This window comes from Nocardia sp. 348MFTsu5.1 (assembly GCF_000383535.1).
Lineage (GTDB): Bacteria > Actinomycetota > Actinomycetes > Mycobacteriales > Mycobacteriaceae > Williamsia > Williamsia faeni.
Map to the genome: position 1 here is coordinate 227,640 of NZ_KB911510.1, position 230,686 is coordinate 458,325.

Genomic DNA, 230,686 nt, shown 5'->3' on the forward strand with positions numbered 1-230,686 from the left:
TCCGGTTGCGCGCCGCCGGAAGTTTCACCTCGTCCTGTGCGGCCCACCATTTGAGCAAGTGAGGAATCACCTTGCCCTGGCTGCACACGACGCGAATCCCGGCCGACTGTCCGATCTCTCGAATCCGGTGGCGACCGGCCTTCGGATCGTCGGCATAGGACTCTTCGGTCAGCGCCGGCTCCTCTTCGACACGGACATCGAGTTCATCGGCGAGGGGTGCGACGGTCTGTACACATCGCACCCGATCTGCTGAGTGGACGTGCGTGGGGCCGAACAACAACAGCTGCGACAACAGGGCCTCGGCCTGGGCTCGTCCCACCTTCTCGAGGGGGCGCAGCCGGTCGTCACCCTTGTAACGGGACTTCCGGCCCGCCTTGGCATGGCGCACCAACAGCACGATGTCGAGCTTTGCCGGCAGTGTCTGAAACGACTTCAGGACCTTTCGGTCCAGATGGTACGAGATCAGCGAATCCGCGGATTCGATTGGTAGCCAACGTAATTCGTCGACCTCGTGATTGGGTGCGAACTCGCCGCAGACATACTCCGCCGACCAGTAGTGAACGTGCTTGCGGCCGGGGCCGCGCAGGTCGTAGCTGACCATCCGCACGTGCCTGCCGAGCCGGACGTGATAGCCCGTTTCCTCTTGGATCTCGCGGACGGCGGCACTGAGGAAGGTTTCCCCGTCCTCGAGCTTTCCCTTGGGGAGTGTCCAGTCGTCGTACCGGGGACGGTGCACGAGGGCGACCTCGACGTCCCCGGCCGGGTTTTCGCGCCAGACAACGCCGCCGGCCGCGTACACGACTGCGCCGTTGCCGTTTGCGGACTTGCTCATTGGCTCAGGTCGGCCCGGCGGCGGTTGCGGCGCATCATCTGGCGCTGATGATCGCGGACTTCCTCACCCGCGGCCGGTGACGCCGTCCAGCCACCGTTCTCCCCGAGTGTCCAGCAGCGGGTGGTCGGATCCATCGCCGAGGCAAAGACGTAGTCGAGTTCGCGGGTGAGTCGCGGGTCGCGAACCTGAGCCATCACCTCAACCCGCCGATCGAGGTTGCGGTGCATCATGTCCGCGCTGCCGAACCAGAACTCGTCGATCGACTGGAAGTGGAAGACGCGTGAATGCTCCAGGAACTGACCGAGGATGGACCGCACCGTGATGTTCTCGCTCAACCCCGGAACGCCGGGGCGCAGCGCGCAGATGCCGCGGACAACCACGTCGACCGGAACGCCGGCCTGCGACGCCCGGTACAGCGCGTCGATGACCTGTTCGTCGACGAGCGCATTGGCCTTCAAGCGGATTCGGGCATCGGAATGTCCGCTTTGGGCCCGCTCGATCTCGGCAGCGATGCGGTCGACGATGCCCGCCCGGACGCCGTGAGGGGCGACGAGCAGGTTGCGGTACTCGACTTTCCGTGAGTATCCGGTGAGCGTGTTGAACAGGTCGGTCAGGTCGGCACCGATATCCGGTGCGGCCGTGAACAAGCCGACGTCTTCGTAGAGCCGCGCGGTCTTGGGGTTGTAGTTGCCCGTTCCGATGTGGCAATAGCGGCGGATGGTCGAACCCTCACGCCGGACCACCAGACACGTTTTGCAATGTGTCTTCAGTCCGACGAGTCCGTACACCACGTGTACGCCGGCCTGTTCGAGCTGCCTGGCCCACTTGATGTTTGCGTGCTCATCGAAGCGCGCCTTGATCTCGACGAGTGCCACCACCTGTTTGCCGGCCGCGGCCGCGTCGATGAGGGCGTTGACGATCGGGGAGTCGCCGGAGGTGCGGTAGAGCGTCTGCTTGATCGCGAGGACATCGGGATCAGCGGCTGCCTGTTCGATGAACCTCTGCACGCTAGTGGAGAAGGAATCGTAGGGGTGGTGCACCAGGACATCGCCGTCACGCAGCGTGGCGAAGATGCTCTTGGGGGTTTCGCGTTCGCCGAAAGCCGGGTGGGTGGCCGGGACAAAGGGTGGGTTCTTGAGCGCGGGGCGATCGATTCCGGCGACCTGGAAAAGGCTCGAGAGGTCGAGAAGGCCGGGCACCTCGATCACGTCTTCCGGATCGACATCAAGTTCGCGCAGGAGCAATTCGAGCATGTGCTCGGTCATGTCGCCGGCGATCTCCAGCCGGACAGGTGAACCGAAACGGCGGCGGGCGAGTTCGCGTTCGAGTGCCTGGAGCAGATCTTCGTCGCGATCTTCTTCGACCTCGAAGTCGGCATTCCGGGTGATCCGGAATGCGTGGTGCTCAACGATCTCCATGCCGGGGAACAAGTGGTCGAGATGAGCGGAGATCAGGTACTCGAGGGGGAGGAGTAGCGGTTTTGCCGGTGCTGATTCGGTTTTCGCGTACAGGTGACGGAACTCGGCGGGCATCAGGCGGTCGACCCGGACAAAACGGTCCACGTTGTCAGGGACCTTCACGCGAGCAAAATGCTCGCCGCCCTCTTCGACATCTTTTACCGTCACGGCCAGATTCAGGCTCAGTCCGGAGATATAGGGGAACGGGTGCGCCGGGTCGACGGCCAACGGCGTGAGAACGGGGAAAACCACTTCGTGGAAATACTCGCTCATCCGGCGGCGTTCGTCGTCCGTGAGGACATCCCACGTGACGATGTGAATGTTGTTGTCTGCCAGGGCAGGTTGTACCGAGTCGAGGAACGCGCGGGCATGCCGGTCGGCAAGCACCTGCGTGCGCTGGGCGATCAGAGCCAACTGTTCGCGCGGCGACAGGCCGTCGGCGGAGCGGACCGACAACCCGGTTTCGTGACGGCGTTTGAGGCCGGCCACCCGCACCATGAAGAACTCATCGAGATTGGCGGCGAAGATTGCGAGGAAATTCGCACGTTCGAGCAGCGGCATCGAGGTGTCCTCGGCCAGCGCCAGAACCCGGGCGTTGAAGTCCAGCCAGCTCAGTTCCCGATTGAGGTAGCGATCTTCAGGAAGATCGGTGGTGCTGGTGGGTAGAGCGGTTGCCGCGGGTGGTGCTGTCGGCATCGAAGAGTTGGGAGACGACTGATCCGTCGCATCTGTTGTGCTCACGTGACCATCATGGACCATCCGGCCGGAGTGTGGAATCCGGAGTTTGTGTTTGTTCACTCAAGCGCAGGCGGGACAGAATCGCCGATGTTGACGGGCCGAGGCCGAACCGGGCGGCGGTCAACAGATCATCCACGGTGTCCACATCGATCCGCAGGTCCGGCCAGCGGTCGGAGTCGGAGGTGAGATCGATGGCGCCGTGGTCGGAATGACGCTGCGCCGAGTCGGCCCCGAACTTCAGGAAGTCGGCAGCGTGTGGACCTTTGAGATCGAGAAACAGTGCGGTGGTGCCGGTCCCGGCATGGTCGGGGATGTACGACGACGGCAGCGGTGCCGACTCCTCGACGGCTGCGGTCAGGCTGGCCGGAGTCGCAGCAGGGAGATCGGCCTGCAGCACCAGGATTCGGCTGTCGGGCCACCGGGTCAGCGCGTGATCGATCCCCATCGCAAACGCTCTGTTGAGTACGTCACCCCGGTCGACCACGGTTTCGGCGCCGAACGCGCCGGCGGTGGTGGCGACCGCTTGGTCCGGTGACACGACGACCACGCGCTCGAGTCCGGTGCCGGCCACCGCGGTCAATGTGTCCTCGAGCATCGCCAGCACCAGGGCGCGGCGGGCGTCGCGGTCGAGGGCCGGAGCCAGTCGCGTTTTGGCCGCGCTCAGTTCTTTGACCGCAATGACAACTGCGACCGGGCGCGTCTCCATGAGGTCCATCATGGTCGGCGCCCGTGCCGGGGTGAAAAGGTACCCCGCCTTGGCACCGCCCTCTAGGCTTGGATCGTCGCGGAGAGACCGGACAGCCGAGGAGACAGAGGGTGGGTGGCGTTATGCGCGCGGTCGTCATGGGCTCGGGTTCATGGGGCACAGCGATGGCCAAGGTCTTGGTGGAGGCCGGCACCCCGACGATCCTGTGGTCGCGGCGGGCCGAGTTGGCCGACGCCATCAACTCGACGCACACCAATCCCGACTACCTCCCCGATGTGCCGTTGCCCGAGGGTTTGCGCGCCAGTGCCGATCTGGCAGAGGCGCTCGGTGGCGCGGATCTGGTGGTGTGTGCGGTGCCGTCGCAGTCGTTGCGTTCGAGCATGCAGTCATGGCTTCCGTATCTGAGTGACACCGCGACGCTGATGTCGTTGGCCAAAGGCATCGAGACCGGCACCCTACTGCGGATGAGTGAGGTCATCATCGAGGTGACCGGAGCGAGTCCCGATCGGGTGGCGGTGTTGTCGGGTCCGAACCTGGCGGGAGAGATCGCCATGGGGCAACCGGCCGCCACGGTGGTGGCGTGTGCCGATGAGGTTCGTTCTCGTGAGATTCAAAAGGCTTGCAGCACCAAATATTTCCGGCCGTACACCAACACCGATGTGGTCGGATGTGAGGTCGGGGGGGCCGTGAAGAACGTCATCGCACTGGCCTGCGGCATGGCGTCGGGTGTGGGTCTGGGCGACAACACCCGCGCGTCGATCATCACCCGGGGCCTGGCCGAGACCATTCGACTCGGTGTCGCACTCGGGGCCCGTCCGGAAACGTTGGCCGGGTTGGCCGGCATCGGCGACCTGGTGGCCACCTGTTCGTCGCCGCTGTCCCGCAACCGGACCTTCGGCAGTCGCCTCGGAGAAGGCAAGTCGATCGCCGAGGCGCAGGAAGCGACCAATGGTCAAGTGGCCGAAGGCGTCAAGTCCTGCTCATCGGTGCGCGCGCTCGCGCAGAAGTACGGTGTCGACATGCCGTTGACCGAGGCAGTGCACCAGGTGTGTCACGAAGGTCTCACCGTCACCGACGCCATTTACCAACTGCTCGGTCGCCGGACAAAACCCGAGTGACTCCGTCACGCCGAGCCGGAGTGGCCGGCACCGCCGCCTTCCGCCCGGATTGCTAGTTGCCCAGATCGATCGGGGCCGTGGGCAGGTGTTCGTCGATCAGTTGCGAAATCTGTTGGATCGGCCCGTTGCCCACGTTTTCGGGAAGCCAGATCGCCACATAGGGTCGGTGGTCGACGGCGTACCAGAGGAAGCCCGGGTCCTCGGTGGTCGCCGGCACCAGGAACCACTGGACGGGATCGACCACCTGCAGGCCCGAGGTGGGGGAGAGGGATTCGGGTCGTTCGACGCCGCACCGCAGCTGGACGGGTCCGGGCACCTGATTCCCGGGCGGCCAGCTGACCATGCCGTCGTCGGACGTCGTCTTCTTGCCGAATCCGTCGAAGGTCTCGGGTAGCGCGGCGATCAGGGCGGCGCAGTCCGGCGATGAACTCTCTGGAGCCGACATCGCCTTCAAAGGCGTGTCCGCGGACGTTTTGTCATCGGTCTTGATGACCGCATAGGTGATGAAGGCCACGATCACCATCACCGGGATCGTGATGATGGTCGCAATGATCGCCGGGCTGAGCCGGCTCGGGGCCGCCTCGCTCACACCTGCCTCGGGATGCCCGTCACGACCGGGCATGTCAGGGTTCGAGTGATCCCATCCACCTGCTGAATCTTCGGAACAACATCCTCGGTGAGGTGCGCTGCGTTGGTCGCGTCGACCCGCACGATGACGTCGTAGGGACCGCTGACCTCCTCGGACGAGGCAACACCGGCAATTTCCGAGATCGTTGCTGCCGCTACGGCAGCCTTACCGACCTCGGTCTGGATCAGTATGTAAGCCTGAACCACGGTGTTCCTTTCGTTCACGACGACGATCAGCCGGTGGCTGACCCAAATAGACTGGCACATATTGTCACCGACAACGGTGCCGAGTGCCCAATCAAGCGAGCCCACATGAAAACGAAAGGCGCGGTGAGAACGCTGTCCACCGATCCGGTTCCCACGGTCAGTGAGGTCGGCGAGCAAGTGCTGATCGATCTGTTCACCACCCCCGACGAAGATTCGCGGGGGGATCATGTGGTGCTGGTCGGCCCCGGCGACGACGCTGCCGTGTTGGTCGGCGGCGGACCCGTGGTGGTCAGCACCGACGCACTCGTCGACGGCCGGCACTTTCGCCTGGACTGGAGCAGCCCGCATCAGATCGGGTTCAAGGCGGTGGTCGCGAATGCGGCCGACGTCGTCTCCATGGGCGGGCGGGTCACCGGATTTCTTGCCTCCGTGACCTGTCCGAAGGACATCCCGGTCACCACCCTGGTGGGTTTGCGCGATGGCATGCGGGAGGCCGCCCGTCGATATGGGGCGAATGTTGTCGGCGGCGATCTGACCGCAGGCGATCAACTGGTGCTCGCGGTGACGGCGATCGGCGCCATGGACACGCGTAAACCGGTGCGTCTGTCGGCCGCGCAGGTCGGTGACGTCGTCGCGGTCTCGGGCCCCCTCGGCTCATCGGCCGCCGGTATGGATCTGCTGTCGGCCGGCATCAGCGACTTCGCCGCTCTGGTGCAGGCACATTGTGCGCCGGAGCCGCACCTGGAGCTGGGCGTGGCAGCCGCCGAGTCAGGTGTTCATTCGATGACCGACATCTCCGACGGATTGGTGCGAGAGCTCCACACGATGTCCCGGGCGAGCGGGTTGAGGATCGAGATCGACGTCGCCGCGATCCCGGTGGTGTCCGAATTGCCCGCTGCCGCAGCCAGGCTCGGTGTCGACATGAATGTCTGGACAACAGCCGGCGGCGAAGATCACGAGTTGCTGGCCACCTTCGCTCCTGGCGACCTTCCGGCCGGGTGGACGGCGATCGGATCGGTGCATGCCGGGCCGGCAGATCCACCCGTCACCATCAGCGGCATGGATGCCGACCCCGAAGCCGGATGGCACACCTTCTGACGGGTGCGCTGTTCGATCGCGGCTACCGATACTGTGACGTGTATGGCTGTTTACGCACTCGGTGACCGCGAACCCCAACTTGGCGAAGGTGCATATGTACACCCCGATGCGGTGGTGATCGGCGCTGTGACACTGGGGGCCGGAGCTTCTGTGTGGCCCGGGGCCGTGCTCCGCGGTGACTACGGGACGATCCACATCGGTGAGAAGACGAACATCCAGGACGGCACCGTCATCCACTGCACACCTGTGCATCCGACGGTGATCGGTGCGGGTTGTGTGGTCGGGCACAACGCCCACATCGAGGGCGCGACCATCGGCGACAGCGTTCTGATCGCATCAGGTTCTGTGGTGCTCAACGGTTCTCGTATCGGCGCGGGGTCGATCGTCGGCGCCGGTGCGGTGGTCGCCTACGGCTTCGAACTTCCCGAACGGTCGATGGCGCTGGGTGTTCCGGCGAAGATCCGTGAAGGCTACGAGGTCGCCGAGGGACACATCGAGATGAGCGTCGAGAACTACGCGGCGAACGCGGCGTACTACCGCACGGCACTCCGCCGGCTCGACTAGTGCCATTCGCTGCGCAACCAGCGGCAGGGGGATCCGAATTGCCTGACGCACAACCACTGTCGGCCCTGGTCGATCCGGGCTGGGCCGATGCGCTTGCACCGGTCGCCGACGATGTCACCCGGATGGGCGTATTCCTCCGGGGCGAGCTCGCCGATGGCCGCAGCTACCTGCCCGAGGGCGTACATGTGTTGCGCGCCTTCACGAATCCGTTCGACGACGTTCGGGTTCTGATCGTCGGGCAGGATCCCTACCCGACGCCCGGTCACGCTGTCGGCCTGAGCTTTTCGGTGGCTGCCGATGTGAGACCGGTGCCACGGAGCCTGGGCAATATCTACACCGAGTACTGCGACGACCTCGGATTCGAGCGGCCGTCGAACGGCGACCTGACACCGTGGGCGAAGCAGGGCGTCCTGCTTCTCAACAGGGTGCTCACCGTCGCACCGGGGGCCGCGGGAAGTCATCGGGGCAAGGGCTGGGAATCGGTCACCGAGTGCGCCATCAAGGCGCTGGCTGCGCGGGACCAGCCGTTGGTCGCCATCTTGTGGGGTAAGGATGCCGCGTCGCTGCAGCCATGGCTGCCCGGTGTCACCACCATCGTGTCGCCGCACCCGTCGCCGCTGTCGGCCCGTCGGGGATTCTTCGGTTCCAAACCCTTCTCGCGGGCCAATGCGGCATTGGTGGAACAGGGTGCAGGCGAAGTCGATTGGCGCCTGCCCTGACCGTGCCTTGAATTCAAAAATGGCCACCCGTCGTCGCGGGTGGCCATTTTTTGGTTTGAACAGCTCGTCAGTTCACGAGGGGTCAGCTTTGTGCGTTCACAGACGCGTAGTCGGGCTTGGTCTTGCCGACAAACGCGTTGACACCCTCGATGCCGTCCGGAAGCGCGGACAGTGCGGCGATCGACTCGGCTTCGGCGTCCAGCTGCTCGGTGAGCGAGCGGGTGGCCGATGCAGTCAGGAGCTTGCGGGTGGCCGCGAGCGTGCGCCACGGGCCGGCCGCGATCGAAGCTGCCGCAGCCTCGGCGGTGACCAGCACCTGATCGTCTTCGACCACACGCGAGAACAGACCGAGGTCGAGGCCCTCGGCGGCGTCCACCGCGCGGTTGGTCAAGATGATGTCGCGAGCACGCGCGGCACCGATGACCCGCGGCAGCGACCAGGTGAGGCCGCCGTCGGGGGACAGTCCGATGCCGAGATATGCCGGACGGAGCTTCGTCGAGGTACCGGCGATCGCAACGTCACAGTGTGTGACGATGCTCATTCCGGCGCCCGCGGCCCAGCCGTGCACAGCGGCGACGATCGGTACGTTCGCAGCAGTCAGTGCACGGATGAAGTCGTGGAAGTCTCCGGCCAGTCCGGCCAGGAACTCGGCACGATCGTCGGCGGAAGCGAAGTCACGGACGTTGCCGCCCGCACAGAAATTCGCTCCGGTACCGACGAGCAGCACCGCACCCGCCTTGATCTCGCCGCGAGCCAACTGACGCAGTGCAACAGCACCACGATCGAAGTAGGCCCGGTCAAGCGAGTTACCGGCCTTGTCTGAGGCGACGGCGATGCGGAGCACACCATCGACGAGTTGAACTGAGTCGGAATCGGTCGGAGTGGACCGCAACTCGGTCACACTCAGCCCCGAACGACTTTGCCGGCCTTCAGGCAGGAGGTGCAAACGTTGATGCGCTTGCGGTTTCCGGGGGCGACCTGCGCACGCACGGACTGGATATTCGGGTTCCAGCGCCGGTTTGTACGCCGGTGTGAGTGCGAGACCGACTTACCGAAGCCGGGGCCCTTGGCGCATACGTCGCAGACGGCAGCCATCGTCGAACTCCTTCATGAGAAAATTAGGTGGTCATCGGCCCAGTGGTGCCGACATGGATGTCAGCGCCCAATGGGCAACCCTGCAAGGATAGCCGTTGGCACACCTGCGATCCAAATGCGGTGGAAACGCCTGGCCAGATGGTCGCGAACGGCCCCCAGGAAACTGGTCGAGAGCAGTACTGACGGTCCCTCAGATTACTCTGTGGGTCAGACCACAAGAAGGAGGTGCGGCACGTGGTGGATCAGGTCGGGGCACCTGCGATGGACCCTGGTGTGTTGCGGGACTGGATCCATGGCGCCGTCACCAGCCTCGATGCGGTGCGCGCCGAGATCAACGATCTGAACGTCTTCCCGATCCCCGACTCCGACACCGGCAGCAACATGCTGCACACCATGAGGTCCGCCGCGCAGGCCGTCGATGCTCTCGACGACGAGGCCGACACCCCGACGGTCGCCCGGGCGATGGCCGAGGGTGCTGTGGCCAAGGCCCGCGGAAACTCCGGGATCATCCTGTCGCAGGTCCTGGTCGGCCTGGCCGATGCCGCCGAGATCAATGCCGTCGAACGCCGCGTCTCCTTCAACAGCCTCTGGGTTGCCGGGCTCCGCCTGGCATCGCTCGCCGCGACCAGGGCGGTCAGTGAACCACGGGAGGGAACGGTCCTGACCCTGCTGCGGCGCTCCGCGGAGAACGCCGCCGGCCACGCCGAAGCCACCCCGGCCGACCTGGCCCGCGCCATCGCCGACGGTTGTGCCGACGACCTCGAACTCACACAGTCGCAGTTGGACGTCCTCGCCCAAGCCGGTGTCGTGGATGCCGGTGGCCGCGGATTGCTGGTCATCTTCGATGAGCTCGTGAAGGTACTGACCGGTGTCTCGGTTCGCCGCCGCCGGTATCAGGGCGCGTTGGTCGGTGGCGGGGATCGGATCGGGCACCAGGTCGGTGAGCCGTGCGAGGGCGATGACGAGATGGACTTCGAGGTGATGTACCTGCTGGGCGGTGCCGCCCCCGATCAGATCTCGACGCTGCGTACCAACCTCGGCGAACTAGGCGATGCCGTGGTGATCGTCGGGGACAGTGCGGATGACGGTGCCGGCGAACGCTTTTCCATCCACGTCCACACCTGCGAGCCCGGCGCCGCGATCGAGGCCGGCGTGGCGCTCGGCCGGGTCAGCGACATCAGGATCAGCTGTTTTCTCCTCGACTCGTATCGGGGACAAGGCGACAAGGCCCCGCGCCCGCCGCGTCGCAAGCGCGCGGTGATTGCCGTTGTCACCGGCGACGAGGCCGCGGAGCTGTTCGAGCAGGAAGGCGCGGTGGTGGTCCGGGCCGATGCCGGTGGGGGCGGCGAGCTGGATGCCGAGGTGCTGGCCAAGGCGATCATCGATGTCGACAGTGCACATGTGATCTTGATGGGTAACGGGGCGTTGCCGGCCCCGGACCTCGTTGCTGTCGCCGCGGCAGCACGTTCTCGCGAGCGTTCAGTGGTGATCCTGCCCGGCGGTTCGATGGTGCAGAGTCTGGCGGCGATGGCCGTGCACGACCCCAGCGAACTGCCCGACGACGACGCGTACGCGATGGCCGATGCCGCTGCCGCCACCCGGTTCGGTGCGGTGGTCACGGCCACCGAGCGAACCCTGACATTTGCCGGTACCTGCGAACCCGGTGATCACTTGGGGCTCATCGGCGATGGTGTCCTCGTGATCCATCCCGAGATCATCGGCGCGGCAGCAGGTTTGGTTGATCTGCTACTCAGCACCGGTGGTGAGATGGTCAGTGTGCTCGCCGGGCGCAACCTCGAGCCCGAGGTGCTCGAGCAACTCGAACATCATGTGAACACCCAGCACCCCGGAGTCGAGTTCGTGAGTTTTCCGGGTGGGCAGGTGGGCGAACTGCTTCAGGTGGGAGTCGAATAGCAGTGGTGGCATTGTCTGAGTCGCTCGATGTGGTTCTGGGAGCCAAGGCGGCGGATCTGCTTGCCGAGCAGATCAACGTGCACACCGTCGGCGAACTGTTGCGGTATGTGCCGGACCGCTACGTCAAGCAGGGCGACCTCTCCGGTGAACGCAAACCGGAAGCCGGTGAACGGCTGACGGTGGTCGCCCGGGTCGAGGAATGCAGGACCGTCCAAGCCCGGAACTCGCGAACCAAGTTGACGAAAGTTGTTGTCTTCGACGGGAATGTCCGAATCTCGGTGACGTTCTTCAATTCGCCGTGGATTGCCTCGAAGCTCCCGAAGGGCTCTCGGGTGATGATGGCCGGTCAGGTGAAGTATTTCAACAACGAGATGCAACTGACACACCCCAACTGGCTGAGGCTGCCGGAAGACGGCACGTCGATCGAGGCGGACGACGCGGTGGGCTCGGCTCTGATGCAGGGCATCGCAAAGGCGTTGGCCACGGACGCCGGTGGCAGCGGTGAGAACACCGACCGCACAATCGATTTCTCAGATTTCGTGCGCGACGTGATTCCCGTTTACCGGGCCACCGCGAAGCTGCAGGCCTGGACCATCTGGCAGTGCGTGCGGGCGGTGCTGGGATGGCTTGATCCCATCGAGGATCCGCTGCCCGACTCTGAGCGCGAGGCCCGGGGTCTGATCGGCGTCGACGCCGCGATCCGCAAGATCCACGTTCCCGAGGGGCAATACGACATCGATCAGGCGTCGACGCGCCTGAAGTTCGATGAGGCCCTGGCATTGCAGCTGGCGCTGGCACAACGCAGGTATGTCGACCGGGGCGCCGAAGCACCGTCCTGTCCGCACGTCGCCGGTGGTCTCGAAGACCGGTTCTCCGAGCGTCTGCCGTTCACGCTCACCGACGGACAGAACGAAGTCATCGACGAGATCACCGCGGACATGGCGCGTCCCGAATCGGCCGGACTGACCAAGGTCGCGCCGATGAGCCGGCTACTGCAAGGTGAGGTCGGATCGGGAAAGACCCTGGTGGCATTGCTCGGTATGCTCCGCGTCATCGACAACGGGTATCAGTGTGCGTTGCTCGCCCCCACCGAAGTACTTGCCGCGCAGCACTTCCGGACACTTCAGACCATGCTCGGCGGGCTGGCCAAAGAGGGTGAACTCGAAGGGGAGGAGGGTGCCACCCGCATCGCACTCATCACCGGGTCGATGAAGACCGCGGCCAAGCGCACCGCACTTCTCGAGACGGTCACCGGGCAGGTGGGCATTCTGATCGGCACGCATGCACTGCTCCAGGAGCATGTCGACTTCTTCAACCTCGGATTCGTGGTTGTCGACGAGCAGCACAGATTCGGCGTGGAACAACGGGATACGCTCCGGTCGCGGGGCCGCGACGATGTGGTTCCGCATCTGCTGGTCATGACCGCGACCCCGATTCCGCGCACGGTGGCTATGACCGTCTTCGGCGATCTGGAGACGTCGACATTGAAGGAACTGCCGCGGGGTAGGCAGCCGATCACCACCAGCGTGGTGCCCAAGGGCAAGGCGTCCTGGGTGCAGCGCACCTGGGAGCGTGTCGACGAGGAAGTACAGGCCGGCCGGCAGGTTTATGTTGTGTGTGCCCGGATCGGGGACGACGGTACTGCGGCCGGCCAGAAGTCGGCGCAGAAGTCTGCTGAGGCGGGCGGGGAGCCGGCCGTCGCGGCGGTCGACATGTTCACGACGTTGTCGACGGGCCCGCTGGGCAAACATCGAATCGAGTTGCTGCACGGGCGGCTTCACGCCGACGACAAAGCTCAGGTGATGGCCGATTTCACCGCCGGCAACATCGACATCCTGGTGTCGACCACCGTGATCGAGGTCGGTGTCGACGTGCCGAACGCCACGACGATGGTGATCGTCGATGCCGAGCGGTTCGGTGTCAGCCAGCTGCACCAGCTACGTGGTCGTGTCGGTCGTGGTGGGCTGCCTGGCCTGTGCCTGCTGATGAGCGGAGCGGCGGATATGTCTCCGGCGATGGAACGGCTGCGGGCCGTTGCTGCGTCCAATGACGGGTTCGAATTGTCGCTCGTGGATCTGGCTCAGCGGAGGGAGGGTGATCTGCTTGGCTCGCTCCAGTCCGGTGAGACGTCCTCGCTCCGGTTCCTCTCGCTACTCACCGACGCCGACCTCATCGATGACACCAGGGCGATGGCCGACGCGGTCGTCAGCGCCGACCTCACCCTGGTGGAACACAAACCGATGGCGGCACTGGTCGATTCGATCCTGGGGCCGGTCCGGTTGGCGTTCCTGGACAAGTCCTAGCGGGGGTCGGCTCCCGGTTCGCGTGTGGGCCGGGCTGATCGCGTTTGCAATCTCTGCTGTGGTGGTGGCCGGTGTCGGCGTCGCGATCAACCGTCCGCCCGACATTTCACCCGATGCGCAGCGGCTGCTCGGTGAACTGGCGCTCATTCCGGCGCTCGCCGCCCGGCCGGATCCGCCCGACTATGACCGCAGCGCATTCGGTGCGGCCTGGACCGACGACACCGACGCCGGCGGCTCGGGCAACGGGTGTGACACCCGCAACGACATCCTCGATCGCGACCTGCGAGACAAGACGTTCGCAGCGGTCGACAGCTGTGCCCGGGCAGTGGCGACAGGTGAGTTTCGTAGCCCGTACAGCGGTGCCTGGATCACCTTTCGACGCGGACAGGGGACCGGTGCCAAAGTCCAGATCGACCACATCGTCCCGCTGTCGTTTGCCTGGGATATGGGTGCGCGGTTGTGGAATCCTGCTGTGCGGCAACGTTTTGCCAACGATCCCGCGAACCTCGTAGCGGTCGATGGCGATGCCAACCAGGACAAAAGCGACAAACAGCCGTCGCAGTGGATGCCGGCGAACAAGGGATTTCATTGCCAGTATGCGGCGCAATTCGTGGTGGTGATGCGTACCTATGGGCTCTACCTGGATGCCCCGTCGGTGCCGGTCTTGCGGTCGGCCTTGCGTCGCTGCTGATGTGCGTGCATTTAAGGCACACTCAACGGGCTTTTCGGCACGGTCAACGGATTCCGTTGAGCGTGCCGAAATAACCGTCGAGCGTGCCCAAATCGCCTGCGAGCGTGCCGATCAGACTCCGGTGGTCACAAAGGGGACCGCTGCTTCACCGGTGTAGACGAGGAAGGTGAAGGACTCCTGGAAGTACAGGTTGACGCCGGTGGCGTCGTGGGAGTCGTAGCCGATCGAAACGTCTTGTCCGATGGTGAGATCGAAGTCGCCGCCGCGGGTGCTCAGCAGGAAGGCCGAGTCGATTGCCGGAGCCCACACGATGTCGCCGTCGATCAGACGCTGCAGGTGCTGGATGATCGGATAGCCATGGTTGGAGGTCTCATTGACCTTGAGCCACACGTCGGCGCCCAATGCGAGTGAGTAGGGGCCGTTCACCGACGACAGGCGAAGACGGCTCAGCGCCTGGCTGATCGCCTCGGGGTATTCGCGGACATCGCTCGGGAGCTTGACCGGATCGCCGGGGGACTGGCTGCGAATGCCTGAGATACCGGCTGCCGCATAGCCTTCGAAGATGGCGCGGTCCTCGGCCTGCGCGAGGCTGCGGGCAGCTTCGATGACCGGATCCCAGTCGGAGTCCTGTGCGCCGCGGTCGACGTCGTCGACAGCCTGGCGGCTGACTGTGAACGGAACCTTGAACTCCACGAGCTGCTGCGACGTGCGGGCGCTGGCCTCGATGCCGGGACGAGGTGCGTCGATCGGCAAGCGACGACCGGTGGTGACCGCCGCGAGCTCCAACCCGTGCGGACCGTTGACGTCGACCAGTCGACGACCGGCGCTGTTGCGCTTGAACGTACGGGTCGCCTCTTCCTCGATCGCCTCCCATGCTGCAGACGAGATGGGTGCGAGTTCGCGGTGCAGGTTGTTCATTTTTCCTCCGTGGTCAACTGCCGGCGCCGGGAGAGGTCGCCGATCCGAAGTGATCCCATGCTGGGGTCGACGTCGGTGGTGATCGTTTCGGGTTCGTTCGTTTCATTGTCGACGGCAGGCAAGGCCGGCGGATCGTCGAGAAAATCGATGGTGGGCGCGAAGTATCGGCTGCCGGTGACAGCAGTGGAAAAGTCGAGGAGCCGGTCGTAGTTGCCCTCGGGTTTGCCGATGAACATGTTGCGCAACATCTCATCAGTGACCTCGGGTCCGGCCGAGTAACCGAGGAAGTAGGTCCCGAACTCGTCCTGGCCGACCCGGCCGAACGGCATGTTGTCGCGCATGATCTGGATTTGCTCACCGTTGTCGTCCTCGATGACCGTCAGCGCGGTGTGGGAATTGGACGGCTTGGTGTCGTCGTCCATTTCGATGTTGTCCCACTTGGTCCGTCCGAAGACCCGTTCCTGTTCGTCGGTGCCGGCGGCGTTCCATGCGGTCATGTTGTGCAGATACTTCTGGATCAGCACGTAGCTGCCACCGGCAAAATCGGGATCATCGTCCGCGCGCACGGTCACGGCCCGCTCGGCTGCCGGCCCGGCCGGATTCTCGGTGCCGTCGACGAATCCCACCATCGAGCGCATGTCGAACAACCGGAATCCGTGGACTTCATCGACCACCGTCACCGCACCTTGCAGCGCGTAGGTGATCTGGGTGGCCATCTCGAAACAGGCGTCCATGGTCCGGGCCCGGATGTGGAAGAGCAGATCGCCATCGGTGGCGGGGGCGGTGTGGACGGCTCCCTGCAGGGCGATGAAGGGCGCCAGGCGTGCCGGACGTGGTCCGGTGAACAACCGGTCCCAGACATCCGACCCGATGCCGACAACACAGCGAAGCCGGGAATCGGGAACCCGTGAGGCGACCGATCGGATGAGACCGGTGATACCGGAAAGGAAGTCCCAGACCGCTTCTTCGGCGTCTGTGTTGACGGTGGCAACCAAGAAGATTGCTGCTTCCGGCAACCGCGCCAATATGGGTTGCGGTGTCGGATCGTTGGAACCGCTGATGATCGTGACCTTCCGCCTGCTGTTAGACCTGTCCGAATCACGTTAGCGTTTCTCGGCACGGGACGGGTTGGCAGCACCATCACAGAGATTCGCCCGCGGCCCTCGCATGGCGGTCATGAGCCGAACGTCCCTGCTGGGCATCGGTGCACGAGGTCGAACGAGTGCACGAAAACGCCTGCCCGCAGATGGTGCAGCGCGCTAGGTTCGGGGTACCAGCCGACCCGGGAGGTGGGGCGCAGATGACACCGACTTTGGTGAACGTGGATCGGGACGGTCCGGTCACCACGATCAGCATCAACCGCCCGGAGGTGCGCAACGCTGTCGACGGTCGGACCGCGCAAGCGCTGGCCGACGCCTTCCGCGCGTTCGATGACGATCCCGGCGCCTCTGTTGCGATCTTGCATGGCGAGGGTGGAACATTCTGTGCCGGTGCCGATCTCAAGGCGGTGGCGTCCGGGCACAACGTGAATCGGATATCGGGTGAGGGTGATGGTCCAATGGGTCCGACCCGAATGCGGTTGTCCAAGCCCGTGATCGCGGCCATCAGCGGCCACGCGGTGGCCGGCGGCCTCGAGCTCGCGTTGTGGGCGGACCTCCGCATCGCGGAGGAGGACGCCGTTCTCGGGGTGTTCTGCCGTCGCTGGGGCGTACCGCTCATCGATGGCGGCACCGTGCGATTGCCGCAACTGATCGGGACGTCGCGTGCCATGGACCTGATCCTCACCGGACGCGCGGTGTCCGCGGAGGAGGCCGCACACATGGGTCTGGTCAACCGGGTCGTGCCACAGGGCGAAGCGGTGCCGGCGGCCAAGCAGCTCGCGCACGAACTGGCCGCGTTCCCGCAGACCTGCATGCGGCAGGACCGGTTGTCGGTGCTCGAACAGGAGGGGCTGTACGAGGAGGACGCGATCCTCAACGAATACGTCCACGGCCTGACCTCACTGGCGGCCGACACGATCGACGGGGCAACCCGGTTCGCCGGGGGAGCCGGCCGGCACGGGTCGTTCGACAAAGAGCGATGAGCGGTGGGCGTCGGTCGGCGAGAACGCCGATCTCATCACCACCTATTCTGGGTAGATGAGTGCCACCACCACGACTCCGGCCGACGTCGAACAGATCGTGCGCGCCCAGGCGACCGCCGCAAAAGCCGCATCGCGTGTGCTGGCGGGCCTGACCACCGACCAGAAGAACCGGGTTCTGAACGACGCCGCCGAGGCGTTGCTCACCCAGTCCGATGCGATCCTCGCTGCCAATGCCGAAGACGTCGCGCGGGCCGAGGCCGCCGGAACCGAGGTCAGTCTGATCGACAGATTGCGACTGACGGTCGACCGGATCGACGGCATCGCCAGTGGTCTGCGCCAGGTCGCCGGTCTCCCGGACCCGATCGGCGACGTCATCGCCGGCAAGACGTTGCCCAACGGCATGCAGCTGCGGCAGGTGCGGGTACCGCTCGGTGTTGTCGGCATGGTCTACGAAGCCCGCCCCAACGTCACCGTCGACGCCTTCGGAATCGCCCTCAAGTCGGGCAATGTGGCGCTGCTGCGTGGCTCGTCGTCGGCGGCGAGCTCCAATGCCGAACTCGTCCGGATCCTGCGTGAGGTGCTGACCACCGCCGGACTCCCGGCCGACGCGGTGCAGTTGCTGCCGTCGGAGGACCGGTCCAGCGTCACCCACCTGATCCGGGCCCGCGGGCTCGTCGATGTGGTGATCCCTCGCGGCGGCGCCGGTCTGATCAAGGCCGTCGTCGAGAACGCGACAGTGCCGACCATCGAAACCGGAACCGGCAACTGCCACATTTACATTCACTCGGCAGCGGACCTCGACATGGCCGAGGTCCTGGTCCTCAACTCCAAGACCCGTCGGCCGAGCGTCTGCAACACCGCCGAGACCGTCCTCATCGATCAGGCGATCGCCGACACCGCTTTGCCCCGACTGACCCAGGCGCTGCAGAGCGCCGGTGTCGTCATACACGGCGACGAGCCGGGCATGGTCCCGGCCACCGAAGAGGATTGGGCCGACGAATATCTGACGCTCGACATCGCGGTGAAGATCGTCGCCGGCATCAATGAAGCGATCGACCACATCGACCTCTACGGCACCAGCCACACCGAGGCGATCGTCACCGCCGACCTCGCGGCGGCCACCGAGTTCACCCAGCGGGTCGATGCCGCGGCAGTCATGGTGAATGCCTCCACGGCGTTCACCGACGGCGAGCAGTTCGGTTTCGGAGCCGAGATCGGTATCTCCACCCAGAAGCTGCATGCGCGCGGGCCGATGGGACTCCCCGAACTGACGTCCACCAAATGGATCGCCTGGGGCAACGGACAGATCCGGCCCCGCTGACAACACGCCAGTCCGGGTCCAATCACATCTTCTTAGGAGCAACACGATGGCCGTAGAGCCCAGTTTCACCGACGTGCCCGGCGTACGCGAGACGCTTGCCGGCGTCGGGTACCTGGCCGACGAAGCAACCTCGACGTCGGTGTTCCTGGCCGACCGGCTGGGCAAGCCGCTGCTCGTCGAAGGACCCGCCGGTGTCGGTAAGACCGAGCTGGCCCGTGCGATCTCGCAGACCACCAACGCCGAACTCGTCCGGCTGCAGTGCTACGAGGGCATCGACGAAGCCCGCGCGCTCTACGAGTGGAACCACGCCAAGCAGATCCTGGCGATCCAGGCGACCGGTCAGCGCGGCTGGGACGAGACCAAGGCCGACATCTTCTCGGACGAGTTCCTGCTCCCGCGACCGCTGCTGAAGGCCATTTCCAACACCGGACCGACCGTGTTGCTGATCGACGAGGTCGACAAGGCCGACGTCGACATCGAAGGCCTGCTGCTCGAGGTGCTCAGCGACTTCGCGATCACCATCCCGGAGATGGGCACGGTCACCGCCGCACGGCGACCGATCGTGCTGCTGACGTCCAACGCGACCCGCGAACTGTCCGAGGCCCTCAAGCGGCGCTGCCTGTACCTGTACATCGACTTCCCGGATGCTGCGCGCGAGCGTGAGATCCTGGCCAGCCGGGTTCCCCAACTCGCCGAGTCCGTCGCCAGGGAACTGGTCCGCATCATCGGCGTCCTGCGCACCCTCGACATCCGTAAGAAGCCGTCGGTGGCCGAGACGATCGACTGGGCCAACACCCTGCTCGCACTGGGCGTCGGCGAGAAGCCGGGGTCGGAGATCGACAACGCGATCATCGCCAAGACCCTGGGCGTCGTCCTCAAGCACCGTCCGGATGTGGCCACGGCCCTCAAGGAACTGAAGCTGAGCTGAGCACGCTGTGACTGCCCCCTTCATCACCCAGCTCACCGGGTTCGTCGACGACCTCCGGGCCCGCGGGATCGTGGTCGGTCCGGCGAACCTGATCGATGCGGGTCAGGCGACCGCAGTGCTGGACCTCCTCGACCGCGAGAGCTTCCGCGAGGGGATGGCCTGCACGCTGCTCCACGACAACGGACACCGCAAGGTCTTCGACTCGGTCTTCAACCTGTGGTTCCCGCTGGGCGCGGGCGACCGCAGCGGCGACCTCGACGACGCCTTCGCCCTCGATGCGGACGGCAAGATCGACAGGGAGGCGGTGCGTGACCGCCTCGCACAACTCCTGGCCGAGGATTCTCCGGAATCGGAGGCCGAGCTCGCCCGATTCGCGGCGATGGTGGTCGCCGAGATGGGTAAATACCAGTCGACCCGGGATTCGGCGTACTCCACCTATCAGGCGATGTCGGCGATCGACCCGCAGACATTGATCGCACGGATCGCCGCGGCGATGGCCGTCGGCGCCGGCAATGATGCCGACGGCAGGGATCCGGTCTTCCGGAAGGCGGCGGCCGACCGGGTGAAACAGTTCCGGACGATGGTCGACAACGAGACCAAGCGCCGGATGGCCGAGCGCAACGGACGCGAACGGGTGTCGCAGTACGCGGTACCGCACCTTCCCGAACGCGTGAACTTCCTGTCCGCCGGGGCAGCCGACATGGCCGAGGTCAAACGCACCATCGCGCCGCTCGCCCGGCTCCTCGCATCCCGGCTGGAGATCCGCCGGCGGCGCGCTCATCGCGGTGCCATCGACGTCCGCAAAACGTTGCGGGCCTCGATGTCGACCGGCGGTGTCCCGATCGATCTGGTCCGCCGCAAGCCGCGTGTCGGACGCCCCGAACTGGTGGTGCTCTGCGACGTGTCGGGCTCGGTGGCCGGGTTCTCACAGTTCACCTTGCAACTGGTTTACGCATTGCGGCAACAGTTTTCAAAGGTCCGGGTTTTTGCATTCGTCGACACCGTCGACGAGGTGACCGAGTTCTTCGACGGCCCCGACCTCGATTTCACGGCGGCAATTCACGACATGATCGCCTCGGCCCGTCTGATCACGCGCGACGGTCACTCCGACTACGGCCATGCGTTCGACGGCTTTGCCGGCGAGTATCTGGACGCGCTGACACGGCGTGGTGCGTTGCTCATCCTGGGGGACGGCCGCAACAACTATCGCGACCCGAAACTCGACGCGCTGGCCAAGATGGTCGACCACACGCGCCACGCCTACTGGCTCAATCCGGAGGCCGCGACCCACTGGGATTCCGGCGACTCGATCGCCGCAACCTACTCCGATGTCATCGACATGCACGAATGTCGAAACGCCTCTCAACTGGCCAAGGTGATCGCCAACCTCCTGCCCGTATGAGCTGATCAGTAGACTCAACCCTCATGCCCGATCCGACACCCATCTCCCGCGCCTCCACCGGTCGGAAGATCGGTGTCATGGGCGGCACGTTCGACCCCGTTCACAACGGCCACCTGGTCGCTGCGAGCGAGGTCGCGGACCGTTATGGCCTCGACGAGGTCATCTTTGTCCCCACCGGTCGGCCGTGGCAGAAGTTCCAGGACGTCGCCGCCGGGGTCAGCCCGCCCGAAGACCGCTACCTGATGACCGTGATCGCCACCGCGTCCAACCCGCGGTTCTCGGTCAGCAGGGTCGACATCGACCGTGAAGGCGACACCTACACGGTCGATACCCTGCGCGATCTCAAGCGTCAGAACCCGGATGCGGAATTGTTCTTCATCACCGGTGCGGACGCGCTGGCATCGATCTTGTCCTGGCAGGACTGGGAAGTGCTGTTCGAGTTGTCCAACTTTGTCGGGGTGTCACGCCCCGGCTACGAACTCGGCGCCGCACATCTGGACAGGCATCTGCAGAAGCTTCCTCCCGATACCCTCCATCTGATGGAGATACCGGCGTTGGCGATTTCCTCGACCGACTGCCGCAAGCGTGCGGCGGCCGGACGGCCGGTCTGGTACCTGGTACCGGACGGAGTGGTGCAGTACATCAGTAAGAGAAAGCTCTACCAATCGAAAGGCACTCTGTGACAGCGTCACCCGAGGCGGTCGCCATGGCCACCGTCGCCGCCCATGCGGCCGCCGACAAACTGGCCGCAAATGTGATCGTTCTCGATGTTTCCGAGCAGCTGGTCATCACTGACTGCTTTGTCATCGCATCGGCCGACAACGAACGACAGGTCAGCGCCATCGTTGACGAGGTCGAGGAGAAATTGCGCGAAGCCGGCCACAAGCCGGTCCGTCGTGAAGGTGCGCGTGAGGGGCGCTGGACACTGCTCGACTACGTCGACGTCGTCATCCACGTACTGCATGAAGAGGAGCGGGAGTTCTATGCCCTCGAACGTCTCTGGAAGGACTGCCCGACGGTCGACATCCCCGGGCTTGACACCCCAGTGATCGCGACCGGCGGTGACGAAGAAACCGAAAGCTCGGACCATGAATGAGTTGTTGCGTCCGGACAGCCACGACTCCAGCGTCGAGCGGATGACGCCGGTGGTGCGTCGGCTCGTGCTGCTGCGGCATGGGCAGACCGAATACAACGCGACGAGCCGGATGCAGGGTCAGCTCGACACCGATCTGTCCGAACTCGGCGTCCGGCAGGCTGCTGCCGCGGCGAAGGTGCTGGCCGCCCGTGAACCGCGTCTGATCATCTCCTCGGACCTGCGGCGCGCGCGGGACACCGCGGCTGCTCTGGCCGACCAGGCCGGCCTCGAGGTCGGCCTGGACAAGCGGCTGCGCGAAACCCATCTCGGCGACTGGCAGGGACTGACCCACCAGGAGGTCGATGCGAAGCTCCCCGGTGCCCGCCGGATCTGGCGTGACGATGCCACCTGGACGCCACCGGGTGGGGAGAGTCGCGTCGACGTGGCGCGCCGGAGCGTGCCTCTGGTGGAGGAACTCGTTGCCGGACTTGGTGATTGGGGTCGCGGCGACACTCCTGACGCACCGGTTGTCCTGGTGGCACACGGTGGGGCGATCGCAGCCCTGACCGCCGGGCTACTGGGTCTGCCCATCAGCCACTGGCCGCTGTTCGGCGGACTGGCGAACACCAGTTGGGTGCAGCTCAGCGGACACGGTGAAGACAACGACACCACCTGGCGGCTCGACGTGTGGAACGCGTCCGCCGAGGTATCCGATCCCGCGGTGCAATGAGCCAGGACATCGCGCAGCCCACGCGGGGCAGCCTCTTGGTGCTCTCGGACTCCTTGTCCTATTACGGCCCCAAGGGCGGCTTGCCAGCCAACGATCCGCGGATCTGGCCGACACTCGCCGCGCAGGAGCTGGGGCTCGAGCTCGAGCTGTTCGGGCGGATCGGCTGGACCAGCCGCGACGTCTGGTGGGCACTGACCCAGGATCCGAACATCTGGGCTGCCGTTCCACGGGCGAGCGCGGTCGTTTTTGCGTTCGGCGGGATGGATTCTCTGCCATCTCCACTGCCGACCGCCTTGCGTGAGCAAATCCGCTACGTCCGGCCACCGCGACTGCGTCAGTACGTTCGCGACGGCTACGGCTGGCTTCAGCCGCGGCTGGCCCGCACCGGGTGGCCGTTGGCACTGCCGCCGGCACTGACCGCGGACTACCTCGGCAAGATCCACGAGGCTCTGATCACGATCCGCCCCGACCTGCCGGTGGTGGCCTGCCTGCCCTCGACACATCGCAGTCCGTACTACGGCAACGTGCACAAGGGCCGGCCACAAACGGTGGCCGCGATGACCACGTGGGCGGAGTCGGCGCAGGTGCCTCTCGTCGACCTCATGCCGCCGACCGCCGCACATTTTGATCGTGGTGAAGGCAACCCGGATGGCATCCACTGGGGTTTCGGGTGTCATCGCGAGGTGGCCGATCTCGTCCGGTCCGCGGTGTCCGACGTCCTCACGACTCCCGACGTCCCGACGACTAACGTGGCCCTGTGACCGTTGTCGTCGTGACCGATTCCTCGGCGCGCCTGCCTGATGCGCTGCGCGAGCGGTACCACATCATTTCGGTGCCGCTCCATGTCCTGTCGGGGGATCTGGATCTGCGCGAGGACGTCGACGAGATCGGCCCCGAGATCTACAACGACTCGCAGACCACGACGTCGGGTGTGACACCCGCCGACCTCGAGGCCGCGTATGCGCGCGCCATCGAGGCGAGCGAGGGCGATGGTGTCGTGGCAGTACATCTGTCCCGGCGGTTCAGTGGGACCTGGGGCACTGCGCAAGTGGTGGCCGAGAAGTTTCAGGGTCATATCCGGGTGGTCGACTCACGGACCGTGGGGCTCGGTGTCGGCTTCGCTGCCCTGGCGGCGGCGCAGCAGGCGGAATCCGGGGCCGATATGGACCGCGTTTATGAAGCCGCGATCCGAGTCGGATCGACGACGGAGTGTCTGCTGTGTGTGCAGCAACTGGACAATCTGCGGTCGAGTGGTCGGATCGGCGTCGCCACCAGGTTCTTTGCGTCCGCTCTGGCGATCAAGCCCATCCTGAGGGTGGTCGACGGGACGTTGGCGCTGAAGGACAAGCAACGGACCACATCCAAGGCCATCGCCAAGCTCATCGAATCCGGCATCGAGATAGCCGATCAACGACCGGTGACACTGGGCGTACAGCATTGCGAGGCACCGGATCTCGCGGAGCAGATCATCGACGCGCTGCAGTCGAAACTGACGATCACCTCGCTGGTGCAGTCCGATTTCGGTCCGGTGTTGTCGCGGCATGTGGGGACCGGAGCCGTAGGCATCGCTGTGACAACGTCACTCGACCCGATTGATTTCACCTGACGTTGTCCACAGTTCGCTGCAGATCTCACAGGTTCGGACCTCTGGTCGCTCTGTTCGGGTGAATCGCCGGATTCGCTTTCTACGGTTCTGCCATGAGAAGCAATCTCGATCGCTTGGCGGGATCGGGTGCACCCGTAACAGGTTCACCCTCGGCGTCGGCCGAACCGACTCGGTCTGAATGGCCTCAGTCCGAATGGTCGCAGCCGGGACCGGCACCGGACGATGCGCCGTGGCCGCAAGAATCCGCGCCTGATCCGGTCGCACCGGACTGGTTGGGATCGGCGCAGTGGTTGCACGGCAATCGATCAACCGAGCCTGATCGCGATGGTCGCGGTGGTGACACCGATGGGACCGATGACGTCGACGACGGGTATCGACCTCGCTGGGCTGATGACACCGGGGACCCGCAGGCCGACGGGCCGCTGAGACGGCGATGGCGATCGACACCCGCGGCGGCGATCGCCCTGGTGGCGGTGGGACTCAGCGCCACGGCCATCGCCCTCTACACGGCATTCGCCAGTGGTGACACCGGATCGCAGGTGCCGGTGAACTTCCCCGCCACCGCGGGCGTGGCCGCACCGAGTGCGAGTGCCGCACCTCCTGAAAGTGCCCAGCCCCCAGCCGAACTCGTGGTGAGTGTGGTGGGTCTGGTGCACCGGCCCGGTCTTGTCCATCTGCCTCCGCAGTCCCGGGTGGCCGATGCCATCGACAAAGCCGGTGGTGCAAAGAACGGAGCAGACCTGTTGTCGTTGAACATGGCTCGGCCACTTCGCGATGGCGATCAGATCCTGGTCGGTTTCGCGGATCCGGCGGGTGGTGTCCAGATGCGGAGTGCGGTGGTCGCGGTGGACGGCGCCGGTGCCACTCCGGGCAGCGCTGCACCCCAGGGATCAACCGCGCCGGGAACCGAACCTGCCGGGGGACTGGTGAATCTCAATACCGCCACCGACGCCGAACTGGATACCTTGCCCGGGGTGGGTCCGGTGACCGCCGCCGCCATCATCGCGTGGCGGCAGGCCAACGGGCACTTTGCATCCGTCGATCAGCTCGCCGAGGTCGACGGGATCGGTCCGGGACGTCTGGAGAAGATCCGGGGCAAGGTCACGGTGTGACCGGCCGCGAGCCCACCCGGCTCGACCTGCGGTTGGTGCCGGCGGCAGTCGGAAGTTGGCTCGTCACAATGCTGGGTGTGATCGGCTCGATCCCGGTCACCGGTGCTGCCGCCGGTACGGCGTCGCTCTGCACCATGCTGTTGATCGTGGCGTTGATACGGCGGTCACGAATGATGTTGTTGCCGATACTGATCGGTCTGTCGGGGACCCTGGCCGGATTCGGGTGGGCAATGGTCTTGCGGCAGCACCACATCGCGTCGAACCCGTTGTCCGATGAAGGCGCTCAGCGGAGTAAGGCCACGGTCACGGTCCGCATCTCTGACGACCCGAAGATCGTTGCCCGCACCGATCGCGTCGTGGTGGCGGTCTCCGTGGTGAGAGTGCGAGGCAGTGCGGTTCCGAAAGCCGGAGCCACTGTGCTGGCCCCGGTCGATGGGTGGCTGGAATTGATTCCGGGGCAACAGGTCTCTGCGGTGTTCACGGTGTCTGAACCCCGCAGACCCGATCTCACCGTTGCCACCCTCACCACGTCGAGCGCGCCGAAGGTTGTGCGTGGTCCACCGGCCTATCAGCGATGGGCAGACGCGGTACGGGCGCAGTTTCGGCAGGTGTCCTCGCAGGCGTTGGGGGAGCCGGAGTCCGGTCTGTTGCCGGGACTGGTGCTGGGGGACACATCCGCACTGAGCGACGATCTGAAGGACAACTTCCGAACCTGTGGGCTGACGCATCTGACCGCGGTGTCCGGTGCCAACTTCGCGATCATCATCGGGGCACTGCTGTTGGTGGTCCGATGGCTCGGTGCCGGACCTCGGCCGGCGGTCGCGCTCACCGCGATCGCCATTGTTGTGTTCGTGATCCTGGTCCGGCCGAGTCCGAGTGTGGTCCGGGCGGCGGTGATGGGTGGCGTGGGATTGTCGGCGCTGTTGATCCGTCGACGGTCGCAGGCCATGCCCGCGCTGTGTGCGGCGATCATGACGCTGTTGATGATCTGGCCGGCTTTTGCGGTCCAGCCGGGATTCATCCTGTCGGTGACGGCCACTGCCGGGCTCATCGTGATCGCGCCCGTGGTCGCGGAATGGCTTCGGAATCATCGTGTCCCGGGCGGTGTCGCCGAACTGCTGGCCGTGGCCGTCGTTGCGCAGGCAGTGACCACACCGACCGTCTTGATGATCAGCGGACAGATCAGCACGGTGGCGATTGTGGCGAATCTGGTGATCGCGCTGGTGATTGCACCGATCACGGTTCTGGGTACCTGCGCATCCGTGGCGGCCTTGGTGTGCCCGCCGGTCGCGGTGCTCCTCGCGCGATTCACCGGTCCGGAATTGTGGTGGATGGTGTGGGTCGCCGAAAAGCTCAGTCGCATCCCGTTCGCGACATTGACGCTGTGGTGAACAGCCGGGACGCGGGAGGTGTCGCGGTGCTCTGGCACGATGACAGTGTGAACAGCGTGCGCCTGATCCTCGGTGATGACGAATTTCTTGCCGAACGCGCGACGTCCGCGGTCATCGCCGAGGTTCGTGGTGCGGTCGACAACCCCGACGACATTCCGATCACGCGACTGCGGGCCGGTGATGCGACGGCACCGGAACTGGCTGAGCTGCTGAGTCCTTCGCTCTTTGCCGAGGACCGGATCATCGTCCTGGAGGCAGCGGGTGAGGCCGGAAAAGAACCGGCGAAGCTGGTCACCGAGGTGGCGGAGAATCCGCCGGAGGGTGTGACACTCGTCATCTGCCATTCAGGTGGTGGCCGCGCGAAGTCGATGGTTGCGGCACTGCGCAAATCGGGCGCCGAGGTCCACGATTGCGTCAAGTTGCCGCCCTGGGAGATGGGCACGTTTGTGCGCGCGGAGTTCGGAAGACTCGGCGTCAAAGCGAACCGCAACGTTGTCGACAAACTCGTCGAATCGGTCCGCGCCAATCTGCGTGACCTGTCGGCGGCATGCGCGCAGCTCGTTGCCGACACCGGTGGCAAGGTCACCGTCGAGTCGGTCACCCGTTACTACTCGGGGCGTCCGGAGATCAAGGGATTCGACGTTGCCGACCTCGCTGTCGGCGGAGATCGGGCCGGAGCTCTCGAAGCCCTGCAGTGGGCGCACCACCACGGTGTTCCCCATGTGCTCGTGGCCGATGCGCTCGGTGAATCCATCCACGGGATCGCACGGGTGTACGGCATGGGCAAACCCAATCCGCAAGCCATCGTGTCGGAGCTGGGGATGCCGCCGGGCCGGGCCAAGCGGGTGCAGGCTCAGGCCATCGGGTGGGATCCGCCGTCGATCGCGCGTGCGATGTCTGTGGTCGCGACGCTGAACGGGGACGTCAAGGGCCAGGCTGCCGACGCCGACTTCAGCCTGCAACGCGCCGTCGCCGCCATCGCCGATCTGCGTCCGTCACCACGTCGCTGACCGGTCGGCCGGTCTCGCGGGTCATTGCCCTGGACCCCGGCGACCCGCGAAATGAGCTGAACATCTTCAGCGCACGACAAAAACCCCGGCGACTGCGTGGGAGCCGCCAGGGTTAGCGCGTCTTGCTGAAGTTATCGTGCCCGGTGAAGGGCGGGGTAGATCAGAGCTTGTTCAGCGCCAATGCCATTGCCGACTTCTTGTTGGCGGCCTGGTTCGAGTGGATGACACCCTTGGTGGCAGCTTTGTCCAGCTTCTTGCCGGTGGCGACGAGGAGCTCGGAAGCCTTGTCCTTCTCGCCGGACGCAACGGCCTCGCGGAATGAACGGATCGCGGTACGCAGGGCCGACTTGGTCGACTGGTTACGCAGTCGTGCAGCTTCGTTGGTCTTGTTCCGCTTGATCTGAGACTTGATGTTTGCCACGCGTGTATTTTCCTTAGCTCAAAGATTGTGGTTTTGGTGTCAGCACCAGCGAGCCACGTTACCAGCCGCAGGACTGCCACCCAAATTATCGGACCGTGACGGGCAATACTGCGCTGAGCTCTGCCGATTTTCGTCTCTTGCGGCACCATAAGTCACATGATTGCGGCAACAACAGCAGGTTCAAAGCGCGCGAGCGCGTCTCGGGGGACCGGAACCAACGTGGCGGGCGACACCCCGCCGGTGAAGAAAAAGGCCGCAAAGGTCGCAGGTACGGGCGCGGCGCGGGATAAGGCGCCGGCGAAGAAACCTGCGGCCGGCACCACCGCAAAGTCGACTGACTCGGCGGGGATCTTCGAGGGATATGGCGCCGGACCGTACGGCGGAGCCTTCGACGAGATGTTCGACGGCTACGACAGCGCGGACGTCCGCGGCCCGTACAAGGGCATCCACAAGGCACTCGGCAGCTATGACGGCGCCGATCTCGAGACCCGCGTCGACGCCCTCGGCCGGGCATTCATCGACCAGGGCATCACCTTCTCGCACTCGGGCCAGGAACGGCCTTTCCCTCTCGATGTTGTTCCCAGAGTCATCTCCGCCGGCGAGTGGGCAAAGCTCGAGCGCGGCATCACCCAGCGCGTCAAGGCGCTGGAGATGTTCCTCGACGACATCTACGGCGACCAGGTCATCATCCGTGACGGGGTAGTGCCGAAAAGGCTCATCACCTCCTGCGAGCACTTCCATCGTCAGGCGATGGGCATCCGCCCGCCCAACGGTGTGCGTATCCACGTGGCGGGTATCGACCTGATCCGCGACGAGCACGGTGACTTCCGCGTCCTCGAGGACAACCTGCGGTCACCGTCGGGCGTGTCATACGTGATGGAGAACCGGCGAACGATGGCTCGGGTGTTCCCCGATCTCTTCGCCTCTCACCGAGTACGGGCGGTCGGCGATTACTCGTCGCACCTGCTGCGTGCCCTGCGCGCGTCGGCGGCATTCAACGAGGCCGACCCGAACGTGGTGGTTCTCACACCGGGCGTGGCCAACTCGGCATACTTCGAGCATTCATTGCTCGCTCGTCAGATGGGTGTCGAGCTCGTCGAAGGCCGGGACCTGTTCTGCCGCGACAACGTTGTGTACATGCGCACCACGGAGGGTGAGCAGCGCGTTGACGTGATCTATCGTCGCATCGACGACGACTTCCTCGACCCCATGCAGTTCCGCCCCGATTCGATGCTCGGCGTCGCCGGGCTGCTGAATGCCGCGCGGGCCGGCAACGTGGTCATCTCCAGTGCCGTCGGCAACGGCGTGGGCGACGACAAGCTGACCTACACCTACGTTCCCGAGATCATCGAGTACTACCTCGGTGAGAAGCCGAGCCTGGGCAACGTCGACACCTTGCGCTGCTGGCTCGATGAGGAGTGCGAAGAGGTCCTCGACCGAATCGACGAACTGGTCGTCAAACCTGTTGAGGGTTCAGGTGGTTACGGCATCGTATTCGGCCCGGATGCCACGGCCGACGAGCTGAATGTATTGGCGAAGAAGGTCCGTTCGGACCCGCGCGGGTGGATCGCGCAGCCGGTGGTGCAGCTCTCGACGGTGCCCACGAAGATCGGTGGACAGCTGTCGCCGCGGCATGTCGATCTGCGGCCATTCGCGGTGAACGACGGCGAGTCGGTGTGGGTGTTGCCCGGCGGCCTGACCCGCGTTGCGTTGCCCGAAGGGTCGCTGGTGGTCAACTCCAGCCAGGGCGGCGGCTCCAAGGACACCTGGGTGCTCGCCTCACGCAGTTCTGCCGAAGAGCGCGAGCTGGCCGGTGAAGAACTGGTCAGCGCGTCGGGCGCGGCGCCGAGTACACCAACGGAACAGGGGCCGGACATCACGTCGCAGCAGGAACAACAGCAACAGCAGCAGGAATTGCAGCAGGACCAGCAGGGCGGTATCCGCTGATGATGCTCGCTCGAAATGCCGAATCCCTCTACTGGATCGGCCGCTACGTCGAACGTGCCGACGACACCGCCCGCATCCTCGACGTCGCCGTCCATCAGCTTCTCGAGGACACCACCGTCAACCCGGATGCCCGTTGCCGGCTGGTGCTGCAGGTCCTCGGAATGGAGTTGCCGCCCAAACGCGAGTCGCTCGATGCATGGTCGCTGACCGAGCGGGTGGCGTACTCGAAGACCCTGCCCGGGTCGATCGTCGACAGTGTCGGGCAGGCTCGTGAGAATGCCAGGGGTGCAAGGGAAGTCACATCCAGCGAGATGTGGGAATGCCTCAACACCACCTACAACGGACTCGCCGATGCCGAGCGAGCCTCACGGAAACTGGGCCCGTACGAGTTTCTCTCTTATGTGAAGAACCGGGCCGCGATGTTCGCCGGCCTGGCCGACGCCACCCTGAGCCACGACGACGGATACCGGTATCTGTTGTTGGGGCGTTCGGTGGAGCGCGTCGACATGACGGTCCGAATGCTGTTGTCGCGAGCCGGCGACCGGTCGGGTTCACCGGCATGGGTCACCGTATTGCGTTCGGCGGGTGCGCATGACACGTATCTGCGGACCTATCGCGGTGCGCTCGACGCCACGCGCGTCGTCGAGTTCATGTTGCTGGACCGGCTTTTCCCGCGATCGGTGTTCCATGCGATCAATCTCGCGGAGCAGCAGTTGCTCCATCTCGACAACCGCCCCAGTCGCGTCGGCGCGCGGGCGGAGGCGGAGCGACTCCTCGGACGCGCTCGCAGTGGACTGGAGTTCATGCAGCCGGGAATGTTGTTGGAAGACCTGCAACCTCGGTTGGTGGATCTGCAGGAGACCTGCCGGGAAGTCAGTGAGGCCGTGACGGCGCAGTACTTCCACGTGTCGCCTTACGTCGCATGGGCCGGGGTTTCGGCCAGCGATTCGGTCAATCGTTTCATCGAGGAGAGTGAACTGTGAGCTGGCGTCTGCGGGTTGTCCATTCAACGGGTTTTGCCTACAACGCCCCGGTCACGTCGTCCTACAACGAGGCCAGGCTCACGCCGCGCAGCGATGCGCGTCAGAACGTGATCATCAACCGTGTCGAGACGATTCCGGCCACTCGTTCGTACCGTTACACCGACTACTGGGGTTCCGCGGTCACCGCGTTCGACCTCCACGCACCGCACGAGGAGCTCGAGGTCTCGGGGATGTCGGTGGTCGAAACCGAACCCGACGAAATGCCCGGTGAGGAAGACCAACTCGATTGGGAGGAGTTGCACTCGTACAAGGTGGTCGACCGGTACGACGAGTTGCTCACCAGCACCGGTTATGTGCCGGACAGTCGCCAACTGGCCCAGGTCGCCAAGCGTCTGACCAAGGGGATGACTCCACAGGAATCCGTGCTCGCGGTGTGTCAGTGGGTCCATTCCGAGATGGAATACGTGCCGGGCACGACCGGGGTTCACACCTCGGCTGTCGATGCCTGGAAGGCAAAGAAGGGTGTCTGCCAGGATTACGCGCATCTATGCCTGGTGTTGTTGCGCAGCCTGGGTATCCCGTCGCGCTATGTCTCCGGCTACCTGCACCCGAACAGCAAGGCGACGATCAACCGGACCGTCGAAGGACAGAGCCACGCCTGGATCGAGTCCTGGACCGGCGGATGGTGGGGTTACGACCCGACCAACGATGTGTCGATCACCGAACGTCACGTGTCGGTCGGTGTCGGCCGCGACTACTCCGACGTGACACCGCTCAAGGGCATCTACACCGGGGCCGGCGCGAAGGACCTCGAGGTCAAAGTCGAGATCACCCGGCTCGCCTGACGGCGTCGTACCCCTGAAACCTGTTGAAAAGGGGCAGGGCGAGGGCAAATAGCCCTCGCCCCTTTCCTATTCGTCAGTTTTCAGGGCCGGTTGTCAGTGCCAGCCGTATTTGGTGCGCAGGATCGCGGCCACCTGATCGAACTGTGCGCGGGGCACGATCGCACCCTCGCGGCGGATGCCGCTCTCGGCGATGTCGAGAACGCGGTCGAGGCGGATGAAGCTCTCGCGGTGCTCGCTGTCCCAGGACCCCGAGCCGATGCTGACCCAGTTGCGGTCGTCGCGGCGATGTTGCTGGCTCGAGAGCATCAGTCCCAGCAAGGTGTTGTCGTCGCGGCCGACGACAAGTACCGGCCGGTCTTTGCCCTGACCGGAATCCTCTTCGAATTCGACCCACGTCCAGACGATCTCGCCCGGATCAGCTTTCCCGTCCGGTTCGGGGGAGTACTCGAGTCTCCTGGCGCGCTGCCGGCTGGGTCGCGTCGGAGTAGGGCCCGTTTTCGCACCGCCCGTGGTCAGCTGGCGGAGCAGCTTCGGTCCGTGTTCCCGGACAAGCGACATCGCCATCCGACTGAATTTTCCTGCCATCAGATCAGCCTATTCACGCCTCGGGGATCGCGAAGAACTCGAACACGGCGTCGGCGGCGAGTCGGGGGGCTCCGGAGCGGTCGGGTTTGAGATCGTGTCCCACTTTTGGCAGGTCGATGAGCCGGGTCGGCGCGGGGATCAAATCGAGTGCACTGGTGAGTTCGTCGGTGGTGCCGAACGGATCGCTCGCGCCGTGGACCACGAGGACCGGCCGGGTGATCGACGGCAGGTGCTCGGTGCGGAGGCGGTCGGGCTTGCCGGGTGGATGCAGCGGGTACGACGTCAGCAACAGTCCGTCGGCGACGGACGGATCGTCGGCCACCACCATCGAGGCCTGTCGTCCGCCGTAGGAGTGACCACCGACGAGCAACGGGCCGGCGGATTCGCCCCGAAATGCGGCGCATGCCGCAACGATCCCGGCGCGATCGGTGGCAGCACCCGACGGGCTGGGTGGACCCTTGGGCCGCTTCTGCCGGTAGGGCAGGTCGATCCGGGCGACCGCCACATCGCGTTCGCAGAGCAGCTCGGCCACCGCCCGCAGCATCGGTGAATTGTGATTTCCGCCGGCGCCGTGCGCGAGGACCACGACCGCGGCAGCGGGGCCGGACGGGCGGTGCAGGGCCCCGACCACCCCGTCGGAATCCCAGTCGATGACAGTCATGAACTCACGCTAGCTGCTGCGCAGCACACCGAATGGCAGCTCCGCGGCCCGGTCATGAGAAACTGGAGGTCATGCGTCAGCTATGACGCCGGCGAAGCTCGACCAGCATCACCGCGTCACCCAAGGAGTGAGTTCAATTCCCAGGCTTTCCGACACCACGTTCACTGATCCTGCCAAGATCAGGAACTTCTGCATCATCGCGCACATCGATCATGGCAAGTCGACGCTTGCCGACCGGATGTTGCAGGTCACCGGAGTTGTCGAGGGTCGCGACATGCGCGCGCAGTATCTCGACCGGATGGACATCGAACGCGAACGCGGCATCACCATCAAGGCGCAGAACGTGCGACTGCCGTGGAACGTCGACGGCACCGACTATGTGATGCACCTGATCGACACGCCCGGCCACGTCGACTTCACCTATGAGGTCTCGCGGGCGCTCGAGGCGTGTGAAGGTGCCGTGTTGCTCGTCGATGCGGCTCAGGGCATCGAGGCGCAGACGCTGGCCAACCTGTATCTCGCGCTCGACAAAGAACTGACCATCATTCCGGTGCTGAACAAGATCGACCTGCCGGCCGCCGACCCGGATCGCTACGCCGCGGAGATCGCGCACATCATCGGCTGCGAGCCCGGCGACGTGCTGCGGGTCTCGGGCAAGACCGGCGTCGGCGTCACCGAGTTGCTCGATGAGGTCGTCAAGTTGATCCCGGCTCCGGTCGGCGATTCCGATGCTCCGGCCCGCGCGATGATCTTCGACTCCGTCTACGACACCTACCGCGGTGTGGTGACCTACGTGCGTGTGGTCGACGGCAAGATCGTGCCCCGCGAGAAGATCAAGATGATGTCCACCGGCACCACCCACGAGTTGCTCGAGGTCGGCATTGTCTCGCCCGACCCGAAGCCCTCGAAGGGGCTTGGTGTGGGTGAGGTCGGGTATCTCATCACCGGCGTGAAGGACGTCCGGCAGTCGAAGGTCGGTGACACGATCACGTTGGCCCGCAACGGCGCCATCGAACCGCTCACCGGCTACCGCGAGCCGCGTCCGATGGTCTACTCGGGTCTGTACCCGGTGGACGGATCCGACTATCCGGTCCTGCGTGAAGCGCTCGACAAGCTGCAGCTGAACGACGCCGCGCTGGCCTACGAACCGGAGACCTCGGTCGCGCTGGGATTCGGATTCCGCTGTGGATTCTTGGGCCTGCTGCACATGGAGATCAGCCGCGAACGCCTCGAGCGCGAGTTCGGCCTCAACCTGATCTCTACCGCACCCAACGTGGTCTACCGCGTCGAGATGGAAGACGGCAGCGAACACGTCGTCACCAACCCGTCGGACTGGCCAGAAGGCAAGGCCCGCAACATCTTCGAGCCGATCGTCAAGACGACGGTGATTGCGCCGAGTGAGTTCGTCGGCTCGATCATGGAACTGTGCCAGCAGCGGCGCGGTGAGCTCGGCGGCATGGACTACCTGTCGGAGACCCGCGTCGAACTGCGCTACACGCTGCCGATGGCCGAGATCATCTTCGACTTCTTCGACTCCCTCAAGTCACGTACGCGTGGCTACGCCAGCCTCGACTACGAGGAGGCCGGCGAGCAGGTCTCGAGCCTGGTCAAGGTCGACATCTTGTTGCAGGGTGAAGCAGTCGACGCCTTCAGCGCGATCGTTCACAAGGACGGCGCTGCCGCCTATGCAACCAAGATGACCACGAAGCTCAAAGAACTGATCCCGCGCCAGCAGTTCGAGGTGCCGATCCAGGCTGCCATCGGATCGAAGATCATTGCGCGTGAGAACATCCGGGCGATTCGCAAGGACGTGCTCGCCAAGTGCTACGGCGGTGACATCAGCCGTAAGCGCAAGCTCCTCGAGAAGCAGAAAGAGGGCAAGAAGCGCATGAAGACGATCGGTCGCGTCGAGGTGCCGCAGGAGGCATTTGTGGCGGCGCTGTCGTCGGATGCGTCGAGCGACAAGCCGAAAGGCAAGTAGCGCCCACACATGTCGGTGTGACACTACGATCGGCCCATGGCATCGAATCCTGTCCTGGTCCCGAGTACGCACCTGCACGTCCTGCCCGACTTTCCGTCGATCAGTGACGACGACTTCCTGCCGGCGTTCGACGAGGCGATGGGCGAGCATCTGCGGGAGGTCGAGAAGATCGCCGCCCTCAAGGCCGAGCCGACGTTCGCCAACACGATCGAGGAGCTCGAACGAAGTGGCCAGTCGCTGGGCACGGCGGCGGGGATCTTCTTCAACCTCAGCGGTGCCGATACCAATCCGCAGCGCAACGCGATCTCCCGGGAGCTCGCGCCCAAGCTGACGGCGCATGCGAACACGATTGCGCTGCACCAGGGTTTGTTCGCTCGGATCAACCAGCTCTTCGAGACCCGCGAGACACTGGGCCTCGATGAACCGTCGTTGCGCTTGCTCGAGAAGCGTCATCGTGATGCGATCCGGGCCGGTGCCGGGCTCGATCTCGACCAGCAGTCGCGGATGCGTGAGATCTCGGAGCGGCTGGCGACGCTCACCACCGAGTTCGGGCAGCGAGTCCTCGACGGCAGCAACGAGGCCGCGGTCCTCGTCGACTCGGCCGACAAGCTCGCGGGATTGTCCGACGGGCAGATCGCCGCGGCGCGTCGGGCAGCCAAGGAAGCCGGCCATCCGTCGGGGTATCTGCTGGCCATCGAACTGCCGTCGAGCCAGTCGACGGTTGCGTCCCTGGAGGATTCGGAAACCCGCCGCCGGGTGTTCGAGGCGTCGGTGAATCGCTGCGCGCAAGGTGGCCCCAACGACACCCGCGAGCTCGTACTCGAGATCGCCGCGCTCCGAGCCGAGCGGGCGCGGCTGCTCGGCTACCGCGATCATGCGGAGTTCGTGATCGCCGAAGAGACCGCTCCCAGTCCGGAAGCCGTTGAAGATCTGTTGTCCGACCTGGTGGCCTCTGCCATGCGGGCCGGTGGACGCGAGCTGACCGGGCTCGCTGCCGAGAACGGGACCGACATCGGAGCAGCCGACCTCACTTATCAGTTGGCCAAAGCCGAACAGCAGCGGTCCGCGGTGCCCCTGGACACGTTCTCCGACTACCTCGAGCTCAACTCGGTCCTCACCAAAGGTGTGTTCTATGCGGCCGGGCAGCTCTACGGGCTGCGATTCCAGGAGCTGACGGATCTGCCTGTGTATCACCCCGATGTGCGGGTATGGCAGGTGCTGGATGCGACAAATCGGTCGGTGGGCCTGTTCCTCGGTGACTTCTACGCCCGGCCCAGCAAGCGCGGCGGGGCCTGGATGAACACCTTCGTCGACCAGAGTTTCCTGCTCGAGAAGAGGCCGGTGGTGGTCAACGTCCTCAACCTCACCAAACCTGAAGCGGGACAGCCCTGTTTGCTGACGATGGATCAGCTGACCACACTGTTCCACGAATTCGGGCATGCGCTCCACGGGTTGCTGTCGGCCGTCAAATACCCGTCGCAGTCGGGGACGTCGGTGCCGCGTGACTTCGTGGAATTCCCGTCCCAGGTCAACGAGATGTGGGCGCTGCATCCCAAAGTGCTCGACAACTACGCGAAGCATCACCAGACCGGTGCCTCGATTCCGGCGGAATTGGCCGAGGCGGCCCGCGCCAACGCCGACGTCGAATCAGCCCACGGCACAATTGAATACCTGGCGGCCGCGGTCCTCGACTTGGCCTGGCATCGGATCACTGTCGAAGACGAGATCACCGATGTCGAGACCTTCGAGAAAGCCGCATTGGTGAAGGCGGGCGCGTCGTCCGAGCTGATCCCGCCGCGGTATCGCAGTGCGTATTTCAACCACATCTTCGGTGGCGGCTACTCGGCCGGTTATTACTCCTACATCTGGTCCGAGGTTCTCGACGCCGAGACCGAGCAGTGGTTCCTCACCGGTGGTGGACTGTCCGCCGACCTCGGCGCCGACTTTGTGGAGCACACGTTGTCCCGTGGCGACAGTGTGGATCCGATAGCGGCACACCAAGAACTGCTGGGTCGTCCGGCGCAGATCGAACCACTCCTACGCAGGCGGGGACTGCTCCCCGCCTGATCCGCCGAGCGGGCCCAACCGACCGCCGAGCGTGCCCAACCGACCACCGACCGTGCCCAAATCGCCGCCGAGCGTGCCCAAATCACCGCCGAGCGTGCCGAACCGACCGCCGAGCGTGCCGAAGTTGTTGGAGGCCAGACATTTTCGGCACGGTCAACGGTCGGTTGGGCACGCTCGACGGCGTTATGGGCACACTCGACGGATCAGTTGGCGGGGATGAAGGTGTTGTGGCCCAACGATTCTTCGGCCCGGATCACGTGCATCACGGCATTGATCAGGGCCAGATGGGTGAAAGCCTGAGGGAAGTTGCCGAGATGGCGACCGGTCTGCGGCTCGATCTCCTCGGCGTAGAGTTTGAGCGGGCTGGCGTAGTTCAGCAGCCGCTCGCACAGGGTCTTCGCCCGTGCCAATTCGCCGATCTCGACGAGCGCTGACACCAGCCAGAACGAACAGATCGTGAACGAACCCTCTTCGCCGGACAAGCCGTCATCGGTCTCTTCGACGCGGTAGCGCAATACGAGCCCGTTCTCGCTGAGTTCGTCGGCTATGGCGATCACGGTGTTCCGTACCCGGGGGTCATCCGACGGCAGGAACCGCAGGAGCGGGACCAGCAGCAGTGAGGCGTCGAGAGCGTCGTGCCCGTAGCGCTGGGTGAAGATGCCACGGTCGTTGACGCCGAACTCGAGGATGTCGGCCTTGATCTCGTCGGCGATCTCGGCCCACGTCTTCGCGTAGGACTTCTCGCCATGGATGGCCGCGAGTTTGGCGCCGCGGTCCAGCGCGATCCAGCACATGACCTTGGACGAGGTGAAATGCTGTGGCTCGCCGCGGACTTCCCAGATCCCGCGGTCGGGTTTGCGCCAGTGCTTGACCGCTTCTTCGACCTGGGCTTTGAGGACCGGCCACAACGTCTCGGACACCGTTTCGGTGGTCTTGGTGTTGAGGTACACCGAGTCGAGCATGGTGCCCCAGATGTCGTGCTGGCTCTGGTTATAGGCGCCGTTGCCGATGCGGACGGGCCGGGCGCCGTCGTAGCCGGAGAGATGGTTGAGTTCGGCTTCTTCGAGCGTGCGTTCGCCGCCGACGCCGTACATCACCTGCAACGGATGATGCTCACCGTTGGTGGCGCCGGAGACGTCGGCGATGAAGGAGAAGAAGTCGCTGGCCTCGCGGTCGAGGCCCAGGGTGTACAGACCCCACAACGCGAAGGTCGAATCGCGCACCCACGCGTAGCGGTAGTCCCAGTTACGTTCTCCCTGAGGGGTTTCCGGCAACGAGGTGGTGGCTGCCGCCAGCAGGGCACCGGTGGGTGAGTAGGTCAGCCCTTTGAGGGTGAGGGCACTGCGCTGCAGATAGTTCCGCCACGGGTGGTCGGGGAAGGTGCCGATGTTGATCCACTGCCGCCAGCACTCGGAGGTCTCCCACATCATCTGCGCGGCCTCCGCCCAGTCCTGCGGAGGTGGCTGGCTGCCCCAACTCATGGCGACGAAGTGGTTGTCACCTTCGACCATGCGGGTCCGGGCGCGGGCTTCACGGCCCTCGAGTCCGAGCTTGAGGCTGGTGGTCAGCTTCAGCGACTGGACATCACCGTCGACACCGGTCGCGCCGGCAATCGCTTCGCCGTACGCCGGGCCGGAGTATTCCCATTTGGTACCGCCCCGGTGGTAGTCGAACGCCGGCTCGCAGCTCATCGCCAGTTCCACGGTGCCGTTCACACAGCGGACCGTACGGAGGAGGACGTGCTTGGCATCCCAATCGGTCGGCGTGCGCTTATGCGTGCGCGACCGGGCTTCGTTGTCGTGCCATTTGCCCATCACCAGCGCGTCGCGAACGATGAGCCAACCGGTGTCGGTCTGCCACGTCGTCTCGACCATCAGGCTGCCGGGCAGGTACCGGCGGTCGACCGGAACGTTGACGCCGTAGGGCGCCAGTCGGAAATGGCCGGCGCTGCGGTCGAGGACCGCGCCGAAGACACTGGGGGAGTCGGGACGGGGGACACACATCCATTCCACCGAACCGTTGCGTGCGATGAGGCAGTTGCATTCGCAGTCGGACAGGAACGCGTAGTCGCCGATCGGCGGGAAGGCATTCTGCGGCATTCCGGGAGACGCGCCGATCGCCGGCGAGCTCAGTGCGGAATGCTGGCGCTTGGGGACGGCGCCCGCACCGGTGGGCGCGGTGTGGCCGGTATTGGTGAGGCCAGCGATACTGCTGTCCTCGGATGTGGTTGTCATGGCTCTATCATGCTGGCGGTCGTACTCCGCTGCCACCGCTGCAGAGATTCTGTTCGGACCCGGATTCTCGGGCCGGGGACCCCCGGTGATTGCGCCTCCGGACTTTTAATCACGGTGATCAAAAATCGAGGGGCTAGGCTGGCCCGGTGGATTCATTGACCCGATGGTGGGATGGCGTCGAAGAGTGGCTGACGTCGATGTCGTTTGTGCCGCAGCTCCTTGTCTGCGCGGCGATCGTCATCCCGCTTGCAATCGGCATCGCTGTGTTGATGAATGTCCTGGTAGATGCATCGTTTCGGCTCTTTGACCGTCGCGATTCAACTGATGTCGATGGAGGGGAACGGTAATGCCGCGCTCGAAGGTCACCGTCGCTTTGATCGGTCTGGTTGTTTTGGTTGTCGTCGCCTGGTTGATCCTGCGCTGATCGGGCCTCACCCGACCCCTTGTTCGTGAGGTTCACACGCCAAATTCTGGTGCTAATGTTCCGCCTATGTCTGCAGCCGACGGTTACCGCGTGCACCACACACTGGTGCTCTTTGCGGTCGAATATCGCTCTGTTTTTGACGCACTCTGTCGTTGAACGCCGTCCAGATTCGGGCCGTCGCCCACGACTCGCTCATCCATAGACCTACTGACAGTGAATATAAGGGGATACAACTATGCTTTTCCGATCCTCGCGCCATGCGCGGCCACGGGGGCGAAAGCGGAGCTGGACAGATCTGTCTGTGGCCGGTTCGCTCTCCGTGCTGGTCGTATCGGCGTTGGTGTTGTCGGGCTGTGGGGGCGGCTCGACAGACGAACCCGGAGGTCAAGATATCTCCAGCGGTTCGCATCACCTGAATTTGTACGCGTACGCGGTGCCGAAGGTCGGCTACGACGCGATCATCCCGGCCTTCCGGGATACACCGGAAGGCGAGGACATCGGCTTCTCGGCGTCCTACGGGGCCTCGGGTGACCAGTCGCGCAAGGTCGCCCGCCGGGTTCCTGCCGACGTGGTGAACTTCTCGGTCGCGCCCGACATCACCCGCCTGGTGAAAGCCGGTGTGGTCGACAAGGATTGGGCCGAGCAGTACCCCAACGGAAGCACGCCTTTCGGTTCGGTGGTCGCGTTGGTGGTCCGTGAGGGCAACCCCAAGAACATTCAGACCTGGGACGACCTGCTCAAGCCGGGCGTCCAGGTGGTCACTCCGAACCCGGGTAGCTCGGGATCGGCCAAGTGGAACTTGCTGGCACCGTACTCCGCGAAGAGCAACGGCGGTGTCGACAACCAGGCCGGCCTCGACTATGTCGCCGAGCTCGTCCGCGATCACACGAAGGTCCAGCCGAAGTCCGGACGCGAAGCCACCACCGCTTTCGAGCAGGGTCAGGGCGACGTGCTGATCAGCTACGAGAACGAGGCGATCTTCCTCAAGAATCAGAATGCGACCGCCGAGCCGGGGGAGCGCGTCGACTACGTCATTCCGTCCGAGACCTTCAAGATCGAGAACCCGGTCGCGGTGGTGAACACCACCGAGGAGAAGGACGCCGCCAACGCCTTCGTCAGCTACCTGTTCACCCCGGAAGCGCAGCGGATCTGGGCCGAAAACGGATTCCGCCCGGTTGATCCGGCGGTGCTCGAAGAGACCAAATCCCTGTTCCCGGGTGACATCGCGAAACTCTGGACGATCAAGGAGTTGGGTGCTGTGCTGGGCGAGGGGACGGCCGCCAAGAACGACGGCAAGGACCTGAAGGGCTGGTCCGCTGTGGACAAGGCGCTGTTCGGTGCGTCGGGTGCCATCACCAAGATCTACAACGCCGGAGGCAACGTATGACCATCACCGAAGTGGCGCCACCGGTCGCCAAGTCCAAGCCCACCAGACGCACCTGGGGCAGTGTGGGACCGCTGGGTGTCGGAGTTGCAATGCTGTGGCTCACCATCATCGTGCTCCTGCCCCTCGCCGCGATCACCAGCGAGGCGTTCGACGACGGGTGGAGCGGTTTCTGGGATGCGGTCACCGCCGAGGGTGCTCTCAACGCACTCAAGATCACGGTCCTGGTCTCCCTGGTCGTCGCCGTGATCAACGTGGTCATGGGCACGATCATCGCCTGGGTTCTGGTTCGTGACGAGTTCCCCGGCAAGCGGTACGTCAACGCACTGATCGACCTTCCGTTCGCGCTGCCGACGATCGTCGCCAGCCTCGTGTTGCTCTCGCTCTACGGCCCGAACAGCCCGATCAACGTCGAGCTCAACGCCACCCAGCCCGCGCTGGTTATCGCCCTGGCCTTCGTGACGCTCCCGTTCGTGGTGCGTCAGGTCCAGCCGGTGCTGATCGAGATCGACAAAGAGGTCGAGGATGCAGCCGCTTCGCTGGGCGCCAACAACTGGGTCATCTGGTGGAAGATCGTCTTTCCCGCACTGGCCCCGGCAGTCCTTTCCGGTGCCGGCCTCGCCTTCAGCCGCGCCATCGGTGAGTTCGGTTCCGTGGTGCTGATCGGCGGCAACATCCCGGGCGAAACCCAGGTTGCGTCGCAGTACATCCAGCAGCAGATCGAGGTCGACTCACCGGTCGATGCCGCAACCGTTTCCCTGGTGCTGCTGCTGATCGCGTTTGTGGTGCTGCTGGTACTACGCGTTGTGGGTCAACGGACCTCACGCCGTGAGGAGCTGAACTCGTGAAACTGTCTGCCTTTCCCCGCATCTCGTTGCGCATCATCGCGCTGCTCTACCTGTTCGTCCTGGTGGTGGTCCCGGTGGGACTCATCTTCTGGCGGTCCTTCGAACACGGCATCGCCCAGTTCTGGGACTGGATCACCACCCCGGCCGCGATCTCGGCTCTGCAGTTGAGCCTGTTGATCGTCGCGATTGTGGTGCCGCTCAACGTGATCTTCGGTGTCTTCACGGCACTCGCACTGGTGCGCGGACGTTTCCGCGGACGCGGAGTGATGGAAGCGATCGTCGACCTCCCCTTTGCCGTCTCGCCGATCGTTGTCGGTGTGGCCCTGATCCTGTTGTGGGGCTATGGCGGTTGGTTCGGTGGTCTGGAGAGCACCGGTTTCCGGGTGATCTTCGGCCTGCCGGGCATGGTCCTGGCAACACTGTTCGTGACGTTGCCGTTTGTTGTCCGCGAAGTCGAACCGGTGCTGCGTGAGATCGGAACCGAGCAAGAAGAGGCCGCGGCAACACTCGGGGCCAGCGGATGGCAGACGTTCTGGCGGATCACCTTGCCGGCGATCCGGTGGGGCCTGTCGTACGGCGTGGTGTTGACCATCGCCCGTGCGCTCGGTGAGTACGGCGCCGTGATCATCGTGTCGTCCAACCTGCCCGGTGTCTCGCAGACACTGACACTGCTGGTGTCGTCGCGCTACACCGACGATTACAACGAGTACGGTGCGTACGCAGCCGCGACTCTGCTGATGATGATCGCGATCATCGTGTTGCTGCTGATGACTTTTGTCGGCAAGCGAACTGACACCAATCAACTGTCCCGCCGAAGCGCGAGCAAAGAGGCCGATGCGGTTGCTGCCCCGGCTGAAACAAGCCCGAAAACCCAGGAGAGTGAACTGGTATGACCATCTCGGTAATCGACGCGAACAAGCATTATGGAGACTTCGCCGCGCTCGACAACGTCTCGATCGACATCCCGGTCGGTTCGCTGACCGCATTGCTCGGACCTTCCGGGTCGGGCAAGTCGACACTCCTGCGGGCGATCGCCGGCCTCGACCAGCTCGATTCGGGAACGGTGATCATCAACGGCGACGACGTCACGCGGGTGTCGCCGCAGAACCGCGACATCGGGTTCGTGTTCCAGCATTACGCCGCGTTCAAGCACATGACGGTGCGGGACAACGTCGCCTTCGGTTTGAAGATCCGGAAGCGCCCGAAGCCCGAGATCAAGAAGAAGGTCGACGAGCTGCTCGAGGTCGTCGGGCTGGCGGGCTTCCAAACCCGTTACCCGGCACAGCTTTCGGGTGGTCAGCGTCAGCGCATGGCGTTGGCGAGGGCGCTCGCCGTCGACCCGAAGGTGCTGCTGCTCGACGAGCCTTTCGGTGCTCTCGACGCGAAGGTCCGCGAAGACCTGCGGGCATGGCTCCGTCGTCTGCACGACGAGGTGCACGTGACCACCGTCCTGGTGACCCACGATCAGCAGGAAGCCCTCGACGTCGCCGACCGCATCGCGGTGCTCAACAAGGGCCGTATCGAGCAGATCGGTTCACCGGCGGACCTGTACGACCGTCCCGAGAACCCGTTTGTCATGTCGTTCCTCGGCTCCGTGGCCAAGCTCAACGGTGTTCTGGTGCGGCCGCATGACATTCGGGTCGGGCGTACTCCGGACCTGGCGCTGGATTCCGCTGAAACCGCAGCCGCGGAGACGGGCGTCATCAAGGCGCGGGTCAAGCGTGTTGTGTATCTGGGCTTCGAAGTTCGGGTGGAGTTCGAAAACCTCGCCACCAATGAGGACTTCCACGCGCAGATCACGCGCGGCGACGCGGCAGCACTGGGACTCAACGACGGTGACGAGGTGTACGTGCGGGCCACGCACATCCCTGAGGCCGCGCTGGCCTGACCTCGGCGCCCTCCCACGCTCCGCAAACGAGCCATCTATACGAAGACGAGCCACAAATATGCGGCTCGTCTTCGTATAGGTGGCTCGTTTGGGGTTGGGAGGGGCAATCAGGTGGTCTGCAGGAACTCGGCGATGAGTTCGGCGGTGCGCTCGGGTTGGTCGAGCATGATCAGCACGTAGGCGTCGTGGACTTCGACGAGTTTGCCATTTGGTGCGAGATCGGCCAAACGTCGACCGTGCTCGCGGCGCATCACGTTGGTTTCCGGGGCCCAAAGCACCAGTGTCGGACCCGTGAACTCGCGCAGCTGCTCGGTGTCGGCGATCAGGGCGCGTTTGTCGAATTTGGTTCCGCGGGCGTAGGCGAGTACGTCGCGACGGACATCGGCCGACGCCAGGCCGGGATCGGTCCAGGAGGTGATGATGTCGTCCGGGATCGGTTTCTTTGCCATCAGTCCGAGCACCATCGGGGTTCTGCGGAGTATCCGGCTACGGAACTGGCGCAGCGCGAACGTTATTCCGCCCGGCACCGTCGCCGCGACCACGGCCATCTTGCCCGGGAATCCGGGTGGGAAATTGTCGAATGCTTCGGCCGGGCAGATCACCAGGCGGCTCACCCGCTCCCCGGTCTGCAGTTCGGGCAGGAACAGCGGACCGCCCCAATCGCTGAGCACGACTGTTGCGTCCCGGAGGTCCAGCGCCGACAGGAAGTCGGAGAGGACCCCGACCATCCCGGGCATCGTCAGATCTGCGTCGCGCTTCATCGGGATGCGATGACCGCCGAGGGGCAGGATCGGCAGTAGATAGCGAAAAGTGTTGGGAAGCAGAGGGAGTACGAGGTCCCACTGATGGTCGTTCATGAGCAGTCCGTGCGTGAACACCACCGGCCGTCCGTGTGGATCACCGGCTTCGCGATACTCGATGGTGCCTGCGGTCAGTTCGACGCTTTGCATCAGAGATCTCCTAGAGCGTTCGTTCTAGAGCGACTGTTCTAGTATGGATGGAGGAGGTATTGATGGCAAGGGGTACGCGCGAATCGATTCTGACTGCCGCGATCGAACTCATGCGTGCGCACGGGTATGCGGCGTTGAGCATGAAGCAGATCGTGGCGGCCTCTGGTGCGCCGATCGGATCGATCTATCACCACTTTCCGGAGGGAAAGGCGCAGATCGCGAGGGAGGCCCTGGTCAATGCCGGCGTCGCCTACGCCGCCGTCATACCGATGGTGATGGCCGACCAACTCGACCTGGGTGCGGGCATCCGGTTCGCGTTTGCCCAAGCGGCCGAAGACATGGAATCGACCGGATACGCGAACATGTGCCCCGTGTCGACGGTTGCCGGCGAGGTGGCAAACGCCGACGAGTCACTCAGGGCGGCGGCGGCGTCAATCTTCGGTGACTGGATCACGCTGGGGCGCATGTATTTTCACAGTCGGGGCCTGACGGAGGACCTCGCCGAAGAGGTGGTGATCGCGATCATCTGCTCGCTCGAAGGTGCCTTCGTGATGTCGCGGACACTCCGCAGCAAGGCGCCGCTGCTGGCGGCCGGGCGCGCATTGTCGGGGAGCTACAACGGGATTGCGCTCCTGCCGTTGCCTGTCGACTCGCAAACGCTCCGCTGAGGACGCAAACGCTCCACAAATACGAAGACGCTCCGCATACATGTGGAGCGTCTTCGCATATCCGGAGCGTTTGCGCGGAGGGCGGGGAGGGTCAGGCGTGGACGGGGAGTGCGGCGCGGTAGCGATCGCAGACGACGTCGATCAGAGCCGGGTGGGCACCGAGAGGTCCGGCGATCTGAGCACCTGGTGCGAGATTGTCGATGGCGGTGTCGACGCGTTCGGTCAGCAGCCCTGCCGACAAGAAATACGGGCTCACAACGATGCGCTGTGCGCCCTTGCGGCGAAGGTTGTCGATGGCGGCGCGCAACGTCTCGTTGGCCTTGCCGAGGCGGGTCGCGAACACGAGTTCCACCAGCGGGGTACCGATTTCGAGAGCCAACTCGGTTGCCCGGGCCCGCACGGCGTTGTCTGCCACGACGTCGCTGGAGCCGACGGCCGTCATCACGACACCGTCGGTTCGACGCAGGCCGACCTGGTCGAGACGATCGGCCAAGGCGGTGACGATTCGCGGGTCGCCGCCCAGGGTGGGCAGCTGACGGACCGTCAGAGTCGGGTTGTCGCGGCAGGCCTGATCGACCAGCGAAGGCAGGTCGATCTTGCTGTGGAAAGCCTCCGACAACAGCAGCGGCGCGAGCAAGATCTCGCCGCTGCACTGCGCCAGGACCTCGGACACCGTGGGGGTGTTGAGGTCGAGGTACGCCAGCCGCACATCCACGTCGCCGAGGCGATCGCGGACGGCGGCACTGATCCGTGCCACGGTGGCCGCGAACCGAGGGTCGCGGCTACCGTGGGCAGCAAGGATCAGTGTTGTCACACAAGCTCTTTCAGGTGCAACGTCGACAATGCGTCGCCCACCAGGCCGGCGCCGAGGGTGTTGCCACCCTGCGGGTCGATCAGCAGGAAGCTGCCGGTCTCGCGGTTGGTGTTGTAGTCGTCGGCGCTGATCGGCTGCGCGGTCTGCACCGAGATGCGGCCGATCTGATTGAGCTCCAACGATTCCGGGGATTCGCGCAGTACCAGTTCCTGCTCGTCGAAGAGGACTTCGAGTCCGCCGACGATGGCCTGGGTGGTGCGGGCACCGTGCTTGAGCAGCAGGCGGGCGCCGGGACGCAACGGCTTGTCGCCCAACCAGCAGACGGTGGCGCTGAACTGCGAGATCGGTTCGGGTGCATCGGACACCGCAGCGATGACATCGCCGCGCGAGACGTCGACGTTGTCGGCCAGAATGACTGTGATGCTCCGGCCGGTGTGCGCCGACTCGAGCGAACCGTCGGCCGTGTCGATCCGCTCGACGGTGGTGCGGGTGCCGGACGGCAGGATCACCACCTCGTCACCGACCGTCACCCGGCCCGCGGCAACCTGACCGGCATAGCCGCGGTAGTCCGGGTATTCCGCTGTGCGAGGCCGGATCACGTACTGGACCGGGAACCGGAAGCCGACCGGCTTGCGATCCTCACCGGCGGGCACCGATTCGAGATGCTCGATCAGGGTCGGTCCGGTGTAGAACGGGGTCTTGTCGGACCGGATCGCCACGTTGTCGCCGTGCAGCGCCGACACCGGGATGGAGACGACGCGTTCAGCGCTCCACCCAAGGGACGTCGTCATGTCGGTGAACTCGGTGCGGATCTCGTTGAAGACCTTCTCCGGATCGTCGACGAGGTCGATCTTGTTGACCGCCAGCACCAGACGCGGAACTCCGAGCAACGCCATCACCGCGGCGTGCCGGCGGGTCTGCGAGATGACACCCTTACGGGCGTCGACCAGCAGGATCACCAGACCGGCCGTGGAGGCGCCGGAGACGGTGTTGCGCGTGTACTGCACGTGTCCGGGGGTGTCGGCGAGAACAAACGACCGGGCCGGGGTGGCGAAGTAGCGGTAGGCGACATCGATGGTGATGCCCTGTTCACGTTCGGCGCGCAGACCGTCGACCAGCAGCGACAGGTCGGGCTGGTCGAGACCGCGGTCCACCGATGCCCGGGTGACGGCGTCGATCTGGTCGGCCAGAACCGATTTGGTGTCGTAGAGCAACCGGCCCACGAGAGTGGACTTGCCGTCGTCGACGCTGCCGGCCGTCGCCAACCGGAGCAGATCTGGAGCATGATTCATCAGAAGTAGCCTTCTCGTTTGCGGTCTTCCATGGCGGCTTCGGACACACGGTCGTCGCCGCGGGTGGCACCGCGTTCGGTGAGTCGGGAAGCGGCGACCTCGGCCAGCACGGCTTCGTTGTCGGTGGCGTCGGAGAGAACCGCGCCGGTGGTGGATCCGTCGCCCACGGTGCGGTAGCGAACCGAAAGGGTCTGCAGCTCTTCACCTTCGGCGGGGCCGCCCCAGACACCGGGCGTCATCCACATACCGTCACGCGAGTAGACCTCACGCTGATGGGCATAGTAGATCGACGGAAGCAGTACCTGCTCGCGGGCGATGTAGCGCCAGACGTCGAGCTCGGTCCAGTTGGACAGCGGGAACACGCGGACGTGCTCGCCGGGGGCGTGCTTGCCGTTGTAGAGGTTCCACAGTTCGGGGCGCTGACGCTTGGGATCCCACTGACCGAATGCGTTGCGCAGCGAGAAGATCCGCTCCTTGGCGCGGGAGCGTTCCTCGTCGCGGCGGGCGCCACCGAAGACCGCGTCGAAGCGGTTCTCGGTGATCCCGTCGAGCAGCGGCACAGTCTGCAGCGGATTGCGGATGCCGTCGGGCCGCTCGGTGAGGCGTCCGTCGGCGAGGTAGTCCTCGACCTTCGCGACATGCAGGCGAAGGTTGTGCCGCTCCACCACGTCGTCGCGGAACGCGAGGACCTCGGGCAGGTTGTGCCCGGTGTCGACGTGCAGAAGCGAGAACGGCAGCGGTGCCGGCCAGAATGCCTTCAGCGCGACGTGCAGCAGGACCGTGGAGTCCTTGCCGCCCGAGAAGAGGATCACCGGACGTTCGAACTCGCCGGCGACCTCACGGAAGATGTGAATCGCCTCGGACTCGAGGGCGTCCAGGGTGGTGAACTCGTCTTCGGTGTCGACCGGGAGGACGTTGGTGCTCGTTTCGATGGTCATGAGGCGTGCAACCCGCATTCTGTTTTGGCCAGACCGGCCCAGCGGCCGCTTCGTGGATCGGCACCGGCGATCGGCTTGCTGGTGCAGGGCGCGCATCCGATGGACGGATAGCCCTCGTCGACAAGGGGATTGACGAGTACGCCGTTGGCTTCGATGTACTGCTGGAACTGCTCGTCGGTCCAGGCGGCCAGCGGATTGATCTTCACCAGACCGAAGGCGTCGTCGAACGAGATCAGTGGGGCATTGGCCCGAGTGGGGGATTCGACCCGGCGGATTCCGCTGACCCAGGCCCGGTAACCGGACAGTTCCCGCTTCAGGGGTTCCACCTTGCGCAGGCGGCAGCACTCACTGGGATTGGAGGCGAACAGGTTTCGCCCGAGGAGGGCGTCCTGCTCGGCCACGCTCTGCTCGGCCCTGGCATTGACGATCTCGACGCCGTAGACCTGCTCGACCGCGTCGCGGGTTCCGATGGTCTCGGCAAAGTGGTACCCGGTGTCGAGGAAGAGCACCTTGAGCTTGTCGCCGCCGAGCTGCTCGGAGCTGATCGCATTGGTCGCGACATCGATCAGGACGGCGTCCTGCATATTCGACGCGACCAGGAAGTCGCTGCCGAATGTGTCTGCGGTCCAACGGAACAGGTCCTGTGCCGAGGCATCGGGTCCCAGTAGTGCCGCGCCGGCCTCGGCCAGCCCACGCAATTCCGTTTCATTGCGAACGGCGGTGTTCATCGCAAATCCTCCTCATCGGCGCGGATCGCCCACTGGGCGAACCGTTCCCCTTCATTGCGTTCCTTCACGAAGTTGCGGACAACCCGCTCCATGTAGTCACCGATATCGGTCGAGAGCACCTTGTGCTGGCGCAACTTTCGGCCGAATGCCGCGTCCTGGCCGAGGCTGCCACCGAGGTGCACCTGGAAGCCCTCGACGGTCTTGCCGTCGTTGTCCTCGACGAGCATGCCCTTGAATCCGATGTCGGCGATCTGGGCGCGGGCACAGGAGTTGGGGCAGCCGTTGATGTTGACGGTGATGGGTACGTCGAGCTGATCGTTGATGTCGGCCAGACGTCGTTCGAGATCAGGAACCAGGACCTGCGAACGCTTGCGTGTCTCGGTGAACGAGAGCTTGCAGAACTCGATGCCCGAGCAGGCCATCAGGTTGCGGCGCCACGGCGACGGGCGGGCCTCGAGGCCATGCTGGGAGACCTCGTCGATGAGCTGCTCGACCTTGTCGTCGGGAACGTCGAGGACCACGAGCTTCTGGTACGGCGTGAAGCGGATGCGGTCGGAGCCGGCTCGCTGGGCGGCGTCGGCAACGGCGGTCAGCTTGGTGCCGGAGACGCGGCCGGCGATGGCTGCGAATCCGACCGAGTTCAGGCCGCTCTTGAGCTTCTGAACGCCGATGTGATCACGGGGGGCGGTCAGTGGCGTGGGCGCCGGTCCGTCGATCAGCTTGCGGCCGAGGTACTCGTCTTCGAGGACCTGACGGAACTTCTCGATGCCCCAGTCCTTGATCAGGAACTTCAGGCGGGCCTTGGTGCGAAGCCGGCGGTAGCCGTAGTCGCGGAAGACCGAGACGACACCTTCCCAGACATCGGGGACCTCGTCGAGCGGGATCCAGGCACCGACCCGCTGCGCGAGCATGGGGTTGGTGGACAGGCCACCGCCGACCCAGAGGTCGAGTCCGGGGCCGTGCTCGGGATGGTTGACGCCGATGAAGGCGATGTCGTTGACCTCGTGGGCGACGTCCTGCAGGCCGGAGATCGCGGTCTTGAACTTGCGGGGCAGGTTCGAGTACTTCGGATCGCCGATGTAGCGGCGGACGATCTCGTCGATCGCCGGTGTGGGGTCGAGAACCTCATCGACCGCTTCACCGGCGAGCGGGGAGCCCAGGATGATGCGGGGGCAGTCGCCGCACGCTTCGGTGGTTTTGAGTCCGACTGCCTCGAGCCGGCTGAAGATCTCCGGGACGTTGCGGATGTCGATCCAGTGGTACTGGACGTTCTCGCGGTCGGAGAGGTCTGCGGTGTCGCGGCCGAACTCGGTTGACAGCTGACCGACGGTACGCAACTGCTCGACGTTCAGGGCGCCGCCGTCGCACCGCACCCGGAGCATGAAGTGCTTGGCCTCGAGGATGTCGATGTTGTCGTCGCCGGTCCAGGTGCCGTCGTAGCCCTCGGCGCGCTGGGTGTACAGGCCCCACCAGCGCATCCGGCCGCGGAGGTCCTGTTTGTCGATGGAATCGAAACCCTGCTTGGAGTAGATGTTCTCGATCCGCGCACGCACGTTGAGCGGGTTGTCGTCCTTCTTGACCTGCTCGTTGGGGTTCTGCGGTTCACGGTAGCCGAGCGCCCACTGACCTTCTGCTCGGCGCTTTACGGGACGCGCACGGCGCGCGGGCTTGCCGGGGGCGTCGGTCGTCGACGTCATGTTGCTCCTGTCTGGCGGACCCGGGGCAGCGGTGAGCGTGTGCCGATGGCACCCAAGAGTCCTGCGAAATGAAGTGAGGGGAGGGCGTAGTTAGCACGAGAACCCGGCGCAATCCCGGGCTGCGGGACGCGAAGCGGACGTGCTGATTACATGCGACAGAGCGCGCTGCATGCGCGCCCGAGATCAATGTGTCGCCGCATCGCGAGCCACACCCCTTGAGAAGTCACGTCGCCCATAGTGCCACGGACCCCCTCGATGCGTCTACTTGGGTTTATTTCGACTCATCTTGAGTCGAAGTCGGGCTGCCGGAATTTTCCGGCTACCAATCAGGCACAACAACCGGTGCGCAGAACTCATTCCGGGCCGGAAGATTTTCCGTCCCGAATATCGCGGCCCCACTTCACCGCGGCCAGGATCACCTTGATCCCCACACCGACGACGATCAGGTTGAGCACCATCTGGAAGCTGACCACCGCCCGGGACACGTCCACCGCGGCGGTGATGTCGCCGAATCCGACGGTCGCGAACACCGAGAGGGTGAAGTAGAGCGAGCCCATGAGGCTCAGCGGCTCGGTGAACTGGTCGGGATTGTTCTCCGACATCATGAAATAGCAGAGGGAGAACGCGAGCAGGTAGATCGGCCCGATGATCGCCAGCGCTTCGATGGCGTGGACCGCCGGGGCCGGCGATTTCAGGATCTGGCCGACCTGCCAGACCGCGGTCGCCATGGCGATGACCAGGAATCCGATCACGATCGCCAGTGACCACCAGTCGCTGAATTGGTCCCAGGGGACCAGGAAATACGCGACGAGATACAGGACCACGATGACCACCGATCGCAGCAGCGCCCAGACGAGCAGGTGGGTGGGCCAATCTGGTCTGCCTGCCGGTGTGTCGGCGGCTGGGGTATCGGCGCTCGGCTCATGCCCGTCCGACTTGTCTGTGGTTGCCATTGGCTTGACCCCTCGTGTGAAGTCGTCCTGAATTCGGTTGTGACAAGCGTGCCTGGGATGATCGTCTTACGATGGCAAACTTATCGATTCCGAAGTCTGACAGTGAAACGCCGCTGGGGCTGTACATCCACGTGCCATTCTGCGCGACACGCTGTGGTTACTGCGACTTCAACACCTATACGCCCGGTGAACTGGGCAGTGCGTCGTCGCCGGATCAATGGATGACCGCACTCGACGGCGAACTGGCGATGGCCGCCCGGCAGTTGTCGCCGGCGCGACCGGTGTCCACGATCTTTGTCGGGGGCGGCACGCCGTCGTTGCTCGGAGCTCAGGGACTAGGGCAGGTCCTGACGTCGGTGCGAAAGTACTTCGAGATCGCCGACGGCGCCGAGATCACCACCGAATCCAATCCGGAGTCGACGTCGCCGGAGTTCTTCGCCGGCATCGCAGGTGCCGGATTCAATCGGGTGTCGCTCGGAATGCAGTCTGCCGCAAGTCATGTACTCGCAGTGCTGGATCGCACCCACACACCGGGACGGGCGGTGGCGGCGGCCCGTGAGGCGCGTGAGGCCGGGATCGAGCACATCAACCTGGACCTGATCTACGGAACACCGGGTGAACGGGACGAGGATCTGGCGATGTCGCTGGACGCCGTTCTCGAAGCCGGGGTCGATCACGTCTCGGCCTATGCGCTGATCGTCGAGGACGGGACTGCGTTGGCCCGTCGGGTTCGCCGGGGCGAACTGCCCGCGCCCGACGACGATGTGCTGGCCAGTCGGTACGAGATGATCGACTCCCGGCTGACCGCGGCGGGGATGCGTTGGTACGAGGTGTCGAACTGGGCCCGGCCCGACGTCGCGAATGCGGAGTGCCGCCACAATCTCGGCTACTGGGACAGCGCTGACTGGTGGGGTGCGGGGCCCGGGGCGCATTCACATGTGGCGGGGGTTCGCTGGTGGAATCACAAACATCCGGCCACCTATGCGGCTGCGGTGGCCGCGGGCGACCTACCGGTGGCCGGCAGTGAGGAACTGACTGCGCAGGACCGCCATACCGAGCGGGTGATGCTCACGGTGCGGCGTTCGAGCGGGTTGCCCTGGACCGAACTCGACCCGGACGAACAGATGCGCGCGCGTCAGACGATCGCCGACGGTCTCACCGAGTTGGCCGGCGACGACCTGGTTCTGACCAGCCGTGGTCGACTACTGGCGGACGGCGTCGTCCGAAACCTGTTGGCGGGGTAGGGAATTCATTAGTGCTGTTCATGTTCTCGGGATTGGCCGATGCTGCCGAGAGGTGGTCGAGGTCGAGGAGCCGGGCGTGGATGACGTTCCGGTTCCTCAGTGCTGATCGCACAGCCCGGTGCAAGCCGTCCTCGAGGTAGATCTCGCCCTGCCATTGCACGGCGTGGGCGAACAGGTCGCCGTAGAACGTCGAATCCTCGGACAGCAGCTTGTCGAGCGCGAGGACGGTCGTGACAGTGGTCAGCTGGTCGAGCCGGAGCTGCCGCGGTGGGATCTTGGCCCAGTCGCGGATCGACAGCTGATGATCCGGATACGGTTTGCCGTCACGGACGCCCTTGAAAATCACCGGTTCACCGTAACCGGTATTCGTCGCCGTAGACTGGTCAAACGCTGTGAAGACGAATACGTCATCGTGGAACACGTTTTGCCCATCGTGAGACTGGAGGTGACTGCTCGTGTCGAGCACCGACGATCGTCGTTTCGAGGTCCTGCGCGCCATCGTGACGGACTACGTCGCCACCCAGGAGCCGGTGGGCTCCAAGGTGCTGGTCGACCGTCATCACCTCGGTGTGTCGAGCGCCACAGTCCGCAACGACATGGCGGTCCTCGAAGCCGAGGGCTACATCACGCAGCCGCATACGAGTTCGGGTCGGGTGCCCACCGACAAGGGGTACCGGCTGTTCGTCGACCGCATCAGTGAGGTCAAGCCGATCTCCCAGGTCGAGCGGCGGGCGATCCTGAGTTTTCTCGATTCCGGTGTCGACCTCGACGACGTCCTGCGGCGTTCGGTGCAGTTGCTGGCCCAGCTGACCCGGCAGGTCGCGGTGATCCAGTACCCGGTTCTCTCATCGTCCGCGGTTCGGCACCTCGAAGTCGTCGCGCTGACCCCGGCGAGGTTGCTGCTCGTGGTGATTCTCGACACCGGTCGCGTGGAGCAGCGCATCGTCGATCTGGGCGAGGACCTGGGCGATCAGGAGATCACCCAGCTGCGGGACATGTTCTCGGCCGCCCTGAACGGGCAGCGCCTTGAGATCGCCTCCCATGCCGTCGCCGAACTCGCCAACAAGGCTCCCGAGGACCTGCATCAGCCCTTCATCAGGGTCGCCACCGTCCTGGTCGAGACCCTGGTCCAGCGCTCGGCCGATCGACTGGTGCTCGGTGGTACCTCCAACCTGACGCGGGCCGCCGCGGACTTCGCGCCGATGGCCGGGGCGATGGGTTCGGTGCTCGAGGCCCTGGAGGAACAGGTGGTTGTCCTCAAGCTGCTGGCCGCCACCCAGAACACCGGAACGGTGACGGTTCAGATCGGCGAAGAGACCCGTGAGGAGAACCTGCGGGGTACCGCGGTGGTTTCCACCGGGTACGGTGCCTCGGGAACAGTGTTCGGTGGCCTCGGAGTGCTGGGTCCGACCCGGATGGACTATCCGGGAACCATTGCCTCGGTCGCCGCCGTTGCCAGATATGTCGGTGAGGTACTTGCCGACCGATGATGTGCAGCGAAGCACATCAAGACGATCACCCAAAGACAGAGTGAAGACTTTCCGGACACCATCGGGTGCACCTCCGGAACTGCAGAGAGAACGGATGACTCACCGCCGTGGCACGTGATTACTACGGGATACTGGGCGTCGATCGGGGCGCCAGTGATCAGGAGATCAAGCGCGCGTACCGCAAGCTGGCCCGCGAGCTGCACCCGGACGTCAATCCCGACGAGTCCGCCCAAACCCGATTCCAGGATGTGTCGGCCGCCTACGAGGTGCTGACCGACCCGGAGAAGCGCCGGATCGTGGACGCCGGCGGCGACCCGCTGGCCTCGGCCGGTTCCGGTTACGGCGGCGGCTTCGGCAACGGAGGCTTCTCCGGTGGCCTCGGTGACGTCTTCGAGGCATTCTTCGGTGGGTCCGGAGGCGGTGGCTCACGCGGTCCGCGTGGCCGGGTCCAGGCCGGCTCGGATGCCCTGCTGCGGATGAAGCTCGATCTCGACGAATGCGCGGCGGGTGTCAACAAAGAGGTCAACGTCGACACCGCGATCCTGTGCGACGTCTGTACCGGTTCGGGAACCAACGGCAACAGCAAACCCGTCACCTGCTCCACCTGCCGGGGTGCGGGCGAGATCCAGTCGGTGCAGCGTTCATTCCTCGGTCAGGTGATGACCTCGCGGCCATGCCCCACCTGTAGCGGTGCGGGCGAGACCATCCCCGATCCCTGCCACAAGTGTGGCGGCGACGGCCGGGTGCGGGCACGACGCAAGCTGACGGTCAAGATCCCGGCCGGCGTCGGTGACGGGATGCGGGTGCGTCTGGTCGGCCAGGGTGAGGTCGGACCCGGTGGTGGACCGGCCGGTGACCTGTACGTCGAGGTCTCCGAAGTGGCCCACAGCGTGTTCGTCCGCGACAGCGACGACCTGCACTGCACGGTGCGGGTCCCGATGGTCGATGCAGCACTCGGCGGTGAACTGGAGATCGACACGGTTCTCGGCGGGTCCACCAAAGTGACCATCGAGCCGGGCACGCAGCCCGGCCAGGTCGCCAAGGTCCGCGGGCAGGGCATGCCCCATCTGCACACCGGTGTGCGCGGAACGCTCCACGTGCATCTCGACGTGGTGGTGCCGACCCGCCTCGACTCGCATCAGACCGCAAAGCTCAAGGAATACCGGAAGATCTCGGAGAGCGAGCAGATCGAGCTCGTGAACAGCGAATCGTCCAACACCGGTGGTCTGTTCTCGCGCCTGCGCAACGCATTCGCCGGGCGCTGACACCCGACCGATGAGCCCACCGCTGTTCTGGGTCGACCACGTCCCCGACGCCGGCGACGTCGTCCGGCTCGACGGAGACGAGGGGCGGCACGCGGTCACCGTCACCAGAGTTGTTGTCGGCGAACGGATCATCCTCGGCGACGGTGCCGGTCACACGGGACTGTGCGAGGTGATCGCCACCGAGGGTAAGTCGGCCCTGGAGGCCAGGGTCCTCGAAACCGTCGCCACCGGTTCGCCCGAGCCCCGGGTGACGGTGGTGCAGGCATTGCCCAAATCCGAACGGTCCGAACTGGCGGTCGATCTCGCGACCGAGGCCGGCGCCGATGAGATCGTGCCCTGGCAGAGTGCCCGGTGTGTCGCCAAATGGGTTGGGCCGAAGGCTGACAAGGGCGTGGCCAAGTGGCGGTCGGCGGCCGTGGCCGCCGCCAAGCAGAGTCGCCGGGCCCACATCCCGACCATCGCGCCGCTGGCCCGGACCAGCGACGTGCGAACCATGGCGTCCGACGTGGTTCTCCGCGGCGGAGTGGTTGCGGTTCTGCATGAATCGGCGACGACCAGCCTGCGATCGCTGGACCTCGCTGTTCCCGAGATCATGCTCGTGGTGGGTCCCGAAGGCGGACTGGATGATTCCGAGATCGACGACCTGACGGCCGTCGGTGCCACCGCCGTCATGCTCGGTCCGGAGGTGCTGCGCACGTCGAGCGCGGCCGCGGTGGCACTCGGTGCGATCGGTGCGATGACGTCGCGCTGGGAGGTTCGTCCCCGGTGGTGAACGCCGTCAAGCGGGTGAAAGTTGCTTACGGGGAACGTAATTCGCAGTTCGGTCATGTCTATCTGCCGTCGGTGCCGACGGCAGGTCCGGTTCCGGTGATCGTGCTCATCCACGGCGGCTACTGGAGCACCGAGTTCGCGCTCACCATCGAGACCGCGATCGCGCGGGATCTCGCGGCCCGTGGCGCGGTGGTCTGGAACATCGAATACCGCCGCGTCGGCGAGGACGGTGGCGGGTGGCCGCGCACCGGCAACGACGTCGTCGCGGCGATCTCCGCGCTGGATGCCCCGGTCCGCTACGCGCTGCCCGAAGAGATCCTGAACAAGATCGACTGGTCGAAGGTCGCCATCATCGGCCATTCGGCGGGTGGGCAACTGGCCGTCTGGGCGACCTCGCGGCTCGGGGCGCGGACCAAGAAGGCGTCCATCGCCACCGTCATCGCCCAGGCCGCACCGTTGGACCTGCAAGTTCGCGAACGCGCAGTTCGCCCCTCGCTCCGGGCGCTGATGGGCGGTTCGATCACGGAGGTTCCGGCTCGGTATGCCGATGCCTCGCCCGTGGACCAGCCGATCTTTCCGGCACATGTGGTGGCCGTCCATGGCACCGAGGACTCGTCCGTCCCTGTCGAGGTCAGCCGCGACTATGTGCGCCGCGCCTCCACCGCCGGACAATCGGCCGAGCTGATCGAGGTGGCCGGCGAGGGCCACGATGTGTTCGTCGATCCGCGCAGCCGGGGACATCGAGAAACCGTCCGGGTGCTGGGTATATGAGGGTCTTGGCTGTGCTGCCCGAGGGCCTTGACAGGGGGCGAAATATTGATGTGAAGCACGGCGTTTGATGGACGTAGAATCAAAGCACCTACAACCCAATTCGCAGACCTAACGGCAGAGCAGGAGAAACACCTTTCGTGAGTGATGACAACAGCGCGACCCGGACGCAGAGCAGCGCGGCCGGAAACAGGGCGCCTGGCGCGGTGACCTCGACAATCGAAGTGTCGCCCGATGTCATCTTCGGACTGCTCGGTGCCGGGGACAAGAACCTCAAGGAACTCGAATCGCACCTCGTCGCCGATATTCATGTGCGGGGCAATGCCGTGACGCTCACCGGCGAACCGGCCGACATCGCGATCGCCGAACGGGTCCTGTCGGAGTTGGTGGGTGTGGTCCGGCGTGGCACCGACCTGAATCCTGACCTGGTGCGACACAGCGTGCGGATGCTGACCGACGGCTCCGGACAGTCACCCGCCGAGGTCCTCAGCCTCGACATCCTCTCCCGGCGCGGCAAGACGATCCGCCCGAAGACGCTCAACCAGAAGCATTACGTCGACGCCATCGACAAGAACACGATCGTGTTCGGGATGGGACCGGCCGGTACCGGCAAGACCTACCTGGCGATGGCCAAGGCCGTGCAGTCGTTGCAGAACAAAGAGGTCAGTCGCATCATCCTGACCCGGCCGGCGGTCGAGGCCGGCGAGCGCCTGGGGTTCCTGCCTGGCACCCTGCACGACAAGATCGACCCGTATCTGCGCCCGCTGCACGACGCGTTGCACGACATGATGGACCCCGAGGCCATTCCGAAGTTGATGGAAGCCGGTGTCATCGAGGTCGCGCCGTTGGCCTACATGCGTGGCCGCACCCTGAACGATGCGTTCATCATCCTCGACGAGGCCCAGAACACCACGGCCGAGCAGATGAAGATGTTCCTGACCCGTCTCGGGTTCGGCTCCAAGATCGTGGTCACCGGTGACGTCACTCAGGTCGATCTCCCCAGCGGCGGTTCCGAGAGCGGTTTGCGTGCGGCAGCCCGCATCCTCGAGGGCATCGACGACATCTACTTCTCGCAGCTCACCAGTGCCGACGTGGTCCGGCACCGCCTGGTGTCCGACATCGTCGACGCGTACGGACGCGCGGAGGCCGCGAACGAATTGCACGGAAACCGCGCCCAGCGTCGTGCCGGAAATGGACGGCACCGATGAGTATCGAGGTTTCCAACGAGTCGGGTGTCGATGTCCCGGAAGAGATGCTGATCGAGGTCGCGACGTTTGCGCTCGAGCGGATGGACGTCCATCCGGCAGCGGAGTTGTCGATGGTTCTCGTGGACAACGAGACGATGGCCGAGCTGCACATGCGCTGGATGGATCTGCCCGGACCCACCGACGTGATGAGTTTTCCGATGGACGAACTCAGCCCCGGTGGTCGGCCCGACACCGCCGGACCCGGCCCGTCGATGCTCGGCGACATCGTGATCTGCCCGGAGTTCGCAGCCGAGCAGGCCGCCACTGCCCGGCACTCCACCGACCATGAGTTGTCCGTGCTGACCGTGCACGGCGTATTGCATCTCCTCGGCTTCGATCATGCCGAACCCGAGGAAGAGAAGGCGATGTTCGGCCTGCAGGGCCAGATCATCGAAGACTGGTACGACGACCGCAGGTCGCGTGCACGTGCTGCCCGCGTTGCCGAGCGCGACGCAAAGCTGTTGAACAACATCGGTTTCGGAGAAGACAAACCGGCCGGGGAGAGCTGATCACCGGTGCTTTCTGACTTGTTGCCGCTGCTCGCCGCGGTGGCGCTGGTGCCCATTGGCGGCCTTTTTGCCGCTGTCGACAATGCTCTGATGACCGTGTCCCCGGCGCGGGTGGACGACCTGGTGAAGGACGGCCGCCCCGGCGCCCGCCGATTGCGGGACGTACTGTCCGATCGTCCGAAATATGTGGCACTGACGGTCTTGCTCCGGATCACGGCCGAGACCGCGGCCACGGTGTCCGCGGCCGTCTATGCGATGGACAAGCTCGGAACCGCGTGGGGTGTCGCCGCCGCGATCGCGGGTATGGCGGTGATCAATTACGTCGTGATCGGTGTCGGTCCCCGGACTCTGGGTGCGCAACATGCGTATTCGATCGCGGTGAACTCTGCTGCGGTACTGCAGGGCATCGGCGTGTTGCTGACGCCGTTGACGCGACTTCTGATCACCCTCGGTAATGCCATCACGCCCGGTAAGGGATTTCGCAACGGGCCGTTCGCGACCGAGGTCGAGCTGCGTGAAGTGGTCGACATGGCCGAACTCACCGGTGTGGTCGCGGCGGGGGAACGGAAGATGATCCAGTCCGTCTTCGACCTCGGCGACACCAGTGCTCGCGAGGTGATGGTTCCCCGCGGTGAGATGGTCTGGATCGAAGGCACAAAATCCGCGGCACAGGCGATGTCGCTGGCGGTGCGGTCAGGTCATTCGCGTCTGCCCGTGATCGGGGAGAACCCGGACGACGTGCTCGGAGTCGTGTATCTCAAAGATCTTGTCCAGCGGGGTCTTCCGCCGGCGCAACCGTCCGCGGTCGAGGTGCGGGAACTGATGCGTCCACCCGAGTTCATCCCCGACTCCAAACCCCTCGACAAAGTCCTGGCGGACATGCAGCGCAGCCACAATCACATGGCGGTGCTGGTCGACGAATACGGCGGCGTCGCCGGTCTGCTGACAATCGAGGATGTGCTCGAAGAGATCGTCGGTGAGATCAACGACGAATACGACAGCGACGAGACTCCGCCCATCGAGGCACTCGACGACGGCTCCGGTGGGTACCGGGTGTCGTCGCGCCTGCCCATCGGAGACCTCGCGGAACTCTTCGATGTCGAGATCGACGAGGACGACGTCGAAACCGTTGGTGGCCTGTTCGGGCTGGTGCTCGGTCGAGTGCCGTTGCCCGGCGCCACGGTCGAACTGCATGGCATCCGGCTGCTCGCGGAAGGTGGTCCCAACCGCCAGGGGCGCGTTCGGATCGTGTCGGTGGTCGTACACAAGCTCGCCGAGAAAGCGCTCGAAAAGAAGAAGAAGCGGAAGAAGAAGCGCGACGCCACGCCGGATCCGGCTGAAACCGACGTGGAACAGCTTGATCAGGAAGAGGACTCGGCTGAGAATGAAGACGGTTCGCAACAGCACGAGGAGGCCTCATGACTTCGGGTTCAGCCGGAACCGAGCTTGATGCCGAGGACGGAAAGTTGTTGACCCTGGCCCGCGGGGCGATGGCCCGCGCGGGTGCGTCCTCCGGTGCCGCGGTGCGTGACTCCGATGGGCGAACCTATTCCGCAGGGCCGGTTGAGCTTGCCGCACTACAACTTTCCGCGCTCCAGGTGGCCATTGCGATGGCAGTCGCGAGCGGCGCCGAAGGACTTGAAGCGGGACTGCTCGTCGGCGGTTCCGGAACTACCGGGGACCGTGCAGACACGGATCCCGGACTGGCGGCGCTGACTGAGGTGAGCTCGTCGGCGTACGCGATCGTCGCGGACGCAGGTGGCGGAAACCCGCGACGATTGGATCAAAAATAATGGCTGAGTCCGAAGAATTCCGTTCCGGCTTCGTGTGTTTCGTGGGACGGCCCAACACCGGCAAGTCGACATTGACCAACGCCCTCGTCGGCGAGAAGATCGCGATCACCTCCAGTCGCCCGCAGACCACCCGGCACACCATCCGCGGCATCGTCAATCGTGATGACACTCAACTGATCCTGGTGGACACCCCCGGTCTGCACCGGCCCCGGACACTGCTGGGCAAACGGCTGAACGATCTGGTGCGCGACACCTACTCAGAGGTCGACGCGATCGGTTTCTGTATTCCGGCCGACGAGAAGATCGGTCCCGGCGACCGGTGGATCGCGGAGCAGCTCAGGGAGATGGCGCCCAAGACGCCCGTGGTCGGTCTGGTCACCAAGATCGACAAGGTCAAGCCCGAACGTATTGCGCAACAGTTGATGGCGCTGTCGGCGCTCCTCGGGCCAGACGCCGAGGTCGTCCCGATCTCGGCAACGAAGGGCAAGCAACTCGACGTGCTCGTCGATGTGTTGCGAGGGCTGATGGAACCCGGGCCGGCCTTTTATCCCGATGGCGAACTCACCGACGAACCCGAGACAGTCCTGATGGCCGAGTTCATCAGAGAAGCGGCGCTCGAAGGTGTCTACGACGAATTGCCGCATTCGCTGGCGGTGGTGATCGAGGAGATCATCGAACGCGAACGCGGTGAGGATCAGATCCCGATGGTCGACATCCATGCGATCTTGTACGTCGAACGAAGCAGCCAAAAGGGCATCATCATCGGCAAGCAGGGTGCTCGCCTCAAAGAGGTCGGGACGGTGGCGCGAAAGCAGATCGAGCGGCTGCTGGGCGCCAAGGTCTACCTCGACCTGCATGTGAAGATCGCCAAGGACTGGCAGCGGGATCCGAAGCAACTGGGGCGCCTCGGATTCTGACGGATCTCCACCCGTGGTGTCATGACAAGACCGATACCGGCAGGGTTCAATTGCCGGTATGACAGAACCAGGGGGCGGGAAGTCCGACGCCGAGCGTGAGCGTCCACCCGGAGTGATTCATCCCGGCGTCGCGGCGGAATTGCGGTCGTGGGGATTGTGGTTCCGGCCACTTGCCGTTGTCGTGGTGGTGATGGGTCTGCTCGGAATCATGTACATGGCACCGGCGGTCGATCCGGGAAAGCACCTGCACCAGTTCCCCATCGTCGTGGTGAATTCCGACACCGGCGCGCTGCAGCCCGGTACCGATCAGAAGCAGTATCTCGGTGCGGAGGTGGTCAAGGGGCTCAAAGCCGGCGTCGACGAGCAGTATCCGGGCAAGTTCGATCTGGATGTCGTGGACCGCAGCACCGCGCTGACCCGGCTCGACAATGCGCACGCCTACGGCGCGATCTTCATACCGGCGAACTTCAGCTCGGAGAGTTTCGCCTTCCTCGGTTCGGCGATCGGCGATACCAAGGTCGAGCAGCCCGTGATCGAGGTGATGACGAATCCCGGCGCGGGTGCGGTTGCCACCCAGATCACGACGCAATTCTTCTTACGGTCGATGGCACAGGTGAACGAGCAATTCGGCGAACAATTCACCGCGGCGCTTGTCGAACAGACCGACGCAGCCGGGATCAAGGTGGCCGGAGCCGGCCTCACGGCGATGACCACACCGATCGACATCCAGGCGTCGGAGGCAAATCCGTTGCCGGACAACGCCGGCAGTGGTTTGACCGCCTTCTATTACGCGCTGTTGCTCATCTTGGCCGGATTCACCGGGACGATGATCATCTCCGCGCTCATCGACGGCAGATTGGGATTTGCGCCCATCGAAATAGGGCCGATGTACGAACTCCGCCGGCGCGTCCCGATTTCCCGGCTGGGGACTCTGGTCGTCAAATGGTGGGCGATATTCGTGGTTTCACTGATCGTTTCCGGGTTATTCGTGCTGACGAGTGTCCTGGTGGATATGTACGCGCCCAACAAGATGGCCTTGTGGATGTTCGGGGTGCTGGTGATCATCGGCGTCGGCATCATCGCCAATGCGATCCTCTCGATCTTCGGGAGCGCGGGCCTGCTCATCAACCTGATCTTTTTTGTGGTCCTGGGACTGCCGACCTCGGGTGGCACGGTGCCGTTGGAGGCGGTGCCGGGGTTCTTCCGCGGACTGGCAGTCGGCGAACCACTGCACCAGGCCTTCGTCGGAGCCCGCTCGATCCTGTATTTCGACGCCAACATCGACGCCGGTCTCGGAACCGCGATCGCGATGTTCGTGCTGTTCACCGTGATCGGACTGATCGTCGGACCGATCGCGTGCGTCGTCTACGACCGCCGCGGGCTGATCCGACGGCCTCCCCAGGCGACGGAGGAACCGGAGGTTCCGGCGCAGGTGTGATCACCGCAGTGCGCCCAGGCATGTCGCAGTACGGTTCGTCGGTGGCGGGTGGAACACTGGTCAGGTGAGGTTGTACCGCGATGAGGCCGTTGTCCTCCGCCAGCACAAGCTGGGGGAGGCCGACCGCATCATCACGTTGCTGACCAAGGAGCACGGACTGGTCCGTGCGGTCGCCAAAGGGGTCCGGCGCACCCGGTCCAAGTTCGGCGCCCGGCTCGAACCCTTCGCCCATGTTGATCTGCTGCTCCATCCGGGCCGCAACCTCGACATCGTCACCCAGGTCCACAGCCTCGACACCTTTTCCTCGGCCATCGTCTCCGATTACGGCCGGTACACCACGGCCTGCGCGGTGCTGGAAACCGCCGAACGCCTGGCCGGTGAAGAACGGGCTCCGGCCGATCGGCTGCAGCGGCTGACGGTGGGTGCGCTCCGGGCGATCGCGGCCGGGCAGCGTCCCAAAGAGCTGGTCCTCGACGCGTTCCTGCTGCGGGCGATGGACTTCGCCGGATGGATGCCGGCTCTCGAACATTGCGCTCGCTGCGGAGACCCCGGCCCGCATCGCGCTTTTCATGTCGCGGCGGGTGGCTCGGTGTGTGTGCACTGTCGTCCGGCGGGATCGGCAACGCCTTCACCCGGCGTTCTCGATCTGATGGACGCGCTCTACCGTGGCGAATGGGAACACACCACAGAGACGACCGAATCGTCTCGGCGCCAGGCCAGTGGATTGACCGCGGCGCACCTGCAGTGGCATCTGGAACGGCAGCTGCGCACGCTGCCACTGATCGAGCGTGAGGCCCCTCATCGCGGTCTCGCCGCCGCTGGTGTGAATGCCGCCACCGGCAGGAAGGACACACATGATCGTGCGACGGCGGAACGCAGCACAGCAGGCTGAAACGGTACGAGAGGTCCGGCCACCGGATCCACATCCGTCCGGAGCACGACCGCCGGCGATCCCCGCGGAGTTCGTACCGAAACATGTGGCTCTGGTGATGGACGGCAACGGGCGGTGGGCCACCGATCGCGGACTGCCCCGGACCGAAGGTCACAAACGCGGCGAGGCCGTCCTGATGGACGCCGTCTGCGGCTGTATCGAGATGGGTGTCGGCTGGTTGTCGGCATACGCGTTCTCCACCGAGAACTGGAGTCGCAGCCCTGACGAGGTGAAGTTCCTGATGGGCTTCAACCGTGACGTCATCCGTCGCCGCCGCGACGAGATGAACGAGATGGGCGTGCGGGTCCGCTGGGCCGGTCGTCGACCACGGTTGTGGCGCAGCGTCATCCGCGAACTCGAGGTCGCCGAGGAACTCACCAAGCACAACACGGTGATGACCCTGACGATGTGCGTCAACTATGGCGGACGGGCCGAGATCGCCGACGCGGCCAAAGAGATCGCCCGTCGTGCGGCGGCCGGGACACTCGATCCCGAGCGGATCACCGAAGCGTCGTTCGCGAAGTATCTCGACGAGCCGGACATGCCTGACGTGGACCTGTTCCTGCGTCCGTCGGGGGAGCAGCGGATCTCCAACTTCCTGCTCTGGCAGTCGGCGTACGCCGAAATGGTCTACCAGCACAAGCTCTTTCCCGACTTCGACCGCCGCGACCTGTGGGATGCCTGCGTGGAATACGCGAGCCGGGACCGCCGGTTCGGCGGAGTGCCGGGGTCCACCGGTGTCTGATGGCAACGATCAGCCCGGTCTCATCGACCGGGCCGCGGAATTGTTGTCGACCCAGATGTCGGTACAGCCCGGCGACGACAGTTCAGTGACGGCCTACTTCCAGGGAACCGTTGTCTCGATGAGGGCGCTCGCGCTGGCCCCGGGCCTCGACGTGTTGTCGTTGACGCAGGTGCTCGCGTGGGATCTGCCGGTCACCGATCAATTGCGCGAGGATGTCACGGCCGCCGCTGATGCGTCCAACTTCGGCACCGTGAAACTCGCGGTCCATGAAGTCACCGCTGATGTGTTGCTGCACTACACATTTCCGGCCGGAACCTTGAGCGACGACGCCCTGCGCACCATGCTGATGATGGTGCTCGGATCCGGCGCCGACGTCGGCGTCACCATCCGCGGCTAACCCGCGCCGAGCGTGCCAAAACGACCGCCGACCGTGCCTTAGTTGCTTGGGCGGCAAGCATTTTCGGCACGCTCAACGGTGATGTGAGCACGCTCGGCGGTTTCTTTGGCACGCTCAACGGTGATGTGAGCACGCTCGGCGGTTTCTTTGGCACGCTCGACGGAAGGTGGTGCCGCCGCGCGTGCCGACTTGGGCGTCACCATCCGCGGCTGACCCCGCCGACCGTGCCGAAACAACCGCCGACCGTGCCGAACGGGCGATCGAGTGTGCCGAAATTACGAGCAGGCCTGGCAGCGACCGAAGATTTCGACGGTGTGGCTGATGTCGGTGAAGCCGTGTTGGGCGGCGACATCGACTGCCCATTGCTCCACGCTGTCGGCCTGGACCTCGACCGTGCTGCCGCAATCCCGGCAGACGAGGTGATGGTGGTGATGGGCGGACGAGCAGAATCGGTACACCGATTCACCGGTGTCGGTGCGTAGGACGTCGACCTGGCCGGCGTCGGCCAGTGCCTGCAGGTTCCGGTAGACGGTTGTCAGCCCGATGGACTGTCCGGCTGCCTTGAGCTGGTCGTGCAGATATTGCGCCGAGCGGAACTCTTCGCTGCCCGAGAGGAGTTCGGCGATCGCACTGCGTTGACGGGTGGAGCGGACACCGGTGACCGGACGTTGTTCGGTGCCCGAACTCATGACTGGTTCTCCTCGGTCGCGTGCGTGATGGCGTCGGTGACGATGTGGGCGAGATGGTCGTCGACGAGGGAGTAGACCACTTCGCGACCCGAGCGTTCGCCGTGAACCACACCCGCCGACTTCAGGACACGCAGATGTTGACTGATCAGTGGCTGCGGTACCGACAGCGCTCCCACCAGTTCGTGGACACACCTTCCGCCGCCGAGTAGTTGGAGCACGATGGCGATCCGGATCGGTGCCGACAATGCCCGCAGGAGTTCGCCGGCAGCGTCCAGGGCTTTCCTGTCGACGGCTTTGTTGTCGACGGTTGTCGGGCCCGTGGTTGCGTGCTGACTTGTCACAGGGCACTCCGTTGCGCGGGGGGATCTGGCGGCTGTTGGAAACCATTTTCATATGCGTGGGCGGCTATGTCAAACAAGGACATCCCGATGTGGTTCGAGCGCTCGATGTGGCGCCCGCCCGCCGCTCGTCAGGTGCCTCGTGCCGCCCGATAGGCTGTCATCCGTGGCAGGCAAAACCAATCTCGTGGAAACCGTAGTCAACCTCTGTAAACGCCGGGGGTTGGTGTATCCGTGTGGAGAGATCTACGGAGGCACCAAATCGGCGTGGGACTACGGGCCCCTGGGTGTTGAACTCAAGGACAACATCAAGAAGCAGTGGTGGCGCAACATGGTTACCTCGCGTGAGGACGTCGTCGGACTCGACTCGTCGGTGATCCTGCCGCGCAAGGTGTGGGAAGCGTCCGGACACGTCGAGACGTTCAGCGACCCCCTGGTCGAGTCGCTGCACACGCACAAGCGCTACCGCGCGGACCACCTCATCGAGGCGTACGAGAACAAGCATGGACATCTGCCTCCCAACGGCCTGGCAGACATCAACGATCCCGAGACCGGTCAGCCGGGTTCATGGACCGAGCCCCGCGCATTCTCCGGTCTCATGAAGACCTACCTCGGACCCGTCGACGACGAGGCCGGGTTGCACTACCTGCGTCCCGAGACGGCCCAGGGCATCTTCGTCAACTTCAAAAACGTGATGACGACGTCGCGCAAGAAGCCGCCGTTCGGCATCGGCCAGATCGGCAAGAGCTTCCGCAATGAGATCACCCCCGGAAACTTCATCTTCCGGACGCGTGAGTTCGAGCAGATGGAGATGGAGTTCTTCGTCAAGCCGGGCGACGACGAGCAGTGGCATCAGTACTGGATCGACTACCGCCTGAAGTGGTACACGGATCTGGGTATCGATCCCGAGAACCTGCGTCTGTTCGACCACCCCAAGGAAAAGCTCTCGCACTATTCCAAGGGCACCGTCGACGTCGAATACCGATTCGGTTTCGCCGGCGGCGAGTGGGGCGAGCTCGAGGGCGTCGCCAACCGCACCGACTTCGACCTCAGTACGCACATCAAGCATTCCGGTGAGGACCTGTCGTTCTTCGATCAGGCCACCGGTGAGCGCTACACGCCGTACGTGATCGAGCCGGCAGCCGGCCTGACCCGTTCGCTGATGGCATTTCTGTGTGATGCCTACACCGAAGAGCAGGTACCGAATGCCAAGGGCGGCACCGATACCCGGACGGTGCTCAAGATCGATCGCCGACTCGCACCGGTCAAGGTCGCGGTGCTTCCGCTCTCGCGCAACGAGCAGCTGTCGCCCAAGGCGAAGGATCTGGCCGCCGAGCTCCGCCAGAGCTGGAACGTCGAGTTCGACGACGCACAGGGCATCGGCAAGCGCTACCGGCGTCAGGACGAGATCGGTACGCCGTTCTGTGTCACGGTCGACTTCGACACGCTCGACGACCAGGCGGTCACCGTGCGTGAGCGCGACAGCATGACGCAGGAGCGCGTCGCTCTGGACAAGGTCGTCGAGTACCTGGCAGTCCGGCTGATCGGCTGCTGAACCCGGTGTCGGCTGCCTAGAATCACAGGCGGCAACGACGCCGGAGTGGAAGGTCGGAGCGGATATGAAAAAGATCTTGAAGTCCCTGTCAGAAGAGGAATACCGGTTGGTCCGGAAGACCAAGCGGAAAGCCATGGCGGATCTTGACGAAGACGCTCTGATCGACCTTCATATGAGAACTCGGCGTGCACGCAACAAGCACGTCAAGAACTACCGGCAGGCGGGCGCCGCCAAGGTCACCAAGAAAGGTGGCCGAGGTGCCGCCCGCCCAGCCAACTCACACAACGCGGCCCGCGCCGAGGTGTTCGAGAAGGCGTTGGCGCAAGTGAGTCGACAGCTCGCTGTGGTTGCCAAGAAGAGCGCTGCCGACCTCAAAGACGCCCGTCTGTCCAAGGCCTCCGGCAACAAGATGGAGAGGCTGGAATTCATCGTCGACGGCAAAGTCAAAGGGGGCGGCAAAGGCAAAGTCATCTCCGCAGGCAAGGACCGTGTCGACGCCACCCGCCAGTCGCCGGGCCGCAAGAAATACGAGGCGTCGTCGAAGGCTGCGGGCAAGCGGCGGCAGGCGAAGAAGGACAAGAGATAGTCCGGGTTCGTCACTTTCACGGTCGATTCGGCGCAGGCGATCGGTTAGGTGTCTGAATGCGCCGGCATCTGAGATACTGACGGTTGCGCAAGCCGTTCGGCCACACATGGGGTGAGGTCGGTATATGCGGCGAGAGAGTGGGTAACCGTGTCTGTGAGTGGAAAAATCGTTCATTTCGACGCCAACAAAGGCTTTGGATTCTTGGCGCCCGATGCCGGCGGCTCGGATGTCTTCCTACATATCAACGACATCGACATCGACGAGAGTTCCCTCAAGCCGGGCGCCGAGGTCGAGTTCGACATCGAAGAGACCGATCGTGGATCCAAGGCGATCAACCTGGTGGTGACCGGAGCCGCGCCTGCAGGTGCAGCACCCGAGCGTCCGCGTCGTGAAGAGCGCGGCCGGCCGGAACGTCGCCACGACGACCGTGGCGCCGCCCGTGACGACCGTCGCAAGCCCCGTCACATCGACTCCGCGACCCTCGATTCGGGCGCGTTCTCGGAGGAGATCACCGAGCTGCTGCTCGACGCGTCCGGAACCCTGACGGCAACCCAGATCCTGGCGATCCGGCAGCGCGTCACCGATTTCGCGATTGCGCGCGGCTGGGTGCTTGACTGACTTGTCGGCGGATACACCGCCCCCGGTTCTACGTGCCGACTACGACGAATCCGACGTCGAACGGCTGATCCCGGAGGGCGCGAAGGTTGCTGGGCTGACCGGCACGCGCAATGACTATCGCAGCGCGTTCGCACGTGACCGTGCTCGCGTATTGCATTGTGCGGCACTGCGTCGGCTGGCCGACAAGACCCAGGTCGTCGGTCCGCACGAGGGCGATACCCCGCGTACCCGACTGACCCATTCGCTCGAGGTGGGTCAGATCGGCCGGGGCATCGCCATCGGTATCGGCTGTGATCCGGATCTGGTCGAGCTGGCCGGACTGGCACACGACATCGGCCATCCGCCGTACGGCCACAACGGCGAACGCGCGCTCGATGAGGTCAGCAGTGAGCACGGCGGCTTCGAGGGCAACGCGCAGAATCTGCGCATCCTCACCCGGCTCGAGCCCAAACTCATTGATGCGCAAGGTCATAGCGTCGGGCTGAATCTGACGAGGGCGTCGCTCGATGCCACGTTGAAGTACCCGTGGACCCGCAAGAAGCCGGGCGGGAAGTTCGGCGCCTACGAAGACGACGCCGCAGCACTGGCATGGATCCGGAACGGTCGTACCGATATCCGGCAGTCGCTCGAGTGCCAGGTGATGGACTGGTCCGACGATGTCGCGTACTCCGTCCACGACGTCGAGGACGGTGTCATGGCCGGTCGTATCGATCTGCGCAGTCTCGGTGCTCCGACGGAACAGCGTGATCTCGCGGCGGTCGGCCTCAAGGAATTCCCGGAACTGGAAGAAAACGTTCTGATCGAGGCCGCGGCCCGGCTGTGGGCGATGGACATCGTGCAGGACGTCGGCGCCTACGACGGCACCATGCTGCGGTTGGTGGCGCTCAAACGCCTGACCAGCGAGCTCGTGGGCCGCTTCGCGTCGGCGGCAATCACGACAACCCGACGCACGGCATCCGAACGTGCGGTCAGCCGCTACGACGCCGACCTGGTCGTCCCGCCGATCGTCGCCGCCGAGGTCGCGATGCTCAAGACACTCGCCCTGCGATTCATCTTCTCGGATTCGCGGCACCGGTCTCACCAGGCCCGTCAGCGTGACCGCATCCACCGGGTCGCCAACTGGCTCCTCAATGCTGCTCCGGGTGGCCTGGATCCGTTGCTGGTGCCGGCGTGGAACGACGCCGCCGACGACGCGGCTCGGGTGCGCGTCGTCATCGACCAGATCGCCTCGATGACAGAAGGCCGCCTCGAGCGGATGGATCGTCAGAACATGGGCGCATCCGCGCATCTGGGCTAACCGGTCGTGTGCCCTTCTGGCGAACGGTCACACGGGTCGAGCTCCGCCTTCGGCTTCGTCTCCGCCCAGGTCGGCACCGCCAAAACACCACATCATCGGGGTGGGGCGGGCACCGGTCGAGTTCCGCCTAGACTGGTCCCGTGGCAGGCCGAATTCCCGATCGTGACATCACGGCGATCCGTGAGAGCACACACATCGAGGAGATCATCGGCGACTACGTCGCGCTGCGTAAGGCGGGCGCCGATTCGTTGAAGGGCCTGTGCCCGTTCCACGACGAGAAGTCGCCCTCGTTCCATGTGCGCCCCAACCACGGACACTTCCACTGCTTCGGATGTGGCGAAGGCGGCGACGTCTATTCGTTCCTGCAGAAGGTCGAGCACGTCAGCTTTGTCGAAGCGGTGCAGCAACTCGCTGACCGGATCGGTTACCAGATCAGTTACGAGGGTGGTGGCACCAGCGTCGTGCGCGATCGCGGTACCCGCTCGCGCCTGGTGGCAGCGAATGCCGCGGCCCAGAAGTTCTATGCCGAGCAACTGAAGTCGCCGGAGGCGCAGAAGGCCCGCGACTATCTCACCGAGCGGTCCTTCGACGGCGCCGTCGCACTTCAGTTCGGCTGTGGCTATGCGCCTGCCGGCTGGGACACGATGACCAAGGCGCTGATGTCGCAGGGATTCGAGTTCGCCGAACTCGAGGCCGCCGGATTGTCGAAGCAGGGTCAGCGCGGCCCCATCGACCGGTTCCATCGCCGCCTGTTGTGGCCGATCAAGAACCTCGGCGGCGACATCATCGGCTTCGGCGCCCGCAAGTTGTTCGAGGACGACAACCTCGGCAAGTACATGAACACGCCAGAGACCATGTTGTACAAGAAATCTCAGGTGCTGTTCGGTCTCGATCACGCCAAGAAGAACATCGCCAAGGGGCATCAGGCGGTGGTGGTCGAGGGATACACCGACGTCATGGCCATGCACCTGGCCGGCGTGACCACGGCGATCGCGTCGTGTGGAACCGCCTTCGGGGAAGACCACCTGGCGTTGCTGCGTCGGCTGATGATGGACGACAGCTACTTCCGCGGCGAGGTGATCTACACCTTCGACGGCGACGACGCCGGTAAAGCTGCGGCACTCAAAGCTTTTGAGGGCGAGCAGAGTATCGCCGGACAGACGTTCGTGGCCGTGGCGCCGGAAGGCATGGACCCCTGCGAGCTCCGGCAGAATCAGGGCGACGCCGCGGTCCGGGACCTGATCGCCCGTCGAATCCCGATGTTCGAGTTCGCGGTCAAGGCGCTGCTGGGCAACTACGACCTCGACACCGCGGAAGGCCGCGTGCACGCGCTTCGCGAGGCGGTACCGGTTGTCGCCCGGATTCGCGACGTCGCCCTGCGGGACGAGTACGCGAGGCAATTGGCCGGCTGGGTCGGCTGGGAAGAAGTGCCGCAGGTGCTGCGCCGGGTGCGCGAGGAGTCCGCCAAGCAGGCGAAGGCCGCGCGGTCGGGCGTCAAGGACACCTCGAAGTCGCGGGACCGGAGAGTGCAGACGTCGACTCCGCTGGTGCCCGAACCGGATCCCGACTCGAAGAACCCGACGGTCGTACGGCCCCGGCCGTCCGATCCGCAACTGTGGGCGCAGCGAGAGGCCCTCAAATCGGCGCTGCAGTATCCGGCCATAGCGGGGACCGTTTTCGACTCGTTGCCCGAGGAGTGTTTCACAGAGCCCGCGTACGAGCTGATCCGTACGGCGATCAAGGCGGCCGGCGGCACCAGCGCCTCCCACGGGGGCGCGCAGTGGGTGGAGACCATCGGCAAGTCGGTCGACGGCACGGTTCTCGAGTCGTTGGTCACAGAACTGGCGGTCGAGTCGATGTCGGTGTCGGAGAACATGATCCCGAAGTACATCGGCAGCGTGCTCGCCAGGCTCCAGGAAGTCTGGGTCGGCTCTCAGATCGCCGATCTGAAGTCGAAACTGCGCCGGATGTCACCCGGGGATGACCCCGACGCCTACAACGCCTTGTTCGGCGATCTGGTGGCTCTTGAGGCCTATCGCCGTAGTCTGCTGGAGCTGGCCGTGGGGCCGGACGAGAACACCGCCTAGTTCGGTGGGGGAGTTCGCACCTTCAGTGTTCTTCTCAGTTGTTCCGGTTCTCGTCGGGCCCGAGCACGGTCGTGTCGTCGTCGATGGCACGCAATTCCGTCAGCTTCGGCTGCGTGCTGAGCTTCTCGGAGAGCTTCTGCCTGCCGACGTCCACGGCCTTCTTGGTGGCCGGCGACTCGGCGATGGAGCGGTACGCGCGGTTGATCTGCTCGTAGCGCTTCCGACCGGCCTTGGCCCCGAGGACGTAGCCGATGCCGAGTGCAGCGAGAAATCGAACCATAAGTAGCCAGGCCTCCGTGGTGCTGTGCGAAGCGAGCGCGTCCGACGCGCGCGCATGGTGGTCTCCACCATCCTGCCTGATCGGATCCGAAGTGGGGGATCTGGCCGTCGAAAGGCCCTTCACCAGCACGATTTGGCATGCGACCACCCTCATGCGCTAAAGTCTTTTTCGGCCCCAGGGCCAAGATATTCCCCCATAGCTCAATTGGCAGAGCATTCGACTGTTAATCGAAGGGTTACTGGTTCAAGTCCAGTTGGGGGAGCAGGAACGCCCAGGCAGATCAGTTCGTGAACTGGTTTGCCTGGGTTTTTTCTTGTCGAAGTGTCCCTGTCGGCCGGCAACGCGTCGCGCCGCTGGGGCGATTGCGTACCGGGGTCAATTACTCGGTAGCATCATCAAGGTTTGTGGTGATCCTTTCGCCATAGCTGGGGCGGTAGCTCAGTTGGTTAGAGCCGTGGACTCATAATCCATAGGTCGCGGGTTCGAGCCCCGCCCGCCCCACTTTTCGGCCACCGATGACGGACTCGATGTCGGGGTCACTGAGGGACGAGAACCGTGATAAACAGTGGCGCGATACCGGTGACCGGCGCATTCGGGTTCGTCGGTTCGTCGGTTCGGCGGTGGTGGCCGAGATGGTCCACCGGAACCTGTACGTCGTAGCAAGCGATCTGGACTCACCGGCGACCGGAAAGCAGCCGCGAAACACCCACGGGCCGAGACTCGTTGGGCCGAGCTGACAGATCGCGACCACTCCCACCGCCTTCGGCAGGTCGATATTGCCAGAGCAATGGACACGGCGGAATCCCAACAGGTGCTCGACTTTCAAAACCACTCGTTCGCCGACCTGATGGCCGGCACCCGCAGCTGGTGGGAAGCGCTATCTGATTTCACTGGTCTCGCCGTCGGTGTCTGCGGTGCCGCGACGGCGATCTCCGTATCGAAGTTCCCGGATCGTATGCCGACCCGTTGGAGTGTTGCGGCTGGAAAGTGGGGGCTCTCCGGGCGTAGCTGAATCCTGACAGTGACCGGGACCACGGAGACCCAAAGAGTGTCGAAGGGGTAATGTTCTGTAACGAACACCATTCGTTGGAAGAGGTTGCCAAGTGTCGATTCAAGAAGAGCGATCGGCTGAACCGGGGGCACGACGACGCCGTGTGAACCATGAGGCGGTCGTCGTGGCGGCCCGGGACATGGTCGATGAGCTGGGGCCAGACGCCCTGACGATGACGGCGTTGTCGGCGCGCTTGGGCGTGCGGGTGTCGTCGCTGTACAACCACGTCAAGAATCTCGACGAGATCAAGAATGAACTTCAGCTGCGAGCCATGCGGGAGCTGGGTGATCTGGCTCGCCGGGCGGCGATGGGTCGGACCGGGGTCGACGGGCTACGGATTTTGGCTCGGGTTTTTGTCGACTATGCCGAGAAATGGCCACATCGTTGCAGGTCACTTACCCGGACCCCGGCTGATACCGAAGCATTCCGGGCCGCGAGTGCTGACGCCGGGGAGGCGCTGGCGGTGATGATCCGGACCGCGGGTGTAGCCGACGATCGTGTGCTGCAGACGCAGCTGGCGCTCTTTGCTGCGATCAGCGGTTTTGTCACCTTGAAGCTGTCCGGGTTCTTCGAGGCTTTCGGGAATGGCGACGAGGTCTTCGAGCAGATCCTGCGTGGTGCGGTCACCGCAGCAGTCATCAGTTGATCTGGGCGGAATTGCCATCGCCGGGCTCTCCGGCACTGTGACATAGACCACCAACCACTGACATCAGTGGCCGACTTGGTATGCTCGTTTTTATACGAAAGGGTTTCGTATAATTACGAATGACCAGCCGGGTGGGCATGGGGGTCGAACGAATGCGACGACTGAGCGGAACTGATTCACTGTTTCTCGCAGCGGAGACAGCGTCATGGCACCAGCATGTCGGTGGGCTGACCATCCTCGAACCTGGCCCGAACGGTCTGGATTTCGACGACGTCCTGCGACTCACGAGTGAGCGAATGGACTACGCGCCCAAGTTCAAGTGGAAGCTCCAAGAGGCGCCGCTCGGCTTGGATCGTCCGGTGTGGGTCGATGATCCGGATTTCGACATACACCACCATGTTCACCGCATCGGGGTGCCGTCACCGGGCGGTGCCAAAGAGTTGGGTGAGGTCGCCGGGTTGCTGCTGAGCTCACAACTCGATCGCAATCGCCCGCTCTGGGAGGTATGGATGATCGAGGGTTTGGTCGGCGGCCGAGTTGCACTGCTGATGAAGTACCACCACTGTCTTCTCGACGGTGTCGCGGGTGTGGGCTTGGCGGCGGCGATGCTCGACATCGAGCCGGATGCCACCGCGCCGCTGATTCCCAAGCCCGACTCGAAGGATTCGGTGGCGGGCGATTGGGGAGTGGGCGGCGTCCTCGGCGGACTGGCATCGCGATGGATCCGGTTGCCACTGACCTACACGCGATATGGGTACGACATGCTCACGAAGGTCGGGACCGTGATCGACCAGGCGCGTCATGGCGCGGCGTTGTCCAGTGCTGTGCCGCGAGGACCGAAGACACCGTTCAACTCGTCGATCAGTGCGCGGCGCCGGCTCGCATTCGCCGGTGTGGCGTTCGCCGACATCGACGCGATCAAGAAGATTCACGGCGTCAAGATCAACGATGTCGTACTGGCGCTGTGCGCCAGTGCTTTACGCAGCTACCTGCTTACCCTCGACGTTCTGCCCGATCGACCGCTGGTGACTGCCGTCCCGGTCTCGACTCGATCTGAGGGCGACGAGACCCAGGACAACCAGATCAGCACGGTGTTCGTCGAGCTGGCCACGCACGTCGACGATCCGGTTGCGCGGCTGATGTCGATCCACGAGGCGTCGAAGGCTGCAAAGGAGATGTCCAAAGCGCTTGGCGCACGGCAAATCCAGTCGCTCGGCGAAGTGGCTGCGCCGGTGGTGCTCGGTACCGCGATCAGGGCATTATATGAGACCGAAATGATCTCAAAGGTGCGCTTCCGGATCAACACGCTCGTCTCCAACGTGCCCGGTCCACCGTTGCAGCTTTACATGGGTGGAGCGAAAGTCACTGGCATATATCCGAGTTCGGTGATCCTCGAGGGGATGGGTGTCAATTTCACCGTGCTGTCGAACATGGAACGCCTGGACTTCGGGCTACACGTCGATCCGAGTCTGGTGCCTGATCCCTGGGAGATCATCAACGGCTTGTACGAGGGTTTGTCAGAGCTGTTGGCGGCGAGCGGTCTGCCTGGTCCGACCGCGGTAACTGATCCGCTGTCCGCCGGGGCACCTTCGACGAGTGGTTCGGGAGGGGAATGAGCCATGGAACGTATGAGCGGACCAGACGCATTGATGTTGAACATGGAAACGCCGACGACACCGATGCACACGCTGAAGGTCGCCGTTCTCGACACCAGCAGGCGCGGGAAGCCGGTGAGCCTCGATGAGGTGCGGTCGGTGCTCGTCAGGCACCTCGGAGCGTTTCCGAGGGCGACCCAGCGTGTCGAGTCGATCCGAGGACATCGTGCCCGGCCATTCTGGGTGTTCGACAACGATTTTCAGCTGGATCATCACCTCGATGAGGTGAATCTTGATGGAGGGGGCGACGGGCGCTTTGATGATCTCCTTGCCGAACTCGCCACCCGGCAATTGTCGCGTGACCGACCGCTGTGGGGACTGACCCTGGTCAACGGCCTGCCCAACGGTAGGCAGGGGATCGTGGTGCGGGTGCATCACGCAGTCGCCGACGGTCTGGCCGCGCTGAACTGCTTTCTCTACGCCACCACCGAGGCGGACGGCGGCCGGCCTCCGGAACCCTGCCCCCTTCCGTCCACCGGCGACAATGCCGATCACCGCAAGATGCGTGCGATGACCCGGAGTGACACGCTCGGATTGATCACAAACCTGCCATCGGTTGTCGCCGACGTAGCGAAGACAGCGCGGACCACCTACCGCTTCGACCGTCGACGACTGATTCCGCGATTCATGGGAGCGCAGAGAACGAGCTTGAGCACGCCGAGTTCTCATCGGCGCAGTTGTGCACGCAGCACCATTCCACTGGCCGATGTTCAGCGCGCCGCGGTGTCAACGGGAACGACGGTCAACGGAGTGTTTCACGGTATCGTCGCCGCGGCGGTTCGGAAGGAGATGTCGGCACGCGCAGAAAAGTCGGACCGACCGGCAGTGGCGATGTTCGGTGTGTGCCGCGATCTGCGGTCCACCAGGACTCAGGGAAACGATTTGGCCACGGCTGCAGCGTATCTGCACACCGAGATCGATGATCCGATCGAACGGGTGCGCCGAACGGCCGAGAGTTGTTCGGCGTCGGTCGCTCTGCGTCGCGAGACCGGATTCGGGCTGACCGAGCAAATGGCAACCTATACAGGACGATTGGGACCACGTGCCCGTCCGATCGCCGCGCCGATAGCCCCTCGGGTGATGAACAACGTGACCACGGCCAACATGCCAGGGCCCTCGAGATGTCGCTGGATCGGTGAGATCAAGGTGGAGTCGTGGACATCCTTCGCTCTCGCCATCGCGCCGGCTGATGTCAACCTGACGGCCTACAGCTACGCGGGGGTTCTGTCCCTGGGGCTGATAACAACACCCGAGTCGATGCCCGACCCTGCTCGTTTCCTGGAGAGAATTCGGGAAGCACTCGATGAACTGACTGAAGCCCTCTCTGCTCGCGGACTTCTGAATGCCGAAGAGGCCAACCATGATCGGATCTGACGTTCCGGGGGACTCTGCCCAACGTCGTTGGATGACACGTGTGGAATCGTCGCTGACGCGGCTCGGTCTGCTGGCCGAAGTCATGCCGCGGGCCATTTTCAGCGCCCACTCAGCGAGCCGGCGGCCGGTGAGCCCCCTCATTCCGGTTTCGAGGTTTGGTCCTCGCACGGTGGGCGAGTCGGCGCTGGATGAGCTCTTCATCGCGGCGTTTTCCATGGTTCGGTCCGTTCCGGAGACCCGGCAGGTGGAGGAGTTCGTGCGCGAGTGCGCTCGGGTGGCACCGACGGTGAAAGCGCTGGGGGTCGGTGTGAACCTGGCATCGACCGAATTCTCGATCCGGCAGCGCCATCGTCGAAATATCGCCGGAATGACCTATGACAGACTCGATTTCACCTGCGGACCCGTCTATCCGATTCGCCCCGGCGCACCGGAGCCCGCAGCCGACGTCGTTGCAACGGCTCGTGTCCTGGTGCACCCCGATCGCGGACACCCGTGGCTGGTCTGGGTCCATGGCGCGGGCCAAGGCAGGATCGACGACCTCCTGTCGTTGCGTGCCGCCCATCTCTACGACCTCGGCTACAACGTCGTCTTCCCGGTGCTGCCCGGACACGGTCTACGGCGCCGGCGTGGTGGCCTCTACCCGAGCTTCGATGTCCTGACGAATGTCGCTCTGACAGTCCGGGCAGTCGCCGAAATCCGGTCGCTGATCGGCTGGATGTCCACCGTCGATGACACGGCGGTGACGGTCGGCGGGATCTCGCTGGGGGGTCCGATCGCCGCGTTACTGGCTGGTCTGGAACCGTCGGTGGAGTCAGTGATGGCGGTGGTGCCGATGCTCGACCTCCACGAGACCATGGCCCACCACCTTGTCCGTGGGGGAGAACGGGGCCGCGCGCTTGCCGACCTCCTGCGCTCGGAACCAGTCCGTGACGTCGCTGCGGTGATCAATCCGTTGGCGGTCAATCCGTTTGCTGATCGCCGGCGCAGGCTGGTCATCGCGGCACTCAACGATCGAGTCACCTCGGTCGCGGCGGCCGAACGGCTACACGCTCACTGGGATGGCCCGGTGTACTGGTATCCGGGCGGGCATATCAGTGGGGTCATGGCCGGGGAGGTACGGACGGTCATCACGGAGTTCCTGCGTCCCGATCCGGCCGGGGCATAGTCGGGGCGCCGATGTGGTGGGTCAGGCCAACGCATCCGGTTCGGCGTCGTCCAGTAGTTCGGCTCTGTCCGCTTCGAGTGCGAAGCCGGCGGCGATGACCGCATCCACTGCGGCCGCGTAGTGCTCCATATAGGTATCGGCATCCCGATAACGGAGTGTGAGCACTGCGGGATCGATTGGCTCGGTGCTTCCGAACAGGCGGCAGATTCGAGACTCGCCGGCGCGCCCGACGCCGCTGAGCACCGATACCGGGGCCTCGACACAGGGAGTCCGGACCCCGCCACGCACATTGCCGTGGTCGTCGATGGAGAAACGTAACCCCTCATCGCCGCTCTTGTCGGTGGCAAGACGGTCGGCGGTCGGCGGTCCCTCGCCACCTCGAGCCCAGTGAAACAATGCGCGAATCGCGGCTCGCAGTACGAACCGCTGCTGCCCTCGGTTCACCGGGCCTTTGCATCCGAGGAACTCCTCGAAGGGGCCGACCTGATAGCGGTCGGCATGGGCACTGCCGGCAATCTCCCACAGCCGAAAGCGCGGGCCGTCATTCTGACGCGCCACCACGTAGCGGAAGTCGCCGAGGATGTCGGTCTCGGTCTGCACGACCAGGACCGGGACTGTGAGGTCGCCCCGGATCGGAACCGCAGGACGCCGAAACACCGGCAGCAAATCGATGGCCAGGTCCGATATTTGCAGCGGCAGACCCGCGGCGGCGCGGCTGTGGATCAGGAACCCGTGGAAGACGTTCTCTTGCTTGGAAATACAGTTGACATAGGTTGTCAACGCGATGGCGGACTGTGACTCTCCGGCAGCCACAAGACAGTCGACATCGACATCGCTCAACGGCCCGCCCGGACTTCCCAACGCAGCGGCCACCCGGGTGAAGATGTCGTAGCAGAACGCATCGCCGGGATGTGAGAGTTCGGCGTAGCGAGGTTCCCCGACCAGTCCGTTGGACGGCGTGGTCCCCGGGGCCGCCACCGACCCCGTCCCGCCGGCGACCCCGGTGTACTGCGCTGACACACCCACCCAGATATCACCGTTGCGGACCAATTCGTGTGCCAGATACGTGTATCCGGGTGCGGCATCCGCCCCACTGCTGACGTTGAGCCACTCGACAACCACGTTCCCGCTGCACCGCGAGTTCTCGATCGGCCGCCGCACAACAACGCGTGTGCAGAAGTCGGCAACGCCGGTGACCGCCACCGAATCGGGACGATCCGAGGGCGTTTCAGGTGGTGTCTCGAATGACCGGGCAGCGCCGCTGACCGAATACTCGCGCTCGGTGTAGTCCGCTGCGGACAGGTCAGGACCCGGTGTCGCCGATACCAGGCCACAACCATCCAGAGGGGGGAGGAGGTTGAAGTGAGCCATCGTCCGACGATACATGGCGGAGTCGGCATTGATTACAGATGACAGCCCCGAGTTCGCGCACTCAGAATTGCATGCGGGCATCGAGATCCAACCCGCGGGCGACGAAGGTTGGTCGCATCAAAACTGCTGGGCACCAGTATGTTTGATACCAAACATACTTGTAGAACATCTACTCCAGTTGTACCGCAGTCGATTGCGGTAATACTTTCAGTATGGGGATGAAAGCGCTATGAATGTGTAGGCGATCCATGTGGCGGCCCCCATGGGAATGGCCGAAAATGTGATGCCTGTCATTGGCGAGGTATGGCCGCAGAGGGCGATAGGCGGCCCAATGCTGAGAGCATACTGTGAAGGCCGGCGCTGGATTAATGGGCCCAAAAAAGATGCCTGCCCCTACCTTTGGTGGGCGGGGGCAGGCACCTTCTGGCTTCGATAGCGCGCCATCCGAATCGGATTTCACGCGATTAGGCAGGTCTGAAGCTGCGTTTCTAGTGCGCTTCGTCGTAGGCTTCGATGATTGCGGCAGGGATGCGGCCCCGGTCGCTGATCTCGTATCCCTCGTCCTTGGCCCATTCCCGAATCGCTTGCGTCGGGGCTTTTTCGACCTTCTCCGCTGCGCGTCCACCCTGGCGGGATGCGTTGACGCGTCGTGATGCGGTCAGGTACTTGGCGAGTACGCGGCGGAATTGCTCAGCGTGTTTGGGGGACGTGTCGAACTCGTATTGCTTGCCGTCGAGTCCCCATCGAACGGTCTCGAATTCTTCGAGAACCTTCCCGTCTAGGTCGTCAATGAACTCCACTACTTGCTTCTTCGCCACTTCTGGACTCTCCACTCATTGTGCGACCGACGATCACGAACTCAACTCTTATGTAGGTCGATCATATCAACCTGACCTGTGAAGAAGGCAAAAGATAGCAATAGTCGGGTATCAGCTACGAAACCGGGCGCCTGTCCGAATTGTGGTGAACCGAATCGCATTGAAAACAGTCAAGAGATGACGGTCGATCCAGCCCACTCGTGAACCAGGTCCCGGACCTCGTCGCGGGTCAACGTACTGCCGGTCAATGATTCTCGGGCGAGGATTTCGGGATTGATCTGCGATCGCATGGTCGAACCGAATGCGGCGAGTTCGACAACATCCATCTTTTCCGGGGAATATCCGGTGAGCTCGGTCATGTTGTCGACAACCCCGATGAGGCGGCCGGCGTGTTCATGGAGGCCTCGCCGAAACAACGTATATGCCAGCGTGAACAGTGCAACCATCCATGACGTCAGGTCGTAGGCACGTTCGCAGTACCCGACCATCTGGGCGAGCTTGCGTTCGGCGGATCCATCCAATTTCTCTTGTGCGATATCACTTTTGGCGTGAATCCAGAGTGCGGAGGCGGCGAGCCAGTCGTATCCGCAGTCGCGTCCGGCGGCGACGGCGGCCTCGAGATGCGTGCCCGCCGAACTGTGATCTCCCGCCCGGAAGTCGGCCGTGCCCAAAGACATCAACGCTTCGGCGACAGTCCAGGGTGAGTCGTACCGGCGGCCGAGAGTGAGTGCCACGTTGGCGTGGACCCGGGCGGGATCGATGAGGCCTGACCCGGCTTCGAAAAATGCCAGCGTCACCGCCGCGTCACCGCGCGCGACCTGTTCCACCCGGTCCTCCGAGGTGAGGTCGAACTCGGAGTACACCTCACCGAGGCGGGTCAGTGCCGCGAACAGCGACGGGAGATCTGCACCCAGGTAGCTCATGATCGCGCGACCGGCCAGGGCCCGGGTCCGGGTGGCGATGGGGACGTCGGCCGGGGCGTCGACGGCGGGCTCGAGCATTCGCATGCCCTCGTCGGCGAATCCACGCCGGAACCAGAACCAGTAGACGTTGCCGACAATCTCGAGATAGGTCTGCGAGTGGGGATCGACGAGGTCGAGGGCGGCACGCACGTCGGCCATCTCGGCGTCGAGCCGGCGGGTCCATTGCAGACACCGGGGTCCACGAAGTCCCAGATATGCGTCGGTGGCCGTGGCGAGCACCCATGTGATGTGAGCCCGCCGCAGTGAGGCGGCCCGTTCCGGATCTTGTTGAACCTGTGCGTAACTGCGAAGGGTTTCGAGCATCAGATACCGGCGGGGATCACCGCCCAGGGCCTTGAGCATCGACTTGTCGATGAGAGCGCTCAGGTCCGACAGGAGCCCGCGGTGGCCGGTGACCGCCTTGGCGGCATCCAGGTCGAATCCGCCGTTGAACACCGCGAGGTCGCAGAACAACTGCCGCTCGCGTTCGGTCAACGACTGGTACGAACCGTCGATGGCCGCCTGCATGGTGGCATGCCGTTTGTTGGTCCGGGGTCCGCCGCGGAGGATCGCGAACCGGTCGTCGAGCATGTCGATGATCTGCCGGACCGAGAGCGTGGCGGACTGGCCGGCCGCGAGCTCGATCGCCAGTGGGATGTGATCGAGTGCGCTGCAGAGTGTTTCGACTTCATCTGCAGTGGCGTCCGCCGCGGCGGAACCGGCCCGTTCCAGGAACAGTTCGGCCGAGTCGGCCAGGGGCGGCATGTCGAAGACCACTTCTCCGGCGACGCCCAACGCTTCGCGGCTCGTCGCCAATATCCGCACCCGGGGACAGGTGCGCAGGATTGCGGTCGCCAGTACCGAGACCTCATCGAGGAGGTGTTCGCAATTGTCGAGGACAAGAAGGAAATCGCGGTCGTGCAGAATCGACGTGAGGACCGGAATTCCACCGTTGAGTGTCAGACCCAGCGCGGACACCACCGTGTCGAGCACGGCATCGGCGTTCTGCGCGCCGGCAAGTTCGGCGAGCCAGGGACCGTCGACGTCTTTGCGTTCCCGGGCGACTTCGAGTGCGGCACGGGTCTTGCCCATACCGCCGGGACCGATGAGCGTCACCAACCGGTGTTCGGCGACGAGATCGGTGATGTCGTTGATCTGCTCGACGCGACCGACCAGTGAGGTCAATGCCAGCGGGATGTTCCCGGTAGGTCGCTCGGGGTTGTCCGCCGGCCGGTTTTCGGCTGCAGCGCGTGTGGCGGGCGCTCCGGACATCAGGAACGAATCCTGGTTCAAGATGGCGCTCTGCAGGTCGAGCAGGCTCTGGCGGGGGTCGGCGCCGAGTTCGTCGGCGACACGTTCGCGGGCAGTCCGCAGTGACGCGAGCGCGTCACCCTGCTTGCCCGCGCGGTACTGCGCCAGCGCCAGCAGTTCCCATGCGCGTTCCCGGAGCGGGTCGGCAGCCACGATGGCTTCGAGTTGGGCGATGACCGCGGCGTGCTCGCCGCACTCCGACCTCGCCGCAAGGTGATCTTCGAGGGCATCGTCGCGGAGGCGTTCGAGGCGGACGGTTTCGTTGGCGGCGAAGTCCCACTTGGCGGCATCGGCATAGGCTGGGCCCCACCATAATTCGAGAGCCTCGGCGAGCGTGGTCCGGGCCGCATCGACGTGTCCGGCGGCAAGCTGATCCCGGCCGGCCTCGGCGAGTGTCTCGAATCTGCCGGCATCCACCTGTTGCGGGTCGATGGCGAGCGCGTACCCGGTGCCTCGTCTGACCAGAACTGCAGGCGCTGATCGTCCCCGCTCCGGTTCGAGTGCCTTGCGCAAAGAGGCCACGTAACCCTGGAGGGTCAATTGAGCCGACCGCGGGGGACTGTCGCTCCAGAGGTCGTCGATCAACGTCGCATCGGGCACCATGTGACCGCGGGCCATCACCAATCGTGCGAGTAGTGCCCGGGGAAGCGGACCGCCGAGTGCAACCGGTTCACCGTCGCGAATGACGGTGAGTGCGCCCAGGACGCGCACCGATATGTCTGGCATGCACCGAGAATAGAGAATCGCGGCCGGTTTCTCAGCTCTCGCTCGACGCCTCGTCGATGGTGTCGTCTGCCCACAGTCCGACGGATTCGAGGTGGCGGGTCAGGCGCTCGGCGCCATCGGTGAACTGGCGGCGGGTCTGGGTCACGACCTCGTCGCGGTCACCGTTGCGATAGGCCTCGATCAATTTCGCGTGACTCTCGCAGGCGACCTCGCCCCACTGTGGATCACTGGCGTAGAGATCCTGCGGCGTGTAGCGGGTGGCGTTGAGCAGGAACCATGCCAATTTTCCGCCGTCGGCGATGCGGTTGTGGACGCGATGGAACTCGAACTCGGCAGCGGCGACGTCGGCGGGACGACCCGAAGCGATGGTGGCCTTCAGCTGGTTGTTCAGCTCGGACAGCTCGTCGAGTTGCTCCGGTGTCACCGTTTTCGAGATCCGGACGGCGAGTTCGACGGCAAGGACGCCCTGGAGCCAGAAGATGTCCTCGACGTCTTGTCGAGTGAGCTCGGCGACCACATATCCGCGGTGCGGTGCCAGGTTGACCATCCCTTCACCCCGCAGAGTGAGCAATGCCTCGCGCACCGGGGTGACGCTCACCTGCAGGTCAACCGCGGTCTCGTCCATCCTGATGAACTCGCCGGGGCGGATGGCGCCGGTCATGATGAGATGACGAAGATGGCCGGCGACCTCCTCGGAGAGTTGAGGCCGCCGGCGCAGCACCGCGCGTGAAGAGGACGTCAAGGCACTTACAGACCGTAGGTCTTGCCGATGATGTCGCGCTGGATCTCGTTGGTTCCGCCATACACAGTAGAAATGATCGCACCCCGCATCAGGCGCTCTGCATCGAACTCGGTTGCATAGCCGTATCCGCCCATCATCTGCATACCGTCGATGGTCATCGCCTTGGAGACCTCGGTGGCCTTGAGCTTGGCCATCGATGCCTCGCGCGGCAGCATCTTCTTGGGATTGGCATCCGATTGTGCGGCGACGCTGTAGACGAGCAGCTTGGTGCATTCGATCTCGGTGGCGTGATCGGCCAGACGATGCCGCAGCGCCTGGAAGGTACCGACCGGGCGTCCGAATTGTTTGCGCTCACTGACGAATTCGAGGGTGTTGGCAAAGGCGCGTTCGGCGACACCGAGCTGCATGGCCGCCAGGATCAGGCGTTCGGTGTTCAGGCCGCTCATGAGCTGGTTCCAGCCGTTGCCGACCTCGCCCACCACTGCGCTGTCGGGAACCCGGACGTTCGTGAAGTAGAGGTCGTTGACCTCCCGTCCGCCGAGGGTGTCGATGCCGCTGATCTCCAGTCCTTCGGTGCCCGCCGGGATATGGAATTGGGTGATGCCCTCGTGCTTCTTGCCGTTGCGATCGGTTCGCGCGATGAGCAGGATGCTCTTGGCGAAGTGGGCGTTGGAGCACCACGTCTTCTGCCCGTTGATGACCCAGCCGCCGTCGACCTTCTCGGCGCGACAGGTGAGTGCGGCGACGTCGGAACCCGCTTCGGGCTCGGACATCGAGATCGAGAGTGACTCGCCCGCAACAACATCGGCGAGGACTTCCTTCTTCATCTGCTCGTTCGCGAACTTCTGGTAGGCCGCGGCGGTGATCAGGGTCGGGCCAATGCCACCGATCGGGGCATTCCCGCGCATGGCCTCTTCCAGGAGGATGCACATCTCCATGTTCCCGGCGCCGGCGCCGCCGTATTCCTCGGGTACCAGGATTCCGGCCCAGCCGAGTTCGGCCATCTTCTTGTACAGCTCCACCGAGTGCAGTTCGGTACCGCCTGCGGTGAGCGCGTCGCGCTGTTCGCGGGTGCCGGCCTCTCGGGCGCAGAAGTCCGCGACCGACTTGGCGAAGTCGGCCTGTTCGGGCGTGAAAGTGGTCATGAAGGTGCTCCTGGATCGTCGGTCGGGCTCGCGGTGCGAAAGTATCACATCACATATATGTGATGGAATACCTGCAGGTGGCCGATCGGCGAGCTCGAAAGTGGTGTGGCGCCGGTCTCCGGAGGGCCTACATTGGCGGCATGAGTCCGAAAGCGAAGGTTGATCGAAACGGGGAGTCCGGCGATGAGCCGGTGACGACCGAGCCTGTGGCGTCGCGGCCGGTGACGGCCGAGCCCGAAGAATCCGCGGTCGATTCCACCGTTCAGTCGGATCCGTCGCCCTTCGACTCGGAGGCGTTTCTCGAGGCGAATCGCCGTAACCGCGACAAGATGCGTGCCGCTGCCGAGGCAAAGCGGGCCAAAGAGGCGGCGCGCGAGGAGCGTCGGGCGGGCCGCGGTGCGGTGGCGACGTCGGATGGGCAGGCCGCTGATCGTCCGGTCCGGCGAGGCGGCCGGTGGACCGTCCCGGTGCTCTCGATTCTGTTGATCGCGGCACTGGTTGCCGCCGGGGTCTTCGCGTACCTGTACCGCGAAGCCGACAGCCGGGCTGCGGGCGATGACCAGGTCAATGACCTTCGTCCCAGTGCTGTCGAGGACGCCGGCCGGTATGCCGCAGACCTGCTGACCTACGATTCCGCGAACTTTGCGGAGCTGGATGCCCGGATCACCGAGATCTCCACGCCGGCGTTCGCCAAGGACTTCATCGAAGGATCCCGGCAGGCCCGCGAAGGTAGCGCCAATGCGCAGGCCGTTGCGTCGGCGAAGCCGAAAGAGGCCGCACTGCAATCGATTTCATCGACAGATGCGGTGGTCCTGGTGGCGATGGATCAAACGGTGAAGTCGCCACAGACGGACGCCGAACTGCCGGAGGGGATCCCGTATCAATCCATGGTCAAGGTGACACTCGAACGGGTGAACGGCAAGTGGCTGATCTCTGACTTCAAGGTCGTGTGACTGGCCGAACCGGTGTCCGGTCTACTGCTTCGGAAGCAGGATCGCGGTCATGACGGCCTCGATGCGAAGCCGGGTCGCCGGTCGGGGGTCGTAGCGTACCCAGTTGCCGAGGTCGAGCACGGTGTTGAAGGCGGCATGCACCAGGTACCGGGCTTCGACCGGGTTCACGCCAGGGCGGACCTGGCCGACGAGTTGTGCCCATTCTTCGACGTTGCGGCGCTGTTGGTCGCGGAGTTCGATCCGCTGCGGTTCGGGCACGCTGCCGATCTCTGACAGGTACAGATTGAGTAGTTCGCTGTTCGCGAACGAGAGGTCGACGTACTTGGTGACCAGCTTCTCAACGGCTTCGTCCGGCGTCGCAGACTCGGCGAGAGCATCGCTGATCCCCGCGGTGATGCGCTCACTGGCCCGGGAGAACGCGGTCGACAACATGGCGACCTTGGTGTCGAAGTGGCGGTAGACGCCCGACTGGTTCATGCCGACCGCGGCGCCGATCTCTTCCATCGTCACGTCATGGAATCCGCGGGCACTCATCAATCGGATCGCCTCGGTGAGCAGGGCTTCCCGCTTCGATGCCATCGGAAGACCGACCGGTGCGGCCGGGCGTGCGGGCACCGCCGTCGGATCGTTCGGCGGCAGATCGGTCCGGGCCACGTCCATCGCGGCGGCGAGGATGACTGCCTCGATCCGCTTGCGGGGCAATGAGGCCCGATGCGTCGTGATCGATCCGATGACGCTGAGCACCGCGCCGCTGAGGTACTGCGCGTCCGTCGCCAGGCGTCCCGGCGCCGGCACACCTCCGGTCGACAGCTCTGGGCGGATCTGGTCCAGAATGGACGCGAATCGGGCGTGCATCCGACCCACGAACTCGCCGAGTTGCCGGCGGTCCTCTGGATTCAGGTATCGCGCCTCCCATCGGTAGAGGGCACCGCGGGAGCGGTTCTCGATCGTGGTCCGGGTGAGTTCGGTGATCAGCAGGTTCAACTCGCGTTCGGGTTCACCGGGTAGGGTGGGCACCTGTGCGATCGCGCGATCCAGGTCGGCGCCGAGTGTGCGGACCGTCTCGGAGAAGAGTGCGTACTTGTTGGGAAAGTGCCGGTACAGGGCCGGGCCGCTGATTCCGACCTGACCGGCGATCTGATCGACACCGGTCGCGAAATAGCCGTGTTCGCTGAAGGATTCGGCGGCGACGCGAATTATCTGTTCGCGGCGGTCCTTCGGTCGCTGACGGGTTCTCGGTGCGGCAGAAGCGGGTGTGGGGGCGTCGTTGACGCGTCCGTTGGCTGAAGCCATTTATCAATGTTAGCCGCAGGCGGCGACTATCTGCAGCGGAGGGGGCGTATCCCGTCGACCAGCGAGGACAACCGCTCGCGAACACTTGACGCGTCCGGCAGAAATCTGACAAGTTAATGTGGATTCACGTGATCTACATCGCAATTGTGAGAATCTGAGGGTTAGGGTGGCGAGCATGCCGGCGAACAATGGGCTTTCTGTGGCCGTCGACGACCGGGGCGTTGCGCGCGTTCTGGTTGATCGGCCTGCCCGGAAGAATTCGATGGACTCGGCGACGAGCACGGCGCTGATCGAGACGCTCGGTGAGTGGGCGGCAGACCCCGCGGTGAGGGTTGTGGTCATCGGTGCTCCCGGCCGGGACTTCTGCACTGGTGCCGATCTCATCGAGATGGCCACTGCGGAACCGCCGGCGTCCGAAGAGGAGGCGCGGCAGCGCGCGGAGCGGACCATCAACACCGGATCCGATGTCGTCCGCGCGATCCGGGCGCTCGAAGTCCCGGTCGTCGCGGTGGTCGACGGGGCGGCAGTCGGTATCGGAGCATCGGTCGCTTTCGCGTCCGATCTCATCTATGCCTCCGAATCGGCCTACTTCCTGCTCGCGTTCGTCAACATAGGTTTGATGCCCGACGGCGCCGCCACCTCGACGGTGGCTGCGGCGGTCGGCCGTGCTCGCGCGAACGAGTTGGCGTTGCTCGGTGAACGCCTGCCGGCGACGCAGGCATACGCCGACGGGTTGGTGACCGCAGTGCTGCCGTCGGAAGCGTTGGCGGACAAGGTCGATCAAGTGGTGAACAAACTGCTGGCGGCTTCACCCCGGGCTCTGACGCTGACCAAGAAGGCGATCGACGCCCAGACGATGGCCGGTTTCGAGTTGGCGTTGCAACTGGAGACACAGGGCCAGACCGAACTCCTGCAATCACCCGAATTCGTGGCATTGATCGCCGCATTCGCAAGCAAGAGCAAAAACCAGACAGTTGCATCCAATTAGCATTCGGAAACATCAACGCTTGAGGTCGATCTCGGCGTTGGTCACACAACAAGGAAGCGGAAAATGACGAGCTCCACATTGCCTCAGTCCGACCACCTCGTCGAGGAGCCGTTCCGGTCTCGGCGCAACAACTGGAACACCCACATCCGCCGTCACGCAGAGATGAAGCCCGACCAGGTCGCCTTGCGCTTCTTGGGACAGGACACCTCCTGGAAGCAGCTGGGCGACCGTTCCACCGCATTCGCCGCAGCGCTGTACAACCGCGGTGTTCGTTTCGGTGATCGCGTGCTGGTGCTGATGCTCAACCGCAGCGAGTACGTCGAGGTCATCTTCGGCGCCAATCTGATCGGCGCGATCGCGGTGCCGGTCAACATCCGGATGACGCCTCCCGAAGTCGGCTATCTCGTCGCCGACAGCGGTGCCAAGGTCATCGTCACCGAGTCGCTGCTCGCCCCGCTCGCCGATGCGGTCCGCAAGACCACCGAGGGTGTCGAGAACCTGATCATCGTCGGTCCTTCCGATGTCGGGGATGCACTCGATTACGACACCCTGATCGCCGAGGACCCGTCGGACCTGCCGGCCATCGACGTGCCGGAGAACTCGATCGCGATGATCATGTACACCTCGGGAACCACCGGTAATCCCAAGGGCTCCATGCTCTCTCACACCAACATGCAGGCGCAGGCCGTCACCTGTATCTCGGCGCTGCAGATCCGCAATGACGACGTCGGCTCGTGTGTGGCACCGATGTTCCACATCGCGGCGATGGGTGCGATGGCCCCGCTGTTCTACCTCGGTGTGCCGACTGTGATCCATCCGCTGGGTGCTTTCGACCCTGAGGCGTTGCTGGATGTACTCGAGGCGGAAGGCATCACCTCGATCTTCCTCGTTCCGGCGCAGTGGCAGGTGGTGTGTGCGGTGCAGAAGGCCAAGCCGCGCAACGTCAAGTTGCGGGTGATCTCGTGGGGTGCGGCACCGGCGTCGGACACCGTGTTGCGGGCCATGGCCGAGGTGTTCCCGGACGCCATCAACGTCGCGGTGTTCGGACAGACCGAGATGTCGCCGATCACCTGTGTGCTCGAAGGCAAAGATGCCTTGCGCAAGCTCGGATCGGTGGGGCAGGTCATCCCCTCGGTGCAGGCGAGGGTCGTCGACGCGGAGATGAACGATGTGAAAACCGGTGACGTGGGGGAGATCGTCTACCGCGGGCCGAACATGATGGAGGGCTACTGGCAGAACCCGCAGGGGACCGCGGATGCGTTTGCCGGCGGCTGGTTCCATTCCGGAGATCTGGTGCGAATGGATGACGAGGGGTTCGTCTACGTCGTCGATCGCAAGAAAGACATGATCATCTCCGGCGGCGAGAACATCTACTGCGCCGAGGTCGAGAATGCGCTCTTCGCGCATCCGAAGATCCTCGAAGCAGCTGTGGTGGGCAGGGCCGACGACCGCTGGGGTGAGGTTCCGGTCGCGATCGTCGTCCTCCACCCCGGCGAGCAGTTGACGTTCGAAGAGCTCATCGAGTTCCTCAACGAGCACCTGGCACGTTTCAAGCAGCCGAAGGAAATGATCGTCATCGACGAGCTGCCGCGCAATGCCTCCGGCAAGGTGATCAAGCCATCACTCCGCCAGGAGTACGGCGGCAAGGACGCCGGACTGCACTAGGTCTGCGACCTGCAACTCCAGCGAACGCGATAACCGTGGCCGGCCGCTTCACAGCGGTCGGCCACGGTTGTTTTCGCGTTGGTGGAGAACTCGCCGGAAACTGGCACTGGCGGCAAAACTGAAACACGTTACAATTTTCTCAACACGGTGACTGCGGTCACTGTCGGGATAGAAGTTGCGCTCCGGCCACAGCCGGACGGCTCTTGGTAGGCACCCCTGTGCCGCGAATTGGGAGGTTCGATGAAGACAAAAGGCGCATTGCTCAGGAACTTCAACGAGAAGTGGGCGATCGAGGAGATCGAGATCGGCGACCCGCGGCCGAGTGAGGTCAAGATCCGGATGGAAGCCGCGGGTATGTGCCACTCCGACCACCATCTGGTGACCGGAGGGATCCCGATGGGTGGCTTCCCCGTGCTCGGCGGACATGAGGGCGCCGGGGTGATCGAGCAGGTCGGTGAAGGGGTCACCGATTTCGAGGTCGGGGACCATGTGGTGCTGTCATTCATCCCGTCGTGTGGCAAGTGTCCGTCGTGTCGATCGGGCCTGAGCAACCTGTGCGACTTCGGCGCCATGCTCCTGCAGGGTGAAGCCGTGTCGGACCACACATTCCGCATCCACACCGCGGCCGGTGAAAACGTCTACCCGATGACGCTGCTCGGTACGTTTTCCCCGTACATGGTCGTTCATGAAACGTCCGTGGTGAAGATCGACCCGACGATCCCGTTCGAGGTCGCCTGTCTGGTGGGCTGCGGTGTCCCGACGGGTTACGGATCGGCGACTCACAGCGCCAAGGTCAGCCCGGGTGAAGACGTGGCGATCATCGGCTGCGGTGGTGTCGGGATCGCGGCGCTGCAGGGCTCGGTGATCTCCGGTGCCCGCAACGTGTTTGCGATCGATCCGGTGGAGTGGAAGCGCGAACAAGCGCTGAAGTTCGGTGCGACCCACGCGTTTGCCAGCGTCGAAGAAGCTGCGATGACCATTGCCGAGGTGACCGCCGGAGGTATGGCGAAGAAGGTCATCGTCACAGTCGGTGAGGTGCACGGCAAGGACGTCGACCTCTGGATGGGCATCACCGCCAAGGCCGGCACCTGCGTCCTGACCGGTATGGGCAACATGATGGAGAACCAGGTCACGCTCAACCTCGCGATGCTGACCCTGCTCCAGAAGAATCTGCAGGGGACCATCTTCGGTGGCGCCAGCCCCAAGATCGATATCCCGCAACTGCTCTCGATGTACAAGATGGGCAAGCTCAACCTCGATGACATGGTCACCCGGCAATACCGCCTTGACCAGATCAACGAGGGCTACCAGGACATGTTGGACGGCAAGAACATCCGCGGGGTGATTCGTTTCACCGACGAGGACCGCGCTGTCTGATCGCCGGCCCGGCCACGGCCGCGGGCCCTGTCAGTTGCCGCGCACACACTCCGCGTGATGGCATGGGCGTCATGCTCAAGCAACTCGACAGCTGGCCCGTGGGCGCGGTCTCGGCGGCGGTGGTGTCCGACGGACAGGTGATCGAAACGAGTGGTGACACCGATCAGGTGTTCGCGCTCGCGTCGGTGACCAAGTTGCTCGCGGCACATGCGGTGCTGGTCGCGATCGAGGAGGGAGCCATCGAACTCGATCAGCCGGCCGGTCCACCCGGTGCCACGGTGCGGCATCTGTTGGCCCACGCCTCAGGTCTGGATTTTGGCAGTCTCGAAATAGTTGCCGGGCCGGGGGAGCAGCGCGTCTATTCGAGCGCCGGATTCGAGGTGCTGGCCGAGCTGATCGGAACAGAGGCCGACATCGTGTTCGACGAGTACCTCGCGCAGGCCGTCTGTGAGCCGCTCGGGATGACGTCGACGGCGCTGCAGGGCTCGGCCGGGCACGGGGCGCACTCGACGGTCGCCGATCTCGCGGCGTTCGCCGGCGAGCTTCTCGCACCGGCCCTGGTCTCCACCGAGTTGTTCGCCGAGGCGACATCGGTGCAGTTCCCGGGGCTGGACGGGTTCGTCCCCGGCTATGGCAAACACCGGCCCTGTGACTGGGGGCTCGGGTACGAGATCCGGTCGCACAAGAATCCGCATTGGACCGGGAGCCGGAACAGCCCGGGAACCTTCGGTCACTTCGGTCAGTCCGGGACGTTCCTCTGGGTGGATCCGGCGTTGTCCGCAGCCTGCGTGGTGCTCACGGACCGGCCTTTCGGTGCGTGGGCGAAACCGCTCTGGAGCGAGTTCAACGATTCCATCGTGGAGGCTCTTTCACGCTGACAACAATTTCCACTTCGCTCCACCGGATACAAGCAAGAGACGTTGAACACGTGCCACTAGCGCAACACAGGTAACTTGAGGCACAATAGGCAACAAGTGTGGTATCACCGTGGTTTCGCCAGGCCGTTGGGGAAGACGTTCCTCGTCGAAACCGGAGGTGGAAAGTGCGCAACCTGAATCAGTTTGCGGACGTTACGACAGGTGTGGTTTTCGTACATTCCGCACCGGTCGCGTTGTGCCCGCATGTCGAGTGGGCACTGTCGTCGACCCTTGATGCCCGCGCGAATCTGAAGTGGTCGGCACAAGAGGTCAGCCCTGGCCTGCAGCGCGCCACCGTCGACTGGGTCGGACCCGTCGGGACCGGTGCGCGCCTGGCCAATGCCCTGCGTGAGTGGTCTGCCCTGCGGTTCGAGATCACCGAGAACGCCAGTGAAGGCGTGGACGGTGAACGCTTCTGTTTCGTCCCCGGACTAGGTCTGTGGCGGGGGTCGATGAGCGCCAACGGTGACGTCATCGTCGGCGAGGTGCAGCTGCGTTCCCTGATGGAATCGCATGCCGATGGCATGGAACTCGCGGGTGCGCTCGATGCCGCGCTCGGCACGGCCTGGGACGAGGCCCTCGAGTCGTTCCGCATGGGCGGTGCCGGTGCCGAGGTCACCTGGCTGCACCAGCGCGTGGGCTGAGCACCCCGGCACCTGAACACAAACACGCGAACACAAAAGCGGGCCCGGACTTCTGAAAAGTCCGGGCCCGCTTTTGTGTCTTGTCAGAACACTCTCGTCAGATCACAACGGGATGTTCTTGTGGCGTCCACGGCGAGCCGGTGCCGAGGCCAGTGCCTGCGCGATGATGCTGCGGGTCTTGGCCGGGTCGATGATCTCGTCGACCACACCGATGGACTGAGCGCGGCCCACACCGCCGGCGATGGCTTCGTGCTCGACGGCGAGACGCTCGTGCAGTGCTTCGCGCTCGTCGTCGGGTGCGGCAGCCAGTGCCTTCTTGTGCAGGATGCCGACCGCTGCCTTGGCGCCCATCACGGCCACCTCGGAACCGGGCCACGCGTAGACCGCGGTGGCACCGAGTGCCCGCGAGTTCATCGCGATGTAGGCACCGCCGTAGATCTTGCGGGTCACCAGGGTCACGCGGGGGACCGAGCATTCGGCGAACGCGTGCAGCAACTTGGCGCCGCGGCGCACCACGCCGTCCCATTCCTGGCCGACACCGGGCAGGTAACCCGGGACGTCGGTCATCACGATCAGCGGGACGCCGAACGCGTCGCAGAGACGGACGAAGCGAGCCGCCTTCTCAGCACTCTCGGAATTGAGGCAACCACCCATGCGCAGCGGGTTGTTGGCGATCACGCCGACACTGCGACCGGACAGCCGACCGAAACCGATCGTGATGTTCGGCGCCCACTTTGCCTGCAGCTCTTCGAAACTCGAGATCTCGGTTTCGCCGTCCGCAGCCACATCGGTGTCGAGCAGCGCCCGCACGATCGGGTGGACGTCGTACGCGCGACGGTTGGACTCGGGCATCAGAGCCCGCAGATCCGTATCGCCCGCCTCGGCCTTCTGCCGGCTGAAGTGGCCCTGCTGACCGAAGGTTCCGATCAGGCGGCGGCCACGCCAGTAGGCGTCGGCCTCGGAATCGGCGGTGATGTGCGAGACACCCGACTTCTTGCCGTGGGTGAGCGGTCCACCGAGCGACTCCATGTCGACGACCTCACCGGTGACGCTCTTGACGACGTCCGGTCCGGTGACGAACACGCGGCCGGCCGGCGCCATGATGACGACGTCGGTCAGGGCGGGTCCGTATGCCGCGCCGCCGGCGGCGAAGCCGACGACGATCGAGATCTGGGGGATGTATCCGGAGGCCCGGACCATCGCCTCGAAAACCTCGCCGACCGCATGGAGGGCTTCGACGCCCTCTGCCAGCCGGGCACCGCCGGAATGCCAGATACCGACAACCGGGGCCTGCTCGGCGATGGCGGTGTCGATGGAGTTGACGATGTGCTTACAACCCACCACCCCCATGGCCCCGCCCATAACTGTGCCGTCGGTGCAGTAGGCGACGGTGCGGACACCGTTCACCCGGCCGACAGCAGCCTGTACACCCGACTTGTCGCGGGGGTGCAGCAACGACATGGATGCTTCGTCGAAGAAATTGGTCAAGCGCAGCAAAGGATCCCGAGGATCGATGGATTCCTCTTGCTGTGTGATCGGGGCCATGGTGGTCATGAATCTCCTTAGAGGTAGATCGTCAAGCGCCCGGTGAGACTGGCTCCGGGGCAGCGGGTCAGTAGCGCCCAAAGGCGAGCGCAACGTTGTGCCCACCGAATCCGAATGAGTTGTTGATGGCGTAGTCGATCTGTCCGTAACGCGGTTCTCCGTGAACCACGTCGAGTTCACACTCGGGATCCTGATTGTCGAGATTTAGCGTCGGAGGAATGACTCCCTCTTCGATGGCCTTGATTGTCAGTACCGACTCCAGTGCACCCACCGCGCCGATCGAATGCCCGAGGGCAGACTTCGGAGCGTAGACCGCGGCATGGTTGCCCACCGCGATGTTGATCGCCAGCGCCTCGGCGGTGTCGCCGACCGAGGTCGACGTGGCGTGCGCGTTCACGTGGGTGATGTCGGACTTGGTGAGTCCCGAGGTCTGCAGTGCACGGGTCATGGCGCGCGCAGCGCCGGTGCCCTCCGGGTCAGGTGCAACCAGGTGATAGCCATCGGACGTGATCCCACCGCCGAGGAGACGCGCGTGAATGTGCGCACCCCGGGCAATGGCGTGATCTTCGCGCTCGATGACCAGCAGTGCGGCAGCCTCACCGAAGACAAAACCGTCACGGTCTTTGTCGAACGGGCGAGACGCCGCTGCGGGATCTTCGTTGCGGGTGCTCATCGCTCGCATCATCGCGAAGCTGGCGATGGGGACCGAGTCGATATGACCCTCCACACCACCGGTGACGACCATGTCGGCGTCACCCATGACGATCTGACGCCACGCGTGCGCGATCGCCTCCGAACCCGAAGAGCAGGCGGAGACAGGTGTGATCACACCGGCCTTGGCGCCGATCTCGAGTCCGACCACCGCTGCCGGACCGTTTGGCATGGCCATCGGTACGGCAAGCGGGGAAACCTTGCGGTAGTTGCCGGTGTTGTGCATCGAGTTGTAGGCCTCGATGAGCGCATCGCCACCACCCTGACCGGTACCGATGACAACGCCGAGGCGCTCTTTCTCGATATCGGGTTCGCCTGCGATTGCCCACAGACGCTTGCCCATGACATAGGCGACCCGCTCGACGTAGGCCATGCGACGGGCCTGAACCCGGGTGACCTCCGTCGACGGATCTTTCACGAGACGCCCACCGAACCGGACCGGGAGGTCGTACTCCTCGACCCAGTCATCGGTGAGAGTCTTGATACCGCTCTCTCCGGCGAGAAGACCCTTCCACGTGGAATCGAGGTCTTCGCCGATTGATGTGGTCGCAACCATCGAGGTCACCACCACGTTCGGAAAATTTCCGCCGAGGGTCGAGTATTCGCGAAGAGAGTTAGTCACAGTTGGTCACTCACCGGTGTTCTTGTCGGCGTCGAGCTTGGCGCGGATGGCGTCAGCGGCGTCCGCGTTCTCGGCTTCGAGCTTCTGGATGTAGTTGACGGCGTCACCGACGGTGCGCAGTCCGGCGAGATCCTCATCGGGGATCTTCACGCCGTACTTGTCTTCGGTCTGCACTGCGATTTCAACCATCGACAGGGAATCGATGTCGAGATCGTCGACGAACGACTTCTCTACAGTCACCTCAGAGGGTTCAATGCCGGTGACCTCCTCGATGATCTCAGCGAGTCCGGCAATGATTTCTTCCTGGGCGGCGGCCACTGTGTGGCTCCCTTCATGTTCGTGTATTCGTGTGTTTCCGGAGGAACAGTGCTCACGCACTGCAATGGACGGATGCCAGAGCAACTCTGCTCTGGACATCTCCCGGGGACGACGGCACAGGCGTGCCATCGTCGCTATCCAAGTTCTGTGAGGCCCGCGAGGTCGTCGGGGGTCTTGAGCGCGCGGGTCGGTGTTCCCTTGAGCTCGCGTTTCGCGATTCCGGCAAGGGTGCCGGCCGGCGGGAGCTCGACCAATCCGGTGGTCGCGTGCTCGCGCATCGTCTGCGAGCACAGGTCCCACCGTACGGGCCGGGTCACCTGGGCGACGATTTTGTCGAGTGCGTCACGTCCGGAGGTGACCAGCTGTCCGTCGGAGTTGGAGAGCAACGGCCCCGTCGGCTGTTGCGGGGTGATATCGGCTGCCGCACGTGCCACGGCGTCCTGCGCCGGGGCCATGTACCGCGTGTGGAATGCGCCGGCGACGGCGAGCTTGCGGATCCGTGCCTTCTCCGGCGGGTTGGCGATCAGCTCGTCGATGGCGGCGACCGCACCGGCGGCCACGATCTGGCCGGCAGCGTTGCGGTTGGCCGCGATCAGGTCGAGTTCTTCGAGGCGGGCGAGCACCGCGGCTTCGTCACCACCGAGCACAGCCGCCATCGTGGTGGGTTCGAGTGCGCAGGCCTTTGCCATCTCGGCGCCACGGATCGCGGCGAGTGACACGGCCTCGTCGGCGGTCAGCACACCGGCGATGGCGGCGGCCGCCAACTCGCCGACGGAATGGCCGGCGATGAGGGTGTCTGAGGGCAACGGAGAGCGCTTGTTGATCTCGTCGTAGGCAAGGAGTGCCGAGACGACCACCAGCGGCTGAGTGACCGCGGTATCGGTGATCTCGTCTGCCGTGGCAGTGGTACCCAAGCGTTCGATGTCGAGATTGGTCAGCTTCGACCACGTGGCGACCTGGTCGCGTACGCCGGGGAGCTCAAGCCAAGGCGTGAGCATTCCGACGGTCTGGGAGCCCTGTCCGGGCGCAAGCAAGGTGAGCACCTGACAAGAGAACACCCATATGACTGTCGGCGAGGGTGTTGTACGCAATGAACCTTGGGCGACGCCTTTGTGGGATCCCTACAAAATTGCACTACAGCGTGCCTGCATCGTCACCTCCCCGATATCCGTTACACCGTTGTGAATTGATGCACAATTGTTGCTTTCACTCCTTTAAGCCTGTGAAGGAAGTGATTGTAGGGAAAATTGTGCGCATGTCGTGTCTTACCTGTGCCAGTCTGCCTACGGTTGTTGCCACTCGCAGTACGTACGCATCACGTGGGTTCATTGGATCGCGACCGGTAATGTCCGAAATTCTCTTTAGTCGATATCTCACAGTATTTGGATGAACGAAAAGCTGTCGGGCGCACGACTCCACGGACCCTCCGGAATCGAGATATGCGTCAAGGGTCGAGGTCAGGGTCTCGCCCCCCTTGGCCAGAGGCTTGACCAGAGAATCGTTCAAAGTGGTCATCGCGGCCTGATCGCCGAGCAGTGCGCGCTCGGGTAAAAGTTCAAGTGAGTGAACCGGACGGGGTGCGCTCGGCCAGCCGACCACGGCCTCGATGCCTGACAGGGCATCGACTGCGCTCGCGTGGGCGGCACCGAGGTTGGGGGTTGTGGGCCCGATCACCACTGGTCCGTCGGCAAAAAGGACCAGTAGGTCGGTGATGAACGGGTCATCGATCGTCACCGGGCCACTGACGATCGCGACCAGCAGGCTGCCCTGGACCACGGAGAGTGCTGCTCGGTCGTATTGACGTGCGGTGTTGTGCACGGCAAGGGGGACGGAGACGTTGCGCTCCGGTGGCGGCATCCCGACGAGGACGGTGGCCGTGGCCGCGGTGTCCCAGTTGAGCGCGGCAGCGCGGGACAGCAGAGTCGGGCCCGAGTCGCCGCGGACGACCGCATCGACGACCAGCGCTTCGAGTCGCGAGTCCCAGGCGCCGCGGGATTCGGCTGCGGATGCGTATATAGAGGCCGCGGCGAACCCGATTTCACGGCCGTAGCGCAGAACCGCTTCGGTGAGCGCGCGGAGCTGGGCGTCGTTGCGCGCGAGAAGTGGCAGCCACTTCTCGAAGAACTCCATCGCCACCCGGACCATCTCGACGGTCTGCAGAAGGCTGATCCGGCGGGCGAGGTCCTGGGGTACGACCTGGAAGGCCTGCACCGTGAACTTGACGTTGCCCTCGGGATCCTGCAGCCATTCGACGAAGTTCACCACCGCGGTCTGGACCACCAGCTGCACGCTGGCCCGCTGACCCGCTTCGAGATCCTCGAAGTAGGGCAACTGTTCCTGCATCGAATGGACGGCCTCGGTGGCCAATCGGCCGCTGTACTGCTTCACGCGGCGGAGCAGGGTGTCCGGCAGGGCGTCGTGAACATTCGCCGGAGCCGGGACGTGGGCACCCCGTGGACCGAAGAGGTCGCCTACGGGCTGGTCACCCGTACGGGACTCAGTCATGGCATCAATCTATGCCAGTCCGGTGCCCGCGGGGGAGCACTGCGACCACGACCGAAGGCGTGGCCTCCTGGCCGTGGCCACAAACGCCGGCCGCCCACCCGTTGTGCAACGGATGGGCGGCCGGGTGACGGGGGAAGATCAGGCGCCGGGACCCGGATCGCTGGTCTGCTTCGGAGCTGCGAGCACGTCTTCGATCTGGTACTTCGCGGCGGCCTCGGCGGCCACCTTGATGTCGATGTGACCGTCACGAGCGAGTGCGGCGAGCACACCGACCGCGATGGATTCACCATCGACATTGAAGTACCGGCGGGCGGCCGGACGGGTGTCGGAGAATCCGAAACCGTCGGTACCGAGGGTGAGATACGTGCCGGGTACCCAGCCGCGGATCAGTTCCGGGACACCCCGCATGAAGTCGGTCGCCGCGACAAACGGTCCGTCGGCGTCGGCAAGTGCATCCGTCACGAACGGTTGCGGATGGTCACCCGCGGGTTCGCGCAGCGAGGCCTTTTCGTACTCGACCCCGTCACGGGCGAGTTCGCCCCACGACGTCACCGAGTAGATGCTCGCCCCGACGTTCCAGTCGTCGGCAAGCAACTCCTGCGCCTTGAGAGCACTGGGCATGGCGATACCCGACACCAGGATGTTGGCCGGGAACTCCTTGCCCTGCGGCGCATCGGCGAATCGGTAGATGCCCTTGAGTACGCCCGCGACATCAAGGTTCTCGGGCTGCGCCGGCTGCGCGATGGGCTCGTTGTAGATGGTGATGTAGTAGAAGATATTTTCCGGATCTTCGCCGTACATCCGCTTGAGTCCGTCGGAGATGATGTGCGCCAGTTCGTAACTGAACGCGGGGTCGTAGGTCACCGCCGCCGGATTGGTGGCCGCCAGCAGCAGCGAATGCCCGTCGGCGTGCTGCAGACCTTCACCGGTCAGTGTGGTGCGACCGGCCGTGGCGCCAAGGACAAAGCCGCGGGCCATCTGGTCGGCGGCAGCCCACAGTCCGTCGCCAGTGCGCTGGAACCCGAACATCGAATAGAAGATGTAGAGCGGGATCATCGGCTCGTCATGTGTGGCGTACGACGTGCCGACCGCGGTGAACGACGCCGTGGAGCCGGCTTCGTTGATGCCCTCGTGCAGGATCTGCCCTTCCGGGCTCTCCTTGTAGGCGAGCATCAGATCCGCGTCGACCGATGTGTACAGCTGGCCGTTGCGGTTGTAGATCTTCAGCGTCGGGAACCACGAGTCCATGCCGAACGTGCGGGCCTCGTCCGGGATGATCGGCACGAGCCGCTTGCCGATCTCCTTGTCGCGCATCAGTTCCTTGAAGATGCGGACGATGGCCATCGTCGTCGCGACCTGCTGCTTGCCCGAACCCTTGCCGGCGAGCTTGATGGCGCCGCTGGTGTCGGGCTTTAGCACCTTGCTCTTGGTCCGGCGGGCCGGCAGGAAGCCACCCAGCGACTTGCGGCGGTCGAGCATGTACTGGATCTCGGGTGCGTCGGCGCCGGGGTGGTAGTACGGCGGCAGGTACGGATCTTTTTCGAGCTCGGCATCGCTGATCGGGATGCGGGTGCTGTCCCGGAAATCCTTGAGATCGTCGAGCGTCAGCTTCTTCATCTGGTGCGTGGCGTTGCGGCCCTCGAAGTGCTTGCCGAGGGTGTAGCCCTTGATGGTGTGGGCCAGGATCACCGTCGGCTGACCCTTGTGCGCCATTGCCGATGCGTATGCGGCATGCACCTTGCGGTAGTCGTGGCCGCCGCGCTTGAGGTTCCAGATGTCGGCGTCGGACAGATCTTTGACCAGTTCCTTGGTTCGCGGATCGCGCCCGAAGAAGTGCTCACGGACAAATGCGCCGTCGTTGGCCTTGTACGTCTGGTAGTCGCCGTCGGGGGTGCTGTTCATGAGATTGACCAGCGCGCCGTCGCGGTCCTTGTGCAGGAGCGAGTCCCACTCGCGGCCCCAGATCACCTTGATGACGTTCCAGCCGGCGCCGCGGAAGAACGACTCGAGTTCCTGGATGATCTTGCCGTTGCCTCGCACCGGTCCGTCGAGACGCTGCAGGTTGCAGTTGACGACAAACGTCAGGTTGTCGAGGCCCTCGGTGGCGGCGACGTGCGCCAGACCACGAGACTCCGGCTCGTCCATCTCGCCGTCGCCGAGGAATGCCCAGACGTGCTGATCCTCGGTGTTCTTGATTCCGCGATCGTTCAGGTAGTGGTTGAAACGGGCCTGATAGATGGCGTTCATCGGGCCCAGGCCCATGGAAACAGTTGGGAATTGCCAGAAGTCGGGCATCAACCGCGGATGCGGGTACGACGGCAGACCGCCGCCCGCGCCGGCATGGGAGTGCTCCTGGCGGAATCCGTCCATCCGGGATTCGGCGATGCGGCCCTCGAGGTAGGCGCGGGCATAGATACCAGGCGAGGCATGACCCTGGATGAAGATCTGGTCGCCGCCACCGGCGTGCTCCTGGCCGCGGAAGAAGTGGTTGAAGCCGACTTCGTACAGCGCGGCGGACGATGCGTAGGTGGAGATGTGGCCGCCGACCCCGACACCGGGACGCTGGGCGCGGTGCACCATGATCGCGGCGTTCCAGCGGATGAACGCACGGAAGCGGCGTTCGACCTCCTCGTCGCCCGGGAACCAGGGCTCGCTTTCGGTCGGGATCGTGTTCACGTAGTCGGTGGAGGTCAGGGAAGGGATCGACACCCGCTTCTCACCGGCTCGTTCGAGCAGACGCAGCATGAGATATCGGGCCCGGCCAGGCCCGGCGTGCTCGAGGAGTCCGTCGAATGAATCAAGCCATTCGTCGGTCTCGGTCGGATCGATGTCGGGGAGGTATGACGCGACACCTTCCCGGATCACCCGAACTCGGGCCTGATTCTTGGGTGCGTGAGTGCTGTCAGTCACTGCGTGCTCTTTCTCCTCGAGTCACTCGGCAACGGTGGCTGCCGTAAACGGGATCGACCCGCCGGGACCGGGGTGTGGTCCGGGCGTTGTCCTAATCGTGCCGCAATAGATGAGTGTTGGCATCGGTCCGCGGCAAAGTAACCCTACCCACGAGCGTTTCAGTGGTCGGATGGCACGCACGTCGTGCAGTATCGGCACTGTGAAAGTTTGGGCTGTGGCAGTCATCGCGGTGACGGGGTTGGGGTTGGGGTTGGGCGTGACGGGTTGCGCCACGACGATCGAGGGCTCGAGCTCGGTCGACGGGGGCCAGGTGTCGGCCTATCAGAGCGAGATGTCGGTGGCCGCGGAACGGTCGGAGGCCGCCGAATCGTCGCGACGCGCGCAAGCCGCCAGAAATCTCACGCTCGAGTTGTGTTCGCAGTTCACCACCACCGTGGTGACCATGCTGAACAGCTACAACCAGTTCGTCACGAAACTCAATGAAGTGCAGTCCTATTCGGCACTCGGCGACGCCGGACAAATCGCGATCGACCAGCTAAATGCCGGTGAGCAGGCGATCAAGGCCAAACTCGTACCCGATGTCGAGGCGCCGGTGGACCAACTCGTCGGCGATTTCCTGGTCCGGAATCAGGCGTTGGTGAAGGCCGTGGACGGCCAGAATCGGTCCGGACTCAACGAACCGGCAGGGCTCTGGATCGACGCCAGGAACAAGGCCGTGGAGGCGTGCGGACAACTCGCCGGTTGAAAAAGCGGCATTCGGCTTGCAACTTGGGGGTTTACCCTGTTCGCTTGAGTGATCTAAGTGGGCTCGGAACCGAGCTCACCCATTCTTTGAAACAGGAGGTCGTCGCGTTGGTTGCCGCTTCAGATGGTGATCGCGCCCAGAAGCTGGGAGTGACAGCGGGCATGATCGTGCAGGAGCTGGGGTGGGATGAGGACACCGACGACGACCTGCGCGGCCTTATCGAAGACACCATCGACGCTGAGATGGTCGACGAGGATTCCCTTGAGGTCATCGACATGGTCGTGCTGTGGTGGCGCGACGGTGACGGGGACCTGGTCGATGCGCTGATGGATGCAATCGGACCACTTGCCGACGACGGATTCGTCTGGGTGTTGTCGCCGAAAACCGGAAACGATGGTTACGTCGACCCGACCGAGGTCGCCGAAGCCGCACCCACGGCAGGTCTCACCCAAACCAGCGCCGTGAGCTTCGGTGAATGGCTGGGATCTCGTTTGGTCCAACCGAAAACCCGGGCCGGCAAGAGAGCATGACCTCTTCTCTCGGTCGGGAGCTGCAGGTGGGAACCGAGGCTCCCGACTTCAGCCTGCGCGATCAAAACAATCAGGTGGTCAGTCTCTCCGACTACCGCGGAGAAAAAAACGTGTTGCTGGTGTTCTTTCCACTGGCATTCACCGGAACCTGCGAAGGCGAACTGAGCATGGTCCGGGATCGGTTGCCGGCGTTCTCGAATGAGAACTCCGAGTTCATCGCAGTGTCCGTGGGGAGTTCGCCCACACACAAGGTGTGGTCGTCGGCGCAGGGCTACCTGTTCCCGATCTTGGCGGACTTCTGGCCACACGGCGAGGTGTCGCAGGCCTATGGCGTCTTCAACAGCGACAAGGGCTATCCGAACCGCGGAACGTTTGTCATCGACAAGAACGGAATCATCACTTTTTCGGAACTGATGGATCCCGGGCAGGTCCGTGACCAGTCGCTTTGGGAGAAAGCTCTGGCCACGCTAAATTCTTGAATGTGTCCGGCACCTTCGGGTGACCGGATGGGCGGCGAGTCCGATGTTTTCTCTCGCCGTCGCGACTGGCGAACTCGCCTTCGTTCAGTCGCCTCGCGCGTATAGCTCAGCGGTAGAGCTCTGGTCTTACACACCAGCGGTCGGGGGTTCAAATCCCTCTGCGCGCACCAGTATTTATCCCTGAGATCATCGCGCGTGTCAGCGCTTCCACTGATAGCGGATCTTGGGCCGGCCGGCGTTGCCGTAGTCGGTGTGACGCAGGAGCGTGCCGTCGTCGGCGAGGCGTTCGAGATAGCGCCAGGCGGTCACCCGTGACACCCCGACGATCTTGGCGGCATCGGCTGCCGTGAGCCCCTCGGCGTTGTCCCGGACGATCCGTGCGATCTCGTCGGTGGTACCGGGTGCCGCGCCCTTCGGCGCCGTGGATTTGTCACTGCTACTTCGTAATTCGGCAATCGCCCGGTCGACCTCGGCCTGGCTGGCGGCGTCGGTGCCGGCCGGGAGGGCTTCGCGGTACCGCTGGTACCGCTCGAGCCGATCACGGAAGGCGGCGAACGTGAACGGTTTGAGGAGATACGCCAGCGCGCCATTGGCAACGGCCGCCCGTACCACCTCGAGATTGCGTTCGGACGTGATCGCGATGATGTCGGGGGCCGGTCGAAGCCCGGACAACGCCGAGGCGAGATCGATGCCGCTGGCGTCGGGGAGTCCGATGTCGAGTAGGACCAGATCGATCGGGTTGCCGCCGGCGGCGGATTCGGCAGCCGCCCGCATCGCATCCTGGGCGGTGTTGGCGCTCGCCGCCACCGCGAACCCGGGCAGTCGTCCGAGGTAGGCGCGGTGGGCCTCGGCGATCAGTGGCTCGTCTTCGACGATCAGCACGTTGATCATCGGCGATCGACCCCGATGCGCACCGTGACCACGGAGCCGTAGGTCATTTCGGCATCAAGCGTGCCGTGGTGCCGTGCGACGACCTGCGCGACCAATGCCAGGCCGAGCCCCCTCCGCCCGGCTTCGGTGTCCGACTTGGTGGAGTATCCGCGCTGCATCGCTCTGGAGAATTCGGCGGGATCCATACCGGGACCACTGTCGGCGACCTGGATCAGCAGTTGGTCGGCATCCTGGCGCACCGTCACCTCCACCCATGGATCCTCGCGGTCGCAGGCGTCGAGCGCATTGTCGATCAGATTGCCCACGACAGTGATCAGCTCCTGACCCGACAACGGGACTTCGTCGGCGTCCGAGGGCAATTCGGTGTCATCGGTGATCGTCAGACTGATGGCGCGTTCATCGGCTTGGGCACTCTTGCCGAGTAGCAGGGCCGCCAGCGCCGGTTCGCCAACCGTGTTCGACAGCCGGTCGACCAATTGCTGCGACAGTTGCAACTCGTCGGTGGCAAACCGCACGGCTTCGGTGCTGCGACCCATCTCGACGAGTGTGACGATGGTGTGCAGCCGGTTGGCCGACTCGTGCGCCTGCGACCGCAACGATTCGGCGAACACCCGCATCGAGTTGAGTTCGCCCAGGGCGCCCTGTAATTCGGTGCGATCGCGGATGGTGACCACCTCGGTGTCGGGGGAGCGGTCTCCGGGGACGTGCGACCGGTTGACGACCAGAACACGGTCGCCGGTCACGTGGACCTCGTCGCGGGCGCCGGGTGAATATGACCGCAAAAACGTTGGCAGAGAATCTCTGTCGACGTCACCGGCGGGTAGCGACAACAGTCGGCGGGCTTCGTCGTTGGCCAGTGCCACCCCGTTCCGATCGAGCACGATGAGTCCTTCGGAGACCGAATGCAGTATGGCGTCGTGATGTTCGTACATGACGTGCAATTCGGCGGGCCCGAGCCCGTGGGTCTGCCGTAGCAGACGACGCCGGATCGTCCAGATGCCGACCAGTGAAACACAGAGTGCGGCAAGGGCAATGGCCAAGATCTGCGGCCATTGATCCTGCCACCTTTGGGCGAGGGTCTGCTGGGTGATACCCGCCGACACCAGGCCGATGACCTCGCCCGAACTCGACATGACCGGTGCGACTGCCCGAATCGAGGGACCGAGGGTACCGGTGTACACCTCGGTGAAGGTCTTGCCCTCCAGTGCCGGCTCGATGGTGCCGAGGTAGGGCGCACCGATGAGTGCGGGATTGGTGTGGGTGAATCGGGTCCGATCGGGCGCCATGATCGTGATGAACGCGATGTTGGTGTCCTCACGAACCTCCTCGGTCACCGGTTGCAGTACCGCGGATGCAGTGCCGGATTCGATCGCGGCGGCGGTCGACGGTGATTCCGCGAGTGAACTGGCGATACCGGTGACCTGCTGGCGCGCGGCGGCATCGCCATCGCGCCGGGCATCGATCAGGGCCAGCGTGCCACCGGCCAACACGATCAGCGCGATGACGACGAGCTGCAGCGCGAATGCCTGGCCGGCCAGGGAACGCGGCACCAACCTGGGCATGAACCTCTCCGACCCTGAACGTAATGAACTTAATCGTGACCTGGCTCACGTTGTGGAACACCATTCTTGCAGATCACTTCTCGCCGACTCCACAAAGGAAGTTGCCGTCATGACAACCACACAAGATCGATCAACAGCCGGTGATCGGCCGGCCCGCAAGCAACGCGACCGCACGCACTGGCTGTACATCGCCGTGATCGTCGCGGTGGTCGCAGGTGTCGTCGTCGGACTCGTCGCCCCCGAGGTGGGCCAGGAGTTCGGTGTCCTCGGCACCATGTTCGTCAGCTTGATCAAGATGATGATCAGTCCGGTCATCTTCTGCACCATCGTGCTCGGTATCGGCTCGGTCCGGGCCGCGGCCACGGTCGGAAAGGTCGGCGGACTCGCCTTCGCCTACTTCCTCGCCATGTCCACGGTGGCGCTGGCCATCGGCCTGGTGGTCGGTAACCTGCTGAGCCCGGGGAGCGGCCTGACGATCGACCCGAGCAAAATGGGAACAGGCGCCGACCTGGCGGAGAAGGCGCACGAATCCGGCGGCACGATGGACTTCCTGCAGGGGATCATCCCGACGTCGATGTTGTCGGCGCTCACCGAGGGCAGTGTCCTGCAGACCCTGTTCATCGCACTTCTGGTCGGTTTCGCGATCCAGAGCCTGCCGACCAAATCGGGCGATCCGGTTCTGCGAGCGGTCGAGTTGCTTCAGAAAGTGGTCTTCAAAGTCCTCGGCATGATCCTGTGGCTAGCCCCGATCGGTGCCTTCGGCGCCATCGCCAACGTTGTCGGACAGACCGGCTGGAGCGCGATCACCGAACTGCTCACGCTGATGCTCGGCTTCTACATCACCTGCGCGATCTTCGTCTTCGTGGTCCTGGGACTGCTCTTGCGCCTGGTGGCCGGAATCTCGATCTTCAAACTGGTCCGGTACCTGGCCCGCGAGTACCTGCTCATCTTCGCCACGTCGTCCTCCGAATCCGCCCTGCCGCGACTGATCGCCAAGATGGAGCACCTCGGTGTGGAACGCAGCACCGTCGGAATTGTTGTCCCGACCGGGTATTCGTTCAACCTCGATGGCACCGCGATCTATCTCACGATGGCGTCGCTGTTCGTCGCCGACGCCATGGGCGACCCGCTGTCGCTGGGTGAGCAGATCTCGCTGCTGGTGTTCATGATCGTCGCCTCCAAGGGCGCGGCCGGTGTCAGTGGTGCCGGCTTGGCCACCCTGGCCGGCGGCCTGCAGAGCCACCGTCCCGAACTTCTCGACGGAGTCGGACTGATCGTCGGAATCGACCGGTTCATGTCCGAAGCCCGCGCGGTGACCAACTTCTCCGGAAATGCCGTCGCCACGCTGCTGGTCGGGTCGTGGACCAATACGGTCGACAACAAGAAGGTGGCCGGAGTGCTTGCCGGTACCGATCCGTTCGACGAGCTGAAGATGATCGACGACGGACATGACCGCTGGGACAAGGTGGAAACCGACAAGGTGGAAACCGGCGCGGTGGCAACCGACGACAAGAAGACGGTCGCAGTCTGACCGGTGAGAAATAGCTGACGCACGGCGGCCGCGGACCATGATCAGGTCCGCGGCCGCCGGCGTCGGTCAGTGCTTCTGGAGCAACTTGAAGAGTTTGACCCCGTTGAAGATTGCGACGATGGGCCAGCAGACGATGGCCACCCATACGCTCAAGCTGTGTTCGCCGTTGGCGATGTCGTAAATTGCGACGGCGGTCAAGAGAATCGCGGCGATCTCGACAACTACAAGGAGATTTCTGGTGAGAGCGTCGTTCTTCGAAGAGCCGGTATTGGTCACCTGATCGAATATAGCCGGGTCGGTCACCTCACTCGACGTGAATTGTGGCGGTGACCGTGACAACCGAATTCAGCGAATTGGCGATGTAGCACTCGTGATGGGCCTGCTCGATGAGCGCCAGAACTTCATCGGGGTCCGTACCCGTGGCCACCCGGACAGTGGGGAAGAGATCGATGGTTCCGATGCGAATCGGTGTGCCGGCCTCATCCATCGCTCCGGTCGCATCGTCTTCGTAGCCAAGGACATCGATGCCGGCACGAGCGGCAACGGCAAGGAACGACAACAATTGGCAGGAGCTTGCCGCCAGCACGACAAGTTGTTCAGGATTCATCAGCTGTTCGTTGCCGCGGAAGTGCGGATCGGCACTCAAGGCGATCTCGTCGGCGGCCGGTGGTGTCACCGCCCGGTGGTCTCGCGAATATGCCCGATATCCGACTCCGGTCGACCCGTGCCACACGAGATGCGATGAATACACGTGAGTCGCCATGACACACCGTAACTTCTGTGACGTGAAGAAGATTGTGGAAGAGCCGGTCGACAAGCTCGGCTTGTGGGAGAAGCGCACCGAATGGCCGCTGGCAGTGGTCGCGGTGATCTTCCTCATCTCCTACTCGTTCCAGGTCCTCGCGCGTCCGGAGGGTGTTGCCGAATTCGTGCTGTTGGTCGTGGTCGCGGCGGCATGGCTCGCGTTTGTGGTCGACTACGTGTGCCGGTTGCTGCTGGCCCCACGGCGGTTCCGGTGGTTTTACATGCACCTCCTGGACCTCGCAATTGTTGCGCTACCGATCTTTCGGCCGCTGCGACTCCTACGCGTGCTCATCTTGGTAGGTGTGCTCCAGAAGATGGTCGGCGGTTTCACACGAGGACGCGTGATCATCTACACGGTCGCCAGCACTGCCCTACTCCTCTATGTCGCGTCGCTGGCGATTCTGGAAGTCGAACGGCCGCACCCCGACTCGGGGATCAAGACCTTCGGCGAAGCAGTGTGGTGGTCGATGACCACGGTGACAACGGTCGGATACGGCGACTATGCGCCGGTATCGGGAACCGGTCGTGTGGTCGCGGCGCTTCTGATGCTCGCCGGCATCAGCCTGATCGGTGTGGTCACCGCGACACTGGCATCCTGGATTGGCCAGCGGGTTGCCGAAGAACACGCGGCGAATCAGGTGGCGACCGCGGCGCACCTGGACCTGCTGCGGAGTGAGGTCGAAGAACTGAAAGGGATGCTGGCGGCAGCGATCTCGGTACAGTTGCCGGACAGTGACCAGTCTGACAAGGACCAGGCGGACGACAACACAAGCGAGCGGTGATCAAGCATTGCGGTAGCGCTCGGCGACCTTGACGTGGAAGTCGGCGACTTCGTGGCATTCGGTGCGCAATTCGGCGGGTGAGACGACGGTGAAGTCGGCGTCGAATGCGTAGAGCCACCGCGCGATCGACGTCAGCGACTTGCCGAAGAGCGCTACCTCGCAGCTGTTCACGTCACCCGATTCGACCTCACCCCACGCGGCGTCGACCATCTCCGCGACCTGTTCGAGTGGGCTGTGGATCCGCACCCGGGCAGTGGCCTGCCGGTACACCGAACCGATGCTGCGGGCGATGAACGCCGCTGCGCCACCCTCGGGCAGCTCTCGCGGGGTGAACCTGGGGCCGGTCGGGATTTTCGGGGTGAGGCGGTCGACGCGGAATGAGCGCCAGTCGTCGCGACCGAGATCCCAGGCGAGTAGGTACCAGCGTAAACCGCTGCGAACCAATCGATATGGCTCGACGTCGCGACGGCTCTCGGCACCGTCGCGGGCGCGGTAGTCGAATCGCAAACGTTCATGGCGATGGCACACCGCTGCCACGTCGGACAGCACGGTCGCGTCGACCTGCGATGCCGGTGCCCGCATCGGGGTGGCGTCGACCTGGAGCGAATCGAGGCGGTGACGAAGCCGAGAGGGCATCACCTGCCGCAACTTCGACATTGCCCGGACGCCCGCTTCATCCAGGCCGGTGACCGACGCGGTGGCGCCGGCTCCGAGACCGAGCGCCACCGCCAGGACTTCCTGGTCGTCGAGGAGTAGCGGGGGCATCTCGGCGCCGGCACCGAGTTGATAGCCACCGCCGACGCCTACGGTGCCGTCCACCGGATAGCCGAGCTCGCGGAGCCGGTCGACATCGCGCCGCACTGTGCGGGTGGTGATGTTCAGGCGCTCGGCCAGATCGGCACCTGACCATTCCTTCCGGGTTTGCAACAGGCTCAGGAGGCGGAGCAGTCGCGCTGACGTGTCCAACATGGTTTCAACCATGCCAGAAATTGCGGACCGATTCTGTCCTCATTGCGTCGTAGCTTTGTGTCACTGCAGTTCAGGGGCAACTTCTTCTGGAGGACATGATGACCACAGGCACAATCACGACAGCACCGGCGATTGAGGTCGCGGCGCTCACGAAGACGTTCAAACAGGGCAAGAACACGGTCGAGGCGGTCAAGGGCATCGACCTGACCGTGGCCAAAGGGGAGTTACTGGCCCTCCTGGGGCCGAATGGCGCCGGAAAATCTACGACTCTGCGCATGATCACCACACTCCTGCGGCCGACGTCGGGTTCGGCCTGGCTGGAGGGTCACAACATCGCCGACGAACCCGACGCCGTCCGCCGGCAGATCGGCTACGTGGGTCAGGGCAACGGCGGCGGCAACAACCAGCGCGTCCGCGAGGAACTCGTGACGCAGGGACTGTGCTACGGCCTCAAGAGGTCCGAAAGCGCTTCCCGTGCAGATGAATTGATCGCGGCGCTGGATCTGACGGGTATGGAGAACCGGAAGGTCAGCACGCTCTCCGGTGGACAACGTCGCCGTCTCGATATCGCCCTCGGAATCGTTCATCGGCCGCCGGTGATCTTCCTCGATGAACCCACCACCGGCATGGACCCGCAGAGTCGCGCCAACCTGTGGACGCACATTTCGCGATTGCGCGCCGAAACCGGAGCCACCATCGTGCTCACCACCCACTATCTCGACGAAGCCGATGCGATGGCCGAACGGGTGGTTGTCATCGACAAGGGCACCGTGATCGCCGACGATTCCGCGGCCGCACTGAAAGACAAACTCGCCGGCGACCGCATCGACCTCACCGTCGAACGAGCCGCGGATGCCGACGAATTGGCCCGCCTGGCAACAGGTTTTGCCCAGACCCGGGACGTGACCGTTGACGCTCTGACCGTTGGTCTGCAGGTCGAGCGCGCTGATGTGATGCTGCCGAGACTGATCGCGGCGGCAACCGAGCGGGCGATCACCATCCGGACGGCGCAGGCCTCGCGTCCGACATTGGACGACGTCTTTCTGTCCCTCACCGGGCGCAGCCTTCGCGAATCCGCGGCCGCCTGACCCCCCGGCTTCCTGACCTACTGCCATCCAAGGAGATTCACGATGACTTCCACGATTGTTCGAGACAGCTCCATAGTCCTGGTCCGCGAGCTGCGGCCCACCATCCGGGATCCGTTCACGGTGATCTTCAGCCTGGTGCAACCGCTCATCTTGCTCGCACTGTTCGGTCCACTTCTCAAAGGTGTTCCCGGCGCAGCGGATTCGGGCAACGTCTGGAACTGGTTCATACCCGGCGTCCTCGCCATGATCGCGATCTTCGGCACGTCGATGACCGGGGCGAACCTGATGGATGAAATGCACACCGGCAGCCATGAGCGGATGCTGGTGACTCCGCTGCGGCGTAGTTCGTTGTTGCTCGGCCGGGCGTTGAAAGAGATGGTCCCGCTCGCCGCGCAGTCCGTGATCATCCTGCTGATCGGGTTGCCGCTGGGATTCGACATCAACATCGGGGGAGCGGCGATCGGGATCCTGATCCTCGCCGTCTTCGGTGTTGGATTGGGTTCTCTGTCCTATAGCCTGGCATTGGCTGTCCGCGACCAGGATTGGGTGTTCTGGACGGTGCAGCAGACGCTGATGTTCCCGCTGCTGATCCTGTCGGGAACGATGCTGCCACTCGAAGATGCGCCCGGATGGATGCAGTTCCTGGTGAACATCAACCCATTGCACTATGTCGTCGAAGCCGAACGTGCGCTGTTCGTGGGCGATTTCGACTTCTCGGTGATCGGCGCCGGCGCACTGGCCGCCGTCCTGACGGCAGCGGCAGGTCTGGCCGTGGGCATCAGGGCGATGGGCGCCGCGACTCGCGCCTGATCCCCCGGCACACCCGAAACTGTGCCCTTTTGGCGAACAAAACCCCAGGTGGGCTCCGCCAAAAGGGCACAGTTTCGGGGTTGGGTGGGCGGGGCGGGCCGGCTACGTGAGGATGCCAGCGGCTTTTGCGGCGCGGAGCCAGTCGGGGAACTCGGAGAGCAGACGCTGGTAGAGCTCGTCGTCGGAAACCTTGTCGATGTCGTCGAGGGCAAAGAAGCCGGCGTTGTCGACAACTCGTCCGTCCATCTCGTCGAGTTGTTCGAGCAGGCCATAGTTCGCTTTGCCGATGCCGACGAACTGCCAGAAGACCGGAGCGCTCGATGCCGTGCGCATCAGTTCGCTGATCGGACGCTTCTGCCGGAATCCGCCGTCGGTGAAGAACAGAACCAGGACCGGGTGACCCGGGGTCACCGAGCTCAGGATCTCGTTCATGATCGGGAGTTCGTCGTTGATGGCGCCGATCGAGGCGTAGTCGAAACCGCCGTGTTTGCCGTAGATGTGGAGGTATTCCTCGGTCCAGCTCTCGATGTTGCCGACACTGATGTCCGGCACGCGCAGATAGGACTTGGCATACATATAGGGCTCGAGCTGCCCGTCGTCGTCGATCTGGGTGGCCACCGCCAGCATTCGTTCCACCACACGGTGGATCACCTTCTTGGAATACTGCTTGGCCATGCTGCCGGTCTTGTCGATGACGATGATGACCCGGGCCCGCACTCCGGCGGCATTCTTGGTGAGGAGCACCTTGTGGACTTCGCGTTTGCGCATGTCGAGGCGCTGCCGCTTCTCGAGGGAGAGTTTTTCTTCTCCCGCAACACTTCTGACGGCCGGTTCGGTTGTTGTCGGTTCCGGTGTCGCCGGCTCGTCGTCGACGCTCACGCCGTGTTCGCGGACGAGGTCGGCGAAACCGCGGTCCCATCCGGCGCTGACGTTGCGGACCTTCCACTGCCCGTTGCGCCGGTAGACCTCACCGAGTACCGCCGCACGCTCGGTGGTGAGCCCGCCGGCAGGCAAATCCACCGTGACGCCGGAGCCACTGATGGCGGCGCCGAGCCCGGGCAGGGACGACAGCCCCGCGGCAAAGCCTTCATCACACGCGACCGCGATGGCGATGGTGTCGATGTCGGCGGGGATCCGCGACAGGTCGATCGAGAGTGTGGTCGCACCCGACAGCGCCACCGCGCCTTCGGGCGACGTCGGCTGGTTGAAGAAGACGAAGTCGTTGTCGTTGCGGGTCTTGTGATTGCCCGCCAGCTGGAAGGCCATCACGTCGACCATGCCGGGCTGCGCTCCCGACACGACGACGGTCAGGGGGCCGGCATCGATCGGGGTGTTGGCGCCGCGCGTCAGGGAAACCATCGGCCCATTATCTACAGTCGCCGCCGATCGTGCGGCGACCCGCTCTCAGGCAGCAGGTAGGCCGGCGAGCGGTTGCGCGGTTCTGGCCATTCCGTAGTGGGTGCTCCAGGGGTATTCACCGGTGGCATCGGGCCACACCAGCTGCCACGCCGAGACCTCGCCGTACACCGCCCGCGCCACTCTCAGATCGGAAGTGGTCAGCGCTTCGATCACCATGAGATCGAGATCGTCGCCGATGAAACCGGCGAGGCGTTCCCCCGCGGTGAGTGCGCCGCCGCCCCGCGAGATCCGGTGACCGACGGTGTTGAGGATCGATCCCGCGATGCCCGGATCGAGTCCGTAGACGATCAACTCCGGATGGCCGAGCGAGGTCAGCCCGGTGGTGTACGCGAGGGACGGAAAACCGGCGGTGGCGTTCGCACGGACCGCGGTGACGGTCCAGTACCGTTTGGCGATGGCGCGATGGGCGAAGTCGACGGGATCGGACTGCAGGCGCATCGTGTCCTCCTTTGTCGGGCGGGCCTTGTCGGGCCGGCTTTGTCGTGCGGTCGCTGCTCTGTTCCCGAGCAGATCGGCTATGCCGGGCAGCCTAATGCCCGGCTCCGACAATCGAATCCACAAAGCCGTCGAACCACCACCGGCCCGGCCGGATAGAGTTCCCCAGATGCGTGACGTAGCGGTGGTGATCGGTGTACTCGCGCTGATCAATGTGCTCGCCCACTTCACCTTCGACCACGCGACCACGCTTTTTGTTCCCGCCGGCGCTCTCGCGTTGCTCGCCTACGCCCGGTGGCGGGGCTTCACCTGGAACGAACTGGGTTTGGCCCGTAGTCAGCATCGCCGGGGCCTCAAATGGGCCGCGGCGATCATGATTCCCGTGGCGGTCATCGCGATCGGCGGCGCGTTGTTGCCGTTGACGCGGTCGCTGTACTTGTCCGACCACTACGACACGGTGTCGGTGGCATTGTGGGGCGCGTTCGTGATCATCCCGCTGCAGACGGTGATCCCCGAAGAGATCATGTTCCGGGGCGTCCTCAACGCGGCGCTGACCCGGGTGGCGTCGGTGCGGGTTGTCTATCTGGCCGGCGCCGGGTTGTTCGGGCTGTGGCACGTCTCGTCGTCTCTGGGTCTGTCCGAGAGCAATAAAGGGCTCACCGACCTGTTGGGCACGGGAGTGGCCGCTCAGATCGCCGGGGTCCTGGGCGCGGTCATCGTCACCGGCACCTCCGGATTGATCTTCATCTGGCTACGCCGGCGCAGCGACAGCCTTTTGGCGCCGATGGCCTTTCACTGGGCTGTCAACGCAACCGGGGCGCTCGGTGCCGCATTGGCCTGGCAGCTGTCCTGAAGATGACGCTTCAGCGGGAATACCGATCGGGGCAGCCTCATCGGGATACCACCGCGCGTGCACGTCAGGGTGGGCGCGGGTGCGGCTCTTCCAGGTGTTCTCGCCGTAGGTCGAATAGAGCGGATTTGCTGGATCCTCTTCGACGCCACGCGCATTGGCAGCGAGTTCGGCGGGCAGGTCGATGGTGGGGATGACCGCGTCGAGGGCAGGACTGAAGAAGTAGGGGATCGACAGTCGCTCTTGCGCGCCCGGTGGCGTCAGGACCCGATGTCTGGTTGCCCGCAGGTAGCCGTGGGTGGCCACTTCGAGCATCTCGCCGATGTTGACCACAAACGCTCCGGGCAGCGGCGGCGCGTCGATCCAGCTTCCGCCGGACGCCTCGACCTGCAGCCCCGAAGATCCCTCCTCGATCAGCAGCAAAGTCAGGACACCTGAATCCTTGTGTGCGCCAACACCTTGATCACCGGCGACCCCGACGGCGGGCCGGGCCGGATAACGCACCAGCTTGATCAGGGTGGCCGGCGCGTGTGCGAAGGTGTCGTCGAAATGGTGTGGATCGGCAGACAGGCCGGCCGCCCAGTTGCGCAGGAGCCGCAGTGAGACCTGCGAGAGGGCGGCGGCGTAATCGGTGATCGCCGAACGTAATTCGGGCAGGGCGGTGGGCCATTGATTGGGTCCCTGCAGGCGCATGTAGTCGGTGGCCCCCTGAACCGGCGCGCGGTCGGGCCCGATGTCGATCTGCTCGCGCCAGTCGATCTCGCCGTTGGTGAACTCACCGCCGAGGCGGTTGTAGCCACGAAAATGCGGGCTGTTGATCATGGCGATCGACAGCTTGTCCTCATCGGGCAGCGCAAAGAATGCATGCGCGGCGGCCTCCACCCGGTTGATGAGTTGTGGTTCGACTCCGTGACCCACGAGATAGAAGAAACCGACTTCGTGGGTGACGGTCCGAAGTTGGCTGCGGCCCTCGGGGGTATCGAGTTCGGCCAGGTCGATCACGGGAAGCACACCAACAACGGTAGACCTCCGCGCCGGAGCGGACACCCGATGGAGTCAGCGTGATCCCAGTGCTATCCGGTGGTCCCGGTGCTACTCGGGCTCGCCGGGTCGCGCAGTACCTTGCCGGCCGCGGCGAACTCACGGACTCGTGCGCTGTCCCAGATCTGTGCCGGAACCCCGCCACCGAGGAGCGCGCGGGTCAGCGCCGGCGACCCACCGATCGCCACGTCGCTGCCGGCGATGACGATGTTCCCGTAGCGGCGGCCCTTGAGCATGGCGGGATCGGCGATGATGACCAGGTGCTCGAAGACGGTGCCCATCGTGGCGGCTTCGGCCCGGGCCAGGGTCAGGTCGCGGGTGTCGCCGCAGTTCACGACGTAAATGCCGCCGGGTGCCAGGACGCGCCGTACCTGCGTCACGAACTCCAGGGTGGTCAGCGCCGACGGGGTGAGCACCCCGGAGAACACGTCCCGGATGATCAGGTCCCGGGTGCTGTCGGTGAGTGATTCGGTGACCTCGCGGGCATCGCCCGCCCGCAGCCGCAGGAGTGGGGCCCGGGGCAGGTTGAACCACTCGCGGACCAGTTCGGTGAGTCTCTTGTCGATGTCGACGGCGACCTGCCGGGCGTCGGGGTAGGTGGCCGCGAGGTACCGGGCCATCGAGCAGGCCCCGGCGCCCAGGTGCAGCGCCCGGAGTCGCTCGGTCGCCGGCCAGTGGTCGCCGATCAATTCGGCCATCCACTGCATGTACTCGAAATCGAGGACCGTCGGATCGGCGAGGTTGATGTGTGAACTCTGCGCGCCGTTGACCGTGATCATCCAGCCGTCGGTCAGGTGATCGCGGACGAGTTCACAGGTCCCGGTGTCGATCGGATAGATACCGGGCTTCGGCCCGGAATCCTCGCGGGCCGGGGCCGCCCTGTGGGCGTTCGACCGGGAGTTCTTGCGCGATTTGGCCATCGGCGTCAGTACACGTCACGCAGATAACGCTTTTCGCGTTTGAGTGTGTTCACGTAGTCCTCGGCGGCGTCGGCATCGAGACCACCGTGTTCGGCCACCACGTCGTGCAATGCGGCGTCGACGTCCTTGGCCATCTGTGACGCGTCGCCGCAGACGTAGAGGTGAGCGCCCTCGGAGAGCCAGCGCAGCAGCTCGTCGCCGTGTTCGCGCATGCGGTCCTGCACGTAGATCTTGTGGTCCTGGTCGCGGGAGAACGCGAGGTCGACGCGGGTGAGGACGCCGTCCCGCTGGAACTGGACGATCTCGTCCTCGTACATGAAATCGGTGGCCCGGTGATGGTCACCGTAGAACAGCCAGTTGCGGCCGGTCGCGCCGCGGGCCTTGCGCTCGTAGAGAAATGACCGGAAAGGTGCCACGCCGGTACCGGGTCCGATCATGATCACCGGAGTCGAATCGTCGGTCGGCAATCGGAACGACTTGTTCTTCGACAGGAAGACACCTGCGGTGCCGCCGGCGCTGATCCGGTCGGCCAGAAAGGTCGAGCACTGTCCGCGCCGATCGCGCTGTGCCGAACGATGGCGCACCGCGGCGACGGTGAGGTGGACCATCCCGCGATGCGTCAGCGGACTCGACGAGATCGAGTAGACGCGGTGGGTGAGAGGCCGCAACAGTTCGATGAGCTCGGTGGCGGAGATCCGCAGGGTCGGTTCGAGATCGAGGAGGTCGAGGACGTCCTTGCCCCACAGCCAGCCTTCGAGCGCTTCGCGTTCCTCCGTCGACAGGATGTGGACGAGTTCGGCGTCCCCCGAGTGATCGGCCATGTGATTGATCAATTCCCGCGTCGGCAGCGAGATCTCGTACTCGTGGGTGAGCAGGTCGATCAGTGTCGACTCGCCGGCCCGGGTCGTGATCATCTCGTCGGGGTCGGCGCCGATCCGTTCGATGATCGCTGCCACCAGATCCGGGTCGTTGACCGGCTTGATGCCGAGGCCATCACCGGCCTCGTAGTCGATGTCGCTGTCGCCGAGGTCGAAAACCACGTGGCGGACGTCTTTGCGGGAATCCGCACCGCGCAGTGGACGATTCGCGACCAGTGTCGCGCCGTACGGGTTCTTGCGGGTCCACGGCGAGCGTTTCGGCTTGCTTGCCGGAGCGGTACCGGGGGCCTGGGTGCTGCTGGTCGCGGTGTGCGCGTGCAGGATCTCGGGTGCGTCGGTGGTCGTGTCGAGTTCACGTAGTGCGGTCAGCGCGCGGGCGAGGATGTCCTCGCGGGTTGCGACGGCGGTCCCGGATGTCGATCCGGTGTCGTACCCGGCGAGAAAGCCGGACAACCACAGCCGCTCGTCACCGGTGAACTGGATGTCATCGGGCAGATTGGAAGTTTTCATGGCCTGGCTGTGCTCTCCGAAGTCGGCGCGCGTGCGGTGCTTTACGAACGCCAGGCGCCGCTGCTCCGTTGAAGCGGCACCGGGCTCGCCAAGCGTACTCAGTGGTTGTTGCCGGCCGAACCGGTGGATCTAGGATGTGGCCGGTGAAGTCATCGGGAGCGCACCGGGCAGCAGGGTTGGCGATCGGCTATCTCCTCGATCGTAGGTTCGGCGATCCCGCGCGGTTGCATCCGGTGGCGGGGATGGGGATATCCGCGGGCAAGCTCGAGCAGCTCCTGTATCGCGATTCGCGGCCGGCCGGTACGGTCTTCACCGCGGTCTGCGTGGGGACGGCGATCGGCGCCGGGATCGTCGGCCGGCGCGGTGGCGTCGTCGGGGTGGCGTTGGCCACCTGGGTGGCACTGGGCGGAACGTCGTTGGCGGCCGTCGGTGATCGACTGGCGGATGCCCTCGAGGCAGGTGACACCGATGCCGCACGCGCACTGATCCCGAGCCTGTGCGGCCGCGATCCGAACAGCCTTGACGCATCCGGCATGGCGCGCGCGGCCCTGGAGTCGGTGGCGGAGAACACATCCGACTCGGCAGTGGCTCCTCTGGTGTGGGGCGCGGTGGCGGGCGTTCCCGGCCTGCTGGCGTACCGGATGATCAACACGCTCGACGCGATGGTCGGATATCGAAACGATCGATACGGGAACTTCGGATGGGCGAGCGCCCGGCTCGACGATGTCGCCAACCTGCTGCCGGCGCGTCTGACCGCCGCACTGGTGATCGCCATCGGACCGAATCGGCACCGTGCGGTGACCGCCATCCGGCGTGATGCATCTGCTCATCCGAGCCCCAACGCGGGTGTTGTGGAGGCCTCGTTTGCCGGTGCGCTCGGCGTTTCCCTCGGTGGTGTGACGGTCTACCGTCATCGCACCGAGGAACGACCGGTACTCGGGCGGGGGCCGGTGCCCACCGCGGCGGACGTCCATCGGGCGTCGCAACTGTCGCGGCGGGTGCAGGTGGGGGCGCTAGCGGCCGTAACGGTCGGACAGCTTGTCGCCGCCGTCCTGGTCGGCCGACGGTCCCGAACCGATCACACCGCCGCGGACATCTGAACCGGCGCCGCCGGTCGACGACGCAGCCAGTGCGTCGCGGGTCTCGCGCCCGCGCTCGCGAGGCTTCTTGGGTGGCGCCCCGTCCTTGGCGGCACGGCGCTGCTTGTACTCCGACCACGCGAAGTAGCCCAGACCCAGCGGGGCCATCACACCGAACGCGATCCACTGCAGTCCATACGACAAGTAGGGGCCCGAATCGAGTTGGGGGAGGTTCATCGCCCCGAGGCCGCCGGGCTGATCCTCGTCGAGCTGGAGATAACCACCGGCCAGCGGGAGATCTACGGTGTCGCCCAGGACCACCGGATCGATGGAATACACCTGCAGCGCCCCGGCGTCGACCACCGGCTCGCGTCCGGGACTGGTGCCCTCTGCGGCGCGGATACGGGCTTCGACCGTGACCTCACCGGCCGGGGGCGGTGGCACGGGAGGAAGCGCCGTGCCCTGGACTGGCTTCACGAATCCACGATTGACGAGATAGGTCGTTCCATCGGTGGCGGCGAACGGAGTCAGCACCTCGTATGCGGGTGAACCTTCATCGACGTGGCGCAAACGCACCACCGCTTGCTTGTCCGGCAGATAGGTACCGGTCACCAGGACTTTGCGCCAGTCCGAATCCTTGACCGGCTGCCCATCGGCGTAGAGCGCGGCGATCGCCACCGGCTGCGTTGTCTCCGCCTTGCGGAGCAGATCGTTCTGATGTTCGGTGTTCGAGTTCTTGCCCAACTGCCACGGGGCCAGAACCCAGAAGCACGCCACCGCGAAACCGACCACCACAACGGCCAGCAGAAGCCAGCCCGGCCGGAGGAAACCACGGATTGTGCGCACGCCTATACGGTACCGAGCGGGTCGATGTGGTCCTCGACTCCCCACCGGTCCGTGATCGGGTTTCGAATCGGCTCGGCTGGTTACTCTGGCCTGGGTGGGGTGCCCGGATGACACCCCACATTTGGCGTTGGGCGTGATGCCATCGGCATCATCGAAAGCTTGGGGAAGGCGCGATGCGTGATCTGGTCTGCCGTAAATGTGGGCAGAAATTGTCCTTCGAGAACACGCTGTGTCTGAGCTGCAGTAGCCCGCTCGGTTTTCATCTGCCGTCGCGCACGATGTACACGCTCGACGAGACCGGCAGCACCGAAACCGACGGCAACGTTCTGGTCCGGTGTGCAAACTTCCAGCTGATCTCGTGCAACTGGTTGGTCCCGCCGGTGGAGCCGGGCGCGACCACACCTGACGGAGAACCGAATCCGTCGACGCTGTGTGAATCGTGTCGCCTCACCCGAACCCGTCCGGCCGACAAGGACACCGATGCGATTGCGGTGTTCGGGGCCGCCGAAACCGACAAGCGCCGGGTGATCCTCGAGCTGAGTGAACTGGGTCTGCCCATCGAAGGCCGCGATGTGGACCCGCAGACCGGACTGGCCTTCGATCTGCTCTCCAGCGCAAAGGAGTCGGTGATCACCGGGCACGCCGACGGTGTGGTCACCCTGGATCTGGCCGAGGGCGACGACGTCCACCGCGAACAGTTGCGGGTATCGATGGACGAGCCGTATCGGACCCTGATCGGGCACTTCCGGCACGAGATCGGGCACTACTACCAAATGGTGCTGGTCGGTACCGGCGAATCCCGGCCGCGGTTCGAAGAACTGTTCGGCAACCCCGACGACGACTACCAGGCGGCCTTGGACCGGCACTACAGCGAAGGCCCACCCGGCGACTGGAAGCAGGACTACGTCTCGTCCTATGCAACGATGCATCCGGCCGAGGACTGGGCCGAGACTTTTGCCCATTATCTCCACATCCGGGACACCCTCGACACCGCGGCCGCATTCGCGATGGCACCGTCGGGCGCGACGCTCGACAGCGTGCTGGTCGGGGACGTCGGATTCGACCAGATCATCGATCTGTGGCTACCGCTGACCTGGGCGCTGAACCAGATCAACCGGTCGATGGGACATCAGGATCTGTATCCGTTCGTGCTGCCGGAAAAGGTGCTGGAGAAGATGCGGTTCATCCACGGACTGATCTCACCAGCCGCCCTCTGACATCAGATACGGCTGCGCACCCAGTCGAGGAGTTCGGGCATCGCGGCCTCGATCTGGGTGCGCACCTCGCGGAAGCCGTCGTCGGATCCGTAGTACGGATCGGCGACGTCGTCTCCGTCGGCATCGGGATCGAAGCTACGTAGCAACCGGGTCCGGTCGCCGACACCGAGCTTGCGGAGCGCGGCCTCGTGACCGCTGTCCATCGCGATCAGCAGATCGGCCGCGAGATGATCGGGTCCGATCTTGGCGGCGGTGTGCTCGTCGTCGTAACCGGCGGATGTCAGTGCGGTGCGGGCGCGGGCGTCGGCGGGATCGCCGATGTGCCAGCCACCGGTACCCGCACTGGTCACCCGAACGGCTCCGTCGAGTCCGGCGTCCTCGAGTGCCCGCCGAAAGATGTTCTGGCCCATCGGTGAACGACAGATGTTGCCGGTACAGACAAACGTGACGTGCAGGGGCTCAGCCATGGACCAGTTCCCGCAGTCGCGCCACGGAGTCCGCGGTCCAGGCGGCGTCGGCACCCTCGTCGCCGACGGCATAGCCCCAGTCGACGAAGATCGCCGGGATCCCGAACTGTGCCGAGCCGTGGACGTCGTGGGACCGGTCGCCGATCATGACCACCGGGTGGTCGGCGACATCGGTGATCCCCAGCGAGCTCAGGGCGTGGGCGATCACGTCGGACTTGCTGCGCCTGCTGCTGTCGTCGGAGGCGCCGGCGATGTACCGGAAATGCGAGTCGAGGCCGAAGTGTTCGAGGATCCGGCGGGCCGTGGTCTGGTTCTTCGACGTCGCCACCGCCATCGGACGACCGGCGCGTCTCAGGTCTGCCAGCAGGTCGGCCATGCCGTCGAAGACCGAGTTCTCCAGCCAGCCGAGGTCGACGTAGCGCTCCCGGTAGGCGGCCATCGCGGCCTCGACGTCCGCGTCGTCGAGGCTCAGCCCACGCAGGCTGTCGATCATCGGTGGGCCGGCCAGTCCGGCGACCAGCGCCGGATCGGGCTCGGGGGCTCCGACCGCGGCGAGCGCATGCCGGAAGCTCTTCTCGATGCCATCGAACGAATCGGTGATGGTTCCGTCGAGGTCGAACAGCAGAATGGTCGCGGGGTCGGCGGGGTTGGGAAGGTCTGGTCTGTTGATCGAACTCACATCTCCATCCTGCCCGTAGGCTCGACAACTGTGAAATCGAAGAACAGGGCGAACACGACGGGTGCAGCGACAACGCTGCGTGATTCGACAGCACTGCAGGAATCACTGACCGACCTCGGCCGTCACGGCGATGCCGACGCCGAACCCGGTTTGATCGATTTTGCGGTCAACGTCCGCGGCGCCACCCCGGCGTTTGTTCTCGATGCGCTCGCCGGTCGACTCGCTGACCTGGCCGCCTATCCCGGCGCCGGTGATCAACGGCGTGCGGTCGAGGCGATCGCTCAGCGCCATCACCGCGATCCGTCCGAAGTGCTGTTGCTGGCCGGAGCAGCCGAAGGTTTTGCACTGCTTCCCGAACTCGCACCTCGCCGTGCCGCGCTGATCCAGCCGTCGTTCACCGAACCCGAACGGGCCTTGCGCGCCGCCGGGATCGCCATCGATCAGGTGGTGTTGCCATCACCCTGGACACTGGATCCGGATCTGGTGCCCGAGGATGCTGATCTCGTCGTTCTCGGCAATCCCACCAATCCGACGTCGGTGCTGCATCCGCGGCAGGCCATCGAGGCACTGCGTCGTCCCGGCCGCGTGATCGTTGTCGACGAGGCGTTTGCCGACGTGGTGCCGGCGGAACCGGAAAGTCTGGCCGGCCACCGCGCCGACGACATCCTGGTGCTGCGCAGCATCACCAAAACCTTTGCGCTGGCAGGTCTGCGGGCCGGCTACTTCCTCGGGTCTCCGGACCTCCTGAAGCGACTCGGCCACCGGCGGCCACATTGGCCGCTGGGCACACTGCAACTCACTGCGCTCGAGCTCTGCGCGGGTGAGGTGGCCACGGCGTATGCCCATGCCGAGGCGGTATCGGTTGTCGAGCAACGTGATTGGATGATCGATGCCTTGACCGCCGCGGGCATCGAGGTGGTCGGACAGCCGGCGGCGTCGTTCGTGACGATCGCGGTGGCCGACGGTACCGGCGTGAAAGCGGCGCTGCGCGAGCATGGTTATGCGGTCCGCAGTTGCGCCAACTTCGTCGGGATGGACGCAGACCATCTACGGCTTGCGGTCCGGGACCGCCAGACCGTCGACGGATTGGTCGACACGATCAGAAAGGTATTGGGGTGACGGGTACCGGTACGACCACATTGGCCGAGATGATCGCGATCCTCGAACGCGCCTATCCGATCCGGCTGGCGGAGAGCTGGGACTCGGTGGGCCTGGTCTGCGGCGACCCGGACGACACCGTGACCTCGGTGCTGTGCTGCGTCGATGTCACCGACGCGGTTGTCGACCAGGCGCTCGACTCCGGCACCGATCTTGTTGTCGCCCATCACCCGTTGCTCTTGCGGGGCGTCGACACCGTCGGGACCCACACCCCGAAGGGACGCCTGATCCATCGCCTGATCAAGGGTGGATGCGCCCTCTATACCGCGCACACCAACGCCGACTCGGCCAACCCGGGCGTCTCCGACGCGCTGGCCGGGCTGCTCGGTCTGACCAACCTGCGACCGCTCGACCCCAAGCCCGCCGAAGCGATCGACAAGTGGTCGGTGTTCGTTCCGGCCGACAGCGCCGCGGCCGTCCGGGAGGCGATGTTCGACGCCGGCGCCGGTGAGATCGGCGACTACAGCCACTGCTGCTGGAGCACGTCCGGCACCGGTCAGTTCCTGCCGGGGGCGGCAGCCGATCCGGCGATCGGGGAGCGGGGCGAAGTGACTGAGGTCTCCGAAGACCGCGTCGAGATGGTCGCGAACCGCCGGGTCCGCTCCCGCGTTCTGACTGCGCTGCGTACCGCGCACCCCTACGAGGAGCCCGCCTTCGACCTGATCGAGCCGGCGCCCGCGCGTGGGGACGAGGGGTTGGGGCGAGTGGGTGAACTCGGAGAACCGATGACCCTGGCCGCCTTCACGACACGGGTAGCCCAGGCGTTGCCGACCTCGGCTGTGGGGATCCGCGCGGCCGGTGACCCGGAGATGACCATCACGACGGTCGCGGTCTGCGGTGGCGCCGGCGACTCGATGCTGGCCACCGCGAGAGCCGTGGGCGCCGACGTCTACGTCACCGGCGACCTGCGGCATCACCCGGTGGACGAGCACCTGCGCGGTGGCGGTCCGGCCCTGATCGACGCCGGGCATTGGAGCACAGAGTTCCCGTGGTGTCAGCAGGCCGCGGACCTGCTGGCCGGCGCCGTGCCCGGGCTTGTCACCGCGGTGTTTTCCCAGCCGACAGATCCGTGGACAATTCACCGGAGCGGCCAATGAGGCGCAGTACCGCGTACGGTTGCAAAAATGTCATCACCGGCGCTTCACGGCGCCGAACGGCTTGTTGATCTGGCCCGCGGGACCGGACAGTAGAGGAATGAAGGAACACTGGTGAAAGCAGATCCGGCCGACCAGCGATTGATGTTGGACATCGCCGATGCCGATGCGGAATTGCATCGAATCGAACACCGGCGGTCCACATTGCCCGAGATCGCCGAACTGGCCCAGCTCGAAGAGCAACTGAACACCCAGCGGGACGAGGCCGTCCGCGCTCAGATCGCCGCCGAGGACCTGCTCCGCGAGTCTCGACGCATCGACAACGAGATCACGTCGATGACGATGCGGGAAGAGAAGGACAACCAGCAGTTGGCTGCGGGCTCGCTGCCGGCCAAGCAGCTGAGCGAACTCTCGCACGAGGTCACCGGGCTGATTCGTCGTCGCGGACTGCTCGAAGACGAGCTGCTCGACGTGATGGAACAGCAAGAGGCCGTGGACGCCGACGAACAGCGGGCGTCGGCCATGACCAACCACACCCAGCGGCAGATCGACGAGGTAACCGCTCGACGTGATGCGGCGCTGGAGAAGATCGATCAGGACGCGGCCAACGTCAGTGAGAAGCGCGCGGCGATCCTGACCAACGTCAACGCCGATCTGATGGCCATCTACGAGAAGCAGGTCAAGGCCGGCCGCGTAGGCGCCGGACTGCTCCGGGCCGCCCGCTGCGGTGCCTGCCGGATGGAACTCGACCGGGGATTGCTCAGCCGGATCAACTCGACTCCCACGGACGAGGTCGTCCGCTGTGATGAGTGCGGCGCCATCCTGGTGCGCACCCACGAGTCAGGACTGGCCTCTTCGTGAAAGTAGTTGTCGAGGCCGATGGCGGCAGTCGGGGTAATCCCGGACCGGCGGGTTACGGTGCGGTCGTGTTCGACGCCGACCGGTCCTCGGTCCTGGCCGAACGCAAAGAGGCACTGGGCATCGCGACCAACAATGTCGCCGAGTACCGCGGGCTGATCGCCGGATTGTCGGCGGCCGAGGCTGTCGGCGCCGACGAGGTGTCCGTGCGGATGGACTCGAAACTTGTGGTCGAGCAGATGTCCGGGCGCTGGAAGATCAAGCATCCGGACATGATTCCGCTGGCCGCACAGGCGAAGTCGATCGCGTCCGGCTTCTCCCACGTCGCCTATACCTGGATCCCGCGGAACCAGAACTCGCATGCGGACCGGCTGGCCAACGAGGCCATGGATGCGGCGGCCTCCGGGGAACCCGAGAAACCCACTGTCACACCATCGAAACCGGCGACATCGGCACCGGGCTGGAACGGCGCGCAGGGTGCTCCGACCCGAATGTTGTTGCTGCGACACGGGCAAACCCCGTTGTCGGTCGAACGACGGTACTCGGGGCGCGGCAATCCGGAACTGACCGAACTGGGCCGGGATCAGGCGGCCCGGGCGGCCAAGCGGTTGTCGGCCCGCGCGCACACGGAATCCGGCGCACCCGGTATCTCGGCGGTGATCTGTTCGCCGCTGGGACGGGCCCGCGAAACCGCAGAAGCCGCCGCGTCTGCGCTCGGTTTGTCGGTCGTCGTGCACGACGGTCTCATCGAAACCGACTTCGGTGACTGGGAAGGGCTGACGTTCTCCGAAGCTGCGCAGCGGGATCCCGAGCTTCACAAGGCGTGGATCGGCGATACCGGTGTCGCACCGCCCGGGGGCGAGAGTTTTGATACCGCCACACAGCGAATCCTGAAGGCACAGGCGGAGATCGTCGATCGGTATGGCGCCGGGGAAGTCCTGGTCGTGTCGCATGTGACACCCATCAAGGTGCTCTTGCGAGCGGCACTCGGTGCGGGGTCGTCGATTCTCTATCGGTTGCACCTCGACCTGGCGTCGCTCAGTATCGCCGAGTTCTATCCCGACGGCGGTGCATCAGTACGGCTGGTCAACGACACGAACCATCTGGGCGAGATCTGATCTCTCCCAGATGGTTCGGCACGAACTCGATGTGCGCGGTCAACTCGCGCGCGATTGTTCCTCGAGGATGACCGTGGCGCGGTCGGCCTGCTCGAATCCCGGCCGATTGCTCCCGGCGAACGCGTAGAGCCACGATGCGATGGCGGCGAAGCGGTTTCGGAAACCGATCAGGTAGAACAGGTGGACCGCCAGCCACGTGATCCACGCGAGCATGCCGCGGAAGCGGATTTTCTCGTTGATGGCCACCACCGCGCTGAAACGGCTGATCACCGACATGCTGCCTTTGTCGTGGTACGTGAATGCGGTGCCCGGCAGCTTCTTTCGGCTGATGACGTCTGCTGCGTGGCGGGCCTCCTGCATGGCGACCGGGCTCTGACCCGGGTAGCCGTTCAGTGAGGTCATGTCGCCGATCGCGTACACGTTGGCATAGCCGCCGACCGTGAGGTCCCGATTGATGAGGATCCGGCCCGCGCGATCGGTCTCTGCCCCGGTCGCCTCTGCCAGAACCGCGGTGAATGCGCTGGCCTGCACGCCTGCGGACCAGATGATGGTGTCGGCCGCGATCTTGCGGGTGGCCGCGCCGGCGCCGATCTTGATGGTGACGCCGTCGGAATCCATGTCGGTGACAAGCGAATTGAGCAAAAGCTCCACTCCGCCCGCCTCCAGGGACTTCTTGGCGTAGGCCGACAGCGAACCGCCGTAGACGGGAAGTGCGTCGCCGGCGCCCTCGACGAGGTAGACCGAGACGTCGTCCCGCTTGTAGTAGCGGGTGGCCAGTTCCCGGATCTGGCCGGCGACCTCGACACCGGTGGGCCCGGCCCCGACGATCACAAAGCTCAGCAGGCGGCGACGGAGATCTTCATCGGTCGTCTGGGCGGCCTCTTCGAAGTTCTGGCGGATCTGGGTGCGCAGCTTGGTCGCATCGTCGATCGTCTTGAGTGCGTACGAGTACTGCGCGAACTCGTTGCGCCCGAAGTAGGACTGGGTCGCACCGGTGGCGGCGATCAGATAGCGGAATCGAACCGTCTCGGTGGGGCCGTCATGCCGGAAATGCAGGACCCCGGCGTCGGGGTCGACATCGGTCACCGTGCCGAGGCGGACCTCGATGTTCTTGTGCTTCTTGAGGATGTTCGCGATATCGGGTGCGATCTCTTCGCTGGACAGAACGCCGGTCGCGACCTGGTAGAGCAGCGGCTGGAAGAGGTGTTCGGGAGTGCTGGATATCAACACGACGCGCAGTCCGGTCTTGGCCAGCCGCTGGGCGGCGGTGAGTCCACCGAATCCCGAACCCACGATGGCGACATCGGCCTCGAGGTGGGTGGGAACGCTGTGCGGTGTGGGCATGGTGCTCATGATCCTTTTATCTCTTGGTGACAACTGCTTTCCATGTATAGCGCAATCAACTCAAGTGATAATCCCTCTTCAGGCCAATATCAAACCTGTTCTAAAGATATAACTTATCTTGATCACTCATATAAGCTGGTCGCATGGAACTTCGCCAGTTGACGTACTTCGTGGCTGTGGCCGAGGAGCTGAGCTTCAGCCGGGCCGCGGCCCGCTGCTTCATCTCGCAATCGGCGATCAGTCACCAGGTGGCCCGGCTCGAACACGAACTGGGCTCGAAACTGATCGCCAGATCGACGCGGACCGTGCGCCTGACCGACCTCGGCGCACAGGTGCTGCCGCTGGCCCAGCAGATGATCCGGCTGGAATCGATGATCGCCGCAACCGCACGCACACCGGGTGGACGGGTGCGGATGGCGGCCAACATGTCGTTTGCCCAGCAGTCCCTGGCCGCGATCGCCAAGCTGCGCACCGAACACCTTGACGTCGAGATCGAGTTCATCATCAAGAGCTTCGATCAGCGGATCGACGCGGTACTCGGCGGCGACGTCGACCTCGCACTGATCCGTGGTGGTCTGGAACGGCCGGGGCTGGCGATCGAACACCTCTGGGTCGACGACCTGGTGGTGGCGATGTCGCAGCGGCACCCACTGGCCGGCGCGGCGGAGGTCGGGCTGGCGGAACTCGGCAAGTATCCGCTGCTGCTGCCGTCCGCACGCGATCAGGTGTTGTTGCACAACGTGATCCGGGATGCATTCGATCGTCACGGGCTCGACCGCCCACGCCAGGCCCCGCCGCTGCCGGTCGACCACACCGCGACCATGGAATTGCTCAACCACCCCGAGGAGTGGACGGTGCTCTATGAACGGACGCCGCTCGCGGGTATCGCTTTCACGCGGGATACCGAACGCGCACTGCGGGTTCCGGTGTCGGCGGTGGTGCGGGCGCCGTCCGGTCAGTCGGAGATCGTCAACGACCTGATCGCCGCGTTGCGCTCGGTGCGCGCTGATCTGGCGGGGGAGAATGACGTGGCCGGCCCGGCTATGTGACCAGCCAGAGTGCGACCACCGACGACACCAGGGTCAGCGGGACGGTCACCAGGCCCACCGCGGTGAATTCGGCGACCTTCACATGGTGGCCCTGTTTGTTGACGAGGTTGCGCCACAACAGGTTTGCCAGAGATCCCAGATAGGTCAGGCTCGGGCCGATGTTGACCCCGAGCAGCATCGCCAGGATCAGCGCGGCGGGTGCGCCGCTGCCCAGTGCCGCAAGCATCAACAGGGTGGCCGGGATGTTGTTGATCACGTTCGAGACAATGGCCGCGACGCCGGCGACGATGAGCAGATCGACCAGACCGGTGTCGTCTGGCAGCAGGTCGGCGAGCCGGCTTCCTATCTCGCCGTCGGAGATGCCGGCCACCAGCACACCCAGCGCGCACACGAACAGCAGGAAACCGGGTTGCGCCGACATGGCCAAACTTCCGACGGTGCACGCCCGGCCTCGCAGGGCCAGGCACGCCATCGCCAGCGCGCCGGACACCGCGCACCACACCGGTTCGATACCGATCAGTGAGCTCACCCCGAAAGCGGCCAGCGTTGCGCTGAGGACGATGAGTGGAGCCCAGGGTGTGGGGCCGGGTTCATCGAGGACATCGGGCCCCGGCGCCACCTCGAGGTCGTCGCGAAAGTACCAGCAGAACAACCCGAATTCGACGATGAGCGTCACCACCCACGGCAGCGCCATCAGGACGGTGAACTCGACGAACCCCAGGCCGGTGGCGGTAAAGGCGAGCAGGTTGGTGAGATTGGAGACCGGCATCAGCGTCGACGCCGAATTGGCAAGTGTGACGGTCGCATAACTGTGTGGACGGGCGGGTACCCGCAGCGCCGATGTCATCGACAGCAGCACCGGGGTCAGCAGCAAGACGGTGGCATCGAGGCTGAGTGCGGCGGTGGTAATCGCCGCCGCGGCGAACACCAGACCGAAGAGTCGGTGACCGGATCGATGGTTTCCGCCGCCCGGCGGCGACGCCCGGTGCGCGATCGTCCGGGCCACCCAGTCGAAGACACCGAGTGCGCAGCACGCGTAGGAGATCACCAGCAGCGCCGCCAGGAACAGCACGGTGGACGACAACTCCCGGAGTTCGTCCCAGGCCCGGTGAGGTTCCACCACTCCGACGGCAACGGCCAGAACCGCTGCCGGGACCGCGACCGCGGCCTCTGACAGGCCTCGCGGACGCCATACGGCCAGTCCCAGCGCGGCCACCATCAGAACCACCGCGACGACATCCACGGCGCAATGTTGCGGCATACCCCGGACCTCGCACCAATCCGGCATCGTCGATCGATGCGTGGATCGGGGTCCGGAGAACGTACAGTGATGATGCGAACGAGCCGGCTGGGCGGCCGCGGTCGCGGGGACAGTCGCTTGTGCGGCGAGCCCGTGACCGAGGAAAGTCCGGACTCCACAGAGCAGGGTGGTTGCCAACAGCAACCCGAGGTGACTCGCGGGACAGTGCCACAGAAAACAGACCGCCGGCGCAAGCCGGTGAGGGTGAAACGGTGCGGTAAGAGCGCACCAGCATCACGGGTGACCGTGATGGCTCGGTAAACCCCACCCGGAGCAAGGTCGAAGGTCGCACCAGGCAACTGGTGCGGCTGCGCAGGTGCTCGAGGGCTGCTCGCCCGAGCCTGCGGGTGGACCGCTCGAGGTACCCGGCGACGGTGTGCCCAGATGGATGGCCGCTGCCGACCTTCTGGTCGGTACAGGATCCGGCTTACAGGCCGGCTCGTTCGCCCCGCACGCTAGTGTTGGTGCGGTGCAACGGATACTTCGCGCCGCAGACATAGATTTTGGTGCCATCCGCACCGACCTGGGTCTGTCCGAGGAGTTCGGAGCCGCTGCCGCTGCCGAAGCGGAGCGTGCCGCAGATCGTTGTGCTGCCCATCGCGACGACCGGACCGATCTGCCCCTGGTGTCGATCGATCCGCCCGGTTCGGTGGATCTCGATCAGGCCGTCCACATCGCCCGCGACGGCAAGGGCTTCGTGGTGCACTATGCGATCGCCGATGTCGCCGCGCTCGTACAGCCCGGCGGACCACTTGACCTCGAGACCCGTCGGCGTGGTCAGACGATCTATTTTCCGGACGGCAATGTCCCGCTCCATCCGCGGGCGTTGTCGGAGAACAGCGGATCCTTGCTGCCCGACCAGGTCCGTCCGGCAGTCCTGTGGCGGATCGCCGTCGACGCCGAAGGACACCCGACCTCGGTCGACGTGCGCCGGGCGTTGGTGCGGTCGGTGGCCAGGCTGGACTACGAGACCGTGCAGGCCGACGCCGATGCGGGGCGACTGCATCCGTCCATCGAGGCACTCCCGGATTTCGGTGAACTTCGGCAGCGGCTCTCGATCGAGCGGGGCGCCGTCGAATTGGGACTGCCCGAACAGGATGTGATGCGTGACGCGCAGGGCGCCTGGCAGCTGGTGGTGCAACCGCGTACCCGGGCCGACATGTGGAATTCGCAGGTGTCGTTGCTGACGGGCATGTGTGCCGGGCAGATGATGCTGGACAGCAAGGTCGGATTGCTGCGCACGTTGCCCTCGGCCACCGACGAAGCGGTGGAGGTGTTCCGGGCTGCCGCGAATGCACTGAATGTTCCCTGGCCGGAGAATGTTTCGCCGGGTGCCTTCCTGGCCGGCCTGGATCCGCAGTCGCCGCTCACCCTCGCCGTGATGTCGGATGCGACCACTTTGCTGCGGGGGAGCGACTACCTGCCGATGCTGGGTGAGATCCCGGACGACGCGGTGACCACGCATGGCGGGATCGCCGGGGTCTACGCCCACGTCACCGCGCCGCTCCGACGGCTCGCAGACCGCTTTGCCACCGAGACCTGTCTGTCGTTGACAGCTGGGCGGGCAGTGCCCGACTGGGTGTGCGACGCGTTGCCCACCCTTCCCGAGGTGATGAAGAGTTCGAGTTCGGTTGCGAGCAAAGCTGATCGGTCGAGCCTGGACATGGCCGAGGCGATCCTGCTGGCCGACCGCGTGGGGGAGACCTTCACGGCGACTGTGCTGTACGCCGCCCGCGGCAAACGGCCCGCGCAGATTTTCATCGCCGATCCGGCGGTGTTCGCCACCTGCACCGGGGATCCGCCCGAGGGTCGTCAGGTGCGCGTGACCCTCACCGCCGCCGACGCGCAGGCGCCGAAACTCTTGTTCACAGCAGAGACTTAGCCTTTCGGTACGCGCGCATGGCGGCGGCCGCGGCAATTTGTTCGCGGGCATCGAGTCGGCCATAGACGAACGCATCCGCGATGGAGATGCCCGAGCCGGAAGCCAGCTGGGCCAGATGCTGCCGGCTCACCTCGGCGTCGTGGAAATCGCCGAGCGCTGCCTGCTCTTGTTTGGCCTGCTTGGCGATCTTCTTGTGTTTCTTGGTGCCGAGCCGATCAGCGGAGTCGGTGGTGTACCGCAGTTGTTTTGCCCGTTTACGGATGGTGTGTAACTGCTCGATCCACTCGGGGGATTCGACCGCCAGGGCCTTGAGCTTGCGTTGCGCCTTGCGGACCCGCTTGGCGCTGCGGGCCACGGCGTGGTCGAGGGCCTTTCTCGCCGGCAGGTCGGCGTCGGGGCCGGGTTGCGGTTCGGCGACCGTTCGGTCGAGCTCGTTGAGCAACTCGAAATACCGGCCCGATTTCAGGTACTCGAGCACGAATTCGACGGTCGACTCACATGTTTTGATCTGGTCATCGATGAGCGCCGTGACGATGGTCGGCGGCGCGGATTCGGCCGAGAGCAGACCGCGGTTCCGCTCGAGTTGCACCTCGGCGTCGCGCGCGTCGCCGAGAATGCCTGCCAGATACCTCAATTCGCCTTCGAGATGGCCGATCACGTCGCCGTGCAGCACCTCGGGAAACGACCTCAGGACGCTGCGGGCCCGCCGGGTCGCCACACGCATCTGGTGCACCGAATCCGGAGCGCTGATCCGGACCAGTGGGTCCTGCGCGACGAGATGGTCACGGTGAACGGCGAGTTCGGCGATCACGAGCTCGAGTGCCGAGAGTTTCTTGCGCGACGACTTCTTCGCGCGGCGTGAGCCCCGGCTCCCCGCCTCGGCGGATGTGGGTGTGGGGCCGATCGCCCGGGCGAGCTTCGACGCGCTCGTCGCGGTGCGGGCACCATGCGACCGCAACAGCTCATCGGCGGCCTCGAGCAACTTCACGTCGCCGGTCACCAGTTCCAGCTCCCACTCGTTCCACGACTGAGCGTGACCGTGGGACAACAGCGATTGGGTGGTAACGGTGTCCTCGCACAGCACGGCGAGCACCTTCCCGTCCGAATCGTGCAATTCGGTGATGCGGCGAACCGTGGAGATGGTCGCGATCGGGGACAGTCTCCGTCCGCGGACGTGGACCTGCACATGGTCGGTGAGGTCGGTCGGGACAACAACTTCGGAGAACGGGTCGGCGGCGTGCTCCAACGGCACGTGCATCTCTCGGCGGCCGATACCCTCGCCGATCGGTGGCCGCTTGAGGTGCCACCCCTCGTCGTGGCCGCCTTCGCGCCGTCGCAGAGTGATCTTGTTGCCTGCCAGATCGAGAGCGTCGGTGTCGTAGTAAGTCGCGTCGAGATGTTCGATCACCGGGCCCGACACCGAGTGCACCGCGGTCAGCACCGTCAGATCAGGGACCTCCGCATGGGCATCGAGGTCGTACTTGAGCTCGACCTCTGTTGTCTCCTGGGCGCTCACCGCTATTTGTCCTTCCCCATTGACTCGCCGACTCCGGCAAAACGATCTGTTGCCTCGATCAGATGATGCCGGATACCTGGTTCGAATGAGGCATGTCCGGCATCTGCGACGATGTGTAGCTGCGCGGCCGGCCAGGCGCGGTGGAGATCCCAGGCACTGCGCGCGGGGCACACCACGTCGTAGCGGCCCTGCACGATGACGCCGGGGATGTCCGCGATCAGATGAGCGTCCGCGAGCAGCTGGCCGTCTTCGAGGAATCCACCGTTCACGAAGTAGTGGTTCTCGATGCCGGCGAACGCGAGCGCATATCTCGCCGGATCAGCGTCTTTGTCATCGTCGGTTGGGGGGAGGAGATGGCTGGTGGTCTGTTCCCATGTCGTCCACGCGAGGGCGGCCCGGACCGCTTTCTCGCGGTCGGTGCCGGTCAGCAGACGGTGGTAGACGGCAACCAGATCTCCGTCGCGTTCGTGGGCCGGGATCGGCTCGAGGTATCCCTCCCACCGATCCGGATAGATGTTCGCTGCACCGCCGTTGTAGTACCAGTCGATCTCGCTGCGCCGGAGCAGGAAGATGCCACGCAATACCAACTCGGTGACCCGCTCAGGGTGACGCTGGGCATAGGCCAGACCCAGCGTCGAACCCCAGGAGCCACCGAACACCTGCCACTGCTCGATCCCGAACTCTTCGCGCAGCAACTCCATGTCTGCGATCAGGTGATCGGTGGTGTTGACCGACAGGTCGCCGCCATCCGCGATGTGCGGGGTCGACTGGCCGCAGCCGCGCTGGTCGAACAGGATGATGCGGTAGGCGTCCGGGTGGAAGAACTGTCGCTGGATCGGGGCGGTGCCACCACCCGGGCCGCCGTGGACGAAGATCGCCGGCTTACCCGCTGGGTTGCCGCTCTGCTCCCAATAGATCTGTTGTCCGTCACCGACATCGAGGTGCCCGGTGGCGTAGGGCTCGATCGGAGGATAGAAATCGCGCATCTGTCCACTATGCCTGTAACTGTCGACCAGGCCCGTGATTGTCGGTCACAGGTCGCTTCACTCCGAGCACGGTGGGAGTCCCGGTGATGAACTCGGAATCGATTGTGCAAGTGCATAGCTCAGTTATTCGCCAGGCAAATAAAGAGAGGGTAATCGTCCCATTTGTGCAGCGTGGTTCGATTTGTCCTCTATCCGGCAGTTCGGTCGCCGAAGGGTTATATTTAGCGCCCGTCATTAAAAAAGTCCCGCCAATCGAGCGGCTGTAGTCGGTGGTCCGACATGGCACAGAAGGCGAGTTCGCCACTGGATGAACCGGGTTGATGACTATCAAGAAGAGATTCCCAAAGGAGAGTTCACGTGGTGAATCCCACTGAAATACCGACCAAGACTCCGCCGAGCGCCGCGAAGAAAACAGAATCGCCGAATGGGCAATCGCCGGTGAAGCTTGTGGGTAGTGAAACGCTTGCTGCTGTTGCCGAGCAGAAGGCGGATCCAAAATCGGTGTTTGATCGTTCGAGACTTCCGGGCGGTGTCCTCAGCGTGGCGCGTCACGGGGCTCACCTCGTCGGGCAGTTGGCGACTGTCGCATTGGGAAGCTCACCGGTGGAACCGGCCAGAGGTGATCGGCGGTTCAGCGATCCCACGTTCACCGACAATGCGATCTACCGTCGGATCATGCAGGGCTACCTCGCGTTCTCCGCGGAGATCGAAGCCGCGGTGGAGGAGCCGGACCTCAGGTGGAAGGACCGTGAGTTACTGCGGTTTCTGTCGAATGTCCTGACCTCGTCCACGGCGCCGACAAATGTTCTGGTGGGCAATCCGGCGGCCATGAAGCGGGCATTCGAGACCGGTGGTACCAGTTTGGCGCTCGGATTGCGCAACCTGGTCCACGACGTCCGATACAACAACGCCATGCCATCGCAGTTCAAGTCGGGTTCGTTGCGAGTGGGCGAGGACCTCGCCGTGACTCCCGGTGCCGTCGTCTATCGGGACTCGGTGTGTGAGGTGATCCAATACACACCGACGACCTCAGCAGTCCACCGTCGGCCGGTCCTGTTGATCCCGCCGCAGATCGGCAAGTACTACTTCATGGACCTCGCCCCGGGCCGGAGCTTTGCCGAGTACGCGGTCTCCCGCGGCATTCCCTTCTTCCTGATCAGCTGGCGCAACGTCGGTCCGGAGGATCGCGACTACAACATGGATGTGTACGCCTCGTCCGTCCTTCGTGCGATAGATGCACTGCGCGAGATCACGGGCAGCGACAAGGTCAATACGCTCGGCATGTGCGCCGGCGGGATCCTCACCTCGGCGATCCTCGCGCACCTCGCCGATATCGGTGACGACAGGATCAACAGCGCGAGTTTCGGGGTGACTCTGCTCGACTTCGCCGAACCGAGCCCGGTATCGGTGTTCAATCAGCCGCTCCTCGTCGGGTATGCCCGCCGACGATCCAGCAAGGCCGGGGTCCTCGACGCGAAGTCGCTGGCACTCATCTTCAATTGGATGCGGCCGAATGATCTCATCTGGAATTACTTCGTCAACAACTATCTTCTCGGCAAGCAACCGAGTGCCTTCGACATACTCGCGTGGAGCACCGACGGCACGTCGTTGCCGTCCGCCCTCCACCACCAATTCCTCAAGATCTTCAACCTCAACGTGCTCGCCGAGGGCAAACTGCAGGTTCTCGGAAGTCGCGTCGATCTGAGCAAAATCGACGTCGACGTCTACGCCACCGGGGCTGTGAACGATCACCTGACCCCCTGGAAGGGCTGCTACAAAACTACTCAGCTCATGTCAGGCGATTGCACTTTTGTCTTGAGCAATGCGGGCCACATCGCGAGCCTGGTGAACCCTCCCGGCAACCCGAAGGCGTACTACATGACAGGTCCGGAACCCGGCCCGGACCCGGAAGCGTGGCGAGCGGAAGCACAGGAAGTGCGTGGAACCTGGTGGGAACATTGGGCAGACTGGGTCCTCGAGAGGTCCGGCGAAGAAATCCCCGCACCGACTGCGCTCGGCAGTGATGCGCATCCGGTGCTCGAAGCGGCACCGGGATCCTATGTCCTCGAACGCATTCCAGAGGCAATATGACGAACCCGAATCTCTCAGAGATTCTCTGGTCCCCTGATTCCGACGACACAACCAAGGCGAACGCCAGCACGTTCATGAAGTGGGTCAGGCAGACCCGTGGGGTCGAACTGTCCTCGTGGGATGAGTTGTGGGAGTGGTCAGTTGGCGATCTCGCATCGTTTTGGGGTGCGGTGTGGGACTTTTACGATGTTCGGGCCGATCGGCGTCCAGACGAGATCATCTCTGACATGTCGATGCCCGGTACTCGTTGGTTTGGCGGAGCCAAGCTGAATTACGCACAGAACATCCTCGATCGGATGCCGAGAAACCGGCCGGCGATCATCGAGGTCGCCGAAGAAGCCACGCCACGCCCGTGGTCGGCGGAAGACCTCGAGGGCATGGTTGGCGCGCTGTCCGCCCATCTGCTCGAGTTGGGTGTCGCGCCCGGCGATCGCGTGGCGGCGTACTTGCCGAACATTCCCGAAGCTGTTGTCGGCCTTCTCGCGACAACCGCGATCGGTGCCGTGTGGTCGGCATGTGGCCCGGAGTTCGGTGTGACAAGTGTCGTCGACCGATTCAGCCAGATAGAACCCAAGGTCCTGCTCGCGGCTGACGGTTACCGTTTCGGTGGCCGCGTCCACGACCGCGCCGATACGATCGCCGAGCTCCGTAGGCGGCTCCCATCGGTGGAGGCGACCATCGTGGTGCGCAAGTTGCACGCCGATGCCCCGGTCCCCTCGGGAGCGGTCGCATTCGACGAGATCGTGGCGACTGCACGCCCGCCCGTATTCGTGTCACTACCCGCGGACCATCCGCTGTGGATTCTGTTCTCGTCGGGCACCACCGGCCTGCCCAAGGGCATCGTTCAGAGCCACGGTGGAATCGTGTTGGAGCACTACAAGGTGGTCGGCCTATGTCTCGACATCGGCCCCGACGACACGTTCTTCTTCGTCAGTTCGACGAGCTGGATGGCGTGGAATCTGCTGATCGGCGGGCTCCTGCACGGCGCCACGATTGTGGTGTCCTCGGCGAGTCCGGGGCAACCGGAATCTGACGGCGCGTTTGCGGTCGCGGCAGAAACCGGAACGACGGTGCTCGGATTGGGGTCGGCCTATGTGACTGCGCTCGCAAAGTCGGGTTCCGAACCGCAGCAGCGATTCGACTTCTCTGGGCTGAAACTGATCATGCCGACCGGGTCGCCGCTACCCCCGATCGGCTGGCACTGGCTCGATGAACGATTCGATGCGCGAATCGATTCCATCTGTGGTGGGACCGATGTGTGCACGATTTTCTTCTGTGGCAACCCACTTACGCCGGTGCGGCTGGGTGAGATCGCAGGAAGGTCGCTCGGGGTCAAAGCCGAAGCCTGGGACGAAGCGGGACGACCGCAAGTCGGTGAGGTCGGGGAGATGATGGTGACACTGCCGATGCCGTCGATGCCGTTGCAACTTTGGGGTGATGAGAATGGAGCCCGATATCGTGAAACGTATTTCGACCACCACCCTGGCGTGTGGTGTCAGGGAGATTGGATCACGATCTCGGCCGACGGTGGTGTGGTGGTGACCGGCCGGTCGGACGCGACTCTCAACCGCGGCGGCGTTCGCCTCGGATCGTCCGAGATATACGCCGTCGTCGAGCAATTCGAGGAGGTGGTCGACAGCCTCGTCGTCGGAACCGAACGTAAGGACGGGGACTATTTGCTGGCATTGTTTGTGGTGTTGTCGGACGGTGCAGATCTGACCGACACGCTGCGCGGGCGGCTCGCGGCCGAGCTGAAAGTGCAACTTTCGCCGCGGCACGTGCCCGATACGATCGTCGCCGCGCCCAACATCCCGCGCACGCTGACGGGTAAGAAACTCGAGATACCGGTCAAGCGCATCCTTCAGGGCTCGGCTCCGGCCGATGTCGCGTCCGCCGGAGCTGTCGACGACCCTGGTGCGCTCGATTGGTTCGCGCAGTGGAACGCATCACAGAACGAGGTCGCGTGACGCGCTCGATCACGGACGACAGCGTGTCGTTCGTGATGGTCGGGGACCAAAAGATTCGAGTGATGCACCGAAATCCCGGCGTCGGACATCCGCTGCTCTTGATCAACGGTGTCGGCGCACCACTGGAGATGTGGCAACCCTTTGTCGCCGAACTCGCTGACCGGCAGGTGATCTGCCTGGATCTACCTGGCTGCGGACTGTCTCCGGTACCGCGAATTCCCCTGCGAATGCGCGGTATCGCCGACACGGTCGTCCGTGTTCTCGATGTGCTGGGGCTGGCCCGCGTGGACGTACTCGGTTACTCGTTCGGTGGAATTGTCTCCATGGAACTCGCACATCGGTACCCTGACCGGGTCCGGCGGCTGGTGCTCGCCAGTACGATGCCGGGAACGCCGAGCATGATGCCGCATCCGGTCGTCTTCGGGCTGATGCTCAACCCATTGCGGTATTACAACCGTCGCGCGGCGCAGGTGATGGTCCCGCTGATCGCCGGCGGTCGGACAGCGCGCGATGCCAAGAAGATGAAGTCTGATCTGACCCTGAGGCAGTCGCACCCGCCCAGCTGGCGTGGCTACACGTATCAGCTCTTTGCCGTTTCCACATTCAGCTCATGGCCGTGGCTCCACAGCGTCCTACACCCCACTCTGGTGGTCCACGGGCGCGCCGATCCGCTGTCGCCGGTATTCAATGCGGAACTGATGTCGGCGACATTGCCGAATGCGCAGCTGCACATCGTCCCGGATGGCGGTCACTTGTTGCTACTCGACGATCCGACCACAGTCGTGCCCCGGATCCTGACGTTCCTCGAAGCCACAAAAGCCTGAGGTCGGCCAGCCCATCCGTCGAGCGTGCCCAACCACCCGCCGAGCGTGCCCTTGTGACCGCCGAGCGTGCCGAAACCGCTATCGCCCTTGCGATTTCGGCACGGTCAATGGACGGTTGGGCACGGTCGACGGTGGTTTGGGCACGGTCGGCGGTGGTTCGGGTCCACCGAGGTCCACCGAGATTGTGTCAGTAGCTGTGCTCGGGGCCGGGGAACTGGCCGCGGCGCACCTCGTCGGCGTATTGCTCTGCCGCACGGCGCAATTCGCCGCCGACATCGGCATAACGCTTGACGAACTTGGCGGTCTTGCCGTGGGTGAAGCCGGCCATGTCCTGCCACACGAGCACCTGGGCGTCGGTCTCGTGGCCGGCCCCGATACCCACGGTCGGGATGGTGAGCTTGCGGGTGATCTGTCCGGCGAGGTCGGCGGGCACCATCTCCATCACGACAGCGAATGCGCCGGCTTCCTGAACGGCGATCGCGTCGGCGATGAGCTGGTCGGCGCCGTCGCCCCGGCCCTGGACGCGGAATCCGCCGAGTCCGTTGACGCTCTGCGGGGTGAAGCCGATGTGCGCCATGACCGGGATGCCGGCCGCGGTCAGTGTGGCGATCTGGTCGGCGACACGTTCACCGCCTTCGAGCTTCACCGCGTGGGCGCCGCCCTCTTTGAAGAATCGGATCGACGACTCGAGGGCCTGCTGCGAACCGGCCTCGTAGCTACCGAACGGCAGGTCGGCGACGACGAGCGCGTGTGGGGCACCCTTCACGACACCGCGGACCAGCGGAAGCAGTTCGTCGATGGTGACGGGGATGGTGGTGTCGTAGCCGTAGACCACGTTTGCCGCCGAGTCGCCGACCAGTAGGACCGGGATGTGTGCGTCGTCGAAGATGCGCGCACTGGAGTAGTCGTATGCGGTGAGCATCGACCATTTTTCGCCCTCAGATTTCATCTGGGCCAGATGGTGCACGCGCGTTGCGCGGCGGCGGGGGGAGGAAGGGTCAGCTGCGGCGGAACTTGCCGACGGCGCAGCGCCATAAACCGAGGTTTCGGACATCATTGTCTCTTTCGTGCCTCGAGTCCCGCATCCGCAGGTACCCGGGTTGGTGGATGACCCCACCAGTGTTGCACTGCGTGTCAACCAGGGAAACGCCTGGTGGTGTGCAATTTGTCACAATACGTCCGCCGGGGTGATCCGTCGCCGTGGCACGATGTGCCTGGTGACGAGGCGAACCCGCAGTGGGCGACGAATCCTGCGCGGTGTGACCGCCATCGCGGTGACGGTCCTGGCCGTCGCCGGCTGCAGTACGAGTCTCGACGGATCGGCACAGCCCGCGACCTTCAGTTCGGGTTCCGCCCCCACGCCGTCGCTCGACCGCTTCTACGGCCAGCAACTCCACTGGGAATCCTGCGACGACTACGCCGATCAGAAGTCGTACGGATATCCCGAGGACCGGACGGACTGTACGACCGTCACGGTCCCCATCGACTACGACAACCCCGACGGAGAGTCCGCCCAGCTTGCGGTGCTGCGGGTGCGGGCGAAGGGTGACAAGATCGGTTCGTTGCTGATGAATCCAGGTGGTCCGGGCGGGTCGGGCGTGGAGTTCATGGCCGGGCGCGGCGCCGACTTCTCCGAAACCGAACTCGGGGACCGATTCGACTTGATCGGCTTCGACCCCCGCGGGATCGGCAAGTCGACACCCGAAATCCGTTGTCTCACAGATGCCGAACGCGACGAGCTGCGGGCGGTGACGCTGGCCGACATGACCCCGGCGGGCATCGCGAAACAGGAACAGGAAGCCGAGGACACAGCCGACAAGTGTGAGCAGCGGATGGGTACGGAATACCTCGCCCATGTCGGGACCGCCGATGTGGTCAAAGACCTCGACGTGCTGCGGGCGGCGCTCGGCGACGACAAGCTCAACTATCTCGGCTATTCCTACGGCACCCGGATCGGGGCGACCTATGCCGAGGAATTCCCGGCCAACGTCAGGGCGATGGTCAACGATGGGGCGGTTGATCCGGCAGCAGATCCGGTGGAGGACACCGTCGAACAGATGGCCGGCTTCCAGTCGGTCTTCGACGCCTTCGCCGCGGATTGTGCAGCCGGTGGCGAGTGTCCGCTGGGGGATGATCCGTCGCAGGCGACGAAGCGTTTCCAGGAACTCACCCGGCCGCTGATCGACCGGCCGGCGCCGACCGGGGTCGGCCGTTCTCTGACCTATGAGGACGCGATCACCGGGACCGTCCAGGCCCTGTACTCCGAGGGGCTGTGGGAACCGCTGCACGAGGGACTGGCCCAGCTGATCCGCGGAAACGGCGACACCCTGCTCCGACTCGCCGACATGTACGAGGGGCGCGACACCAATGGGCACTACGAAAACATGAACGACGCCTTCACCGCGGTGCGGTGCGTCGACGACCCACCGATCACCGATCAGGCGACACTCGACCGGCTCGACACCGAAGGGCGCCGGGCGGCTCCGTTTGCCGACGACGGTCGCGGCACCGGAGTGGGTGTCCGGGACGAATGTGCGTTCTGGCCGGTTCCGCCCACGAGTGCACCGCACGTGCTTGACGTGCAGGGACTCCCGACGACGGTTGTAATATCCACGACCAATGATCCGGCGACGCCGTACGAAGCCGGTGTCGCACTGGCGAAATCGTTGGATGCCAGGCTCATCACTTTCGAGGGTGACCAACACACGGCGTCCTTGGAGGGCGATGATTGTGTTGACGATGCCGTCATCGCGTATTTCGTCGATCTCACATTGCCGGATGAAGGCCTCACATGCTGAGAATGTGGCGCGAAATTCCCAGGATATTCTGGATGATGCGCGTCTGTAACACGCATTTAACAGGGCGCTCCTAGGCTCGTTTGTCATGGATCGCCAAAAAGAATTCGTGCTCCGAACACTCGAAGAGCGCGACATTCGCTTTGTTCGCCTCTGGTTCACCGACGTACTGGGTTATCTGAAGTCGGTTGCCATTGCGCCCGCCGAGCTCGAAGGTGCATTTGCCGAGGGCATCGGCTTCGACGGCTCGGCGATCGAGGGGTTCTCGCGGGTGTCGGAAGCCGACACCATCGCCAAGCCCGACCCCTCCACGTTCCAGATCCTGCCGTGGACCACCAGCGCCGGCCGTCATCATTCGGCCCGGATGTTCTGCGACATCGTCATGCCCGACGGCGAGCCGTCCTGGGCTGATTCGCGGCATGTGTTGCGTCGGCAGCTGAACAAGGCCGCGGATCAGGGATTCAGCTGCTACGTCCACCCCGAGATCGAGTTCTTCCTGCTGAAGAACCCGCCGTTGCTCGACGGCTCGGTCCCGGTGCCCGCCGACAACGGCGGTTACTTCGACCAGTCCGTGCATGATTCCGCGCCCAACTTCCGCCGGCACGCCATCGACGCCCTGGAGTCGATGGGTATCTCGGTCGAGTTCTCGCATCACGAGGGCGCGCCCGGGCAGCAGGAGATCGATCTGCGGTACGCGGACGCCCTGTCGATGGCTGACAACGTGATGACGTTCCGGTACGTCGTCAAACAGGTCGCGATCTCGGAAAACGTGTGGGCCACGTTCATGCCCAAGCCGTTCTCGCAACACGCCGGCTCGGCGATGCACACGCACATGAGCCTGTTCGAGGGCGACACCAACGCCTTTCACAATCCCGACGACCCGATGCAGCTATCGGAGACCGGTAAGCAGTTCATCGCCGGCATCCTGCATCACGCCGACGAGCTCAGCGCCATCACCAACCAGTGGGTCAACAGCTACAAGCGGCTCATCCACGGCGGTGAAGCACCCACCGCGGCGAGCTGGGGTGCGGCCAACCGTTCAGCACTCATCCGGCTGCCGCTGTACACGCCGAACAAGGCGTCGTCGCGACGTATCGAGGTTCGCAGCCCCGACTCGGCCTGCAACCCGTACCTGACCTTCGCGGTGCTGCTCGCGGCCGGTCTCAAGGGCATCAAGGAGGGCTACGAGCTGCCGGAGCATGCCGAGGACGACGTGTTCTCGTTGACTTCCGCCGAGCGTCGGGCCATGGGCTACAAGGAGCTGCCGGGCTCGCTGGCCGAGGCGCTGACGAAGATGGAGAAGTCCGAACTGGTCGCAGAGGCCGTCGGAGAGCACGTTTTCGAGTACTTCTTGCGGAACAAGTGGGCCGAGTGGACCAACTATCGCAGTCAGGTCACGCCGTTTGAACTGCAGAATTACCTGTCGCTGTAGGCCCGGTCCGGGGCTCCGGGCAGGCTCATGGTGTGTCCGGTACACCGACCAGTACGGTTTACGACTGTGACACCACCTGCGTCCAGATCTCGAGTTCCAAGCGTCGGACGGCTGGGTCTGCTCGAGCGAACAGCCACTGCCGACCTGGCCACACTCGGTTGGTATGACGAAGCAACCATCGACCTGTTGTGGTCGCTGTCGCGAGCGCCCAGTGCCGACATCGCGTTGCGTGCCCTGGTGCGTCTGCGGAGTGCAGTCGGGCCGGAATGGCCCGAGATCGATCGACTGCTACGCACCGACCGTAGTTTCCGCGGCCGCTTGTTTGCGGTCCTCGGTTCATCGACCGCACTCGGCGATCATCTCGTCGCCGAGCCGGAAACCTGGCGCCTGCTGACCTGCAACCCGCTCCCGGATGCCGATGAGGTCAGGCGTCTGATGCTCGAATCGGTGGGAGCGCAGCCCGAGCCGGGCTACAACGATCGCGGAACCGGGGCCGACGACGGCAACCTGCTGTTCCGTGCCGAACTCACCGGACCGAAGGCCGTTGTCGCGCTGCGTCTGGCCTACCGCAATCTGCTGGTGCAACTGGCGGCCCGAGACCTCGCGCCGACTGTCGAGGACGAACCGGTTCTGCGATTTCGCGACGTCGGCGCGTTCCTCGCCGACCTCGCCGACGCGGCTCTGACGGCGGCGCTCGCGGTGGCCATCGCCGACGTGTGTGGCGACAAACCCTTGAAGTCCCGGCTGGCCGTCGTCGCGATGGGCAAATGTGGTGCCCGGGAACTGAACTACGTCAGCGACGTCGATGTCATCTTCGTCAGCGAGCCGGCCGACGGTCAGAGCAGTCGGATCGCCGGCGAGATGATGCGGGTGGGCTCGCTGGCATTCTTCGAGGTCGACGCCGCGCTGCGTCCCGAAGGCAAGGCCGGTGCGCTGACCCGTACCCTCGATTCGCATCTGACCTATTACCGGCGCTGGGCGAAGACCTGGGAGTTCCAGGCCTTGCTCAAGGCGCGTCCGATGACCGGTGACATGGAGTTGGGGCGCGCCTACGTGGACGCCGTCAGCCCGATGGTCTGGGAAGCATCGGAACGCGAGGCCTTTGTCGTCGATGTGCAGGCGATGCGCCGACGGGTGGAGGAGCAGCTACCCGAGGACCTGCGGGTGCGGGAGATCAAACTCGGCCGCGGCGGATTGCGCGATGTGGAGTTCGCCGTCCAGTTGTTGCAGATGGTGCATGGACGCGTTGATGAGTCGCTGCGGGTCAGGAGCACCGTGGAAGCACTGACGGTGTTGCGTGACGGTGGCTATGTCGGCCGTGATGACGGCGCCAATCTCATTGCCTCCTACGAGTTTCTGCGGCTGCTCGAACATTGCCTGCAGCTGCAGCGGCTCAAGCGGACCCACACGTTGCCCGAGTTCGACGACCGCGAGGCCATGCGGTGGCTGGCCCGCGCCGCACACATTCGTCCTGAAGGTGACCTCGATGCCGGGGGAACGTTGCGCGAGGAGATCCGACGGCAATCCCACCGGGTGCGCAGGTTGCACGAGAAGATCTTCTATCGTCCGTTGCTCGAAGCGGTCACCCGTTTCGAGAAGGACGAGTTGCGGCTATCGGACGATTCGGCGATTCGGCGGCTCGGTGCCTTGGGCTACGGCAAGCCGGAGAATGCTCTCGGGCACCTCAAAGCGCTGGTCTCGGCGCCCGGCCGTAAGGGTCAGATCCAGGAACTCCTCCTACCCACATTGCTCGAATGGCTCAGCCGCACACCGGATCCCGATGCCGGCCTGCTGAACTACCGGCGGTTGTGCGACGCGGCCGACGACCGGGACTGGTTCCTGCGACTGCTCCGCGACGAAGGTGTTGTCGCCGAGCGGCTGATGACTGTGCTCGGGACCTCGGCGTACGCGGCGGAGCTGCTGATGCGGTCGCCCGACGTGATCCGCCTGTATGTCGACGGTGTGAAGGGCCCCAAGCTGATCGAGGTCGACTCAGAGGATGTCGTCGCCGGGATGGTGGCGTCGACCGTTCGCCAGCGTGATCTCAAATCGGCGATCTCGGTGGCTCGTTCCCATCGCCGCGGAGAGCTGGCCCGGATCGCGTCGGCCGACCTCCTCGGCATGCTCGACGTCCCCCAGGTCTGCCGGGCGCTGTCGCTGGTGTGGGCCGGTGTGCTCAATGCCGCATTGCAGGTGGTGGTGAGTGCCTCTGTCGCAGAGCGTGGTTCGCCGGCACCTGCCCGGATAGCGGTCATCGGTATGGGACGGCTCGGCGGCGGCGAACTCGGCTACGGATCTGATGCCGACGTGCTCTTCGTCTGCCAACCGGAGGAAGGCGTCGACGACGCCGGCGCCGTGCGATGGGCGAATACCATCGCCGACAAGGTGCGTTCCCTGCTCGGAACCCCCAGTGCCGATCCACCGCTCGAGGTCGACACCGGTTTGCGTCCGGAGGGACGCAACGGACCGGTCGTCCGCACGCTCGCCGCCTACGCGGCGTATTACGAGCAGTGGGCGCAGCCATGGGAGGTTCAGGCCCTGTTGCGCGCACACCCGGCGGCCGGCGATGAAGAACTCGGTATGGACTTTCTGCACATGGCCGACAAAATCCGTTACCCGTCCGGTGGCGTCTCGTCGGACGCGGTGCGGGAGATCCGCCGAATCAAGGCACGCGTCGACGCAGAGCGTCTGCCGCGAGGTGCCGATCCGGCGACCCACACCAAGTTGGGCCGCGGCGGACTCGCGGACGTCGAGTGGACTGTGCAGCTGCTGCAGTTGCGGCACGCGCACCGGATCCCGGCGCTGCACAACACGTCGACCCTGCAATGTCTTGATGCGATCGGGTCGGCCGAACTGCTGGCCGAAGACGATGTCCGGCTCCTCAAAGATGCCTGGCTGACCGCCACCAAGGCGCGCAACGCGCTGGTACTGGTCCGCGGAAAAGCTGTGGATCAACTTCCCGGACCGGGAAAGGCGTTGCGCGCGGTCGCTTTTGCCGCCGGTTGGCACGATGTCGACTCCGGGGTGTTCCTGGACCACTATTTGCGGGTCACGCGCCGGGCAAAGGCTGTCGTACTGAAGGTCTTCGGCGGGTGATACGGACCTCGGAACGTCTCGCCGGACGTGGTCCTGCCTTCAAGATTCTGTACCTGGTCGCCGTGCTTCTGGGTTGGGCGCTGCTCGGCGCCGTGATCGCGGCGATCTGGCTGCACTTCTATCCCGGTAAGGGCCGCGTTTCCACGGCGGTCGCCAGTGCCGTGCCGTGGCTTCTGCTGGCGGGAATTCCGGCGATCATCATCCTCGCCGTGACCCGGCGCTGGCTCACCGCTGCGTTGACCGTGGTCCTGCTGGGGGTCGGAATCTGGACGCAGGCACCGTTGTTCGTCGCCGCGGATGCACCGTCAGGCGAACGCATCGTGGTTGTCCAGTCCAACATCGCGCTCGGTGAGGCCAACGTCGATGAGCTCGTGGCGAAGGTGCGGGCCGATAAGGCGCATCTGCTCACGGTTGAAGAGCTGACACCCGAAGCGCTCGACCGGATCGAGAAGACCGACTTGCGGAGTCTGTTGCCGTACGAGTTCGTCGTCCCCGGCGAAGGTGGCGTGGGCACCGGGATCTTCAGCCGGTATCCATTGCGAAACACCGCGGAACTCAACGACTTCGGGCTCAACAATCTGCGCGCCGAGGTCGACCTGCCGGGGGCTGCCAACACCACGGTGTTCGCCGTGCATCCGATTCCGCCCTATCCGTACGAACCGTGGCGCTGGGTCCAGGAGATGGAGCGTTTGGGTGTGATCATCCATTCCACCGCGACCGATCGGGTGATCGTCAGCGGCGATTTCAATTCGACCTGGGATCACAAGCAGTTCCGCGATCTGCTGGAGAACGGTTACGCCGACGCCACCGAACAGTCGGGGGCCGGATGGAAGTTGACGTATCCGGCCGGGCGCAGCTATCCGCCGGTGATCGGAATCGATCACGTGGTTTCTCGTGGGTTCACCGCAGTGGAACTGGGCACTTTTGGGATCGCCGGCGCCGACCATCGCGGCCTGGTGGTATCACTGGTACCCAACTGAGGGAGACGACGCGATGACGGAAACACCTGTCGCCACGGGCACGACGATGGACAGGCTGCGCTCAGCTACTGCGGACGCTCGATGAAGCGGTGCGGGCCTTCGGTTTCAACGAGGCGCTGTTCGCCGAACTGGGAGCGTAGACCGGCTAGCGCCCGATGATTTTGGTGGTTTGTAATTGTCGATATCGGCGAGGTCTATTCGACGTGAGTATGAGACCACTTCGGCAGCGGGCCGAGGCGGCGACCCTTCAAGGAGATTCGTTATGCGCACTCTGATCGTCACGGCTTTTGTCTCGCTGGATGGAGTCATGGAGGCTCCGGGCGGGGAGGCCGGTTACCGCAATTCCGGATGGACATTCAAGGATGTCGAGTTCGATCCGGCCGCGTACGAGATCAAGGGCCGGGAACAGCAAGAGACAGCGGCACTGCTACTCGGCCGGACCTCCTACGAGGCGTTTGCCCCGGTGTGGCCCACGATGAACGAATTCGCCGAGTACAACGCGATGCCCCGGTATGTGGTGTCGACGACCCTGGAAACGGACGACGCGCGCTGGCCCGCGACAATCCTGCGGTCGGTGGACGATGTGGCAGCGCTGAAGGACACCGAGGGTGGGCCGATCGCCGTGCACGGCAGCGCGACCCTCGGCCGGAGCCTGGCCGACGCCGGACTCGTCGACCGCTATCACCTGCTGGTGTTCCCGTTACTGCTCGGTGCGGGCAAGCGGTTGTTCAGCGACGCCGACAAAGACACCACCAAGCTGAAGCTGGTCGAACACGAGGCATACGGCAACGGCATCACCAAGCAGGTTTTCGACGTCGTTCACTAAAGACTGCATAGCCCGTCAGAACGGTGCCGGCAGTGGAACGACCTGAGCAACCGCCGAGCGTGCCGATACAACCGCCGACCGTGCCGAAATCACCGTTGAGTGTGCCGAAAATGCTGGTGCGCAATCACTTTCGGCACGCTCAACGGTAACGACGGCACGCTCGGCGGTTTACCGCTGTTGCGGTGCTGTCGGGATCAGACGACTTCGAGGATCTTGATGGCGAAGATGAGGGTGTCGGTTCCCTCGATGTCGGCTGCCGGGTTTCCGCTCGCGCCGTATCCGTCGTCGGGGGTCATCGCCACGGCGACGGTGGAACCGACCTTCTGTCCGGCGATGGCCTTCTGGAAGCCCGTGACGACACCCGTGAGTGGGAACTCGACAGGGGCTCCGCGTTCGTAGCTGCTGTCGAATACGGTGCCGTCGCGGCCGTTCACGCCCATGTAGCAGACCGACACCTCGGCGGTTTCGGCCACTACTTCACCTCGTCCTTCGGTCAGGGTCGAAACCTCGGTCGTGTCCACCGAGAATGGTGTTGTCACAGTCACCTTCGGTGCAGCTGTGTCGGTCGAGCCGGTGACCTCCACGGAACCGGTGATGCCGTCCACACTCCATTCCGGTGCCACATCGTCTGCCGGCTCCGCGGTGGGGCAGGACGCGACAGCGTCCGCGGTTGCGGTGGAGTCGGACGAGTCGTCCTCGGAACCGCAGGCGGCGAGCAGCAGCAGTGAGGACAACGTCGCGATGGACATGGCAAGGCGCTTGGAGAACATGAAAGAAATCTAACAGCCCCTGAATCCGGGGTAGAGCGCGGCGACCTCGTTCACTTTCACCTTGAGGGCGGCATTGCGGGGTAGCTCGTCGACAACCGTGATGGCGACCGGAACGTGATGGCTCGGTAGTGTCTCGCGCACAAGGTCTTTCAACGAATCCTCGGTGGGCGACGGCTGTCCGGCCCGGACTTCGACCGCGGCAAACGGCACGTGGCCCAGCAATCGGTCTTCGACGCCGACCACCGCGGCGTCGAGCACCGACGGATGTCCGAGGAGGACGCCCCGCACTGTTTCGGGCAGGATCTTGAATCCACCCCTGTTGATGGCACCGTCACCGCGACCGTGGATGGTCACGAATCCGTCGGCATCGACCGATGCGATGTCGGTGGTTGCCACCCAACGGTTGTCGAGAACCTCTGACCTGGCTTCGAGGCGACCCTGCGCGTCGACGGGCGCTTCGACACCGGTGTCGGGATCGATGATCCGCACCTCGACACCGGGCAACGGACGACCCACACTGCCGGGTTTGGACTCACCGAATTCCCGATACAGATCCGGCGTCCATGTGCAGACCGAGCCGGCGAATTCGGTTGCCCCGTAACCCCATAGCAGAATGACGTCGTAGGTCTTCTCGAATCTCTCGCGTAGTTCGGGGTCGAGTGGTCCGGACCCACCCGGCAGGTACTGCAACGTTGAGAGGTCTTCGGGCGGGACACCGGCATCGAGAACCATGCGCAGGATCGCCGGCTGCACACCGGTCCGCGTGATGTGGTGGGTGCGAATCGCCCGCACCCACCCCTCGACGTTGAACTTCTCGAGCAGCACCATGCGTTTCTGGAGAAACGGAGCCGCCAGCAACTGGCAGATTCCGATGCTCCCGAAGGGCCAATACACAAGTTCCGGTGGATCGTCGGGGGTTGCCGTCTGGCCGATGGTCATGCTCAGCACCGTGTGCTGGAGTGCTTTGGTCGGCAACGGGAGACGCTTGGGTGGACCGGTGGTCCCGCTGGTCAGGATGTGGAGTCCCGGTAGATCGAACGTCCCGTCGTTATCGGGGGTCTTGCGCTCACGCGACACTGCGAGTTCGACGATGGGCTCGGTCAGCGACAGGACAACCGTCGCGGCACCGATCCGCCCGCACGCGGCAGAAACAGCGTCGGTCCAGTCCTGGCGATCGACAACGACCGCCGCGGGACGCAGGGTTTCGATGTCGCGGGCGATGGAGTTCTCGGATTGGTAGGAGTAGATCATCGCCATCGGCCGGCGGGCGGTGATGAACTGGAAGATCGCGGCGGCGTGGGGTACCCGGTTGCGGACGACGATGCCGACGGACTCGTCTGCCCCGACACCCGCCTCGGCTAGTGCGTTGTCGATCAGCTCCCGGTAGCGGGCAATGCTGTTGCCGGAGTACCACTGCCCGTCGAACTCGATGAACGGCGCATCACCGTATCCGGCCAGTCGATCGTCGAGCTCGGCGGCGAACCGCGCACCGGGGTCTGTTTCGGTACCAGTCATCGTGTTCACCCGAACTGAGGCTGCCGCGATGCCGCAGCGTCGAGTGCCGCCAAGGGCGATGTACCCCGGACCCTGACAAAGTTGATGGTGGCGATGGCGGCGAGTTCACCTGCCGACTGGGACGTGATCTCGACGTCGATGATCACGGAGCGCTTGCCGGCGTGCACAATACGGGCCGTCGCCTGGGCGGCTCCGGCGGTCACCGGTCGCAGATACCGCAGGTGCATGTCGGAGGTCACCACACTGCCGTCCTCGCAGACATCGAGGGCAAGGCGCCCGGCGACGATGTCGACCAACGTGGCCAGCAAGCCGCCCTGGAGGCCTCCAGCAGTGTTGATCACATGGGGTGCGACGGGCAGCTCCCACGCCATCGCGGCGCCGTCGACGGCGGTCCGCCGAAACCCGATCTCGTCGAACAGCTCACCAATGGATTTCGTGTAGGTCATAGTGAAGCCTCTCAGAGATTCAGAACGTCAGATCAGTACTGGCTGACAGCAGTTGACGTAGTTGTGGGGCCGGGACCTTACCGGTGCCTCCGCGGGGGATGTCGTCGTCCGAATCGACCAGCAGCCAGACGGTGGGCACCTTGAACGAACTCAGCATTGCTGATGCGGCGCCACGCAGCGTTTCGACGGTGACGGTGGCGGTGTCGCAGACGACCGCTGCGCCGACTTGCTGCGCGCCCCCGACCGGCACGTCGGTGACGTACGCGGCCTGGATGCCGGCGATGCCGCGCAGCGCCTTCTCCACCTCGCTGGGATACACGGACGCGCCGCTGACCTTGAACATGTCGTCGGATCGGCCGTGGTAGAACAGGAATCCGTCCTCGTCCAGATGTCCGAGGTCGCCGGTGGGATAGAAGCCGTCGGCGGTGAAGATGTCGCCACGGCTGCGCCGGCAGATCCCTTGCAGGACGTGTGGCCCGCGGACCTGGATCTCCCCGGTGGATCCGGTGGGCGCCACACCATCGCCGGAAACGATCCGGACCTCCATGCCGGAGAACGGTTTTCCACAGCTACCCCAGGCAGATCGGGGCATGTCGGTGTCCGCGGGGTATCCGCAGTAAGGCCCGAAGGTCTCCGTCATCCCGAACAGTCGGGCGCGCGCACCGGGTGTTGCCCGTTGGTCGGTGGGTAGCAGGGCATCAAGACTGCCGACAACCAGGGAGGACAGGTCGGCCCCGACACTGTGCTGGTGCCGAGCAAGCGTCTCGGCTTGATCGGGCCAGCCTCGAAACAGCGTCACCCGTTCACGCTCGATGAGACGCAGGGTGGTCTCTGGCCGGGGGATCTGTTCGGTCACCAGCGTTGCGCCGGCCACCAGCGTCGAGAGGATGCCGCTTCCGAAACCACCCACCCAGAAGAACGGCATCGGAACATAGAGGCGGGTGTCGGCGGTGATGCAGCGATCAGCGAGGCCGGACGCGACGGCACCGAGCGCGCTGGCATGAGAGTGCATCACGCCCTTGGGTATTCCGCTGCTGCCCGAGGTGAAGGTGATGATCAGCGGGTCGTCGGGATGCACGGTGGCAGCGAGTGCGTCCACGATCTCACCCATCGATGCGTTGTCCGCACTCCGAGGCAGACCGTCATCGGTCCAGATGCGGCGCAAGGAGGGGAGAACCGGATGGTAGATGACCGGATCGGTCAGGGCGTCGACTTGCAACGAGGCCTGCAGATCGTCGAGATACCGGTGTCCGCGGAACTCGCGCACACTCACCAGGAACTCGATCGAGGCAACATCGCACTGTGCCAACAGTTCCCGTGGTGACAACAGGGTGCTCAGCGGAACCAGGACGGCGCCGATGCGGGTGAGTGAGACCGCAACCTGCACCCATCGGGCGCTGTTGGGCATGATCACCCCGACACGGGAGCCTTTGCCGACGCCGGCCTCGATGAATCCCGCGGCCAGCTCACGGGTGGAAACGTCGAGTTCGCGGTAGGTGATCCGGCTGTCGGGGTCGATGATCGCCGGCTTGTCCGGGTATTGGGCGGCACCGGATTCCACCATTTGCTCGATGGTCTGTGCTGTGGCTACCGACTCAGACACGTGCACCGCCGGTGTCGAAGTGGCGGCGGACGGCTCCGAGATCGGCCTTGCCGGATGGAGTCCGGGGTATCTCACCGACGACGGCTATCTCTGTCGGGATCTCGTAGCGGGCCAGGATCTTTTGTAGATAGGTGGTCAATTCGTCGGGGTCGGTGGATCCGTCCGGGCGCAGCTCGACCATGGCCACGGGTGTTTGTCCCAGTCGCTGGTCGGCCTTGCCCACGACGGCCGCACCGGCGATGGCCGGATGGCGTTCCAGTGCCACTCGTACATCGTCGGGCATCACCTTGAATCCGCCGCGGATGATCGCCTGATCGGCACGGCCCAGGATCCACACGAAGCCGTCGGGGTCGATCCGGCCGATGTCGGTGGTGCGAAGCCACGGTGCCGACGTGCCCATCTGTCCGGGTTTGACCTCCAGGACGCCGGATTCATCGGGGCCCAGCGGGTTTCCGTGTGCATCGACGACCCGGAGCTGCGCGCCGCCGGTGGCCCGGCCCACACTGCCTCGTTTGCTCGCCCAGAACTGCTGGTGATCGGCCAATGACCAACCGGCCACACCACCTCCGAATTCGGTTGCGGCATAAGAGGTCAGGACCGGGATACCGAACTTGGCGGTGAACGCTTCGGCGTCCTCGACGGACAGCGGTGCGGTACCCGAGGTCACGGCGCGGATGCTCTGCAGGTCGTCGCCGGTCAGGTCCGAATGCAGGACCATTCGCAATGCCGTGGGGACGAGCGATACGGCCCGCGGCCGGTAGGCGCGCACGGCATCGGCCCACCGGTCGAGATCGAAACGCGGCAGCAGGACAAACGATCGGCCCTCGCTGACGCATTGGAGAACCCGAAAGATGCCGCCGATGTGCACCAGCGGAGCGTTGACGATCGCGACGCCGTTGCGTAGCTCGGTGGGCGACGACGCCCAGGTCCGGTCCGGCCCCATGACGCTGCGGGCCAACATGTTGTAGGTGATGTCCACGCGTTTGGGCGGGCCGGTGGTGCCGCTCGTCAACATGTGTACGGCAACATCGGACGCCGCATGGTTGTGGCTCGAGCGGATCTGGCCGGCCTCGCGCACCACCGGAGGAGTCGTCAGGTCCGAGATGGCGACAACTGTTGACTCAGGCGCCGGTGCGACCAATTTTGTTACGTCGTCATCGGTTCCGATGATCAATGGCAGCTTCAGTCCGGCGATGTCGGCCCGGGTGCGATCGTCGCCGCGTGACGGGTTGATCACCGCCACACTGCCGCCCGCCATCAAGATGCCCAGCATCGTCGCCACATGCGCGGGCGTGTTCCGGAGCAATACCCCGACCCGGCGCTGCTCGCCGCCGCTGTGAGTGTCGACCAGTTCGCTGATCCGGCCGGACAGGACGGCCAGTTCACCCCAGGTCGACCACACACCGTCGTGTTCGATCGCTCGTGTATCCGGTTGCAGGGTCAGGACATCGGTGATGCGCCGGCCCAGTGGGTGCCGGGTCGAGACGTCGGTCGGGTCGGTCATCAGCGGATCCTCGGTGTCTGTTTGGTAACCGGGTTGTCGGCGAGTTCGTTCTTGCCGATCGGATTGCCCAGCCGGGTGTAGATCAGGCCCTGATCCATGGCTGCCCGGTAGGGCTTGTCGAGCGATTCCCAGATGGCCTTGACCGTGCCCTGGGTGGCGGTCGGTGGTTTGGCCGCGATGGTCCGGGCGATGGCGTGAGCGTGCTCCCAGAGTTCTTCCGCCGGAACCACTTCGGTGACCAATCTGATCTCCAGTGCAGTCTGGGCGCTGACCCTCTCGTCGTTGCCCATCAGGGCCATTCGCAGGGTGTCACCCAAGCCCACCCGGCGCATCAACCCGATGGGTTCGAGGGCCGAGACCAACCCGGCCGTGACATGCGAGTCGAAGAAGGTCGCGTCCGACGAACAGATCACCACGTCCGCCTCGTTGACGAAGTAGAACGCACCGGCGGTGCACATACCCTGCACCGCGCACACGACCGGCTTCCACACCTTTTGCCATTTCGGGCTGAGCAATTCGCCGGGATCCTCGTGGTTCCAGACGATGTCCGGCTGACCGTAGGCGGCTTTCATGTCGAGTCCGGCGCTGAACGCCCGGGTTCCGGCCGCCCTCAAGACCACTGCATTGACTCGATCGTCGTTCTTGACGATCTGCCAGATCTCGGCCATCTCGTGACACATCGCGCGATTGAATGTGTTGAGTTGGTCGGGCCGGTTCAGGGTGATGGTGGCGACGCGATCGGTTGGGTCGACCTCCAGTAGGACGGTGTCGAACGACGGAGTCATCGGCACTGCCAGTTCGGAGCCCGCTTTTCGGTGAATGCCCGTGGTCCTTCGAGCGCGTCTTCGGTGCGGGTGACACGTTCGCGGAACGATTCGGCCAGCATCTCGGCTTCGTGAAGGGGGAGGTCCAGGCCCTTGATGATGGCGAGCCGGGTTCCCCGAACCGCCAGTGGCGCATTCGAATTCACGATCGCGGCGATCTCGTGTGCTCGCTCGAGGAGATTGTCGTGGTCGACCACCTCGCTGACCATCCCGAGTTGGTAGGCGCGCTCGGCACTCATCCGCTCGTGCTTGCCCATCAACGCCATCCGAAGGGCAACAGACCTGGGCAGGACCTGGGCCAGACGCACCGTCTCGCGGCCGGCCACCAGGCCGATACTGACGTGGGGATCGAAGAACGTGGCCTTGTCGGAGGCGATGACGATGTCGCCGGTGGTGACCCAGTCGAGTCCGGCGCCGCAGCACAATCCGTTGACCGCGACAATGATCGGTTTGGCCATCGTGCGAAACGGTGGGGTGCCCTCTTGCGGCGCTTCCCACTGTTCGTACGTCGACAGATACGGGCGCTCGTTGACGACCTTGCCGTCGCCGGGGATCTCCTTCACGTCGGCTCCGGTGCAGAACGCCCGCCCGGTGGCCGTCACGATGATCACCCAGACGTTGTCGTCGTTCTCCGCGTCGTCGTAGGCCGCGCGCAGTTCGGTGATCATGTGGGGGCTGAGCGCATTGAGTGCTTCCGGGCGGTTCAGCGTGACGGTGGCCGTGTGGCCGTCGACCTCATACTTGATGCAGTCGAACGACATGGTGCTCCCTTCGGCCGGCGCGTGGCGCCGGGTTGATCGTTGGTTCGGAAGAACGGGGGACGGCGGGCACTGGCTATCGACCATCGAAATCCGGTGTCCGCCGCTCTTTGAATGCGGATAGGCCTTCTTTGAAATCGCTTGTTCGGCACGCCAGTTCAAGATCTGAGAGTTCGTGGTTCATCGACTCGGTGAGGGACGCACCCTGTCCGAAATTGATCGCGGCCTTCGCCAGACCTATGGCGACGGTGGGTCCGCCCGCGAGACGGTCGACCAAAGCGGCGGAGACGGTGTCGATCTCTGAACTGTCGACGGACCGGTGGATCATGCCCCAGTCGGCAGCCTGGGTTGCCGAGACCTTCTCGCCGAGCAGGAGCATCTCTTTGGCTCTGGCGATACCCATCAGTCGCGGAAGCAGCCACGTGGAGCCGGAATCGGGTGTGAAGCCGCGTGCCATGAACGGTTCCCAGAAGACGGCACTGTCATCGGCGACCGTGAAGTCGGCGGCCAGCGCCAGGCTGCACCCGAGGCCGGTTGCCCATCCCTGCACGGTGCAGACCACGGGGAGGTGAATGGTGGTGACCAACTCGATCACCCGGTGTGCCGTATGGGGGATCCGGCGGATCAGGTTGCCTGCGCGGGGTCGCTGATCGGTCTTGTTCGTCGCCACCCAGTCCGCTCCCGTACAGAAGTCGCCGCCGGCGCCCCGGATGTGTACGACGCGCAGGGAGTCATCTGTCGCGGCGTCGGTCAGCGTCTGGACGAAGGTGTCGATCATCGCGTGGGTCATCGCATTTCGCCGCGACGGCCGGTCGATCACGATGCGCAGAACTCCACTGTCGATGGAGGCCGTCAGTGTTCCCTTGCCGGAATCTGACGGGTCGGAGTCGCCCATATCTGGTTCGCACCTCTCTGCCGGGTGTCACGAAATCGGCGCTGTTGCCGGGGTTCTAAATAAGCATACTGTTAGACCTACGGTAGATGCTACGATTTTGATTCGCAGCTTGTGATCACCACGCTGCAGCCACATATGTGGCTGCAGCCCAAGAGCCCCGAGGTTGGAAAATGCCCACACCCGTCATCGTCGGTGCAGCCAGGACAGCGATCGGACGATCGTTCAAAGGCGCACTGGTCAACACTCCCGCCGAGACACTGGCGACCGCGATACTCCCGGAGGTCGTCCGGCGTGCGGGTATCGACCCCACTGCGGTTGACGACGTGATCTTTGCCGAGTCGCACTACGGTGGCGGTGACCTGGCGCGATACGCCGCGGTGGCCGCCGGGATGGAGTCCGTCCCCGGACAGGCGGTCAACCGGCATTGCGCCGGTAGCCTCACCGCCATCGGCAATGCGTCGGCCCAGGTCGGCTACGGCATGGAACGGGTTGTTGTCGCCGGGGGTGTGCAGTCGTTGTCGACCGGGCCGGCGATGAAGTGGCGGATCCCGGGTCCGGAGCTGGAGTTCAAAGAGGGCTGGATGCCGCCGAGCCACCCCGAGACGCCGGATGCGCCCACACTCGACATGTCCATCACCGTCGGCTGGAACACCGCGAAGGCGATCGGCATCAGCCGCGAGGAGATGGATGCCTGGGCGCTGCGGTCGCACCAGCGTGCGATCGCCGCGATCGACGCAGGCAAGTTCGGCGACGAGATCCTCCCGCTCAAGATCGAACTTCCCGACGGAACAGTTGTCGACTTCAGCGTCGATGAGCACCCGCGCCGCAACAGCAGCCTCGAGCGTCTGGCTGCACTCCCGGTGCTGCATCCGGAGATCGAGGGCTTCTCCATCACCGCGGGCAACAGCAGCGGCGTCAACGATGCCGCCGCCGCAGTGGTTGTGGTGGACGAGGAATACGCGCTCGCTGAACGCCTGGAAGTGCTCGGAACCGTAAAAGCCTGGGCTGCCGCGGCAGTCGCGCCGCGAGATACCGGACTCGGTGCGGTCGCGGTGATCGGCAAGGTGCTCGATCGGGCGGGTCTGCGGGCCGAGGACGTCGACCTGTGGGAGATCAACGAGGCGTTCTGCTCGGTGCCGATCGCGGCCGTGCGGGAATACGGGCTCGACGAAGAGCGGGTCAACTTCTCCGGAAGTGGCGCAAGCCTCGGTCATCCGATCGCCGCATCGGGTGCACGTATGGTCACCACCCTTCTGTACGAGCTCAAGCGCCGCGGCGGCGGCATCGGCGTCGCAGCGATGTGCGCCGGCGGCGGCCAGGGTGGCGCCGTGGTCATCGAAGTCTGAAACAAACAATCACATCCAACGAGGGGTAGGCATGTCAGACGAGGTCATTGTCGAGCGCCGCGGGCGCACGCTGGTCATCACCATCAACCGTCCGGACGCACGAAATGCGGTGAACCTGGCGGTCAGTCAGGGTTTGGCCGATGCGGTCGACGAACTCGACAGCAGTCCGGAACTGTCGGTTGCGGTGCTGACCGGTGCCGGCGGCAACTTCTGTGCGGGTATGGATCTGAAAGCATTCGCCGCCGGTGAAGTGCCGTCGATACCGGGTCGGGGGATGGGATTCACCGAGAAGCCCCCGGTCAAACCGATCATCGCCGCGGTGGAGGGGTACGCACTCGCCGGTGGCACGGAACTCGTGCTCGCCACTGACCTGGTGGTGGCGTCAAAGACCGCGAAATTCGGTATCCCCGAGGTCAAGCGGGGCCTGGTGGCTGCGGGCGGTGGTCTGCTTCGGCTGCCCGATCGCATCCCGTATCAGAAGGCACTCGAGCTGGCGCTCACCGGCGACAGCTTCACCGCAGAGGAAGCGGCCGGCTACGGCTTCGTGAACATCGTTGCCGAACCGGGTGAGGCGCTGAACAAGGCGCTGGAACTCGCCGAGAGGATCACCGCAAACGGTCCACTCGCGGTGGCGACCACCAAAGAGGTGATCGTGAAGTCGCGCGGCTGGAGCGAGCAGGAAATGTGGGAAAAGCAAATGCAGCTGATCATTCCGGTCTTCGGATCGAAGGATGCCCAGGAAGGCGCCATCGCCTTCGCGGAGAAGCGCAAGCCGAACTGGACCGGCAAGTAGTCGACCCCCGTACTGAACAAAACATGTTGTATCACTTCACGTTAGGAGAGCTCTGTGTCATTTGAAGGTCAGTCTGTTCTGGTCACCGGAGGTGCGGGAGGCCTCGGCGCCGCGACCGTCCGGAAACTTCATGCCGAAGGTGCCGCTGTGGTCATCGCCGATCTGGCCGATGACAAGGCTTCGGCACTGGCCGAGGAACTGGGCAACAAGGTTGCCTACGTCCGCACCGATGTCCTCGACGACGACGCGGTTCTCGCCGCCATCGCCAAAGCCGAAGAGCTGGGCGATTTTCGGTCCGTCGTGATTGCGCACGGCGGTTTCGGTGTGCTGGAGAAGGTCGTCAACCGTGACGGTACCCCGCACACGAAAAAGGGCTTCACCGACACGATTGCGCTGTACCTCACCGGAACGTACAACGTGCTGCGGCTGGCAGCTGCCAACATCGCGACCCGTGAGCCGTTGGCAGATGGTGCGCGCGGCGCAATCGTGATGACCAGTTCGATCGCCGGATACGAGGGACAGATCGGTCAATCCGCTTATGCGGCAGCCAAAGGCGGCGTCATCTCGCTCACACTGACCGCCGCGCGCGACCTCAGCGCCGTCGGAATCCGGGTGAACAGTATCGCTCCCGGCACCATGCGCACACCGATCATGGAATTGATCGGGGAAGAAGGGCTCGCCAAGTTCGCGTCCGCAGTGCCCTTCCCGAAGCGACTGGGCCAGCCAGAGGAGTTTGCCGGCCTCGCGCACTACCTGCTGGAGAACACCTACATCAACGGTGAGGTAGTCCGTATCGACGGCGGTCAGCGGTTCCAGCCGAAGTAGTCGGCGAGTAAAACACAGGGATCGAGAATCATGGATCTTGGATTCACCGGTGCCAGTGCAGTGGTGGCGGGCGGCGGTCGGGGGATGGGTCTGGCCGTCGCCCGCTGCCTTGCCGAAGAAGGTGCCCGCGTTGCCGTCCTGGCCCGCACCCCTGCCGATCTCGAGAGCGCGGTTGCCGCCCTCACCGCCGCGGGCAGCCCGGATGCGGTGGGGCTGGTCGCGGATGTCGGCGATCAAGACCGGGTCACCGAGGTGTTTGCCGAACTGGGGGAGCGCTGGGATGGCCGGCTCAATGCGCTGATCAATGCGACCGGCCCCAATGTGCAGGGCGACTTCGGGGCGCTCACCGACGACGACTGGCAGGCCGGATTCGACGATGGCGTGATGGGGATGGTGCACACCGTGCGGTCGGCGCTGCCGTTGCTCCGGAATGCCGAATGGGCTCGGGTGGTGAACTTCTCGGCGGGTTCGACGCAGCGGCAGAGTGTTCGGTTGCCGGCCTACACGGCGGCAAAGGCGATGGTCACCAGCATTTCGAAGAACCTGTCGTTGTACCTGGCACCGGACGAGATCATGGTCAACGTGATCTCTCCGGGCAGTGTGGCCTCGGATTCACTGATCAAATGGGCCAAGTCGGTGGGCGTCGACAGTGACGATCCCTACCAGCTGATGGCCGCCATCGACAAGCACTTCGGGCATCCTGCTCACCTACCGCGGGCCGGGTTACCCGACGAAATAGCACGTGTGGCAACATTTTTGGCGTCGCGGGCCAACTCCTACATGACCGGCGCCAACGTCAATGTCGACGGAGGCACCGACTTCACCTGAGTGGCCGACTTCGAGCTCCACCCCTGAAATCTGTTGAATACGAGGGCGGCGAGGGAAATCTTCCCTCGCCGCCCTCGTATTTGTCAGTTCTAGGGGTCAGGTGGTCAGAACCGTGGCGGCAGCGGTTCCTGGTGCACCGTAGAGCTGCGCGAAGCCCACCCGGGGCGTGCCACCGACCTGCCGGTCACCGGCCTCGCCGCGGAGTTGGCGGACCAGTTCGTGGATCTGGCGGATTCCCGAGGCCCCGATCGGCTCACCGTTGGCGATCAGGCCGCCGTCGGTGTTGACCGGCATCGAACCGCCGATCTCCGTATGTCCTTCGGCGAGCAACTTCTCCTGATCACCGTGGGCACAGAAGCCCGCCTCGGCCATGTGGATGACCTCGGCGCCGGCATCGGTGTCCTGCAGTTGGATTACATCAACATCTTCGGGGGACACCCCGGCGACCTCGAATGCGGCTCGCGACGCGTACACGGTGGGGGCCACGTCTTCGTCGACGGGCCCATAGGTGGTGTTGACCTCGTAGGCACCGTAGCTGCGTGTCCGAAGCTCCACCGCCTTCACGAACACCGGCTTCGTCTTGAACCGATGAGCGATGTCGGCGTTGCACATGATCACCGCGGCGGCACCCTCGTCGGGGGCACAGAACATGTAGTGCGTCAACGGGTAGTTGAGCATCGGTGCGCCCAGGATGTCTTCCTCGGAGATCGGCTTGCGGCGGAACGCATTTGGATTGAGCGCTCCGTTGCGGTAGTTCTTGGCAGCGACCTTTGCCAGGGTCTGCTGGGAGATGTTGTGGTCGTGGAGGTATCGGTTGGCCTTCATGCCGAAGAACTGTGTGGTGAGGTACTGGCCGTTTTCGGCGTACCACTTGGGCATGCCCACCAACGTCGGATCCTCCGTGAACGCGCCCCGCGGGTGTTTGTCCAGGCCGATGGCGATACCGATGTCGTAGCGTCCGACGCGGATCGTGTCGGCACAGACCTGCGTTGCGCTCGCACCGGTGGCGCAGGCGTTGAACACATTGGTGAACGGTATTCCGGTGAGCCCCAACATTCCGACGATGTTGTCAGGATTGGCGACCGTCCAGCTGCCGCCGACACCGAACTGGATGTCTTTCCATTCCAGGCCGGCGTCCTTGAGCGCATACCGGACGGCATCTACGCCCATCTCCATGGCGGATTTGCCTTCGAACCGGCCGAACGGGTGCAGGCCCACTCCGATTATGGCGACCTCTGTCATCTTCAAAACCCTTCTGTGGTCGGTGAGTACGGCATCAGATCGCCTGGAAGGCGAACGTCACGATCTCGTTGCCGTCGTCATCTGAGGTGAACGGAATCATCGTCAGCTCGACGTCCATCCCGAATTGCAGTTTGTCCGGATCGCTTTCGGTCAGCCGGCCCTCGACCCGGACCACATCGCCGAGCTGGACAAGGCCCACCGCAAACGGTGTGAAGGTCTTCGTGGTCTCGCGTCCGGCGTAGGGAGCGCCCGGCAAAAACCCCTGGGTGGTCCATGCGACCAGGGTTCCGCGGCGGGGCAGCAGTGCTGCCGACACCTGGTCGCTGCTGCATCGCGGGCAGAGTTGGTGCTCGGGAAACACTGTCGCATCGCAGTCGCTGCAATTGCTCCCGATCAGTTGTGGATCCTCGTTCGGCCAGTTCGAGATCTCCGGCGCCAGGGCTTTTTGCATCAAGCACTCCATTCTTGGGTCTGCATGTGATGGGAAGTGATCATTCGCCGGTGGCAGCCTGCTGGCGGGCCCACCGGTAGTCGGCTTTGCCCACCGGACTTCGCTGGATTTCCGAACGGAACAGAACGGCCTTGGGCAGCTTGTACCGGGCAATGGACTTCCCGGCGTGGTCGATGAGGGTGTCGGAATCTGCGGTGGCGCCGTCGATCAGCGACACCAGGGCAACCACTTCCTCGCCCCAGCGATCACTGGGACGTCCCGCGACCACGACATCGCTGACGGCGGGGTGGGAGGCGATGGCCATCTCGACCTCTTCGACAAAAATCTTCTCGCCACCGGAGTTGATGGTCACCGAGTCGCGGCCGAGGAGCTCGACGTTGCCGCCGGAAAGTAGTCGTGCCCGGTCGCCGGGCAGTGAATAGCGGACGCCGGCAACGGTGGGAAACGACTTCGCGGTTTTTGCCTCATCGCCTTTGTAGCCGAGCGGTACGTGCCCGCGCTGAGCCAGCCATCCGATACCGTCGTGTCCGGCGTCGAGGATCTTCTCGAGATCCTCGGAGAGGACGAAGGTATCCGGTCCGGGACTGAACGTTCCGGTGGAAACCGCTTCGGCAGTGGACAAGTGGGTCATCTGTGCGCCCGTCTCGGATGACCCGACGCCGTCGATGACGATGGCGTTGGGCAGGGCGTCGATCAGGCGCTGCTTGATGGTCGGCGTCAGGATCGCACCGCCGTTGGCCACGGCGAACAACGAGGTGAGGTCCGCGGATGTGTCTTCCAGCGCGGTGAGCAGTGGGCGCGCGACGGCATCACCGACAAGCATCACCACCCCGGCCTTCTCCCGTTCGATGGTGGCGACGATGTCGCGCGGATCGAGATGGTCGACCACGGTGGGGAACACCAGGGATTGGCCGGTACTCAGCGCTTGCATGGCAGCCCACTGGGCGGCGCCGTGCATCAGTGGCGGCAGCACCACGATCTTGATCCCGGGATTGTCGACCACTCGGGTGGCGATGTCGTCGTACGACTGAGCGAGCTCACCGGTGCTGAGATTGCGTCCACCGAAGGCGGCGACAAAGATGTCGTGCTGGCGCCACAGAACGCCTTTGGGCATGCCGGTGGTGCCACCGGTGTAGAGCACATAAAGATCGTCCGGTGACGGTTCGACGGGTGGCGAGTCGGGGGAGCTCTCGGCGATGACGGTTTCGTAGTCCACCGCGCCGGGCAGCAGGGCGTTGCCCGAGTTGTCGGCAATCTGGACGAGCACCTTTAGGTGGGGGAGGTCGGGCAGCACCTCTACGAGCTGCGGTGCGAATGCGGCGTGGTAGATCAGGGCGCTCGCACCGGAGTCGGTGAGCAGGTAGCGGAGCTCGTCGCTGACATACCGGTAGTTCACGTTGAACGGTGCGACCCGGGACCGGAAGGCACCCAGCAGCGCCTCGACGTATTCGTTGCCGTTGTACGCGTAGATGCCGAGCAGGTCCTGGCCGGTCTCGTGGCCACTGAGCGCGTCCCGCTCGGTGTGCACTCCCAGGCCCCGGGAATGTAGGTAGGAGGCAAGGCGTTTGGAGCGATCCGCGACCTGGGCATGGGTGTAGTGATCGTCTCCCTGCGAGATGAAGACGCGATCGCCGATCGCGGCGGCGACGACGTCGGCGACCCCGCCGACCGTGAACTCGATGGTGGTCGGCCCGGCCCCGGTATCCGTGTTGGACACGATTCCTCCTCGGTGATGGCAACGTTCGGCCACGCGGCCGGATCCCACTACTGTAAGGCATACGGGAATGCCTGCGACAGAGTTTCGCAACAAGTATTCGAAGGCTCGACGAGCACTTTCAACCGGTGGGCGCTGCCGCGTTGGTGTCGATCAGTCGTTCGGCGTGTTCGAGTATGCATTCGAGGCCGAAGGCGAAGTTCTTGTCGTCGGGGGCGCCGACACTGTGCCCCCGGCCAACGCCTTCGGAAAGCAGTGGTGTCGTTTCGGGCGTGATGACCAGATGTTCGTAGTAGGCGCGGGCGTCGGGGTCGGTCGCCTTCTGCTTCTGATACAGCCGCGCCAGGACAACCGAACCCCGCACATGGAGCTGGACCGCCGAGTATGTTTCGAACGCGTCGTCCAGGGAGAGCCCGGCTTTCACCAGATTGGCAACGGCCATCTCGATGAGTTGTGCGCCCGGTTGACCCGCCCGGGGACTCATCGACGCCCTGATCAGGATCAGGTCGCAGAGGATCGGATTCTCGAGGAACGTCTCACGCATCCCGTAGGCGTGGTCGCTGAGCGTTTCACGCCACGGCCGGTTCCTCGGAAATGGGGTGTCGCGGGTGAACCGGCTCAGCGCCCGATCGGTCATCGCATTGAGCAGGTCGTCCTTCTTGCGGAAGTACCAATAGATGCTGGTGACTCCGACGCCGAGGTGTTTGCCGAGCAGCGGCATGCTGAGGTTGTCGACCGAAACCTCTTCTGCCAGCTCGAACGCACCCTTGATGATGTCGTCGGGATCGATGGATCCGCGCTCTCGTCGTTGCCGCTTCAATGGAACGTTTTGCTTCGCCATGTGCAGACCACTTCCGTAAATACTCGTCACCGGGCAGCGGGTTCGGCTTACGCGGGATCGCCCTCGTGGCCTGTGCAAACCCCTTGTGGAATGCACTACCGATAGGTATACAGTAATGGTGCCAGAGAGTCCTCGGGGCTGTTTTCCCAATTCAGGAGGTGCCGCCGTGACCGAGGCGGATGTGTCCGACGCGGTTCTGTATTCCGAGACCGACGCCGGGGTTGCTGTTCTCACCCTCAATCGTCCGGAACGGATGAATGCGTGGGGTATCGACATGGCAGATGCCTTCTACGCGTGCGTCGATCGCGCCGAAGCGGCGCCGCATGTCCGGGTGCTTGTCGTCACCGGTGGCGGCGGTGCGTTCTGCGCCGGCGCACACATGGGCTCGTCCGACACCATCGGCGACTCGCTGTCGCGCTCAGGAGATGTCGACATCAGCAAGATCATCGGAGATCGGCCGGTGTCTTTTCTGACCGGCTTGCGCAAACCCGTTGTCGCGGCCATCGACGGACCCTGTGTCGGCATCGGTCTGGTGCTGGCACTGATGTGTGACGTTCGTTTTGCCGCCACGGGCACCAAGTTTGCGGCACCGTTCGCAAAGCGGGGACTGGTCGCCGAGAACGGCATCTCATGGATACTTCCCCGTCTTGTCGGATGGGGTGTGGCCATGGACCTGTTGCTCAGCGGTCGCACGTTTTATGCCGATGAGGCCTACGAGCTCCGGTTGATCAAGGAGGTCGTGGCGTCGGACGAACTGATGAAGCGAGCGCTCGAGTACGCCGAATCCATTGCCCTGCAGTGTGCTCCGAGTTCGTTGGCGCAGATCAAGCAGCAGGCATACCGGGATTCGACCGGCGATGTGGACGAGGCGGGCTCCCGGGCCGAGGCCCTGATGAGTGATTCGCTGACCCGACCGGACTTCATGGAGGGCATCTTGGCCTTCTTCGAGAAACGTAAGCCCAACTTCCCGTCGCTCTGAGGATCGAAAGGACTTCAATGCCGAAACTTCCCTACCAGGCGATTGATGCCGACAACCACTACTACGAACCACTCGATGCGTTCACGCGCCACCTCGACAAGCGGTTCCGTCGTCGCGGGGTTCAGTTCGCCGACAACGGCCGGCACACGATGGCGATCATCGGCGATCGGGTCAATCGGTTCATCCCCAATCCGTCGTTCGATCCGATCATCGTGCCGGGCTGTCTCGATCTGATGTTCCGGGGTCAGATCCCCGAAGGTGTCGACCCCGCGTCGCTGATGCAGGTCGAGAGCATCGAGATGCGGCCCGAATATCGCGATCGTGATGCCCGCGTGGCGATCATGGATGAGCAGGACATCGAGACGATCCTGATGTTCCCGACGTTCGGGTGTGGTGTCGAGGAGGCCCTGACCCACGACATCGGGGCAACGATGGCGTCGCTGCACGCGTTCAACCTGTGGCTGGATGAGGATTGGGGTTTTGCCAGATCGGACAACCGGATCATCACGGCCCCCATCATCTCGTTCGCCGATCCGGAAGCCGCTGCCGCAGAAGTTGATTCCGTCATCGCCAAGGGTGCACAGCTGGTCTGCGTCCGGCCCGCACCGGTGCCCGGGATCCCGAAGCCGCGATCACTCGGTGATCCGCTGCACGACCCGGTCTGGGCTGCTCTGGCCGAGGCCGGTGTACCGGTGGCCTTCCATCTCAGCGACAGCGGATACCTCAACATCGCGGCGATGTGGGGCGGAAAGTCGAACTTCGAGGGCTTCGGCACCACGGATCCGTTCGACAAGATCGTTGTCGACGACCGGGCGATTCACGACACCATCGCTTCGCTGATCGTTCATGGTGTCTTCGATCGCCATCCCAAGCTGCGGGTGGCGAGCATCGAGAACGGAACGGACTGGATGCACCGCCTGGCCAAGCGATTGGCCAAGCTCGCCAACCAGTTCCCGCGGTCATTCCCCAACGACCCGGTCGAGACCCTTCGGAACCACGTGTGGGCGGCCCCGTACTACGAGGAGGACATGTCCGCTCTGGCGGAGCTCATCGGCGCCGACCGCATCCTGTTCGGCTCGGATTGGCCGCACGGCGAGGGGTTGGAGACGCCGGTGTCGTTTGTCGACGATCTGACCGGTTTCAACGAGGCAGATGTTCGGAAGATCATGCGTGACAACGCCCTCGACCTGCTTGGGCGCTCCGTTGGGGCCGGTGCCGGCCCCGAGAAGAAGGCAGGCCGATGACAGAGTGGTCGATTGGTGATGTGCTCGACGAAGTGGCGTCGGCGGTGCCGGATCGCGAGATGACGGTATGCGGTGGCAGGAGAAGCACATTCGCCGAGTCGGCGGTGCGGACGCGCCGGCTGGCCAGCTTCCTTGTCGATCAAGGCTTGGGTGTCAATACTCCGCAGTCAGAACATGAGCGCTGGGAATGCGGGCAGGACCGCGTTGCGCTGATCATGCGCAACGACCTGTTCCCGGATGCGATGATCGCCTGTTTGAAGGCCCGTGTGGTCCCGGTCAACGTCAACTACAACTACACGGCGCGCGAGATCGCCGAACTGCTGGACTACGTTCGTCCGCGTGCGGTCATGTACCACCGCTCATTCGGACCCGAGTTCGCGGCAGCCCTGACCGCAGAGGGTATTGAGCTCCTCATCGAAGTCGACGACGGAAGTGATGTACCGAGTATCGAGGGATCGGTGTCATTCGATGACGCTGTGGCCCAGGGTGATCCGGATCGGGCGCTGCCGTCATCGCCCGACGACATGATCATGCAGTGCACCGGCGGGACAACCGGGCGGCCCAAGGGCGTGCTGTGGCGCCAGAGCGACCTGTACGTGTCGTCGCTGGCCGGCAACGACTACGAGTCGGCCACCGACCTCCACAACATCGCGTTGACCGGCGGTCAGGTGTGGTTCGCGATGTCGCCGCTCGTGCATGCGGCGGGTATCTGGACGGCGTTCTCAGGACTCCTGACGGGGCAGACCGTGGTGCTGTTCGACGATCGCGAGCGGTTTGACGCCAGGTCGGTATTGGAAACCGCAGAGCGAGAAAAGGTTTCGCTCATGACCATGGTCGGCGATGCCTACGCGGCGCCGATCGTCGCCGAGCTCCGTCGCACCACCTATGACCTGTCGTCGATGTACGCCATCGGAACCGGCGGTGCGGCGACCAATCCGATCCACAAGACAGCGCTGCTCGAATGCCTGCCGAACGTCACCGTCATCGATGGATACGGATCGTCGGAGACCGGTGGCCTGGGTTTCTACACCAGCCAGAAGGGTGCGCTGGGAGAGACTTTCGGGCTGCGGCCCGGTGGCACGGTTGTCTCCGCGGATCGCAGCCGCATCCTCGAACCCGGGGACGACGAGATCGGCTGGACTGCCCGGATCGGGCGCGTTCCGCTCGGATACTTCCGGGATCAGGCTGCCAGCGAGGCCACGTTCCCCGTCGTGGGCGGCGAGCGGATGTCAATCCCCGGTGACCGGGCGACTCTCGACGCCGACGGCACGGTGCGACTGCTCGGGCGCGATTCGCTGGTGGTCAACACCGGTGGCGAGAAGGTCTTCGTCGAAGAAGTCGAGGCGGTGATCCGCCGGCAGCCCGGTATCACCGATGCCCTGGTGCTGGGACGCGCCAGTGATCGATGGGGTCAAGAGGTGGTGGCGCTCGTCGCGCTCGATCCCGGATCCGAGGAGACCGAGGAAAGCCTTCGATCACTCTGCAAATCCGAACTGGCCGGTTTCAAGGCACCCAAGGCGGTGATCTTCGTCGAGCAGGTCGGGCGACTGGGCAACGGCAAACCCGACTACCGGTGGGCCAAGGCCGCCATCGAATCGTATGCCGCCGACGCCGCGGTCCCCGCCACCTCATCACACTGAAACGGATTCGCTCACATGCCAACACAAGCAAACGCAACTCCGGCAATCGCTACTCCCGCAATCGACTGTCTGGTCAACGTGCACTTCGGCGAGACCGCCCAGCAACCGGGCTGGATGCTCAAGGTCCGCGACGACTACTTCAAAGGTCCCAAGTCGATGTTCGGGCCGGTGGACATGTCGGAACTGCTCGACGAGATGGATGAGCAGGGTGTGCGCAAGGCGATCCTGATGGACAACCTCGCCACACCGTCCACCACCGCACGCAAGTTCGTCGAAGCCGAACCCGAGCGGTTCACCCTGGCGATGGGTGGCATCAACCTGCTCAAGCCGATGCCGGCGCTCCGGGAGCTGACCGCGGTTGTCCGGGACCTTCCGGTCACGTATGCCGTGGTGGGGCCCAGCTTCTGGGGTGACGGGATGTACCCGGCCAGCGATGCCGTCTACTACCCGCTCTATACCAAGTGCGTGGACCTGGATCTGCCGCTGTGTATCAACACCGGGATACCCGGACCACCGATACCTGGTGAAGTGCAGCATCCGATGCACCTCGACCGGGTCTGCGTGCGCTTCCCCGAACTGCGGCTGTGCATGATCCACGGCGCCGATCCCTGGTGGGACGTCGCGATCCGGCTGTTGGTGAAGTATGAAAATCTCCGGCTGATGACGTCGGCGTGGTCACCAAAACGACTGCCCGAGAGCCTGTTGCACTACATGCGAACCCGCGGGCCGAACAAGATCATGTTCGCTTCGGACTGGCCGGTCCTGCCGATGCGGCGGGTGCTGCCGGAAGCGGCGGCGCTGGATCTGCCGACGGACGTGCTCGAGAACTACCTCTACAACAATGCGCAGGAATTCTTCTTCGGCGACCGGAAACAGGAGCAGTGACAATGGACCGCTACGAATTGCGCAGGCTGGACTACACCCTGTCGCCTGACCAGATCGACCTCCAGTCCGCATATTCGAAGTTCTTCAGTACCCATTCCACGATCGAGGTGGTTCGCGCCGCAGAACCCGAAGGCTTCGACAAGAACCTATGGGAACGGCTGTGCGCCACCGGTGCCACGTCGATGGCGGTGCCGGAGTCGGCCGGCGGTGACGGTGCCAGCCTGGTCGACCTGACCCTGGTCGCCGCGGAGATCGGTAGGTCACTCGCGCCCGTCCCATGGATCGACCACGCCTGTGCGGTCCGGCTGCTGGCCCGAATCGGCGCGCTCGCAGAGGATTCGGCCTTCACGCAGGATGTGGTCGCGGGGCGGCAGCTCGTCGCACTCGACCCACACGGCGACGACGTCGAAGGTGCCCGGCTGGTGCCGGCGGGTTCGGTTGCCGACCACGTTGTCCTCCGCGACGGCGACGACATCGTCAGGTTGACCGCGGAGACCCGCCCGGCCCGGGTGAACAACATCGGGCATCTTCCGATGGCGTGGGTTGATCCCGCCGGGGGAGAGCATCGCACCGTACTCGCGAGTGGCCCGGAGGCGGTTGCCGAATATGAACTGGCGCTGGATGAATGGCGGGTTCTGACCGCAGCGGCACTGGCCGGTCTGGTCGAGAAGACGATGCAGATCGCGGCCGAGTTCGCGAAGAGCCGCTACACGATGGGCGTGCCGATCTCGACTCTGCAGAGCATCTCCCATCCGCTGGCCAATATGGCGATCGTGGTGGAGTCGGGACGCAACCTGTCGCGGCGGGCGGCCTGGTTCCTCGACAACGAACCCGAGGAACGGCGCGAACTCGCCAGCGCCGCTTTTGTGTACATGGCCGACGAGGCGGCCCGCAGCGCGTCCGGTGCCGTCCAGGTTCAGGGCGGGCTGGGTGTGACCACCGAAGCGGCGGCCACCGCGTACCTGGTGCGCGCCAGGGGGTGGCCACTGGCGGGCGGAGATCCGGCGGTCAGCGCACGTCGCATCGCCCACATCATCGGAGCCCGCGTCAGCGCGGAGGGCTCGCAGCGGGCTCATCTGGCAACACCGGTAACGGTCTAGGAGGGACGGAAACATGGATTTCTCACAGGTCGAACTGGGATCAGAAGACCAGGCATTTCTCGATGAGGTGCGCGCATTCCTGAGCACACATGTCACCGATGAGGTGATTCGCCGCGACCGTGAAAGCGGCGACAACTTCGATGAGGGCGTACACCTGGCAATGGGTGCGGCGGGGTATCTCTCGGCCGAGTTCCACTCGGAAACCGAAGGCGGTTGGGGACGGGTCCAGCGGCGGATCTGGCAACTGGAGAAGCGGCGGTTCCACGCACCGTGGGTGACGTGGGGAACCACGGCGATCGTGGCGCGATCGGTGCTGACCTTCGGCTCACCCGAACTCCGGGAAGAGGTCCTCCCGGGCGTTTTCAGCGGGCATGTCCGCATGTGCCTGGGTTACACCGAGCCGGAAGGCGGTTCGGACATCGCGACGTCCAAGACCCGTGCGGTGTGGGACGGCGACAGCTGGATCATCAACGGGTCCAAGATGTTCACCACCGGTGCCCACAACAGCAAGTACGTCTTCCTGATCACCAACACCGACCCTGATGCCAAGAAGCACAAGAGTCTGACGATGTTCCTGGTGCCGCTGGATTCGCCCGGCATCGAGATCCAGGGCATTCGCACCGTCGACGGGGACCGGACCAACATCGTCTACTACAGCGACGTCAAAGTCGACGACCGCTACCGGCTCGGTGAGGTCAACGGCGGCTGGGCTGTGCTGATGGGACCGCTGGCCGTCGAGCACGGTGTGACCGAGCGCAAACCCGATGGGCTGGACGACATCGCCATCATGATGCATCAGGGCCTGTACATGGCGACCACCGTCGACAAGGTCGCGGCCGCCGTATCGCGTGAGACGCCCTCGGGCAAAAAGGCCCTCGATGATTCGTCGGTGGCCTACCGGCTCGGCCGCAGTGCCGCGCGGATGGAGGCGTCGCTGTCAGCGCCGAGCATGTTCGGACGGGTTGCCATCGCCCAGACGATGCGTGACACCGCACCGGATCTGATGGATGTCCTCGGCACCGCGTCGACCCTGCCGATCGAGACCGACGGCGCGGCCGACGACGGTGCGTCCGAGTACCTGTACCGCTGGGCGCCGCTGTGCGGCATCTACGGCGGCACCCTCGAGGTGTTCCGCAACATGATCGCCCAGCACGCACTGGGTCTGGGCCGCCCCGACTATTCGCCGCCCAAGGCCAAGGTTGGCCAATAGCAGCCGCTGCGCTCTGTGGCACAACAATTTTGACAACAAGGAGTGTGCAACCATGCCGTCGCGCAAAGTGAACTTCCCGGTATTCGATTCGGACAGCCACATGTACGAGACACGGGAAGCCCTGACCAAATACCTTCCGGATCACGCCAAGGGCACGATCCGCTACGTCGACATCGACGGGCGGACCAAGATCGTCGTCCGCGACACCATCAGCGAGTTCATCCCCAACCCGACCTTCTCTGTCGTCGCCGCACCGGGTGCGCAGGAGGACTACTTCCGCAACGGAAACCCGGACGGCAAGAGCGCCCGCGAGATCATGGGCAAGGCGATGAAGTCGATTCCGGCGTTCCGGGAACCGGCTGCCCGGCTGGAGAAGATGGACGAGTTGGGTGTCGACTACGCGTTGCTGTTCCCGACGCTGGCATCTCTCGTCGAGGAACGTCTGAAGGACGATCCAGAACTGACCCATGACGTGATCCATGCGCTCAACGAGTGGATGTTCGAACAGTGGACGTTCAATTACGAGGACAGAATCTTCGCGACGCCGGTCATCACGCTCCCGATCGTGGATCGGGCGATCGAGGAGTTGCACTGGTGCCTCGAGCGGGGAGCCCGCACCGTATTGGTGCGCCCGGCACCGGTTCCCGGGTTCAAAGGCTCGCGGTCTTTCGGTTTCGAAGAGTTCGATCCGTTCTGGCAGGCCTGCGTCGACGCCGGCATCCCGGTCTCGATGCACGCGTCGGACAGCGGCTACTCCGAAGTGCTCAACATCTGGGAGCCGGCGTCGGAGTACAAGCCGTTCGCGCCGACGACGGGATTCCGGACCGCCGCGATGGGTAGTCGTGCCATCGAGGATGCGATGACCGCGTTGACCTGTCACGGGACGCTGTCGCGGGTACCGGATCTGAAGCTGCTGCTGATCGAGAACGGGGCGGACTGGCTGCCGACGTTGTTCCGGAACCTCGAACAGACCTACAAGAAGCTGCCACAGTTGTTCTTGGAGAATCCCATCGAGGCATTCAAACGCTGCGTGTATGTCAACCCGTTCTGGGAGGACAGCTACTCCGACGTGGTCGACCTCCTCGGGGCAGATCACGTGCTGTTCGGATCGGACTGGCCGCATCCGGAAGGACTCCAGGATCCGCTGAGCCTGATCGACAGCAAGCTCTCCGGCCTGTCCGAAGAAGACATCCGAAAGATCATGGGTGGCAACATGTCCAAGCTGCTCGGCATCGAGGCGAAGGTCCAGGTGAGCTAGCGGGGCCTGACCTGTTGGACCTGAACTGAACTGACAGAAGAACTCTGACGCCGGGATGAATCCCGGCGCCAGAGTTCTTTTCGGTTGTGCCGAACGTGTCAGATGATCGCGCCGGATTCCTTGGCGGCGATGATCTCGTCCCAGTCCATCCCGAGTTCGAGGAGGATCGACTCGGTGTGCTCGCCGTATTCGGGCGCGCGGGCACCCTCGGGCGCTGTGTTGTTGAATCGGATTGGAGCACTGACGGTCTGGAAGGCGATGCCGTCGTCGTCGGCCGCCGTCAGGAGGTAGCCGTTGGCCGCCACCTGAGGGTCGTCGAGGACCTCCCGCGGTGTGGCGAGGCTGGCCCACACCCCGGGCTCGTCGGCCAGGAGCTTGGACCATTCGGCCAGATCCCGCTCCGCGAAGATCGCTCGCAGTTCGGCGGTCGCGATGTCCTTGTTGGCGACGAGGTTGGCGATGGGGGTGAAGCGTTCGTCGGTCGCCAGTTCCGGGCGTCCGATCCGGTCGCAGAAGCCGGCCCAGTAGCGGTCGGCCTGCAGGAAGACGAGCTGCAACCAGCGGTCGTCGCGGGTCTTGTAGCGATTGACCACGGGGTTGGGGGCATCGCCCGGCGCGTAGGCCGGGATGCGGTCGATCCCGTAGTGGTCGGCTGCCACGATATCCGGTGCCACAGCCCACATGCCTTGCGCGAGTAGTGAACCGTCGACGATGTCGGGTTCCCCGGTGCGCTCGCGATGGAACAGTGCGGCCGCGATCCCGCCGGCGAGTGTGCTGCCACCCTGCAGATCACCGAAGGCCGGACCCTGGGCGAACGGGAACTCGCTGCCGTCCGGCGTCAGCGCGTAGGCCACGCCGGCCCGGGCGGTGTAGCCGGAGGCGTCGAATCCGCCCTTGTCGCGGTCGGGCCCCTGCGAGCCCTGTCCGCTGCCCCTGGCGATGATGATGTTCGGGTTCATCGCGCGAAGCGCGTCGACGGTGAGTCCGGCGCGCTCGAGTGGTCCGGGGAGCCAGTTGGTCAGGAAGACATCGGCGCCGGCAATCAGCTTGGCGAAGATCGCTTTGCCGTCAGGGGTTTTGATGTCCATGCCGATGCTGCGCTTGCCGCGATTGCCGATTTCCATCATGAAGTTGACCTTGACCCGCGAATCCTGCGGCTGCAGACCACCGACGGTCAGTTGCCGGCAGGGGTCGCCGCCGCGAGTGTCCTCGATCTTGATCACCTCGGCGCCCCAGTCGCGGAGGATGACCCCCGCACTCGGAACGTACGTCCATGACGCGAGTTCGACCACGGTGACACCGCTCAACAATGAGGACATCCGCACTCCTTTTCCAACTGATTGACGAGCCTATTGTTCGAGCCTACTGTAATTACTACAGTTAGTCAGCTCATCGGTCCGGCGACAATGGTTCAGGACCTGGGAAAACTGGAGTGGGGATGGACGTATGCCAGACGTGATCGGATTCATCGGGGCAGGTCAGATGGGTGAGCCCATGGTTACCCGGTTGCTTGCCGGCGGCCACGAGGTCGTGCTCTGTGCACGCAAAGACGAGGTGCGGGCCCGTCTGTCGGAACAGGGTGCGCGACTGGCGGATTCGGTTGCCGAGGTGGCCTCGGCCTCCGACATCCTGATCCTGTGTTTGTTCTCGGATCCGCAGATCTCCGCAGTCGGCCGTGGTCCCGACGGATTCATGGCCAACGCGAAACCAGGATCTGTGGTGATCTCACATACCACCGGATTACTCAGCACCCTGACCTCGCTGACGGAAGAGTATCCGGCCGGCCCAGCGGTGATCGATGCGCCGGTGAGTGGTGCGGCAACCGATATCCTTGCCGGCGAGCTGACCGTTCTGCTGGCAGGCCCGGAGCCGGTCCGTGACCGGGTCCGGCCGGTCCTGAAGGCCTACGCCGACCCGATCATCGATACCGGTGAGGTGGGAAGTGCGTTGGCGCTCAAACTCATCAACAACGTGCTGTTCGCGGCCAATGCGCAATTGGTCGCCTCGGCGATCGAGCTCGGTGAGAAGCTCGGTGTCCAAGAGAAGTCCTTACTCGAGGCATTGTCCGTCTGCAGCGGGGCGAGCAAGGCGGTGGAATCGTTGCAGCTCATTGGTGGGCTCCAGGGATTCACAGACCTGGCCGGCCCGTATATCGCCAAAGACGTGGCGGCCTGTATCGCCTCAGCAGCGGAATCAGGGGTTGATCTCGGTCAATTGCGGTCGGTGGTCGAAACCGGTCCGATGAAGATTACGTGATGGACCCGAACAGGGAGGAAAATTTCATGATCAAGGGTGGAACCCGATTGGGTAGCCAGGTCTGTCAGACCGAGGTCATCGTCATCAAATCGTCGGACGGCTTTGACGACTTGCGTTGTGGCGGTGCCGCGATGGTGCCCGTGGGGCAAGCGAAAGACGCTGCCGCGGTGATCGATCCGGCATTCGCCGACGGCACTGCTCTCGGCAAACGCTATACCGATGCCGGCGGGAACGAGGTCTTGGTCACCAAGCCCGGAGCCGGCAGCCTCAGCCTCGGCGACGTCCCGCTCGCGCTGAAAGACGCCAAACCGTTGCCTGCCAGCGACTAGGGTGAACGTTTTTGCTTCCGACCAAGTCTGAGCCCGTGCCACCGGCACGGGCTCAGACTTTATTACCCTGTGGCCCCTTCGAGTCAGGGTGTGATGGTGGTCCGCAGGACGGGCTGGGCAGCAGCCTGCCGGCCGCGCAGAGCCAGTTCCAACGAGCCGAGGAGAGCATTGCGGGTATCGGCGGGGTTGATGAGTTCATCGAATCCGAGATGTCCGGCGGAGCGATAGGAGGCCTCGAGTTCCATTTCGCGAAGTACGGTGCTCACGTCCTCTTTCGCATTGGATGCCCGGCTCAGCGCCGCCGCGCTCATGGCGCCCATTGTTGCCCCGGGGAATGCGAAAGTGGCTGCCTGGCTGTCGAATCCGATCAGGGACATGACCATCGAGCCGAAGCCATATGCCTTTCGCAACGTGACGTGCAACTTGATGGTGGAGGCCGTCGTTTGGGCCGCGAACATCCGTGCGCCGCTGCGGAGTACGCCGGCCCGCTCGGACGCGCTGCCCGGGAGCATGCCGGGGTTGTCCGCCAGGAAGACCAGCGGGAGATGGAATGAATCGGCCACGTTGATGAAGTGCGCGGCCTTGTCCGCCGCATCGGAGTTGATGGAGCCGGCGAGCACCTGAGGCTGATTGGCCACCACTGCCACTGGGTGACCGCCCAGATGCGCGAGCGCGCAGATGATTGCCGGACCGAAGGTGGGCTGAACCTCGAAGTAGTCCGGCCGATCGAACACGACGTCGAGCACATCGTGCATGTCATAGACCCGGCGACTGTCGCGCGCAATGATGTCGAGAAGCTCAGTGGTGGGCCGTTTTTCGTTGTCATCGTCGTCGGCCGTCAGCGATGGCGGATATGACCAGGCACTCGAGGGGAAGTAACTCAGATACCGCCGGATGTCGTCGATGGCGGCTTCGTCGTCGTCGGCGAGGTTGTGGATGACCCCGCTGGCGATCGCGGTCGCAGGTCCACCGAGGTCTTCCTTGGTGATGGTCTCTCCGGTCGACTCTTTGACCACCGGAGGACCCGCGGTGAAAATTGCGCCCTGTTTGCTCATGACGGTGAAGTCGGAGATGGGGGCGACAAGGGCGCCGTGGCCGGCCGACGATCCGAGAACGGCGGTGATCAGTGGGACCTGACCCGAACACTGAGCCTGCGCGAGCAGATCGGTGGGAGTGCGCCCGTAGGCGTGTGCGGTGGCGCGGAAGCCGGCTCCTTCGAGCATCATCACCAGCGGGACCTTGTTGCGCACAGCGAGTTCGGCGATGCGGTACCGCTTGGAGTTGCTGCCCGGTGCAATGGTGCCCGCCATCGTGGTGAAGTCCTCGGCACCGACCATCACCGGGTTGCCGTTCACCCGGCCCGATCCGACCACGATGCCGTCGGAGGCGATCTCGCCGCCGACCAGGGTGCCGATTTCCTGGAAGCTACCCGCATCGAGGAGGCGGGCAACCCGTTGCCGGGCATCGAGCTTTCCCTTCGCGTGGTGCTTGGCAACCCTTTCCGGTCCGCCCATCCCGTGCGCGTGCTGCCGGCGGCTGTCGAGATCCTCGAGCGTCGCCTTCCAGCCCTGTGCGTTTGTCATGTGGCTCATTCCTCGTCGAAAGTGGTGGTGGCGCGGCTATTTGGTTGCGGTGTGCCCGGTGGCTGCCTTGATCTGGGTCTGGAAGTTCGCGAGCTTCACCGACGCGTCGACGGTGTGGTGGCTGCGCGCCTGAATGCTGATGTCATGGCCGGCCGCGGCCGCCCGAAGTGCTCCCACCGTCGCCTTCTCGCGGGGTACGTGCTTGAACGGGTCGAAGGAATACCAGCGCATGGCGTTGAGGTGGGTGATCTTGTTGATCTCGTCGTCGGGAACGTTCTCGGCATCGAACACGCCGGACAGTTCTTCAGGGGCGTTGGGCCACACCGAATCGCTGTGGGGGTAGTCCATCTCCCAGCTGATGTTGTCGACGCCGATCTCGTGGCGCAGCTTCACCCCGAGTGGATCACTGATGAAGCAGGTGAGGAAATGCTCGCGGAACACCTCGCTCGGCAGTTTGCCGCCGAAGTCCTGCAACGTCCACGTCGAGTGCATTTCAAAGGTGCGATCGACCCGTTCGAGGAAGTAGGGGATCCATCCGGTTCCGCCTTCGGAGAGCGCGATTTTCAGGTCCGGATAATCCTTGACCGGTTGGGACCAGAGCAGATCTGCCGCGGCCTGCACGATGTTCATCGGTTGCAGCGTGATCATCACATCGGGCGGTGAATCGACGGCGGGGATCGAGAGCCGGCCCGAGGATCCGATGTGGACAGACAGCACGGTCTCGGTGTCGACCAGGGCCTTCCAGAGCGGATTCCAGTACGGGTCGTGGAAGCTGGGATAGCCCAGAGCTGCCGGATTCTCGCTGAATGTCAGTGAATGAACGCCCTTTTCGGAGACCCGGCGGACTTCCTTGGCGCACTGCTCCGCGTCCCAGATGACCGGCAACGCCATGGGGATGAAGCGTCCCGGATGGGCCCCGCACCATTCGTCGATGTGCCAATCGTTGTAGGCCTTCACCAGCGCCAGTGAGAAGTCGGGGTCGTCCGTCGCGAACAGGCGCGCTGCGAAACCGGGGAACGACGGGAAGTTCATCTGGGCCAGGACCCCGCCGGCGTTCATGTCCTTGACGCGTTCATCGACGTCGAAGCATCCGGGACGGATTTCGTCCAGCCCATCTGGTTCGAGCCCGTACTCCTCCTTCGGGCGGCCGGCCACGGCGTTGAGCGCGACATTCGGGATAACGATGTCGCGGAACTTCCAGACGTCCGCGCCACTGTCCTGGTGGACCAGCCGAGGCGCGTCCTCGAGGTACTTCTTCGGTAGATGGTTCTTGAACATGTCGGGCGGTTCGATGATGTGGTCATCGACGCTGATCAGGATCATGTCATTTTTGTCCACGACTGTTCTCCATTCCGAGGGCCATACAGTATGGCTTTCAATTTAGCCTGCATCGACGATGTTGGGAAGTCATCTCAAGATCTGGGGAATGGGATACGGTATGTCTTACAGTTAGACGCCATCCTCCGAGTTGTGACAGGCATCGTGGTCACCGCCCGGAGACCGGAACACCAACTTTGCGAGGAGCACGTGGGCAGTATGGGCAGACGTCGAATCATCCAGTGGGCCACGGGGACTGTCGGAAGGCACGCGGTTGCGGCGGTTGCCGCGCATCCCGATCTCGAGTTGGTCGGTGCCTATGTGTACAGCGAAACCAAGGTCGGTCGAGACATCGGTGAGATCTGCGGAATCGACGACACCGGTGTGGTCGCCACGAACAGCATCGACGACATCCTTGCCCTCGATGCCGACTGCGTTCTCTATATGGCGCAGGGAGAGATGGATCCGTTCGGTGCGGTCGACAACATCTGCCGGTTGCTGGCCTCCGGAAAGAACGTGGTCTCGACCGCGGTGACCGCACTGATCTATCCGCAGAGCCTCGGCACCGGTGTGGTGGACAGGTTGGCGGCGGCCTGTGCAGAGGGTGGGACGTCATTCCACGCCACCGGTATCGAGCCGGGCTGGGCGGCAGAAGTGGTGCCGCTGACCATGTCCGGGCTCTGCCGGAAGGTGGACTCGATCCTGGTCCAGGAACTCCTCGACTACGGGGAGTACGACAGCCCCTCGATGCTGTTCGACATCATGGGTTTTGGGAAACGCCCGCTGGACCAGGTGCCGATGTCCGACCCGGCAGTTGCCGGCTCGTCGTTCCGGGCCTCGCTGATGCTGCTCGTCGACGGCCTCGGCGCCACCATCGACGATTTCACCTTCGACCGCCAGGTCGCTGTCACCGAAGAAGCCTTTGAGGTCAAGGCCGGCAGCATCGGCGCGGGGACCGTATCGGCCCAGCGATTCAGTTGCACCGCCGTCGTCGACGGCAGACCTGCGTTGACCGTCGAACACATCACGCGGCTTCGCGACGACCAGGCACCGGACTGGCCGAGCGGGCGGGGCTGGAAGGTCATCGTGGAGGGCACGCCCTCGCTGGTTCTCGAAGCGCAGATCGCCACCGGCGGTGAGGACGAGAACGACCAGGCCTGCCTGGGGACCGCGATGCATGCTGTGCACGCGATCGAACCCGTCTGCGCAGCGGCGCCGGGGATCCGTACATTCCTGGATCTGCCGACGATCATCGGCAAGCACGTGTTGTCCAGCTCAGAGAATTGATGTGTAGGGGGAATTCGTATGGCAGTTCCGGGTATTGAGGACGCAGCACGGGTGTTGGCCGATCCGTCGGCGTATGCCGATGACGCGCGCTTACACAGTGCGCTGACCCATCTGCGTGCGACGGCGCCGGTCTCGAGGGTGGAGGAGCCGCACTATCGCCCGTTCTGGGCGATCACCAAACATGAAGACATCATGGCGGTTTCGCGCAACAACACCCTGTTCACCAACTATCCGCGTCCGGTTCTGATCAAGTCGGTGCAGGAAGAGACCGATATCGCGAGCCAGGTGAAAACGCTGATCCACATGGATGATCCCGAGCACAAGGTGGTGCGCGCGATCGCAGGGGACTGGTTCCGTCCCAAAGCGATGAAAGCAATGAAGGCCCGCGTCGCCGAGCTCGCAACCATTTATGTAGACAAGATGCGCGCCATGGATGGCGACTGCGACTTCGTCCAAGAGGTTGCGGTGAATTATCCCTTGTACGTGATCATGTCGCTGCTCGGTGTGCCCGAGTCCGACTTTCCGCTGATGCTCAAGCTGACGCAGGAGTTGCTCGGTAGTGACGAGCCGGAGTATCACCGCGGTGCAACCGAAGAAGATCGAACCATGGCTCTGCTGGAGATGTTCGAGTACTTCAACGCCGTGACCGCGTCCCGGCGTGAACATCCGACCGACGATCTGGCGTCCACCATTGCCAACGCGACGATCGACGGTGAGCCGCTGTCGGATATCGAGACGGTGGGGTACTACCTGATCATCGCCACGGCAGGCCACGACACCACCAGCGCAACGATCTCCGGCGGCATGCAGGCACTGATCGAAAACCCGGATGAGCGAGCACGTTTGGTCGCCGATCCGGGGTTGATGGCATCGGCCGCCGAAGAGATGATCCGGTGGACCACACCCGTCAAGGCATTCATGCGCACCGCGACCCAGGACACCGAGGTGCGCGGTGTGCCGATCACGCAGGGGGAGTCATTGCTGCTCTCGTATGTGTCGGGCAATCGGGATGAAGACGTCTTCGAGGATCCATTCCGATTTGATGTCGGCCGCAGCCCCAACAACCACGTGGCGTTCGGATACGGGGTCCATTTCTGCCTGGGTGCGGCACTGGCTCGCATGGAGGTCAGCAGCTTCTATTCGGAATTGCTGCCACGACTTCGGTCGGTGGAACTCACCGGCTATCCCGAACTGATCGAAACCACCTTCGTCGGCGGACTCAAACACCTGCCGATCAGGGCATCAGTGGTGTGAGCTCGACAAACAAATCCGGCCCGGCGATCTGCATTTCTGCAGAAGGCCGGGCCGGATTTGTCATATCAAACGATCACACGTCACTTCGTCGGAGACGAATCACACGTCACTTCGTCGGAGACGAATCACACGTCGTAGTAGAGCGCGAACTCGTACGGGTGCGGCCGGATCTGGACGGGCTCGATTTCCTGCTCACGCTTGAAGCTGATCCAGGTCTCGATGAGATCTTCGGTGAACACGCCACCCTCGGTGAGGTAGTCGTGATCCTCTTCGAGGCGGTCGATGACGGCGCCGAGCGAGGTCGGAGCCTGCGGGATGCCCTTGGCCTCCTCCGGCGGGAGCTCATAGAGGTCCTTGTCGACGGGCTCGTGCGGCTCGATCTTGTTCTTGATGCCGTCGAGGCCGGCCATCATCATGGCGGCGAACGCGAAGTACGGGTTGCCCGAGCTGTCGGGGCAACGGAACTCGAGGCGCTTGGCCTTCGGGTTGTTGCCCGTGATCGGGATACGCACACACGCGGAGCGGTTGCGCTGGCTGTACACCAGGTTGATCGGGGCCTCGTAGCCCGGGACCAGACGCTTGTAGGAGTTCACCGTGGGGTTGGTGAATGCCAGCAGCGACGGGGCGTGGTGCAGGATGCCGCCGATGTAGTGGCGAGCCAGGTCGGAGAGTCCCGCGTAGCCGGCCTCGTCGTGGAAGAGCGGCTTGCCGTCCTTCCACAGCGACTGGTGGGCGTGCATGCCCGAACCGTTGTCGCCGAACAGGGGCTTGGGCATGAAGGTGACGGACTTGCCGTTCTGCCATGCGGTGTTCTTCACGATGTACTTGAACAGTTGAACGTCGTCAGCGGCGTGCAGCAGCGTGTTGAACTTGTAGTTGATCTCGGTCTGGCCGCCGGTGCCGACCTCATGATGCCCGCGCTCGAGGATGAACCCGGCGTTGGTCAGGTTGGTCGAGATCTCATCGCGCAGGTCGACGTAGTGGTCGTAGGGCGCGACGGGGAAGTAGCCGCCCTTCTGGCGGACCTTGTAGCCGAGGTTCGGTGATCCGTCGGGATCGACCTGGGAACCGGCGTTCCACCAGCCCGATTCGGACTCCACGTTGTAGTGGGTGCCGTTGACCTCAGAGCTGAACGACACCGAGTCGAAGATGTAGAACTCGGCTTCGGCGCCGAAGAAGCAGGTGTCGGCGATGCCGGTGCTGGCCAGGTAATCCTCGGCCTTGCGGGCAACGTTGCGCGGGTCGCGGCTGTAGGACTCACGAGTGAACGGGTCGTGCACGAAGAAAGTCACATTCATCGTCTTTGCCTTGCGGAAAGGATCGATGCGTGCGGTGGTGGGGTCGGGCAGCAACATCATGTCCGACTCGTCGATCGACTGGAAGCCGCGAATCGACGAACCGTCGAATGCCAGGCCGTCCTCGAAGACGCTTTCGTCGAAGGCCGTTGCCGGGATCGAGAAATGCTGCATCGTTCCGGGGAGGTCGCAGAAGCGGATGTCGACGTATTCGACACCTTCAGCCTTGATGCCCTCGAGCAGTTCTTCCTTTGTGTTGTACACCTGCGGGTGACTCCTTCACTCGTGCCCAATTGCTGCCAGCGCCAGATTCATGGATTTTGCAAGGGCTGGCGATTGTCCTTGTCCACTGTAGAGTGGCGGATCATCAACGCTGACCGTATTGACGTCAGGTTGCTAGGCGGATACTTCGGTGTTTCGCCCGTGTTACGTGCGTCTGACCATGTCGATTTGTTGTGTGAGATGGGCCGCACAATGCGTGGTGAGGCTGTTCTCCCAGCACATCTATGATTGAGCCCATGGGACGAATCACCGGATCGTGGCTTTCTGGTCCGCAGGCGGCACTCGGAGAGAACGGCGAAGTAGGTTCTTACCGCGGAGAAAAGCTCGGTCTGCCCGAGTCCGGCCCGAACTCACTGGCGTCGTCCTGGCATCGCTGCCTCGGTTTGCTCGCCGACTGGCTGATGTCCGGTGGTGTCACGCTGATCTTCGTCCGTGACCTGGAGTCGCCGATCCTGTCGAACGTGGTGCTGCTCGTCTGGTTTGTGGTCGGTGTCGGGTCGGTGACCGCATTCGGCTTCACCCCGGGACAGTTCCTCACCGGCATGCGGGTGGCCCGCGTCGACGGGGGAGTACGGGTCGGCTTCGTCCGCGCATTCGTCCGGCAGATCCTCATCGTCTTCCTGGTGCCACCACTGATCAACGACTACGACGGACGCGGTATGCACGATCGGGCCACCGGTACCGCCTTAATTCGCACTCGCTGACAGCACCCAAAAAACCACCCGTTCCAACTGGCGCGGGTGGTTTTTGTTGATCTGGGGTGATCAGCGACGACGTGCGGTGCGCTGGATGCTGCGCATCTTGGCGCCTGCGGGCATCGGGCCCTTGGGCATGCCCGGACCGGGTGTTTTGCCACCGAGTGCGGCAAGGCGCGACTCGAGCTGGTCGATGCGCTTCTTGTCGATGTTGCTCGGGAGTTTGTTCAGGTGCCGCTCAAGGTTCTTCAGCGGGATCTGACCCTCTTCGTTGCCGACGGTGATGTCGTAGATCGGAGTGTCGCCGACGATGCGGGCAACGCGCTTCTTCTCCTGGGCCAGCAACGACTTGGTGCGGACGGGAGAGCCTTCGGCGACCAGGATCACACCCGGCTTTCCGATCACGCGATGGATGGCGTCGAGTTGGGCGGTTCCGGAGACGGCCTGCTTGACCCGCCATTGCCCACGCATGTTGTCCAGGGCCCAGGCAGCGGCACCGGCCTGACCGTCGGCCTTCTTGAACACCGTCTTCTGCACCCGGCGTCCGAAGATGAGGAACGCGAGCAGCACACCGAGCAGGATGCCCATCGGAAGGACAAAGATCAGACCGCCGATGAAGATCCCGATGAGAACCGCGATCACCGTCAAGCCGACGATCACGCCGATCATCAGGGGCAACAGCAGCTTGTCTTCTTTGCGCTGCATCTGGAACGCCTGCCACAGCTGTTTGCGGCGAGCGCGCGACGCTTCCCTACGAGCAGCCTTCGCAGCTGCCTTTGATTCCTTTGTCGCTTTTGTTGCCTTCGCCATACCCACCAGGATACTGGCCCGTGGTCGCGGTCCGGTCAACGCGGTACCCCGGACTCGACCGACGGTGTGACTCGGCTCGTGGAGAGCGCCGATCAGAGTTCAGCGAGCGAGTCGGGCAATCAGTGACGAGGCTTCCTGGCTGGCGGTTCCGCCGTCGGCGAGATGCGACATCGCTTCGGGGAGTTCCCGTCCGTGATGCTTCATCGCCTGCGCGTACAGACGTCCGGCCCGGTACGAGGAGCGAACCAGTGGTCCGGCCATGACACCGGCGTAGCCGAGGTTCTCGGCGAACGTCGAATGCTCGACGAACTCCTCGGGCTTGACCCACCGGTCCACCGGATGGTGCCGCGGCGACGGACGCAGGTACTGCGTGATGGTGAGGATGTCGCAGCCGGCCTCGTGCAGGTCGACCATCGCCTCGGTCACCTCTTCGGGGGTTTCGCCCATACCGAGGATCAGGTTCGACTTGGTCACCAGGCCGGCATCGCGGGCTGCGGTGATGACGTCGAGGCTGCGCTGGTAACGGAATGCCGGACGGATCCGCTTGAAGATGCGCGGCACGGTTTCGACGTTGTGCGCCAACACCTCTGGGCGCGAAGCGAAGACCTCGGCCATCTGGTCGGGATCGGCGTTGAAATCGGGGATCAGCAGCTCGACGCCGGTGGTCGGGTTGAGTTGTTTGATGTACCGGACCGTCTCGGCGTAGAGCCAGGCACCGCCGTCAGGAAGGTCGTCGCGGGCCACACCGGTCACGGTGGAGTAGCGCAGACCCATGGTGGCGACACTCTCGGCCACCCGGCGGGGCTCGTCGCGATCGAGATCGTCGGGCTTGCCGGTGTCGATCTGGCAGAAGTCGCAGCGGCGGGTGCACTGCTCGCCGCCGATCAGGAAGGTGGCCTCGCGGTCTTCCCAGCACTCGTAGATGTTGGGGCAGCCGGCCTCTTCGCAGACAGTGTGCAGGCCCTCGCTCTTGACCAGTGCCTTGAGTTCGGTGAACTCCGGGCCCATGGTGGCGCGGGTCTTGATCCACGACGGCTTGCGCTCGATCGGGGTCTCGGAGTTGCGGGCCTCGAGGCGCAGAAGTTTGCGTCCACCCGGGCCTGCTGCTGCCGTAGCGCTCGATTTGGCTGGTTTGTCGTGAGAAACAGTCACTGGAGTGATCCTACGCGGGGTTGATTGTCACGCTCGGTGACCGTGGTTGATGCAGAGTGGGTGGTCACGGGCAACGTCCCGTCGAGGGCGTCGACCACCGCCTTGGTGAGCAGCGGCCGGACCTCGTCGACGGTGATCGGGCGACCGAGTTCGTTCGTGAGGGATCCGGCCCCGGCGTCGGGTATGCCGCAGGGAATGATGGCTTCGAAGGCACGCAGGTCAGGATCACAATTCAAGGCGATTCCGTGCAGCGCCACCGCCCGTGCCACCCGGATGCCGATCGCGCCGATCTTGCGGTCGCGGCGGGGCCCGGGCGCGTCGAGGCCCGGGCTATCGACCGCCCAGACACCCGAACGGCCGTCGACGCGGAAGGTCGGCAACCCCAACGCCTCGCAGACGTGGATCATCGCCTCTTCCAGCCGCCGGACGTAATCGACCACATCGACCGGACTGGCCAACGCAACAATCGGGTAGGCGACAAGCTGTCCGGGGCCGTGCCAGGTGATCTTGCCGCCGCGGTCGACGTCGATCACGGGTGAGCCGTCGGTGGGACGATCCGCATCCTCGGTCCGCCGGCCCGCGGTGTACACCGACGGATGTTCGAGCATCAGCAGGACGTCGTGGTCAAGGATGCCGTCGGCACGTTCGTTCGCCAGCCGGTGTTGCAGGTCGAAGGTCTCCTGGTAGTCGACGCGGCCGAGCCAGCGGATTTCGAGGGGCGTGTCGGACAGTCGGGCGCTGGACATCAGGAGGCCTTGCCCAACGCGTATGCGAGCGCAGAGTCGAGGGTGGGATGACGGAATTCGAAGCCGTTGTCGATCAGCACTTCAGGTACAACGTTCTGACCCTGCAACAACATTTCCTCGGCCATCTCACCGACTGCCTTCGACAGCACGACACCTGGTACCGCGAACACCGTGGGCCGCCCGACGGCACGCCCGAAAGCCTTCGTGAACTCGGTGTTCGTGACCGCTCGGGGTCCGCACATGTTGACCGGACCGGCCAGCGGCCGCGTCAACACGAACTCCAGGACCCGTACCGCGTCGAAAAGACTGATCCACGGGAAGTACTGCCGACCGTTGCCCAGGCGGCCACCGAGGCCGAGCCGGTACAGCGGTCGCAGCTTGCCGAGCAGGCCGCCGGACTGCGACAACACCGGCGCTGTGCGGATCAGGGCGATCCTGGTCGAGGACCCGGACGCCGCAGCGGTGAGCGCCGCGGCTTCCCAATCGGTGGTGAGATCGGCCAGGAACCCGGTTCCGGCGGCGTCCTTCTCGGTCACGGCTCGTGAACCGGTGTCGCCGTAGAAGCCGGTTGCGCTGGAACTCACAAAAATCGGGACGCCGGCGAGTCGCACGCTCTCGGCAAGGACTTGTGTCGGGATGATCCGGCTGTCCCGGATCTCTTGCTTCACGCGTCCCGACCACCGGTGGTCGGCGATACCCCGACCACAGAGGTTGACCACCGCATCGACCCCATCCAATGCTTTGGGATCGATGCCGAACGAATCAGGCGCCCAATGGATCTGGTTCGGGGCGGTAGAGGGTTGGCGAACCAGGCGGATGACCTGATGGCCGGCCCCGGTGAGACTTTCCACCAGGGCCGAGCCGATCAGGCCAGAAGATCCCGCTATGGCGATCCGCATGGACTTTCTTACAGTCCCAGGTCTGCCTCGAACGCGGCTTCTTCGAGGCGATGCTTCACGGTGCTCAGGAAGCGGCCGGCGTCAGCGCCGTCGATCAGGCGGTGATCGTAGGTGAGCGGCAGGAACGACATCGAGCGCACCGCGATCGACTCCGAACCGTCCGCACTGGTCATCACGACCGGACGCTTGACGATGGCACCCGTACCGAGCATGGCCGCCTGCGGCGGAACCAGGATCGGGGTGTCGAAGAGTGCGCCCTGGCTACCGATGTTGGTGATGGTGAACGTTCCACCGGTGAGGTCGTCGAGCTTGAGTTTGTTGCTCCGTGCCCGCGCGGCGATGTCCGCGATGGCCCGTGCCAGACCGGCGATCGAGAGATCGTCCGCGTTGTGGATGACAGGGGAGAGCAGACCCTGCTCGGTGTCGACCGCGATCCCGAGGTGGACCTTGGAGTAGTACGTGATCTCCTTGGCCTCTTCGTCGATCGAGGCGTTGACGTTCGGATGCGCTTTCAGTGCCTCGACGACTGCCTTGGCGATGAAGGGCAGGTAGGTCAGGTTGACACCCTCGCTGGCCTTGAAGCCTTCCTTCGCGGCTGCCCGCAGCGTGGCGATCTTGGTCATGTCGACCTCGAACACCTGGGTGAGCTGTGCGCTCTCCTGCAGGGATTCGCGGGTCTTCTTGGCGGTGATCTGCCGGATCCGGTTGATCTTCTGCGTGGTGCCGACCAGCTTGGCGAGCTCCGGGCTCGGTTTGGCCGGCGCCGACTTGGAGGGTTCCGACTTCGCCTGTGCTGCAGCCGGTTCCGGGGTTGCCGGAGCTGCGGGGGCCTTGGCGGCCTCGGCGGCGGCCAGCACGTCCTGCTTGCGGATGCGGCCACCGACACCGGTGCCCTTGATGGCGCTGAGGTCGACGTTGTTCTCGGCCGCGAGCTTGCGGACCAGCGGGGTCACATACGGGGTCGACTCCTGGTCGGCCCCGGACTCGGCTGCCGGCTTGGATTCTTCCTTCGGAGCAGGCTCTTCCTTCGGGGCCGGCTTCGATTCTGCGACCGGCTCGGGCTTTGCCTCCGGCTCGGGCTTTGCCTCGGGCTCGGGCTCGGGCTCCGGTTCCGGCGTGGCCTCGGGCTCAGGTGCGACGGTGGGCTTGGAGTCGGCAGAGCCGACCACGGCCAGGCGACCGCCGACCTCGATGACGTCGTCCTCGAGGGCGATGATCTCGAGCAGGGTGCCTGCGACAGGCGACGGAATCTCGGTGTCGACCTTGTCTGTGGAGACCTCCAGCAGCGGCTCGTCGGCCGCGACGGAATCGCCGACCTCTTTGAGCCAACGGGTGACGGTTCCCTCGGTGACCGACTCGCCCAGTTCGGGCATCGTGATGTCGGTGCCCTCGGCGGACCCGCCGGCCGACGAAGCCGAAGCCGCTGGTGCCTCGGGCTCCGATTCGGGCTCCGATTCGGGTTCGGGTTCGGGCTCGGCTTCCGGCTCGGCAGTTTCCTGTGCGGGGGCTTCTTGTGCCGGGGCACTGTCACCGGCGGACTCGCCGGCGTCACCGATCTGACCGAGCTCGCCGCCGACCTCGACGACATCGTCTTCCTGCGCGACGATCTTGATCAGGACGCCGGACGTCGGTGCCGGGATCTCGGTGTCGACCTTGTCGGTCGACACTTCCAGCAACGGTTCGTCGGCCTCGACCGTGTCACCCTCCTGCTTGAGCCACCTGGTGACAGTGCCTTCGGTGACGCTTTCACCCAGGGCTGGCATTTGGACGGAGAAGGCCATCGTTGTCGACTCCTTGATTTCGAGAACCGGTGTGCGGTCTACGGTCTGGGCCAAACCACCGGTGTTGGTGGCAGGCATGTGGTTGGTGATACGCCGGATGAGGCGAACCGCCGTTCTAAACCCTACCTTTTGCCTCATCCTTCGGCAGCGATGTCCTCCAGTACCGCAAAGATGGTCCGTACCGGCACCCCGGTTCCACCCTTACCGGTGTAACCCCAAGGGCCGCCGGTGTTGAAAGCCGGCCCGGCGATGTCGATGTGGACCCACTGCACGTCCTTCGCAACGAACTCCCGGAGGTAGATGCCGGCCGAGAGCATTCCGCCCCACCGGTGATTGGTGACGTTGGCGAGATCGGCGACCCGGGAATCGAGATCCGGCCGGAGCTCTTCCGGAAACGGCATCGGCCAACCCGATTCACCTTCTGCCTGCGAGATCGTTGCGACACGGTCGCGGAACTCGTCGGTGCCCATCACGCCCGGGGTACGGGTGCCAAGGGCGACCAGCTGCGCACCGGTCAGGGTGGCGGTGTCGATCAGGTAGTCGGGCTCGTCTTCGCAGGCGCGCACGATGGCGTCGGCCAGGATCAGCCGGCCCTCGGCGTCGGTGTTGATGACCTCGACGGTCTTGCCGCCGTATTGGGTCAGGACGTCACCGGGCCGCTGCGCGGTGCTCGACGGCATGTTCTCGGCCATCGGAACCGTGGCGATCACGTTGACGCCGACATTGAGTTCGGCCGCCAGGATCGCCGTGGCGATGACGGCTGCGGCGCCGCCCATGTCGGAGGTCATGTTCTCCATGCCGGCGGCCGGCTTGATCGAGATGCCACCGGTGTCGAAGGTGACGCCCTTTCCGACAAGGGCGACGGTCTTGGCCTTTCTTCCGGCGCTGTGGCTCAGGCGCACGAGGCGTGGCGGACGCGAGCTGCCCTTGCCGACGCCGACGATGCCGCCGTAGCCGGCCTTGTCCAGGGCGGTTTCGTCGAGGATCTCGACCTTGAGTCCGGCAGCCGATCCGAGGGCCTTCGCGCGGTCGGCGAACTCCTCGGGGAACAGGTGGCTCGGTGGGGTGTTCACGAAGTCGCGGGCGATGGACACGGCGCGGGCGATGGCCTTGGCGCGATCCAATTCGGCCTGCGTGGTCTTGTCGGCGACGGGCACGATCAGGCGAACCGCCGTCAGCGGAGCCTTCTCGGGCGGAGTCGAACGGAACTCGTCGAAGCGGTACGCGCCGAGGAAGAACCCCTCGGCGGTCGCTGCCAGACCGGCGACCGGAAGGCTGGTCACAGCCGTGGCCACACCTTGCAGGCTGCGCGCGGCCACACCCGCCTGACGGCGAACGTGTTCGGCATCGTCGAGTTTTTCTGCCGCGCCGAGTCCGACGGCGAGCACCGATGTCACCCCCAGCCCTGCGGGCGCGGGAAGTTTGGTCAGTTCACCGGCCGAACCCTTGGCGCCGACGGCGGCGAGCGCATCGTCGATCGCGGAGGCCGTGGCATCGTCGAGCAGGCCGTCACCGATGACCAGGCTCGGGGCCCCGTCCTCGTCGGCGGTGGTCAGTCCGATGACCAGAACGTCGTCGTCCTTGCTGATCCCGGTGACCAATGACAGTTCAGGACCCAGCTGACGTATCGCGCTTGACTTGCTCACACTTCACTCCCACTCGTAGCCGAACCCTTGCCGAGGACCAAGCTTAGTGGTCGCGCCTTCGTCACACTCGCGGCGCGATAGCGTTGCCACATGAGCGAAGGTGAATTGCTTGCCGGCCCGATCGAAGATCTGCATCGCGAACTCGGCGCGAGTTTCGCCGAATTCGGCGGCTGGAACATGCCGGTGTCGTATGCGGGCACCGTGGCCGAACACACCGCGGTCCGCGAGACGGTTGGAATCTTCGACGTCAGTCACCTGGGCAAGGCCTCGGTCACCGGAACGGGTGCGGCCGAGTTCGTCAATCGCTGCCTGACCAACGATCTGAACAAGATCCAGCCGGGCAAGGCCCAATACACGTTGTGCACCAACAGCTCTGGCGGTGTGATCGACGACCTCATCGCCTACTGGGTCTCCGACGACGACGTGTTCCTCGTCCCCAATGCGGCCAATACCGCAGCCGTGGTGGCCGCTCTGGCGGCGGTGGCTCCCGAGGGCGTCGAGGTCACCGATCGTCATCGAGACTTCGGGGTGTTCGCGGTGCAGGGCCCGCAGTCCTCTGCGGTGTTGTCGGGGCTGGGGCTGCCCACCGACATGGAGTACATGTCGTTCGCAGACACCGAAATGGTTGTGGGTCAGGAGCGTTACCCGGTCCGGGTCTGCCGGACCGGCTACACCGGTGAGATCGGTTACGAATTGCTGCCGGCCTGGGGCGACAGCGAACCCGTCTTCGCGGCGCTGTCCGCCGCCGTCATCGCGGCCGGTGGAGCCCCCGCCGGATTGGGTGCCCGCGACACGTTGCGGACCGAGATGGGCTACCCGCTGCACGGCCACGAACTGTCCGTCGACATCAGTCCGCTGCAGGCCCGCTGCAGCTGGGCCGTCGGCTGGCGCAAGCCCGAATTCTTCGGTCGCGACGCACTGCTCGCCGAGAAGGAATCCGGTCCGGCGCGCCGCCTGTGGGGCCTGCGGGCAACCGGACGCGGTGTTCCGAGGGCTGACCTCGCGGTCCTCGACGGGCCGGGTGGAACACAGATCGGCGTCACCACGTCGGGAACGTTCTCGCCGACCCTCAAGACGGGAATAGCTCTGGCGCTCATCGATTCATCGGCGAATGTCGCCAAGGGTGACACCGTGGTGATCGATGTCCGTGGCCGCGCGCTCGAATGCGAGGTCGTTCTCCCGCCGTTCGTGACCGCCGGGACCAGCTGAATTCGGTCCGGTCCACCGGAGAAATGGCTCCCGATGTCAGGCGATAGGATTGACGCATGACTTTGGAGTTCGCCCGGACCGAACACCCGCAGCCGCTGTCGGCAGAACGCCGTGCGGAAATCCTGGCTGCCCCGGGGTTCGGTAAGTACTTCACCGACCACATGGTGACCATCGATCACAGCGCCGATCAGGGCTGGCACGATGCGCAGGTACTTCCGTACGGACCGATCCAACTCGACCCGTCGGCGATGGTTCTGCATTATGCGCAGGAGATCTTCGAAGGTCTCAAGGCCTACCGCCAGGCGGACGGGAGCATCTCGTCGTTCCGCCCCGACGCGAACGCGCGGCGCATGCAGCGTTCGGCGCGGCGTCTGGCGATGCCGGAGTTGCCGGTCGAGGACTTCATGGGCTCGTTGCGTGCGCTGGTCGACGCCGACAACCTCTGGGTTCCGGAGGCCGGTGGCGAGGCCTCGCTTTACCTGCGTCCGTTCATGATCGCCACCGAAGTCGGGCTCGGCGTGCGTCCGTCGAGTGAATACAAGTACCTGCTGATCGCCTCGCCCGCCGGGGCCTACTTCACGCGTGGTGTGCAGCCGGTGAGCGTGTGGCTCTCCACCGAATACGTGCGGGCTGCGCCAGGCGGAACGGGTGCGGCAAAGTTCGGTGGCAACTACGCCGCTTCGCTGCTCGCACAGGCACAGGCCGCCGACAAGGGCTGCGATCAGGTGGTCTGGCTCGACGCCATCGAACGCCGTTTCGTCGAAGAAATGGGTGGCATGAACCTGTTCTTCGTCTTCGGCTCCGGTGCCGACGCCAAACTGGTCACCCCGGAACTGTCCGGCTCGTTGCTCCCGGGCATCACCCGGGAATCGCTCCTGCAGCTCGCCGCCGACGCGGGCTTCGAATGCGTCGAACGCAAGATCAGCGTCGAAGAGCTGCGCAAGGGGGTGGCCTCCGGCGAGATCACCGAGGTCTTCGCCTGCGGTACCGCCGCCGTCATCACCCCGGTCGGTCACGTCAAGGGCGAGACCGACGACTACACCATCGGAGACGGGCGCCCGGGTGAGGTCACGATGGCCTTGCGCGACACGCTCACCGGTATCCAGCGCGGCACCTTCGCCGACACCCACGGGTGGATGACCACGCTCCACGGCTGATCTCGGCCGCAGGTACGTGGGCCCGGGTCGCGAATCGCGACTCAGGCGATCAGTAGTCCGCAGATGGCGATCAGGGCACTGAGTTCGATCAGCGCGCCGAGCACGTCGCCGTTGACACCGGCGAATCGGCGGGAGCAGTGAAAGCTGAACCACCAGGCGAATCCGACGACGGCCAGCGCGCTCAGCACGCCCGGAAGCGGTAGCGCCGGGTCCACCATGTAGCCGACCGCAATCGCACCGAGCGCCCAGAAAACGATAGTGAGGCGTTGTGTCCCGGCGGTCAGGGCGCCGAATTTCGATTCTTCGGTCGCGGACAGATTCACGCGGCATCCGACGACCGGTGCCACCCGGCTGGCGAAGAGCACGAAAACGATTGCAGCCCAATCGCTCTGCTCTATCAGGGCACCGTAACCAGCCGCCTGTGCGACCAGGACCAGAACCAACGTGGCGGCGCCGAACGGGCCGGCGCTGCCGCTGTGCATCACCTTGTGCACGCGTTCGGGTGAACCGAAACACCCCAATCCGTCTGCGGTATCCGATAATCCGTCCAGATGCATTCCGCGGGTGAGGATCGCGAGGACCCCGACGATCAGCAGGCCCGCCAGCAGCGGGGGCAGCTCGGTGTGACCCAGACCGACAGCGATCGCCGCGGTGATCACACCGAGCAGTGCTCCCACGAGCGGCGCCGATCCGATCGCCGCGCCGCCCAGCGCCCGGTCAAAAGGACCCTTGGGTGCCGGGATCGGCAGGATCGTCAACCACGAGATCGCGGTCTGTGGACCCCGAAATGCGGCTCGCACATTCATCTGTGGTCAGGAAGACGCATCGGGTGCACCACTGACCTGGGCTTCGGCAAATGTCGCCATCGATGCGAGCGTGTTCACGGCGGCCTGCACGATGGGGAGTGCGGTCAGGGCCCCGCTGCCTTCACCGAGGCGCATCGACAGGTCGAGCAGAGGTTCGAGATCAAGATGCCGCAAGGCGATTCGATGAGCCGGCTCGGCCGAGCGGTGTCCGGCCACCCACCATTCGCGGGCGCCGGGTGCAAGGTCGTTGGCCACCAGTGCGGCCGCGGTCACCACCAGGCCGTCGAGGATGACAGGTGTCTTGCGCAAAGCGGCCTGCGCCAGGAATCCGGCCATCGCGGCGATCTCGGCGCCGGAGACAGCCCGCAAGAGTTCGAGGGGGATCCGCGTGTGGGACCGGCCCCGGCGCATACCGTCTCGCACCGCCGCGGTCTTACGGATCCAGCCGTTGTCGTCGATGCCGGTGCCGCGTCCGACGACCACCACGGGCTCGGAATCGGTGAGCAGGCCGATCAGAACCGTGGCCGGCGTGGTGTTCCCGATACCCATCTCACCGGCGATGAGAAGGTCCGCGCCGGAGTCGATCTCCCGATCGGCGATGGCACGGCCGGCTGCCAGGGCAGCGCGGGTCTCTTCGGTGGTCAAGACATCTTCACGCGTGAGGTCACCAGTGCTGCGGCGAACCTTGAAGCGGCTCACCGCTTCCGGGGTCTGAGCGTTCACGGCCAGATCTTCTACGCGTACCCGCGCGCCGTTTTGCTTGGCCAGCACGTTGACGGCCGCACCGCCGGCCAGGAAATTCCCGACCATCTGCGCGGTGACCTCGGGGGGAAATGCCGAAACGCCTGCCTGGGCGACGCCGTGGTCGCCGGCAAAGATCACCACGGTGGGTTCGGTGATCGGGCGAGGTGGGCACACTCCCTGGCAGGAGGCCATCCAGATGCCGATCTCTTCGAGCCGCCCCAGTGATCCGGGCGGCTTTGTCAGTTCCCCGTGGCGTTCGCGTGCAGCGATCGCGGTATGGCGATCTGGTGCGTCCACGAAATCGAATTGTTCGGGATTCTCGAACTCGGTGACCGGTACCGGATCTTCGGTCGCGGCAGGGTCGTGTAATGCGGCCGGGGCAGGTACCGGTGCCGGAACAGGTACCGGCTCGGGTGCCGGAATCGGCGCCGGCACAGCGGATGTCACTGCCTGCGGCTCAGCGTCGACGGCCGCGCCGCCGCGTAGTTCGAGTGTTCGTCCCGCAACGACCAGGACAACCCGTTCGCAGACCGCGGCAACCGCGGCATTGACGATGCCCAATTGGTCCTGGAACAGCCGACCGGCGGGAACGGGTGCGACCAGCGAAAGGCCGACCTCTGGACTGATGATCACCAGATCTCCGGTGAAATCGGCCACCGCCGTGGACAATTCCGTCACCACGGCGGACATGTCGAAGTTCTCGTCGTCCCAGCCACCGACCGAGTCGATATGCCCGCTCAGCCAGCTGCCGAGATCGTCGACCAGCGTCGGCGCGACCGGGTCACGGCGCAATTCGGCTGCGACGTCCGCGGATTCGACCGTGGTCCACGTGCTCGGACGTCGGGCCCGGTGGGCCTCGATCCGGTTCGACCACTCCGGATCACCCGTCGCCGGATCCGAGGCCGTCGCCAGGTATCTGACACCGCTTTCGGGCAGCAGGCTTTCGCCGAAAGCTGATTTACCCGAGCGTATTCCACCAAGTACGAGGGTTCGCATCACCGATCAGACCGCGTCGCCCGGCTTGACCGTGGGGCGAGGTGCACGCATGAATCGCATCTGCATGGCGCGGCTGAATCCGTACCAGGTGAGTTTGAAACCACCATCGGTGGTGTTCGGGAAGCGTTCGTGGACCCGGTTGTTGAGGGTACGTCCGAGCAGGAAGCCGTCGATGACCAGGAAGACGACGAATACCAGCATGAACAGCGTGGCGTAGACCGCAAGGGCGGGCAGGAACATCACGAGAATCAGCAGAATCGCAAACGGCATGAAGAGGCCCGCGAAGTTGCGCCGCGAATCGACGATATTGCGGGCGTACCGACGGACTTCGCCCTTGTCGCGAGCCATCAGGTAGCGCTCGTCGCCGTCCATCATCTTTTCGCGCTGGTCGGTTCGAGCCTTGCGCCGTTCATCGGACTGCGCGCGCTTCTCGTCCTTGGTCAGGTTGACCGTCGAACCCTTCAGTTCGCGTTTGCGAGCCCGGGCCTCGGCGCGGGTCGTCGGAGCCGGAGCAACCGGACCGCGTTTCTTGCCCTGGGCGTCGCGACGCTTGGGCGTCGGGCGGCCCTTGCCCTCGGTGTACCTGCGATCGGCCGCAGCTTCTTCCGGCGTCTGCTCGACGGTCGACGTCGTAACGGACTCGGCGTCGTCGTCTTTTTTCCAGGGCAATTTCACCTATCCAGATTATCTCGCCTGCGTAGGCAGTGGCTGCCGGGTCTGCGACTTCGCGGTTTGTGACGGCTGTGGTGCTTCGATGAACGATCTCGGGCCCTGCCGAAGGGGGCTGTCCTTCTTATACTTCGTCCATGAAGGCTTTGATCGCCCCGGATTCGTTCGGCGACACCCTGACCGCTGTGGCCGCCGCGGAGACGATCGCTGCCGGTTGGGCGTTGTCCCGGCCGGACGACGAATTGATCCTGGCGCCGCAGTCCGATGGCGGCCCCGGATTCGTGTCGGTCCTGGCCAGCCGGTTCGGATTTATCCATACAGAAACCGTTCCGGGACCGTTGGGTGCGCTGGTGGATGCGGACTGGCTGCTCCAGGGTGACACCGCATACATCGAATGCGCGCAGGCCTGCGGTCTGCACCAGCTGGGCGGTCGCCCGTCACCGCGGACCGCGGTCGCGGCGGACACCTACGGGGTGGGCCGGCTCGTCGCGGCAGCGGTTGCCGCCGGTGCGGTGAAGATCGTCGTCGGTCTCGGTGGCAGCGGCAGTACCGACGGAGGCAAGGGTCTGGTTGATGCCCTCGGTGGACTGGAAGGCGCGGCACAGCTGCTGCAGGGCGTGGAACTCGTCGCCGCGTCCGATGTGGAGAACCCGCTGCTCGGCCCTGATGGCGCAGCCGCCGTATTCGGTCCGCAAAAGGGTGCCGACCCGGACACCGTCGTCGCGCTCGAGCAGCGGATGACCACCTGGGCGACACTGCTCGGAGAGTTCGCCGGCCATGACATCAGCCCGCTCGCCGGTGCCGGCGCCGCGGGAGGACTGGGAGCGGTGCTGCTGGCACTCGGTGGCACCCGGATCTCCGGGGCCACGGTGATCGCGGAAGCGACCGGCCAGGCCGAACTGATCGCAGGCGTCGACCTGGTGATCACCGGCGAGGGCAAATGTGATGAGCAGACCCTCAAAGGGAAGGTCGTCGCGGCCCTGACCAGCGCTGCCCGAGCGCATGGGATCCCGACGATCGTGCTCGCCGGACAGCTCGCCCTGACTCCTGCGCAGATCGCCGAGGCCGGCATCGCACGAGGTCACGCCATCGTCGAAGTCGCCGGATCGGTTCAGCGGGCGATGGACGACGCTCAGAATCAACTGACCGAGCTCACTCGCCAGGTGGCTGGCACATGGTCATGACCACCGGCGGCCGACCTGTGTGATACGCGGGAATAGGCCGGGACGGAGTACGGTTGTATCCGACGGAAGTTCGCATCCGATCCCGGACCACTGTGGGTTCGCACGCCGACGCCCCGCACATTGAGGAGAATTCATGACCGCATCGAACGAGACTGCTGTGCAGACCGAGACCGAGGCACCCGCGCACGGTGTGATTATGACTGAGGCCGCGTCGTCCAAGGCGAAGGCACTGCGTGAGCAAGAAGGTCGCGAAGAGCTGATGCTGCGCATCGCCGTTCAGCCCGGTGGCTGCGCCGGCCTGCGCTACCAGCTGTACTTCGACGATCGGAACCTCGACGGTGACCTGGTTGTGGAGTTCAACGGCGTCGGCCTTGCCGTCGATCGCATGAGCGCCCCGTACGTCATGGGTGCGAGCATCGACTTCGTCGACACCATCGAGAAGCAGGGCTTCACCATCGACAACCCGAACGCTACCGGCAGCTGTGCCTGCGGCGATTCGTTCAACTGACACCAAGCCCACTCACCGGGCCGCTTGACCCCGTACTTCAAGAAATTGGCCGCATCCGAGCTCAGCTCGGGTGCGGCCAATTTTGTTGTGGTCACACCCTCGGCGCTGTTCGTATGATCTGTCCAGGTGCTGCCTGCGTTCACCTGATGGGCAGGTAGCGTTAAGCCATTATTCGGTGAGGAAGAAAGGCACTCCTTCGTGGCCATTGCCATTTGTGGATCGATCGCTACCGACCATCTGATGCGCTTTCAGGGCAAGTTCTCTGAACAGCTCCTGGCAGAACACCTCAGTCACATCTCCCTGAGCTTCCTCGTGGAGGAGTTGGTGATCAGGCGCGGTGGTGTCGCCGGCAACATCGCGTACGCGATGGGTGTGCTCGGCGGTTCGCCGCTGCTGGTCGGCTCGGTCGGCAGCGATTTCGACGATTACCGGAAGTGGCTCGAGGGCAACGGAGTCGACACGCGTGGTGTCCGGGTGTCGGAGACCGCACACACCGCCCGCTTCATGTGCACCACCGACGACGAGATGGCACAGCTGGCAAGCTTTTACGCCGGTGCGATGAGTGAGTCGCGCGAGATCTCGCTGAACAAGCTGGCTTCCGAGCTCGGCACCCCGGAGCTGGTTCTCATCGGTGCCGACGACCCCGAGGGGATGATCGTCCACAGCCGCGAATGCCGCGAATTGGGTATCCCGTTCGCCGCCGATCCCTCGCAGCAGCTTGCGCGCCTGGACGGCGAGCAGGTGCGCGACCTGATCGACGGTGCGACCTACCTTTTCACCAACGAATACGAGTGGGGTCTGCTCCGCCAGAAGTCGGGCCTGAGTGATGCCCAGGTCGCCAAGATGGTCGGTGTCCGGATCACCACGCTCGGTGGTGGGGGAGCGGAAATCGTCGACGCCGACGGTTCGCGCATCCACGTCCCGGTGGTTCCGGAGACCGCGAAGGTCGACCCGACCGGTGTCGGTGACGCCTTCCGGGCCGGATTCCTCGTCGGCAACGCGGCCGGACTGAGCCACGAGCGCAGCGCGCAGCTCGGCTCGATGGTCGCCGTGCTCGTCCTGGAGACCGTCGGCACCCAGGAATGGGTGTGGGACCGCGAGAGCGCACTCGGGCGTCTGTCCGGCATCTACGGCGCCGAGGCCACTGCCGAGATCGCCGCAGTGCTTCCGGCCTGACCCTTCGGAAACACCACACGCTCCAGATATACGAAGACGCTCCACATACTTGTGGAGCGTCTTCGTATAGGCGGAGCGTGTGGCTGGGTGGCCAGAGCCGAAGTGCTAGAGCCGGACCGGGTAATGGTGGTCTTCGATCTGCGGCACGATGGTGCCCTCGACGAAGATCCCGTGCCACACCATGAAGATCAGAACGGTCCACAGTCGACGGCTGTTGTCGACGGCGCCGGTGCGATGCTCGTTGAGCATGGCGCGGATCGCGTCCTTGTTCAGGATGTGGTCGGTCTGTGAGTGCTCGATCGTCTCGTGCGCCCAGTCGTAGAGCTCGGTGCCGCGCAGCCAATGCCGCACCGGCACCGGGAAGCCCAGTTTCTTGCGATGCAGGACATGTGCCGGGACGATCTGTTCCAGGGCCTTGCGGAGCGCGTATTTGGTTGTGCCATGGGAGATCTTCTCCTCAAATGGCAGGGCTTCGGCCACCCGCATCACTTCGGGGTCGAGGAACGGCACCCGCAGTTCGAGCGAGTTGGCCATTGTCATCTTGTCGGCCTTGACGAGGATGTCGCCCCGCAACCAGGTGAACAGATCCAGATGCTGCATCCGGGCAACCGGATCCCAGCCGCGTGAGGTCGCATAGATCGGGGCCGTCACGTCCGTGTGGAGCCAGTCGGGACGGAAGTCCTTGAGTACCGCCCGAAGTCGGGCATCGTCGAAGCTGCGGGCGTTGCCGTAGTAGCGCTCCTCGAGTGTCATGGACCCGCGGTGCAGGAGGCTCTTTCCGCGTTTGCCTTCCGGGATCCGATCCGAGAGTTTGCCCGCGGCGGTGCGCAGGCCCCGGGGGAGTCGTTCGAATGGCTTGAGCGACAACGGTTCCTTGTAGATCGTGTAACCGCCGAACAGTTCGTCGGCGCCCTCGCCGGACAGCACGACCTTGACGTGCTTGCGGGCTTCCTTGGCGACGAAATACAGCGGGATCAGTGACGGGTCGGCCACCGGATCGTCGAGGTACCAGACGATTTCGGGAATCGCGGCGACGAATTCGGCCGGTCCGACAACCTTGACGATGTGTTTTGCGCCGATGAGTGCGGCGGACTCTGCCGCCACATCGACCTCCGAATACCCGTCACGCTCGAATCCGGTGGTGAAGGTGATCAGGTCGGGGTTGTGCTGGATGGCCAGTGCCGCGATCGCCGTCGAGTCGATACCTCCGGAGAGGAATGAGCCGACGGTGACATCGGCACGCATGTGCTTGGCGACCGAGTCGGAGAGCACCTCTGCGATCTCGTCGTAGCGGGCCTGCTCGCCGCCGGCCACGAACGGGCGTACCGCGAACTGGGGCGTGAAGTAGCGGTAGACCTTGGGAAGGCGGCCCGGCCGCAGGGTGGCGTAGCTGCCGGACTCGAGGCGGCGGATACCGGCGTGCAGCGTCTCGGGTTCCGGGACGTACTGCAGAACGGTGTAGTGCTGGATCGCGCGACTGTCGAGTGAATCGGAGACGCCGATGCGGTCGATCAGCTCGAGAACGCTTTTCTTCTCGCTGCCGAAGACGGTGCCGCCTGAACCCGTTGCGATGAACAGGGGCTTGATGCCGAACGGATCCCGGGCCAGGAACAGCGACCGGTCCTCGGTGTCCCAGATCGCGAACGCGAACATTCCGCGCAGGCGGGTGACCGAGTCGGGACCCCAGTGATGGAAGGCCGCGACGATCGCTTCGCCGTCACCCTCAGTGTGGAACTGGGCACCCTCGTCCTTGGCCAGCTGTGCCCGGATCTCGAGGTAGTTGTAGATCTCGCCGTTGAAGACGAGTGCGTAGCGGTCCGGGTTCTCCGGCGGGCCCCAGCGCAAAGGTTGGTGCGAATGCTCGATGTCGATGATCGAGAGCCGGTTGAAACCGAAAACCAGGTCGGAATCGTGCCACGTGCCCGGTTCGTCAGGACCCCGATGTCGCATGCAGTGCAACGCAGAAGCGACCAGATCAGCGGACTCGGCGGCCGATGCGTCGCTAGACAGCAGACCTAACAGACCACACACGAAAATTGCCTCAATTCGTCCAGGGACGGGGTACGGAACACGCCCGAGTATGCCGCAATCAGGGGTGCCGCCGCGTGTGCGGCCCAGGTTGGGTGGTCGGCCGGCAACACCCGGTGACACGAACCCAAACCCCGATACGAATGTTGGCGGGGGTTGGTCTACGCTGCGTAGTACACGAGATACCAGTCGTGGTTAGCGTTGTGACTGTTTCCAGTCAGGGCAGGGTAGGAAGGCGTGAAATTGGCACACGGTGGGCGACCTCCGGCATCGACCAAGCGTCAGCACCGCGGACGTCGAATCAAGCAGATAAGCGCAGCCTTGTTCCTGGGCGTTGGCGCACTGATGCTGTCGAGCTGCAGCGCTGAAGAAGCGTTGCGATTCGGTTGGCCCGAAGGCATTACGCCTGAGGCCGAAGATATGCGGCATCTGTGGACGTGGTCGGTGATCGCGGCCCTCATCATGGGTATTTTGGTGTGGGGTTTGACGTTCTGGACCATTACGTTCCATCGCCGTAAGGCAGGGCAAGACGAGTTCCCCCGTCAGACGGCTTACAACGTCCCATTGGAACTGACTTATACCGCGATTCCTTTTGTGATCATCGCGGTCCTCTTCTACTTCACGATCATCGTGCAGAACAAGGTCGAGGCCAAAGAGTCCGATCCTGCAGTTGTCGTCGACGTGACTGCCTTCCAGTGGAACTGGAAGTTCGGTTACCGGACCGTCCAATTCGAGGACGGTCAGCTCTACGACGGCGCAATTACCGAAGGCAACCCGTACGACCGGCAGATTCCGGTTGGCGACTCGGAGGAGTCCGGCGGGGAATCCGGCGGCCATGATGACCTTCCGGATCAGTCGGAAGAGAACGACGTTCGTGACTACCTGAACTTCAACGAGATCGAGACTCTCGGTACGTCCGACGTGATCCCGGTGCTGGTGCTCCCGACCGATCGTCGTATCGAGTTCGAGATCGCGGCGACAGATGTCGTCCACTCGTTCTGGGTTCCGGAGTTCCTCTTCAAGCGGGACGTCATGCCGTTCCCGAAGGAGAACCACTCGGACAACCGCTTCCAGGTCAGTGAGATCGACCGCGAGGGCGCGTTTGTGGGCCGCTGCGCAGAAATGTGCGGCACCTACCACTCGATGATGAACTTCGAAGTTCGTGCGGTGAGTCCGGCGAAGTTCGACGAATACATCAAGTTCCGCGAAGCCAACCCCGACGCGACCAATGCCGAGGCACTCGAAGCGATCGGTGAGGAACCGCTGGCGGTCACCACCGAACCCTTCGACACCAAGCGCGGCACGCAGACCGCGTCGAACTAGTCACGGAGAAGCTACGAGATGCATATTGAAGCGCGGATCTTCGAGATCCTCACCGGATTCTTTTTTGCGGTGGCTTTCGCGTACGGGTTGGCCACCGGCCTGACCAGTAAGCACGTCGAATGGGTGGGCGTCGTCGGCATCGTCATGACCGGTGGTCTGACGTTGCTGATCGGCACGTACTTCCGCTTCGTGGCCCGCCGGGTGGACATCCGCCCGGAAGACTACGAAGACGCCGAGGTCTCCGACGGCGCAGGCGAACTGGGTTTCTTCAGCGCCGGTAGCTGGTGGCCGATCCTGATCGCCGCCGGCGCCGCAACGTTCGCCATCGCACTTGCGTTCGCGCAATTCTGGCTCGTCGGTTTTGCCGCGGTTTGTATCATCGGCGCGGTGTCCGGACTGGTGCTCGAGTACCACGTCGGACCCGAAAAGCACTGACAACAGTCATCAACACTCAGCTCCCAGGTCCGCAGCTTTCGCTGCGGCACACCTGGGAGCTGAGTGCTTTCTGTCGCAAGGCGATAAGGCAACTCCTCGACCGGGCGTTCGACGGCGACTTCACCGACACCGACTTCGATCACGCACTCGGGGGAGTACACGCGATCATCACCGACGGTGACGTCGTGATCGGTCATGCCGCGGTGGTTGCCCGTTCGATCGTTCATGACGGCTGCGCGTACCGCGTGGGATACGTCGAAGCGGTCGCAACCGATCCGGAGCGTCAGCGTCAGGGCCTCGGCGACCGCGTGATGAGCGCGGTAGAGACAGTGATCGACGGTGCCTACGACTTCGGCGTCCTGGGAGCCAGCGAGGCGGGTCTGCGGCTCTACCGCGCACACGGCTGGACGCCGTTCACCGGTCGGCTGTCGGCAATGTCCCCGGCCGGCCTCATCGACACCTCGGAAGACAGCGTCCACGTCTACGGACCAGCTGCGCCGGTATCAGGTCGACTCATCTGCGATTGGCGCTGCGGCGAACTGTGGTGACCCCCTGAGACAACACCGGGGATCGTGCCGGCTGGTCTGGTCGTATGTGGGGACACGGTGGGGGAGGGGACTGCGTCGCCGATCATCGGTATATACAACAAGAGCCGGACCGCAATTGCGGTCCGGCTCTTGTTGATTGGCTGTGTCAGCTGATGAAGGGATCTCCCTCGCGTGCTTGCAGCTCGCGCAGCGCGTCCTTCTCGTCGTGATGTGCCTTCTTCTCGAGCTCGACGTTCCGAGTCTGCTCTTCGGTGGGGTCGGCGACCAGCAGTGAACCGGTACCCGGCGAACCCGCCGAGCCGAGCTTGTTCATCCGCTTCGGAAGCGCAGCACCCTCGTACGGCAACGGAATCGGATGTCCGTGGCCGTCGACAGGTCCCAGCGGCTGATGCAGCTCGATGAACTCACCGTGCGGCAGGCGCATGATGATGCCCGTCTCGATGCCGTGCTCGAGCACTGCCCGGTCGCTGCGCTGCAGTGCCAGAGCCCAGCGGTAGGCGATGTAGTACGCCAGCGGCGGGATGACGATCAGGCCGATACGACCCATCCACGTCGTTGCATTCAGCGAGATGTCGAACTTGTACGCGATGATGTCGTTCATGCACGAGATCGTGAGAATGATGTAGAACGCGAATGCCATTGCGCCGACAGCGGTGCGCACAGGTGTGTCACGCGGACGCTGCAGCAGGTTGTGGTGAGCGTGATCGCCGGTCAGCTTCTTCTCGATGAAGGGGTAGGTGAACATGAGTCCGAAGACGATGGTCAGTACCACGACGACCCAGAAGATGGCCGGGATCGTGTAAGCGTTCCCGAAGTAGACCTCCCAGGCAGGCATGAGCCGCGCCAAACCGTCGGTCCACATCATGTAGATGTCGGGCTGAGAACCGGCAGACACGTGCGCCGGGTTGTACGGCCCGATCACCCACACCGGGTTGATCTGGAACAGGCCCGCGATGATCGCCAGGATGCCGAAGGTGACCGCGAAGAACGCGCCCGACTTGACTGCGAACACCGGGAGGATCCGGACACCGACAACGTTCGTCTCGGTGCGGCCGGGGCCGGGGAACTGCGTGTGCTTCTGGTACCAGACCAGCGCGAGGTGGGCACCGATGAGCGCCAGGATGATTCCCGGGAACAACAGGATGTGCATCACGTACAGGCGCGGGATGATGATGTCGCCGGGGAACTGTCCACCGAAGAGCGCCCAGTGGATCCAGGTTCCGACAACCGGGATACCCAGCACGATGCCCGACATGGCGGCGCGAACACCGGTGCCGGAGAGCAGGTCGTCGGGGAGTGAGTATCCGAAGAAGCCTTCGAACATCGCCAGGACCAGCAGGAGGCAGCCGATGACCCAGTTGGCTTCGCGCGGACGCCGGAAAGCGCCAGTGAAGAAGATGCGGGCCATGTGGATGATGATCGACGCCGCGAACAGCAGCGCTGCCCAGTGGTGGATCTGACGGACGAAGAGTCCGCCGCGCACCTCGAACGAGATGTCGAGTGTCGTGGCGTAGGCCTGGCTCATCATGACGCCGTTGAGCGGTTCGTAGGCACCGTCGTAGATGACCTCGGACATCGACGGATCAAAGAAGAACGTGAGGTACACGCCTGAGATCAGCAGGATGATGAAGCTGTACAGAGCGATCTCACCGAGCAGGAATGACCAGTGGGTCGGAAAGACCTTGTTTATCTGGCGGCGAATGCCGGCCGCCATGTGATACCGGGCATCTGCTGCCTCGGCCTGCTGTCCGATCTTGCTCATGGTCGATCCTCTCCCTTGCCGCGTTCCCAGAACGCCGGGCCGACGGGCTCGATGAAGTCGCCGGCAGCCACCATGAAGCCCTGCTGGTTGACCGTGATCGGCAGCTGCGCCAGAGCACGGGCGGCGGGGCCGAAGATCGGTTTGGCGTACTCGAGGGCATTGAACTGTGACTGGTGGCAGGGGCACAGAATGCGGTTGGTTTGCTGCTCGAACAGTGAGGTCGGGCAACCGAGATGCGAGCAGACCTTCGTGTATGCGAAGTAGTCGCCGTAGTTGAAGCTCTCCTGGCCCTTGCGCTTGATCGCCTTCTCGGCATCGTTCGGGCGGAGACGGATCAACATGACCGGGTTGCTGATGTAACGCAGACCCTGGATCAGCTTGTGACGAGACTCTTCGGTCTCGCCGGTGCCGTCGGACACGCGCCACGGGAACACGGTCTCCATGCCGCCGGCGTCAATATCTTCGGGACGGACCAGAACGACGGACATCGGGTTACCGGTGTCGCGGCGCAGGAAGACCGTCTCGTTGGGGTCCTCGGGGGAGTTGTAGATCGGCGACCAGCCGGTGTGCCACAGCGGCGCATCATCGCCGAGAGCCCACGGGTTCTTGATGATGCCGCCGAGCATTGCGACCACACCGGTCAGCGCGAAGGCACCCAGGCCGAACAGTCCGGCACCCATGATGGCCTTGCGGCGCGGGAGGGTGGAGGTGTTCAGCGAATCGGCGAATTCTGCGCCGATGGTGCGCTTGTCGACATCGGAGGAACCGCCGTCGTGACGATCCTGGACCGAGATCTCCTCGGGGATGAACCGCTTGGTGAACTGCACGGCGCCGATACCGATCGAGAGGATCGACAGACCGAACGTGAACCCGATGAGCGGGGTGTTGAGGATGTACGCCCAGTAGTTGTCACCATCGGGCATCACGAATTCCCATTGGTTGAACAGGAAGATGATCAAGCATGCGAGGGCTGAAACACCGGCGAGTGCAAACCAGAACGTGACGGTGCGCTCTGCTCGCTTCTCGGCCTTGGTGCCGGCCACGGGGAAACGCTCGCGGCGGTGGATGACCTCCACGCCGTCGAGGTTCGTGCCGAGCTTGACCAGCTCTTCGTGATCCATGGCATCCAGCTCGTCGGTGGTCGGAGCTGGTTTGTGCTGATCGGTCATGTACGTGATCCCATCCACATCGCACCGGCGACAACAGCAACCGCGCCGACGAACCACATGAGCATTCCTTCGGACACCGGGCCGAAGCCGCCGAGTCCGAAGCCGCCCGGGTCCTTGGCAGTGGTGGCGTACTTGACGTAGCCGATGATGTCGCGTTTTTCGTTGTCGGTCAGCTGCCGGTCGGAGAACTTGGGCATGTTCTGCGGTCCGGTGAGCATGGCGGTATAGATTTGCTGCTCGTTCGGCGCGTCGAGGGCGGGTGCGAACTTGCCCGAGGACAGTGCACCTCCACGGCCGGTGAAGTTGTGGCAGGACGCGCAGTTCAGGCGGAACAGCTCGCTACCGCGGCCGATGTTCTCGCCGCGCAGTTCACCCTGCTCGATGACGGGATAACCGTCTTTGAAGATGACGTTGCCCTGTGCATCCTTGGCGTAGACGACCTGGGGTCCGCCGCCGACGGACTGGATGTAGGCGCCGAGCTGGTCGATCTGGGCCTGGGAGAACTTGGCCGGCTTGCGTTCGATCTGGGCTTCGCCGCGGACTGCGGGCATGCGGCCAGATGACACCTGGAAGTACACGGCGGCGTCGCCGACGCCCACCAGCGACGGACCGCGATCGGCGACACCTTCGAGGTTGGCGCCGTGGCAGGTGATGCAGGAGGTCTCATAGAGCTTCCGGCCGTCCTGGACCAGCGCGGCAGTGGAATCACTGTCGGCCTTGGCGACCTGCGCGTCAGGCGTGATGGCGGTGGCCAGTCCACCGGCGACAACCAGACCTGCCAGCAGCAGGAGAATGCCGGAGGCGCGACGACGCATCTTGCGGCGCGACTTCGACTTCTTGGCGGCTGTGTTGCCGGTGCCCTCGCTCAGGGCACCCGTTTCAGAATCCCCAGGTGAGGTGGGTGGGGGAGATGAACTCATCTGTATCTCTCTGCTTAGCGGACTGACTTTGCCTGTGCCAAAAGACTGTTCGGCCGTTACCGGATGAAATAGATGGTCGCGAAGAGTGCGATCCAGACGATGTCGACGAAGTGCCAGTAGTACGAGACGACAATCGCGGCGGTGGCCTGTGCCGGGGTGAACTTGCTGAGCCGGGTGCGGAGCAACAAGATCACGAAGGCGACGAGACCGCCGATCACGTGCAGGCCGTGGAAGCCCGTCGTGATGTAGAAGACGGAACCGTAGGCGCTCGACGAGAGTGTGGTCCCTTCGTGGACCAGGTGGTAGTACTCGTACGCCTGTCCGGCGACGAAGAACGCGCCCATGAACAGGGTGAGGGTGTACCACCGTCGAAGGCCGAAGACGTCGCCCCGCTCGGCGGCAAAGACGCCGAGCTGGCAAGTCACCGAGGACGCGATCAACACGGCGGTCACGGGGATCGCCAGTGGAAGATTGAGCTCGGTGGGCTCCATCGGCCAATTGCCGTAGTTTCCGGCCCTTGCCACGAAATACATCGCGAACAATCCGGCAAAGAACATCAGCTCGCTCGAAAGCCACACAATGGTGCCCACGCTGACCATGTTTGGCCGGTTCAGCGAGTGCACGCGCTGGGTGATAGCTGATCCTGTGGGTGCTGCAGCGCTAGTCACAGGAGAAGTATGACGGTTCGTAGTAAGCCCTGACCACTTGGGTCCAGATTTTTTTCTGCATGGATGCGGCGACCCTGGTAGGGGCGGTGAAATGGTTTCTGGCGGCGTGTCCGTCGTGGGGTTTTGGGACACCTGAGAGGCTGATGTTGTGGCAAGGGATGTGAATGGCAATCCGATCGAGGTCCCCCGCTGGCGGCGCCTGGCCGGCCGATTCGGAAGTGGACGAAAGCCCAACGGGGAGTTGTCTGTCGACGATTCGTCACTGGTGATCACCGCGGAATCTTTCGACGATGCGGCAGCGGCATCGACGACCCTGTCCGCTTCGCTGTGGAGGTCTGACGACCAGGCGGTGCTCCGTCATCTCCTGGTGGTGCCGGGGGGCGAGGTCAAAGAGGTCCTCGCCCTCGCCGCGCAGGACCACTATCGACGCGTTTCTGCGGATGTTCCGGGCACGGTCGAGATCGGGCCGGGCCAGGAGTTCGTGGCGCTGGCGCGGGTGCAGTTGATCGATGCACTCCATGTGTCGCAAGAGCGGTCGCGGATGGCGGGACTCGCGCAGCGCCACGATGGAACAGTCCTTGCCTGGCAAGTGCTGCAGGCTCGATAGCGCCTGAGCCGGATTGGCGGGGAAACCTCGTTGCTCGTTCCGATGGGGCAGTGGATAGTCTTTTCGCGTGACCCACTCCGATGCGCAGGCCCGCAGCTGGCCGCAGGTACTAGGAGTCCTGGCCGACGGCCGGGACCTGACCACCGACGGTGCCGAGTGGGCGATGAACGAGATCATGTCGGACAACGCGACGCCGGCGCAGATCGCGGCATTCGGTGTGGCATTGAAGATCAAGGGCCCCGTCGCGGCCGAATTGCGTGGCCTGGCCGACGCGATGCTCAGCCATTCGACGGTGGTCCCGACCTCAGTGGCGTGTGTCGACATCGTCGGTACAGGCGGTGATCGCTCCAACACCGTGAACATCTCGACGATGACCTCTGTTGTGGTCGCGGCCGCGGGCGTCCCGGTGGTCAAACACGGCAACCGGGCCGCGACCTCGAAGAGCGGCGGCGCCGACGTCCTCGAGGCACTGGGCGTGAACATTGCCCTCGCGGCCGACGGTGTCTCCCGTTGTGTCGCCGAAGTCGGGATCGGGTTCTGCTTTGCACCTGTCTTCCACCCGGCACTGCGTTTTGCTGCCGCACCCCGCAAAGAGATCGGGATCCCCACTGTTTTCAATGTGCTGGGGCCGCTGACCAATCCGGCGCGTCCGACCAGCGGGCTGGTGGGTTGTGCGTTCGCCGACCTGGCGCCGGTGCTCGCACAGACCTTCGTCGAGCGTGGCGACTCGGTCCTGGTTGTCCGTGGTGATGACGGTCTCGACGAATTGACCACCACGTCGACCTCCACCGTGTGGCAGGCCTTCGGTGGTTCAGTGCGCAAGCAGACCGTGGATCCGACCGTTCTCGGGTTGGCCCGGGTGGAGCTGTCGGCGCTGCAGGGTGGGGATGCCGAGCACAATGCCCGCGTGGCGCGGGAGATCTTTGCCGGTCAGGCCGGGCCCGTCCGGGATGCTGTGCTGCTCAACGCCGCCGGCGCCCTGACCGCGTACCGTCCGCAACCGGATGTGGACCTGCACGACCAGTTGCGTGAGCACCTGGCCGTGGCCGCGGCAGCGATCGATTCGGGCGCCACCACGGCACTGCTCGCCGACTGGGTGCGCGTCAGCAACTCCTGACGACACCGGCAGCCCTGCTATCACTCGCCGATGGAGAATCCGGCGTCGATGTCGGCGCTCGAATAGCTTTTGAACGCGATGTGGGTGGCCGTGTGCTTGACGCCGGGGAGTCGACTGATGGCCGAGGTGACCACGTCGGCGATCTCGGCGTGGTCCCGGACCCGGATCTTTGCGATCAGATCGACGTCGCCGGCACACGAATAGACCTCGGTCACGCCGGAGATATCGGCAACCGCCTGTGCGGTTTCGGGGATCTGGTGGACGTCGGTCTGAATCAGCACGATCGCAGTAATCATGCAATCAGATTAGATCCGCATCGAGCTCGATGGTGCGATGTGCCGAACCGACGAGCTCGCGCCACTGTGCCCACCTCCCGGCCCCGTGGCGCGGGAGACTGAAACCGCTTGTGGCGCAGACAATTCGAACGCCCGGGCTGGTGAGCCAGCGGAAGATGAGCGCGGTTTCCTCCGGCGGGGCGCCGCAGAGCGGCCCGGGTGTGGGGATGACCGTCTCGGCGGAGGCGGCCAGCAACTCGACCACCGGCATCGGTGGGACTCCACGGACCGCGACCCCGGCACTGGCCAGGCGCCCATGCCGGATGACGGCCAGATCCCATCCACCGCGACCGTCGGGTGCCGCGGCGACGAGTTCGGAGATCCGTGCCAGTGCGGCGAGGCGTTGGCAGCGTTCGAGGTGGGCGATGAGCTGATCCAGCCTGTCGCGTAGCCGGGCGGCGTTCTCGAACAACTCGGCATCGGCCAGTGCCGTGAGTCGATCCAGCGCAGCCAGAACGGGTGCATCGCTGCGCCCGGAGAACAGGTCGGCCACCGCCTGTGCCCGGGGGCCGTAGGTGTCGGCATCTGCCGATCGAGAACTCGCGCCGTGACAGCCGCCGACAATTCGCCGGCCGTCGGCACCGACTTCACACCGATGCAGCCCGGACGCGCGCAACGGTGTCCGGCAGGTGCGCAGCTCACAGAGCTCCGAGATGAGGTCGGCGATGTCGGATGCAACGGCTCGCGATCGGACGGGACCCAGTGCGGCCGGAGTGGGGGTGCGGCTGACCTTCAGACGCGGGAAGGGCTCATCGGTGAGGCAGAGCCACCAACCACGGTGCGGAAACTTGGACCGCCGGTTGTACGGCGGGGCATGGGCTCCGAGTAGCCGTAGTTCTCGCACCCCGGCCTCGATGCGATGTGCGCATTGCACGTGATCGACGCGCGTGGCCAACTCCACCATCTCGCGGATGCGGGTGCGGGTTTCCGACCCGGTGAAATAGCTGCGCACGCGCCGCCGTAGATCGACCGCTGTCCCTATATATAGGACCTCGTCTGACGGGCCGCGGAAAAGGTAGACGCCGGGCTCGGATGGCAGGTGGTCGGACAGGGTCCTCTTACTGCGGGTGGCGGCGGAAATCCCGGGCAGATAGTCGCGAAGTTCTCTATATGTATGGATGCCCTGGTTGCCCACCCGTTCGAAGAGTCGGTGCAACACCTCTACGGTCGCGCGGGCATCGTCGAGCGCCCGGTGGGTGGGCCGGGTCTGAACGGCGAACAGCTCCGCGAGTGCCGACAGTTTCACCGTTGGCGCCTCCTCGCGCGTCAGCACCCTCCGGGCGAGCTTCACCGTGCAGAGCACCCGGTGAAAATTCCACGGATGGCCGAGGTCGGTGGCGGCAGCCCGGAGGAATCCGGTGTCGAAGCGGGCGTTGTGCGCCACGATCACCGAATCCTGGGCGAATTCGAGGAATGCGGGCAGCACCTGATCGATGGTCGGTGCGCGATAGACCATCGCTTCGGTGATCCCGGTCAGTCGGACGATGTGCGGCGGGATGCCCCGGCGCGGATCGACGAGGGTTGCGAAATCGCCGAGCACTTCGCCGCCGCGGATCTTGACCGCACCTATTTCTGTGATCCGGTCGTCGGTGGGGCTGCCGCCGGTGGTCTCGAGGTCGACGACCACAAATGTGGTCTCGCGTAGCGGTAGGTCGTCCGGATGTGCCAGAAACGGGTCATCAAACGACAGTTGCGCCCCAGCGGCCTCACCAACACCAATCACAACGGGAACACTAGTTCGATGGTCTGACACGTTCTGCGATGTTTCGGTAACGGGCGGGCGGGTACCCGGTTCGAGATGTGATGTCGGAGGGTGCCGCTAGCGTCGCGATCGACGTAACAAAAGTCGGCTTCATCTCGCTCCGGGTAAACCCTTAGGGCCCCTGAGACCGAGATGAGTGACCCAATGAGACGGAGATCACATTGCTCATCGAATGCAGCACCTGCCCGGGCCATCCAGTCGCGTGTGACGGCTGCATGATGACCGTTTTCATGGGCCCGGTAGGGGTCCGGAGCAGCGACAATACGGAAGTTCGCTGTGATGAATTCGTTATTAACGACGAGGCTCGCATCGAAGAAGCGGTCGCGCTGTTCCGTGCCGCCGGGATGCTCCCGAAGTCTGATACTCACGATCATCGAAAAGCTGTCGATGCAGGTCGGGGCCGCTTCTCGGGTGAAAATCAGCAACAATTGTGGGCTGTGTAACACGACACGCCGGTAGGGCCCTGTAGTCCTACCGGTAGACATACGCCGCCAGGGTTTCGTAACCTTCCTGAGACCTTACGAAAGCGTTTACTCCACCCGGAGTGAATCGTGAGGTCGCCGCTTAATCACCAAAACGGTGAACCGGGGAACCATCTGATGCGACCACAAGTCCGCATCCGGGGTGAATCCCACCGAACCCTGAGGTCTCGACAGACCTCGCGGGTTCACCGGGTAGGGCCATCTTCCGGCCCGAATCCGACAGCTAACTCGGTCAGCGGATAGGGAAGAAACAAGGAGACCTCGCTTCGTGGCGAAACATCGTTTGAACAAAGAAAGCCGTGGTGCCAAGAGCGCCCGCGGTGCTCTCATTGCCGGCTCGATCACTCTCGGCACCCTGGGAATCGCCGCAGCGCCTGCCTTCGCCGCACCGGTGACCGTTCCCGGTGTCGGAACGTTCGACATCCCGGGTGTGACCCCGGACCAGATTCCGAATGAACTCAAGCCGGAGAACTTCCTTCCCGGCCTCGCCGCTGCACCCGCGCCTGTCAAGACTGCCGGTGAGGTCGCTGCAGACGCCGCAATCAGCAAGATCGGTTCGCCGTATGTCTACGGTGCAGCCGGCCCCGACGCCTTCGATTGCTCGGGCCTCGTCTACTGGGCGCACAAGCAGGCCGGTCAGACCATTCCTCGTGACAGCTACGGCCAGCTCGGCGGAGGCACCAGCGTCAGCGCTGCGGACGCCCAGCCCGGCGACGTCGTGATCTACAGCGGTGGCGGCCACGCCGGCATCTATGTCGGTGGCGGCGAAGTTGTGCACTCGTCGACCGAAGGTGTGCCGGTCGCGCGGATGGCTCTCAATGGCATGTCGATTGTCGACATCCGCCACTACTGAGCAACAGAACTGAATGCAAGACAGAACTGAATAGAGCCATTGGGCGGGTCCGCGATGATGCGGTCCCGCCCGACGGCATCGAGCCACCTGTACGGCGATGAGGCCGGGCGATTTCTATCGCCCACCGATGCGCTGTGTAGCCTGGCCGGGTTGGTCTTTTGCAGTACACAGGGGAGTCGGTTCGATGGGTGACCGCCATCGACCGGGTTTGTGAACATCGGTCAAGAGGAGTTGTCAGAGTCGTGGTGCGTGAGGGATATGCCGCCGTGATGCGGACTGCGGTGGCCGGCATGGTCGTCACATTGGCCGTTGCGTTTGGCGCGGGGGCGCCGGCGGGTGCGGAGCCTGCGCCTCAGAGCCCCGACGTGATGCTCGCCGATTACACGAAACTCGGGCGGGAAGCCGAGCAGGCGACCGAGGCGATCCACAACACCGCAATCGAACTGGGCAAGCAGCGCGATGCCGTCGCAGTGGCGACCACCGACACCGACGCGGCCGAGGCCAACCTCGTTGCACTCGACAAAAAGGCCGAAGAATTGCAGGGCGCCGTCGATGCCCTCGTCACTTCCAGTTACAAAGGCGCACGCGTCAACCGCCTCTACGCCGTGCTGGTCAGTGATTCACCGCAGTCGCTCCTCGATCAGATGTCCGGCCTGGAGATGATCTCGCGCCAGACAGTCGAGGACGTCAAGAAGTTCACCGAGGCGAAGACCACAGCCGAAGAGGCCAAGAAGGCCGCGGTTGATGCGAAGGTCAAGGCCGAAGCGGCCGTCGCGACCGCCGAGAAGACCAGTGCGGACCTGCAGGCCCAGCAGAGTGAGCGCGTTTTCAAGGCGACCGAGATCCGGGCCATGTACCAGGCCCTCACCGGCAAGCAGCTCGCCGAGCTCGCCGGTGCCAGCGTCGACTTCGACCCCAAGCTACTTCCCGCCGGCACCGCACCCGAAGTGATCGCGGTGCGTGCGGCGATGACCCGGATCGGTGATCCGTACGTGTGGGGCGCCACCGGCCCCGACCAGTTCGACTGCTCCGGCTTGATGGTCTGGGCATACAAGCAGGCCGGCAAGACATTGCCGCGATCGAGCCAGGCCCAACTCGGCGGTGGAACCGAGGTCTCCCGCGACGACATGCGGCCCGGCGACCTGATCATCTATTACCCCGACGCCTCTCACGTGGGTATGTACGTCGGCAATGGATACGTGATCCATGCGTCCACCTTCGGTGTGCCGGTGGCGGTGGTCCCGGTCGACAAGGCCGGCCCGTTCAACTCGGCCCGCCGGTACTGATCATCGCGGTGCGTAAACGGGGCCACGGTGCCCTGGCTCCACGGACTCGACGGATCGTTTGCGCGGCGCTCGCCGTGGTGCTCGTTGCAATGGTGGTGATTGCGGCCGCCGTCGTGTTTCGCGATTCTTCCGACGAGTCGGCCGCCCAGACGAGTGTGTCCAGCACCCGGCCCGAGAATCCGTATGAGCAGGGACGAACGCTCGGCGTCACCCAGACTCTGCAGGCCTACACCGATGCGCTGCGTCGTGCCGACCCGGAAGCCGCGCTGGCCCAGCTGGACCCGTCCGCCGATGCCGCATTGCGCACCGAGACCGAGATCAGCGCCGCCGGAGTCAGTGATTTGCCGCTGACCACGTTTGAATACCGTCTCGCCGACACCCGCGACTTCGAACAGCTGGTGCCGGCGCAGGTCCAGGAGACACTGGATGCGGCCGGCAGCATCGATTCGTGGGTCGCGCCGGTACAGCTGCGCTACGCCTACGCAGGGATCGATTCGGTGGCCGTGGTCGTGGACATCCCGATGGTCATGGCCCGGTATCCCGACGGCTGGCGGATCGTGGCCGAAGCCGCTCCGTTGTTCGGTCAGACGCCGGCACCCGGGCAGGTGTGGCAGTTCCCGGATCCCAGTGCCCAGGAGGTCGCCACGAGTCCCGGCGAGTCGCTGGTGCTCACCAACGGCACCGACCGTGGATTCGCCGACGACATCGCGGGTCAACTCCCCGCCGCGGTCAGTGCCGTCAACCGGTTCTGGGGTACGAAGTGGCCGCAGAGCGTCGGTGTGATCGCGGCGGAGACCGACGACGAGTTCCGCTCGATCACCGGTGCCGGTGCCGATGATGCCGGCGCCGCCGCCGCGGTCACGGTCTTCGCCGGAATCGACCGGTCCGAGGGCGCGGCACCCACCGCCGTCGGACAACGTGTTGTGTTCACTCCGCAAGCGGCACAACTGGATTCGGCAAACCTGGCGGTGATCCTGCGCCATGAGGTGTTTCACATCGCGGCCCGGGCGGTGACCGCGGAGAACGCCGCCATCTGGATCACCGAAGGCGTCGCGGAGTACGTCGGCCGCCAGGGCACCTACACCGACCTCTCGCAGGCTGCGCCGGCATTGGCCGAGGCGATCGCGACCACCGGGCCACCGGAAGACCTGCCCAGCGACGCCGGTTTCGCGCCGAGCAACCCCGATGCCGCCGTGTCGTATCAGTCGGCCTGGTCGGTGGCAGCCTTCATCGCCGAAAAGTTCGGCGAGGACAAGCTGCGGAACTTCTATGTGGCACTCGCCGGCGCCGACAAACCGGTGGAACCGGCTTTGGTGGTCGCTGCCCAGGACACCGCGTCACAGGTGGTCCTGAAAATCCCGCGCGAAGAACTGGTGCGGCAATGGCGCGATTGGCTCACCGCGCAGATACGGTGAGCTGATGCACCGGACCCTGTTGGTCACCAACGACTTTCCACCCCGGCAAGGGGGAATCCAGTCGTACCTGCAGAATCTGGTCGACCGGCTTCCGGCCCGCGACATCGTCGTCTACGCACCGCGCTGGCGGGGCGACAGTCACATCCGGTTCGATGCGCAGCAGCCCTATGAGGTTGTCCGCCATCCGACGACGTTGATGCTGCCGACCCCGATGGTCGCCCATCGGGCCGCCGAATTGGTACGGGCCCACCAGGTGGACACGGTGTGGTTCGGTGCGGCCGCGCCGTTGGCGACGATGGCCGGTGCGGTTCGCCGGGCGGGTGCCAATCGGGTGATCGCGAGCACCCACGGACACGAGGTGGGCTGGTCGATGCTCCCCGTTGCCCGCCAGAGTTTGGGCATGATCGGCCGCAACACCGACGTGATCACCTACGTGAGCAAGTACACCAGGGGCCGCTTTGCCTCCGCATTCGGCGCCGAGGCGGCGCTGGAGCATCTTCCGCCCGGCGTCGATGTCGACCGGTTCACGCCGGACCCGGTTGCCCGCAAGGCGTTTCGGGAGAAACTCGAGCTGGGTGACGCGCCGACGATCCTGTGCCTGTCCCGGCTGGTCCCGCGCAAGGGACAGGACATGCTGATCCGGGCACTGCCGGAGGTCCGGGCGTCGATCGAGGGGGCGACCCTGGTGATCGTCGGCGGTGGGCCCGACGCGAAACGACTCCGTGAACTGGCGGCGGAGACCGGTATGACCGACCACGTCCGGTTCACCGGATCGGTCGCGGCCGACGAGTTGGCGAGCTATCACAACATTGCGGATGTCTTTGCGATGCCGGCCCGCACGCGTGGCCGCGGATTGGACGTGGAGGGTCTGGGCATCGTCTACCTCGAGGCCTCGGCGACCGGTGTGCCCGTGATCGCCGGGAAATCCGGAGGCGCACCCGAGACCGTCCTGGAGGGGGAGACCGGGCTCGTGGTGGACGGGCGTTCGGTGTCCGAGGTTGCCGAGGCGCTGACCACCGTCCTGGGCAACGCCGAGCTGCGCGAATCGATGGGCCGGGCCGGACGCGAGTGGGTTCGTTCGCGCTGGCGGTGGGAGCACATGGCCGGGCGGATCGGGCACCTCCTGTGACCGTGATGACCGGGCGCGGCACCCCCAAGGCAGGGTTTGTGGTCGGGCCGCGCTGCCGATATGTGAAGCTATTGCGGTGACCAGCATTCAGGTTGCCGACCAGACATTCATCGCAGCGCCGGCGGAAACGGCGACTGCGGTGATAGCCGACCGCGGAAACTGGCGTCGATGGTGGCCAGATCTGCGGCTGTCGGTTGTCGAGGATCGGGCAGAACAGGGCGTCCGCTGGAGCGTGACCGGCCCATTGACCGGAACCAGTGAGCTCTGGCTCGAACCGGTTCTCGATGGCTTTGTGATGCATTACTTCCTGCATGCCGAACCGACCGGCGAACTTCCCGACGAGCCACGGGCCCGCATGGACGCGGTTGCCACACTCAACCACCGGCGGCGGGTTGCCGGGCGGGCGATGGCATTTGAGGTCAAGGACCGGCTCGAGCGGGACCGGCACGTCGGGGGGCCGGCAGCCGAAGGCGGAGCTGGACCAGTCGGGGATGGACACGTAGCCGAAGGCGGAGCTGGACCAGTCGGGGATGGACACGTAGCCGAAGGCGGAGCTGGACCGGTAGGAGGGCCCGGTAGATGACCGACCGCACCGAGCAGTCCATTGTCATCAACGCCGACGCCGACGTCATCATGGCGGTGATCGCCGACTTCGAGCAGTACCCGCAATGGGTCTCGGCCGCCCGTGAGGTCGAGGTCGTGAAGACCGGTCCCACCGGCCGGGCGCAGCACGTGCGGTTCGTCCTTGACGCCGGTGTCCTCAAAGACAACTATGAGCTCAGCTACGACTGGTCCGCCGATGGGCACTCGGTCACCTGGGATTTGATCAGCAGCGATCTGCAGACCGCACAGCATGGGCGGTATTCGCTTGTGCAGCAAGCACCCGGATCGACGAAGGTGACCTATGAGCTGACCGTGGATCTGGCGATCCCGATGATCGGACAACTCAAACGTCGTGCCGAGAAGGCCATCACCGACGCTGCGCTCAAGGAACTCAAGAAGAGGGTCGAAGACTGATCGATCTAGCGCCCATCCACCTCGTCCTGGGACCGGGTGGTGCCGGAACGTCGACGGTTGCCGCCGCCGGTGCGGTAGGTGTGCGGAGATCCGCCGGTCGCCTGGCCGGCTCGCGCCGCGGTAAGACCTTGGTGGTGTCCCTGGACAGGTTCCATGTCATGTCTGGGATCTTCGGGGTGTTTTCGACTCCGGGCCAACCGATTCCGGCGTCCCAGCAGGTTGATCTCCTCGAGCTCGACACCCTGGCGATGCTGGCCGACACCTGGGGCACGGTTCGGGGCGCACTGGCCACCGGTGCGTTGACCGGGACGGTGGTCCCGGGGTCCGACGAAGTGCTCGCGGGTCTGGATCCCGAAGAGATCCTGGGCATGCCCGGGGTGGAATCGCTTCTGGCACTACGGCGTATCCGTGACGAGGCGGCGTCGGGCAAGTGGTCGCAAGTGGTCGTCGACACCTCCGGCGCGACCGATCCGTTCGAGCTGTTCCGGATCCCACAGATGGTGGCGGGCACCATCGAACGACTCTGGCCGCGCCATCGCCGGCTCGGTGCCGCCACCGACAACACCCGGATCGCACGTGTGGTCGCGGTGCTCGATGCCCTGATCCGGGATTGCTCCGACATCGACGACCTGCTCTTCGATTCGTCGGGTGTCAGCGCGCATCTGGTGGTCGGGGCCGACGACCACGGCGTGCTGGCAGCGCGCCGGTATCAGGCTGTGCTGCAAGTGATGGGCTTGCCGTTGACCTCTGTCCTGGCCAACCGGATGCTGCCGGATGCAAGTGCGGATGTGGATGTGACGTCGCATTGGTACGCCCGCAAGTCGGCCGAACAGAAGGTGTGCGTCGAACAGCTGCGTGAGATCGGTGGTGAGGCCGAATTGATCTGCCTGCCTTGGCTTTCCGATCCCATCGATTCGGTACTCCGAATGCGCGAGTTGGGTGCGCGGCTGGAGTCGAGGCCGATGAGCGCGGTCGGTCCGGGCTCGGCCGAGGTGACCCGGGAATCCGGCAGTGGTGTCGACTCCGTCTATCGGATGAGGTGGCGGCAGTCGCTACCGGACCCGGCCGGGCTCAAACTGGGCCGCAGCGGGGACGATTTGATGGTCACCGTCAGCGGTGTCCGGCAACGGGTCAGGTTACCGTCGGTGCTGCGGCGGTGCGTGGTTCTGGGAGCCCACTGGGATCATGGTTTCCTGACCGTGCGGTTCCGGCCCGACCCCGATCTGTGGCCGAGTCAGTCGTAGATGCGTAAGAATGGCGGGCACCGCAGAAGTTCGTGACCGATGAGTCAGTTCCGACCGAGAGAAGGGCCGAGTGGACCAAGATCACGACGGCCCGGCAGGTGGAGCCGGGTCCGGGGGAGATGCGGACGCGTGGCGGGTCCTGCTCATCGGCATCCTCGAGAAAGTGGACCTCCTTGCGGCGGGCCTGCTCGGGGACGAGCCCGGCGCCCGGGCGCGAGGTGCAACCGGTGCCGGAACCGCTACGCCGGCCGCGGGCGATCTCTCGGCTCAGTTGCGGGCAACGCTGGAGATCATCGTCGAAGAAGCCGGTGACCTCATCTGGCAGATGCTCGGTCAGCTGATCGCGATCCTCGAGGCCATCCAGCAGGCGCTCGAGCACGTGATGGGCGGAGCACCCGGATCCACCGCGACGTCAGCCGGCGGCGGAGGTGGTGGACGTGAGCACCCCTACGAGCCGATCACCGTGCACTTCGAACCCCCGGACAGTCCGCCGCAGGGCGGCGTGTGAGCGCCGGGACGACCGGCCCCATCCGGATGGGCGGGGAGTTCGGCGGTGACCTGGCGATCGGCATCGACATCGGTGGCACCAGTATCCGGGCGGCCGTCGTCGACGAGCAGGGACAGGTCCATGACACGGTCCGAGCGCCGACCCCGGGCACCGAGGCGGCCCTGGAGTCCGGACTCGATCGCGCAGTGGCCGAACTCACCAGCCGGTGGAATGTGACGTCGGTGGGACTGGCGGTGGCCGGATTCCTCACCGCGGATCGCCAGACCATTCGCTTCTCACCACATCTGCCATGGCGTGAGGCGCGGGTCGCCGAAGACATGAGCCGCAGGGTCGGGCTGCCCGTCTTCCTCGAGCACGACGCCAACGCCGCGGCGGTCGCCGAATATCACTTCGGCGCGGGTCGGGGGCGCAACACGGTGGTCGTCTCGATCGGTACCGGAATCGGCGCCGGGTTCCTGATCGACGGTGAGATCTATCGCGGCAGCTTCGGTGTGGCGCCCGAACTCGGGCATCTACGCGTGATGCCGGACGGTCGGCCATGTTCGTGTGGCAAATACGGATGTTGGGAAAGATATTGCAGCGGTACGGCGTTGGTCGACACCGTCGTCGAGATGATCGCCGACGGCGGTGACTGGAACAGCCAGCTCGCCCGCGAGAGCATGGAAGATCCGGGTTCCCTGACCGGCCGCCGGATCGCCGCCGCGGCCCACGACGGCGACGCGCTGGCCCTGGCCGCGTTCGCGGACTTCGCGCGCTGGCTGGGGTTGGGGCTGGCAATGGTCGGCGACGTCTTCGACCCGGATCTGGTGGTGATCGCGGGCGGTGTGGGGTCGTCGTCGGGGTTGTACCTCGATGAGGCGCGGGAGCATTATTCTGCGCTGCTCACCGGTGCCGGGCATCGCCGGATGGCGCGGATCCGCGGGACGCAACTCGGGGAGGCCGGCGGGATGATCGGTGCCGCGCAGGTCGCGCGCACCGAGACCTTGGCGATGACGCCGCCCCGGCCGGGTGGGTAAAGTTTGCAGTCGTATTCGGTTTCGGCAACAGCGGCGGGGAGTTCAGCAACTCGTCAGAGAGTGGGAAGACATGTGGTACTGGGTCTTCAAATACATCCTGATGGGACCGTTCCTTCGGCTTATCGGGCGGCCGAAAGTCGAAGGACTGGAGAATATTCCGGCATCAGGGCCAGCCATCCTGGCCAGCAACCACCTCGCCGTTGTCGACAGCTTCTACCTCCCGCTGATGGTTCCGCGCCGGATGTACTTCCTTGCCAAGAGCGAGTACTTCACCGGAACCGGAGCCAAGGGCGCCTTCCAGCGCTGGTTCTTCAGCGCGTCGAGCCAGATCCCGATCGACCGCACCGGGGCCAATGCGGCGGCCGGTGCTTTGTCCGCGGCCAAGCGCAAGCTCGACAGCGGTGACCTGATGGCGATGTACCCGGAGGGCACGCGGTCGCCCGATGGCCGCCTCTTCAAGGGCAAGACAGGGCTGGCGCGGATCGCGATGGAGTGTGGTGTCCCGGTGATCCCGGTTGCGATGGTCGGCACCAGTGAGCTGAATCCGCCCGGAACCACCATTCCGCGCCTGGGGAGGATCACGGTGAAGATCGGCAAGCCTCTCGACTTCAGCCGGTACGAGGGCATGGAGGGCAACCGTTTCATCGAGCGGGCTGTCACCGACGAGATCATGTACGAACTCATGCGCCTCGGGGGCCAGCAGTACGTCGATGTGTACGCCGCATCCCTCAAGGAGAAGCCGGTCGCACCGCCCGCCTCCACCTCACCGGCCGCCTGAGCCCGGCGGTGCGATACTTCTACGACTGCGAGTTCATCGAGGACGGCCACACCATCGACCTGGTGTCGATCGGCATGGTTGCCGAGGACGGCCGCGAGTTCTATGCGGTCTCGACCGAGTTCAACCCGGACAAGGCCGGACCGTGGGTCCGGGCGAACGTGCTCCCCAAGCTGCCGTCGCCGGCGTCGAAGGCCTGGCGGAGCCGGAGCCGGATCCGGACCGAACTCCTCGAGTTCCTGAACGAGGGTGAAGGCACGATCGAGCTGTGGGCCTGGGTCGGCGCCTACGACCATGTGGTGCTCTGTCAGCTCTGGGGTCCGATGACCGCCCTGCCGCGGGTGATGCCGCGCTACACCCGGGAGCTCAGGCAGCACTGGGAGCTCAACGGTCGCCCGGAACTGCCCGACGCCCCCGAAGATGCGCACGACGCGCTCGCCGACGCCCGGCACAATTTGAACAAATGGCTGACCATCGAGGCGTCGCTCGGTTCTCGGCAGGTGTGACCGCGTCTTTGTCTCCGCGGGCCTGGGCACTAGGCTGTTGGGGTGGTGAACTGGACCGTAGATGTTCCTCTGAATGAACTTCCCGAGCTGCCGCCGTTGCCCGGCGACCTGGCCGAGCGCTTCGCCGAGGCGATCAGCAAACCGGCGTTGCAGCAGCCGAGTTGGGCCGAGGACAAGGCCCGCGCCATGCGGACCGTCCTGGAGAGTGTGCCGCCGATCTGCCTGCCGAACGAGGTCGAGGAGCTCAAGTCCCAGCTCGCCGAGGTCGCGCTCGGTCGCGCGTTCCTTTTGCAGGGCGGTGACTGCGCCGAGACGTTCGCCGACAACACCGAACCGCACATCAAGGGCAACATCCGCACACTGCTGCAGATGGCCGTCGTGCTCACCTACGGTGCCAGTCTGCCGGTGGTCAAGGTCGCACGAATCGCAGGTCAGTACGCCAAGCCCCGTTCGTCCGACACCGACGCTCTCGGGCTGCCGTCGTACCGCGGCGACATGGTCAACGGTTTCCCGCCCGATCAGGCGGTGCGTGAACACGACTCGTCCCGGCTGGTCCGCGCGTACGCCAACGCCAGCGCGGCGATGAACCTGGTCCGGGCGCTGTCCGGTGCCGGGCATGCGGACCTGCACCGGGTGCACGACTGGAATCGGGAGTTCGTCCGGACCTCGCCGGCCGGTGCCCGTTACGAGGCACTCGCCTCGGAGATCGACCGTGGTCTCAAGTTCATGGATGCCTGCGGCGTCCGCGACTCGAATCTCGAATCGGCGAACATCTACGCCTCGCATGAGGCCCTGGTCCTCGACTACGAACGCGCTCTGCTGCGTCTGGCCGACAACCCGGACGATCCCGAGGGCGGCAAGCTGCTCTACGACCTGTCGGCACACTTCCTCTGGATCGGGGAGCGCACCCGTCAGCTCGACGGCGCGCACATCGCCTTCGCGGAACTACTCTCGAACCCGATCGGCCTGAAGATCGGCCCGGGTACCACGCCGGAACTGGCCGTCGAATACGTCAAGCGTCTCGACCCGCACAACGTGCCCGGCCGCCTGACCCTGGTCGCGCGGATGGGCAACTCCAAGGTCCGCGAGGTCCTGCCTCCGATTGTCGCCGCCGTGGAGGCAACCGGACACAAGGTGATCTGGCAGTGCGATCCGATGCACGGCAACACCCACGAGGCCAGCACCGGGTACAAAACCCGTCATTTCGACCGCATCGTCGACGAGGTCCAGGGATTCTTCGAGGTTCACCACGCGCTGGGTACCCACCCGGGCGGAGTTCACATCGAACTGACCGGTGAAGACGTCACCGAATGCCTCGGTGGAGCACAGGACATCTCCGATCTGGATCTATCGGGCCGCTACGAAACCGCGTGCGACCCGAGGCTCAACACCCAGCAGTCACTCGAGTTGGCGTTCCTCGTCGCGGAGATGCTGCGCGGCTGACCCGCTGACCCACTGACGCACTGGCCCCGAGATCGACGTCCGTCAGGGAATCGACGTGATGTCGACGGTGGAACCTGTTTTGACGCGGGATCCGCCGTCGGGGCTCTGGCTCACCACGATCGAGATGTTCGAACCGGTCAGACCGTGGCTGTTCACTTCGAGCCCGGCCTCGGAGAGCTTCTTCTTGGCGGTCCCGACGGTGTCCCCGGTGACATCGGGTACCGACACCGCGTCGGACACAAAGATCTTGACCACCGGATTGCGGGGATCGACGCGGGCGCCGAATGCCGGGCTGGCCGTGGTGATGGCGCCGGCCTCGGCTTTTCCGTCGGTCGACGTTCCGCCGTCCTCGGCGATCAGACCGGCGTTCTGCAGGGTGCGACGGGCATCGGCAGGAGTTTGCCCGGACAGGTCCGGCACGGTGATGGCGTCGGAGACCACCAGGGTCACCGTGCTGCCGGGATCTGCGAGTTGGCCGGCCGCCGGCTCGGTACCGATCACGTCGCCGCCGTCGACGTCCGGGCTGAACCGGGTGGTCACCGAACCGGGTTTGAGCTTGGCCCCCTTGATGAGTGCGATGGCCTCGGCCTGATCCCGTCCGGCCACATCCGGTACCGAAACAGGTTCGGGTCCACGGCTGGTGGTGATCTGCACTGAACTTCCCACCGGGACGGTCGTTCCCGAGTTGGGGGTCAGCGACACCACGGTGCCCTTCGGCGCCGTGGCGCTGTACTGCTGCCGGGTCACCTCGGGTACCAGGGTGTATTCCATCAGAACTTTCTCGGCTGCGGGCAGCGTGGTCCCGGTATTGATCTCCGGAACCTTCGGCTGACCGACCGAATAGGCAAGTCTCACATCGGAAAACCGGCTGACGCGGGTGCCGGCGGCGGGTTCGACCGACATCACCTCGTCGACCGGTATCTCGTTGTGGAACGTCGGTTCGTCCACGACATCGAGTCCGGCGTCTTCGATCGCGGATGTCGCGGCCACCCGGTCCATACCGCTGATGTCGGGGACCGTGGTGAACCGGCCCGAACCCAGCCACCATCCACCCACACCGACCAATGCGGCGATCAGCACCACGACGAGCACCCAGATGATCGCGGTGCGGCGGGATTTACGCCGGCGTTCCTCGTATTCGGCTATGTGTGGCGCGAGCACCTGCGACGTCTGTTGCGGGCCGGGCGGACCCGGTGGATGTCCACGATCGTCCGGGTGGCCGCTCGGGGGCGCGTGGGTGGAGCCACGGGTGTCAGGTGGCAACGTCTGGACGCGGGTGGGATTTCGGCCGGCCGGGGGCGCTGCCGGGGCGGCCGCCCGGATCGGGTCGGTCATGTCCGGATCTGCGGCCGGTGGCATCTTCCGGTCCCGGAAGGCGACCACCGTGTCGCGTTCGGCCGAACGATTCGGGGCCGGCACTGTGAAGGACGGCAGTTCGAGATCGGCGGCGATCTCGTCGAGGACCTCACGCATGTGATCGCCGTCGCGGTAGCGGTCCTGCGGGTCCCGGGCGGTCGCGGTCAGCACGAAGTCGTCGAACTCGGGTGGCACGCCCGCGATGAGTGAACTCGGTGCCGGCACGTCGTTGTTGAGTCGCTGGTATGCCAGGCCCAGGGCGGTATCGCCGGTGAACGGCGTTCGACCGGTGAGCATTTCGAAGACGAGGATCCCGGTCGAATAGACGTCGGAACGAGCGTCGGCCGACGCTGTCTCGACCTGTTCGGGGGAGAGGTAGGCCGCGGTTCCGAGGATGACGCTGCTGGACGTGATGCCCGCTGCGGCGATCGCCCGGACGAGTCCGAAGTCGACAACCTTGACCTCGCCCGCATCGGAGATCAGGACGTTCTCCGGTTTGACGTCGCGGTGGACCAGCCCGGCCCGGTGGGCCGCGCCCAGCGCGCTGAGAACGGGTGCGGTCACCGCGTTGACGGCGTGCGGTGGCATCGGTCCGCGTTCTCGCAGCAGCTCGCGGAGCGTGCCACCCTCGACGAGTTCCATCACCAGGAACGCGTAGTCGCCGTCGGCGCCCTGGTCGTACACCGGAACCAGGGCCGGATCCTTGAGCCGGGCCACCGAGCGGGCCTCGAATTCGAGACGGGCCAGGAACTGTGGGTCGGCCGAGAACCGCGGGTCCATCACCTTGACCGCAACCGGCCGGTCGAGACGTAGGTCCATCCCGAGATAGACGCTGGACATTCCGCCGCGGGCGATAAGTGCGTCGATGCGGTACCTGCGCTCCAGGAGCGCACCCAAAAGCACGTCGGAGGGAGCGTTCACCGTGTCGAAGCCTTCCTGATGGTGTGAAAATTCGGCGGGGACGTCGAACCGAGTCCACATTAGCGATGCGGGATCGAGAATCGGTCACGACGCGGTCGGCGACCTGCTCAGGTGAGTGATTCGACGGTTTGACCACTGGCTCGGTACCCTCTTGACCGTGGGTTCCGTACCGCTCTCCCCAGACACTCTTCCAGCTGACGTCGACGTCCTGTCGGTCTCTCAGGTTTCCTCCCGAATGGGCTTTTCGAACAGCAAAGTCCTGAACATGATCTCCGACCACACTCTGCTCGCGGTTCGCCGCGACGGCCAGGTCGCGATCCCGGAGTTGTTCTTCGACGGCTCAGACATCGTCAAGCACCTCACCGGGCTGATCAAGGTTCTGCTCGACGGCGGTTTCAGCCGCGACGAGATCATGCGGTGGATGTTCACCGTGCAGGACGATCTGGGTATCACGCCCGCAACGGCACTGCATGGCCATCAGGCCCGCGAGATGGTCCGCCGGGCGCAGGCCGAAGCGTTCTGACTCACGTCGCTCGCCCCTGGTTCGCGATGCGCTCGGCGATCCAGGATTCGATGTCGTGGCGCGCGGTCGCAGCCAGCGCCGTGGGGTGGGACGTGAAGGCGTGTGGCGATTCCGGGTAGATCCGGAGATCGACGTCGTTGCCGGCAGCGGACAGTCCGGCCGACATGGCCAGATTGTCCTCGAGCAGAATGTCTTTGTCTCCGATGACCAGCAGCGTCGGTGGCAGATCGCGCAGGTCGGCGAAGACCGGGGAGATGTCCGGGGCGGTCCTGTCGTCGACGTGACCGACATAGGCCTGAAGAAAATACTCGTCCGCGATGAGTCGGCCGGCGGGGGTGCCGCCGCTGAGATCGTAGGTTCCGAATTGAAGTGCAGCGCCGCACAATTCCTCGCTGCGACTGCGGTCACGTAGCCGCAGTAGTGTCGTCATCGAGAGTGTTGCCCCCGCTGACGCCCCACCGATGACCATTCGGGTCGTACCGAATCGCTCCGCGGCGTGATCGAGCAACCACCATGCAGCTGTTTCGCAGTCGTCGGGGGCTGCCGGCCAAGGACTTTCGGGTGCCAGGCGATAGTCCACACTCACCACGGCGACACCGAGGCCATCGGCCAGCTGACGGTTGCGGGCATCTGAGCGCTCAGCCGAATCCATGTAGAACCCGCCACCATGAATGTCGAGATAGATGCCATTCGGAGCGGCGTCGCGAGGGGCGAAGACCCGGACCGGCACCCGCCGCCCCTCCGCCTCGGCCATCAGGGCGACTGCGTCCGGGTCGGTCGCCGGTCGTTGTTCGGCTCGTCGGGCGCGGATTTCCCGGAGTTCATCGAAATTCTGCGGCCCGCGCATCGGACCCTTCGCGGCATTGAACGCGCGAGCCTCCTCGAGATGTGCTGCCGGCCACGATCGGCGTGTGTTCATCAACGCCACGGTGCCAGTGCCGCGGCGACGTGGGCGAGGCGTTTCGGTTGCGGCACCCGAACTCGTTGCGTCAGTACCCGGTAACCATTCGCCTCGACCTCGTCGAGGATCGCCCGGTACATGGTGAACGCCGCGCGGATCCCGGGCCGGCTGGCCGGAGTCAGGTGATCGATACCCGGTTCGGCGAGCCGGTATTCGGCGCGGGTCACCGCGATCAGATGTGCCAGGGCCCGGCGCAGTTCGGGTGGGACCTGTCCCGTCCGACGGCACCGCCGAAGCATCGATTCCTCGACGCCGAACGCGGCGAGTTCGTCGGTGGGGAGATAGATCCGGTCGCGGTCGAGATCTTCGCCGAGGTCGCGGATGAAGTTCGTCAGCTGAAATGCGTCGCCGAGCGCCCGCGCCGGTTCGACCGCTTCCGATATCGGCACGACAGTCCCCAGGATCGGGAGCATCTGGAGACCGATCACACCGGCCGACCCGTACATGTACTCCCGGAGCTGCTCCATGGTCCGGTAGCGGCTGACGTGAAGTGGACTCTCGGGCAAGTCCATTCGCATCGAGCGCATGAACATCTCGAAGTACCGGTGGTCGATGGAGAACGCAGCGGCGGTATCGGCGACGGCCAGTACCTCGGGCAGCTCGGAGCGGTAGGCCGGATCGGCCAGTGCCGCGGCGAGATCGGCTTCGATGGCATCGAGGTGCGTGAGACGGTCCGGTCCCTCCTCGATGTCGACGATGTCGTCGATCATCCGGGCGAAGCCGTACAGTGCGTAGACGCCGTTTCGCTGGTTCTTCGAAAGCAGTTGGGTACCGGCGTAATACGTTCGTCCATGAACCTTGGTCAGCTGCCGGCAGTGTTCATATGCGGATCCGAGTGCGTCGGTCATGTCGGGGCCTCGGTGGCAGTCAGGGATCCGGCCGGTGACGGTTTCCCACGGGTCAGGCGGCGCAGCCGCAGCGGATCGACCCGGAGGAACGACCACCCTGCCAACGCCGACAACACCAGCGCCTGAAGGACATCGGTCAGTTCGTACATGAAGATCTCGTCGGTCGGGCCGAACACCTGCAACAGGAACACCGAGAACACGATGATCGCCACGATGGCCCGGCGATCCAGGGCGAACGCGGCGGCCAGAACGAGTGCCCAGGTGTAATACCAAGGCAGCGTGGACGGTTCGAGGATCAGGACGGCAAACATTGCCCAGGCCATACCCTTGACCGCGTCGCGCTCGGATCTGCGGAACCACAGCCACAGACCAACGAGTGCCGCGGCCAGGATCACCGAACCGACGGTGCGGACCACGTCGAGCACGGGCAGCAACGGCAACGCTGTGAACGGTGATGCGGCATAGGTGATGAGGTGAGCCACCGCGGTGGGGACGGTCAGCCAGTTGATGATCTTGTCGGCCCAGGTCAGTCCGAGCAACCAGCCGAATCCGTGGCCGACGACGAGCGTCAGCGCGCCGAAGATCACTGCGCTCAGTCCGGCGATCCAAGCCAGCACCCTGACCACGTCACCGGTCCGCACCGGACGTTCGGCGCGGATGTGCGCCAACCAGATCCACAGCACAAACGGAATCGCCACGCCTGCGGTGATCTTGATCGCGGCGGCCAGCGCAAGCACACTCATCCCGGCGACGTGACGTCCTTCGACGACCATGGTGACGCCGGCGATCAGCACACCCATCATCAACAGCTCGACGTGTGGTCCACCGACGAGGTGGATCAGCACCATGGGGTTGAGCACCACGATCCAGAGCGCCATCGACGGTTCGGTGCCGAATCGGCGGGCGAGGCGCGGCAGGGCCCACAGCGTCAGGAGCAGGCCGGGCAACAGGACCAGTCGCATCACCAGAACGCCGGCCACCACGCTGTCGCCGGTCACCGTGGTCACCGCGCGGGCAATCGTCATGAAGCCCGGTCCGTAGGGCGCCGTCGTGGTCGCCCAGACCTGTGCCATCGAGTCGAGGAGTGGACCCGGGTTGACCACGGGACCATCGGAGTACGGATTGAAGCCGTCGCGTAGCAGCGCACCCTGCGCGAGGTAGGCGTAGACGTCGCGGCTGTAGAGCGGTACGGCTATCAGCATCGGTGCGGTCCAGGCGAGCGACGCCCAGCCGATGACCGATGCCGGTGTGCGGTTGGTGTTCTGCGCGCTCAGGGTTCGTCCGAGGCGAACCCAGGCGATCACCATCAACGCGACGCCGAGCCAGAAAGCGATGGTGCTCAGGGTTTTTCCGTGGCCGTAGTACATCCACGACAGGTTCATGCTCTGCAACGACGTGTTGTTGCGGGGGATGTCTCCGACGCCGAAACTCCCGACGGTGATCAGGAGTGAACCGATGAATCCGAGCACCATGTGGCGCCCGATCTCGGTGGCGCAGAAGTCCCGCAACCGCCGCATCGAGAACCCGGTCCACCAGCCGACTGTGTTCACCGACTTCGGGGTGGCCGGCTGCGGTGCGGTGGCGGGCGTGGACATCTCGATGATCCTAGTGCCTCGAGTCAAAAGTTCTTTTGCAGTCTCCGGCGTTCGAATCCAGGCAAGAAACTTTCGACTCGCGACACTAGTCACCGGTGATGCGGGCGGCGGCCAGGCGACCCGAGACCAGGACAGGCGGGATACCGACCCCGGGCACCGTCGAGCTGCCGGCGAGCACCACGTTGTCGGTTCCGCGGACGAGGTTGGGGGTTCGCAGTGGTCCGGTCTGGCGGACGGTGTGGGCTGCGGAGAAGGGGTGCCGGCGGCCATACCCTTGGCCGCCCATGTACCCGGATCGTCGACCTTGGCGATCTCGAAGGTGTCGCGGATCCCGTGGTATCCCCGGGCTTCGAGGACTGCAAGCACCTCGTTCACGTACGGCCGCGACAGTTCGCGCCATGGCAGCGGTGCGGAATCGAGGTTGGGGCAGGGAGCCAGCACCGTCACCGACTCTCCGGCAGCTGTGATCGAGTGGTCGGGATCGGACAGTCCGGGACGGTTG

Annotated in this window: 210 protein-coding genes, 3 tRNA genes, 1 other RNA gene, 3 pseudogenes and 1 riboswitch (2 of these 218 only partly in view); of the genes and pseudogenes, 127 read left to right on the plus strand and 90 right to left on the minus strand. The window is 64.5% G+C overall.

Annotated elements, in window-relative coordinates; all coding sequences use genetic code 11:
* The 3 genes in view from H290_RS0104375 to cofC are tightly spaced (at most 7 nt apart) and all read right to left on the minus strand, a layout consistent with a single transcriptional unit that may run on beyond the window.
* Window positions 1-832, minus strand: partial view of an NUDIX hydrolase gene (locus H290_RS0104375; RefSeq protein ID WP_020105550.1) — the 5' portion only. The gene continues 77 nt to the left of window position 1, outside the view; the window shows 832 of its 909 coding nt (coding positions 1-832); the start codon lies at window positions 830-832; its stop codon lies off the left edge, out of view.
* Entirely contained in the window at window positions 829-3,030 is a 2,202-nt protein-coding gene (locus tag H290_RS0104380) for an RNA degradosome polyphosphate kinase (protein ID WP_028462772.1), read from the minus strand. Before H290_RS0104380 ends, H290_RS0104375 begins: the two co-directional genes overlap by 4 nt.
* A 7-nt stretch (window positions 3,031-3,037) precedes the next feature.
* A complete protein-coding gene (gene cofC / locus H290_RS27780) occupies window positions 3,038-3,733 on the minus strand; it encodes a 2-phospho-L-lactate guanylyltransferase (RefSeq protein ID WP_196809496.1) in 696 nt (231 codons plus the stop codon).
* A gap of 122 nt (window positions 3,734-3,855) precedes the next feature.
* Between cofC and H290_RS0104390 the strand changes: the two genes are divergently transcribed.
* A complete protein-coding gene (locus H290_RS0104390) occupies window positions 3,856-4,851 on the plus strand; it encodes an NAD(P)H-dependent glycerol-3-phosphate dehydrogenase (RefSeq protein ID WP_020105553.1) in 996 nt (331 codons plus the stop codon).
* 52 nt (window positions 4,852-4,903) lie between these two features.
* Here H290_RS0104390 and H290_RS0104395 read toward each other — a convergent pair whose 3' ends face one another.
* Window positions 4,904-5,440, minus strand: coding sequence for a DUF3515 domain-containing protein (locus H290_RS0104395; protein ID WP_196809497.1), 537 nt, complete (start codon window positions 5,438-5,440; stop codon window positions 4,904-4,906).
* A complete protein-coding gene (locus H290_RS0104400) occupies window positions 5,437-5,685 on the minus strand; it encodes an Lrp/AsnC ligand binding domain-containing protein (protein WP_028462773.1) in 249 nt (82 codons plus the stop codon). The genes H290_RS0104395 and H290_RS0104400 overlap by 4 nt, the downstream gene beginning before the upstream one ends.
* A gap of 105 nt (window positions 5,686-5,790) precedes the next feature.
* Between H290_RS0104400 and H290_RS0104405 the strand changes: the two genes are divergently transcribed.
* Genes H290_RS0104405 through H290_RS0104415 form a run of 3 tightly spaced genes read left to right on the plus strand, consistent with a single transcriptional unit; the run spans window position 5,791 to window position 8,066 of the window.
* Window positions 5,791-6,783 carry a thiamine-phosphate kinase gene (locus H290_RS0104405; protein ID WP_020105556.1) on the plus strand — a complete coding sequence of 331 codons (993 nt, stop codon included), beginning with the start codon at window positions 5,791-5,793 and terminating at the stop codon, window positions 6,781-6,783.
* 42 nt (window positions 6,784-6,825) lie between these two features.
* Window positions 6,826-7,347, plus strand: a complete 522-nt coding sequence (locus tag H290_RS0104410) for a gamma carbonic anhydrase family protein (protein WP_020105557.1) — start codon at window positions 6,826-6,828, stop codon at window positions 7,345-7,347.
* Window positions 7,348-7,385: 38 nt separating this feature from the next.
* Entirely contained in the window at window positions 7,386-8,066 is a 681-nt protein-coding gene (locus H290_RS0104415; protein WP_028462775.1) for a uracil-DNA glycosylase, read from the plus strand.
* Window positions 8,067-8,148: 82 nt separating this feature from the next.
* Here H290_RS0104415 and H290_RS0104420 read toward each other — a convergent pair whose 3' ends face one another.
* Together H290_RS0104420 and rpmB are read right to left on the minus strand one after the other, a co-directional pair.
* On the minus strand, window positions 8,149-8,967 hold the full coding sequence (locus H290_RS0104420) for an enoyl-CoA hydratase/isomerase family protein (RefSeq protein ID WP_020105559.1): 819 nt from the start codon (window positions 8,965-8,967) through the stop codon (window positions 8,149-8,151).
* Window positions 8,968-8,969: 2 nt separating this feature from the next.
* The gene (gene rpmB, locus H290_RS27785) at window positions 8,970-9,161 is read right to left on the minus strand and encodes a 50S ribosomal protein L28 (protein WP_036517975.1); all 192 of its coding nucleotides are present in this window, start codon (window positions 9,159-9,161) and stop codon (window positions 8,970-8,972) included.
* 261 nt (window positions 9,162-9,422) lie between these two features.
* Here rpmB and H290_RS0104425 point away from each other — a divergent pair, with 261 nt between their 5' ends.
* The 3 genes from H290_RS0104425 to H290_RS0104435 are packed head-to-tail and all read left to right on the plus strand — an operon-like array spanning window position 9,423 to window position 14,069.
* A complete protein-coding gene (locus H290_RS0104425; RefSeq protein WP_036518156.1) occupies window positions 9,423-11,075 on the plus strand; it encodes a DAK2 domain-containing protein in 1,653 nt (550 codons plus the stop codon).
* Window positions 11,072-13,378, plus strand: coding sequence for an ATP-dependent DNA helicase RecG (gene recG, locus H290_RS0104430; protein WP_155976687.1), 2,307 nt, complete (start codon window positions 11,072-11,074; stop codon window positions 13,376-13,378). The genes H290_RS0104425 and recG overlap by 4 nt, the downstream gene beginning before the upstream one ends.
* A 22-nt stretch (window positions 13,379-13,400) precedes the next feature.
* A complete protein-coding gene (locus H290_RS0104435) occupies window positions 13,401-14,069 on the plus strand; it encodes an HNH endonuclease family protein (protein WP_020105562.1) in 669 nt (222 codons plus the stop codon).
* 111 nt (window positions 14,070-14,180) lie between these two features.
* Here H290_RS0104435 and H290_RS0104440 read toward each other — a convergent pair whose 3' ends face one another.
* Window positions 14,181-14,987 (minus strand): family 1 encapsulin nanocompartment shell protein, encoded by an 807-nt coding sequence (locus H290_RS0104440; protein WP_020105563.1) that lies wholly within the window; start codon window positions 14,985-14,987, stop codon window positions 14,181-14,183.
* Window positions 14,984-16,012 carry a Dyp-type peroxidase gene (locus H290_RS0104445; RefSeq protein WP_020105564.1) on the minus strand — a complete coding sequence of 343 codons (1,029 nt, stop codon included), beginning with the start codon at window positions 16,010-16,012 and terminating at the stop codon, window positions 14,984-14,986. Before H290_RS0104445 ends, H290_RS0104440 begins: the two co-directional genes overlap by 4 nt.
* A 275-nt stretch (window positions 16,013-16,287) precedes the next feature.
* On the opposite strand from H290_RS0104445, the gene H290_RS0104455 reads away from it, so the two are divergent.
* The 12 genes and pseudogenes from H290_RS0104455 (at window position 16,288) to holA (ending at window position 27,645) form a co-directional block, all read left to right on the plus strand.
* On the plus strand, window positions 16,288-17,070 hold the full coding sequence (locus tag H290_RS0104455) for a crotonase/enoyl-CoA hydratase family protein (RefSeq protein WP_020105565.1): 783 nt from the start codon (window positions 16,288-16,290) through the stop codon (window positions 17,068-17,070).
* A gap of 55 nt (window positions 17,071-17,125) precedes the next feature.
* Window positions 17,126-18,391: a glutamate-5-semialdehyde dehydrogenase gene (locus tag H290_RS0104460; RefSeq protein WP_020105566.1), complete on the plus strand. Its 1,266-nt coding sequence runs from the start codon at window positions 17,126-17,128 to the stop codon at window positions 18,389-18,391.
* A gap of 46 nt (window positions 18,392-18,437) precedes the next feature.
* On the plus strand, window positions 18,438-19,319 hold the full coding sequence (locus H290_RS0104465) for a MoxR family ATPase (protein WP_028462778.1): 882 nt from the start codon (window positions 18,438-18,440) through the stop codon (window positions 19,317-19,319).
* 7 nt (window positions 19,320-19,326) lie between these two features.
* On the plus strand, window positions 19,327-20,721 hold the full coding sequence (locus H290_RS0104470) for a VWA domain-containing protein (RefSeq protein ID WP_020105568.1): 1,395 nt from the start codon (window positions 19,327-19,329) through the stop codon (window positions 20,719-20,721).
* Between the two features lie 23 nt (window positions 20,722-20,744).
* Window positions 20,745-21,389, plus strand: a pseudogene (gene nadD, locus H290_RS0104475) (nicotinate-nucleotide adenylyltransferase); the annotation flags it as partial.
* Between the two features lie 11 nt (window positions 21,390-21,400).
* Window positions 21,401-21,817 carry a ribosome silencing factor gene (gene rsfS, locus H290_RS0104480; RefSeq protein WP_020105570.1) on the plus strand — a complete coding sequence of 139 codons (417 nt, stop codon included), beginning with the start codon at window positions 21,401-21,403 and terminating at the stop codon, window positions 21,815-21,817.
* A complete protein-coding gene (locus H290_RS0104485; protein WP_020105571.1) occupies window positions 21,810-22,526 on the plus strand; it encodes a histidine phosphatase family protein in 717 nt (238 codons plus the stop codon). The genes rsfS and H290_RS0104485 overlap by 8 nt, the downstream gene beginning before the upstream one ends.
* Entirely contained in the window at window positions 22,523-23,287 is a 765-nt protein-coding gene (gene octT / locus H290_RS0104490; RefSeq protein ID WP_020105572.1) for a diglucosylglycerate octanoyltransferase, read from the plus strand. The genes H290_RS0104485 and octT overlap by 4 nt, the downstream gene beginning before the upstream one ends.
* Complete coding sequence (locus H290_RS0104495) at window positions 23,284-24,132, plus strand: DegV family protein (RefSeq protein WP_020105573.1); 849 nt, start codon at window positions 23,284-23,286, stop codon at window positions 24,130-24,132. The genes octT and H290_RS0104495 overlap by 4 nt, the downstream gene beginning before the upstream one ends.
* A 92-nt stretch (window positions 24,133-24,224) precedes the next feature.
* Window positions 24,225-25,244: a ComEA family DNA-binding protein gene (locus H290_RS27790; protein ID WP_020105574.1), complete on the plus strand. Its 1,020-nt coding sequence runs from the start codon at window positions 24,225-24,227 to the stop codon at window positions 25,242-25,244.
* On the plus strand, window positions 25,241-26,635 hold the full coding sequence (locus H290_RS0104505; protein WP_020105575.1) for a ComEC/Rec2 family competence protein: 1,395 nt from the start codon (window positions 25,241-25,243) through the stop codon (window positions 26,633-26,635). Before H290_RS27790 ends, H290_RS0104505 begins: the two co-directional genes overlap by 4 nt.
* Window positions 26,636-26,661: 26 nt before the next feature.
* A complete protein-coding gene (gene holA / locus H290_RS0104510) occupies window positions 26,662-27,645 on the plus strand; it encodes a DNA polymerase III subunit delta (protein WP_028462781.1) in 984 nt (327 codons plus the stop codon).
* A gap of 160 nt (window positions 27,646-27,805) precedes the next feature.
* Here the strand turns inward: holA and rpsT are convergent, their stop codons facing one another.
* Window positions 27,806-28,066 (minus strand): 30S ribosomal protein S20, encoded by a 261-nt coding sequence (rpsT, locus tag H290_RS0104515; protein ID WP_020105577.1) that lies wholly within the window; start codon window positions 28,064-28,066, stop codon window positions 27,806-27,808.
* Between the two features lie 156 nt (window positions 28,067-28,222).
* On the opposite strand from rpsT, the gene H290_RS0104520 reads away from it, so the two are divergent.
* The 3 genes from H290_RS0104520 to H290_RS0104530 are packed head-to-tail and all read left to right on the plus strand — an operon-like array spanning window position 28,223 to window position 31,841.
* Window positions 28,223-30,013, plus strand: coding sequence for a circularly permuted type 2 ATP-grasp protein (locus tag H290_RS0104520; RefSeq protein ID WP_020105578.1), 1,791 nt, complete (start codon window positions 28,223-28,225; stop codon window positions 30,011-30,013).
* Window positions 30,014-30,015: 2 nt separating this feature from the next.
* Window positions 30,016-30,996 (plus strand): alpha-E domain-containing protein, encoded by a 981-nt coding sequence (locus H290_RS0104525; RefSeq protein ID WP_028462782.1) that lies wholly within the window; start codon window positions 30,016-30,018, stop codon window positions 30,994-30,996.
* Window positions 30,993-31,841, plus strand: coding sequence for a transglutaminase family protein (locus H290_RS0104530; RefSeq protein ID WP_020105580.1), 849 nt, complete (start codon window positions 30,993-30,995; stop codon window positions 31,839-31,841). The genes H290_RS0104525 and H290_RS0104530 overlap by 4 nt, the downstream gene beginning before the upstream one ends.
* Window positions 31,842-31,934: 93 nt before the next feature.
* On the opposite strand, the gene H290_RS27795 is transcribed toward H290_RS0104530, so the two are convergent.
* Window positions 31,935-32,426 (minus strand): type II toxin-antitoxin system PemK/MazF family toxin, encoded by a 492-nt coding sequence (locus tag H290_RS27795; RefSeq protein WP_028462783.1) that lies wholly within the window; start codon window positions 32,424-32,426, stop codon window positions 31,935-31,937.
* A gap of 13 nt (window positions 32,427-32,439) precedes the next feature.
* Window positions 32,440-33,087, minus strand: coding sequence for an alpha/beta fold hydrolase (locus tag H290_RS0104540; RefSeq protein WP_020105582.1), 648 nt, complete (start codon window positions 33,085-33,087; stop codon window positions 32,440-32,442).
* An 82-nt stretch (window positions 33,088-33,169) separates the two neighbouring features.
* On the opposite strand from H290_RS0104540, the gene lepA reads away from it, so the two are divergent.
* Together lepA and H290_RS0104550 are read left to right on the plus strand one after the other, a co-directional pair.
* Window positions 33,170-35,068, plus strand: coding sequence for a translation elongation factor 4 (gene lepA, locus H290_RS0104545; RefSeq protein ID WP_020105583.1), 1,899 nt, complete (start codon window positions 33,170-33,172; stop codon window positions 35,066-35,068).
* A 36-nt stretch (window positions 35,069-35,104) separates the two neighbouring features.
* A complete protein-coding gene (locus tag H290_RS0104550) occupies window positions 35,105-37,135 on the plus strand; it encodes a M3 family metallopeptidase (protein WP_020105584.1) in 2,031 nt (676 codons plus the stop codon).
* Window positions 37,136-37,338: 203 nt separating this feature from the next.
* Here H290_RS0104550 and H290_RS0104555 read toward each other — a convergent pair whose 3' ends face one another.
* Complete coding sequence (locus H290_RS0104555) at window positions 37,339-39,234, minus strand: glycoside hydrolase family 15 protein (protein WP_369758762.1); 1,896 nt, start codon at window positions 39,232-39,234, stop codon at window positions 37,339-37,341.
* Window positions 39,235-39,515: 281 nt separating this feature from the next.
* Between H290_RS0104555 and H290_RS0104560 the strand changes: the two genes are divergently transcribed.
* The 5 genes from H290_RS0104560 to H290_RS0104580 all read left to right on the plus strand — a co-directional run bounded on the left by H290_RS0104560 (window position 39,516) and on the right by H290_RS0104580 (window position 43,913).
* Complete coding sequence (locus H290_RS0104560) at window positions 39,516-39,716, plus strand: hypothetical protein (RefSeq protein WP_020105586.1); 201 nt, start codon at window positions 39,516-39,518, stop codon at window positions 39,714-39,716.
* Window positions 39,717-40,094: 378 nt separating this feature from the next.
* Window positions 40,095-41,180, plus strand: a complete 1,086-nt coding sequence (locus H290_RS0104565) for a sulfate ABC transporter substrate-binding protein (RefSeq protein ID WP_020105587.1) — start codon at window positions 40,095-40,097, stop codon at window positions 41,178-41,180.
* A complete protein-coding gene (cysT, locus tag H290_RS0104570; RefSeq protein WP_020105588.1) occupies window positions 41,177-42,025 on the plus strand; it encodes a sulfate ABC transporter permease subunit CysT in 849 nt (282 codons plus the stop codon). Before H290_RS0104565 ends, cysT begins: the two co-directional genes overlap by 4 nt.
* Complete coding sequence (gene cysW / locus H290_RS0104575; protein ID WP_020105589.1) at window positions 42,022-42,918, plus strand: sulfate ABC transporter permease subunit CysW; 897 nt, start codon at window positions 42,022-42,024, stop codon at window positions 42,916-42,918. The genes cysT and cysW overlap by 4 nt, the downstream gene beginning before the upstream one ends.
* Window positions 42,915-43,913: a sulfate/molybdate ABC transporter ATP-binding protein gene (locus H290_RS0104580; protein WP_020105590.1), complete on the plus strand. Its 999-nt coding sequence runs from the start codon at window positions 42,915-42,917 to the stop codon at window positions 43,911-43,913. Before cysW ends, H290_RS0104580 begins: the two co-directional genes overlap by 4 nt.
* A 107-nt stretch (window positions 43,914-44,020) precedes the next feature.
* On the opposite strand, the gene H290_RS0104585 is transcribed toward H290_RS0104580, so the two are convergent.
* On the minus strand, window positions 44,021-44,863 hold the full coding sequence (locus H290_RS0104585) for an alpha/beta fold hydrolase (protein ID WP_020105591.1): 843 nt from the start codon (window positions 44,861-44,863) through the stop codon (window positions 44,021-44,023).
* A 62-nt stretch (window positions 44,864-44,925) separates the two neighbouring features.
* Here H290_RS0104585 and H290_RS0104590 point away from each other — a divergent pair, with 62 nt between their 5' ends.
* Entirely contained in the window at window positions 44,926-45,531 is a 606-nt protein-coding gene (locus tag H290_RS0104590) for a TetR/AcrR family transcriptional regulator (protein ID WP_036518168.1), read from the plus strand.
* 91 nt (window positions 45,532-45,622) lie between these two features.
* On the opposite strand, the gene H290_RS0104595 is transcribed toward H290_RS0104590, so the two are convergent.
* From H290_RS0104595 to H290_RS27800, 6 genes are all read right to left on the minus strand, one after another.
* A complete protein-coding gene (locus H290_RS0104595) occupies window positions 45,623-46,345 on the minus strand; it encodes a sirohydrochlorin chelatase (RefSeq protein WP_020105593.1) in 723 nt (240 codons plus the stop codon).
* Window positions 46,342-47,637 carry a sulfate adenylyltransferase subunit 1 gene (locus tag H290_RS0104600; protein WP_020105594.1) on the minus strand — a complete coding sequence of 432 codons (1,296 nt, stop codon included), beginning with the start codon at window positions 47,635-47,637 and terminating at the stop codon, window positions 46,342-46,344. The genes H290_RS0104595 and H290_RS0104600 overlap by 4 nt, the downstream gene beginning before the upstream one ends.
* Window positions 47,637-48,575, minus strand: coding sequence for a sulfate adenylyltransferase subunit CysD (gene cysD, locus H290_RS0104605; protein ID WP_020105595.1), 939 nt, complete (start codon window positions 48,573-48,575; stop codon window positions 47,637-47,639). Before cysD ends, H290_RS0104600 begins: the two co-directional genes overlap by 1 nt.
* Window positions 48,572-49,303: a phosphoadenylyl-sulfate reductase gene (locus H290_RS0104610; RefSeq protein ID WP_020105596.1), complete on the minus strand. Its 732-nt coding sequence runs from the start codon at window positions 49,301-49,303 to the stop codon at window positions 48,572-48,574. Before H290_RS0104610 ends, cysD begins: the two co-directional genes overlap by 4 nt.
* Window positions 49,300-51,000 (minus strand): nitrite/sulfite reductase, encoded by a 1,701-nt coding sequence (locus tag H290_RS0104615; protein WP_020105597.1) that lies wholly within the window; start codon window positions 50,998-51,000, stop codon window positions 49,300-49,302. Before H290_RS0104615 ends, H290_RS0104610 begins: the two co-directional genes overlap by 4 nt.
* A 353-nt stretch (window positions 51,001-51,353) precedes the next feature.
* Window positions 51,354-51,953, minus strand: a complete 600-nt coding sequence (locus H290_RS27800) for a potassium channel family protein (protein ID WP_020105598.1) — start codon at window positions 51,951-51,953, stop codon at window positions 51,354-51,356.
* Window positions 51,954-52,024: 71 nt separating this feature from the next.
* Between H290_RS27800 and hemW the strand changes: the two genes are divergently transcribed.
* The gene (gene hemW / locus H290_RS0104625; protein ID WP_020105599.1) at window positions 52,025-53,197 is read left to right on the plus strand and encodes a radical SAM family heme chaperone HemW; all 1,173 of its coding nucleotides are present in this window, start codon (window positions 52,025-52,027) and stop codon (window positions 53,195-53,197) included.
* Here the strand turns inward: hemW and H290_RS30545 are convergent.
* Window positions 53,109-53,543, minus strand: coding sequence for a type II toxin-antitoxin system VapB family antitoxin (locus H290_RS30545; RefSeq protein ID WP_081631501.1), 435 nt, complete (start codon window positions 53,541-53,543; stop codon window positions 53,109-53,111). The genes hemW and H290_RS30545 overlap by 89 nt on opposite strands.
* Before the next feature lie 109 nt (window positions 53,544-53,652).
* On the opposite strand from H290_RS30545, the gene hrcA reads away from it, so the two are divergent.
* The 13 genes from hrcA (at window position 53,653) to H290_RS0104690 (ending at window position 65,468) form a co-directional block, all read left to right on the plus strand.
* Window positions 53,653-54,687, plus strand: coding sequence for a heat-inducible transcriptional repressor HrcA (gene hrcA, locus H290_RS0104630; protein ID WP_020105600.1), 1,035 nt, complete (start codon window positions 53,653-53,655; stop codon window positions 54,685-54,687).
* Window positions 54,688-54,794: 107 nt separating this feature from the next.
* On the plus strand, window positions 54,795-55,952 hold the full coding sequence (gene dnaJ, locus H290_RS0104635) for a molecular chaperone DnaJ (RefSeq protein ID WP_020105601.1): 1,158 nt from the start codon (window positions 54,795-54,797) through the stop codon (window positions 55,950-55,952).
* Between the two features lie 10 nt (window positions 55,953-55,962).
* Window positions 55,963-56,724: a 16S rRNA (uracil(1498)-N(3))-methyltransferase gene (locus H290_RS0104640; protein WP_020105602.1), complete on the plus strand. Its 762-nt coding sequence runs from the start codon at window positions 55,963-55,965 to the stop codon at window positions 56,722-56,724.
* On the plus strand, window positions 56,718-57,494 hold the full coding sequence (locus H290_RS0104645) for a S9 family peptidase (RefSeq protein WP_020105603.1): 777 nt from the start codon (window positions 56,718-56,720) through the stop codon (window positions 57,492-57,494). The genes H290_RS0104640 and H290_RS0104645 overlap by 7 nt, the downstream gene beginning before the upstream one ends.
* Window positions 57,495-57,631: 137 nt before the next feature.
* Complete coding sequence (locus H290_RS0104650) at window positions 57,632-58,699, plus strand: PhoH family protein (protein WP_020105604.1); 1,068 nt, start codon at window positions 57,632-57,634, stop codon at window positions 58,697-58,699.
* The gene (ybeY, locus tag H290_RS0104655; protein WP_020105605.1) at window positions 58,696-59,247 is read left to right on the plus strand and encodes an rRNA maturation RNase YbeY; all 552 of its coding nucleotides are present in this window, start codon (window positions 58,696-58,698) and stop codon (window positions 59,245-59,247) included. Before H290_RS0104650 ends, ybeY begins: the two co-directional genes overlap by 4 nt.
* A 6-nt stretch (window positions 59,248-59,253) precedes the next feature.
* Entirely contained in the window at window positions 59,254-60,669 is a 1,416-nt protein-coding gene (locus H290_RS0104660) for a hemolysin family protein (protein WP_020105606.1), read from the plus strand.
* On the plus strand, window positions 60,666-61,040 hold the full coding sequence (locus H290_RS0104665; RefSeq protein ID WP_020105607.1) for a hypothetical protein: 375 nt from the start codon (window positions 60,666-60,668) through the stop codon (window positions 61,038-61,040). Before H290_RS0104660 ends, H290_RS0104665 begins: the two co-directional genes overlap by 4 nt.
* Entirely contained in the window at window positions 61,040-61,957 is a 918-nt protein-coding gene (gene era, locus H290_RS0104670) for a GTPase Era (protein WP_020105608.1), read from the plus strand. The genes H290_RS0104665 and era overlap by 1 nt, the downstream gene beginning before the upstream one ends.
* Before the next feature lie 58 nt (window positions 61,958-62,015).
* Window positions 62,016-63,395: a YhgE/Pip domain-containing protein gene (locus H290_RS27805; RefSeq protein WP_020105609.1), complete on the plus strand. Its 1,380-nt coding sequence runs from the start codon at window positions 62,016-62,018 to the stop codon at window positions 63,393-63,395.
* A 64-nt stretch (window positions 63,396-63,459) separates the two neighbouring features.
* Entirely contained in the window at window positions 63,460-64,287 is an 828-nt protein-coding gene (gene recO / locus H290_RS0104680) for a DNA repair protein RecO (RefSeq protein ID WP_020105610.1), read from the plus strand.
* Entirely contained in the window at window positions 64,250-65,071 is an 822-nt protein-coding gene (locus H290_RS0104685) for an isoprenyl transferase (RefSeq protein ID WP_028462785.1), read from the plus strand. The genes recO and H290_RS0104685 overlap by 38 nt, the downstream gene beginning before the upstream one ends.
* A complete protein-coding gene (locus H290_RS0104690; protein WP_020105612.1) occupies window positions 65,064-65,468 on the plus strand; it encodes a hypothetical protein in 405 nt (134 codons plus the stop codon). Before H290_RS0104685 ends, H290_RS0104690 begins: the two co-directional genes overlap by 8 nt.
* A 275-nt stretch (window positions 65,469-65,743) precedes the next feature.
* Here the strand turns inward: H290_RS0104690 and H290_RS0104700 are convergent, their stop codons facing one another.
* Together H290_RS0104700 and H290_RS0104705 are read right to left on the minus strand one after the other, a co-directional pair.
* Window positions 65,744-66,157, minus strand: a complete 414-nt coding sequence (locus tag H290_RS0104700; protein ID WP_020105614.1) for a Fur family transcriptional regulator — start codon at window positions 66,155-66,157, stop codon at window positions 65,744-65,746.
* Entirely contained in the window at window positions 66,154-66,498 is a 345-nt protein-coding gene (locus H290_RS0104705) for a helix-turn-helix transcriptional regulator (RefSeq protein WP_020105615.1), read from the minus strand. The genes H290_RS0104700 and H290_RS0104705 overlap by 4 nt, the downstream gene beginning before the upstream one ends.
* 163 nt (window positions 66,499-66,661) lie before the next feature.
* On the opposite strand from H290_RS0104705, the gene H290_RS0104710 reads away from it, so the two are divergent.
* The 5 genes from H290_RS0104710 (at window position 66,662) to dnaG (ending at window position 72,638) form a co-directional block, all read left to right on the plus strand.
* Window positions 66,662-68,050 carry a glycine--tRNA ligase gene (locus tag H290_RS0104710; RefSeq protein WP_028462787.1) on the plus strand — a complete coding sequence of 463 codons (1,389 nt, stop codon included), beginning with the start codon at window positions 66,662-66,664 and terminating at the stop codon, window positions 68,048-68,050.
* Between the two features lie 64 nt (window positions 68,051-68,114).
* On the plus strand, window positions 68,115-68,636 hold the full coding sequence (locus H290_RS0104715) for a hypothetical protein (RefSeq protein WP_020105617.1): 522 nt from the start codon (window positions 68,115-68,117) through the stop codon (window positions 68,634-68,636).
* Window positions 68,637-68,783: 147 nt separating this feature from the next.
* Complete coding sequence (locus H290_RS0104720) at window positions 68,784-69,254, plus strand: cold-shock protein (protein ID WP_028462788.1); 471 nt, start codon at window positions 68,784-68,786, stop codon at window positions 69,252-69,254.
* A gap of 1 nt (window position 69,255) precedes the next feature.
* Complete coding sequence (locus tag H290_RS0104725) at window positions 69,256-70,551, plus strand: deoxyguanosinetriphosphate triphosphohydrolase (RefSeq protein ID WP_028462789.1); 1,296 nt, start codon at window positions 69,256-69,258, stop codon at window positions 70,549-70,551.
* Window positions 70,552-70,691: 140 nt separating this feature from the next.
* A complete protein-coding gene (dnaG, locus tag H290_RS0104730; RefSeq protein ID WP_020105620.1) occupies window positions 70,692-72,638 on the plus strand; it encodes a DNA primase in 1,947 nt (648 codons plus the stop codon).
* Between the two features lie 34 nt (window positions 72,639-72,672).
* On the opposite strand, the gene H290_RS0104735 is transcribed toward dnaG, so the two are convergent.
* Entirely contained in the window at window positions 72,673-72,918 is a 246-nt protein-coding gene (locus tag H290_RS0104735) for a hypothetical protein (protein ID WP_020105621.1), read from the minus strand.
* Between the two features lie 189 nt (window positions 72,919-73,107).
* Between H290_RS0104735 and H290_RS0104740 the strand changes: the two genes are divergently transcribed.
* The 7 genes from H290_RS0104740 to H290_RS0104775 all read left to right on the plus strand — a co-directional run bounded on the left by H290_RS0104740 (window position 73,108) and on the right by H290_RS0104775 (window position 78,809).
* Window positions 73,108-73,180 (plus strand) — tRNA-Asn (locus H290_RS0104740).
* Between the two features lie 165 nt (window positions 73,181-73,345).
* Window positions 73,346-73,419: transfer RNA gene (locus tag H290_RS0104745), tRNA-Ile, on the plus strand.
* A gap of 286 nt (window positions 73,420-73,705) precedes the next feature.
* Window positions 73,706-73,930: a hypothetical protein gene (locus tag H290_RS0104755; RefSeq protein ID WP_020105623.1), complete on the plus strand. Its 225-nt coding sequence runs from the start codon at window positions 73,706-73,708 to the stop codon at window positions 73,928-73,930.
* A gap of 142 nt (window positions 73,931-74,072) precedes the next feature.
* Window positions 74,073-74,615, plus strand: a complete 543-nt coding sequence (locus H290_RS0104760; protein ID WP_020105625.1) for a TetR/AcrR family transcriptional regulator — start codon at window positions 74,073-74,075, stop codon at window positions 74,613-74,615.
* A 119-nt stretch (window positions 74,616-74,734) separates the two neighbouring features.
* Window positions 74,735-76,231 (plus strand): wax ester/triacylglycerol synthase family O-acyltransferase, encoded by a 1,497-nt coding sequence (locus tag H290_RS27810; protein WP_081631486.1) that lies wholly within the window; start codon window positions 74,735-74,737, stop codon window positions 76,229-76,231.
* 12 nt (window positions 76,232-76,243) lie between these two features.
* On the plus strand, window positions 76,244-77,644 hold the full coding sequence (locus H290_RS27815; RefSeq protein WP_155976688.1) for a wax ester/triacylglycerol synthase domain-containing protein: 1,401 nt from the start codon (window positions 76,244-76,246) through the stop codon (window positions 77,642-77,644).
* Between the two features lie 31 nt (window positions 77,645-77,675).
* A complete protein-coding gene (locus tag H290_RS0104775; RefSeq protein ID WP_020105628.1) occupies window positions 77,676-78,809 on the plus strand; it encodes an alpha/beta fold hydrolase in 1,134 nt (377 codons plus the stop codon).
* Between the two features lie 21 nt (window positions 78,810-78,830).
* Here the strand turns inward: H290_RS0104775 and H290_RS0104780 are convergent, their stop codons facing one another.
* From H290_RS0104780 to H290_RS0104800, 5 genes are all read right to left on the minus strand, one after another.
* On the minus strand, window positions 78,831-80,180 hold the full coding sequence (locus H290_RS0104780; protein WP_020105629.1) for an alpha/beta hydrolase domain-containing protein: 1,350 nt from the start codon (window positions 80,178-80,180) through the stop codon (window positions 78,831-78,833).
* 488 nt (window positions 80,181-80,668) lie between these two features.
* Window positions 80,669-80,998, minus strand: a complete 330-nt coding sequence (locus H290_RS0104785) for an Lsr2 family protein (RefSeq protein WP_020105630.1) — start codon at window positions 80,996-80,998, stop codon at window positions 80,669-80,671.
* Window positions 80,999-81,168: 170 nt separating this feature from the next.
* Window positions 81,169-83,997, minus strand: coding sequence for a BTAD domain-containing putative transcriptional regulator (locus H290_RS0104790; RefSeq protein WP_020105631.1), 2,829 nt, complete (start codon window positions 83,995-83,997; stop codon window positions 81,169-81,171).
* Window positions 83,998-84,028: 31 nt separating this feature from the next.
* Entirely contained in the window at window positions 84,029-84,739 is a 711-nt protein-coding gene (locus tag H290_RS0104795; RefSeq protein ID WP_196809499.1) for a GntR family transcriptional regulator, read from the minus strand.
* A gap of 5 nt (window positions 84,740-84,744) precedes the next feature.
* Window positions 84,745-85,884 (minus strand): acyl-CoA dehydrogenase family protein, encoded by a 1,140-nt coding sequence (locus tag H290_RS0104800; RefSeq protein ID WP_020105633.1) that lies wholly within the window; start codon window positions 85,882-85,884, stop codon window positions 84,745-84,747.
* Between the two features lie 140 nt (window positions 85,885-86,024).
* Between H290_RS0104800 and H290_RS0104805 the strand changes: the two genes are divergently transcribed.
* Entirely contained in the window at window positions 86,025-86,837 is an 813-nt protein-coding gene (locus tag H290_RS0104805; RefSeq protein WP_020105634.1) for a hypothetical protein, read from the plus strand.
* Between the two features lie 21 nt (window positions 86,838-86,858).
* Here the strand turns inward: H290_RS0104805 and H290_RS27820 are convergent, their stop codons facing one another.
* The gene (locus H290_RS27820; RefSeq protein WP_020105635.1) at window positions 86,859-88,130 is read right to left on the minus strand and encodes a TetR/AcrR family transcriptional regulator; all 1,272 of its coding nucleotides are present in this window, start codon (window positions 88,128-88,130) and stop codon (window positions 86,859-86,861) included.
* A gap of 175 nt (window positions 88,131-88,305) precedes the next feature.
* Between H290_RS27820 and H290_RS0104815 the strand changes: the two genes are divergently transcribed.
* From H290_RS0104815 to H290_RS0104835, 5 genes are all read left to right on the plus strand, one after another.
* Window positions 88,306-89,118 (plus strand): enoyl-CoA hydratase-related protein, encoded by an 813-nt coding sequence (locus H290_RS0104815; RefSeq protein ID WP_020105636.1) that lies wholly within the window; start codon window positions 88,306-88,308, stop codon window positions 89,116-89,118.
* 63 nt (window positions 89,119-89,181) lie between these two features.
* A complete protein-coding gene (gene fadD5, locus H290_RS0104820) occupies window positions 89,182-90,783 on the plus strand; it encodes a fatty-acid--CoA ligase FadD5 (protein WP_020105637.1) in 1,602 nt (533 codons plus the stop codon).
* Between the two features lie 240 nt (window positions 90,784-91,023).
* Window positions 91,024-92,160: an NDMA-dependent alcohol dehydrogenase gene (locus tag H290_RS0104825; protein ID WP_028462793.1), complete on the plus strand. Its 1,137-nt coding sequence runs from the start codon at window positions 91,024-91,026 to the stop codon at window positions 92,158-92,160.
* A gap of 62 nt (window positions 92,161-92,222) precedes the next feature.
* Window positions 92,223-93,038: a serine hydrolase gene (locus tag H290_RS0104830; protein ID WP_020105639.1), complete on the plus strand. Its 816-nt coding sequence runs from the start codon at window positions 92,223-92,225 to the stop codon at window positions 93,036-93,038.
* 164 nt (window positions 93,039-93,202) lie between these two features.
* Window positions 93,203-93,721, plus strand: coding sequence for a DUF3145 domain-containing protein (locus H290_RS0104835; RefSeq protein ID WP_020105640.1), 519 nt, complete (start codon window positions 93,203-93,205; stop codon window positions 93,719-93,721).
* A 102-nt stretch (window positions 93,722-93,823) separates the two neighbouring features.
* Here the strand turns inward: H290_RS0104835 and H290_RS0104840 are convergent, their stop codons facing one another.
* The 6 genes from H290_RS0104840 to aceE form a co-directional block, all read right to left on the minus strand.
* Window positions 93,824-95,275, minus strand: coding sequence for an acyl-CoA carboxylase subunit beta (locus tag H290_RS0104840; RefSeq protein WP_020105641.1), 1,452 nt, complete (start codon window positions 95,273-95,275; stop codon window positions 93,824-93,826).
* A 58-nt stretch (window positions 95,276-95,333) separates the two neighbouring features.
* Entirely contained in the window at window positions 95,334-96,599 is a 1,266-nt protein-coding gene (locus tag H290_RS0104845) for a KasA/KasB family beta-ketoacyl-ACP synthase (protein ID WP_028462794.1), read from the minus strand.
* Window positions 96,600-96,605: 6 nt separating this feature from the next.
* Window positions 96,606-96,917, minus strand: a complete 312-nt coding sequence (gene acpM, locus H290_RS0104850) for a meromycolate extension acyl carrier protein AcpM (protein WP_020105643.1) — start codon at window positions 96,915-96,917, stop codon at window positions 96,606-96,608.
* Between the two features lie 134 nt (window positions 96,918-97,051).
* On the minus strand, window positions 97,052-97,960 hold the full coding sequence (locus tag H290_RS0104855) for an ACP S-malonyltransferase (RefSeq protein ID WP_020105644.1): 909 nt from the start codon (window positions 97,958-97,960) through the stop codon (window positions 97,052-97,054).
* Window positions 97,961-98,123: 163 nt separating this feature from the next.
* The gene (locus H290_RS0104860) at window positions 98,124-99,422 is read right to left on the minus strand and encodes a CdaR family transcriptional regulator (protein ID WP_020105645.1); all 1,299 of its coding nucleotides are present in this window, start codon (window positions 99,420-99,422) and stop codon (window positions 98,124-98,126) included.
* A gap of 138 nt (window positions 99,423-99,560) precedes the next feature.
* Window positions 99,561-102,332 carry a pyruvate dehydrogenase (acetyl-transferring), homodimeric type gene (gene aceE / locus H290_RS0104865; protein WP_020105646.1) on the minus strand — a complete coding sequence of 924 codons (2,772 nt, stop codon included), beginning with the start codon at window positions 102,330-102,332 and terminating at the stop codon, window positions 99,561-99,563.
* Window positions 102,333-102,531: 199 nt separating this feature from the next.
* Here aceE and H290_RS30080 point away from each other — a divergent pair, with 199 nt between their 5' ends.
* From H290_RS30080 to H290_RS0104885, 4 genes are all read left to right on the plus strand, one after another.
* Complete coding sequence (locus H290_RS30080; protein ID WP_155976689.1) at window positions 102,532-103,077, plus strand: hypothetical protein; 546 nt, start codon at window positions 102,532-102,534, stop codon at window positions 103,075-103,077.
* Window positions 103,078-103,184: 107 nt separating this feature from the next.
* A complete protein-coding gene (locus tag H290_RS0104875; RefSeq protein WP_028462795.1) occupies window positions 103,185-103,607 on the plus strand; it encodes a DUF3052 domain-containing protein in 423 nt (140 codons plus the stop codon).
* Window positions 103,604-104,086 carry a peroxiredoxin gene (locus H290_RS0104880; RefSeq protein WP_020105649.1) on the plus strand — a complete coding sequence of 161 codons (483 nt, stop codon included), beginning with the start codon at window positions 103,604-103,606 and terminating at the stop codon, window positions 104,084-104,086. Before H290_RS0104875 ends, H290_RS0104880 begins: the two co-directional genes overlap by 4 nt.
* Window positions 104,087-104,181: 95 nt before the next feature.
* A tRNA-Val gene (locus H290_RS0104885) sits at window positions 104,182-104,256 on the plus strand.
* 28 nt (window positions 104,257-104,284) lie between these two features.
* Here H290_RS0104885 and H290_RS0104890 read toward each other — a convergent pair.
* A complete protein-coding gene (locus tag H290_RS0104890; RefSeq protein WP_020105650.1) occupies window positions 104,285-104,977 on the minus strand; it encodes a response regulator in 693 nt (230 codons plus the stop codon).
* Window positions 104,974-106,539, minus strand: coding sequence for a sensor histidine kinase (locus H290_RS0104895; protein WP_036517981.1), 1,566 nt, complete (start codon window positions 106,537-106,539; stop codon window positions 104,974-104,976). The genes H290_RS0104890 and H290_RS0104895 overlap by 4 nt, the downstream gene beginning before the upstream one ends.
* Window positions 106,540-106,648: 109 nt before the next feature.
* Between H290_RS0104895 and H290_RS27830 the strand changes: the two genes are divergently transcribed.
* Window positions 106,649-108,070 (plus strand): cation:dicarboxylate symporter family transporter, encoded by a 1,422-nt coding sequence (locus tag H290_RS27830; RefSeq protein ID WP_020105652.1) that lies wholly within the window; start codon window positions 106,649-106,651, stop codon window positions 108,068-108,070.
* A gap of 66 nt (window positions 108,071-108,136) precedes the next feature.
* Here the strand turns inward: H290_RS27830 and H290_RS27835 are convergent, their stop codons facing one another.
* Both H290_RS27835 and H290_RS0104910 read right to left on the minus strand, forming a co-directional pair.
* A complete protein-coding gene (locus tag H290_RS27835; protein WP_020105653.1) occupies window positions 108,137-108,346 on the minus strand; it encodes a hypothetical protein in 210 nt (69 codons plus the stop codon).
* A 28-nt stretch (window positions 108,347-108,374) separates the two neighbouring features.
* The gene (locus tag H290_RS0104910) at window positions 108,375-108,833 is read right to left on the minus strand and encodes an OsmC family protein (protein WP_020105654.1); all 459 of its coding nucleotides are present in this window, start codon (window positions 108,831-108,833) and stop codon (window positions 108,375-108,377) included.
* A gap of 22 nt (window positions 108,834-108,855) precedes the next feature.
* On the opposite strand from H290_RS0104910, the gene H290_RS0104915 reads away from it, so the two are divergent.
* Complete coding sequence (locus H290_RS0104915) at window positions 108,856-109,656, plus strand: potassium channel family protein (RefSeq protein WP_020105655.1); 801 nt, start codon at window positions 108,856-108,858, stop codon at window positions 109,654-109,656.
* On the opposite strand, the gene H290_RS0104920 is transcribed toward H290_RS0104915, so the two are convergent.
* Window positions 109,657-110,625, minus strand: a complete 969-nt coding sequence (locus tag H290_RS0104920) for a YafY family protein (protein ID WP_028462796.1) — start codon at window positions 110,623-110,625, stop codon at window positions 109,657-109,659.
* A 95-nt stretch (window positions 110,626-110,720) separates the two neighbouring features.
* Between H290_RS0104920 and H290_RS0104925 the strand changes: the two genes are divergently transcribed.
* Window positions 110,721-111,713 (plus strand): ABC transporter ATP-binding protein, encoded by a 993-nt coding sequence (locus tag H290_RS0104925; RefSeq protein WP_020105657.1) that lies wholly within the window; start codon window positions 110,721-110,723, stop codon window positions 111,711-111,713.
* 42 nt (window positions 111,714-111,755) lie between these two features.
* Window positions 111,756-112,523 carry an ABC transporter permease gene (locus H290_RS0104930; protein ID WP_020105658.1) on the plus strand — a complete coding sequence of 256 codons (768 nt, stop codon included), beginning with the start codon at window positions 111,756-111,758 and terminating at the stop codon, window positions 112,521-112,523.
* A 102-nt stretch (window positions 112,524-112,625) separates the two neighbouring features.
* Here the strand turns inward: H290_RS0104930 and H290_RS0104935 are convergent, their stop codons facing one another.
* Window positions 112,626-113,882 carry a VWA domain-containing protein gene (locus tag H290_RS0104935; protein WP_020105659.1) on the minus strand — a complete coding sequence of 419 codons (1,257 nt, stop codon included), beginning with the start codon at window positions 113,880-113,882 and terminating at the stop codon, window positions 112,626-112,628.
* Between the two features lie 45 nt (window positions 113,883-113,927).
* The gene (locus H290_RS27840; protein WP_020105660.1) at window positions 113,928-114,380 is read right to left on the minus strand and encodes a DUF4262 domain-containing protein; all 453 of its coding nucleotides are present in this window, start codon (window positions 114,378-114,380) and stop codon (window positions 113,928-113,930) included.
* Window positions 114,381-114,546: 166 nt separating this feature from the next.
* On the opposite strand from H290_RS27840, the gene H290_RS0104945 reads away from it, so the two are divergent.
* Window positions 114,547-115,230: a CPBP family intramembrane glutamic endopeptidase gene (locus H290_RS0104945; RefSeq protein ID WP_020105661.1), complete on the plus strand. Its 684-nt coding sequence runs from the start codon at window positions 114,547-114,549 to the stop codon at window positions 115,228-115,230.
* Here H290_RS0104945 and H290_RS0104950 read toward each other — a convergent pair.
* From H290_RS0104950 to H290_RS0104960, 3 genes are all read right to left on the minus strand, one after another.
* Window positions 115,129-116,238: an isopenicillin N synthase family oxygenase gene (locus H290_RS0104950; RefSeq protein ID WP_020105662.1), complete on the minus strand. Its 1,110-nt coding sequence runs from the start codon at window positions 116,236-116,238 to the stop codon at window positions 115,129-115,131. The genes H290_RS0104945 and H290_RS0104950 overlap by 102 nt on opposite strands.
* 62 nt (window positions 116,239-116,300) lie before the next feature.
* On the minus strand, window positions 116,301-117,188 hold the full coding sequence (locus H290_RS0104955) for a spermidine synthase (protein ID WP_020105663.1): 888 nt from the start codon (window positions 117,186-117,188) through the stop codon (window positions 116,301-116,303).
* A 5-nt stretch (window positions 117,189-117,193) separates the two neighbouring features.
* Window positions 117,194-118,576: a sulfite reductase subunit alpha gene (locus H290_RS0104960; protein ID WP_020105664.1), complete on the minus strand. Its 1,383-nt coding sequence runs from the start codon at window positions 118,574-118,576 to the stop codon at window positions 117,194-117,196.
* Between the two features lie 134 nt (window positions 118,577-118,710).
* Here H290_RS0104960 and H290_RS0104965 point away from each other — a divergent pair, with 134 nt between their 5' ends.
* The gene (locus H290_RS0104965) at window positions 118,711-119,676 is read left to right on the plus strand and encodes a cobalamin biosynthesis protein (RefSeq protein WP_020105665.1); all 966 of its coding nucleotides are present in this window, start codon (window positions 118,711-118,713) and stop codon (window positions 119,674-119,676) included.
* Here H290_RS0104965 and H290_RS0104970 read toward each other — a convergent pair.
* A complete protein-coding gene (locus tag H290_RS0104970) occupies window positions 119,590-120,501 on the minus strand; it encodes an SURF1 family protein (protein ID WP_020105666.1) in 912 nt (303 codons plus the stop codon). The two genes, H290_RS0104965 and H290_RS0104970, sit on opposite strands and share 87 nt — an antisense overlap.
* A 173-nt stretch (window positions 120,502-120,674) precedes the next feature.
* On the opposite strand from H290_RS0104970, the gene H290_RS0104975 reads away from it, so the two are divergent.
* Entirely contained in the window at window positions 120,675-121,718 is a 1,044-nt protein-coding gene (locus H290_RS0104975; RefSeq protein ID WP_020105667.1) for a putative zinc-binding metallopeptidase, read from the plus strand.
* Between the two features lie 2 nt (window positions 121,719-121,720).
* Here H290_RS0104975 and H290_RS0104980 read toward each other — a convergent pair whose 3' ends face one another.
* Both H290_RS0104980 and H290_RS0104985 read right to left on the minus strand, forming a co-directional pair.
* Window positions 121,721-122,185, minus strand: a complete 465-nt coding sequence (locus tag H290_RS0104980) for a low molecular weight protein-tyrosine-phosphatase (RefSeq protein ID WP_020105668.1) — start codon at window positions 122,183-122,185, stop codon at window positions 121,721-121,723.
* Window positions 122,178-122,864, minus strand: a complete 687-nt coding sequence (locus tag H290_RS0104985) for an HAD-IA family hydrolase (RefSeq protein WP_020105669.1) — start codon at window positions 122,862-122,864, stop codon at window positions 122,178-122,180. The genes H290_RS0104980 and H290_RS0104985 overlap by 8 nt, the downstream gene beginning before the upstream one ends.
* A 30-nt stretch (window positions 122,865-122,894) precedes the next feature.
* Between H290_RS0104985 and cobC the strand changes: the two genes are divergently transcribed.
* The 4 genes from cobC (at window position 122,895) to H290_RS0105005 (ending at window position 127,092) form a co-directional block, all read left to right on the plus strand.
* Entirely contained in the window at window positions 122,895-123,983 is a 1,089-nt protein-coding gene (gene cobC / locus H290_RS0104990) for an Rv2231c family pyridoxal phosphate-dependent protein CobC (protein WP_020105670.1), read from the plus strand.
* Between the two features lie 29 nt (window positions 123,984-124,012).
* Window positions 124,013-125,119 (plus strand): Nif3-like dinuclear metal center hexameric protein, encoded by a 1,107-nt coding sequence (locus H290_RS0104995; RefSeq protein WP_036518200.1) that lies wholly within the window; start codon window positions 124,013-124,015, stop codon window positions 125,117-125,119.
* A gap of 111 nt (window positions 125,120-125,230) precedes the next feature.
* Window positions 125,231-125,977 carry a zinc ribbon domain-containing protein gene (locus H290_RS0105000; RefSeq protein ID WP_020105672.1) on the plus strand — a complete coding sequence of 249 codons (747 nt, stop codon included), beginning with the start codon at window positions 125,231-125,233 and terminating at the stop codon, window positions 125,975-125,977.
* On the plus strand, window positions 125,974-127,092 hold the full coding sequence (locus H290_RS0105005; protein WP_020105673.1) for a bifunctional RNase H/acid phosphatase: 1,119 nt from the start codon (window positions 125,974-125,976) through the stop codon (window positions 127,090-127,092). The genes H290_RS0105000 and H290_RS0105005 overlap by 4 nt, the downstream gene beginning before the upstream one ends.
* A 39-nt stretch (window positions 127,093-127,131) precedes the next feature.
* On the opposite strand, the gene H290_RS0105010 is transcribed toward H290_RS0105005, so the two are convergent.
* Window positions 127,132-128,445, minus strand: coding sequence for an NAD(P)/FAD-dependent oxidoreductase (locus H290_RS0105010; RefSeq protein ID WP_020105674.1), 1,314 nt, complete (start codon window positions 128,443-128,445; stop codon window positions 127,132-127,134).
* Between the two features lie 134 nt (window positions 128,446-128,579).
* Between H290_RS0105010 and H290_RS0105015 the strand changes: the two genes are divergently transcribed.
* Entirely contained in the window at window positions 128,580-129,485 is a 906-nt protein-coding gene (locus H290_RS0105015) for a LysR family transcriptional regulator (protein ID WP_020105675.1), read from the plus strand.
* On the opposite strand, the gene H290_RS0105020 is transcribed toward H290_RS0105015, so the two are convergent.
* Window positions 129,478-130,746, minus strand: a complete 1,269-nt coding sequence (locus H290_RS0105020) for an SLC13 family permease (RefSeq protein ID WP_020105676.1) — start codon at window positions 130,744-130,746, stop codon at window positions 129,478-129,480. The two genes, H290_RS0105015 and H290_RS0105020, sit on opposite strands and share 8 nt — an antisense overlap.
* Window positions 130,747-130,825: 79 nt before the next feature.
* Between H290_RS0105020 and rnpB the strand changes: the two genes are divergently transcribed.
* Window positions 130,826-131,231, plus strand: an RNA gene (gene rnpB / locus H290_RS30105) — RNase P RNA component class A.
* A gap of 23 nt (window positions 131,232-131,254) precedes the next feature.
* On the plus strand, window positions 131,255-132,667 hold the full coding sequence (locus H290_RS0105025; protein ID WP_028462802.1) for an RNB domain-containing ribonuclease: 1,413 nt from the start codon (window positions 131,255-131,257) through the stop codon (window positions 132,665-132,667).
* Here the strand turns inward: H290_RS0105025 and H290_RS0105030 are convergent.
* The gene (locus H290_RS0105030; protein WP_020105678.1) at window positions 132,651-134,183 is read right to left on the minus strand and encodes a CYTH and CHAD domain-containing protein; all 1,533 of its coding nucleotides are present in this window, start codon (window positions 134,181-134,183) and stop codon (window positions 132,651-132,653) included. The two genes, H290_RS0105025 and H290_RS0105030, sit on opposite strands and share 17 nt — an antisense overlap.
* 2 nt (window positions 134,184-134,185) lie before the next feature.
* On the minus strand, window positions 134,186-135,169 hold the full coding sequence (gene pip / locus H290_RS0105035; protein ID WP_020105679.1) for a prolyl aminopeptidase: 984 nt from the start codon (window positions 135,167-135,169) through the stop codon (window positions 134,186-134,188).
* A gap of 357 nt (window positions 135,170-135,526) precedes the next feature.
* Here pip and H290_RS0105040 point away from each other — a divergent pair, with 357 nt between their 5' ends.
* Genes H290_RS0105040 through H290_RS0105050 form a run of 3 tightly spaced genes read left to right on the plus strand, consistent with a single transcriptional unit; the run spans window position 135,527 to window position 140,051 of the window.
* Window positions 135,527-137,260 (plus strand): alpha/beta hydrolase, encoded by a 1,734-nt coding sequence (locus H290_RS0105040; protein WP_155976692.1) that lies wholly within the window; start codon window positions 135,527-135,529, stop codon window positions 137,258-137,260.
* Complete coding sequence (locus H290_RS0105045) at window positions 137,257-139,227, plus strand: acetoacetate--CoA ligase (protein WP_020105681.1); 1,971 nt, start codon at window positions 137,257-137,259, stop codon at window positions 139,225-139,227. The genes H290_RS0105040 and H290_RS0105045 overlap by 4 nt, the downstream gene beginning before the upstream one ends.
* Window positions 139,224-140,051 carry an alpha/beta fold hydrolase gene (locus tag H290_RS0105050; RefSeq protein ID WP_020105682.1) on the plus strand — a complete coding sequence of 276 codons (828 nt, stop codon included), beginning with the start codon at window positions 139,224-139,226 and terminating at the stop codon, window positions 140,049-140,051. The genes H290_RS0105045 and H290_RS0105050 overlap by 4 nt, the downstream gene beginning before the upstream one ends.
* A 187-nt stretch (window positions 140,052-140,238) precedes the next feature.
* On the opposite strand, the gene panB is transcribed toward H290_RS0105050, so the two are convergent.
* A complete protein-coding gene (panB, locus tag H290_RS0105055; protein WP_028462804.1) occupies window positions 140,239-141,105 on the minus strand; it encodes a 3-methyl-2-oxobutanoate hydroxymethyltransferase in 867 nt (288 codons plus the stop codon).
* Between the two features lie 163 nt (window positions 141,106-141,268).
* Between panB and H290_RS0105060 the strand changes: the two genes are divergently transcribed.
* From H290_RS0105060 to H290_RS0105080, 5 genes are all read left to right on the plus strand, one after another.
* On the plus strand, window positions 141,269-142,849 hold the full coding sequence (locus H290_RS0105060; protein ID WP_231373502.1) for an alpha/beta hydrolase: 1,581 nt from the start codon (window positions 141,269-141,271) through the stop codon (window positions 142,847-142,849).
* Between the two features lie 85 nt (window positions 142,850-142,934).
* Window positions 142,935-144,278 carry a glutamine synthetase family protein gene (locus tag H290_RS0105065; protein ID WP_020105685.1) on the plus strand — a complete coding sequence of 448 codons (1,344 nt, stop codon included), beginning with the start codon at window positions 142,935-142,937 and terminating at the stop codon, window positions 144,276-144,278.
* A gap of 27 nt (window positions 144,279-144,305) precedes the next feature.
* Window positions 144,306-147,374, plus strand: a complete 3,069-nt coding sequence (locus H290_RS0105070; RefSeq protein WP_081631488.1) for a bifunctional [glutamine synthetase] adenylyltransferase/[glutamine synthetase]-adenylyl-L-tyrosine phosphorylase — start codon at window positions 144,306-144,308, stop codon at window positions 147,372-147,374.
* The gene (locus H290_RS0105075) at window positions 147,371-148,354 is read left to right on the plus strand and encodes an endonuclease/exonuclease/phosphatase family protein (protein ID WP_020105687.1); all 984 of its coding nucleotides are present in this window, start codon (window positions 147,371-147,373) and stop codon (window positions 148,352-148,354) included. Before H290_RS0105070 ends, H290_RS0105075 begins: the two co-directional genes overlap by 4 nt.
* A gap of 262 nt (window positions 148,355-148,616) precedes the next feature.
* Window positions 148,617-149,180, plus strand: coding sequence for a dihydrofolate reductase family protein (locus H290_RS0105080; protein WP_020105688.1), 564 nt, complete (start codon window positions 148,617-148,619; stop codon window positions 149,178-149,180).
* Between the two features lie 194 nt (window positions 149,181-149,374).
* Here the strand turns inward: H290_RS0105080 and H290_RS0105085 are convergent, their stop codons facing one another.
* From H290_RS0105085 to H290_RS0105120, 8 genes are all read right to left on the minus strand, one after another.
* Entirely contained in the window at window positions 149,375-149,950 is a 576-nt protein-coding gene (locus H290_RS0105085; RefSeq protein ID WP_020105689.1) for an FKBP-type peptidyl-prolyl cis-trans isomerase, read from the minus strand.
* A 9-nt stretch (window positions 149,951-149,959) separates the two neighbouring features.
* Window positions 149,960-151,465 carry a class I adenylate-forming enzyme family protein gene (locus tag H290_RS0105090; protein ID WP_051121899.1) on the minus strand — a complete coding sequence of 502 codons (1,506 nt, stop codon included), beginning with the start codon at window positions 151,463-151,465 and terminating at the stop codon, window positions 149,960-149,962.
* A gap of 5 nt (window positions 151,466-151,470) precedes the next feature.
* Window positions 151,471-151,911: a PaaI family thioesterase gene (locus H290_RS0105095; protein ID WP_020105691.1), complete on the minus strand. Its 441-nt coding sequence runs from the start codon at window positions 151,909-151,911 to the stop codon at window positions 151,471-151,473.
* 19 nt (window positions 151,912-151,930) lie between these two features.
* Window positions 151,931-153,475, minus strand: coding sequence for a class I adenylate-forming enzyme family protein (locus H290_RS0105100; RefSeq protein WP_036518219.1), 1,545 nt, complete (start codon window positions 153,473-153,475; stop codon window positions 151,931-151,933).
* 31 nt (window positions 153,476-153,506) lie between these two features.
* On the minus strand, window positions 153,507-155,018 hold the full coding sequence (locus H290_RS0105105; RefSeq protein ID WP_020105693.1) for a class I adenylate-forming enzyme family protein: 1,512 nt from the start codon (window positions 155,016-155,018) through the stop codon (window positions 153,507-153,509).
* A complete protein-coding gene (locus tag H290_RS0105110; protein WP_020105694.1) occupies window positions 155,018-155,809 on the minus strand; it encodes an enoyl-CoA hydratase-related protein in 792 nt (263 codons plus the stop codon). The genes H290_RS0105105 and H290_RS0105110 overlap by 1 nt, the downstream gene beginning before the upstream one ends.
* The gene (locus H290_RS0105115; RefSeq protein ID WP_020105695.1) at window positions 155,800-156,603 is read right to left on the minus strand and encodes an enoyl-CoA hydratase/isomerase family protein; all 804 of its coding nucleotides are present in this window, start codon (window positions 156,601-156,603) and stop codon (window positions 155,800-155,802) included. The genes H290_RS0105110 and H290_RS0105115 overlap by 10 nt, the downstream gene beginning before the upstream one ends.
* 73 nt (window positions 156,604-156,676) lie before the next feature.
* Window positions 156,677-157,495, minus strand: coding sequence for an enoyl-CoA hydratase/isomerase family protein (locus tag H290_RS0105120; protein ID WP_020105696.1), 819 nt, complete (start codon window positions 157,493-157,495; stop codon window positions 156,677-156,679).
* Window positions 157,496-157,665: 170 nt separating this feature from the next.
* Between H290_RS0105120 and H290_RS0105125 the strand changes: the two genes are divergently transcribed.
* From H290_RS0105125 to H290_RS0105140, 4 genes are read left to right on the plus strand one after another with little or no spacing between them, the layout of a single operon-like run.
* Window positions 157,666-158,841, plus strand: a complete 1,176-nt coding sequence (locus tag H290_RS0105125; protein ID WP_020105697.1) for a thiolase family protein — start codon at window positions 157,666-157,668, stop codon at window positions 158,839-158,841.
* A gap of 31 nt (window positions 158,842-158,872) precedes the next feature.
* A complete protein-coding gene (locus tag H290_RS0105130) occupies window positions 158,873-159,634 on the plus strand; it encodes a crotonase/enoyl-CoA hydratase family protein (protein WP_020105698.1) in 762 nt (253 codons plus the stop codon).
* Between the two features lie 54 nt (window positions 159,635-159,688).
* A complete protein-coding gene (locus H290_RS0105135; protein WP_020105699.1) occupies window positions 159,689-160,459 on the plus strand; it encodes an SDR family oxidoreductase in 771 nt (256 codons plus the stop codon).
* Between the two features lie 30 nt (window positions 160,460-160,489).
* Window positions 160,490-161,287, plus strand: a complete 798-nt coding sequence (locus H290_RS0105140) for an SDR family NAD(P)-dependent oxidoreductase (RefSeq protein WP_020105700.1) — start codon at window positions 160,490-160,492, stop codon at window positions 161,285-161,287.
* Between the two features lie 96 nt (window positions 161,288-161,383).
* Here H290_RS0105140 and H290_RS0105145 read toward each other — a convergent pair whose 3' ends face one another.
* The 4 genes from H290_RS0105145 to H290_RS0105160 all read right to left on the minus strand — a co-directional run bounded on the left by H290_RS0105145 (window position 161,384) and on the right by H290_RS0105160 (window position 165,535).
* Window positions 161,384-162,529 carry a thiolase family protein gene (locus H290_RS0105145; RefSeq protein ID WP_020105701.1) on the minus strand — a complete coding sequence of 382 codons (1,146 nt, stop codon included), beginning with the start codon at window positions 162,527-162,529 and terminating at the stop codon, window positions 161,384-161,386.
* 34 nt (window positions 162,530-162,563) lie between these two features.
* A complete protein-coding gene (locus H290_RS0105150; RefSeq protein ID WP_036518224.1) occupies window positions 162,564-162,980 on the minus strand; it encodes a Zn-ribbon domain-containing OB-fold protein in 417 nt (138 codons plus the stop codon).
* A gap of 40 nt (window positions 162,981-163,020) precedes the next feature.
* Entirely contained in the window at window positions 163,021-164,697 is a 1,677-nt protein-coding gene (locus H290_RS0105155; protein WP_020105703.1) for an acyl-CoA synthetase, read from the minus strand.
* Window positions 164,698-164,815: 118 nt separating this feature from the next.
* The gene (locus H290_RS0105160; RefSeq protein WP_020105704.1) at window positions 164,816-165,535 is read right to left on the minus strand and encodes a TetR/AcrR family transcriptional regulator; all 720 of its coding nucleotides are present in this window, start codon (window positions 165,533-165,535) and stop codon (window positions 164,816-164,818) included.
* Window positions 165,536-165,701: 166 nt separating this feature from the next.
* Between H290_RS0105160 and H290_RS0105165 the strand changes: the two genes are divergently transcribed.
* Genes H290_RS0105165 through H290_RS0105195 form a run of 7 tightly spaced genes read left to right on the plus strand, consistent with a single transcriptional unit; the run spans window position 165,702 to window position 173,851 of the window.
* Window positions 165,702-166,514 (plus strand): enoyl-CoA hydratase, encoded by an 813-nt coding sequence (locus tag H290_RS0105165; RefSeq protein WP_020105705.1) that lies wholly within the window; start codon window positions 165,702-165,704, stop codon window positions 166,512-166,514.
* Between the two features lie 17 nt (window positions 166,515-166,531).
* Window positions 166,532-167,758, plus strand: coding sequence for an amidohydrolase family protein (locus tag H290_RS0105170; RefSeq protein ID WP_020105706.1), 1,227 nt, complete (start codon window positions 166,532-166,534; stop codon window positions 167,756-167,758).
* Complete coding sequence (locus tag H290_RS0105175; protein ID WP_020105707.1) at window positions 167,755-169,398, plus strand: acyl-CoA synthetase; 1,644 nt, start codon at window positions 167,755-167,757, stop codon at window positions 169,396-169,398. Before H290_RS0105170 ends, H290_RS0105175 begins: the two co-directional genes overlap by 4 nt.
* A gap of 15 nt (window positions 169,399-169,413) precedes the next feature.
* Window positions 169,414-170,283: an amidohydrolase family protein gene (locus H290_RS0105180; RefSeq protein WP_051121877.1), complete on the plus strand. Its 870-nt coding sequence runs from the start codon at window positions 169,414-169,416 to the stop codon at window positions 170,281-170,283.
* Window positions 170,284-170,285: 2 nt separating this feature from the next.
* Complete coding sequence (locus tag H290_RS0105185) at window positions 170,286-171,383, plus strand: acyl-CoA dehydrogenase (protein ID WP_020105709.1); 1,098 nt, start codon at window positions 170,286-170,288, stop codon at window positions 171,381-171,383.
* A 13-nt stretch (window positions 171,384-171,396) separates the two neighbouring features.
* A complete protein-coding gene (locus H290_RS0105190) occupies window positions 171,397-172,593 on the plus strand; it encodes an acyl-CoA dehydrogenase family protein (protein WP_020105710.1) in 1,197 nt (398 codons plus the stop codon).
* Between the two features lie 52 nt (window positions 172,594-172,645).
* Window positions 172,646-173,851 (plus strand): amidohydrolase family protein, encoded by a 1,206-nt coding sequence (locus tag H290_RS0105195; protein WP_020105711.1) that lies wholly within the window; start codon window positions 172,646-172,648, stop codon window positions 173,849-173,851.
* Between the two features lie 98 nt (window positions 173,852-173,949).
* Here the strand turns inward: H290_RS0105195 and H290_RS0105200 are convergent, their stop codons facing one another.
* On the minus strand, window positions 173,950-175,170 hold the full coding sequence (locus H290_RS0105200; RefSeq protein WP_036517995.1) for a CaiB/BaiF CoA-transferase family protein: 1,221 nt from the start codon (window positions 175,168-175,170) through the stop codon (window positions 173,950-173,952).
* A gap of 100 nt (window positions 175,171-175,270) precedes the next feature.
* Here H290_RS0105200 and H290_RS0105205 point away from each other — a divergent pair.
* Together H290_RS0105205 and H290_RS0105210 are read left to right on the plus strand one after the other, a co-directional pair.
* Window positions 175,271-176,107, plus strand: a pseudogene (locus tag H290_RS0105205) (NAD(P)-dependent oxidoreductase); the annotation flags it as partial.
* Window positions 176,108-176,133: 26 nt separating this feature from the next.
* Window positions 176,134-176,436, plus strand: coding sequence for a hypothetical protein (locus tag H290_RS0105210; protein ID WP_028462809.1), 303 nt, complete (start codon window positions 176,134-176,136; stop codon window positions 176,434-176,436).
* A gap of 83 nt (window positions 176,437-176,519) precedes the next feature.
* Here the strand turns inward: H290_RS0105210 and H290_RS0105215 are convergent, their stop codons facing one another.
* Both H290_RS0105215 and H290_RS0105220 read right to left on the minus strand, forming a co-directional pair.
* Window positions 176,520-178,019, minus strand: coding sequence for an acyl-CoA carboxylase subunit beta (locus tag H290_RS0105215; protein ID WP_020105715.1), 1,500 nt, complete (start codon window positions 178,017-178,019; stop codon window positions 176,520-176,522).
* A gap of 36 nt (window positions 178,020-178,055) precedes the next feature.
* The gene (locus tag H290_RS0105220) at window positions 178,056-179,357 is read right to left on the minus strand and encodes an amidohydrolase family protein (protein ID WP_020105716.1); all 1,302 of its coding nucleotides are present in this window, start codon (window positions 179,355-179,357) and stop codon (window positions 178,056-178,058) included.
* Between the two features lie 198 nt (window positions 179,358-179,555).
* Between H290_RS0105220 and H290_RS0105225 the strand changes: the two genes are divergently transcribed.
* Both H290_RS0105225 and H290_RS0105230 read left to right on the plus strand, forming a co-directional pair.
* On the plus strand, window positions 179,556-180,623 hold the full coding sequence (locus tag H290_RS0105225) for a hypothetical protein (RefSeq protein ID WP_020105717.1): 1,068 nt from the start codon (window positions 179,556-179,558) through the stop codon (window positions 180,621-180,623).
* Window positions 180,624-180,641: 18 nt separating this feature from the next.
* On the plus strand, window positions 180,642-181,877 hold the full coding sequence (locus H290_RS0105230) for a cytochrome P450 (RefSeq protein WP_020105718.1): 1,236 nt from the start codon (window positions 180,642-180,644) through the stop codon (window positions 181,875-181,877).
* A 125-nt stretch (window positions 181,878-182,002) separates the two neighbouring features.
* Here the strand turns inward: H290_RS0105230 and glnA are convergent, their stop codons facing one another.
* On the minus strand, window positions 182,003-183,436 hold the full coding sequence (glnA, locus tag H290_RS0105235; protein ID WP_020105719.1) for a type I glutamate--ammonia ligase: 1,434 nt from the start codon (window positions 183,434-183,436) through the stop codon (window positions 182,003-182,005).
* A 254-nt stretch (window positions 183,437-183,690) separates the two neighbouring features.
* On the opposite strand from glnA, the gene H290_RS0105240 reads away from it, so the two are divergent.
* Window positions 183,691-184,158 carry an RDD family protein gene (locus H290_RS0105240; protein WP_020105720.1) on the plus strand — a complete coding sequence of 156 codons (468 nt, stop codon included), beginning with the start codon at window positions 183,691-183,693 and terminating at the stop codon, window positions 184,156-184,158.
* Between the two features lie 60 nt (window positions 184,159-184,218).
* On the opposite strand, the gene H290_RS0105245 is transcribed toward H290_RS0105240, so the two are convergent.
* The 6 genes from H290_RS0105245 to H290_RS0105270 all read right to left on the minus strand — a co-directional run bounded on the left by H290_RS0105245 (window position 184,219) and on the right by H290_RS0105270 (window position 191,183).
* Window positions 184,219-184,959 (minus strand): DUF4191 domain-containing protein, encoded by a 741-nt coding sequence (locus tag H290_RS0105245; protein WP_020105721.1) that lies wholly within the window; start codon window positions 184,957-184,959, stop codon window positions 184,219-184,221.
* Window positions 184,960-185,058: 99 nt separating this feature from the next.
* A complete protein-coding gene (gene lipA, locus H290_RS0105250) occupies window positions 185,059-186,111 on the minus strand; it encodes a lipoyl synthase (protein ID WP_020105722.1) in 1,053 nt (350 codons plus the stop codon).
* Complete coding sequence (gene lipB / locus H290_RS0105255; RefSeq protein ID WP_020105723.1) at window positions 186,108-186,857, minus strand: lipoyl(octanoyl) transferase LipB; 750 nt, start codon at window positions 186,855-186,857, stop codon at window positions 186,108-186,110. Before lipB ends, lipA begins: the two co-directional genes overlap by 4 nt.
* Window positions 186,857-187,756, minus strand: coding sequence for a TIGR01777 family oxidoreductase (locus H290_RS0105260; protein ID WP_020105724.1), 900 nt, complete (start codon window positions 187,754-187,756; stop codon window positions 186,857-186,859). Before H290_RS0105260 ends, lipB begins: the two co-directional genes overlap by 1 nt.
* A gap of 8 nt (window positions 187,757-187,764) precedes the next feature.
* Complete coding sequence (gene sucB, locus H290_RS0105265; protein ID WP_028462812.1) at window positions 187,765-189,537, minus strand: 2-oxoglutarate dehydrogenase, E2 component, dihydrolipoamide succinyltransferase; 1,773 nt, start codon at window positions 189,535-189,537, stop codon at window positions 187,765-187,767.
* A 134-nt stretch (window positions 189,538-189,671) separates the two neighbouring features.
* Complete coding sequence (locus H290_RS0105270; protein WP_020105726.1) at window positions 189,672-191,183, minus strand: leucyl aminopeptidase; 1,512 nt, start codon at window positions 191,181-191,183, stop codon at window positions 189,672-189,674.
* Window positions 191,184-191,273: 90 nt separating this feature from the next.
* On the opposite strand from H290_RS0105270, the gene gcvT reads away from it, so the two are divergent.
* Both gcvT and H290_RS0105280 read left to right on the plus strand, forming a co-directional pair.
* Entirely contained in the window at window positions 191,274-192,392 is a 1,119-nt protein-coding gene (gene gcvT / locus H290_RS0105275) for a glycine cleavage system aminomethyltransferase GcvT (RefSeq protein ID WP_020105727.1), read from the plus strand.
* 56 nt (window positions 192,393-192,448) lie between these two features.
* Window positions 192,449-193,549 carry a branched-chain amino acid aminotransferase gene (locus H290_RS0105280; RefSeq protein ID WP_020105728.1) on the plus strand — a complete coding sequence of 367 codons (1,101 nt, stop codon included), beginning with the start codon at window positions 192,449-192,451 and terminating at the stop codon, window positions 193,547-193,549.
* Window positions 193,550-193,590: 41 nt separating this feature from the next.
* On the opposite strand, the gene H290_RS0105285 is transcribed toward H290_RS0105280, so the two are convergent.
* The 3 genes from H290_RS0105285 to H290_RS0105295 are packed head-to-tail and all read right to left on the minus strand — an operon-like array spanning window position 193,591 to window position 196,770.
* Window positions 193,591-194,355 (minus strand): adenosylcobinamide-GDP ribazoletransferase, encoded by a 765-nt coding sequence (locus H290_RS0105285; protein WP_020105729.1) that lies wholly within the window; start codon window positions 194,353-194,355, stop codon window positions 193,591-193,593.
* Window positions 194,356-194,361: 6 nt separating this feature from the next.
* Window positions 194,362-196,095 (minus strand): nicotinate-nucleotide--dimethylbenzimidazole phosphoribosyltransferase, encoded by a 1,734-nt coding sequence (cobT, locus tag H290_RS0105290; protein WP_020105730.1) that lies wholly within the window; start codon window positions 196,093-196,095, stop codon window positions 194,362-194,364.
* Window positions 196,096-196,101: 6 nt separating this feature from the next.
* A complete protein-coding gene (locus H290_RS0105295; RefSeq protein ID WP_020105731.1) occupies window positions 196,102-196,770 on the minus strand; it encodes a DUF3043 domain-containing protein in 669 nt (222 codons plus the stop codon).
* A 131-nt stretch (window positions 196,771-196,901) separates the two neighbouring features.
* On the opposite strand from H290_RS0105295, the gene H290_RS0105300 reads away from it, so the two are divergent.
* The 3 genes from H290_RS0105300 (at window position 196,902) to H290_RS0105315 (ending at window position 199,632) form a co-directional block, all read left to right on the plus strand.
* Window positions 196,902-197,948, plus strand: coding sequence for a glycerate kinase (locus H290_RS0105300; protein WP_020105732.1), 1,047 nt, complete (start codon window positions 196,902-196,904; stop codon window positions 197,946-197,948).
* Window positions 197,949-198,081: 133 nt separating this feature from the next.
* The gene (locus tag H290_RS0105305; RefSeq protein WP_020105733.1) at window positions 198,082-198,456 is read left to right on the plus strand and encodes an iron-sulfur cluster assembly accessory protein; all 375 of its coding nucleotides are present in this window, start codon (window positions 198,082-198,084) and stop codon (window positions 198,454-198,456) included.
* Window positions 198,457-198,654: 198 nt separating this feature from the next.
* A complete protein-coding gene (locus tag H290_RS0105315; protein WP_081631490.1) occupies window positions 198,655-199,632 on the plus strand; it encodes a carbohydrate kinase family protein in 978 nt (325 codons plus the stop codon).
* A gap of 105 nt (window positions 199,633-199,737) precedes the next feature.
* On the opposite strand, the gene asnB is transcribed toward H290_RS0105315, so the two are convergent.
* The gene (gene asnB / locus H290_RS0105320; RefSeq protein ID WP_028462813.1) at window positions 199,738-201,663 is read right to left on the minus strand and encodes an asparagine synthase (glutamine-hydrolyzing); all 1,926 of its coding nucleotides are present in this window, start codon (window positions 201,661-201,663) and stop codon (window positions 199,738-199,740) included.
* A gap of 234 nt (window positions 201,664-201,897) precedes the next feature.
* Here asnB and H290_RS0105325 point away from each other — a divergent pair, with 234 nt between their 5' ends.
* Genes H290_RS0105325 through H290_RS0105335 form a run of 3 tightly spaced genes read left to right on the plus strand, consistent with a single transcriptional unit; the run spans window position 201,898 to window position 203,966 of the window.
* Complete coding sequence (locus tag H290_RS0105325; protein ID WP_369758750.1) at window positions 201,898-202,983, plus strand: cytochrome c oxidase subunit II; 1,086 nt, start codon at window positions 201,898-201,900, stop codon at window positions 202,981-202,983.
* An 18-nt stretch (window positions 202,984-203,001) separates the two neighbouring features.
* Window positions 203,002-203,418, plus strand: coding sequence for a cytochrome c oxidase subunit 4 (locus H290_RS0105330; protein ID WP_020105738.1), 417 nt, complete (start codon window positions 203,002-203,004; stop codon window positions 203,416-203,418).
* On the plus strand, window positions 203,355-203,966 hold the full coding sequence (locus H290_RS0105335; RefSeq protein WP_020105739.1) for a GNAT family N-acetyltransferase: 612 nt from the start codon (window positions 203,355-203,357) through the stop codon (window positions 203,964-203,966). Before H290_RS0105330 ends, H290_RS0105335 begins: the two co-directional genes overlap by 64 nt.
* Before the next feature lie 145 nt (window positions 203,967-204,111).
* On the opposite strand, the gene H290_RS0105340 is transcribed toward H290_RS0105335, so the two are convergent.
* The 4 genes from H290_RS0105340 to H290_RS0105355 are packed head-to-tail and all read right to left on the minus strand — an operon-like array spanning window position 204,112 to window position 208,416.
* Entirely contained in the window at window positions 204,112-205,728 is a 1,617-nt protein-coding gene (locus H290_RS0105340; RefSeq protein ID WP_020105740.1) for a cytochrome bc complex cytochrome b subunit, read from the minus strand.
* Window positions 205,725-206,897, minus strand: coding sequence for a ubiquinol-cytochrome c reductase iron-sulfur subunit (locus H290_RS0105345; RefSeq protein ID WP_020105741.1), 1,173 nt, complete (start codon window positions 206,895-206,897; stop codon window positions 205,725-205,727). Before H290_RS0105345 ends, H290_RS0105340 begins: the two co-directional genes overlap by 4 nt.
* Window positions 206,894-207,817: a c-type cytochrome gene (locus H290_RS0105350; RefSeq protein WP_028462815.1), complete on the minus strand. Its 924-nt coding sequence runs from the start codon at window positions 207,815-207,817 to the stop codon at window positions 206,894-206,896. The genes H290_RS0105345 and H290_RS0105350 overlap by 4 nt, the downstream gene beginning before the upstream one ends.
* 56 nt (window positions 207,818-207,873) lie before the next feature.
* Window positions 207,874-208,416: a cytochrome c oxidase subunit 3 gene (locus tag H290_RS0105355; RefSeq protein WP_020105743.1), complete on the minus strand. Its 543-nt coding sequence runs from the start codon at window positions 208,414-208,416 to the stop codon at window positions 207,874-207,876.
* Window positions 208,417-208,633: 217 nt separating this feature from the next.
* Here H290_RS0105355 and H290_RS0105360 point away from each other — a divergent pair, with 217 nt between their 5' ends.
* Both H290_RS0105360 and trpD read left to right on the plus strand, forming a co-directional pair.
* On the plus strand, window positions 208,634-209,092 hold the full coding sequence (locus H290_RS0105360; protein WP_231373503.1) for a hypothetical protein: 459 nt from the start codon (window positions 208,634-208,636) through the stop codon (window positions 209,090-209,092).
* A 67-nt stretch (window positions 209,093-209,159) separates the two neighbouring features.
* Window positions 209,160-210,209 carry an anthranilate phosphoribosyltransferase gene (trpD, locus tag H290_RS0105365; RefSeq protein ID WP_020105745.1) on the plus strand — a complete coding sequence of 350 codons (1,050 nt, stop codon included), beginning with the start codon at window positions 209,160-209,162 and terminating at the stop codon, window positions 210,207-210,209.
* Between the two features lie 20 nt (window positions 210,210-210,229).
* Here trpD and H290_RS0105370 read toward each other — a convergent pair whose 3' ends face one another.
* Window positions 210,230-210,505, minus strand: a complete 276-nt coding sequence (locus H290_RS0105370; RefSeq protein WP_020105746.1) for an Lrp/AsnC family transcriptional regulator — start codon at window positions 210,503-210,505, stop codon at window positions 210,230-210,232.
* Between the two features lie 4 nt (window positions 210,506-210,509).
* Window positions 210,510-212,267: a DEDD exonuclease domain-containing protein gene (locus H290_RS0105375; protein ID WP_020105747.1), complete on the minus strand. Its 1,758-nt coding sequence runs from the start codon at window positions 212,265-212,267 to the stop codon at window positions 210,510-210,512.
* Window positions 212,268-212,857: 590 nt separating this feature from the next.
* Window positions 212,858-213,041, plus strand: a riboswitch (cyclic di-AMP (ydaO/yuaA leader).
* 15 nt (window positions 213,042-213,056) lie between these two features.
* Here H290_RS0105375 and H290_RS0105385 point away from each other — a divergent pair.
* The 12 genes and pseudogenes from H290_RS0105385 to H290_RS0105440 all read left to right on the plus strand — a co-directional run bounded on the left by H290_RS0105385 (window position 213,057) and on the right by H290_RS0105440 (window position 223,980).
* Window positions 213,057-213,641: a C40 family peptidase gene (locus H290_RS0105385; protein ID WP_020105749.1), complete on the plus strand. Its 585-nt coding sequence runs from the start codon at window positions 213,057-213,059 to the stop codon at window positions 213,639-213,641.
* 269 nt (window positions 213,642-213,910) lie between these two features.
* Window positions 213,911-214,927, plus strand: a complete 1,017-nt coding sequence (locus H290_RS0105390) for a C40 family peptidase (protein ID WP_051121903.1) — start codon at window positions 213,911-213,913, stop codon at window positions 214,925-214,927.
* Between the two features lie 74 nt (window positions 214,928-215,001).
* Window positions 215,002-216,342 (plus strand): hypothetical protein, encoded by a 1,341-nt coding sequence (locus H290_RS0105395; RefSeq protein WP_020105751.1) that lies wholly within the window; start codon window positions 215,002-215,004, stop codon window positions 216,340-216,342.
* A 4-nt stretch (window positions 216,343-216,346) separates the two neighbouring features.
* Window positions 216,347-217,471, plus strand: a complete 1,125-nt coding sequence (locus tag H290_RS0105400; protein ID WP_020105752.1) for a glycosyltransferase family 4 protein — start codon at window positions 216,347-216,349, stop codon at window positions 217,469-217,471.
* 70 nt (window positions 217,472-217,541) lie between these two features.
* Window positions 217,542-217,937: pseudogene (locus H290_RS27845) on the plus strand (SRPBCC family protein); the annotation flags it as partial.
* A gap of 113 nt (window positions 217,938-218,050) precedes the next feature.
* Window positions 218,051-218,488, plus strand: coding sequence for an SRPBCC family protein (locus H290_RS0105410; RefSeq protein WP_020105754.1), 438 nt, complete (start codon window positions 218,051-218,053; stop codon window positions 218,486-218,488).
* A gap of 26 nt (window positions 218,489-218,514) precedes the next feature.
* Window positions 218,515-219,732 carry an ArsA family ATPase gene (locus H290_RS0105415; protein WP_028462818.1) on the plus strand — a complete coding sequence of 406 codons (1,218 nt, stop codon included), beginning with the start codon at window positions 218,515-218,517 and terminating at the stop codon, window positions 219,730-219,732.
* Between the two features lie 70 nt (window positions 219,733-219,802).
* The gene (locus H290_RS0105420) at window positions 219,803-220,240 is read left to right on the plus strand and encodes a hypothetical protein (RefSeq protein WP_020105756.1); all 438 of its coding nucleotides are present in this window, start codon (window positions 219,803-219,805) and stop codon (window positions 220,238-220,240) included.
* A 26-nt stretch (window positions 220,241-220,266) separates the two neighbouring features.
* Entirely contained in the window at window positions 220,267-221,256 is a 990-nt protein-coding gene (locus H290_RS0105425; RefSeq protein ID WP_036518226.1) for an ROK family protein, read from the plus strand.
* 70 nt (window positions 221,257-221,326) lie between these two features.
* Window positions 221,327-222,034, plus strand: coding sequence for a 1-acyl-sn-glycerol-3-phosphate acyltransferase (locus H290_RS0105430; RefSeq protein ID WP_020105758.1), 708 nt, complete (start codon window positions 221,327-221,329; stop codon window positions 222,032-222,034).
* An 8-nt stretch (window positions 222,035-222,042) separates the two neighbouring features.
* Window positions 222,043-222,537 (plus strand): polyadenylate-specific 3'-exoribonuclease AS, encoded by a 495-nt coding sequence (locus tag H290_RS0105435; RefSeq protein ID WP_020105759.1) that lies wholly within the window; start codon window positions 222,043-222,045, stop codon window positions 222,535-222,537.
* 42 nt (window positions 222,538-222,579) lie between these two features.
* Window positions 222,580-223,980, plus strand: a complete 1,401-nt coding sequence (locus tag H290_RS0105440; RefSeq protein WP_020105760.1) for a class II 3-deoxy-7-phosphoheptulonate synthase — start codon at window positions 222,580-222,582, stop codon at window positions 223,978-223,980.
* Window positions 223,981-224,022: 42 nt separating this feature from the next.
* Here H290_RS0105440 and pknB read toward each other — a convergent pair whose 3' ends face one another.
* On the minus strand, window positions 224,023-226,257 hold the full coding sequence (gene pknB, locus H290_RS0105445) for a Stk1 family PASTA domain-containing Ser/Thr kinase (protein WP_036518228.1): 2,235 nt from the start codon (window positions 226,255-226,257) through the stop codon (window positions 224,023-224,025).
* Between the two features lie 157 nt (window positions 226,258-226,414).
* Between pknB and H290_RS0105450 the strand changes: the two genes are divergently transcribed.
* Window positions 226,415-226,780, plus strand: coding sequence for an Rv2175c family DNA-binding protein (locus H290_RS0105450; RefSeq protein ID WP_028462820.1), 366 nt, complete (start codon window positions 226,415-226,417; stop codon window positions 226,778-226,780).
* A 1-nt stretch (window position 226,781) separates the two neighbouring features.
* On the opposite strand, the gene H290_RS0105455 is transcribed toward H290_RS0105450, so the two are convergent.
* The 3 genes in view from H290_RS0105455 to H290_RS31575 are tightly spaced (each overlapping or abutting the next) and all read right to left on the minus strand, a layout consistent with a single transcriptional unit that may run on beyond the window.
* Complete coding sequence (locus H290_RS0105455; RefSeq protein WP_036518231.1) at window positions 226,782-227,699, minus strand: alpha/beta hydrolase; 918 nt, start codon at window positions 227,697-227,699, stop codon at window positions 226,782-226,784.
* Window positions 227,699-228,589, minus strand: a complete 891-nt coding sequence (locus H290_RS0105460) for a phytoene/squalene synthase family protein (protein WP_020105764.1) — start codon at window positions 228,587-228,589, stop codon at window positions 227,699-227,701. The genes H290_RS0105455 and H290_RS0105460 overlap by 1 nt, the downstream gene beginning before the upstream one ends.
* Window positions 228,586-230,686, minus strand: partial view of an alpha-(1->6)-mannopyranosyltransferase A gene (locus H290_RS31575; protein WP_020105765.1) — the 3' portion only. 1,109 nt of this gene lie beyond the right edge of the window; 2,101 of the gene's 3,210 nt are visible here — the last part of the coding sequence; the start codon falls outside the window, past its right edge; its stop codon occupies window positions 228,586-228,588. The genes H290_RS0105460 and H290_RS31575 overlap by 4 nt, the downstream gene beginning before the upstream one ends.

Coding starts and splice junctions, on each gene's coding strand:
- H290_RS0105425 (WP_036518226.1), top strand. CDS start 220,267: ATGGGCGGGGAGTTCGGCGGTGACCTGGCGATCGGCATCGACATCGGT.
- H290_RS0104920 (WP_028462796.1), bottom strand. CDS start 110,625: ATGTTGGACACGTCAGCGCGACTGCTCCGCCTCCTGAGCCTGTTGCAA.
- H290_RS27820 (WP_020105635.1), bottom strand. CDS start 88,130: ATGGCTTCAGCCAACGGACGCGTCAACGACGCCCCCACACCCGCTTCT.
- H290_RS0105150 (WP_036518224.1), bottom strand. CDS start 162,980: ATGCAAAAAGCCCTGGCGCCGGAGATCTCGAACTGGCCGAACGAGGAT.
- H290_RS0105210 (WP_028462809.1), top strand. CDS start 176,134: ATGATCAAGGGTGGAACCCGATTGGGTAGCCAGGTCTGTCAGACCGAG.
- H290_RS0105175 (WP_020105707.1), top strand. CDS start 167,755: ATGACAGAGTGGTCGATTGGTGATGTGCTCGACGAAGTGGCGTCGGCG.
- H290_RS0105345 (WP_020105741.1), bottom strand. CDS start 206,897: ATGACCGATCAGCACAAACCAGCTCCGACCACCGACGAGCTGGATGCC.
- cysT (WP_020105588.1), top strand. CDS start 41,177: ATGACCATCACCGAAGTGGCGCCACCGGTCGCCAAGTCCAAGCCCACC.
- H290_RS0105460 (WP_020105764.1), bottom strand. CDS start 228,589: ATGACCGACGCACTCGGATCCGCATATGAACACTGCCGGCAGCTGACC.
- H290_RS0105285 (WP_020105729.1), bottom strand. CDS start 194,355: ATGAATGTGCGAGCCGCATTTCGGGGTCCACAGACCGCGATCTCGTGG.
- fadD5 (WP_020105637.1), top strand. CDS start 89,182: ATGACGAGCTCCACATTGCCTCAGTCCGACCACCTCGTCGAGGAGCCG.
- H290_RS0105020 (WP_020105676.1), bottom strand. CDS start 130,746: ATGCCGCAACATTGCGCCGTGGATGTCGTCGCGGTGGTTCTGATGGTG.
- cofC (WP_196809496.1), bottom strand. CDS start 3,733: ATGGAGACGCGCCCGGTCGCAGTTGTCATTGCGGTCAAAGAACTGAGC.
- H290_RS0104715 (WP_020105617.1), top strand. CDS start 68,115: ATGAAAAAGATCTTGAAGTCCCTGTCAGAAGAGGAATACCGGTTGGTC.
- H290_RS27790 (WP_020105574.1), top strand. CDS start 24,225: ATGAGAAGCAATCTCGATCGCTTGGCGGGATCGGGTGCACCCGTAACA.
- lepA (WP_020105583.1), top strand. CDS start 33,170: ATGACGCCGGCGAAGCTCGACCAGCATCACCGCGTCACCCAAGGAGTG.
- H290_RS0105045 (WP_020105681.1), top strand. CDS start 137,257: ATGACGAACCCGAATCTCTCAGAGATTCTCTGGTCCCCTGATTCCGAC.
- H290_RS0105200 (WP_036517995.1), bottom strand. CDS start 175,170: ATGTCCTCATTGTTGAGCGGTGTCACCGTGGTCGAACTCGCGTCATGG.
- H290_RS0105260 (WP_020105724.1), bottom strand. CDS start 187,756: ATGCGGATCGCCATAGCGGGATCTTCTGGCCTGATCGGCTCGGCCCTG.
- H290_RS0105015 (WP_020105675.1), top strand. CDS start 128,580: ATGGAACTTCGCCAGTTGACGTACTTCGTGGCTGTGGCCGAGGAGCTG.
- H290_RS0105170 (WP_020105706.1), top strand. CDS start 166,532: ATGCCGAAACTTCCCTACCAGGCGATTGATGCCGACAACCACTACTAC.
- H290_RS0105120 (WP_020105696.1), bottom strand. CDS start 157,495: ATGGGCGACTCCGACCCGTCAGATTCCGGCAAGGGAACACTGACGGCC.
- H290_RS0104930 (WP_020105658.1), top strand. CDS start 111,756: ATGACTTCCACGATTGTTCGAGACAGCTCCATAGTCCTGGTCCGCGAG.
- sucB (WP_028462812.1), bottom strand. CDS start 189,537: ATGGCCTTCTCCGTCCAAATGCCAGCCCTGGGTGAAAGCGTCACCGAA.
- H290_RS0104700 (WP_020105614.1), bottom strand. CDS start 66,157: ATGAGTTCGGGCACCGAACAACGTCCGGTCACCGGTGTCCGCTCCACC.
- H290_RS0105280 (WP_020105728.1), top strand. CDS start 192,449: ATGACTTTGGAGTTCGCCCGGACCGAACACCCGCAGCCGCTGTCGGCA.
- H290_RS27795 (WP_028462783.1), bottom strand. CDS start 32,426: ATGGCAGGAAAATTCAGTCGGATGGCGATGTCGCTTGTCCGGGAACAC.
- H290_RS0104960 (WP_020105664.1), bottom strand. CDS start 118,576: ATGAAAACTTCCAATCTGCCCGATGACATCCAGTTCACCGGTGACGAG.
- H290_RS0104895 (WP_036517981.1), bottom strand. CDS start 106,539: ATGCCCAGGTTGGTGCCGCGTTCCCTGGCCGGCCAGGCATTCGCGCTG.
- H290_RS0104995 (WP_036518200.1), top strand. CDS start 124,013: ATGATCGCGATCCTCGAACGCGCCTATCCGATCCGGCTGGCGGAGAGC.
- H290_RS0104455 (WP_020105565.1), top strand. CDS start 16,288: ATGACACCGACTTTGGTGAACGTGGATCGGGACGGTCCGGTCACCACG.
- H290_RS0105350 (WP_028462815.1), bottom strand. CDS start 207,817: ATGAGTTCATCTCCCCCACCCACCTCACCTGGGGATTCTGAAACGGGT.
- H290_RS0104910 (WP_020105654.1), bottom strand. CDS start 108,833: ATGGCGACTCACGTGTATTCATCGCATCTCGTGTGGCACGGGTCGACC.
- H290_RS0104790 (WP_020105631.1), bottom strand. CDS start 83,997: ATGCCAGACATATCGGTGCGCGTCCTGGGCGCACTCACCGTCATTCGC.
- H290_RS0105300 (WP_020105732.1), top strand. CDS start 196,902: ATGAAGGCTTTGATCGCCCCGGATTCGTTCGGCGACACCCTGACCGCT.
- H290_RS0104640 (WP_020105602.1), top strand. CDS start 55,963: ATGAGCCCACCGCTGTTCTGGGTCGACCACGTCCCCGACGCCGGCGAC.
- H290_RS0104550 (WP_020105584.1), top strand. CDS start 35,105: ATGGCATCGAATCCTGTCCTGGTCCCGAGTACGCACCTGCACGTCCTG.
- H290_RS0104615 (WP_020105597.1), bottom strand. CDS start 51,000: ATGACGTCGACGACCGACGCCCCCGGCAAGCCCGCGCGCCGTGCGCGT.
- H290_RS0104775 (WP_020105628.1), top strand. CDS start 77,676: ATGACACGTGTGGAATCGTCGCTGACGCGGCTCGGTCTGCTGGCCGAA.
- H290_RS0104465 (WP_028462778.1), top strand. CDS start 18,438: ATGGCCGTAGAGCCCAGTTTCACCGACGTGCCCGGCGTACGCGAGACG.
- H290_RS0105140 (WP_020105700.1), top strand. CDS start 160,490: ATGGATCTTGGATTCACCGGTGCCAGTGCAGTGGTGGCGGGCGGCGGT.
- hemW (WP_020105599.1), top strand. CDS start 52,025: ATGGCAAACTTATCGATTCCGAAGTCTGACAGTGAAACGCCGCTGGGG.
- H290_RS0105225 (WP_020105717.1), top strand. CDS start 179,556: ATGGGCAGACGTCGAATCATCCAGTGGGCCACGGGGACTGTCGGAAGG.
- H290_RS0104805 (WP_020105634.1), top strand. CDS start 86,025: ATGAGTCCGAAAGCGAAGGTTGATCGAAACGGGGAGTCCGGCGATGAG.
- H290_RS0104860 (WP_020105645.1), bottom strand. CDS start 99,422: ATGACTGAGTCCCGTACGGGTGACCAGCCCGTAGGCGACCTCTTCGGT.
- H290_RS0105095 (WP_020105691.1), bottom strand. CDS start 151,911: ATGACCTACACGAAATCCATTGGTGAGCTGTTCGACGAGATCGGGTTT.
- cysD (WP_020105595.1), bottom strand. CDS start 48,575: ATGACCATCGAAACGAGCACCAACGTCCTCCCGGTCGACACCGAAGAC.
- H290_RS0104890 (WP_020105650.1), bottom strand. CDS start 104,977: ATGATCAACGTGCTGATCGTCGAAGACGAGCCACTGATCGCCGAGGCC.
- H290_RS0105400 (WP_020105752.1), top strand. CDS start 216,347: ATGCACCGGACCCTGTTGGTCACCAACGACTTTCCACCCCGGCAAGGG.
- H290_RS0104980 (WP_020105668.1), bottom strand. CDS start 122,185: ATGGCTGAGCCCCTGCACGTCACGTTTGTCTGTACCGGCAACATCTGT.
- H290_RS0105160 (WP_020105704.1), bottom strand. CDS start 165,535: ATGGCGAAGCAAAACGTTCCATTGAAGCGGCAACGACGAGAGCGCGGA.
- H290_RS0105190 (WP_020105710.1), top strand. CDS start 171,397: ATGGATTTCTCACAGGTCGAACTGGGATCAGAAGACCAGGCATTTCTC.
- H290_RS0104840 (WP_020105641.1), bottom strand. CDS start 95,275: ATGACCACCATGGCCCCGATCACACAGCAAGAGGAATCCATCGATCCT.
- H290_RS0104590 (WP_036518168.1), top strand. CDS start 44,926: ATGGCAAGGGGTACGCGCGAATCGATTCTGACTGCCGCGATCGAACTC.
- H290_RS0105390 (WP_051121903.1), top strand. CDS start 213,911: ATGCGGACTGCGGTGGCCGGCATGGTCGTCACATTGGCCGTTGCGTTT.
- H290_RS0104685 (WP_028462785.1), top strand. CDS start 64,250: ATGATCGTGCGACGGCGGAACGCAGCACAGCAGGCTGAAACGGTACGA.
- H290_RS0105010 (WP_020105674.1), bottom strand. CDS start 128,445: ATGAGCACCATGCCCACACCGCACAGCGTTCCCACCCACCTCGAGGCC.
- ybeY (WP_020105605.1), top strand. CDS start 58,696: ATGAGTATCGAGGTTTCCAACGAGTCGGGTGTCGATGTCCCGGAAGAG.
- H290_RS0105105 (WP_020105693.1), bottom strand. CDS start 155,018: ATGACCGACCCGACCGACGTCTCGACCCGGCACCCACTGGGCCGGCGC.
- rpmB (WP_036517975.1), bottom strand. CDS start 9,161: ATGGCTGCCGTCTGCGACGTATGCGCCAAGGGCCCCGGCTTCGGTAAG.
- H290_RS0104580 (WP_020105590.1), top strand. CDS start 42,915: ATGACCATCTCGGTAATCGACGCGAACAAGCATTATGGAGACTTCGCC.
- H290_RS0105070 (WP_081631488.1), top strand. CDS start 144,306: ATGGTGTGTCCGGTACACCGACCAGTACGGTTTACGACTGTGACACCA.
- H290_RS0105245 (WP_020105721.1), bottom strand. CDS start 184,959: ATGGCGAAGGCAACAAAAGCGACAAAGGAATCAAAGGCAGCTGCGAAG.
- H290_RS27840 (WP_020105660.1), bottom strand. CDS start 114,380: ATGCGCCTGCAGTCCGATCCCGTCGACTTCGCCCATCGCGCCATCGCC.
- H290_RS0104520 (WP_020105578.1), top strand. CDS start 28,223: ATGATTGCGGCAACAACAGCAGGTTCAAAGCGCGCGAGCGCGTCTCGG.
- H290_RS0104975 (WP_020105667.1), top strand. CDS start 120,675: ATGCGTGATCTGGTCTGCCGTAAATGTGGGCAGAAATTGTCCTTCGAG.
- H290_RS0104665 (WP_020105607.1), top strand. CDS start 60,666: ATGACTTCGGGTTCAGCCGGAACCGAGCTTGATGCCGAGGACGGAAAG.
- H290_RS0104485 (WP_020105571.1), top strand. CDS start 21,810: ATGAATGAGTTGTTGCGTCCGGACAGCCACGACTCCAGCGTCGAGCGG.
- H290_RS0105305 (WP_020105733.1), top strand. CDS start 198,082: ATGACCGCATCGAACGAGACTGCTGTGCAGACCGAGACCGAGGCACCC.
- H290_RS0105370 (WP_020105746.1), bottom strand. CDS start 210,505: ATGATTACTGCGATCGTGCTGATTCAGACCGACGTCCACCAGATCCCC.
- H290_RS0104410 (WP_020105557.1), top strand. CDS start 6,826: ATGGCTGTTTACGCACTCGGTGACCGCGAACCCCAACTTGGCGAAGGT.
- H290_RS0104600 (WP_020105594.1), bottom strand. CDS start 47,637: ATGAATCATGCTCCAGATCTGCTCCGGTTGGCGACGGCCGGCAGCGTC.
- H290_RS0104525 (WP_028462782.1), top strand. CDS start 30,016: ATGCTCGCTCGAAATGCCGAATCCCTCTACTGGATCGGCCGCTACGTC.
- H290_RS0104585 (WP_020105591.1), bottom strand. CDS start 44,863: ATGCAAAGCGTCGAACTGACCGCAGGCACCATCGAGTATCGCGAAGCC.
- H290_RS27800 (WP_020105598.1), bottom strand. CDS start 51,953: ATGGCAACCACAGACAAGTCGGACGGGCATGAGCCGAGCGCCGATACC.
- H290_RS0104935 (WP_020105659.1), bottom strand. CDS start 113,882: ATGGTTTCCCTGACGCGCGGCGCCAACACCCCGATCGATGCCGGCCCC.
- H290_RS0104540 (WP_020105582.1), bottom strand. CDS start 33,087: ATGACTGTCATCGACTGGGATTCCGACGGGGTGGTCGGGGCCCTGCAC.
- H290_RS0105125 (WP_020105697.1), top strand. CDS start 157,666: ATGCCCACACCCGTCATCGTCGGTGCAGCCAGGACAGCGATCGGACGA.
- H290_RS0104555 (WP_369758762.1), bottom strand. CDS start 39,234: ATGCCGCAGAATGCCTTCCCGCCGATCGGCGACTACGCGTTCCTGTCC.
- H290_RS0104390 (WP_020105553.1), top strand. CDS start 3,856: ATGCGCGCGGTCGTCATGGGCTCGGGTTCATGGGGCACAGCGATGGCC.
- H290_RS0105430 (WP_020105758.1), top strand. CDS start 221,327: ATGTGGTACTGGGTCTTCAAATACATCCTGATGGGACCGTTCCTTCGG.
- H290_RS27815 (WP_155976688.1), top strand. CDS start 76,244: ATGAGCGGACCAGACGCATTGATGTTGAACATGGAAACGCCGACGACA.
- H290_RS27830 (WP_020105652.1), top strand. CDS start 106,649: ATGACAACCACACAAGATCGATCAACAGCCGGTGATCGGCCGGCCCGC.
- H290_RS0104460 (WP_020105566.1), top strand. CDS start 17,126: ATGAGTGCCACCACCACGACTCCGGCCGACGTCGAACAGATCGTGCGC.
- H290_RS0104610 (WP_020105596.1), bottom strand. CDS start 49,303: ATGAACACCGCCGTTCGCAATGAAACGGAATTGCGTGGGCTGGCCGAG.
- H290_RS0105100 (WP_036518219.1), bottom strand. CDS start 153,475: ATGGTGGAATCCGGTGCCGCCCAATACCCGGACAAGCCGGCGATCATC.
- panB (WP_028462804.1), bottom strand. CDS start 141,105: ATGTCCGAAACCTCGGTTTATGGCGCTGCGCCGTCGGCAAGTTCCGCC.
- H290_RS0105355 (WP_020105743.1), bottom strand. CDS start 208,416: ATGGTCAGCGTGGGCACCATTGTGTGGCTTTCGAGCGAGCTGATGTTC.
- H290_RS0105195 (WP_020105711.1), top strand. CDS start 172,646: ATGCCGTCGCGCAAAGTGAACTTCCCGGTATTCGATTCGGACAGCCAC.
- H290_RS0104405 (WP_020105556.1), top strand. CDS start 5,791: ATGAAAACGAAAGGCGCGGTGAGAACGCTGTCCACCGATCCGGTTCCC.
- H290_RS0104825 (WP_028462793.1), top strand. CDS start 91,024: ATGAAGACAAAAGGCGCATTGCTCAGGAACTTCAACGAGAAGTGGGCG.
- H290_RS0105340 (WP_020105740.1), bottom strand. CDS start 205,728: ATGAGCAAGATCGGACAGCAGGCCGAGGCAGCAGATGCCCGGTATCAC.
- H290_RS0104755 (WP_020105623.1), top strand. CDS start 73,706: ATGGACACGGCGGAATCCCAACAGGTGCTCGACTTTCAAAACCACTCG.
- H290_RS0105145 (WP_020105701.1), bottom strand. CDS start 162,529: ATGACAGAGGTCGCCATAATCGGAGTGGGCCTGCACCCGTTCGGCCGG.
- H290_RS0105240 (WP_020105720.1), top strand. CDS start 183,691: ATGGGACGAATCACCGGATCGTGGCTTTCTGGTCCGCAGGCGGCACTC.
- H290_RS0104955 (WP_020105663.1), bottom strand. CDS start 117,188: ATGGCCAAATCGCGCAAGAACTCCCGGTCGAACGCCCACAGGGCGGCC.
- era (WP_020105608.1), top strand. CDS start 61,040: ATGGCTGAGTCCGAAGAATTCCGTTCCGGCTTCGTGTGTTTCGTGGGA.
- H290_RS0104735 (WP_020105621.1), bottom strand. CDS start 72,918: ATGGTTCGATTTCTCGCTGCACTCGGCATCGGCTACGTCCTCGGGGCC.
- H290_RS0105065 (WP_020105685.1), top strand. CDS start 142,935: ATGGATCGCCAAAAAGAATTCGTGCTCCGAACACTCGAAGAGCGCGAC.
- gcvT (WP_020105727.1), top strand. CDS start 191,274: ATGAGCGAAGGTGAATTGCTTGCCGGCCCGATCGAAGATCTGCATCGC.
- H290_RS0105115 (WP_020105695.1), bottom strand. CDS start 156,603: ATGTCGTTCGACTGCATCAAGTATGAGGTCGACGGCCACACGGCCACC.
- H290_RS0105410 (WP_020105754.1), top strand. CDS start 218,051: ATGACCGACCGCACCGAGCAGTCCATTGTCATCAACGCCGACGCCGAC.
- H290_RS0104440 (WP_020105563.1), bottom strand. CDS start 14,987: ATGAACAACCTGCACCGCGAACTCGCACCCATCTCGTCTGCAGCATGG.
- H290_RS0104800 (WP_020105633.1), bottom strand. CDS start 85,884: ATGACCACTTTCACGCCCGAACAGGCCGACTTCGCCAAGTCGGTCGCG.
- H290_RS0105080 (WP_020105688.1), top strand. CDS start 148,617: ATGCGCACTCTGATCGTCACGGCTTTTGTCTCGCTGGATGGAGTCATG.
- lipB (WP_020105723.1), bottom strand. CDS start 186,857: ATGTCCAGCGCCCGACTGTCCGACACGCCCCTCGAAATCCGCTGGCTC.
- H290_RS0104965 (WP_020105665.1), top strand. CDS start 118,711: ATGTGGCCGGTGAAGTCATCGGGAGCGCACCGGGCAGCAGGGTTGGCG.
- H290_RS0104780 (WP_020105629.1), bottom strand. CDS start 80,180: ATGGCTCACTTCAACCTCCTCCCCCCTCTGGATGGTTGTGGCCTGGTA.
- octT (WP_020105572.1), top strand. CDS start 22,523: ATGAGCCAGGACATCGCGCAGCCCACGCGGGGCAGCCTCTTGGTGCTC.
- cobT (WP_020105730.1), bottom strand. CDS start 196,095: ATGCGAACCCTCGTACTTGGTGGAATACGCTCGGGTAAATCAGCTTTC.
- H290_RS0105180 (WP_051121877.1), top strand. CDS start 169,414: ATGCCAACACAAGCAAACGCAACTCCGGCAATCGCTACTCCCGCAATC.
- H290_RS27810 (WP_081631486.1), top strand. CDS start 74,735: ATGACCAGCCGGGTGGGCATGGGGGTCGAACGAATGCGACGACTGAGC.
- H290_RS0105185 (WP_020105709.1), top strand. CDS start 170,286: ATGGACCGCTACGAATTGCGCAGGCTGGACTACACCCTGTCGCCTGAC.
- H290_RS0104925 (WP_020105657.1), top strand. CDS start 110,721: ATGATGACCACAGGCACAATCACGACAGCACCGGCGATTGAGGTCGCG.
- H290_RS0105215 (WP_020105715.1), bottom strand. CDS start 178,019: ATGACAAACGCACAGGGCTGGAAGGCGACGCTCGAGGATCTCGACAGC.
- H290_RS0104425 (WP_036518156.1), top strand. CDS start 9,423: ATGGACCCTGGTGTGTTGCGGGACTGGATCCATGGCGCCGTCACCAGC.
- H290_RS0105085 (WP_020105689.1), bottom strand. CDS start 149,950: ATGTTCTCCAAGCGCCTTGCCATGTCCATCGCGACGTTGTCCTCACTG.
- H290_RS0104830 (WP_020105639.1), top strand. CDS start 92,223: ATGGGCGTCATGCTCAAGCAACTCGACAGCTGGCCCGTGGGCGCGGTC.
- H290_RS27805 (WP_020105609.1), top strand. CDS start 62,016: ATGACAGAACCAGGGGGCGGGAAGTCCGACGCCGAGCGTGAGCGTCCA.
- H290_RS0105330 (WP_020105738.1), top strand. CDS start 203,002: ATGCATATTGAAGCGCGGATCTTCGAGATCCTCACCGGATTCTTTTTT.
- H290_RS0105130 (WP_020105698.1), top strand. CDS start 158,873: ATGTCAGACGAGGTCATTGTCGAGCGCCGCGGGCGCACGCTGGTCATC.
- pip (WP_020105679.1), bottom strand. CDS start 135,169: ATGCGCGATTTCTATCCTCCGATCGAGCCCTACGCCACCGGGCACCTC.
- H290_RS0104880 (WP_020105649.1), top strand. CDS start 103,604: ATGACCTCTTCTCTCGGTCGGGAGCTGCAGGTGGGAACCGAGGCTCCC.
- H290_RS0105090 (WP_051121899.1), bottom strand. CDS start 151,465: ATGACTGGTACCGAAACAGACCCCGGTGCGCGGTTCGCCGCCGAGCTC.
- H290_RS0105455 (WP_036518231.1), bottom strand. CDS start 227,699: ATGAACACACGCCGATCGTGGCCGGCAGCACATCTCGAGGAGGCTCGC.
- H290_RS0104815 (WP_020105636.1), top strand. CDS start 88,306: ATGCCGGCGAACAATGGGCTTTCTGTGGCCGTCGACGACCGGGGCGTT.
- H290_RS0104945 (WP_020105661.1), top strand. CDS start 114,547: ATGCGTGACGTAGCGGTGGTGATCGGTGTACTCGCGCTGATCAATGTG.
- H290_RS0105230 (WP_020105718.1), top strand. CDS start 180,642: ATGGCAGTTCCGGGTATTGAGGACGCAGCACGGGTGTTGGCCGATCCG.